The 227,180-nt window shown below is 62.4% G+C and carries 206 protein-coding genes and 2 tRNA genes (2 of these 208 cut by a window edge); 116 read left to right on the top strand and 92 right to left on the bottom strand.

The genetic code is table 11. The features are described from left to right. Positions 1-284, bottom strand: the 5' portion of a protein-coding gene (locus tag MKD49_RS03450; protein WP_252695459.1) for a helix-turn-helix domain-containing protein. It extends 154 nt beyond the left edge of the window; 284 of the gene's 438 nt are visible here — the first part of the coding sequence; its start codon is at positions 282-284; its stop codon lies off the left edge, out of view. 314 nt (positions 285-598) lie between these two features. On the opposite strand from MKD49_RS03450, the gene MKD49_RS03445 reads away from it, so the two are divergent. From MKD49_RS03445 to MKD49_RS03400, 10 genes are all read left to right on the top strand, one after another. Beyond that, positions 599-841 (top strand): hypothetical protein, encoded by a 243-nt coding sequence (locus MKD49_RS03445; protein ID WP_204727040.1) that lies wholly within the window; start codon positions 599-601, stop codon positions 839-841. After that, positions 834-1,031, top strand: coding sequence for a hypothetical protein (locus tag MKD49_RS03440; protein ID WP_017452875.1), 198 nt, complete (start codon positions 834-836; stop codon positions 1,029-1,031). Before MKD49_RS03445 ends, MKD49_RS03440 begins: the two co-directional genes overlap by 8 nt. Beyond that, the gene (locus tag MKD49_RS03435; RefSeq protein ID WP_204727039.1) at positions 1,022-1,282 is read left to right on the top strand and encodes an ogr/Delta-like zinc finger family protein; all 261 of its coding nucleotides are present in this window, start codon (positions 1,022-1,024) and stop codon (positions 1,280-1,282) included. Before MKD49_RS03440 ends, MKD49_RS03435 begins: the two co-directional genes overlap by 10 nt. A 374-nt stretch (positions 1,283-1,656) precedes the next feature. Continuing rightward, positions 1,657-2,010: a hypothetical protein gene (locus MKD49_RS03430; protein ID WP_252695458.1), complete on the top strand. Its 354-nt coding sequence runs from the start codon at positions 1,657-1,659 to the stop codon at positions 2,008-2,010. Beyond that, positions 2,000-4,051: a replication endonuclease gene (locus MKD49_RS03425; RefSeq protein ID WP_252695457.1), complete on the top strand. Its 2,052-nt coding sequence runs from the start codon at positions 2,000-2,002 to the stop codon at positions 4,049-4,051. Before MKD49_RS03430 ends, MKD49_RS03425 begins: the two co-directional genes overlap by 11 nt. Then, on the top strand, positions 4,048-4,194 hold the full coding sequence (locus tag MKD49_RS03420) for a hypothetical protein (protein ID WP_008330650.1): 147 nt from the start codon (positions 4,048-4,050) through the stop codon (positions 4,192-4,194). Before MKD49_RS03425 ends, MKD49_RS03420 begins: the two co-directional genes overlap by 4 nt. Then, complete coding sequence (locus MKD49_RS03415) at positions 4,191-4,550, top strand: hypothetical protein (RefSeq protein WP_252695456.1); 360 nt, start codon at positions 4,191-4,193, stop codon at positions 4,548-4,550. Before MKD49_RS03420 ends, MKD49_RS03415 begins: the two co-directional genes overlap by 4 nt. Further along, positions 4,547-5,524, top strand: coding sequence for a phosphoadenosine phosphosulfate reductase family protein (locus tag MKD49_RS03410; protein WP_252695455.1), 978 nt, complete (start codon positions 4,547-4,549; stop codon positions 5,522-5,524). The genes MKD49_RS03415 and MKD49_RS03410 overlap by 4 nt, the downstream gene beginning before the upstream one ends. Positions 5,525-5,538: 14 nt before the next feature. Then, entirely contained in the window at positions 5,539-5,781 is a 243-nt protein-coding gene (locus MKD49_RS03405; RefSeq protein WP_252695454.1) for a DUF4224 domain-containing protein, read from the top strand. Between the two features lie 70 nt (positions 5,782-5,851). Continuing rightward, the gene (locus tag MKD49_RS03400) at positions 5,852-6,865 is read left to right on the top strand and encodes a tyrosine-type recombinase/integrase (protein ID WP_252695453.1); all 1,014 of its coding nucleotides are present in this window, start codon (positions 5,852-5,854) and stop codon (positions 6,863-6,865) included. A 156-nt stretch (positions 6,866-7,021) separates the two neighbouring features. On the opposite strand, the gene MKD49_RS03395 is transcribed toward MKD49_RS03400, so the two are convergent. Both MKD49_RS03395 and MKD49_RS03390 read right to left on the bottom strand, forming a co-directional pair. Beyond that, positions 7,022-7,097: transfer RNA gene (locus MKD49_RS03395), tRNA-Thr, on the bottom strand. A gap of 118 nt (positions 7,098-7,215) precedes the next feature. Continuing rightward, positions 7,216-7,722 carry a hypothetical protein gene (locus MKD49_RS03390; protein ID WP_209582772.1) on the bottom strand — a complete coding sequence of 169 codons (507 nt, stop codon included), beginning with the start codon at positions 7,720-7,722 and terminating at the stop codon, positions 7,216-7,218. A 297-nt stretch (positions 7,723-8,019) separates the two neighbouring features. Between MKD49_RS03390 and MKD49_RS03385 the strand changes: the two genes are divergently transcribed. Next, positions 8,020-8,346: a plasmid stabilization protein gene (locus MKD49_RS03385; RefSeq protein ID WP_134136882.1), complete on the top strand. Its 327-nt coding sequence runs from the start codon at positions 8,020-8,022 to the stop codon at positions 8,344-8,346. Positions 8,347-8,558: 212 nt separating this feature from the next. On the opposite strand, the gene MKD49_RS03380 is transcribed toward MKD49_RS03385, so the two are convergent. Continuing rightward, the gene (locus tag MKD49_RS03380; protein WP_252695452.1) at positions 8,559-9,701 is read right to left on the bottom strand and encodes a branched-chain amino acid ABC transporter substrate-binding protein; all 1,143 of its coding nucleotides are present in this window, start codon (positions 9,699-9,701) and stop codon (positions 8,559-8,561) included. A gap of 202 nt (positions 9,702-9,903) precedes the next feature. Here MKD49_RS03380 and MKD49_RS03375 point away from each other — a divergent pair, with 202 nt between their 5' ends. From MKD49_RS03375 to rpiA, 3 genes are all read left to right on the top strand, one after another. Continuing rightward, complete coding sequence (locus MKD49_RS03375) at positions 9,904-10,416, top strand: Lrp/AsnC family transcriptional regulator (protein WP_008331218.1); 513 nt, start codon at positions 9,904-9,906, stop codon at positions 10,414-10,416. Positions 10,417-10,892: 476 nt separating this feature from the next. Beyond that, complete coding sequence (locus tag MKD49_RS03370; RefSeq protein WP_034331239.1) at positions 10,893-12,656, top strand: cation:proton antiporter; 1,764 nt, start codon at positions 10,893-10,895, stop codon at positions 12,654-12,656. A gap of 85 nt (positions 12,657-12,741) precedes the next feature. Then, positions 12,742-13,422, top strand: a complete 681-nt coding sequence (rpiA, locus tag MKD49_RS03365) for a ribose-5-phosphate isomerase RpiA (protein WP_039784469.1) — start codon at positions 12,742-12,744, stop codon at positions 13,420-13,422. Between the two features lie 88 nt (positions 13,423-13,510). Here the strand turns inward: rpiA and MKD49_RS03360 are convergent, their stop codons facing one another. The 3 genes from MKD49_RS03360 to argA all read right to left on the bottom strand — a co-directional run bounded on the left by MKD49_RS03360 (position 13,511) and on the right by argA (position 18,095). Next, positions 13,511-16,264 carry a pitrilysin family protein gene (locus tag MKD49_RS03360; RefSeq protein WP_252695451.1) on the bottom strand — a complete coding sequence of 918 codons (2,754 nt, stop codon included), beginning with the start codon at positions 16,262-16,264 and terminating at the stop codon, positions 13,511-13,513. Between the two features lie 147 nt (positions 16,265-16,411). After that, positions 16,412-16,684: an oxidative damage protection protein gene (locus MKD49_RS03355; protein ID WP_008331210.1), complete on the bottom strand. Its 273-nt coding sequence runs from the start codon at positions 16,682-16,684 to the stop codon at positions 16,412-16,414. 97 nt (positions 16,685-16,781) lie between these two features. Further along, on the bottom strand, positions 16,782-18,095 hold the full coding sequence (argA, locus tag MKD49_RS03350; protein ID WP_199725134.1) for an amino-acid N-acetyltransferase: 1,314 nt from the start codon (positions 18,093-18,095) through the stop codon (positions 16,782-16,784). A 185-nt stretch (positions 18,096-18,280) separates the two neighbouring features. Between argA and hrpA the strand changes: the two genes are divergently transcribed. Then, entirely contained in the window at positions 18,281-22,339 is a 4,059-nt protein-coding gene (gene hrpA / locus MKD49_RS03345) for an ATP-dependent RNA helicase HrpA (RefSeq protein ID WP_252695450.1), read from the top strand. A gap of 167 nt (positions 22,340-22,506) precedes the next feature. On the opposite strand, the gene MKD49_RS03340 is transcribed toward hrpA, so the two are convergent. Continuing rightward, on the bottom strand, positions 22,507-23,961 hold the full coding sequence (locus tag MKD49_RS03340; RefSeq protein WP_252695449.1) for a HEAT repeat domain-containing protein: 1,455 nt from the start codon (positions 23,959-23,961) through the stop codon (positions 22,507-22,509). Between the two features lie 115 nt (positions 23,962-24,076). Between MKD49_RS03340 and MKD49_RS03335 the strand changes: the two genes are divergently transcribed. Then, positions 24,077-24,898 carry an enhanced serine sensitivity protein SseB C-terminal domain-containing protein gene (locus tag MKD49_RS03335; protein WP_252695448.1) on the top strand — a complete coding sequence of 274 codons (822 nt, stop codon included), beginning with the start codon at positions 24,077-24,079 and terminating at the stop codon, positions 24,896-24,898. Positions 24,899-25,020: 122 nt separating this feature from the next. Then, complete coding sequence (gene dcd, locus MKD49_RS03330) at positions 25,021-25,590, top strand: dCTP deaminase (protein ID WP_039784915.1); 570 nt, start codon at positions 25,021-25,023, stop codon at positions 25,588-25,590. Between the two features lie 105 nt (positions 25,591-25,695). Here dcd and MKD49_RS03325 read toward each other — a convergent pair whose 3' ends face one another. Continuing rightward, on the bottom strand, positions 25,696-26,622 hold the full coding sequence (locus MKD49_RS03325; RefSeq protein WP_252695447.1) for a LysR family transcriptional regulator: 927 nt from the start codon (positions 26,620-26,622) through the stop codon (positions 25,696-25,698). Positions 26,623-26,722: 100 nt separating this feature from the next. Here MKD49_RS03325 and MKD49_RS03320 point away from each other — a divergent pair, with 100 nt between their 5' ends. Continuing rightward, positions 26,723-27,355, top strand: a complete 633-nt coding sequence (locus MKD49_RS03320; RefSeq protein ID WP_134137536.1) for a chromate transporter — start codon at positions 26,723-26,725, stop codon at positions 27,353-27,355. After that, the gene (locus tag MKD49_RS03315; RefSeq protein WP_069374536.1) at positions 27,352-27,882 is read left to right on the top strand and encodes a chromate transporter; all 531 of its coding nucleotides are present in this window, start codon (positions 27,352-27,354) and stop codon (positions 27,880-27,882) included. Before MKD49_RS03320 ends, MKD49_RS03315 begins: the two co-directional genes overlap by 4 nt. Before the next feature lie 80 nt (positions 27,883-27,962). On the opposite strand, the gene MKD49_RS03310 is transcribed toward MKD49_RS03315, so the two are convergent. Both MKD49_RS03310 and MKD49_RS03305 read right to left on the bottom strand, forming a co-directional pair. Beyond that, positions 27,963-30,215 (bottom strand): arginine/lysine/ornithine decarboxylase, encoded by a 2,253-nt coding sequence (locus tag MKD49_RS03310; RefSeq protein WP_121045317.1) that lies wholly within the window; start codon positions 30,213-30,215, stop codon positions 27,963-27,965. Between the two features lie 211 nt (positions 30,216-30,426). Beyond that, positions 30,427-30,921 (bottom strand): dihydrofolate reductase, encoded by a 495-nt coding sequence (locus MKD49_RS03305; RefSeq protein ID WP_252695446.1) that lies wholly within the window; start codon positions 30,919-30,921, stop codon positions 30,427-30,429. 345 nt (positions 30,922-31,266) lie between these two features. Between MKD49_RS03305 and MKD49_RS03300 the strand changes: the two genes are divergently transcribed. From MKD49_RS03300 to MKD49_RS03285, 4 genes are all read left to right on the top strand, one after another. Then, on the top strand, positions 31,267-32,892 hold the full coding sequence (locus MKD49_RS03300) for a glucan biosynthesis protein G (protein WP_252695445.1): 1,626 nt from the start codon (positions 31,267-31,269) through the stop codon (positions 32,890-32,892). Further along, positions 32,865-35,531 (top strand): glucans biosynthesis glucosyltransferase MdoH, encoded by a 2,667-nt coding sequence (gene mdoH, locus MKD49_RS03295; RefSeq protein ID WP_252695444.1) that lies wholly within the window; start codon positions 32,865-32,867, stop codon positions 35,529-35,531. The genes MKD49_RS03300 and mdoH overlap by 28 nt, the downstream gene beginning before the upstream one ends. Before the next feature lie 114 nt (positions 35,532-35,645). Then, a complete protein-coding gene (locus MKD49_RS03290; RefSeq protein ID WP_252695443.1) occupies positions 35,646-36,857 on the top strand; it encodes an efflux RND transporter periplasmic adaptor subunit in 1,212 nt (403 codons plus the stop codon). An 89-nt stretch (positions 36,858-36,946) separates the two neighbouring features. Then, on the top strand, positions 36,947-38,428 hold the full coding sequence (locus tag MKD49_RS03285; protein ID WP_034330232.1) for an efflux transporter outer membrane subunit: 1,482 nt from the start codon (positions 36,947-36,949) through the stop codon (positions 38,426-38,428). Between the two features lie 13 nt (positions 38,429-38,441). On the opposite strand, the gene MKD49_RS03280 is transcribed toward MKD49_RS03285, so the two are convergent. From MKD49_RS03280 to MKD49_RS03265, 4 genes are all read right to left on the bottom strand, one after another. Further along, complete coding sequence (locus tag MKD49_RS03280) at positions 38,442-39,503, bottom strand: nitronate monooxygenase family protein (RefSeq protein WP_252695442.1); 1,062 nt, start codon at positions 39,501-39,503, stop codon at positions 38,442-38,444. A 54-nt stretch (positions 39,504-39,557) separates the two neighbouring features. Further along, a complete protein-coding gene (locus tag MKD49_RS03275; protein WP_034330222.1) occupies positions 39,558-40,529 on the bottom strand; it encodes a thymidylate synthase in 972 nt (323 codons plus the stop codon). Positions 40,530-40,691: 162 nt separating this feature from the next. Further along, positions 40,692-41,624 (bottom strand): 3-keto-5-aminohexanoate cleavage protein, encoded by a 933-nt coding sequence (locus MKD49_RS03270; RefSeq protein WP_134223076.1) that lies wholly within the window; start codon positions 41,622-41,624, stop codon positions 40,692-40,694. A gap of 53 nt (positions 41,625-41,677) precedes the next feature. Further along, a complete protein-coding gene (locus MKD49_RS03265; RefSeq protein ID WP_252695441.1) occupies positions 41,678-42,463 on the bottom strand; it encodes an SDR family oxidoreductase in 786 nt (261 codons plus the stop codon). Positions 42,464-42,840: 377 nt separating this feature from the next. Here MKD49_RS03265 and MKD49_RS03260 point away from each other — a divergent pair, with 377 nt between their 5' ends. Continuing rightward, positions 42,841-43,482: a DedA family protein gene (locus tag MKD49_RS03260; protein ID WP_252695440.1), complete on the top strand. Its 642-nt coding sequence runs from the start codon at positions 42,841-42,843 to the stop codon at positions 43,480-43,482. A gap of 92 nt (positions 43,483-43,574) precedes the next feature. Here the strand turns inward: MKD49_RS03260 and MKD49_RS03255 are convergent, their stop codons facing one another. Both MKD49_RS03255 and MKD49_RS03250 read right to left on the bottom strand, forming a co-directional pair. Further along, positions 43,575-44,693, bottom strand: coding sequence for an NADH:flavin oxidoreductase/NADH oxidase (locus MKD49_RS03255; RefSeq protein WP_252695439.1), 1,119 nt, complete (start codon positions 44,691-44,693; stop codon positions 43,575-43,577). Positions 44,694-44,790: 97 nt separating this feature from the next. Then, complete coding sequence (locus tag MKD49_RS03250; RefSeq protein ID WP_252695438.1) at positions 44,791-46,632, bottom strand: ABC transporter transmembrane domain-containing protein; 1,842 nt, start codon at positions 46,630-46,632, stop codon at positions 44,791-44,793. Between the two features lie 313 nt (positions 46,633-46,945). On the opposite strand from MKD49_RS03250, the gene egtD reads away from it, so the two are divergent. Further along, entirely contained in the window at positions 46,946-47,920 is a 975-nt protein-coding gene (egtD, locus tag MKD49_RS03245) for an L-histidine N(alpha)-methyltransferase (protein ID WP_252695437.1), read from the top strand. 54 nt (positions 47,921-47,974) lie between these two features. Further along, complete coding sequence (gene egtB, locus MKD49_RS03240; protein WP_252695436.1) at positions 47,975-49,342, top strand: ergothioneine biosynthesis protein EgtB; 1,368 nt, start codon at positions 47,975-47,977, stop codon at positions 49,340-49,342. Between the two features lie 86 nt (positions 49,343-49,428). Here egtB and MKD49_RS03235 read toward each other — a convergent pair whose 3' ends face one another. Both MKD49_RS03235 and leuA read right to left on the bottom strand, forming a co-directional pair. Beyond that, positions 49,429-51,168 (bottom strand): methyl-accepting chemotaxis protein, encoded by a 1,740-nt coding sequence (locus MKD49_RS03235; protein ID WP_252695435.1) that lies wholly within the window; start codon positions 51,166-51,168, stop codon positions 49,429-49,431. A gap of 340 nt (positions 51,169-51,508) precedes the next feature. Beyond that, complete coding sequence (leuA, locus tag MKD49_RS03230; protein ID WP_134137503.1) at positions 51,509-53,212, bottom strand: 2-isopropylmalate synthase; 1,704 nt, start codon at positions 53,210-53,212, stop codon at positions 51,509-51,511. 780 nt (positions 53,213-53,992) lie between these two features. On the opposite strand from leuA, the gene MKD49_RS03225 reads away from it, so the two are divergent. The 4 genes from MKD49_RS03225 to MKD49_RS03210 are packed head-to-tail and all read left to right on the top strand — an operon-like array spanning position 53,993 to position 57,649. Beyond that, positions 53,993-54,634 carry a paraquat-inducible protein A gene (locus MKD49_RS03225; RefSeq protein WP_034332325.1) on the top strand — a complete coding sequence of 214 codons (642 nt, stop codon included), beginning with the start codon at positions 53,993-53,995 and terminating at the stop codon, positions 54,632-54,634. Continuing rightward, entirely contained in the window at positions 54,631-55,392 is a 762-nt protein-coding gene (locus MKD49_RS03220) for a paraquat-inducible protein A (protein WP_051156264.1), read from the top strand. The genes MKD49_RS03225 and MKD49_RS03220 overlap by 4 nt, the downstream gene beginning before the upstream one ends. Continuing rightward, positions 55,389-57,017 (top strand): intermembrane transport protein PqiB, encoded by a 1,629-nt coding sequence (locus tag MKD49_RS03215; RefSeq protein ID WP_134137500.1) that lies wholly within the window; start codon positions 55,389-55,391, stop codon positions 57,015-57,017. Before MKD49_RS03220 ends, MKD49_RS03215 begins: the two co-directional genes overlap by 4 nt. Continuing rightward, positions 57,014-57,649: a membrane integrity-associated transporter subunit PqiC gene (locus MKD49_RS03210; RefSeq protein WP_252695434.1), complete on the top strand. Its 636-nt coding sequence runs from the start codon at positions 57,014-57,016 to the stop codon at positions 57,647-57,649. Before MKD49_RS03215 ends, MKD49_RS03210 begins: the two co-directional genes overlap by 4 nt. Before the next feature lie 78 nt (positions 57,650-57,727). Here MKD49_RS03210 and MKD49_RS03205 read toward each other — a convergent pair whose 3' ends face one another. Together MKD49_RS03205 and fabI are read right to left on the bottom strand one after the other, a co-directional pair. Then, positions 57,728-59,269 (bottom strand): DEAD/DEAH box helicase, encoded by a 1,542-nt coding sequence (locus tag MKD49_RS03205; protein ID WP_252695433.1) that lies wholly within the window; start codon positions 59,267-59,269, stop codon positions 57,728-57,730. A 401-nt stretch (positions 59,270-59,670) separates the two neighbouring features. Continuing rightward, positions 59,671-60,453 carry an enoyl-ACP reductase FabI gene (fabI, locus tag MKD49_RS03200; protein ID WP_039784497.1) on the bottom strand — a complete coding sequence of 261 codons (783 nt, stop codon included), beginning with the start codon at positions 60,451-60,453 and terminating at the stop codon, positions 59,671-59,673. A 370-nt stretch (positions 60,454-60,823) separates the two neighbouring features. Between fabI and MKD49_RS03195 the strand changes: the two genes are divergently transcribed. The 4 genes from MKD49_RS03195 to MKD49_RS03180 all read left to right on the top strand — a co-directional run bounded on the left by MKD49_RS03195 (position 60,824) and on the right by MKD49_RS03180 (position 66,429). Beyond that, the gene (locus tag MKD49_RS03195; RefSeq protein ID WP_252695432.1) at positions 60,824-62,650 is read left to right on the top strand and encodes an extracellular solute-binding protein; all 1,827 of its coding nucleotides are present in this window, start codon (positions 60,824-60,826) and stop codon (positions 62,648-62,650) included. Between the two features lie 70 nt (positions 62,651-62,720). Then, positions 62,721-63,791 carry a microcin C ABC transporter permease YejB gene (locus MKD49_RS03190; RefSeq protein ID WP_252695431.1) on the top strand — a complete coding sequence of 357 codons (1,071 nt, stop codon included), beginning with the start codon at positions 62,721-62,723 and terminating at the stop codon, positions 63,789-63,791. Next, positions 63,788-64,843 (top strand): ABC transporter permease, encoded by a 1,056-nt coding sequence (locus MKD49_RS03185; RefSeq protein ID WP_034340872.1) that lies wholly within the window; start codon positions 63,788-63,790, stop codon positions 64,841-64,843. Before MKD49_RS03190 ends, MKD49_RS03185 begins: the two co-directional genes overlap by 4 nt. Further along, positions 64,840-66,429 carry an ABC transporter ATP-binding protein gene (locus MKD49_RS03180; RefSeq protein ID WP_252695430.1) on the top strand — a complete coding sequence of 530 codons (1,590 nt, stop codon included), beginning with the start codon at positions 64,840-64,842 and terminating at the stop codon, positions 66,427-66,429. Before MKD49_RS03185 ends, MKD49_RS03180 begins: the two co-directional genes overlap by 4 nt. Before the next feature lie 151 nt (positions 66,430-66,580). Here MKD49_RS03180 and MKD49_RS03175 read toward each other — a convergent pair whose 3' ends face one another. After that, positions 66,581-68,113, bottom strand: coding sequence for a transglycosylase SLT domain-containing protein (locus MKD49_RS03175; RefSeq protein ID WP_121045276.1), 1,533 nt, complete (start codon positions 68,111-68,113; stop codon positions 66,581-66,583). 61 nt (positions 68,114-68,174) lie between these two features. On the opposite strand from MKD49_RS03175, the gene MKD49_RS03170 reads away from it, so the two are divergent. Next, complete coding sequence (locus MKD49_RS03170) at positions 68,175-68,435, top strand: hypothetical protein (RefSeq protein WP_252695429.1); 261 nt, start codon at positions 68,175-68,177, stop codon at positions 68,433-68,435. Between the two features lie 18 nt (positions 68,436-68,453). On the opposite strand, the gene gloB is transcribed toward MKD49_RS03170, so the two are convergent. Further along, complete coding sequence (gloB, locus tag MKD49_RS03165) at positions 68,454-69,248, bottom strand: hydroxyacylglutathione hydrolase (RefSeq protein ID WP_252695428.1); 795 nt, start codon at positions 69,246-69,248, stop codon at positions 68,454-68,456. Between the two features lie 62 nt (positions 69,249-69,310). Here gloB and MKD49_RS03160 point away from each other — a divergent pair, with 62 nt between their 5' ends. The 5 genes from MKD49_RS03160 (at position 69,311) to MKD49_RS03140 (ending at position 73,198) form a co-directional block, all read left to right on the top strand. Then, entirely contained in the window at positions 69,311-70,105 is a 795-nt protein-coding gene (locus MKD49_RS03160) for a class I SAM-dependent methyltransferase (protein WP_034340883.1), read from the top strand. 88 nt (positions 70,106-70,193) lie between these two features. Continuing rightward, entirely contained in the window at positions 70,194-70,628 is a 435-nt protein-coding gene (gene rnhA, locus MKD49_RS03155; RefSeq protein WP_034340887.1) for a ribonuclease HI, read from the top strand. 62 nt (positions 70,629-70,690) lie between these two features. Continuing rightward, a complete protein-coding gene (gene dnaQ, locus MKD49_RS03150; RefSeq protein ID WP_252695427.1) occupies positions 70,691-71,425 on the top strand; it encodes a DNA polymerase III subunit epsilon in 735 nt (244 codons plus the stop codon). A gap of 148 nt (positions 71,426-71,573) precedes the next feature. Next, positions 71,574-71,648, top strand: a tRNA-Val gene (locus tag MKD49_RS03145). Between the two features lie 140 nt (positions 71,649-71,788). Then, on the top strand, positions 71,789-73,198 hold the full coding sequence (locus MKD49_RS03140; protein WP_252695426.1) for a DUF2130 domain-containing protein: 1,410 nt from the start codon (positions 71,789-71,791) through the stop codon (positions 73,196-73,198). Positions 73,199-73,229: 31 nt separating this feature from the next. On the opposite strand, the gene MKD49_RS03135 is transcribed toward MKD49_RS03140, so the two are convergent. The 15 genes from MKD49_RS03135 to MKD49_RS03065 form a co-directional block, all read right to left on the bottom strand. After that, positions 73,230-73,493 carry a PAAR domain-containing protein gene (locus tag MKD49_RS03135; protein ID WP_252695425.1) on the bottom strand — a complete coding sequence of 88 codons (264 nt, stop codon included), beginning with the start codon at positions 73,491-73,493 and terminating at the stop codon, positions 73,230-73,232. 9 nt (positions 73,494-73,502) lie between these two features. Beyond that, entirely contained in the window at positions 73,503-74,582 is a 1,080-nt protein-coding gene (locus MKD49_RS03130) for a DUF6708 domain-containing protein (RefSeq protein WP_252695424.1), read from the bottom strand. 9 nt (positions 74,583-74,591) lie between these two features. Continuing rightward, on the bottom strand, positions 74,592-75,668 hold the full coding sequence (locus MKD49_RS03125; RefSeq protein ID WP_252695423.1) for a DUF6708 domain-containing protein: 1,077 nt from the start codon (positions 75,666-75,668) through the stop codon (positions 74,592-74,594). A 2-nt stretch (positions 75,669-75,670) separates the two neighbouring features. After that, on the bottom strand, positions 75,671-78,184 hold the full coding sequence (locus tag MKD49_RS03120; RefSeq protein WP_252695422.1) for a T6SS effector BTH_I2691 family protein: 2,514 nt from the start codon (positions 78,182-78,184) through the stop codon (positions 75,671-75,673). Further along, positions 78,181-79,074 carry a DUF4123 domain-containing protein gene (locus MKD49_RS03115; RefSeq protein WP_252695421.1) on the bottom strand — a complete coding sequence of 298 codons (894 nt, stop codon included), beginning with the start codon at positions 79,072-79,074 and terminating at the stop codon, positions 78,181-78,183. The genes MKD49_RS03120 and MKD49_RS03115 overlap by 4 nt, the downstream gene beginning before the upstream one ends. Before the next feature lie 17 nt (positions 79,075-79,091). Then, positions 79,092-81,572 (bottom strand): type VI secretion system Vgr family protein, encoded by a 2,481-nt coding sequence (locus MKD49_RS03110; protein WP_252695420.1) that lies wholly within the window; start codon positions 81,570-81,572, stop codon positions 79,092-79,094. 178 nt (positions 81,573-81,750) lie between these two features. After that, positions 81,751-83,232: a xylulokinase gene (gene xylB, locus MKD49_RS03105; protein ID WP_252695419.1), complete on the bottom strand. Its 1,482-nt coding sequence runs from the start codon at positions 83,230-83,232 to the stop codon at positions 81,751-81,753. 32 nt (positions 83,233-83,264) lie between these two features. Next, the gene (locus tag MKD49_RS03100; RefSeq protein WP_252695418.1) at positions 83,265-84,146 is read right to left on the bottom strand and encodes an AraC family transcriptional regulator; all 882 of its coding nucleotides are present in this window, start codon (positions 84,144-84,146) and stop codon (positions 83,265-83,267) included. Then, positions 84,082-85,302 carry an ABC transporter ATP-binding protein gene (locus MKD49_RS03095; RefSeq protein WP_252695417.1) on the bottom strand — a complete coding sequence of 407 codons (1,221 nt, stop codon included), beginning with the start codon at positions 85,300-85,302 and terminating at the stop codon, positions 84,082-84,084. Before MKD49_RS03095 ends, MKD49_RS03100 begins: the two co-directional genes overlap by 65 nt. Positions 85,303-85,304: 2 nt before the next feature. Further along, positions 85,305-86,342, bottom strand: coding sequence for an NAD(P)-dependent alcohol dehydrogenase (locus MKD49_RS03090; RefSeq protein ID WP_252695416.1), 1,038 nt, complete (start codon positions 86,340-86,342; stop codon positions 85,305-85,307). Between the two features lie 9 nt (positions 86,343-86,351). Further along, positions 86,352-87,164 (bottom strand): carbohydrate ABC transporter permease, encoded by an 813-nt coding sequence (locus tag MKD49_RS03085; protein ID WP_134223054.1) that lies wholly within the window; start codon positions 87,162-87,164, stop codon positions 86,352-86,354. Beyond that, on the bottom strand, positions 87,152-88,030 hold the full coding sequence (locus MKD49_RS03080) for a carbohydrate ABC transporter permease (protein ID WP_204725826.1): 879 nt from the start codon (positions 88,028-88,030) through the stop codon (positions 87,152-87,154). Before MKD49_RS03080 ends, MKD49_RS03085 begins: the two co-directional genes overlap by 13 nt. Positions 88,031-88,107: 77 nt before the next feature. After that, the gene (locus MKD49_RS03075) at positions 88,108-89,379 is read right to left on the bottom strand and encodes a sugar ABC transporter substrate-binding protein (protein WP_204725825.1); all 1,272 of its coding nucleotides are present in this window, start codon (positions 89,377-89,379) and stop codon (positions 88,108-88,110) included. Between the two features lie 208 nt (positions 89,380-89,587). Beyond that, on the bottom strand, positions 89,588-90,967 hold the full coding sequence (locus MKD49_RS03070; protein ID WP_121045255.1) for a sensor histidine kinase: 1,380 nt from the start codon (positions 90,965-90,967) through the stop codon (positions 89,588-89,590). Then, a complete protein-coding gene (locus MKD49_RS03065) occupies positions 90,960-91,631 on the bottom strand; it encodes a response regulator (RefSeq protein WP_034338420.1) in 672 nt (223 codons plus the stop codon). The genes MKD49_RS03070 and MKD49_RS03065 overlap by 8 nt, the downstream gene beginning before the upstream one ends. A gap of 158 nt (positions 91,632-91,789) precedes the next feature. On the opposite strand from MKD49_RS03065, the gene MKD49_RS03060 reads away from it, so the two are divergent. The 5 genes from MKD49_RS03060 (at position 91,790) to mdtD (ending at position 97,311) form a co-directional block, all read left to right on the top strand. Then, on the top strand, positions 91,790-92,845 hold the full coding sequence (locus tag MKD49_RS03060) for an ABC transporter substrate-binding protein (RefSeq protein ID WP_252695415.1): 1,056 nt from the start codon (positions 91,790-91,792) through the stop codon (positions 92,843-92,845). 66 nt (positions 92,846-92,911) lie between these two features. Then, positions 92,912-93,925, top strand: coding sequence for an ABC transporter substrate-binding protein (locus MKD49_RS03055; protein WP_252695414.1), 1,014 nt, complete (start codon positions 92,912-92,914; stop codon positions 93,923-93,925). 124 nt (positions 93,926-94,049) lie between these two features. Continuing rightward, positions 94,050-94,877 carry an ABC transporter ATP-binding protein gene (locus MKD49_RS03050; protein WP_252695413.1) on the top strand — a complete coding sequence of 276 codons (828 nt, stop codon included), beginning with the start codon at positions 94,050-94,052 and terminating at the stop codon, positions 94,875-94,877. Positions 94,878-94,933: 56 nt separating this feature from the next. Further along, positions 94,934-95,788, top strand: a complete 855-nt coding sequence (locus MKD49_RS03045) for an ABC transporter permease (RefSeq protein ID WP_252695412.1) — start codon at positions 94,934-94,936, stop codon at positions 95,786-95,788. A 101-nt stretch (positions 95,789-95,889) separates the two neighbouring features. Further along, positions 95,890-97,311: a multidrug transporter subunit MdtD gene (mdtD, locus tag MKD49_RS03040; protein WP_252695411.1), complete on the top strand. Its 1,422-nt coding sequence runs from the start codon at positions 95,890-95,892 to the stop codon at positions 97,309-97,311. Between the two features lie 7 nt (positions 97,312-97,318). Here mdtD and MKD49_RS03035 read toward each other — a convergent pair whose 3' ends face one another. After that, a complete protein-coding gene (locus MKD49_RS03035; RefSeq protein WP_252695410.1) occupies positions 97,319-98,005 on the bottom strand; it encodes a Fe2+-dependent dioxygenase in 687 nt (228 codons plus the stop codon). Positions 98,006-98,022: 17 nt separating this feature from the next. Beyond that, a complete protein-coding gene (locus tag MKD49_RS03030) occupies positions 98,023-100,242 on the bottom strand; it encodes a TonB-dependent siderophore receptor (RefSeq protein ID WP_252695409.1) in 2,220 nt (739 codons plus the stop codon). A gap of 366 nt (positions 100,243-100,608) precedes the next feature. Between MKD49_RS03030 and MKD49_RS03025 the strand changes: the two genes are divergently transcribed. From MKD49_RS03025 to MKD49_RS02965, 13 genes are all read left to right on the top strand, one after another. Beyond that, positions 100,609-101,271 (top strand): response regulator transcription factor, encoded by a 663-nt coding sequence (locus MKD49_RS03025; RefSeq protein ID WP_008331064.1) that lies wholly within the window; start codon positions 100,609-100,611, stop codon positions 101,269-101,271. 16 nt (positions 101,272-101,287) lie between these two features. Beyond that, positions 101,288-102,733 carry a sensor histidine kinase gene (locus tag MKD49_RS03020; RefSeq protein ID WP_252695408.1) on the top strand — a complete coding sequence of 482 codons (1,446 nt, stop codon included), beginning with the start codon at positions 101,288-101,290 and terminating at the stop codon, positions 102,731-102,733. Between the two features lie 115 nt (positions 102,734-102,848). Continuing rightward, the gene (locus MKD49_RS03015) at positions 102,849-103,067 is read left to right on the top strand and encodes a hypothetical protein (protein ID WP_034330326.1); all 219 of its coding nucleotides are present in this window, start codon (positions 102,849-102,851) and stop codon (positions 103,065-103,067) included. Continuing rightward, the gene (locus tag MKD49_RS03010) at positions 103,064-103,588 is read left to right on the top strand and encodes a preprotein translocase subunit SecD (protein WP_252695407.1); all 525 of its coding nucleotides are present in this window, start codon (positions 103,064-103,066) and stop codon (positions 103,586-103,588) included. Before MKD49_RS03015 ends, MKD49_RS03010 begins: the two co-directional genes overlap by 4 nt. A gap of 129 nt (positions 103,589-103,717) precedes the next feature. Continuing rightward, a complete protein-coding gene (locus MKD49_RS03005) occupies positions 103,718-104,377 on the top strand; it encodes a DUF1345 domain-containing protein (RefSeq protein WP_039784524.1) in 660 nt (219 codons plus the stop codon). A 274-nt stretch (positions 104,378-104,651) separates the two neighbouring features. Continuing rightward, entirely contained in the window at positions 104,652-108,140 is a 3,489-nt protein-coding gene (locus MKD49_RS03000; protein WP_252695760.1) for a response regulator, read from the top strand. Then, positions 108,125-108,976 carry a protein-glutamate O-methyltransferase CheR gene (locus tag MKD49_RS02995; protein WP_039784526.1) on the top strand — a complete coding sequence of 284 codons (852 nt, stop codon included), beginning with the start codon at positions 108,125-108,127 and terminating at the stop codon, positions 108,974-108,976. Before MKD49_RS03000 ends, MKD49_RS02995 begins: the two co-directional genes overlap by 16 nt. Beyond that, entirely contained in the window at positions 108,973-109,608 is a 636-nt protein-coding gene (locus tag MKD49_RS02990) for a chemotaxis protein CheB (RefSeq protein WP_039784527.1), read from the top strand. The genes MKD49_RS02995 and MKD49_RS02990 overlap by 4 nt, the downstream gene beginning before the upstream one ends. Continuing rightward, positions 109,605-110,723: a response regulator gene (locus MKD49_RS02985; RefSeq protein WP_252695406.1), complete on the top strand. Its 1,119-nt coding sequence runs from the start codon at positions 109,605-109,607 to the stop codon at positions 110,721-110,723. The genes MKD49_RS02990 and MKD49_RS02985 overlap by 4 nt, the downstream gene beginning before the upstream one ends. Positions 110,724-110,740: 17 nt before the next feature. Further along, positions 110,741-111,355, top strand: a complete 615-nt coding sequence (locus MKD49_RS02980) for a hypothetical protein (protein ID WP_252695405.1) — start codon at positions 110,741-110,743, stop codon at positions 111,353-111,355. Positions 111,356-111,589: 234 nt separating this feature from the next. Next, positions 111,590-112,060: a nuclear transport factor 2 family protein gene (locus tag MKD49_RS02975; RefSeq protein ID WP_121045233.1), complete on the top strand. Its 471-nt coding sequence runs from the start codon at positions 111,590-111,592 to the stop codon at positions 112,058-112,060. A gap of 9 nt (positions 112,061-112,069) precedes the next feature. After that, positions 112,070-112,627 (top strand): TetR/AcrR family transcriptional regulator, encoded by a 558-nt coding sequence (locus tag MKD49_RS02970; protein ID WP_121045231.1) that lies wholly within the window; start codon positions 112,070-112,072, stop codon positions 112,625-112,627. A gap of 167 nt (positions 112,628-112,794) precedes the next feature. Beyond that, positions 112,795-113,781 carry a formylglycine-generating enzyme family protein gene (locus tag MKD49_RS02965; protein ID WP_371925437.1) on the top strand — a complete coding sequence of 329 codons (987 nt, stop codon included), beginning with the start codon at positions 112,795-112,797 and terminating at the stop codon, positions 113,779-113,781. A gap of 187 nt (positions 113,782-113,968) precedes the next feature. Here the strand turns inward: MKD49_RS02965 and MKD49_RS02960 are convergent, their stop codons facing one another. From MKD49_RS02960 to mgtA, 10 genes are all read right to left on the bottom strand, one after another. Further along, a complete protein-coding gene (locus MKD49_RS02960; RefSeq protein WP_158601286.1) occupies positions 113,969-114,121 on the bottom strand; it encodes a hypothetical protein in 153 nt (50 codons plus the stop codon). A gap of 245 nt (positions 114,122-114,366) precedes the next feature. Then, the gene (locus MKD49_RS02955) at positions 114,367-115,008 is read right to left on the bottom strand and encodes an ANTAR domain-containing response regulator (RefSeq protein WP_199725133.1); all 642 of its coding nucleotides are present in this window, start codon (positions 115,006-115,008) and stop codon (positions 114,367-114,369) included. 4 nt (positions 115,009-115,012) lie between these two features. Beyond that, positions 115,013-116,173 carry a transporter substrate-binding domain-containing protein gene (locus tag MKD49_RS02950; protein WP_134137467.1) on the bottom strand — a complete coding sequence of 387 codons (1,161 nt, stop codon included), beginning with the start codon at positions 116,171-116,173 and terminating at the stop codon, positions 115,013-115,015. Between the two features lie 9 nt (positions 116,174-116,182). Further along, positions 116,183-117,184, bottom strand: coding sequence for an asparaginase (locus tag MKD49_RS02945; protein WP_134137466.1), 1,002 nt, complete (start codon positions 117,182-117,184; stop codon positions 116,183-116,185). A 123-nt stretch (positions 117,185-117,307) separates the two neighbouring features. Beyond that, positions 117,308-118,015 carry an ABC transporter ATP-binding protein gene (locus MKD49_RS02940; protein ID WP_134223042.1) on the bottom strand — a complete coding sequence of 236 codons (708 nt, stop codon included), beginning with the start codon at positions 118,013-118,015 and terminating at the stop codon, positions 117,308-117,310. Then, positions 118,012-119,823 carry an ATP-binding cassette domain-containing protein gene (locus MKD49_RS02935; protein WP_371925425.1) on the bottom strand — a complete coding sequence of 604 codons (1,812 nt, stop codon included), beginning with the start codon at positions 119,821-119,823 and terminating at the stop codon, positions 118,012-118,014. Before MKD49_RS02935 ends, MKD49_RS02940 begins: the two co-directional genes overlap by 4 nt. Next, the gene (locus MKD49_RS02930; RefSeq protein WP_252695404.1) at positions 119,816-120,649 is read right to left on the bottom strand and encodes a branched-chain amino acid ABC transporter permease; all 834 of its coding nucleotides are present in this window, start codon (positions 120,647-120,649) and stop codon (positions 119,816-119,818) included. The genes MKD49_RS02935 and MKD49_RS02930 overlap by 8 nt, the downstream gene beginning before the upstream one ends. Before the next feature lie 82 nt (positions 120,650-120,731). Next, entirely contained in the window at positions 120,732-121,904 is a 1,173-nt protein-coding gene (locus tag MKD49_RS02925) for a substrate-binding protein (RefSeq protein WP_252695403.1), read from the bottom strand. A 78-nt stretch (positions 121,905-121,982) separates the two neighbouring features. Further along, on the bottom strand, positions 121,983-122,876 hold the full coding sequence (locus tag MKD49_RS02920; RefSeq protein WP_034336282.1) for a nitrilase family protein: 894 nt from the start codon (positions 122,874-122,876) through the stop codon (positions 121,983-121,985). 558 nt (positions 122,877-123,434) lie between these two features. Then, positions 123,435-126,197, bottom strand: coding sequence for a magnesium-translocating P-type ATPase (gene mgtA, locus MKD49_RS02915; RefSeq protein ID WP_252695402.1), 2,763 nt, complete (start codon positions 126,195-126,197; stop codon positions 123,435-123,437). An 885-nt stretch (positions 126,198-127,082) separates the two neighbouring features. On the opposite strand from mgtA, the gene MKD49_RS02910 reads away from it, so the two are divergent. Continuing rightward, positions 127,083-127,265 carry a hypothetical protein gene (locus tag MKD49_RS02910; RefSeq protein WP_006462830.1) on the top strand — a complete coding sequence of 61 codons (183 nt, stop codon included), beginning with the start codon at positions 127,083-127,085 and terminating at the stop codon, positions 127,263-127,265. 212 nt (positions 127,266-127,477) lie between these two features. Here the strand turns inward: MKD49_RS02910 and MKD49_RS02905 are convergent, their stop codons facing one another. Next, the gene (locus MKD49_RS02905) at positions 127,478-128,716 is read right to left on the bottom strand and encodes a diguanylate cyclase (RefSeq protein WP_252695401.1); all 1,239 of its coding nucleotides are present in this window, start codon (positions 128,714-128,716) and stop codon (positions 127,478-127,480) included. A gap of 362 nt (positions 128,717-129,078) precedes the next feature. Between MKD49_RS02905 and dacB the strand changes: the two genes are divergently transcribed. Continuing rightward, a complete protein-coding gene (gene dacB, locus MKD49_RS02900) occupies positions 129,079-130,527 on the top strand; it encodes a D-alanyl-D-alanine carboxypeptidase/D-alanyl-D-alanine-endopeptidase (RefSeq protein WP_252695400.1) in 1,449 nt (482 codons plus the stop codon). Positions 130,528-130,834: 307 nt separating this feature from the next. On the opposite strand, the gene MKD49_RS02895 is transcribed toward dacB, so the two are convergent. From MKD49_RS02895 to MKD49_RS02885, 3 genes are read right to left on the bottom strand one after another with little or no spacing between them, the layout of a single operon-like run. Beyond that, positions 130,835-131,368: a TPM domain-containing protein gene (locus MKD49_RS02895; RefSeq protein ID WP_252695399.1), complete on the bottom strand. Its 534-nt coding sequence runs from the start codon at positions 131,366-131,368 to the stop codon at positions 130,835-130,837. Between the two features lies 1 nt (position 131,369). Then, positions 131,370-132,230 carry a YgcG family protein gene (locus tag MKD49_RS02890; RefSeq protein ID WP_252695398.1) on the bottom strand — a complete coding sequence of 287 codons (861 nt, stop codon included), beginning with the start codon at positions 132,228-132,230 and terminating at the stop codon, positions 131,370-131,372. Between the two features lie 21 nt (positions 132,231-132,251). After that, complete coding sequence (locus MKD49_RS02885; protein ID WP_039784541.1) at positions 132,252-132,845, bottom strand: LemA family protein; 594 nt, start codon at positions 132,843-132,845, stop codon at positions 132,252-132,254. 165 nt (positions 132,846-133,010) lie between these two features. On the opposite strand from MKD49_RS02885, the gene pyrF reads away from it, so the two are divergent. Next, on the top strand, positions 133,011-133,829 hold the full coding sequence (pyrF, locus tag MKD49_RS02880) for an orotidine-5'-phosphate decarboxylase (RefSeq protein WP_121045205.1): 819 nt from the start codon (positions 133,011-133,013) through the stop codon (positions 133,827-133,829). Positions 133,830-133,902: 73 nt separating this feature from the next. Here the strand turns inward: pyrF and MKD49_RS02875 are convergent, their stop codons facing one another. The 3 genes from MKD49_RS02875 to thiL form a co-directional block, all read right to left on the bottom strand. Then, the gene (locus MKD49_RS02875) at positions 133,903-134,385 is read right to left on the bottom strand and encodes a CinA family protein (protein WP_088754874.1); all 483 of its coding nucleotides are present in this window, start codon (positions 134,383-134,385) and stop codon (positions 133,903-133,905) included. Between the two features lie 139 nt (positions 134,386-134,524). Next, positions 134,525-135,070 (bottom strand): phosphatidylglycerophosphatase A, encoded by a 546-nt coding sequence (locus tag MKD49_RS02870; RefSeq protein WP_039784543.1) that lies wholly within the window; start codon positions 135,068-135,070, stop codon positions 134,525-134,527. Next, the gene (gene thiL / locus MKD49_RS02865; RefSeq protein WP_204725814.1) at positions 135,067-136,032 is read right to left on the bottom strand and encodes a thiamine-phosphate kinase; all 966 of its coding nucleotides are present in this window, start codon (positions 136,030-136,032) and stop codon (positions 135,067-135,069) included. Before thiL ends, MKD49_RS02870 begins: the two co-directional genes overlap by 4 nt. Before the next feature lie 402 nt (positions 136,033-136,434). Here thiL and MKD49_RS02860 point away from each other — a divergent pair, with 402 nt between their 5' ends. The 4 genes from MKD49_RS02860 (at position 136,435) to MKD49_RS02845 (ending at position 143,816) form a co-directional block, all read left to right on the top strand. Continuing rightward, entirely contained in the window at positions 136,435-138,747 is a 2,313-nt protein-coding gene (locus MKD49_RS02860; RefSeq protein ID WP_121045199.1) for an NADP-dependent malic enzyme, read from the top strand. Positions 138,748-139,171: 424 nt separating this feature from the next. Continuing rightward, entirely contained in the window at positions 139,172-140,563 is a 1,392-nt protein-coding gene (locus tag MKD49_RS02855) for an MFS family transporter (RefSeq protein ID WP_209584231.1), read from the top strand. Positions 140,564-140,671: 108 nt separating this feature from the next. Further along, positions 140,672-142,492: an ATP-binding protein gene (locus MKD49_RS02850; RefSeq protein WP_252695397.1), complete on the top strand. Its 1,821-nt coding sequence runs from the start codon at positions 140,672-140,674 to the stop codon at positions 142,490-142,492. After that, positions 142,485-143,816 (top strand): sigma-54 dependent transcriptional regulator, encoded by a 1,332-nt coding sequence (locus MKD49_RS02845; RefSeq protein ID WP_252695396.1) that lies wholly within the window; start codon positions 142,485-142,487, stop codon positions 143,814-143,816. The genes MKD49_RS02850 and MKD49_RS02845 overlap by 8 nt, the downstream gene beginning before the upstream one ends. Positions 143,817-143,956: 140 nt before the next feature. Here the strand turns inward: MKD49_RS02845 and MKD49_RS02840 are convergent, their stop codons facing one another. The 3 genes from MKD49_RS02840 to MKD49_RS02830 are packed head-to-tail and all read right to left on the bottom strand — an operon-like array spanning position 143,957 to position 145,685. Beyond that, positions 143,957-144,619 (bottom strand): DUF799 domain-containing protein, encoded by a 663-nt coding sequence (locus MKD49_RS02840; protein WP_252695395.1) that lies wholly within the window; start codon positions 144,617-144,619, stop codon positions 143,957-143,959. Next, positions 144,616-144,987, bottom strand: coding sequence for a DUF4810 domain-containing protein (locus MKD49_RS02835; protein WP_034338340.1), 372 nt, complete (start codon positions 144,985-144,987; stop codon positions 144,616-144,618). The genes MKD49_RS02840 and MKD49_RS02835 overlap by 4 nt, the downstream gene beginning before the upstream one ends. 29 nt (positions 144,988-145,016) lie before the next feature. Continuing rightward, positions 145,017-145,685 carry a CsgG/HfaB family protein gene (locus MKD49_RS02830; protein WP_204725811.1) on the bottom strand — a complete coding sequence of 223 codons (669 nt, stop codon included), beginning with the start codon at positions 145,683-145,685 and terminating at the stop codon, positions 145,017-145,019. 299 nt (positions 145,686-145,984) lie between these two features. On the opposite strand from MKD49_RS02830, the gene MKD49_RS02825 reads away from it, so the two are divergent. Further along, a complete protein-coding gene (locus tag MKD49_RS02825) occupies positions 145,985-146,623 on the top strand; it encodes a carbonic anhydrase (protein WP_034338314.1) in 639 nt (212 codons plus the stop codon). 21 nt (positions 146,624-146,644) lie between these two features. Here MKD49_RS02825 and MKD49_RS02820 read toward each other — a convergent pair whose 3' ends face one another. Continuing rightward, positions 146,645-147,676: an aldo/keto reductase gene (locus MKD49_RS02820; RefSeq protein WP_252695394.1), complete on the bottom strand. Its 1,032-nt coding sequence runs from the start codon at positions 147,674-147,676 to the stop codon at positions 146,645-146,647. Continuing rightward, positions 147,673-148,119, bottom strand: a complete 447-nt coding sequence (locus tag MKD49_RS02815; protein WP_252695393.1) for a MerR family transcriptional regulator — start codon at positions 148,117-148,119, stop codon at positions 147,673-147,675. Before MKD49_RS02815 ends, MKD49_RS02820 begins: the two co-directional genes overlap by 4 nt. A 175-nt stretch (positions 148,120-148,294) precedes the next feature. On the opposite strand from MKD49_RS02815, the gene MKD49_RS02810 reads away from it, so the two are divergent. Beyond that, positions 148,295-149,038: a 2-keto-4-pentenoate hydratase gene (locus tag MKD49_RS02810; protein ID WP_134137452.1), complete on the top strand. Its 744-nt coding sequence runs from the start codon at positions 148,295-148,297 to the stop codon at positions 149,036-149,038. A gap of 14 nt (positions 149,039-149,052) precedes the next feature. Here the strand turns inward: MKD49_RS02810 and bla are convergent, their stop codons facing one another. Next, positions 149,053-149,952, bottom strand: coding sequence for a class A beta-lactamase (gene bla, locus MKD49_RS02805; protein ID WP_252695392.1), 900 nt, complete (start codon positions 149,950-149,952; stop codon positions 149,053-149,055). A 114-nt stretch (positions 149,953-150,066) separates the two neighbouring features. Between bla and MKD49_RS02800 the strand changes: the two genes are divergently transcribed. From MKD49_RS02800 to MKD49_RS02790, 3 genes are all read left to right on the top strand, one after another. Continuing rightward, entirely contained in the window at positions 150,067-150,930 is an 864-nt protein-coding gene (locus MKD49_RS02800) for a LysR family transcriptional regulator (RefSeq protein ID WP_252695391.1), read from the top strand. A gap of 207 nt (positions 150,931-151,137) precedes the next feature. Beyond that, positions 151,138-151,287, top strand: a complete 150-nt coding sequence (locus MKD49_RS02795) for a hypothetical protein (RefSeq protein WP_166675078.1) — start codon at positions 151,138-151,140, stop codon at positions 151,285-151,287. A gap of 229 nt (positions 151,288-151,516) precedes the next feature. Then, a complete protein-coding gene (locus tag MKD49_RS02790) occupies positions 151,517-152,749 on the top strand; it encodes an HD-GYP domain-containing protein (RefSeq protein WP_204725805.1) in 1,233 nt (410 codons plus the stop codon). A gap of 87 nt (positions 152,750-152,836) precedes the next feature. Here MKD49_RS02790 and MKD49_RS02785 read toward each other — a convergent pair whose 3' ends face one another. Both MKD49_RS02785 and MKD49_RS02780 read right to left on the bottom strand, forming a co-directional pair. Beyond that, positions 152,837-153,832: a M48 family metallopeptidase gene (locus MKD49_RS02785; protein WP_134137447.1), complete on the bottom strand. Its 996-nt coding sequence runs from the start codon at positions 153,830-153,832 to the stop codon at positions 152,837-152,839. Between the two features lie 3 nt (positions 153,833-153,835). Continuing rightward, positions 153,836-154,957 (bottom strand): YjgN family protein, encoded by a 1,122-nt coding sequence (locus MKD49_RS02780; protein WP_121045171.1) that lies wholly within the window; start codon positions 154,955-154,957, stop codon positions 153,836-153,838. Between the two features lie 359 nt (positions 154,958-155,316). On the opposite strand from MKD49_RS02780, the gene MKD49_RS02775 reads away from it, so the two are divergent. From MKD49_RS02775 to MKD49_RS02760, 4 genes are all read left to right on the top strand, one after another. Next, positions 155,317-156,084: a dienelactone hydrolase family protein gene (locus MKD49_RS02775; RefSeq protein WP_252695390.1), complete on the top strand. Its 768-nt coding sequence runs from the start codon at positions 155,317-155,319 to the stop codon at positions 156,082-156,084. Between the two features lie 213 nt (positions 156,085-156,297). Continuing rightward, positions 156,298-157,020 (top strand): gluconate 2-dehydrogenase subunit 3 family protein, encoded by a 723-nt coding sequence (locus tag MKD49_RS02770; protein ID WP_039784558.1) that lies wholly within the window; start codon positions 156,298-156,300, stop codon positions 157,018-157,020. A 2-nt stretch (positions 157,021-157,022) separates the two neighbouring features. Beyond that, positions 157,023-158,804: a GMC family oxidoreductase gene (locus MKD49_RS02765; RefSeq protein ID WP_121045165.1), complete on the top strand. Its 1,782-nt coding sequence runs from the start codon at positions 157,023-157,025 to the stop codon at positions 158,802-158,804. Positions 158,805-158,818: 14 nt separating this feature from the next. Continuing rightward, on the top strand, positions 158,819-160,144 hold the full coding sequence (locus MKD49_RS02760) for a cytochrome c (protein WP_252695757.1): 1,326 nt from the start codon (positions 158,819-158,821) through the stop codon (positions 160,142-160,144). A 92-nt stretch (positions 160,145-160,236) separates the two neighbouring features. On the opposite strand, the gene MKD49_RS02755 is transcribed toward MKD49_RS02760, so the two are convergent. The 7 genes from MKD49_RS02755 to MKD49_RS02725 all read right to left on the bottom strand — a co-directional run bounded on the left by MKD49_RS02755 (position 160,237) and on the right by MKD49_RS02725 (position 168,967). Continuing rightward, positions 160,237-160,995 carry a bifunctional 2-polyprenyl-6-hydroxyphenol methylase/3-demethylubiquinol 3-O-methyltransferase UbiG gene (locus tag MKD49_RS02755; protein ID WP_034330406.1) on the bottom strand — a complete coding sequence of 253 codons (759 nt, stop codon included), beginning with the start codon at positions 160,993-160,995 and terminating at the stop codon, positions 160,237-160,239. A 265-nt stretch (positions 160,996-161,260) separates the two neighbouring features. Then, positions 161,261-162,142 carry a carbohydrate ABC transporter permease gene (locus MKD49_RS02750; protein ID WP_252695389.1) on the bottom strand — a complete coding sequence of 294 codons (882 nt, stop codon included), beginning with the start codon at positions 162,140-162,142 and terminating at the stop codon, positions 161,261-161,263. Continuing rightward, positions 162,142-163,041 (bottom strand): carbohydrate ABC transporter permease, encoded by a 900-nt coding sequence (locus MKD49_RS02745; RefSeq protein WP_039784562.1) that lies wholly within the window; start codon positions 163,039-163,041, stop codon positions 162,142-162,144. The genes MKD49_RS02750 and MKD49_RS02745 overlap by 1 nt, the downstream gene beginning before the upstream one ends. 170 nt (positions 163,042-163,211) lie before the next feature. Further along, positions 163,212-164,543 carry an ABC transporter substrate-binding protein gene (locus MKD49_RS02740; RefSeq protein ID WP_252695388.1) on the bottom strand — a complete coding sequence of 444 codons (1,332 nt, stop codon included), beginning with the start codon at positions 164,541-164,543 and terminating at the stop codon, positions 163,212-163,214. A 129-nt stretch (positions 164,544-164,672) separates the two neighbouring features. Further along, the gene (locus tag MKD49_RS02735; RefSeq protein ID WP_252695387.1) at positions 164,673-165,764 is read right to left on the bottom strand and encodes an ABC transporter ATP-binding protein; all 1,092 of its coding nucleotides are present in this window, start codon (positions 165,762-165,764) and stop codon (positions 164,673-164,675) included. Positions 165,765-165,980: 216 nt separating this feature from the next. Then, positions 165,981-166,940: a C-terminal binding protein gene (locus tag MKD49_RS02730; RefSeq protein ID WP_252695386.1), complete on the bottom strand. Its 960-nt coding sequence runs from the start codon at positions 166,938-166,940 to the stop codon at positions 165,981-165,983. A 287-nt stretch (positions 166,941-167,227) separates the two neighbouring features. Then, positions 167,228-168,967: an IlvD/Edd family dehydratase gene (locus MKD49_RS02725; RefSeq protein WP_252695385.1), complete on the bottom strand. Its 1,740-nt coding sequence runs from the start codon at positions 168,965-168,967 to the stop codon at positions 167,228-167,230. Between the two features lie 1,035 nt (positions 168,968-170,002). Between MKD49_RS02725 and MKD49_RS02720 the strand changes: the two genes are divergently transcribed. The 5 genes from MKD49_RS02720 (at position 170,003) to MKD49_RS02700 (ending at position 174,998) form a co-directional block, all read left to right on the top strand. Beyond that, positions 170,003-170,986 (top strand): tripartite tricarboxylate transporter substrate binding protein, encoded by a 984-nt coding sequence (locus tag MKD49_RS02720; protein ID WP_252695384.1) that lies wholly within the window; start codon positions 170,003-170,005, stop codon positions 170,984-170,986. 82 nt (positions 170,987-171,068) lie between these two features. After that, positions 171,069-171,602, top strand: coding sequence for a tripartite tricarboxylate transporter TctB family protein (locus MKD49_RS02715; protein WP_252695383.1), 534 nt, complete (start codon positions 171,069-171,071; stop codon positions 171,600-171,602). A 9-nt stretch (positions 171,603-171,611) separates the two neighbouring features. Further along, positions 171,612-173,108 carry a tripartite tricarboxylate transporter permease gene (locus MKD49_RS02710; RefSeq protein WP_134137436.1) on the top strand — a complete coding sequence of 499 codons (1,497 nt, stop codon included), beginning with the start codon at positions 171,612-171,614 and terminating at the stop codon, positions 173,106-173,108. A 46-nt stretch (positions 173,109-173,154) separates the two neighbouring features. Then, on the top strand, positions 173,155-174,216 hold the full coding sequence (locus MKD49_RS02705) for an Ldh family oxidoreductase (protein WP_204725801.1): 1,062 nt from the start codon (positions 173,155-173,157) through the stop codon (positions 174,214-174,216). An 8-nt stretch (positions 174,217-174,224) separates the two neighbouring features. After that, positions 174,225-174,998 (top strand): FadR/GntR family transcriptional regulator, encoded by a 774-nt coding sequence (locus MKD49_RS02700; protein WP_204725800.1) that lies wholly within the window; start codon positions 174,225-174,227, stop codon positions 174,996-174,998. Between the two features lies 1 nt (position 174,999). On the opposite strand, the gene MKD49_RS02695 is transcribed toward MKD49_RS02700, so the two are convergent. The 3 genes from MKD49_RS02695 to MKD49_RS02685 form a co-directional block, all read right to left on the bottom strand. Continuing rightward, positions 175,000-175,557: a C40 family peptidase gene (locus MKD49_RS02695; protein ID WP_134137433.1), complete on the bottom strand. Its 558-nt coding sequence runs from the start codon at positions 175,555-175,557 to the stop codon at positions 175,000-175,002. Between the two features lie 3 nt (positions 175,558-175,560). Further along, positions 175,561-176,763, bottom strand: coding sequence for an acetylornithine transaminase (locus tag MKD49_RS02690; protein ID WP_034334028.1), 1,203 nt, complete (start codon positions 176,761-176,763; stop codon positions 175,561-175,563). Positions 176,764-177,183: 420 nt separating this feature from the next. Beyond that, a complete protein-coding gene (locus MKD49_RS02685; protein ID WP_252695382.1) occupies positions 177,184-178,233 on the bottom strand; it encodes a CDP-6-deoxy-delta-3,4-glucoseen reductase in 1,050 nt (349 codons plus the stop codon). A gap of 36 nt (positions 178,234-178,269) precedes the next feature. Here MKD49_RS02685 and MKD49_RS02680 point away from each other — a divergent pair, with 36 nt between their 5' ends. The 6 genes from MKD49_RS02680 (at position 178,270) to MKD49_RS02655 (ending at position 183,308) form a co-directional block, all read left to right on the top strand. Further along, complete coding sequence (locus tag MKD49_RS02680; RefSeq protein ID WP_252695381.1) at positions 178,270-179,160, top strand: NAD-dependent epimerase/dehydratase family protein; 891 nt, start codon at positions 178,270-178,272, stop codon at positions 179,158-179,160. A 215-nt stretch (positions 179,161-179,375) separates the two neighbouring features. Further along, complete coding sequence (locus MKD49_RS02675) at positions 179,376-180,149, top strand: ABC transporter ATP-binding protein (RefSeq protein WP_252695380.1); 774 nt, start codon at positions 179,376-179,378, stop codon at positions 180,147-180,149. Further along, on the top strand, positions 180,146-181,147 hold the full coding sequence (locus MKD49_RS02670) for an ABC transporter substrate-binding protein (RefSeq protein WP_204725799.1): 1,002 nt from the start codon (positions 180,146-180,148) through the stop codon (positions 181,145-181,147). Before MKD49_RS02675 ends, MKD49_RS02670 begins: the two co-directional genes overlap by 4 nt. 78 nt (positions 181,148-181,225) lie before the next feature. Beyond that, positions 181,226-181,999 (top strand): ABC transporter permease, encoded by a 774-nt coding sequence (locus MKD49_RS02665; protein WP_134223003.1) that lies wholly within the window; start codon positions 181,226-181,228, stop codon positions 181,997-181,999. A gap of 13 nt (positions 182,000-182,012) precedes the next feature. After that, positions 182,013-182,804, top strand: coding sequence for a transporter substrate-binding domain-containing protein (locus MKD49_RS02660; RefSeq protein ID WP_252695379.1), 792 nt, complete (start codon positions 182,013-182,015; stop codon positions 182,802-182,804). A 234-nt stretch (positions 182,805-183,038) separates the two neighbouring features. Further along, entirely contained in the window at positions 183,039-183,308 is a 270-nt protein-coding gene (locus MKD49_RS02655) for a hypothetical protein (RefSeq protein ID WP_034338578.1), read from the top strand. A gap of 152 nt (positions 183,309-183,460) precedes the next feature. Here MKD49_RS02655 and MKD49_RS02650 read toward each other — a convergent pair whose 3' ends face one another. The 3 genes from MKD49_RS02650 to MKD49_RS02640 all read right to left on the bottom strand — a co-directional run bounded on the left by MKD49_RS02650 (position 183,461) and on the right by MKD49_RS02640 (position 187,663). Next, on the bottom strand, positions 183,461-185,143 hold the full coding sequence (locus tag MKD49_RS02650; protein WP_088754911.1) for a Na+/H+ antiporter: 1,683 nt from the start codon (positions 185,141-185,143) through the stop codon (positions 183,461-183,463). A gap of 237 nt (positions 185,144-185,380) precedes the next feature. Continuing rightward, entirely contained in the window at positions 185,381-186,655 is a 1,275-nt protein-coding gene (gene oxlT, locus MKD49_RS02645; protein WP_252695378.1) for an oxalate/formate MFS antiporter, read from the bottom strand. A gap of 225 nt (positions 186,656-186,880) precedes the next feature. Further along, a complete protein-coding gene (locus tag MKD49_RS02640) occupies positions 186,881-187,663 on the bottom strand; it encodes a GntR family transcriptional regulator (protein ID WP_252695377.1) in 783 nt (260 codons plus the stop codon). A gap of 197 nt (positions 187,664-187,860) precedes the next feature. Between MKD49_RS02640 and MKD49_RS02635 the strand changes: the two genes are divergently transcribed. Then, complete coding sequence (locus MKD49_RS02635) at positions 187,861-188,151, top strand: nucleotidyltransferase family protein (RefSeq protein WP_121045125.1); 291 nt, start codon at positions 187,861-187,863, stop codon at positions 188,149-188,151. Positions 188,152-188,228: 77 nt separating this feature from the next. Here the strand turns inward: MKD49_RS02635 and MKD49_RS02630 are convergent, their stop codons facing one another. Next, a complete protein-coding gene (locus MKD49_RS02630) occupies positions 188,229-189,209 on the bottom strand; it encodes a LysR family transcriptional regulator (protein WP_252695376.1) in 981 nt (326 codons plus the stop codon). 175 nt (positions 189,210-189,384) lie between these two features. Here MKD49_RS02630 and MKD49_RS02625 point away from each other — a divergent pair, with 175 nt between their 5' ends. After that, positions 189,385-190,476, top strand: coding sequence for a tartrate dehydrogenase (locus MKD49_RS02625; protein ID WP_252695375.1), 1,092 nt, complete (start codon positions 189,385-189,387; stop codon positions 190,474-190,476). A gap of 76 nt (positions 190,477-190,552) precedes the next feature. Here MKD49_RS02625 and MKD49_RS02620 read toward each other — a convergent pair whose 3' ends face one another. Further along, on the bottom strand, positions 190,553-191,752 hold the full coding sequence (locus MKD49_RS02620) for an MFS transporter (RefSeq protein ID WP_252695374.1): 1,200 nt from the start codon (positions 191,750-191,752) through the stop codon (positions 190,553-190,555). 113 nt (positions 191,753-191,865) lie between these two features. Between MKD49_RS02620 and MKD49_RS02615 the strand changes: the two genes are divergently transcribed. The 10 genes from MKD49_RS02615 to MKD49_RS02570 all read left to right on the top strand — a co-directional run bounded on the left by MKD49_RS02615 (position 191,866) and on the right by MKD49_RS02570 (position 198,248). Beyond that, the gene (locus tag MKD49_RS02615; RefSeq protein WP_371925423.1) at positions 191,866-192,789 is read left to right on the top strand and encodes a LysR family transcriptional regulator; all 924 of its coding nucleotides are present in this window, start codon (positions 191,866-191,868) and stop codon (positions 192,787-192,789) included. Between the two features lie 85 nt (positions 192,790-192,874). Then, a complete protein-coding gene (locus MKD49_RS02610) occupies positions 192,875-193,543 on the top strand; it encodes an LpxA family transferase (RefSeq protein ID WP_252695372.1) in 669 nt (222 codons plus the stop codon). After that, positions 193,540-194,208 carry a DUF2268 domain-containing putative Zn-dependent protease gene (locus MKD49_RS02605; protein WP_252695371.1) on the top strand — a complete coding sequence of 223 codons (669 nt, stop codon included), beginning with the start codon at positions 193,540-193,542 and terminating at the stop codon, positions 194,206-194,208. Before MKD49_RS02610 ends, MKD49_RS02605 begins: the two co-directional genes overlap by 4 nt. 34 nt (positions 194,209-194,242) lie before the next feature. Next, positions 194,243-195,250: a dienelactone hydrolase family protein gene (locus MKD49_RS02600; protein ID WP_252695370.1), complete on the top strand. Its 1,008-nt coding sequence runs from the start codon at positions 194,243-194,245 to the stop codon at positions 195,248-195,250. Between the two features lie 2 nt (positions 195,251-195,252). Next, complete coding sequence (locus MKD49_RS02595; protein ID WP_252695369.1) at positions 195,253-195,762, top strand: hypothetical protein; 510 nt, start codon at positions 195,253-195,255, stop codon at positions 195,760-195,762. Between the two features lie 74 nt (positions 195,763-195,836). Next, positions 195,837-196,037: an entry exclusion lipoprotein TrbK gene (trbK, locus tag MKD49_RS02590; protein ID WP_252695368.1), complete on the top strand. Its 201-nt coding sequence runs from the start codon at positions 195,837-195,839 to the stop codon at positions 196,035-196,037. 65 nt (positions 196,038-196,102) lie between these two features. Next, entirely contained in the window at positions 196,103-196,792 is a 690-nt protein-coding gene (locus MKD49_RS02585; RefSeq protein WP_252695367.1) for a hypothetical protein, read from the top strand. Positions 196,793-196,919: 127 nt separating this feature from the next. Next, complete coding sequence (locus tag MKD49_RS02580) at positions 196,920-197,336, top strand: hypothetical protein (protein WP_209534482.1); 417 nt, start codon at positions 196,920-196,922, stop codon at positions 197,334-197,336. Further along, a complete protein-coding gene (locus tag MKD49_RS02575) occupies positions 197,336-197,791 on the top strand; it encodes a hypothetical protein (RefSeq protein ID WP_252695366.1) in 456 nt (151 codons plus the stop codon). Before MKD49_RS02580 ends, MKD49_RS02575 begins: the two co-directional genes overlap by 1 nt. After that, positions 197,778-198,248, top strand: coding sequence for a hypothetical protein (locus tag MKD49_RS02570; protein WP_252695365.1), 471 nt, complete (start codon positions 197,778-197,780; stop codon positions 198,246-198,248). The genes MKD49_RS02575 and MKD49_RS02570 overlap by 14 nt, the downstream gene beginning before the upstream one ends. A gap of 233 nt (positions 198,249-198,481) precedes the next feature. Here MKD49_RS02570 and MKD49_RS02565 read toward each other — a convergent pair whose 3' ends face one another. Next, positions 198,482-199,432: an NAD-dependent epimerase/dehydratase family protein gene (locus MKD49_RS02565; protein WP_252695364.1), complete on the bottom strand. Its 951-nt coding sequence runs from the start codon at positions 199,430-199,432 to the stop codon at positions 198,482-198,484. Between the two features lie 108 nt (positions 199,433-199,540). Here MKD49_RS02565 and MKD49_RS02560 point away from each other — a divergent pair, with 108 nt between their 5' ends. Beyond that, complete coding sequence (locus tag MKD49_RS02560) at positions 199,541-200,434, top strand: LysR family transcriptional regulator (protein ID WP_252695756.1); 894 nt, start codon at positions 199,541-199,543, stop codon at positions 200,432-200,434. Between the two features lie 38 nt (positions 200,435-200,472). Here the strand turns inward: MKD49_RS02560 and MKD49_RS02555 are convergent, their stop codons facing one another. The 7 genes from MKD49_RS02555 to MKD49_RS02525 all read right to left on the bottom strand — a co-directional run bounded on the left by MKD49_RS02555 (position 200,473) and on the right by MKD49_RS02525 (position 205,438). Continuing rightward, a complete protein-coding gene (locus MKD49_RS02555; RefSeq protein ID WP_134137408.1) occupies positions 200,473-201,147 on the bottom strand; it encodes an urea carboxylase-associated family protein in 675 nt (224 codons plus the stop codon). Continuing rightward, positions 201,144-201,959 (bottom strand): amino acid ABC transporter ATP-binding protein, encoded by an 816-nt coding sequence (locus tag MKD49_RS02550; RefSeq protein ID WP_252695363.1) that lies wholly within the window; start codon positions 201,957-201,959, stop codon positions 201,144-201,146. Before MKD49_RS02550 ends, MKD49_RS02555 begins: the two co-directional genes overlap by 4 nt. 6 nt (positions 201,960-201,965) lie before the next feature. Next, positions 201,966-202,640, bottom strand: a complete 675-nt coding sequence (locus MKD49_RS02545) for an amino acid ABC transporter permease (protein WP_252695362.1) — start codon at positions 202,638-202,640, stop codon at positions 201,966-201,968. Between the two features lies 1 nt (position 202,641). Next, the gene (locus tag MKD49_RS02540) at positions 202,642-203,304 is read right to left on the bottom strand and encodes an amino acid ABC transporter permease (protein WP_252695361.1); all 663 of its coding nucleotides are present in this window, start codon (positions 203,302-203,304) and stop codon (positions 202,642-202,644) included. 16 nt (positions 203,305-203,320) lie between these two features. Further along, entirely contained in the window at positions 203,321-203,899 is a 579-nt protein-coding gene (locus MKD49_RS02535; protein ID WP_252695360.1) for a DUF1989 domain-containing protein, read from the bottom strand. Between the two features lie 62 nt (positions 203,900-203,961). Next, on the bottom strand, positions 203,962-204,597 hold the full coding sequence (locus MKD49_RS02530; protein WP_252695359.1) for a DUF1989 domain-containing protein: 636 nt from the start codon (positions 204,595-204,597) through the stop codon (positions 203,962-203,964). A 7-nt stretch (positions 204,598-204,604) separates the two neighbouring features. Continuing rightward, positions 204,605-205,438 (bottom strand): transporter substrate-binding domain-containing protein, encoded by an 834-nt coding sequence (locus MKD49_RS02525; protein WP_252695358.1) that lies wholly within the window; start codon positions 205,436-205,438, stop codon positions 204,605-204,607. 194 nt (positions 205,439-205,632) lie between these two features. On the opposite strand from MKD49_RS02525, the gene MKD49_RS02520 reads away from it, so the two are divergent. The 8 genes from MKD49_RS02520 to MKD49_RS02485 all read left to right on the top strand — a co-directional run bounded on the left by MKD49_RS02520 (position 205,633) and on the right by MKD49_RS02485 (position 213,548). Next, complete coding sequence (locus MKD49_RS02520; RefSeq protein ID WP_252695357.1) at positions 205,633-206,604, top strand: MurR/RpiR family transcriptional regulator; 972 nt, start codon at positions 205,633-205,635, stop codon at positions 206,602-206,604. Positions 206,605-206,737: 133 nt separating this feature from the next. Continuing rightward, positions 206,738-207,253, top strand: coding sequence for a DMP19 family protein (locus tag MKD49_RS02515; RefSeq protein WP_252695356.1), 516 nt, complete (start codon positions 206,738-206,740; stop codon positions 207,251-207,253). Between the two features lie 66 nt (positions 207,254-207,319). Beyond that, complete coding sequence (locus tag MKD49_RS02510) at positions 207,320-207,736, top strand: hypothetical protein (protein ID WP_252695355.1); 417 nt, start codon at positions 207,320-207,322, stop codon at positions 207,734-207,736. 151 nt (positions 207,737-207,887) lie between these two features. After that, positions 207,888-208,292, top strand: a complete 405-nt coding sequence (locus MKD49_RS02505; RefSeq protein WP_157845692.1) for a ribonuclease E inhibitor RraB — start codon at positions 207,888-207,890, stop codon at positions 208,290-208,292. 64 nt (positions 208,293-208,356) lie between these two features. Continuing rightward, positions 208,357-208,770 (top strand): hypothetical protein, encoded by a 414-nt coding sequence (locus MKD49_RS02500; RefSeq protein ID WP_252695354.1) that lies wholly within the window; start codon positions 208,357-208,359, stop codon positions 208,768-208,770. 581 nt (positions 208,771-209,351) lie between these two features. Next, a complete protein-coding gene (locus MKD49_RS02495; RefSeq protein WP_252695353.1) occupies positions 209,352-210,698 on the top strand; it encodes a hypothetical protein in 1,347 nt (448 codons plus the stop codon). Positions 210,699-210,935: 237 nt separating this feature from the next. Beyond that, positions 210,936-212,759: an ATP-dependent endonuclease gene (locus tag MKD49_RS02490; RefSeq protein WP_252695352.1), complete on the top strand. Its 1,824-nt coding sequence runs from the start codon at positions 210,936-210,938 to the stop codon at positions 212,757-212,759. 156 nt (positions 212,760-212,915) lie between these two features. After that, complete coding sequence (locus MKD49_RS02485) at positions 212,916-213,548, top strand: substrate binding domain-containing protein (protein WP_252695351.1); 633 nt, start codon at positions 212,916-212,918, stop codon at positions 213,546-213,548. A gap of 36 nt (positions 213,549-213,584) precedes the next feature. Here the strand turns inward: MKD49_RS02485 and MKD49_RS02480 are convergent, their stop codons facing one another. The 4 genes from MKD49_RS02480 to MKD49_RS02465 all read right to left on the bottom strand — a co-directional run bounded on the left by MKD49_RS02480 (position 213,585) and on the right by MKD49_RS02465 (position 217,868). After that, positions 213,585-214,826, bottom strand: coding sequence for an MFS transporter (locus MKD49_RS02480; protein ID WP_252695350.1), 1,242 nt, complete (start codon positions 214,824-214,826; stop codon positions 213,585-213,587). Between the two features lie 105 nt (positions 214,827-214,931). Then, the gene (locus tag MKD49_RS02475; protein WP_209567231.1) at positions 214,932-215,786 is read right to left on the bottom strand and encodes a putative hydro-lyase; all 855 of its coding nucleotides are present in this window, start codon (positions 215,784-215,786) and stop codon (positions 214,932-214,934) included. A gap of 138 nt (positions 215,787-215,924) precedes the next feature. Continuing rightward, complete coding sequence (locus MKD49_RS02470; protein ID WP_252695349.1) at positions 215,925-216,830, bottom strand: LysR family transcriptional regulator; 906 nt, start codon at positions 216,828-216,830, stop codon at positions 215,925-215,927. 57 nt (positions 216,831-216,887) lie between these two features. After that, positions 216,888-217,868 (bottom strand): LysR family transcriptional regulator, encoded by a 981-nt coding sequence (locus tag MKD49_RS02465; protein ID WP_252695348.1) that lies wholly within the window; start codon positions 217,866-217,868, stop codon positions 216,888-216,890. A 337-nt stretch (positions 217,869-218,205) separates the two neighbouring features. Between MKD49_RS02465 and MKD49_RS02460 the strand changes: the two genes are divergently transcribed. The 10 genes from MKD49_RS02460 to ntrB all read left to right on the top strand — a co-directional run. Continuing rightward, positions 218,206-219,408 carry a M20 aminoacylase family protein gene (locus MKD49_RS02460; RefSeq protein WP_252695347.1) on the top strand — a complete coding sequence of 401 codons (1,203 nt, stop codon included), beginning with the start codon at positions 218,206-218,208 and terminating at the stop codon, positions 219,406-219,408. Positions 219,409-219,497: 89 nt separating this feature from the next. Then, entirely contained in the window at positions 219,498-220,826 is a 1,329-nt protein-coding gene (locus MKD49_RS02455) for an MFS transporter (protein ID WP_252695346.1), read from the top strand. Beyond that, positions 220,826-221,224: a toxin gene (locus MKD49_RS02450; RefSeq protein WP_243442889.1), complete on the top strand. Its 399-nt coding sequence runs from the start codon at positions 220,826-220,828 to the stop codon at positions 221,222-221,224. Before MKD49_RS02455 ends, MKD49_RS02450 begins: the two co-directional genes overlap by 1 nt. Beyond that, entirely contained in the window at positions 221,221-221,541 is a 321-nt protein-coding gene (locus MKD49_RS02445) for a DNA-binding transcriptional regulator (RefSeq protein WP_121045050.1), read from the top strand. Before MKD49_RS02450 ends, MKD49_RS02445 begins: the two co-directional genes overlap by 4 nt. 202 nt (positions 221,542-221,743) lie before the next feature. Continuing rightward, positions 221,744-222,463, top strand: a complete 720-nt coding sequence (locus MKD49_RS02440) for a FadR/GntR family transcriptional regulator (protein WP_034329812.1) — start codon at positions 221,744-221,746, stop codon at positions 222,461-222,463. Between the two features lie 219 nt (positions 222,464-222,682). Then, on the top strand, positions 222,683-223,444 hold the full coding sequence (locus tag MKD49_RS02435; RefSeq protein ID WP_121045048.1) for an SDR family NAD(P)-dependent oxidoreductase: 762 nt from the start codon (positions 222,683-222,685) through the stop codon (positions 223,442-223,444). Between the two features lie 55 nt (positions 223,445-223,499). Further along, positions 223,500-224,702: a PAS domain-containing sensor histidine kinase gene (locus tag MKD49_RS02430; RefSeq protein ID WP_252695345.1), complete on the top strand. Its 1,203-nt coding sequence runs from the start codon at positions 223,500-223,502 to the stop codon at positions 224,700-224,702. Continuing rightward, positions 224,699-225,361, top strand: a complete 663-nt coding sequence (locus MKD49_RS02425) for a response regulator transcription factor (RefSeq protein ID WP_121045044.1) — start codon at positions 224,699-224,701, stop codon at positions 225,359-225,361. Before MKD49_RS02430 ends, MKD49_RS02425 begins: the two co-directional genes overlap by 4 nt. Before the next feature lie 189 nt (positions 225,362-225,550). Continuing rightward, positions 225,551-226,954, top strand: coding sequence for a CmpA/NrtA family ABC transporter substrate-binding protein (locus MKD49_RS02420; RefSeq protein ID WP_252695344.1), 1,404 nt, complete (start codon positions 225,551-225,553; stop codon positions 226,952-226,954). Continuing rightward, positions 226,954-227,180, top strand: the start of a protein-coding gene (gene ntrB / locus MKD49_RS02415) for a nitrate ABC transporter permease (RefSeq protein ID WP_252695343.1). 622 nt of this gene lie beyond the right edge of the window; only the first 227 of its 849 coding nucleotides appear in the window; its start codon is at positions 226,954-226,956; the stop codon falls past the right edge of the window. Before MKD49_RS02420 ends, ntrB begins: the two co-directional genes overlap by 1 nt.

The raw sequence follows: 227,180 nt of genomic DNA, 5'->3' as shown, positions 1-227,180 counted from the left end.
ACGCGAGCTTTGCCGATAATGTCGAGCCGCCTAAATCCCTGGAGAACCTGCTGTTCATCAGAGGTCAAAGCGTCCGCAGTTGCAGTCCCAAATATCACGTATGAAACATCTACCCCGATCTTCGAGACGGCGGCCATAAAGCCAATATCCGGGAGAGTTTTCCCTTGCTCGTAGGAAATTTGGGCTTGTTTTCGGACACCGCCGACCGCTGCAAATGCCTCTTGCGAAAAGCCGAGACGCAGCCGTTCGCTCTTAAGGCGTTCCCCAAAGGGTGAAATTTCCATCTTAATTTGTTGACTGGTACGATTTATCGGACTATTCTTCCGTCATTGCTACGTGACGTATACAAATTTTACCCTATGTCTACACCTGCCATTTCATTGCCACTAAGAAATGAAACTGACATTCCAGCTACCAGGGATGTCACATCGGTGGTTATGACCACCCGCCTGGATTCTCGCGAGGCGGAAAAAGTCTCGGCCTATGCAGTTCAAGACCATCGAACTCGCTCGTCCTTTCTCCGCCTCATGGTCCTGAAAGGTATTCAGGCCTACGAAAAAGAACACCAATCCGCAACCGCCTGACCAGGGGGAAATCTATGTACGACGATCCGCGCCACATCCGCGATCACCGAATCGTGATCCGCTGCAATGCCGACAACTACGCTTTCATGAAGTCGCTCGCCCAACTGCAGGGTGAAAACTTGGCGACATTGGCCCACGACATGATGCTGCATATGGCCGTTGAGTTCGTTGTTGCTCGTGATGTGCCCATAGTAATCAATCAAAACATGCAAACCAAGGCGCTCAAGAGCCACTTTTCAGTGCCTCAAAATGCCTGATATCGAACTGACGCTGATAAGCCCTGCACTCGTTGAGGCATTGGAAATACTGATGGCGTGCGAGGGATTCGAGACAATCGAAGATGCCGCCGAGTTCGTTTTTTCCGCAGCGGTTCGTGAAGGTGCAAAGCGTGTTACCGGCAAGGCAAGAGTGCTCTATGCCGTTGAGGGGAAGAAGCCATGCGCGTAATCAGCATTCCATGCCCACACTGCCAAAATCGTGTGAGAGCGGCCAAAAGCCGCACCATGTCGTCAATGATGAAAGAAATCACCTATCAGTGCCAAAACGCCGACTGCGGCCACACCTTCGTGGCCACGCTTGAGGTTTCGCGCACCGTATCGATGTCGGCCATGCCAAATCCAGAAGTGCGCATTCCGATTTCCTCGCGCGCATTTCTGGCTGCCAAGAACCAGATGACGCTAGACCTCGCGACCGTCTAAGCGGCCGCCCCACTCCCGATAAATCAAAACCTGCCGTGCGCCGTTTGGCGCGCGCAGGATTCGCTCACCCTAAAAAATCATGACTACCGCGAATCTGAAGGTAACGCGCGCTATCAGCCAGCACTTGAAAGATGATCTGAGCTTGTACCGCCGCGCGCAGAGAATGCTGAGCTGGGACTCTATTACTGTGCCGCAACGGGACGTGATCTGGGAGGGGAAGCACGCCATCGGCAATCGTCTTGCATGGCGGCTTCAACTCTTGGGCGGTCTGCTGGGGGAGTGGTGATGCGAACCGTATTTGCCCACTGCATGGCAGCGCTTCTGTTGCTCGCCCCGTCATTGTTGTCGGCACTCGGCCTGGTGAAAGGCTGAAGATGCGCTGCGCCCGTATCAAGGACCATGCGTCATTTCGTCCTGCCACAGATCTGCTGCGCGAGCGTGCGGCGCAGGTGCCGACACCCCCTGGGGATGAGACCGCAAAAGCCGAGCTGGAAAAGGCCATGATGCTGCTGCGCTCACGTAAGCGGCCAAACCATCAGATCGGCGTCGCCTATTCCTGGGCGGCCACTGCCAGGCCAGTGCGCAGGCACATCCTGGCCCTGGCGGGCCTCTCCCCGGACCGCTGGGAATCCCCCATTCACTCCTTTACCGAAGCCGAACGCATGGCCATGCGCCATGCCGTGCTGCGCGCAATCTCGACCTACGAAAGAGCCCTCAATGCAGTATAGAAAAGTCGATGCGAAGACGCGACGCCAGCACAAGGCCTTTCTCGATTCGCCTCAGTTTGCCAGCGAACTGGAACGCATCCCACTGAAGTGGCGCGGCCGTGTTGTCAGCCAGGCGCTTGAGCTCATGTCGGTATGGCACTGGCGCCGGATCTTCGAGCCGGTCGCCCTCGATTTCGTTCGCGACTTCGCCGCGCACTACGTGCCGGCCGGGATTGATCTGTCGCAGGACGACGCTGAAATCTGCGCCACTGCCGAGAAGGCCGCAGAGAACGTCAAGAAGATGCTTTGGAAGGCGATTTCCGACACGCACGCCCGCGACATCATCGAGCAGGAATGCAGCGATTACGGCATTGACGTGCCCGAGGTGGACGACGATGACCTGCGCGCCATCATCGCGCGGGTAGTGGACCCACGCTGGTGGCGCCGTCAACTGCGCAAGGTGGTCGGCCGCGCCTTCGAAGGCGGCAATATCCGCTTGGGCTATGTCCACTATCACGGCGAGCCCTATGCCAGCAATGATGCGGTGCTGTCGCGCCTGGCGCAGAACAAGCGCAATGCGGCGGCCCTAGAAGCAACGATGGTGCGCAACGAAGCTGGCCAAGAATTCAGCATCGCAGAGCTGGCAGAGAAGACCACCGCCAACAAAACCATTCGGCGCGGTGAGCTCATGCTGCGCATCAACGGCTTTGAAACCATTGCGCGAGAGTGCAAGGACGAAGGCCTGTTCCTCACATGGTCTTGCCCCTCCCGCTTTCACGCGACGCTACACAGCGGGAAGCCCAATCCGAAATATGACGGCTCCGATCCGCGCACGGCTAACAAGTACCTGGGCAAGATGACTGCGCTGGCTCGCTCGGCGTTGGCTCGTCGCGGCATCGGCTTGTACGGCTTCCGGATCGCTGAACCGCATCACGATGGATGCCCGCACTGGCACATGCTGGTGTTCGTGCGCGCTCTGCCGGGCTACACCACCCCACACGTCAAGGACGTGGCCGGCCGCGCTATCCGCGTGATGAAGCGCTATGCCTGGCGCGCGGACCGTGGCGAGCCGGGCGCATTCAAGCGCCGGCTTGACGTGAAGCGCATTGACTGGTCGAAGGGCAGCGCCGCCGGCTACATCGCCAAGTATGTGGCCAAGAACATTGATGGCGTGGCCGACCACAAGACCAAAGAAGGTTACGTGGTGACCACTGACACGGCCGGCGATTATGAGCTGACGCCATCGGCGCGCGTAGAAGCCTGGGCCGCCCGCTGGGGCATTCGGCAGTTCCAGCAATGGGGTGGCGCACCTGTGAGCGTCTGGCGCGAGCTGCGCCGCGTTCCGGCAGACATGGTGCAAGAGGCGCCGCCAGCGATGGCGGCCGCCTGGGATGCCGTACAAAAGGTCGAGGGCGAGAAGCGTGCATGCTGGGCCACCTATTTGCGCGCCCAAGGCGGTGCCATCGTGAAGCGCGACGATCTGATGGTCACTCTGGCCAAAGAAACCAAGACTGTCACTGGCCGCTATGAAGAGTGTGAACGAGCAATGCCCTATGGCGTCCAGTGCCGCCAAATGGTCGGCGTGGTGTTCAAGTCCGTTCGGCATACATGGACGCCAGTTCAAGGGCACGACGCCCGCACATCGGCGGGTTCGGGGTTCCCTTGGACTCGTGTAAATAACTGTACGCAGCCCGCTGGACCTGACTTTGCGGCCGATGTGTCCTTCGAGCCGAAGACATCACCAGCACCTGTCATGTTCAAGCCCGACCAGGCCGCGCAAATCGATCATGCCTGGCTCGCCCTGGGTGCATGTCCCTGGCCTCGACCGGTGGTGGACGACATGCCGACATGGCCAGGGCCAGCCATGACCGCCGATGAACAGCGCCGAGCCCTGGCCGCATGGGATGCCATCAAGGCGTGCCCCTGGCCACGCGTGGTGCCTGTGCAGGACAAGTCACCGCGCCACGGCACGCCGCGCCAGGTCGCCGACTGGCGCGCCGGCCGGCTCGATGTGACCGAACTTCCGATTGATACCAACCCAACGAAAGGGAACGCCCCATGACCGCGTTTCGTGTCGTCGTGCGCACTGCCAGCGCACGCCATTCTTACACCGCCATCGCAGCCCATAGCTGCGACGTGATCGCCGCCGCCGTCGATCGTTTTGGCGTGTGTTCTGTTACGGCCACCAAGGAGAAGAAGCAATGAATGCACCTGTGAAATTTGATGTAATCGCCGCTGCGAGCAAGTCGCGTGACTTCGTGATGCAGCCCCCGCAGTCCCTGGACCGCATCACGTTCAACACGCCCGACGATGGTGTAATGGCCGGCTATGTGTCGGTCATCCGTCAGCACTTGGGCAATGGCCAGCGCTTCGCATGGGTGGAACTGGATAACGAACTGGCCGGACAATTTCGGGGCGTGCCACTGGCCGATATCATCGGCTGCGACAACTGCGGTCCAGCGCGACGCCAAGCTGCCGCCGCCAACGATTCACGCCGCTTGTGCCTCACTGACTACAGCGGCACCCTGGCCGATCAACTTCGAGCAGCGGGCCGCACATGAGAGGGAGCGCGTCAAAGTTGCATGTGGTAAGCCTCTCAGGCGGGAAGGACAGCACCGCCACCGCCCTGATGGCAATCGAGCTCCACGGCCGCGAGGCCTGCCGCTTCGTCTTCGCCGATACCGGGAACGAGCATGAGGCGACCTACGCTTACGCCCTCGACTATCTGCCGCAGGCGCTGGATATCACGGTGGACGTCGTGAAGGCCGATTTCTCCGAGGAGTTCGCCACCAAGCGGGCCAATTTGGCCAGGATCGCCGCAGGAGAGCCGGAATCAGCCGTCTATGGCAAGCGCAAGTTCATGTACGCCTGGACACCCGAGGCCGCAGCGCTGGCGTTGGAATGGCTGGTCCCGACTGGAAATCCGTTCTTGGATCTCTGCATGCTTAAAGGTGGTTTTCCCTCCCGCAAGCGACAGTTTTGCACCCAGCATCTGAAGCGTGATCCGCTCACCGAATACCAGCTAAATCTTGTCGAAGCTGGCTGGCTAGTGGAGTCCTGGCAGGGTGTGCGTGCAGATGAGTCCGAGGCCCGGCGCTGGTTGCCGGCGTATGAATATTTGGGCGCTGGCATGTCCGTGTTTCGGCCGATTCTGCGCTGGAACGTGGCTGATGTGTTTGCTGCACATCGCGCCGCTGGCATTCAACCGAATCCACTCTACACGCAGGGAATGTCCCGGGTGGGCTGCATGCCGTGCATCAATTGCGGCAAGGCTGAGCTGTCGCAGATCGCGCGCCGATTCCCTGAACACATCGAACGGATCGCAGCATGGGAGCGCCTCGTATCCCAAGTCTGCCGGCCGCTCTCGCCGGTCTCATTCTTCCATAAGGGGACACAGGGGCATTCTGGCCAGGCCTCGACCATTGCGCACGTCGTCCAATGGTCCAAGACCTCCCGCGGCGGTCGCCAGTTTTCACTGCTGACGGACTTAGACGAGCCGACTGCTTGCTCGTCTGCCTACGGCCTTTGCGAATAAGACAGAGAGCGAACATGAGCGATATTTTTCTGGATGACGCGAGCCTTGACAGGCTGACCGGAATTCGCCGCGGCAGCACGCGCGCAGGTGTCAAGCAGACCAAGTATGAAATGCAGGCGGCGTTCCTGCGCGCAATCGGGATTCCTTTTATCGTGAATGCGCGCGGCCGACCGGTGGTCCTGCTGTCGGCGGTAGAATCGCGCCGCACGGCAGAGGCCCCGAAAAAGGGATGGAAACCAGCAGTGATTGGGGCATGACATGGGGCGCAGGCCGTCGAAAAATTCGAATCTTCCACGTGGCGTGCGTGCGCGAGAGCAGCGCAGTGGAGTGATTTACTACTACTACGATGCCGGCGGCAAGCCGCGTCGTGAGATTCCGCTCGGCTCTAACTATGTCGAGGCCGTGCGAAAGTGGGCCGAACTGGAGGCGATGCCGCCTTCCACTGTGTCCAGGGTGGTGACCTTCCGCTATGCCTGCGAGGTGTACCAGCAGAAATACATGCTGGATAACAGCCCCAAGACCAGGCGCGAGAAGCTACGGCAGTTCCCGTTCCTCTTCGAGTTTTTCGACAATCCCCCGGCGCCGCTCGAAGAAATCAAGCCGATCCACGTGCGCCAGTACATGGCCTGGCGCAGCAAGAAGCGCCAGGATGCTCTGCGTGAGAAGGGGCTTGAGGTGAAGGGCGACGAAGGGCGCGTGGCGGCCAATCGCGACAAGGCGCTGATTTCGCACGTCTGGAATGCGGCGCGGGCCGAAGGGCTGACCGATTTGCCCAATCCCTGCGCCGGCATCAAGTCATTCCGCGAGGAGGGACGGGACGTTTATGTCTACGACGACATGTATTCCCAAGTATGGGAGAAGAGCGGCCAGGTGCTGCGCGACGCCATGGATCTGGCATACCTGCTCGGCGGCCGGGTAGCCGACGTGCTCAAGGTAGACGAGAAGCACATCCGTGAGGGTGCCATCGAGGTGACGCAGAACAAGACCAACAGCAAGGTGCGTATCGAGATTACGGGGGAGCTGCAGGTTCTCGTCGACAAAATCCTGGCCAGGAAGAGAAGTATTGTCGGAAAAGTAACTACAACCCGTCTGCTGGTGAACGAAGAGGGCCAGCCGCTCACCTATGAAACTTTGCGGAGCAGGTTCGACAAGGCGCGGGAAGACGCCGGTATTCCGTTTGCCGAGTTCCAGTTCCGGGACCTGCGCGCTAAGGCCGGAACGGACAAAACCGATACCGAAGGGGTGAGGGCGGCGCAAGGACAGCTCGGCCACAAGAGTGTGACGACGACGGAAATCTACGTCCGAAAGCGGCGCGGCCAGAAGGTGACGCCGACCAAGTGAACAAGCCGCCTCCGGGCGGTTTTTATGTACCCAATTTTAGCGCCTACTAATGCGAGCTATTTCAGGGCGGCGTGCGTAAGTGCGAAAATTGCGGAGCAAAGCCAGAATTGCGGAGCAAAAAAAAGCGGCCTGCATCGCTGCAAGCCGCTTCTGTTCTGGTGCTGATGGGCGGAATCGAACCGTCGACCTACTGATTACGAATCAGTTGCTCTACCAACTGAGCTACATCAGCAAAAGTCCGCGATTATAACGGGTTCTTTCCGCTTCTTCCACACCCCGGCCAGAAATTTTCAGCTTTCTACCCCCTCGGGCAGGCCCGCCAGGCCTGCGCTAGCCTCACAACATAGCGTTCAGCCATCAATTTTCTTGTCCTCTTCCTTGGCCTCTTCCATGGCATCCGGTTCCAATTCCTCAGCAGAACGGTTGCAATAAATGAAATATCCCCATGCCGCCAGCAAGACACCGGTCCCGACCAGCAGAGCGGCAGCATAGATCATGTCCGCCGCTTCCTCATGCGCCGCACGGAAGGTCATCACCAGTCCCTCGATAGCCAGTGCCACGATCACCACCACGAAAAACCGCGACAGGAAGCGCCGCACCCGCGTCGGCGCGCTGATGTTGGCGTCGCGCACCACCTCTTCCTCCGTAATGGTCTCGGCAATCTGGAATGCCACCACCGCAGCCGCCAGGATGCCGATGGCCTCGATCAGCTCCTGGGCCTGCGGCAGCCCCAGGCCTTCGCTGACCGCCTCGTAACCCATGCTCGCCGCAATGGCGATCAGCGCCAGGGCGCCCAGTGCAAACAACAGCGCGATCACCGCATGCACTACACCAAAGACCGCCGTGATCTGTTTCATTGATTCCTCCCGTCCGTTTTGTGATGAGCGATTGGACTGATGAGCCGCATAAAGGTTGTCGCCACGGATCATCGTTGTTTGTTTCCGCGGGGAATCAATATCGGCTGCGGCCGCGCGCTGCGGGCATCTGCGAGCAGGAGGCTGACCGAGACCTCCATCAGTCTTACAGCGTTTTCAGACGAAGCGGGATGCAAGGGCGGCATAGGGTAGCGCAACATCGATGCATCAGCACTGATCGTATCCCTAGCCAGTCCGTGCAGAATGTCACCGGCTGGCGCAACCGCAGAGGAGGCCATCATGCCGCAGACCGCATGGAGCAAGAAACGTGAACGCCAGTATGAACACATCAAGTCCGGTGCCGTCAAACGCGGCACCAGCACCCGGCGCGCCGAGGAGATCGCGGCCCGGACCGTCAACAAGGAACGGGCCCAGCACGGTGAATCCAAGACGGCCAGCAAGACGTCCACCCAAGATATGTCACCCTCTCGACGGGGCGGCCTGCGCTCTCATGCCGGATCTGGCGGCCGCACGTTCAAGCAGTTGTATGCGGAAGCGGCAGCGCGCGGTATCAAGGGGCGTTCGTCGATGAACAAGGCTGCACTGGAAAAGGCGCTTTCCCGATAAGTGGAAATGGCAACGTCACGCAAAAACTAAAGAACCGTCCGCAATACCCTGTTCCAAAACTAAGTAAACCGGCGTAAAGCGTAAACAATTAAAAAAATATGCGCGAGCAGGCCGCCAAACGACAGCGCCCCCGATCTGCATCGGGGGCGCTGCTTTGTTTCATGCCCTGAAGTCCAGCCCGCAAGCCAGCCCGCAGGGCAGGGCGACCGATCTTACTTGGTCACCGCCAGCACGGTACGCTGTCCACCCTTGTACGTGTACAGGGTCAGCGAACCATCCTTGACATCGCCCTTGGCATCAAAGGCGATCACGCCGGTCACGCCCTTGTGGCTGATCTTGGCCAGTTCGGGCAGGTACTTCTTGGGATCGGCGGAGCCGGCCTTGGCCATGGCGTCAGCCACGGTCATGGTGGCATCGTAGGCATAGGCTGCGTTGTAGACCACGTCGATGCCGAACTTCTTCTTGTAGGCTGCGCGGAAATCATCCATGCCCTTCTTGCCGGAAGCATCCACGCCACCGGCTTCGGCACAGATCACCTGGTCTTCGCCCAGGCCATCACCGGCCAGGCCCGGCAGGGAGCCGGTACAGATGCCGTCGCCGCCCATGAACTTGGCGCCGATGCCCAGCTGCTTCATCTGGCGCAGCATCGGGCCGCCCACGGCGTCCATGCCGCCGAAGAAGATCACGTCCGGCTTCTTGCCCTTGAGCGAGGTCAGGATGGCGTTGAAGTCGGTGGCCTTGTCATTGGTGAACTGGGTGCCGACGATGGTGCCGCCGGCCGCCTTGGCGCCCTTGGCGAATTCTTCTGCCACGCCCTGACCATAGGCGGTACGGTCATCGATCACGGCGATCTGCTTGGTGCCCAGCTTCTGCACGGCATACTTGCCCAGTGCGGCGCCCAGCTGCGCATCGTTGGCGACCACGCGGAAGGTGGTCTTGAAGCCTTGCTGGGTATACTTCGGATTGGTGGCCGAGGGGGACACTTGCGGGATGCCGGCATCGCTGTAGATCTTGGAGGCCGGAATGGTGGTGCCGGAGTTCAGGTGGCCGATCACCGCGGCGACCTTCTGGTCGACCAGCTTGGTGGCGACCGCAGTGGCTTGCTTGGGATCGGAAGCATCGTCTTCACCCAGCAGTTCGAACTTGACCTTCTTGCCGCCAATGGTGAAACCCTTGGCGTTCAGTTCTTCGACGGCCATGCGCGCGCCGTTCTCGTTGTCCTTGCCCATGTGGGCGTTGGGGCCGGAGAGCGGGCCCACGTGGGCGATCTTGATGACTTCCTGGGCATGCGCGGCGCCTGCGAATGCCAGACCGATGGCGGCAGTTAATGGAATAATGGCGCTCTTGAATTTCATAACACTCCTCTGTAGATTGGATTGACCACTTTTAATGTTTTGTCTCACAACACAGTTATTCAGATCCTTGTTGCGGCGACCAAGCGGACTGCTTTGCTTTCGTCTCCGACTTTCTGAATAATGCGACGGTACAACATAAGAATCGGCCAAGCCAAGCAATTTTTGCGAGGCCGGCCTGAACCATCATCCTCGACTCTGTCCCATGGCCGCCAAACTTCACACCCTCGACAAGGTGGATCGCAAACTGCTCAACATGCTGCAGAAAGACAACCAGATCTCCACACGCGTTCTGGCTGAAAAACTGCACATCTCGCAACCGACCTGCCTGCGCCGCATCCGCGAACTGCGCGAGGCCGGCATCATCAGCGCCGAAGTGGCCATGGTCGATCCCTTCGCCCTCGGCTACGGCATGCTGGCCTTCCTGGAGATCTCGCTGAACAACCAGTCCGACCAGCACATGCAGGACTTCGAGCAGCGCATGGCCAAGGAGGCCGAGGTGATGCAGTGCTACTTCGTCTCCGGCGAATACGATTACTTCCTGGCGGTCCACGTCATCGACATGGATGCCTACTATCAGTTCGTCAGACGTGTGATCTCGGGATCAGGCAATGTGCGCCACTTCCAGTCGCGCTTCCCGATGAAGCGGGCCAAGTTCACCACCCGCATCGCCTTCGATGAAAAGGCGGTCGAAGTACAGGTGCGCGTGCCCGGCTGAACGCTTGCCGCCTGCCCGCGCGGGATTGGCGGCCAAGCTCATCCATTGCGTTTTGTTAGATTTCGGGGCGTCCATCCCTCGGGATGTACCCGGATTTACTAACTTTTTCATTTTGCTGGCCTGCGATCCCGTTGTGCAGGAGTGTCCGCACGGCAGGGCAGGCACGTACTTTGCATTGCAGTGCGGTTGTCAGTTGTGTTATTTTCGGGGGCATCCCGCAGTGTGCGATGAAGAGGTCTCCCGCCGCTGCGTCTTCGCTGAAGCAGTACCGTGGTCATCAGCAACAAGAGCGGACACAGATCAGCACCCAGCGCCGGGCCCGTGTGGCCGGCCCGCCAGCAGTACCCGCAATCCCTATCATCCACCGTCCGCGGCCCATGCCGCAGGGCGCAGCCTTGCCCGGTGCCGCAGGTTCTGCGAAGCCATCCAGCTACTCCTGCAGCACGCTGCAGAACACAGAAAGGAAATCCCGCACGATGCACGAAGTCGAGTTATTCATCCAGGACATGGCCATCATCATGCTCATTGCCGGCATTGTCACCGTCGTCTTCAACAAGCTGAAGCAGCCGGTGGTGCTGGGCTACATCGTGGCCGGCGTGATCATCGGTCCGCATACGCCCCCCTATGACCTGATCCAGGATGAGAAGACCGTGCACATTCTGTCGGAACTCGGGGTGATCTTCCTGCTGTTCTCGCTGGGGCTGGAATTCAGTCTGAAGAAACTGGCCAAGGTCGGTGCCACCGCCTTCATCGCGGCAGCGGCCGAGATCCTGCTGATGATCTGGATCGGCTACGAAATCGGCCTCTACTTCGGCTGGAAGCGCATGGACGCCATCTTCCTGGGCGCGATGCTGGCCGTGTCCTCCACGACCATCATCGTCAAGGCCTTGAATGAACTCGGGATGAAGAACGAGAAGTTCGCGCAGATCATCTTCGGCATCCTGATCGTCGAGGACATCCTCGCCATCGGCATGATCGCGCTGCTTTCCGGTGTGGCCACCAGCGGCTCGGTGGATTCCACAGAAGTCTTTACGACGGTGGGCAAGCTGGTGCTGTTCATGACGGTCTCGCTGGTGGTCGGTATTCTCGCGGTGCCGCGCCTGCTCAGTTTCATCGCCCGCTTCAAGAGCAACGAGATGCTGCTGGTGGCCGTGCTGGGCGTGCTGTTCGGCTTCTGCCTGCTGGTGATGAAGCTGCAATACAGCGTGGCCCTGGGCGCCTTCCTGGTCGGCGCGGTCATGGCCGAATCGCGCCAGCTGCACCGCATCGAACGCTTGGTCGAACCGATCCGCGACATGTTCTCGGCCATCTTCTTCGTGGCCATCGGCCTGCTGTTTGATCCCAACGTGCTGGTCAAGTACTGGATGCCGATCACCATCATCACGCTGGCCGTGGTCTTCGGCAAACTCATCAGCTGCGGCCTGGGTACCTTCGTGGCCGGGCAGGGCGGGCGCACGCCGATGCGCGTGGGCATGGGCCTGGCGCAGATCGGCGAGTTCTCCTTCATCATCGCCGCACTTGGCCAGAGTCTGAAGGTCACCAGCGATTTCCTCTATCCCATCGTGGTGGCGGTCTCGGCGGTGACGGCGCTGCTCACCCCTTACCTCATCAAGGCCGCCGACCCGCTCTCGGCCAAGGCGGTCACGCTGGTGCCGGCGCGCGTCTCGGGCCTGCTGGGCATGTACTCGCGCTGGCTGGAAAGCCTGCAGCCAACGGGCGACCGCGCCGAACTCACGCGCATCATCCGCCGTATCCTCATGCAGGTGATGGTGAACCTGGCGCTGGTGATTGCGGTGTTCCTGGCGGGGGCCTTCTTCGTCGATGGCCTCTCGCGTCAGCTCTCGGCGTGGACGCCCGATCCGGAGGTGCAGAAGGCCATCATCTGGGGCTGCGCGTTGGTCATTTCCTTGCCCTTCCTGATCGCCACTTACCGCAAGCTGCAGGCGCTGTCGATGCTGCTGGCGGAGGTCAGTGTCAAGCCGGAGTTCGCGGGAGCGTATACTTCCGGAGTGCGCAAGGTGGTCTCGGAGGTCTTGCCCATCATGTCCATCGTGGGCATCATGCTGCTCATCTTCGTGCTCAGCGCCAGCATCCTGCCCCCGTTGAACCTGCTGGCCTTCGTGCTGGCCGCCGCTGCCGGGCTGCTGTGGTTGCTGTGGAGCAAGCTGGTCAAGCTGCATTCACGCCTGCAGATCGCGCTCTTCGAGACCCTGGACGAACAGCCGGACGACGTGCATTGAACATTGCCGATCCCGCAAGCTGAGAATTTTTTGCGTTGCCAAAAAGGGAACGCTCCCGGTTTTATTTACGTTGAACTGAACCATCATGACTCAAGACGAACTCAAGCAAGCCGTGGCCAAGGCCGCCATCGACTACGTGGTCGACGGCGAAATCATCGGCGTGGGCACCGGCTCCACGGCCAATTTCTTCATCGACGAACTGGGCAAGATCAAGCACCGCATCAAGGGCGCCGTGGCGTCCTCCGAAGCGACTGCCGAGCGCCTGCGTTCGCACGGCATCACCGTGTTCGATCTCAACGAGGTCGAGACCATGCCGGTCTATATCGACGGTGCCGATGAAATCAATGGCAGCGGTGCCATGATCAAGGGCGGCGGCGCTGCACTCACACGCGAGAAGATCGTGGCGTCCGTGGCGCAGAAGTTCGTGTGCATCGCCGATGGTTCCAAGCTGGTTGATGTGCTGGGTACTTTCCCGCTGCCGGTGGAAGTGATCCCGATGTCGCACGCCGTGGTGGCCCGCAAGCTGGCCGCACTGGGCGGTGAGCCGCGCCTGCGCCTGAACAAGAATGGCGACGGCAAGCCGCTGGTTACCGACAACGGCTGCTACATCATCGACGTGCTGGGCCTGGCCATCACCGATCCGGCCGACATCGAAGACAAGATCAACAACATCGTCGGCGTGGTCACCAATGGCCTCTTCGCGCGCCAAGGGGCCAATGTTTGCCTGCTGGGGACGGCCGAAGGCGTCAAGAAACTGGAGTTCTGAGAACCTCCGTTTTCTTGGTCGCAAACAAAAATGCCCGTGTCGCAGGACACGGGCATTTTTTTCATCTCGATGATTTCAGGCGGATGCCTCAGGGCTGGCTGGCCTTGGCCTCATCCCGAGCAATCACCACGGTCATGCGCGCCGGATCGATGTACTTGCGCACGGCCGCATTCAATTGGGCCAGCGTCAGGTCGGCCAGCTTCAGGTCCAGCTGCTGCTGCCACAGGAAGCTGCGGTTCAGGTTCATCAGCGCGCTCCAGCTGGTGGCGATGCCGCCATCACCGGCGCGCTGCTGGTTGCGTTGCTGCAGGATGCCGGACTTGGCGCGCAGCAGTTCCTCCTCGGTGAAGCCATCCTTGATGAGAAGGGCGATTTCTTCGCGCACGGCGGCATCGACCTTGTCCAGGTTCTGCGGGGCAGCGATTGCGCGCACGCTGAAGTAGCCTGCATCGCTGATGGCACCGACCTGCAAGCCGCTGTTGATGCCATAGGACAAACCATCCTTCTGGCGGATGCGATCCGCCAGGCGCGACTTCAGGCTGGAGCCGCCGAGCAGGTAATTGGCCACGGCCAGGGCCGGATAGTCGGGATCATCATCGCGCAGGCGGATGTTCTGGCGGGCCAGGTAGACACCGTTTTCCTTGTCCGGCGTATCGATGAGGATGCGCTTGGGCGGGATGTCGGCCCAGGTCTGCAGCACGCGCGCATAGGGGGCGGCACTGGTCCAGCCGCCGAAGGCCGCATCAATGGCCTTGCGTGCAGCTTGCGCATCGAAGTCACCGACCACGGCGACTTCGCCATACGAGGCGCCGTAGAAGCGGCGATGGAAGGCCTGCACCTGTTCCAGCGTCACCGCCTGCACGGCAGCGATGCGTTGTTCCAGCGTCTGCGCAGCGCGCCAGTCGCCGTCCGGGTAATGGTTGAAGTGCAGTTGCAGCGCTTCGCCGGCACGCGCGTCCGGCTCCTTGCGCGTGGCTTCCAGCGCCGCCACGGTCTCATTCTTCAACTGCGCGAATTCAGCCGGATCCATGCGCGGATGGCGCAGTACTTCGCCTACCAGCGCAAACGCAGGGACCAGATTCTCGCGCGTGGTCTGGAAGCGATAGACGTTGCCGTTGATCTTCAGGCGCGTGAATTCATCGGCCAGCTGGCGGCGATCCAGATCGCGCGTGCCGCGCATGAGCATGGCCGCCGTCAGCGAGGCGACCGTACGCTGGCCGAACAGGCTATCGGCATCGCCAAACTCCAGGTTCATGCTCACCGAGACCGTCTGCCCACGCGATTGCTTGGGCAGCAGGGCCAGCTTCAGTGCGGTGTGGGGCGGCTGGCCTGGCGCAATGCGGGTGGTACGCTGCTCGATGTTGCCCGGTGCCGGATCAAAGGCTTCGCCCGAGGCGATGGCCGGGCGCGGCTGGTATTGCGCCAGCAGCGATTCCACGCTCGGTGCGGGCGGGACCTCGGCACGCTGCGGATGATCTTCCGGCAGGTAGAGACCGACCGTACGGTTGTCGCGGCGGAAGTAGCGGCCAGCCGCCGCAGCGATGTCAGCGCTGGTCAGCCGCTGCTCCAGATCGCGTTCGATGAAGACCAGACGCCAGTCACCACGTGCAATCGCATTGGACATCGCCACTGCCATCTGCTGTGGATTGTTCTGCAGCGTCTCGAAGTTGTTGGCACTCTCGCGGCGCAGGCGTGCCAGTTCCTCGGCGGTCGGCGGTGCGGTGCTGAAGGATTCGACGGCGCTGATCATGGCCTGCTTGACTGGTTCGATGTCAGCGCCTGCCTTGACCTGCGCCACGATCATCTGCAGCCCCGGCGCGTAGCCGCTCAGCGGCATCGCATAGACCTGCGTGGCCAGTCCCTTTTCCACCAGCAGCTTGTGCAGGCGGCCATTGGGCGTGTCGGTCAGGATGTCGCTGGCAAACGAGAGGGCGGTGGCATCCGGATGCAGCGCGGAGGGCATCTTGTAGCCCAGCGCCACCAGTTGCAGGTCGCCACGGCGGCGAATGGCGAACTGGCGTTCGCCGTCCTGAGTCGGCTCCACGGTCCAGAATTCAGGCAGCTTGCGCTTGGGCTTGGGCAGGCGGCCGAAGCTCTGGTTGACCCATTGCAGTACCTGTGCCGGATCGAACTTGCCGGCAATGAGCAGCACCGCATTGTCGGGCTGGTAGTAGGTGCGGTAGAAGGCTTGCAGGTTCTCGATGCGCACGTTCTCGATGTCGCTGCGCGCGCCGATGGTGTTGCGGCCATAGCTGTGCCAGTCGTAGGCCACGCTCTGCATGCGCTTCAACATCACGCGCGAGGGCGACGTCTCGCCGGATTCAAACTCGTTGCGCACCACCGTCATCTCGCTGTCGAGATCCTTGCGCGCGATACGGGAATTGACCATGCGGTCGGCTTCCATGGCAATCGCCCATTGCAGGTTGTCCTTGCCGGCCTCGAAGGTCTCGTAGTAGTTGGTGCGGTCCAGCCAGGTGGTGCCGTTGAAGTTCATGCCGCGCTTGCTGAATTCTTGCGGGATCGCCGGGTTGTGCGGCGAGCCCTTGAACATCAGGTGTTCCAGCAGGTGCGCCATGCCGGTTTCGCCATAGTTCTCGTGGCGCGAGCCGACCAGGTAGGTGATGTTGACCGTGACCGTGGGTTTGGAATCGTCGGGCAGCAGGAGCAGCTTGAAGCCATTGGCAAAGCGGTATTCGCTGATGCCCTCGGCGCTGGGGCCTTGCGTGACGCCGGCTGGCAGCGTCGGCGCAGCGCTGGCCGTGGCCGCGTGGGCCCAGGGGGAAACAAAGGTAAAGCCGAGACTGACGGCAAGCACGGCAAGGCGCAGATGACGCAGGGACAAGATGAGCTCCAGCGGGAAGTCGGTAGGGAATCAGGGTTCGGAGTCGGCATTGTAGACGAGCCGGCCGCCGCGATGCGTCAGCCAAAACAAACGCCGCCGTGGCGAACCAGGGCGGCGTTGCGGCCTTGCTCAAGCGACCAGGGCAGCTTATTCGCTCGGCGGCACGTAACCGGCGGCGGCATCGGCGCCTTCGCCGAAGAAGTGCTTCTCCATCTGCGCGGCCAGATACTTGCGGGCGCGGGCGTCGGCCAGCATCAGGCGGTTTTCGTTGACCAGCATGGTCTGGTGCTTGAGCCAGGCGGCCCAGGCTTCCTTGGAGACACTTTCATAAATGCGCTTGCCCAGCTCGCCCGGATAGGGCGGGAAGTCCAGGCCTTCGGCTTCCTTGTTCAGTTTGATGCAATGGACCATGCGTGCCATGTCGATTCCTTGGTTCGTTAAGTTGAAATGCCTGGGACGGGCGGGCCAGCGATGGGGGTCAGCGGTTGAGCCTGCTCACGTCCTGACGGAAAAATGATTAATACAAATTCTTGATCAATACCTGCGACTTGCGCTGCCAGTTGTAGATCTGCTGGCGATCTTGCGGCAGGTCGTTGACACCGGCCAGCACGAAGCCGCGCTTCAAGAACCAGTGCGAGGTACGGGTGGTGAGCACGAAGAGCTTGGTCAGCCCGGCTTCGCGCGCACGGGTTTCGATGTGCTTCAGGATACGGTCGCCGTCGCCCTGGCCCTGCACTTCCGGGTTGACGGTGAGGCAGGCCATCTCGCCCATGCGCTCCTTGGGGAAGGGATACAGGGCAGCACAGCCGAAGATGACATTGTCGTGCTCGATCACGGAGAAGTAATGGATTTCCCGCTCGATCAGTTCGCGGCCGCGCTTGACCAGGGTGCCATCGGCTTCCAGCGGTTCGATCAGCTTCAGGATGCCGCCGACGTCCTCGATGGTGGCCTGGCGCAGGCTTTCCAGGTTCTCGTAGGTGACCATGGTGCCCACGCCATCGTGGGTGAACAGTTCCAGCAAGGCCGAGCCATCGGTGGAGAAGGGCACGATGTGGGCGCGCGAGACGCCGGCGTTGCAGGCCTTGACCACGCTGGCCAGATAGAAGGCCGCATCCGAAGGCAGGAAGCCGGCCGACAGCACGGCCTCAGCCTGGTGAGAAGACAGCTCGCGGATTTCAGCGCCGCCGGCATCCTTCATCAGCGGGGTTTCGGACAGGAAGATCAGTTTTTCGGCCCGCAGCGCGATGGCGGCGGACACGGCCACGTCTTCCATGGTCAGGTTGAAGGCTTCGCCGGTGGGCGAGAAACCCAGCGGGGAGAGCAGCACGATGCCGCCTGCGTTCATGATGGGCTGGATGACGTCGGCGGCGATCTTGCGCACCACGCCGGTCAGTTGCAGGTCCACGCCATCAATCACGCCCATCGGGCGGGCGGTGACGAAGTTGCCGGAGATCACGCGGATGGCCGAATGCGCCATGGGGGTATTCGGCAAGCCCTGGCTGAAGGCAGCCTCGATGTCCAGGCGCAGTTCGCCGGCGGCTTCCTTGGCGCATTCGAGGGCAGCGCTGTCGGTCACCCGCAGGCCGTTCTGAAAGCGCGCCTCGACATTGCGCAGGGCCAGCTGTTCGGCCACCTGCGGACGCGAGCCATGCACCACCACCACGCGGATGCCCAGCGCATGCAGCAGCGAGAGATCCTGGGCCAGCACCTGCAAGCCGCCGGCCGTGACCAGCTCACCCGGGAAGGCGACCACGAAGGTCTTGCCGCGGAAGGCGTGGACATAGGGCGCGACGGAACGCAGCCAGTTGACGAATTCGGTCTGTTTTTCCATGACGCGCATTATAACCAGCGTCGCGGCGGCCCGTAGGCTTGCGGGCCGCATCGGGGCAGATTTCTTGCGCGGATGTTGCAAAGCGGAGCCAACCGGCCCGCAAGCCGCCCCCAAACCTGCACCATCGGCCGTCCACCCGCATGCAGCCTGTCCGGGCGGGCGGTGGCAGGTATAATGTCGGCCTCATGTCCGTTACCAAAGCACCCAACACTCCCCCCGGCGGCCAGGCGCAGCAGAACCCGCAACAAGATCGTCCGCGCGGCCCGCGCGAGCAGCGAGGTCCGCGTCGCACCGCCGCCGAGCCAGCCGTCCATGCCGCGTCGCCCGTGCGCAATCCGCTGCCGCCGGTCACTTTCCCCGAAGAGCTGCCGGTCTCCGGCCGCCGCCACGAGATCGCCGAGGCCCTGCGTGCCAATCAGGTCATCATCGTCAGCGGCGAGACCGGTTCCGGCAAGACCACCCAGCTGCCCAAGATCTGCCTGGAGCTGGGCCGTGGCGAGAAGGGCCTGATCGGCCACACCCAGCCGCGCCGTATCGCCGCCTCTTCCACCGCCAAACGCATCGCCCAGGAACTCAATTCCCCGCCGGGCGAGCTGGTCGGCTACAAGGTCCGCTTCAACGACACGCTGTCCAAGGGCGCGTGGATCAAGCTGATGACCGACGGCATCCTGCTGGCCGAGACGCAGACCGATCCGCTGCTGCGCCAGTACGACACCATCATCATCGACGAGGCGCATGAACGCAGCCTCAACATCGATTTCCTGCTGGGCTACCTGAAGCAGTTGCTGCCCAAGCGCCCCGACCTGAAGATCATCATCACTTCGGCCACCATCGATGCCGACCGCTTTGCCCGCCATTTCGGCCGCGAGGTCAAGGGCGAGCTCGTGCCGGCCCCGGTGATCGAGGTCTCGGGCCGCCTGTATCCGGTGGAGATTCGCTACCGTCCCATCGACAATGCTGACCGCAGCGGCGTTTCCACCGAAGTGGCGCAGGCCCGTGCGCGCGCCGAGGGCCGCGCCAGCCAGGCCCAGAAGGACCGCGAACAGCGCGACCTGATGGATGCCGTGGTCGATGCCGTGGACGAACTGGCGCGCATCGGTTCCGGTGACGTGCTGGTGTTCCTGCCGGGCGAGCGCGAGATTCGCGATGCTGCTGAGGCGCTGCGCAAGCATCATCCGCCGCATGTGGAGATCCTGCCGCTGTTTGCGCGCCTTTCCGCCCAGGAGCAGGAGCGCGTCTTCAAGACCAGCAATGCCCGCCGCATCGTGCTGGCGACCAATGTGGCCGAAACTTCACTGACCGTGCCGGGCATCCGCTATGTGGTCGATGCCGGTCTGGCCCGTGTGAAGCGTTACAGCTATCGCAACAAGGTCGAGCAGTTGCAGATCGAACCGGTGGCACAATCGGCAGCGAACCAGCGTGCCGGCCGTTGCGGCCGGGTGGCGGCGGGCGTGTGCATTCGCCTGTATGACGAGCAGGATTTCCTGCAGCGCCCCAAGTTCACCGACCCCGAGATCCTGCGCTCTTCGCTGGCCTCGGTCATCCTGCGCATGAAGTCGCTGCATCTGACGGATGTGGAGAGCTTCCCCTTCATCGAACCGCCGCTGGGCCGCGCCATTGCCGACGGCTACCAGCTCCTGCAGGAACTGGGCGCGGTGGAAGAGCAGGGCGGCGTCAATCGCCTGACCGCGCTGGGCAAGCAGCTGGCCCGCCTGCCGCTGGATCCGCGCGTGGGCCGCATGATCCTGGCCGGCCGCGACAACGCCTGCCTGACCGAATTGCTCATCATCGCCGCAGCGGTCTCCGTACAGGACCCGCGCGACCGGCCCATGGATGCGCAGAATGCCGCCGACAACGCCCACAGGAAATTCGCCGACGAGAAGTCGGAATTTGCCAGCTATCTCAAGATCTGGAAGTGGTTCGAAGAGGCCATCGCCCACAAGAAATCGAATCGCCAGTTGCAGGAACATTGCCGCGAGAATTTCCTCTCGCAACTGCGCCTGCGTGAATGGCGCGATGTCCATTCGCAGCTGCTGACCATCGTCAAGGAACAGGGCTGGCGCCTCAACGAAGCACCGGCCACCTACGATCAACTGCACCTGGCCTTGCTGACCGGCTTGCTGGGCAACGTCGGTTTCAAGAGCGAGGACGATGCGCAATACCTGGGCGCGCGCGGCATCAAGTTCAACATCTGGCCCGGTGCGCACCTGACCAAGAAGCCCGGCCGCTGGGTGATGGCGGCCGAGCTGGTGGATACTGCGCGCCTGTATGCGCGCTGCGTGGCCAACATCCAGCCCGAGTGGCTGGAAAAACTCGGCGGCCATCTGCTCAAGAAATCCTGGGGCGAGCCGCGCTGGGAAAAGCGTGCCGCCCAGGTCACCGCCTCCGAGCGCGCCACGCTCTATGGCCTGGTGGTGTACAGCCAGCGCCGCATCAATTACGGCAAGATCAACCCGGCCGAAGCGCGCGAGATCTTCATCCGCGATGCGCTGGTCGGTGGCGACTTCGAGACGCGCGCGCCGTTCTTTGCGCACAACCAGAAATTGGTGCGCGAGATCGAGAATCTGGAACACAAATCGCGCCGCCTCGATGTGCTGGTGGACGATGAACTGATCATCGGTTTCTACGACAAGCTGATCCCGCACGACATCTGCAACGGGGTTGATTTCGAGAAGTGGCACAAGGAGGCCACTGCTGCCGATCCCAAGCTGCTGTACCTGAACCGTGACGACCTGATGCGTCACGAGGCAGCCGGCGTGACCACCGAGCTTTTCCCCAAGACCATGAACGTGGCCGGCATCGCCATGGCCTTGAGCTATCACTTCGAGCCCGGTGCGGCGCGCGATGGCGTGACCCTCACCGTGCCGCTGTATGCACTCAACCAGGTCTCCTCGGACCGCTGTGACTGGCTGGTGCCGGGCATGTTGAAGGAGAAGGTGCACCTGCTGCTCAAATCCCTGCCGCAGAAGCTGCGCCGCCATTGCGTGCCGCTGCCCGATTACGCGGCGCGTTTCTGCGAGCGCATGGAAGAGCGCAAGACCTTCGGCCGGGGCAACCTGATCGACGCCATCATTGCCGACATCCGTGAGCAGATCACGATTCTGGTCAAGCCCAGCGACTTCAAGCAGGAGACGCTGTCGGCGCACCATGCGATGAACTTCAAGATCGTCGATGAGCATGGACGACAGCTGGAGATGGGCCGCAATCTCGCTGCCCTGCAGGCCGAATTCGGCGGGCAGGCGCGCCAGCAGTTCCAGAAGCTGGCCGAACAGGTGGCCATTGCCCCGCGCGAGGATGAGGACAGCGCCGCACCCACGCCCGCTGCTGTATCCGGCAAGCCGGTTCCGAGCGCAGCCCTGGCGGCTCCCGCTTCGGTGGGCGAGTACAGCAATCTCACCAGCTGGAGTTTCGGTGAATTGCCGGAGCTGCTGGAGATCACGCGTGGCAGCGGCAAGCAGGCACAGACACTGATTGGATTCCCGGCGCTGGTGGATCGCAAGACGCATTGCGATCTGGAAGTTTTCGATGATCCGGCCGAGGCGGCGCGTTTCCATTACGCCGGCCTGCGTCGGCTGTTTGCCTTGCAGATGAAGGAGCAGCTGAAGTATCTGGAGAAGAACATTCCGGGACTGCAGCAGATGGGCATGCAATTCATGGCGCTGGGTTCGCAGGAAGAGTTGCGTGAACAGATCCTCAACGCCGGTCTGGAACGGGCTTTCCTGCAGGACCCGCTGCCGCGCAACGCCGATGAATTCAACCGCCGCCGTGATGAAGGCAAGGCGCGTCTGGGTTTGCTGGTCAACGAGATTGCGCGCCTGTGCGGCCAGGTGCTGGCTGAGTATCACGCCCTGCCCAAGAAGCTGCAGGGCATCAAGGCCCATGCGGCTGCGGCGGCTGACATGCAGGCGCAGTTGTCGCAACTGGTGGGCAAGCGTTTCGTGGCGGAAACGGATTACGGAAATCTCAGCCACTATCCGCGTTACCTCAAGGCCATCAACGTGCGGCTGGACAAGCTGCGCGCCGATCCGGCTCGCGATACGCGGCTGCTGGCGGAGTGGAATTCGGTGGCCTTGCCCTACCAGCGCGCCCTGAAGGACCGCGCCGGCCGGGTTGATCCCAAGATGACCGAGTTCCGCTGGATGCTGGAGGAACTGCGCGTGTCGCTTTATGCGCAGGAACTGAAGACGCCGATGCCGGTGTCGGTGAAGCGCTTGCAGAAGGTGTGGGAGAGCATGCAGCGGTGAGGATGAGCCAGACGGAGGCTTGCTCTTCGTCCTGGCGGATGTTGTGCGAAAGAAGAACGTGCAGAAGTAATGTGAGCCATAAAGTCGCTGGTGCCCGCAACACTCTCCCTGCCGAAGCAATGTCAACACAGCGTCACACCAGAAACTTGCATCGGCCCTTCAGTCCGTCACCGATCCATCAACCCGCTCAGCAACGCATCCACTTCCACATCCCAACCCGGCGACATGATCCGCCGCAGCCTCCGCACCCCATCCCGCTCCTGCATCAGCGCGATATGCCAAGGCTGCGGACTGGTCCATCCAGCCTCCGCATTGCCCAGCCACGGCATCAGCGCGGCGCGCAGGCGTTCATCCTGACAGGGCTGACGCTCCCCGAGGCTGTCAATGAAAACGACACAAGCCACCATATCCCAGGGATGGCGTGCACAAAGCGATAGCGCCGCCGTCTGATGTCCATGCCGACGCAGCATGGTGGCGATATCCTCAAAGCGGACGTAAGCGCCATCCCGGCACAGCTGCACCGCCAGCTTGCGCACCGAGCCCGCCGCGTCCAGCAGAGCCCGCAAGGCCACGGCATCGCGTTCCTGCGGCAACACTCTGGCCCACAGGAACAAGGCCTGTCGCCGCACCCGTTCGCGCGCATCGTCCGCATGGTGGCGCAACAAATTCTCCACATCCGGCTGCCGCCACTGCACCAGCAGCGCCAGTGCGGCGCACAGCGGACGCGCGGCCAGTTGTCCATCCTGGATGGCCTGATGCACGTGGCCCTTCACATCCTCTCCCAACGCGGCCAGTTGCGCTGCCGCCGTCTGCCGGATGCGCGGCATCGGATCGAACAGCAGCGTCAGCAGCGCTTCGCGGGACAACGGCGCAGGCGCATGGTCGACCGCGAACTGGCGCACCTGTCCGAACGGCGAGCGCAGGCCCAACGGTGTATGCGCGCGACGCCTCTCGTCATCAAGCCGGGGCAGGGCGAGCAGCGCCCGGTGCGCCAGCATCAGATCGCGCGAGCCCAAGCCGAAGGCCACCAGTTCGTCCAGTCGCTGCGGCAGGTAATCCATTGCCAGCGCATACGCCGCGCGCCGCAGGGGCGCATCGCGTGACGTCAGCGCAGACTTCAGCCAATCCGCACTGTCTTCCGCATCAAGCCCTAGCACGAATGCAGCGATCCACGCGCGGTCCGAGCGCTGCCCGCGTGCCGCGCCATGCAACGCGGCCAGGGCGGGGACGAAATCGGCCGCAGGATGCGTGCTGCGGTAATGCGCCAGTGCCTGCTGCGCTGCCTGTCGTACCGGAGCGCTCCAATCGTTGAGGCGAGCCGCCAGCAGCGGCAGGTAGCGTGTGTCATTCAACACCATCGCGCGTTCGATGCCGGCCTGGCGCAGATAGCCCGAATGCTGCGTGATGCACTCGCAGACCAGTTCCGGCTTCTCCATGGCGGCGACTCTGGGCAAGGCGCGGCGCAATGAAATGTCTCCGTGGCCCGGCAGGTAAACACGCGGCCCCCAGTCGGCAGGCTCGCCACCGTCGGCGTGCGGCAGGTGGTCCCGGCTGCCTTCGCCGGTCGGGCCGGGAATGGGGCGGGTCCAGGCCTTGAGCAAACGCGCAATCAGGAAGAACATATTGTTTCCTTTTGGAAATATCGGTCCATTGTCACCGATATCCCACAAGATGGGAACCTTCGATTTGCAGGCTGCTCAAAACTGCGCCTTGTGCCGTTCGCCGGAACGGTACGGCATGGACCCCAACAACCAGAAAGAGAGCGCCATGCAAGCCGAATCCTCCCCCGTCGTCACCCCCCTCGAAGAAGCCCTGCGCCGTGCCCACGAAGACCCGGAAGCGCGTCCCGCCTTCTATCGCATGCTGCTGGAGTCTACCGTGTTCGTGCGCGGCAACCTGCCGCCCGACGGCAACCGCGAGCAGGTCCAGATCATGCGCTGGCCCGGCGAAGACGGCGAGATGATGCTGCCCATGTTCAGTTCCATGGAGGAAATCGGGCAAGCCTTCGAGGAAGGCGCTTCCTGTCTGGGCATGACGGTGCGCGAGCTCTTCCGCATGTGTGGCGATGGCCGGACGATTTTCATCCTCTATCCTGACAGCCCCCTCCCCAAGTACTTCGTTCCCGGCGAAGTGGCCCATGTGCTGCAGCAAGACAACGGCGGCGTGCCGCCCTCGCGCGACATGGGCGGCGCCAATGTGCAGCTGGGTGTGCCGGACCAGCCGCCGCAGGCGATGCTGGACGCGCTGTCGGCGTTCTTTACCCGCCACGACAAGGTCAAGGCCGCCTATCTCGCCCTCATGCACAACCCTGGTCACGATCCACAGCCCACCTTGGTGATAGGCGTCGATCTTCCCGCCAGCCACATGGAACGCCTGATGCGCGAGATCACGCCCGTGATCGCCGAGCACGGACCGGCCAATGCACCGGTGGACATGTTGCGCGTGGAGGCCGGCAACAGCATCGCCGACTTCATGCTGACCGAGACCAAGCCCTTCTATGAACGCCGCCAACCCGAACGCGTGGGCTTCTTCAAGTCCCTGTTCGGCGGGGGACGCTAGCTGAGGCAGCCAGGCCTGCCGGCTGAGAGCGGCAGGCCCGGGCCTGCCAGGATGGCCCGCGATGGCCCAACTTGGGCCGGTTTTCGCGTAAAATGCCGGATTCTTTGAATACGTTGAATACCATGGCCATCAAGTCAGACAAGTGGATCCGCCGCATGGCGGAGCAGGAAGGAATGATCGAACCCTACGAGCCCGGGCAGGTACGCCTGGCCGCTGACGGGAGCAAGATCGTTTCCTACGGCACCTCGTCCTATGGCTACGATATTCGCTGCGCCAACGAATTCAAGATCTTCACCAACATCAATTCCACCATCGTCGATCCCAAGAACTTCGACGAGAAATCCTTCGTGGATTTCAAGGGAGATGTCTGCATCATCCCCCCCAATTCTTTCGCCCTGGCGCGTACCGTCGAATACTTCCGCATCCCGCGCAGCGTGCTGACCATCTGCCTGGGCAAGTCCACCTACGCGCGTTGCGGCATCATCGTCAACGTCACGCCCTTCGAACCGGAATGGGAAGGCTACGTGACCCTGGAGTTCTCCAACACCACGCCGCTGCCGGCCAAGATCTATGCGGGCGAAGGCTGCGCCCAGGTGCTCTTCTTCGAAAGCGATGAAGTCTGCGAGACCTCCTACAAGGATCGCGGCGGCAAGTACCAGGGACAGCATGGCGTGACCTTGCCCAAGACCTGAAAACGATATAAACCATATCGGCAGTACAAAAAAATGGCTTCCTGCGGGAAGCCATTTTTGTATCGATCAACGGATTGCCATATCTCGGCAATATGTCTGCCGACATCAGCGCCGCTTGCGCCCCGCACTCAGTTTCAGCGCCTCTTCACGCATCAGCCGTGCCGCGCTGCTGATGCTGCCGGTGCGGTAAGCCAGGTGCAGCGGCGCTTTCAGCTCGGCTGCGCCGGTCAGTTTGAGGTACACCACCCCCTCCGCATTGACCCGCGTCATCGACGCCGGGATGACGGCCACCCCTACGCCCGCCGCCACCAGCGAGAGCGTGGAGAGATTCTTGCGCGCCTCCTGTATCACCTGTGGCGAGAAGCCCGCCGCATGGCAGGCCGCGATGATGGTGTCGTACAGGCCGGGGCCATTGGGCCGGCGCGTCATGATGAAGGACTCCTCGGCCAGCGCGTGCAGGGCAATGCTCTTGCGCTTGCCATGCTCGGCCAGCGGATGGTCGATCGGCAACGCGGCCACCATGTCTTCCACCAGCATGGTCTCGATGGTCAGGCCGCCGGAATCCCCCACGGGAGAACGCACGAAGGCCAGGTCCAGGCGCTTGGCGCGCAGTGCTTCGATCAGTTCATTCGTATTGCTTTCTTCCACCGTCATCGCCACGTCCGGCGCATCGGCACGGAAGGCGCGAATGACCGAATGCACGAAGGGATGCAGCGAGGCCGATTCGGTGAAGCCCACGGCGATGCGTCCCATCTTGCCCTGGGCGATGCGGCGCACGCTGGCGACCGTCGTATCGAGTTGCGCCAGCAGGGCGCGGGCATCGTTGAACAGGGCGGTGCCGCTGTCGGTGAGTTCCATGCCGCGCGGCAGGCGGTTGAACAGCGTCACGCCCAGTTCGCGCTCCAGCAGGCGGATCTGCTGCGACAGCGGCGGCTGCTGGATGCCGATGCGCTCGGCCGCCTTGGTCAGGTGGCCCTCTTCAGCCACGGCGATGAAGTAGCGCAACAGGCGCAGGTCGATGGAAGGTGACATATCGGTAGAATATGGATAGGGTGTCTGACATATATTAGACAAAAACCCTCCTCAAGCGTAGCCTTTCATGCATGCGGCAATCACGCCGCGCTTGCATGAGATGATGATGAGCACTCCTGACCTCCTGGCCGAGCAACGGCCTATCCCCACTACCAGGGAATTGTTCCTGGGCTTTCTCGGCCTGGGCATGACTGCCTTCGGCGGCGCGCTGCCGCTGGCACACCGCATGATCGTCGAACGCCGAAAATGGCTGACCGATCCTGAATTCGTCGAGCTGCTGGGGCTGTGCCAGTTCCTGCCCGGGGGCAACATCATCAACCTGTCGGTGGCGCTGGGCATGAAGTTCCGGGGCTGGAAGGGGGCCGTGGCGGGCATCACCGGTTTGATCGCCGTGCCCTCCATGGTGGTGATCCTGCTGGGGATGATCTACCAGCATTTCCAGCATGATCCCAACGTCAAGCATCTGTTCGCCGGGCTGGCAGCGGCGGCGGCGGGCCTGCTGATTCAAATGGCCGTGAAGATCGCGCTGCCGCTGCGCAAGAACCTGGTGCTGGCGGCCGTGGCGGTGATCTGCTTCATCGCCATCGCCTTCCTGCGCATTCCCTTGCTGTGGGTGATGCTGGTGATGACACCCATCAGCGTGGTCCTCACCGCACGTTACGGTGATCGCTTTGCCGCCAAGCCGCAGCCTGTGCCGGCACAGCGTGAGGGCAAGCAGGAGGGCGCGCAATGAGCCAGACCCTGATCGCATTGGCCATCATCTTCACGCAGTTGTCGGTGCTGGCCTTCGGTGGCGGCAATACCATCCTGCCGGAGATGCAGCGCCAGGTAGTGGAAGTGCATCACTGGATGAGCGCCGAGGATTTCAGTGCGCTGTTCGCCCTGGGGCAGGCGGCACCCGGTCCCAACCTGATGGTGGTCACGCTGGTGGGCTGGCATGTGGCCGGCTTCTGGGGGATGCTGGTGACCAGCCTGGCCAAGTTCGGGCCGTCTTCCATCATCACCATCATCATGTTGCACGTCTGGGAGAGGTTCAAGGACAAGCCCTGGCGGCGGCACGTACAGGCCGGGCTGCTGCCGGTTACGGGCGGGCTGGTCGCGGCGTCGGCGCTGTTGATCACGCAGGCGTCGATCACCCACGGCTTCCTGGCGGCGATCACGGCGGCCACGGCCATCATCGCGCTCAAGACCAAGATCCATCCGCTGTGGTTGTTGTTTGGCGGGGCTTTGGCGGGCTTCTTTTATCTCGGCACGTTCTGACGGCGCGTCTGCCGGCGTGAAAACAAAACAGCCGATGCCCTCGCAGGCATCGGCTGTTTTTTTACGTGCAGCGCAGAGGTTTACTGCTTGACGCAATCCACGAAGTAATCGCGGCGGCCGTTGACTTCACGCTTGACCAGGCCATGCACGTCGGTTTCGAAGCCCGGGAATTTCTCGTTGAAATCACGCGCAAACTTCAGGTAATCGACGATGGTCTTGTTGAAGATCTCGCCCGGGATCAGCAGGGGAATGCCCGGCGGATACGGAGTCAGCAGGATCGAGGTGACGCGGCCTTCGAGTTCGTCCAGGGGGACGCGCTCGATCTCGCGGTGCGCCATCTTGGAGAAGGCGTCCGAAGGCTTCATGGCCGGCTGCATGTCCGACAGATACATTTCGGTGGTCAGTCGTGCCACATCGTAGGCGCGGTAGGTCTCGTGGATCTGCTGGCACAGGTCGCGCAGGCCCAGGCGCTCGTAGCGCGGGTTGCGCTGCGCGAACTCGGGCAGGATGCGCCAGATCGGCTGGTTCTTGTCGTAGTCGTCCTTGAACTGCTGCAGCGCCGTCACCAGGGTGTTCCAGCGGCCCTTGGTGATGCCGATGGTGAACATGATGAAGAAGGAATACAGGCCGCACTTCTCCACGATCACGCCGTGCTCGGCCAGGTACTTGGTCACGATGGAGGCCGGGATGCCGTTCTCGCCGAACTGGCCGTTCAGGGCCAGGCCGGGGGTGACGATGGTGGCCTTGATCGGGTCCAGCATGTTGAAGCCCGGTGCCAGGTTGCCGAAACCGTGCCAGTCGTCCTCGGCCTTGATGACCCAGTCCTCGCGCTCGCCGATGCCGTCGGCGGCGAAGCTGTTGGGGCCCCAGACCTGGAACCACCATTCATCTCCGAATTCCTGGTCGATCTTCTTCATGGCGCGGCGGAAGTCCAACGCTTCCAGGATGCTTTCTTCCACCAGCGCCGTGCCGCCCGGCGCTTCCATCATGGCGGCTGCGACGTCGCAGGAGGCGATGATGGAATATTGCGGCGAGGTCGAGGTGTGCATCAGGAAGGCTTCGTTGAAGGCGTCTTCATCGAGCTTCACGGTTTCGGACTCACGCACCAGGATCTGCGAGGCCTGCGACAGGCCGGCCAGCAGCTTGTGGGTCGACTGGGTCGAGAAGATCAGCGACTTCTTGGCGCGCGGACGGTCCTTGCCGATGGCGTGCATGTCCTTGTAGAAGTCGTGGAAGGTCGCGTGCGGCAGCCAGGCTTCGTCGAAGTGCAGGGTTTCGATCTCGCCGTCGAGCATGTCCTTCAATGTCTCGACGTTGTAGACCACGCCGTCGTAGGTCGACTGGGTGATGGTCAGGATGCGCGGCTTCTTGTTCTTGGCTTCGCGGGCGAAGGGGTTGGCTTCGATCTTGCGCTGGATGCTTTCGAGGGTAAATTCTTCCAGCGGGATCGGCCCGATGATGCCCAGGTGGTTGCGGGTCGGCATCAGGAACACGGGAATCGCGCCGGTCATGATGATGGAGTGCAGGATGGACTTGTGGCAGTTGCGGTCCACGACGACGATGTCGCCCGGTGCCACGGTCGAGTGCCAGACCATCTTGTTGGAGGTCGAGGTACCGTTGGTGACGAAGTAGCAGTGGTCGGCATTGAAGATGCGCGCCGCATTGCGTTCCGAGTTGGCCACCGGGCCGGTGTGGTCCAGCAGCTGGCCCAGTTCTTCCACGGCATTGCAGACGTCGGCGCGCAGCATGCGTTCGCCGAAGAACTGGTGGAACATCTGGCCCACGGGCGACTTCAGGAACGCCACGCCGCCGGAGTGGCCGGGGCAGTGCCAGGAGTAGGAGCCATCCTGGGCGTAATCGACCAGGGCGCGGAAGAACGGCGGGGCCAGGCCGTCCAGGTAGGACTTGGCTTCGCGGATGATGTGGCGCGCCACGAACTCCGGCGTATCTTCGAACATGTGAATGAAACCGTGCAGTTCGCGCAGCACATCGTTGGGAATGTGGCGCGAGGTGCGGGTTTCACCGTAGAGGTAGATGGGGATGTCGGCGTTCTTGTGACGAATTTCGCTCACGAAGGCACGCAGGGCCTTGAGGGCGTGGTCGGTTTCTTCGTCAGAGCCGGCACCCATTTCTTCATCGTCGATGGAGAGGATGAAGGCCGAGGCGCGCGACTGCTGCTGGGCGAACTGGGCCAGGTCGCCGTAGCTGGTCACGCCCAGCACTTCCATGCCTTCGGCTTCGATGGCGTCGGCCAGGGCGCGGATGCCCAGGCCCGAGGTGTTTTCGGAGCGGAAGTCTTCGTCGATGATGACGATGGGGAATCGGAATTTCATGGATTTCTCCAGGCTTTGCGCGCGTGGGACCGGGTAGGCGGGCGCGCGCAGGGGGTGAAAAGAAAAGCGCCTGGGCTGGCAGTGCTTGCGCGCCGGAAAAATGAAAGCGGGATTGTCGCAGATATGCGCGCAACGTGCGCGCCAACTGCGCTAAAGAGGTGCGCAGTTTAAGCAAAAAAGGGAAAAAACAACAGCCTCGCGCCGAGGTGGTTCAACGTCTTTCGTATGTCACAAAAGCGTAGTCCAATCCGGAAGTTTCGGACCGGTGGTCCTCACGTGCCGTCTCCTGCCACAGCAGCGGGTCCAGGGCCGGGAAGAAGGCGTCGCAATCAAAAGCCTGGTTGATGCGGGTGATGATGAGCCGGTCCACCAGCGGCAGGGCTTCCGCGTAGATCTGCGCACCGCCGATGATGAAGGCCGGTGCACCTTGCGCCAGCGCGGCGGCCTCCTGCAGCGAAGCCGCCGTCTCCACCCCCGCGTGTTGCCATTCGGTATTGCGGGTGATGACGATGTTGCGCCGGTTGGGCAGCGGCCGGCCGATCGATTCAAAGGTATTGCGGCCCATCAGGATGGCATGCCCCGAGGTGGTGCGCTTGAAATGGGCCAGGTCTTCCGGCAGATGCCAGGGCAGGGTGTTGCGAATGCCGATGCCGTTGTTGAGGTCGGTAGCGACGACGATGGTGAGGGAGCCGGAAGCTGTGGTCATGCGGGAATCTGGGTTCGGACGGAAGGCCTGCAGCCCGGCGCACGGCCGGATGCAAGGGCGACAGAAGCATAATGTTACAGCAGCCATGCTGCGGCACGGAACTTTATGCGCCGCCACCTGCCCTTATACCTGAACCGGCTGGCCGCTTGCGCGCGCCGGGGCCGGGTTTGCAGGCGAATGAAGTTTCATTCAGGAAATACTGTCCCTCAGGGCGATTCCCTCTGCAAGCATGCCATCTTCATATGAACTAGCGAACAATCCCCGCCACATTTGGGTAAACTAGCGCCTGCTTTCCGGTGCGGCGCTGCTTCCAGTGTCTGCCGGGGCAATCAACCAGAAAATTGCATGTCAGACAAAACAATAATGCTGCTTCACACCACCTCCTGGCCGCACGAGGGACTCGTTTCCCGGCGCAGTGCCGCACGATCGACCTGGTGGCGTCGCCTCGCCGCTCCGGCGACCCTGGCGGGTCTGCTGGCGCTGGCCTTGCCGCAAGCTGCCCTGGCCTTTGATTTCAATACGGTGGCCGCCCGCGCCAAGGCGCTGGCCGGCAAGTCGTACAAGAAGCCCGCCGATGATCTGCCCAAGTCGCTCAAGGACTTGAGCTACGAGCAGGCCAGCCAGATCTACTTCCGCGATGACAAGTCGTACTGGCGCGCCCAGAAGCTGCCTTTCGAACTGTCCTTCATCCATCTGGGCGCGAGCTATACCGAGCCGGTCAAGATCAATGAAGTGGTCGGCGACGCCGTGCGCGAGATTCATTTCAATCCGGCGCTCTTCGATTACAGCGCCAACCGCAGCGTCGATCCGCGCACCCTGCGCAACATCGGCTTTGCCGGGTTCCGCATCCGCTTCCCGCTCAACTCGGCCAAGGTCAAGGATGACGTGCTGACCTTCCACGGAGCCAGCTACTTCCGCGCCATGGGCAAGGGGCAGAGCTATGGCCTCTCCGCGCGCGGGCTGGCCATCGATACCGCACTCTATTCGGGCGAGGAATTCCCGCGCTTCACCGAATTCTGGCTGGAGCGTCCCTCGGGCGAGGCCAAGGAACTGGTGATCTATGCGCTGCTGGATTCGCCGCGCGCCACCGGTGCCTATCGCTTCGTCCTCAAGCCTGGCGTGGATACCGCCATGGACGTCAAGGCCCAGCTCTACCTGCGCAGCAATGTCACCAAGCTGGGCATCGCCCCGCTGACCAGCATGTTCCTCTTCGGCGAGAACCAGCCGGGTCCGGCCGACGACTTCCGTCCGGAAGTGCATGACTCGGACGGCCTGTCGATGCAGTCGGGTACCGGCGAATGGCTGTGGCGTCCGCTGGTGAACCCCAAGCGCCTGCTGGTGACTTCGTTCTCCTTCGACAATCCGCAGGGCTTTGGCCTGATGCAGCGCGACCGCAATTTCTCGCACTACGAAGACCTGGACTACAACTACCAGTCGCGCCCCAGCGCCTGGGTCGAGCCCAAGGGCAAGTGGGGTTCGGGCCGCGTGGAGCTGGTGCAGATTCCCACGCCCGACGAGACCAACGACAACATCGTGGCCTACTGGATTCCCAACACGCTGCCCAAGCCTGGCCAGCCGCTGAACGTGGAATACCGCCTGTCCTGGCAGAAGGACAACGAGAAGCGTCCGCCGCTGGCCTTCGTCACGCAGACCCTGTTCGGCCACGGCTACCGTCCCAAGCAGGAAGGCAAGCAGGATGAGGTGCAGCAGCTGGCCATCGACTTCGACGGCGGCAACCTCAAGAAGCTGCCCGCCAATGCGCGCGTGGAAGGCGTGGTCGAGGCCGATGCCAATGGCAAGCTGGCCACCGTCACCACCCGCAAGAATGAAATGACCGGCGGCTGGCGCGTGGAAGTCAAGCTGCGCCGCCTGGAAGAAAACAAGCCCGTCGAGCTGCGCGGTTTCCTGCGCAATGCCAATGGCGGCACAACCTTGTCTGAAACGTGGAGCTACATATTACCCCCCAACTAAGGCAGACTTCGGCAGCCTCGCAGACGCTGGAGGATTACCTCGCGCGTCTGCCGCTGTCGCCTGAGCAACGCCAGGACCTGGCTGCGCGCGCGGGTGCAATCGGCTCCGGCGATCCGGTGGCCGACCTGCACCGCGTGCTGGCCGAGGCCTCCGGGCGCGATGCCAGCCTGGTACCGGCCGCGGCGCAAGCTTCGGTCGATGCGCGCCTGCGTCTCATGTATCCCGCCGCGCAACCGGCGGCCGTCCCTGCTGCGCAAGCGGCACAGGCGGTGCAGGGTGCGCCCGTTCCTCCCATTGGTGAAGAGCGCGGCCAGCCGCGCATTCCGGTCGGCCCGCCGATGCATCGCAAATCGATGGTGCCGCGCCCGTGGGGCGAACTCAATCCTTTTTCGCGCTGGGTGGAAGAGGAAAACCGCCGCCTGGAACGCCGTCCCAGCCGCTGGCGCCGCGCCCGCAAGGGCCGCGCCAAGGTGGCTGAAGCCGCACCGCCGGTGGATGACGAACCGCGCTACATCGAGGATCACCTGGACCAGTCCGAGGCCCCCGATCCCAAGGGGCACTGGCAGCATACGGGCAACATCCGCCGTATTACGCTGCTGGTGCTGATGGCGCTGCAGACCTCCATGGCCACCTATTTCATGAGCGACGTGCTGCCGTATCACGGCACCAAGCCGCTGGAGATGGTGGTGCTGTTCCTGTTCGGACTGCTGTTCCTGTGGGTTTCGGCCGGGTTCTGGACGGCCATGACCGGCTTCCTGCTCCTCATGCGCGGTGATGACAAGTACCTCATCTCGCACGAGAAGGCCGGCCATACCGAGATCGCGCCGGAGGCCCGCACGGCCATCGTCATGCCCATCTGCAACGAAGATGTGGCACGCGTTTTCGCCGGCTTGCGCGCGACCTACGAGTCGCTGGAACGCACCGGGCAGATTCAGCACTTCGATTTCTTCATCCTGAGCGACAGCGGCGAAGCCGACATCTGCGCCGCCGAAGTTGCCGCATGGGACCGCCTGTGCCGCGAGACCGGCGGCTTCGGACGCATCTTCTATCGCCACCGCCGTCGTCGCGTCAAACGCAAGAGCGGCAACCTGGACGACTTCTGCCGCCGCTGGGGGGCCGATTATCGCTACATGGTGGTGCTCGACGCCGACAGCGTCATGACCGGCGAATGCCTCACCAAGCTGACCCGCCTGATGGAAGCCCATCCGGGCGCGGGCATCATCCAGACCGCACCGCGCGCAGCCGGACGCGATACGCTGTATGCGCGCATCCAGCAGTTCTCGACCCGCGTGTATGGCCCGCTGTTTACCGCGGGTCTGCATTACTGGCAACTGGGCGAGTCGCACTTCTGGGGCCACAACGCCATCATCCGCCTGCAGCCCTTCATGAAGTACTGCGCGCTGGCGCCGCTGCCGGGCAAGGGCAACCTGTCCGGTCCGATCATGTCGCACGACTTCGTGGAGGCGTCGCTGATGCGTCGTGCAGGCTGGTCGGTGTGGATCGCCTATGACCTGGACGGCAGCTACGAAGAAATGCCGCCCAACCTGCTCGATGAACTCAGCCGGGACCGCCGCTGGTGCCAGGGCAACCTGATGAACTTCCGCCTGTTCCTGGCGCGTGGCATGCACGCGGTGCATCGCGCGGTGTTCGTCACCGGTGTGATGGCTTACGTGTCGGCACCGCTGTGGGGGCTGTTCCTGATCCTCTCCACGGTGCTGCTGGCAGCGCATACGCTGATCGATCCGCAGTATTTCACGGCACCGCGCCAGCTCTTCCCGATCTGGCCGGAATGGCATCCGGAGAAGGCACTGGCGCTGGTCTCGGCCACCGCCACCATCCTGTTCCTGCCCAAGATCCTGGCCGTGCTGCTGTTTGCGGTGAAGGGCGCACGCGGTTTCGGCGGTGCGCTGGCGCTGTTCGTGAGCATGGTGATCGAGCTGCTGTTCTCGATGGCGCTGGCCCCGGTGCGCATGCTGTTCCACACCCGCTTCGTGCTGGGGGCCTTCCTCGGCTGGAACGCCGGCTGGAAGTCGCCGCCGCGTGCCGACAATGAAACCGGCTGGGGTGAGGCGGTGCGCCGTCACGGCTGGCATTCGGTGCTGGGCGTGGCCTGGGGCGCGCTGGTGTACTGGCTCAATCCGTCCTTCATTTATTGGCTCATTCCGATTGCCGGTTCGCTGGCGGTATCGGTGCCGGTGTCGGTGTTGTCGTCGCGCGTGACCTATGGCCGTGGCTTCCGCCGTGCGGGTCTGTTCAAGATCCCTGAAGAGACCACGCCACCGTTCGAGCTGCGCGAAACCGTGCGCCATCATGAAGAGACGCCGCCGCTGCCGGGCTTCGTCGAGGCCGTGGTCGATCCGTCCTTCAATGCGCTGATGTGTGCCACCGCGCATGCGCATCCGCACGTACCGCAACTGACGCAGCATCTGCGCGAGAAGCTGGTGCGCACCGCGCTCAAGGACGGGCCGGACGCGCTGAACGACAAGCAGAAAAACAGCATCCTGGAAGAACCGGGCTTGCTGTCGCAACTGCACCAGGCGGTCTGGAGCGGTGCTGCCGAGGTCCATCCGGACTGGCATGCCGCGCGCCAGCAAGCGGCACCTGCCGCCGCCGTCGCATCACCGGCACTGGCCGCCTGAGGGGGCGGACCACGACCGGAACAGGGGACGGCCGAAGACATTCGGCCGTCATCTTTTGCAGGGATCATCACGCATTGTTGACCCTGACTTGATTGAACGTTTGCCGCCTGTGACATGACCGAGCCGCACGACCAACTTCCGCACGTAGTCCTGACCACCCATGCGCCTGCCCGGCAGAAAGCCTGGTGGAGTGTCGTCGCGTTGGTGCTGGTGCTGGGCGGCGGCTATGCGCTCTATGCGCGGCAGTCGCCGCCGCCTGCTCCGCCCAAGCCGATTCCGGTGAAGCTGGAAACGGTGCCCGTCGAACGTGCCGATCTGGAGCAGGTCGTCAACGCCACCGGCAATGTGGTGGCCCAGGATTATGTGGACGTCGGCTCCAAGGTGGCCGGCCAGATCTCGGATGTGGAAGTGGTGATCGGCGAGGCGGTCAAGGCCGGACGCCTGCTGGCCACCGTCGCGCCGGCCGTGCAGAACAGCCGCATCGAAAGCAACCGTGCCACGCTGGCACGACTGAAGGCCGAGCTGGCCGGACAGAATGCGCAGCTGGACTTTGCGCAACTGCAGTTCCAGCGCCAGACCCAGCTCAAGGCCGAGAACGCCACTCGCGAAGAATCCTACGAATCCAGCCGCATGAACATGTATGCGGCGGCTTCCCGCGTGGACGCCACCAACGCCCAGATCCAGCAGACCGAAGCGGCCATCCGTGAAGATGAGGCCGTGCAGAAGCAGACCCGCATCGAGGCCCCGGTCAGCGGTACCATCGTCACCCTCAACGCGCGCCCCGGCCAGATGGTCAGCGCCAACCAGGAAGTGCTGATGCGCATCGCCGATCTCTCTCGCATGACGGTGCAGGTGCCGGTATCGGAAGAGGACGTGACACGCCTGCAAAAGGGCATGACCGCGTATTTCACCACCCCCGGCTACCCCGGCAAGCGCTGGAGCGGCAAGCTGCGCCAGATCATGCTGCTGCCCACCGATGACTCCGGCCGCCAGGGCAAGAAGGCGTATTACACCGTGCTCTTCGATGTGGCCAATCCCAGCCGCGAACTGATGAGCGGCATGAGTGCCGACGTGTATTTCGTGCTGGCGCGGGCGGAACACGTGCCGGCCATTCCGCGCTCGCTGGTGACCAAGCCCGGCATGGATGGCACCCAGACCGTCAAGGTGGTGCTGGCCGATGGCACGCTGGAAACGCGCAAGATCAAGATCGGCATTCGCGATGGCGAACGTGCTCAGGTGCTGTCCGGTCTGAAGGAGGGCGAGCAGGTACTGCTGCCGGCCAATCCGCCGGCACCGGCGGGCGATGGCAACGCCGCCGCCAAGTAATCGCGGGACGGGCGCGAGGCTTGCTGTAAAGTAACGGCTTCGCCGGGTGACCCGGTCCTCTCTGTTTTCATCTGTCGATGTTCAAGCCCATGACACTGCGTAATACACCGCTGCTGACGTCTTCTCCATGGCCCCGCATGACGCGGGTGGCGATGGCGGCCGCGCTGGTGCTGGCCATCGGTGGCTGCGTCACGCGTGAGGTGCAGCCCGATCCCATCCTCGAAATGCAGGTGCCCGACAAATGGGGCGGCGGTGCTTCTGCCGACGTGGCGCACGCCGAGCAGTTGTGGCCCGATACCGACTGGTGGAAACAGTTTGGCAGTGGTGAATTGTCTTCCCTGGTGCAGGAAGGCCAGCGCAACAATTACGAAATCGCTGCCGCCTTCTCGCGCATCAAGCAGGCCGAGGCGCAAGCCCGCATCGCCGGTGCACCGCTGCTGCCCAATGTGAGCCTGAATGCCGGTGCCAACCGCGAGATGCCCATTTCCGGCGGCACGCCCACCAACAGCGCCAATGCCAGCCTGCAGGTCAGCTACGAAATCGATTTCTGGGGCAAGAACCGCGCGGGTGTCGAAGCCGCCGAAGCGACCTTGCGCGCCAATCGCTACGACCGGGAAACGGTCGCGCTGACGGTCACCAGCGGCATCGTTTCCACCTATCTGCAGGTGCTGTCGCTGCGTGACCGGCTGGAGATCGCGCGCCAGAACGTCAACAATGCCGAGCGTGTGTTACGTCTGGTGGAGGCGCAAAGCCGCGCCGGTTCGGCCTCGCCGCTGGACCTGGCGCGCCAGCGTTCGGCGCTGGCCAATCAGCGCCAGCTGATCCCCGACCTGCAGCAGCAGGAGCAGGACGCGCAGACCGCGCTGGCCATCCTGCTGGGCCGTCCGCCGCAGAATTTCAAGGTCGAGGAAAAGGGCCTGGCGAAGATCCAGATGCCGCGTATTTCGGCGGGCCTGCCGTCGGAACTGCTGACGCGTCGCCCCGACATTCGCCGTGCCGAAGCCAATCTGGCGGCGGCCAATGCCAATGTGGCCGTGGCGCGGGCTTCGCTCTTCCCCAGCATCTCGCTGACCGGTTCCACCGGGGCGCAGAGCAATGCCTTGCTGTCGCTCTTCAATGGTCCGAATCTGTTCGCCAATCTCGGTACCAGCCTGATCGCGCCGATCTTCGACGGCGGCAACCTGCGCAACCAGCAGGCGCTGGCCGAGGCGCAGAAGGAAGAACTGGTGCAGGTGTATCGCCAGCGCGTGATTACTTCGTTGTCGGAAGTGGAAAAGGCCCTGGGGGCCATTCGCAGTCTGGAAGAGCGCTATCGCCTGAAGGTCAATGAGGTGGACCAGGCGCGCTTCGCCTTCGAGCTGGCGGAGATCCGCTATCGCGCCGGGGCCGAGGATCTGCTGGTGGTGCTCGATACCCAGCGCACCTTGTCGGAAGCCCAGAACCAGCTGGGCCAGATCAAGCTGCAGCGCCTGCAGGCGACTGTCTCGCTCTACAAGGCCCTGGGTGGCGGCTGGCAGGACAAGCAGGTGCCGGCGGAGCCCGGCGCTGCCAGCACCGACACCGTCTCCTGAATCCAGGCGCGGGTCAGCCCTGCGCCTGCCATTCCTGCACCAGCAGGTGCACCAGTTCCCCGACCGTATAGCCATCCCGGATGAGCGCCGCGCCCTGGCCAGCCCAGTGGGCGCCGAACTCGTGCACCTCCCTGGCGGTGGCCATGGCATGCAACTGCTTGCCGGCGTCGTAGGCGGCGGGGTACGCAGGGATGGGGGTTGCAGGCGATATGTCGATTTCTTCCATGAAGCGGTTGACGATGCCCCGCGCACGGCGGCCGGAGATGGCGGCGGTGACGCGCGTGTGCCGGGCACGTGAACTCTTGAGCAGATTTCTGTAGGCGGCGTTGGCACCCGATTCACGCGTGAGCAGGAAGGCCGTGCCCAGTTGCACCGCCTGCGCGCCCAGCCGCAGGGCTGCCGCAATGCCGGCACCATCCATGATGCCGCCGGCGGCGATCACCGGCAGCCGGCACTGCGTGGCCAGCAGGCGTACCAGGGCGAAGGTGCCGATTTCCTCATCCTTGTGTTCATCAAAGATGCCGCGATGGCCGCCGGCTTCAATACCCTGCGCCACGATGGCATCCAGTCCGGCTGCCTCGATCTGGCGCGCTTCGTCCAGATTGGTGGCGGTGGCCATCAGGAAGACACCGGCGTTTTTGAGTGACTGGATGACGCCCGCGTCCGGTAATCCGAAGTGGAAACTGACCACGGCCGGGGGCAATTCCAGCACCAGTTGCTGCATCCCGGTATCGACGATGAAGCTTTGGTAGATCTCTTTCAGGGGCAGGCTGATGCTGCCGCCGAATTCGTCCAGATGGCCCTGCAGGTGCCTGACCCACGCGGCATCGCGGGCGGGATCCAGGACGGCCGGCTGGTGGCAGAAGAAATTGACGTTGAAGGGTTTGTCGGTGAGGGCCTGCAATTGCGCCAGCGCCTCGCGCGCCTGCGCCACCGAAGAGGCACCCAGCGCCAGCGAGCCCAGCGCACCGGCATTGGAGGCAGCCGCTGCCATGGTCACGGTGGAACTGCCCGCCATCGGGGCCTGGATGATGGGATGGGCCAGGCCCAGTCGTTGCAGCAGCGCGTTGGACATGTGAACTCCCTAAGCGCAGGCCGGCCCTCAACGGAGCCGGCTTGCCGAGGTGGATCAGACCGCCATGGGCGCGGTCAGCGGGGCGTGGTGCTGGTAGTTGACCAGCGAGAAGTCGGTCGGCTCGACCAGTTCCAGCCATTGCGGGGCGTACTCGCGGGTCCTGGCGAATTCCGGCACGCGCTCGGCGATGGCCAGTTGCGGCAGCGGATAGGGCTCGCGCGTCAACTGTTCCTTGACCATGTCGATATGGTTTTCGTAGATGTGCGCGTCACCCACGAAGTAGCTGAACCAGCGCGGCTTGTAGCCGGTCAGGCGCGCCACCAGGTGCAGCAGCGCCGCACCCTCGGCCAGGTTGAAGGGCGTGCCCAGGCCGATGTCGTTGCTGCGCACGTACAGGCAGAGCGAGATCTCGCCGGTGCTCTGGTTGGGCAGGAACTGGTACAGCAGGTGGCAGGCGGGCAGGGCGATTTCGTCCAGCACCGCGCAGTTCCAGCCGTGGAACAGGATGCGGCGGCTTCCGGGATTCTTGACGATGGTATCCAGGCACTCGCGCAACTGGTCCACGGCCTTGTAGAGCAGGACTTTTTCCACACCGTTGTCCTGCAGCGAGGAGACGATGGCAAAGCCCTTGGCACGGGCCGCGTCGATCTGTGCGGTGTGCGCAGCGTCGATCAGCTTGTAGGCCGGCCATTCGCGCCACTGCACGCCATACACCGGGCCCAGGTCATCGGTGCCGGTGCGGAACGGATTGGCCAGCCAGTCGGCGTTTTCGTTGGCGTTCTGGTCCCAGACCTTGCAGCCCAGCGCGCGGAAATCGGCCGCGCTGCGGGTGGCGCGCAGGAAGCCGCACAGTTCGCCCACCACCGACTTGAAGGCCAGGCGCTTGGTGGTCACTGCCGGAAAACCCTTCTGCAGGTCGAAGCGCATCATGGCCCCGGGAATGCTCAGGGTGCGGATGCCGGTGCGGTTGTCTTGCCAGGAGCCGTTGGTCAGCACGTCCTGGATGAGGTCTTGGTATTGTTTCATTGCAATGTTCGGGAGGCTGGCCGGGAGGCCAAAGGATGGGGGATTGTAGCCTATCGACGGCCTGAACATCGGATACCGGAACAGCTTGTCATCGCAGCAATATGAAGAAAAACACCGGAGGCGGTCGCCCGCTCCGGTGTCATCAATGGGGCCGCGCCTGCCTCAGAATCCGACGTTCTGCCCGCCCTTGAGCTGCAGCATCGCGCGCGCCTCGTCGGGCGTCGCCACCTGCAAGGAAAGCGCCTCGATCACGGTGCGGATGCGGCGCACCTGGTCGGCATTGCTTTTGGCCAGCTGGCCGGGGCCATCCCAGAGTGAATCTTCCAGCCCCACGCGGGTATGCCCGCCCATGGCGGCGGCCATGGTGGCAATCGGGATCTGGCCGCGCCCGGCACCCAGCACCGACCAGAAGTAGGCGTCGCCGAAGAGGCGGTCGGCGGTGCGCTTCATGTGCATCACGTCTTCGACATCGTTGCCGATGCCGCCGCGCAGGCCGAAGACCGACTGGATCAGGAAGGGCGGCTTGATCAATCCACGGTCGATGAAGTGTGCGGCCGTGTAGAGATGGCCGATGTCATAGCACTCGATCTCGAAGCGGGTCTGGTTGGCGCTGCAGGATTCGAGGATGTAGGCGATGTCCTTGAAGGTGTTGCGGAAGATGCGGTCATCGGAGCCGGCCAGGTAGGGCTGTTCCCAGTCGTAGTTGAAATCCTTGAAGCGGTTCAGCATTTCATACAGGCCGAAGTTCATCGAGCCCATGTTCAGGGAGGCCACTTCCGGCTTCAACTGCAAGGCCGGTTGCAGCCGCTCTTCCACCCCCATGGTCGGCGCGCCGCCCGTGGTGAGGTTGATGACCACGTTGGAGGCGGCCTTGATCTGCGGCAGGAATTTGCGGAAGGCGTCCGGATCCTGCGTCGGTTTGCCATTCTGCGGATCGCGCGCATGCAGGTGCACGATGGCGGCGCCAGCGTCGGCCGCGGCCAGGGCTTCATCGCGGATCTGCTCGGGCGTGACCGGCAGGTAGGGCGACATCGAGGGGGTATGAATGGCACCGGTAATGGCGCAGGTGATGATGACTTTGCGAGGCTGGGCCATGGGGCTAGCTCCTGAAAAGATGAAGGAAAAGGAAAGAAGGCCGTTGCGCCAGCTCAGGCCAGCGTTTCCACATTGCCGCACACCGACAGGCTCTGGCCGCTGATGGCCGCGCCCGCGGGCGAGCAGAGGAAGAGGATCTGGTTGGCAATATCCTGGGCGCTGACCATGCGCCGCAGCGAGACCTTGGAAAGCAGCCGAGCGCGCATTTCTTCATGTTCGATGCCGTAGGCCGCTGCCTTGGCCGCCACGATGCGCTCCTGGCGCGGCCCTTCGACGATACCGGGCAAGACGGCATTGACGCGGATGTTGGACGGCCCCAGTTCGATGGCCCAGGTCTCGGTCAGTCCGATGACGCCATACTTGGAAGCCGAATAGGGCGTGCGCAGTGCAAAGCCCAGCCGGCCGGCGACTGAAGAGATGTTGATGATGGCCCCGCCGCCGTTCTGCTTGAGCATCGGCACCGCACGCCGGGTGCAGAGGAAGGGGCCGGTCAGGTTGATGGCGATGGTCTGGTCCCATTCGGCCGGAGCGATGTCTTCCACCGGCAGGGTGGGTCCGGCGATGCCGGCATTGTTGACCAGCACGTCCAGCCGTCCATCCCAGCGCGAGGCCAGGTCGGCGAACATGGCATCGACTTCCTCGGGCCTGGCCACGTCAGTGCGGCTGAAACTCACCGCCGCGCCTGCCAGACGGGCATGGGCAGCGGCCAGGAAAGCCTCATTGATATCGCAGACATGCACTTGAGCGCCTGCTTTGATGAACGTTTCTGTAATTGCGAGGCCGATGCCCTGGGCACCGGCGGTGACGATGACTTTCTGGTCCTGCAGATTCAGTTCCATGGGTTTGTCTCCTGAGGGGGTCATCCGGCCCCGATGCCAGCGCTGGCTGGTCTTGTCGTGGTGGGGCGGTCGGGTGCGGACGACTGTAGTAGAGCCGGACCGGAGCGTCAACGACAGCATCCTGACCAGCGGCTGCCGATCAAATCGGCCGATTTCGCCGCCGGAGCGCATGGGAGGCGGGCTGGGGCGCAGCGGCGAGGAGGGTGGGGCGCGGGCAGGATGAACAGATTGCGCGGGCGGAGAAAAACTTTCATCAATCGCCGTGGAAGGCAGGCGGGCAGGGCGTCGCTGCCGCGCTGCATCAAAATTCACGGGAGCGTGGCAGGCTGTTGGTACAATGCCCACTTTTCGCCACTTCCCCTCTTTCACACAGGCTTATGGATATCCTTCTGTTCCTGGTCGATTTCATCGTCCACATCGACCGTCACCTGGCCGAACTGGCCGTTTCCTATGGACCCTGGCTGTTCCTGATCCTGTTCCTGATCATCTTCTGCGAAACCGGCCTGGTGGTCACGCCCATCCTGCCGGGTGATTCACTGCTGTTCGTCACCGGTGCACTGGCTGCTACCGGGGCTTATGACATCCACCTGATGCTGCTGACGCTGATCGTGGCCGCCATCCTGGGCGACAGTACCAACTACCAGATCGGCAAGATGCTGGGGATCAAGGTGTTCGACAAGCCGAACTCGCGCATCTTCAAGAAGGAATACCTGGAGAAGACCCATGCCTTCTTCGAGAAGCACGGCGGCAAGGCCATCATCATTGCCCGCTTCGCGCCCATCGTGCGCACCTTCGCACCCTTCGTGGCAGGCGTGGGTGCGATGACCTATTCTCGCTTCTTCCTCTACAACGTCATCGGCGGCATCGCCTGGGTGACCAGCTTCGGTTATGCCGGCTACTTCTTCGGCAACCTGCCCATCGTCAAGAAGAACCTGAGCCTGTTGATCGTGGCCATCGTGATCCTGTCGATCCTGCCGGGCATCATCGAGTACTTCCGCCACAAGCGCCGTCCGGGCTGATCGTCCGGCCCGACTTCGAGGCAATAAAAATGCCGGTCAGCGCTGCGCAGCGCTGACCGGCATTTTTCATTTGTTGAGCTGTCAGGCGTGGTTTAGTCCTGCTTGCCGCCATATTGCACATCCGGCCGCAACGGCGTCTTGCTGGACGCCGCCCGCACGTATTGCGGCGGCCAAGCCACGTCTTCGCGCAATTGCTGCGCGGCATGCAGTGGCCAGTAGGGATCACGCAGCAGTTCGCGCGCCAGCAGCACCAGGTCGGCCTGGCCTGTGCGCAGCACGTGCTCGGCCTGGATCGCTTCGGTAATCATGCCGACCGTGCCGGTGGCGATGCCCGTTTCGCTTTTGACACGCGCGGCAAAGCCGGTCTGGTAGCCGGGGCCGACGGGAATGGCCGCCGAGGGCAGGTTGCCGCCCGTGGAGACATCGACCAGATCGACACCCATGTCACGCAGGCGGGCCGAGAGGGCGACCGTGTCATCGGCGTTCCAGCCGCCTTCGGTCCAGTCGGTGGCCGACAGGCGCACCAGCAGCGGCAGCTCGGCTGGCCAGACGGCGCGGGTGGCTTGCACCGTTTCCAGCGGGAAGCGGATGCGGTTCTCGAAGCTGCCGCCATATTGGTCGGTACGCTTGTTGCTCAGCGGCGAGAGGAACTGGTGACCCAGGTAGCCGTGCGCACCGTGCAGTTCGATCACCTTGAAACCGGCAGCCAGCGCGCGACGGGCGGCGTCGGCAAAGGCCTGCACCAGCGAGGCGATCTCGGCCACCGTCAAGGCGTGCGGCTCGGTATAGGTCGTGTCGAAGGGCAGGGCTGAGGGTGCCTGTGGCAGCCAGCCACCCTCGGCTACCGGCACGCTGCCGGCCGGGCCATCCCAGGGGCGCAGGGCGCTGGCCTTGCGGCCGGCATGGGCCAGCTGGATGCCGGGGACGGCACCCTGCTGTTCGATGAAACGGGTAATACGGCGCAGGGGCGCGATGTGCTCATCCTTCCAGATGCCGAGGTCGGCGCTGGTGATGCGGCCTTCCGGCACGACCGCCGTGGCCTCCATGATGACCAGGCCGGCCCCGCCCACGGCGCGGCTGCCCAGATGCACCAGGTGCCAGTCGTTGACGAAGCCATCCTCGGCCGAGTACTGGCACATCGGCGAGACTGCGATGCGGTTGGGCAAGGTGACGCCGCGCAGGGTCAGCGGCGAAAACAATTGACTGCTCATGCAAGAACTCCTGTCATGTCGTGGCATCGGGACGATGCCGAGATGCGCAGTCTAGGGGATTTCCAAAAAGTGCGTCGGCGCCCCCCCGCGTATTGTCTTATTGCGTCTCGAACTGCAATGCCGCCAGGCTGGCGTAAAGCCCATCGCGGGCCACCAGTTCGGCATGAGTGCCGGTCTCGACGATGCGCCCGTGTTCCAGAACGATGATGCGGTCGGCCCGCTGCACGGTGGCCAGGCGGTGCGCGATGACCAGGGTGGTACGCCCGACCATGGCGGCTTCCAGGGCGCTTTGCACCAGGCGTTCGGATTCGGCATCCAGCGCGCTGGTGGCCTCATCCAGCAACAGCAGCGGCGGGTTCTTCAGCAGGGCGCGGGCAATGGCGATGCGCTGGCGCTGGCCGCCGGACAGACGCACGCCGCGTTCACCGAGGAAGCACTGGTAGCCGTCCGGCAGGCGTTCGATGAACTCATGGGCTGCCGCCATCTGGGCGGCGGCAATCACTTCCGCATCGCTGGCACCGGGGCGGCCGAAGCGGATGTTTTCCATCGCATTGGCCGAGAAGATCACGGTGTCCTGTGGCACGATGCCGATCGCATTGCGCAGGTCCTGCAGGGTCAGGTAGCGGATGTCCACGCCATCGAGCCGGATGCTGCCCTGCTGTGGATCGTAGAAGCGCAGCAGCAGCTGGAACAGCGTGGTCTTGCCGGCCCCCGAAGGGCCGACCACGGCGACCGTTTCTCCTGCACGCACGTCCAGCGAGAAGCCCGACAGCGATGCGCTGCCGGGTCGCGAGGGATAGTGGAAGTCCACGGCATCGATCTGCAGCGCGGCGCCATTGGCGGTGCGCGGCGGCAATTTTTCCGGCAGCAGCACGGACTGCACCGGCGACTGCGCCGCCAGCAGGTCGAGCAGGCGTTCGGTGGCACCTGCAGCGCGCTGGGTATCGCCCATCACTTCCGACAGCGCCCCCAGCGAACCCGCCACGAGGGATGCGTAAAGGATGAACTGGCCCAGTTCGCCGCCGCTCATGCTGCCTTGCATGACCGCATGCGCGCCCAGCCACAGCACGAAGACGATGGCACCGAACACCAGCAGGATCGCCACCACCGTCAGCAGCGAACGGGCGCGGATGCGGTCCATCGCGGTCTGGAAGGCGCGCTCGACGGAGTCGCCGAAGCGGCGCGCTTCGATCTCTTCATGGGTGAAGGCCTGCACGGTCGGCATGGCGTTGAGGATTTCGCCGGCCATGGCGGCGGCGTCAGCCACGCGGTCCTGCGAGGCGCGCGAGAGCTTGCGTACGCGGCGGCCATAGAACACGATGGGCAGCACCACGGCGGCCAGCATGACGATGATGATGGAGGTCAGCTTGGCACTGGTGATGAAGAGCATGCTCATGCCGCCGAGGAACAGCAGGGCATTGCGCAGGGCCATCGAAATGCTGGTGCCGACCAGGGTCTGGATGAGCGTGGTGTCGGTGGTCAGGCGCGAAAGGACTTCGCCGGTCTTGGTGGTCTCGAAGAATTCGGGACTCTGCGTCACCACGTGGGCATAGACCGCGCTGCGCAGGTCGGCCGTCACCCGTTCACCCAGCCAGGACACCATGTAGAAGCGCGCCGCAGTCGCCACCCCCAGCACGCAGGCCACGCCGAAGAGGGCCACGAAATACAGGTTGATGTGCGTGGCACTCTTGCTGCCGGCGGCCCCGAAGCCGAGGTCGATCATCTGCTTGAAGGCATACGGCACGGCCAGCGTGGCACCGGCTGCCACCAGCAGCGCCAGGCCGGCCAGCAGGAATTGCTTCTTGTAGGGGGCGAGGAAGGGAGCCAGTCCGCGCAAGGCTGCCAGGGCGGATTTGCGGGCAGTGGGGGAGTCAGGGCCGGGCGGCACGCCAGGGGCAGGTGAGTCGGTGCGGAGAGGAGTCGTGGAGGACATGGACATGGATGAGCTGTTGAGGCCGCCAGGCCAACCGGTCCGTGCATGTTGCCGCACGGTCAGAGACACTGGCCACCGCCGGAAAAATCTTGTTGCCGCGTTGAACCAACGGAGGCTGGCTTACTCGGAAGAGGCATAAGTATAGACAGTCCGCGCATGGATCGCGCGACCGCAAGCGTATCGCAATGTTGTTCGTCAGCCATTGCTTGCCTGCATCACCCTGCTAGAGTATCCGGATTCGGGCGTGGTCGGCCCGACCGGAGCAGCGCAGCAGCAGGCATCAGCATCATCCCAACCCCACACCGGCAAGGAGAGTCGCTTGGCCCAACCCGCACTGATCCCCTCCCCATGGGAGGCCGCGCCGAAAGTACGCGCACCGCACGCCGAACTGCTGGCCGGGCTCACCGCCCGCGAAGCGGTTATCTCGCCCAAGTATTTCTACGATCCGCTGGGCAGCAAGCTCTTCGAGGCCATCTGCGCCTTGCCCGAGTATTACCCTACCCGTACCGAGGCGGCCATTTTCGCCGCGCATCAGGAAGCCATCGCTGCCGCCGTCGGCCAGTCCTGTACGCTGATCGACCTGGGCGCAGGCAACTGCGTCAAGGCCGCTTCGCTGTTCGACGCGTTGCGGCCGCGCCAGTATGTGCCCGTGGATATTTCTACCGATTTCCTGCATCAGTCGGTGGCGGGTTTGCAGAAGCGCTTCCCGCAGCTGCCCATGCTGCCGCTGGCGATGGATTTCTCGGCCACGCTGGCGCTGCCGGAGACGGTGGATGCGCAGCGCCGGCTGTTCTTCTATCCCGGCTCCTCGCTGGGCAATTTCGATCCGGCCCAGGCGCTGGATTTCCTGCGCCGCGTGCGTGCAGCCCTGCCGGCCGGACCGGGTGAGGGCGGCATCCTGATCGGACTGGATCTGGTGAAGGATGCGCGTGTCCTGGAAGCGGCCTACGACGATGCCATCGGCGTGACGGCAGCGTTCAACCTCAACGTGCTCAACCACGTCAACGCCCTGGCCGGGACCGACTTTGCCCCGCGCGACTGGCGCCACGTGGCCTTCTACAACGCCCGCCAGCAGCGCATCGAAATGCATCTGGAAGCACGGCGCGACCTCATCGTGCGCTGGCCGGGCGGGCGTCGCACCTTCCACCAGGGCGAGCGCATCCATACCGAATACAGCCACAAGTTCACCGAGCAGGACATCCTCGGCCTGCTGGAAGAGGCCGGATTCGGCAATTGCCGTATGTGGTTCGATGAGCGGCGCTGGTTCGCGGTGTGCCATGCGCAGGCGCGTTGAGGAAGGTTTGGGACGCTTGCCGATGTTGATTCAATGATTCTTGCAGGAGACCGGATGCCTTCCGTCATTACCCATGATCGCGCCACCACGCACGACGACGAGCTGGCCGAGCAACCCATGGCGGTGGTCGCAGCGGCCACTGCCGCCACCATCGATGCGGTCATCGACGCCGCCGTCCAGCAGGTCAACCATCGCCCGCGCGAACGGCTGGGCGATCGCTACCGGCGTCTGCGCCGGCAGTCGCTGCTGATCGCCGAGCCGCTCTCGGCCGAGGATTGCTGCGTGCAGGCCATGCCCGATGCCAGCCCCATCAAGTGGCATCTGGCGCATACCACCTGGTTCTTCGAGACCTTCCTGCTGGAGCGTTTCCAGAGCGGCTTCACGCCTTTCCATCCGCAGTTCCGCGTGCTCTTCAATTCGTATTACGAAGGCGTCGGCGAGAAATTCCCGCGGCCGCAGCGCGGCCTGCTCACGCGGCCCTCACTGGACGACATACTGGCCTACCGCGAGCAGGTGGACGCCCGCATGTTGCTGCTGATCGATGCGCTGGAGGCCGACCCGGCCGAAGCGGGGGAGGCCCATCCGCAACTGGCGGGCTTCCTCTCCTTGCTGGAACTGGGCATGCAGCATGAGCAGCAGCACCAGGAGCTGATGCTCACCGACATCAAGATCCTGCTGTCGATGAACCCGCTGCAGCCTGCGTACCAGCCGCTGCCGATGAACCTGCAACTGGATGATCCGGCCGCGCTGGAGCTGCAGTGGCATCGCATCGAAGCCGGTGTGGTGGAGATCGGCCATGCCGGCAGCGGCTTTTGCTTCGACAACGAGACCCCGCGCCATCGCCAGTTCGTCGAGGCTTACCAGTGTGCGTCGCGGCTGGTGAACAATGCCGAATACCTGGCCTTCGTCGAGGCCGGTGGCTACGAGGACGCGGGGCTGTGGCTGTCTGAAGGCTGGGAATGGAAGAGGCAGGAGGGGCTGTCGCATCCCCTGTATTGGCGCCGTGGCGCTGATGGGCAGTGGCGCGAGTTCACCGAGTATGGCGCGCAGCCTCTGCAGCCGCATGCGGCTGCCGTGCATCTCTCGTATTACGAGGCCGATGCCTATGCCCGCTGGGCTGGTGCGCGCTTGCTGACCGAAGCCGAATGGGAACATGCCGCCGCACGCCTGCAAGGAAGCGGACGTGAATTTTTTGGCGTGGCCTGGCAGTGGACCAGCAGCAGCTATGCGCCTTACCCGGGCTTCAGCGCTGCACCGGGTGCGGTGGGTGAATACAATGGCAAATTCATGGTCAACCAGTACGTGCTGCGTGGCTCATCCTCGGCCACACCACTGAACCATGCGCGGCTGACCTATCGCAACTTTTTCCCGGCGACCGCACGCTGGCAGGTCAGCGGCATACGGCTGGCCCGCCAGGGCTGATCGGTTTTTCCAGCTTCAGTTTGTTGCCAGGGCCGCCTGGCCCTGGTCCGTGCTACGCGCAATATTTCTGAAATACGCTTGAAGTCTCAGAAGGTTTCCCACTCTTCCGATTTCTCTTCCTTGCTGCTGGCGGGTAGTGCACGTGGTGCTGGCGCAGCGGCAGGGGCGCGCACTGCCTGCGGTTTGACGGGTGCGGGCTTGCCTGGCAGGGCCGTGGCCGGTGCAGGTGCCGCGCTGCGCAGCGGTGCGGCTTGCATGACCGGTGCGGGCGCAGCGCCCCGCTCATCCAGACGGAATACGCTCACCAGTTCCAGCAGCCGCTGCGCCTGATCCTGCAAGGCCTGGGCCGCAGCGGCGGCTTCTTCCACCAGCGCGGCGTTCTGCTGGGTGGTGTTGTCCATCTGCATGATGGCCTGGTTGACCTGCTCGATGCCATCGCTCTGCTCACGCGTGGCAGCGGAAATCTCGCCGACGATGTGGCTGACCTGCTCAATGCTCTGCACCACCTCATCCATGGTGCTGCCCGCCTGCGCCACCAGTTCGGTACCGGCCGTCACTTGTCCGACGGAATCATTGATGAGTTCCTTGATCTCCTTGGCGGCTGTGGCCGAGCGTTGCGCCAGTCCGCGCACTTCCGAGGCCACCACGGCGAAGCCGCGGCCCTGCTCACCGGCGCGCGCCGCTTCCACCGCGGCATTCAGGGCCAGGATGTTGGTCTGGAAGGCGATGCCGTCGATCACCGAGATGATGTCCACGATCTTGCGCGAGGAGTCATTGATGGCCCCCATGGTCTGCACCACCTGCTTGACGGCCTGGCCGCCCTGATTGGCCACTTGCGTCGCATTGCCGGCCAGCTCGCTGGACTTGCGGGTGTGGTCGGCATTCTGCTTGACGCTGGAAGTCAGCTGTTCCAGCGAGGAGGCGGTTTCTTCGAGCGCGCTGGCCTGCTCCTCGGTGCGCGAAGAGAGGTCCAGGTTGCCGGTGGCGATCTGGGTCGAGGCGGTGACCATGGAGTCGGTACCGCGCCGCACCTCCAGCACGATGGCCTTGAGCTTCTGGTTCATGGCGGCCAGTGCCTGCAGCAGGCGTCCGGTTTCATCGGTCGAATGTGCATCGATGACCGCAGTGAGATCGCCTGCTGCCACGGTCTCGGCCACTTTCACCGCGCGGCTCAGCGGACGGGTGATGCTGCGCGAGATGGTCCAGGCGATGAAAGCGGCGAACATCGCCGCGAGCACACCGGACACCACCATGATGTTGCGCGTGGTGATGTAGGTGGCCTCGGCATCGGCGACGGACTTGTCCATCAGCTTCTGCTGCATGTCGGAGAGGTCATCGAGCTGGGCGAAATAGGTCTTTTGCAGCGGCACCATCTTTTCCAGCATCAGCTTGATGGCGGTATCTTTCTCACCGGTGGTGGCGAGCCGGTCGATCTCCTTGCGCAAAGCCGAGTAGCTCTTGCGGGTTTCGGCCACCTTGTCGAACTTGGCGCGGGCTTCGGGATTGACGATCAGACGACCCAGTTCATCGTAGAGCTTGGTGTTCTCTGCAGAGAGCGTTTCGATGGTCTTTCGCTCATTCTCTATCTGTGCCGGATCGGTCATGAATAACTGGTTGCGCACCGAGATGGCGACGTCATCGACCTTGCCGGAAATGGTGTTGATGATATTGATCTTCTTGTAGCGGTCATTGACCACCAGTTCCAGCGACTGATTGATGTCGCCCAACCGGGCCAGGCCCAGCGTGACGATGGCGGCGATCACCAGGATCAGGACCGAAAAGCCGATGGTCAGGCGCGTGGAAATGTTGAGGTTGTTGAAGCGCATGATTTTCCCCCCGAAAAATGTAGATGCGACTTGCTTGCGGATGATGTCACTGTGGTGTGTGGCCTTGAACTGGCGTGACGACCAGAAAATCTATAATAAGCCAGTTACGTGCAATGAGAACGTTTGACTCAAGTAATTTCTGCAGAGTTGTCTGGAATCAAGGAAAGCCACGGCTGGCGCGGGTTTCCGGGCGTCAACGTGGCAGCCGGACCACAGTGGCAGATGGACAAGATCAACGGCAGAGCTTGATGCAAAGTGACACGCCGTTAACGCAACAACGCCGCCCGGTAGGGCGGCGTTGCGTTCAGGAAATGGCCGGGATCGCCGGCCGGATTCCGTTTCAGGCAGCCTTGGCCTGTGCGGAGCCAGCCTGGTTGGCGCTCTCGCTGATGGCGATCTGACGGTTCACGGCAGACAGCACGGCCTTGAAGGAGGCGGTCACGATGTTGGCATCGATGCCGACACCGAAACCGGTTGGCGCTTCGTTCAGGCGCAGCTCGATGTAGCTGGCAGCCTTGGCGTCGGCACCGGCACCGATGGCGTGTTCATGGAAGTCCATCAGCTTGATGTCCAGGCCCAGCGCATGCACGAAGGCGTCAATAGGACCGTTGCCGCTGCCGCGCACGGTGACCGGCTGGCCATTGCGCACGATGTCGACTTCGATGTTGATGGACTCGGCCTTGGCGGTGTCTTCCGACATGCGGTGCGCGCGATAGACGTAGGGTTCGACGCGCTCCAGGTATTCACGCTGGAAGATGGCGTGGATGTCGGAGGCAGCGATTTCCTTGCCGGTGGCATCGGCTTCGCGCTGGATGGCGCGCGAGAACTCGATCTGCAGGCGGCGCGGCAGGGCCAGGCCATATTCCTGTTCCAGCAGGTAAGCCATGCCGCCCTTGCCGGACTGGCTGTTGACGCGGATGACGGCATCGTAGCTGCGGCCCAGGTCGGCCGGATCGATCGGCAGGTAGGGCACTTCCCAGATGGCGTCCGGCTGTTGCTTGGCGAAGCCCTTCTTGATCGCATCCTGGTGCGAGCCGGAGAAGGCCGTGAAGACCAGGTCGCCCACATACGGATGGCGCGGATGCACCGGGATCTGGTTGCACTCTTCCACCACCTGGCGCACCACGTCGATGTCGGAGAAGTCCAGGCCCGGGTTCACGCCCTGGGTGTACAGGTTCAGTGCCAGCGTAACCAGGTCGACGTTGCCGGTGCGCTCGCCGTTGCCGAACAGGCAGCCTTCGACGCGATCAGCGCCGGCCATCACGGCCAGCTCGGCCGAGGCGACGGCGGTGCCGCGGTCATTGTGCGGGTGCACCGAGATGATGGCGCTGTCGCGATGCTTCAGGTTGCGGCACATCCATTCGATCTGGTCGGCGTAGACGTTGGGGGTGGCGCACTCGACGGTGGAGGGCAGGTTCAGGATGACCTTGCGCTCTGGAGTGGCACCCCAGGTTTCGCAGACGGCATCGCAGATGTCCTTGGAGAAATCCAGTTCGGTGGTGCTGAAGGATTCCGGCGAGTATTCGAAACGCCATTCGGTACCCGGACGCGCATCGGTCAGTTCCTTGACCAGGCGGGTGCCGGTGACGGCGATGTTCTTGATCTCCTCGCGCGACATGTTGAAGACGATCTTGCGGAAGGCCGGGGCCACCGAGTTGTACAGGTGGACGATGGCCTTCTTGGCACCTTCCAGCGATTCGACGGTGCGGCGGATCAGTTCTTCGCGCGATTGGGTCAGCACGATGATGGTGACGTCATCGGGAATGCGGTTCTCGACGATGAGCTTGCGCACGAAGTCGAAATCGGTTTGCGAGGCAGAGGGGAAGCCGACTTCGATTTCCTTCAGGCCGGTCTTCAACAGCAGTTCGAAGAAGCGCAGCTTGCGCTCGGCGTTCATCGGTTCGATCAGGGCCTGGTTGCCATCGCGCAGGTCGGTGCTCATCCAGATCGGCGGCGTGTCGATGACCTTGCTGGGCCAGGTGCGATCAGGCAGGTCGATGGCAGGGAAGGGACGGTATTTGGCGGCGGGGTTGCTTAACATCATGATGGACCTCTTGGTTTCCGGATGGCGTGGAATGCTTCAGTTCAAGTACTGGAATGCTTCAGTGCGTCAGATGTGGCGGATCGGGTTGCCTGGCTGCCACGAGCGCGTGGCCAGGCAACCCTTCATAGAGCCAGAGGCGGCATCTCCCGCAGCGCGCGGCCGGCCTGCAAGGGCTGCGTGCGCTGGTTGCGGATTGTGCGGATCATCGAATGCATATGCTTCGCCTGGTGGGCAGCGACGTCGGCTTCATCATGGATGGCGCGTCACTGCCTGGTTGTACTGCGAGTACTGCTGGATTTTTTGAGGTTGCCAGATCGCGTGGAGTCAGCGGAAACGGCAGGAACTACGAATTTTAGCGCGAGGCTAGTAGTAGCGACACCGATAGCAACGCTAGCAGGGCGCTGGCGCTGTTGTGGCGGATGGAGGTGATTGCTGCGGAAGTCATCCGTGCAATGTAGAAGATCGGGCCGCCGTCTGTCAAGGGCTATCTTTTTTACAAGCGTAAAAGAAGAGCGCGCTCCAATAATTTCGTTGCTAGAATCGTCTTGTTAATAACCAGCGAGTCAGTTATTTTTGTTGCTGCTGCATCAATTCCTTGTGAGGATGGAACGCCGCCGGGTGAAAATGCTCAAAAACAAGCACTGCAGTAGTCCTTTTTCCATATAAGGCACGACGCACGTCGCGCTGGCACCAGCGCCCGTGTCTGCCACGAACAACGAACAACAGTAGGGCGACGCCTCCGCCACCCCGGGAGCGCATCGCCAGGAACCGTCATCATCCATGCAAAAACGCACCGACCTCATCGTTTGCGAAGAATGCGACGCCGTCTACCAGCGCATGGCGCTGGGTGAGCGCGAGATCGCCCGCTGCCTGCGCTGCGGTGCCGAGCTGGAGCGAGATACCGGTCGCCGCCTGCAGCATCTGCTGCCGCTGACCATCGGTGCGCTGATCCTGTTCGTGATCGCCAATACCTTCCCCATTGTCACCATCGAACTGCAGGGCTTGTCCAGCCAGACCACGCTGATCGGCGCGGTGGTGGCACTGACCCGCGATGGCATGTCGGAAGTGGCGCTGCTGGTGCTGGCGACGACCTTGCTGTTCCCGCTGATCCAGCTCGGTGTGCTGCTCTACCTGTTGCTGCCGGGAGCGCGTGATACGCGTCCGCCGGGCTTCGTGCTCCTGCTGCGCCTGATGCAGGCAGCCCGGCCCTGGGGCATGATTGAAGTCTTCATGCTGGGCGTGCTGGTGGCGCTGATCAAACTCTCCAACATGGCCGAGGTGATTCCCGGTCCGGCGCTGTGGTCCTTCGGTGGATTGACGGTGCTGCTGACAGTGGTGGTGTCCTTCAATCCACGCTATCTGTGGCACGTATGGGAACAGCAGCAAGCCGAGCAATATGGCGACCAGGAGGCTGGCGCATGAGCGTCTTCACCCGCCAGGCTGCACCGCACGTGCCCGACCTCACCCAGGAGCCGGACGAAGACCTGCCCGTGCAGGATGCCGCGTCCCTAGGCGTGATCGGCTGCCATCACTGCGGCACCGTATGGGAAGGCGCGCAGCCCCATCAAGCCTGCGGCGTGTGCCATGCACCGCTGCACGTGCGCAAGATCGACAGCCTCACCCGTACCTGGGCGCTCCTGATTGCCGCCTGCATCATGTACATCCCGGCCAACATGATGCCGGTGATGGTCACCAGTACCCTCTTCGATGAGCAGCGCGACACCATCCTTTCCGGCGTCATCTATTTCTGGACTTCCGGCGAATGGGGCCTGGCGCTGGTGGTGTTCGTGGCCAGCTTCCTGGTACCGCTGTTCAAGCTGGTGGCGCTGGGCATCCTGGTCTTCTCGGCGCGCCGCCGCAGCCGCTGGCGCCGCCTCCAGCGCGCCAAACTGTATCGCGTGGTCGAGGCCATCGGACGCTGGTCCATGCTGGATGTCTTCGTCGTCTCGGTGCTGACCGGGCTGGTCAAGATCCACGGCTTCGCCAACATCCACGCCGGCATCGGCATCGCTGCCTTCGGCGCGGTGGTGGTGCTGACCATGCTGGCCTCGCTGGCCTTCGATCCGCGCCTGATCTGGGATGAACGCCCGACCGATCCGGCTGCGGACGTCTCAAGTGAGCCTCTCCCCGAACCTGCTTCTCCCCATGACAACGCCAACAAGCCACAGGAAACCGCATGACTCCACCCGACCATTCCGATGACAAACCGGCGCTGCTGCAACCGCGCCGCGCACGCCAGCGCAACTGGCTGCCCTCGCTGGTGTGGCTCATTCCCATCGTCGCCGCCATCGTCGGGCTGACCCTGGTCGCCAAGATCCTGGTCGAACGCGGCCCGATGGTGACCGTCAGTTTCCGTTCTGCAGAAGGACTGGAAGCCGGCAAGACCAAGGTGAAATACAAGGATGTCGAAATCGGCCAGGTGCAGAGCCTGAAGCTGGCTGCCGATCGTTCGCACGTGCTGGTCGGTATTCAGCTGAACCAGGATGCCTCAGGATTCAATGCCGAGGACACGCGTTTCTGGGTGGTCCGTCCGCGCATCGCCGCCTCCGGTATTTCGGGGTTGGGCACCTTGCTCTCCGGGGCCTACATCGGCGCGGATGCCGGTGCTTCGGAAGAAACCAAGAAGAATTTCGTGGGCCTGGAACAGCCCCCCATCGTCACGCGCGATGCCTCGGGCCGCCAGTTCGTGCTGCATACCGATGACCTCGGTTCGCTCGATATCGGTTCTCCCATCTTCTATCGCCGCATCAAGGTCGGGCAGGTGGTGGCGTATGACCTCGACAGTGATGGCCGTGGCGTGACGCTGCGCATCTTCGTCAACGCGCCCTACGACAAGTTCGTCACCCAAGCTTCGCGCTTCTGGCATGCCAGCGGCTTCGACATGGAACTCAATGCCAGCGGCTTCAAGCTGCATACGCAGGCGCTGTCGACGGTGGTGCTGGGCGGCATTGCCTTCCGCGACCGCGATGAAGAGCGCGTGAGCCCCCCGGCCAAGGAGGGCAGCGAGTATCCGTTGGTAGAAGACGAAAGCACCGCCATGAAGGAACCGGACGGCGTACCACAGACCGCACTGCTGTATTTCGACCAGTCGCTGCGCGGCCTGCAACCGGGTGCTACTGTGGACTTCCGTGGCGTGGTATTGGGTGAGGTCAAGAGCATCGGGGTGGAATACGACAAGACGCGTGGTGAATTCCGCATGCCGGTGCTGGTGCAGATCTATCCGGATCGTTTGGGCCGTCGCTTCCACGAAGAGACCGGCGAGCAGCGCCGTTCCAACGCGCAGTTGTTGCGCATGCTGGTCAAGCGCGGCATGCGTGCCCAGCTGCGCAACGGCAACCTGCTCACGGGCCAGCTGTACGTGGCGATCGATTTCTTCCCCAAGGCCAAGCCGGCGCAGATCGATCCGGACAAGGTCCCGCTGGAACTGCCGACCATCCCGGGCAGCCTGGATGAATTGCAGCAGCAGCTTTCCGACATTGCCGGCAAGCTCTCCAAGGTTCCGTTCGACGAGATCGGGCGCGATCTGCAGACCACGCTCAAGACCTTGAACAAGACCCTGACCACGGCCGAGCAGACGGCGGCCCGCATCAACAACGACATCGCACCGGAGATGCAGGCCGCGATGAAGGATGCGCGCAAGACCTTGAATGCGGCCGAGCGCACGCTGTCGGACGACGCGCCGCTGCAGTCGGATATTCGCCAGACCATGCAGGAGCTGAGCAAGGCCGCGGCCTCGATCCGTATCCTTACCGATTACCTGCAACAGCATCCGGAATCGCTGATCCGGGGCAAACAGGAGCCATGATGCAAGACAAGACTTCGTTCTCCCTCAAGACCCTGACGGTGGCCGCACTGGCCACAGCACTGCTGGCTGCCTGCGGCAGTTCGCCGCCGACGCAGTTCTACACGCTGGCTGTGCCGGCCGATGGTGCCGCCGCGCGCACGGCCAGCCAGGGACCGCAGACCTTCATCGAAGTGATGCCGGTATCGGTGCCGGAGCGCCTGGCGCGTCCGCAACTGGTGGTGCGCAGCGATGCCACGCGGGTGGAGGTGCTGGAGCAAGACCGCTGGTCCTCGCCCTTCAACAATGAGTTGCGCGATGCATTGGCAGCGGGCGTGGCGGCAAGGCTGGGAGCCATCGACGTCTCGCGAGGCGGCCGACCGGCGGACCAGGCCAGCTATCGCATCAACGTGGAACTGCGCGATTTCGACGCCGCCCGCAACGGCCAGGTCCAGGCCAGCTTCGGCTGGACCATCACGCGCTCGGATGACCGCCGCGGGACGGCCTGCCGCCTGACCGTGGTGGAACGGGTGGGTGGCGGCGCCAATGCCGACGTCGTCGCGGCCACGCAGAAGGCGGTGGGGCAGGCGGTGCAGGCGATTGCCGATAATGTTCGAGCTTTGCAGGCAGGACAGGGTGGGCAGTGCGCAAGTTGAACGAGCACATTCTGTAGCACCAAAGAAAAAGCCGCTTCCTTGGAAGCGGCTTTTCAACATCAGGACAGCTTGCAGCGATCAGCGATCGCCGTAGGAGCGGCGCGGGCCGTCGGCGCGGAAGCCGCCGCCATTGCCCTTGTAGCCACCACCGCCGCCGCCTTCGCGACGCGGGCCGTTGCCGGCCGGCTTGGCGCCGCCGAAGCTGCGGCCTTCGCGGTTGCCACCGAAGCCACCTTCACGATTGCCGCCGAAGCCGCCTTCGCGATGGCCGCCTTCACGGTTGCCACCGAAACCGCCTTCGCGATGACCGCCGCCTTCGCGGTTGCCAGCACCGAAGCGCGGGCCGCTGTTGCTGCGGCCATCACCCGGACGCCAGCCGCCCGGCTTGCGCGGGCTGCGCGGTGCAGCCGACTTCTTCGGCTCGAAACCTTCGACCACATCCACCGGAATGGTCTGCTTGGTGAAGCGCTCGATGCGCTTGACCTGCATGCCTTCGGCGTGATTGACCAGCGAGATCGCCACGCCATTGCGGCCGGCACGGCCGGTACGGCCGATACGGTGCACGTAGTCTTCAGCGAACTTGGGCAGGTCGTAGTTGAACACGTGGGTGATGCCCGGCACGTCGATGCCGCGCGCTGCCACGTCGGTAGCCACCAGCATGCGCACCTGGCCGCGGCGCAGGCTGTTCAGGGTACGGTTGCGGGCACCCTGGTGCATGTCGCCATGCAGGGCGGCCGCCGCGAAACCGGCGATGTTCAGGCGATCGGCGATGGTGTCGGCGTCACGCTTGGTGGCGGTGAAGATCACGGCCTGGTCGATGCTGGTGTCGCGCAGCAGGTGGTCCAGCAGGCGGTTCTTGTGCGACAGGTCATCCACGAAGTGCACGCGCTGCATGATGTTTTCATGACGGGTTGACGAGCTGGCGATCTGGATGGTCAGCGGGTTGTTGGTGATGCGCTTGGCCATGTTGCCGACGACGCCGTCCAGCGTGGCCGAGAACAGCATGGTCTGGCGGCTGGCCGGGGTCGCGGCGACAATCTTTTCGATGTCGTCGATGAAGCCCATGTCCAGCATGCGGTCGGCTTCGTCCAGCACCAGGATCTGCAGCTGCGAGAAGTCGATCTTGCCCGACTCCATGTGGTCGATCAGACGGCCCGGGGTCGCCACCAGGATTTCCGGATTGCGCGACAGCAGTTGCATCTGCTTCGGATAAGGCATGCCGCCCAGAATGGACACCACGCGCACACGGCGCATGTAGGCACCGTACTTGTCAGTGGCGGTGGTCACTTGCAGGGCCAGTTCGCGGGTCGGGGTCAGCACCAGCATCTTCGGCTGTGCCGGCTGGTAACGCGGACGCTCGCCACGGGCACGGGTAGCCTGGCGTTCCTGGTTGGGGGTACGGGCTGCTTGCGGTGCCTGCGGCAGGTCTGCCAGCTGGTGCAGCGAAGGCAGCATGAAAGCGGCGGTCTTGCCCGAGCCGGTCTGCGAGGACACCAGCAGATCCTGGCCGCTGATGGCGGCGGGGATGGCCTTTTCCTGGACCGGGGTCGGGGAGGTATAGCCTGCTTCGGTCAGGGCTTTGATGATCGAAGGGTTCAGGCCGAGTGCTTCAAAAGTCATAATCTCTTTCGTGAAAGTGAACGCCAGGCACGAGACGGGCGCACGAAAGCGCGCCGGACATCGAGTGCCTGAACGAAAAAAAGCAACGCCAACCGACGAAATGACTATGAAAAATACAAAGAAATTTCGGCACAAAAGCTTTGCGCCGGGACGGCATCATCAAGGGATGCCAGGGGCGGGGGGCTTTTACTGGGAACTTGTCGTAATGACAGGTAAGGCTTGCGAAGCTGCTTGGGCAAATACGGCTGGAAACGCTGCAGGACAGATTTCACGTCCGATTCGCCTGTGCATTGGTTATTGCAATGCACAAGGCGAATCATACCCTAAAACATCGAAATTAGCACGAGGCTATTTCGAGAAACTGTCTCTTTATTGTGGGGGACGCTTGCTTAATCCGGCAATTACTCTGCCATTCCGCCCACGACGCGGGAGAAGCCACCGTCCACGTAAGTGATTTCGCCGGTGATGCCCGAGGCCAGGTCGGAGAGCAGGAAGGCCGAGGCATTGCCCACGTCTTCGATGGTGACGTTGCGGCGCAGCGGGGCGGTGGCGGCCACGGCGCCCAGGATCTTGCCGAAGCCCTTGATACCGCTGGCGGCCAGGGTCTTGATGGGGCCGGCGGAGACGCCATTGACGCGCACGCCCTTGGGACCCAGCGATTCAGCCAGGTAGCGCACCGAGGCTTCCAGCGAGGCCTTGGCCAGGCCCATGGTGTTGTAGTTGGGCACGACGCGCTCCGAACCCAGGTAGGTCAGGGTCAGCAGGGCGGCGTTGGACGACAGCAGCGGCATGGCCGCCTTGGCCATGGCCGGGAAGCTGTAGGCGGAGATATCGTGGGCGATCTTGAAACCTTCGCGCGAGAAACCTTCCAGGAAGTCGCCGGCAATGGCTTCAGAGGGGGCAAAGCCGATGGCGTGCACCAGGCCGTCGAGCTGGGTCCAGGACTTGCCGAGATCGGCGAACAGGGCATTGATCTGCTCATCGCTGCCAACGTCGCAGTCGAAGATCAGCTTGCTGTCGAATTCTTCGGCGAACTTGGTGATGCGGTCCTTGAAGCGTTCACCGACATAGGTGAAGGCCAGTTCAGCGCCTTCGCGCTTGCACGCCTGGGCGATGCCGTAGGCGATGGAACGGTTGGACAGCAAGCCGGTGATCAGGATTTTTTTGCCTTGCAGAAATGCCATGTTGACTCCGTAGGGTCCGCCGCGTGCGGTGCGCCTCTGGCTGGCAGAAGCAGGCGCGGCGCGGCCGGTAAGTAATAGCGGCAGCGCGCGGGGCGGCAGCCGGGATGGGACAGACCCGGATTGTAGGGGCTAGCGGCAGGCGGGGCAACCTTTGCGGCGCTGGCCGGGCCTCAGGAATCGGGTGCGGCTGCATTTGTTAAGTTGCTTTAATTGCTTCCCTGTAATCGCTGCTCTCTTTACAATGCCCCGACACGGAAATCGTTTCCCGATCCCGTCCTGCAGGCTGCAGGCAGTCGGCCAGAGCCCACAGGCGCGGGACTTGCTTGCCCCCGAGACATCACCGCCCACGAGAGTGCAGACAGACAACCGCATGGTCCCGCCCCTGAAGACAGCCAAGATTTTCCTCTCCTGCCTGCTGGCCGCCGCCCTGGCCCAGGGCACCCCGGCCGCCGCCGAGCCCGCCTTTTCCCTGTATGACACCCCCAAGTACGGGCCCGGCTTCACCCATTTCGACTACGTCAATCCGGATGCGCCCCGGCGCGGCACGCTGTACCTGGCCAATCCGGACCGCCGCACCAGTTTCGACAAGTTCAATCCCATGTCGATGAAGGGCGTGGCCGCCGCCAACGTCGACCAGTTGATGTTCGAGACCCTGGCCGTTTCCTCAGGCGACGAGGTGGCCACCGTCTATGGTCTCCTGGCCGACGACATGAAGCTGGCAGCAGATCGCATGTCGATGACCTTCCACCTCAATCCCAAGGCGCGCTTCAACAATGGCGACAAGGTCACTGCCGAGGATGTGAAGTATTCCTTCGATACCCTGATCGCCAAGGGCGCGCCGCAATACAAATCGATCTTTGCCGATGTGAAGGGCTGCGTGGTGGTCGATGCCGCGACGGTGCGCTTCGATTTCGCCAGCAACAACCATGAGTTGCCGCTGATCGTCTCCAGCGTGCCGGTCTTCTCAAAGAAGTGGGCCCAGGGCACGCCCTTCGACCAGATCCAGCTGACGCCGCCCATCAGCACCGGTCCCTACCTGATCGAAAGCTACGACACCGGCCGCAGCATCATCTACAAGCGCAATCCGGACTACTGGGGCAAGGATGTCCCGGCCCGGCGCGGCATGTTCAACTTCGAGCGCATCGTCTACCGTTTCTACAAGGATGACCTGGCGCGGCTGGAAGCCTTCAAGGCTGGCGAGTTCGACGTGGTGGTGGAATACAGCGCCAAGAACTGGGCACGCAGCTACACCGGCCCGCAGTTCCGCGACGGCCGCATCGTCAAGAAGGAATTCAAGCATTCCAACGGCGCCGGCATGCAGGGCTTCGTGATGAACCTGCGGCGCGACCAGTTCAAGGACGTGCGGGTGCGCCAGGCCATCGGGCTGGCGCTGGATTATGAATGGATGAACCGCCAGCTGTTCTACGGCCAGTACACGCGCATCTACTCCTTCTTCAACAACAGCCAGCTGGCGGCCACCGGTGAACCGCAGGGCGATGAGCTGGCCTTGCTGAAGTCGCTGCAGGCCAAGGGCCTGAAGGTCGATCCGGCCGTCTTCGGACCGGCACCGGTTCCGCCCTCGACCAATCCGCCATCTTCCTTGCGCGCCAACCTGCGCCAGGCGCGCGAACTGCTGGCCCAGGCCGGCTGGGTCTATCGCGACGGGGCCGTGCGCAATGCCCAGGGCGTGCCGCTGTCCTTCGAGATCCTCGATGACCAGAGTTCGATGTCGCGCGTCATCAGCGTCTTTGCGCGCAACCTGCGTACGCTGGGCATCGACGTGGTCCAGCGCAGTGCCGACTACGCGCTGGTGGCCAAGCGCATGGAAGACTTCGATTTCGACATGACCAGCGTGCGCTTCCCCGATACCAGCAGCCCCGGCAACGAACTGTTCGACATGTTTGGTTCGCGCGCGGCGGACGAAAAGGGCTCCAACAATGCCTGGGGCCTGAAGGACCCGGTGGTGGACCAGCTGGTGCAGACGGTGGTGGCCGCCGATACGCGGGTCAAGCTCACCGCTGCGGCCCGCGCCCTGGACCGCGTGCTGCTGCACAAGTACATCGTGGTGCCGCACTGGTATTCCTCCACGCACCGCATCGCCTACCAGAACCGCTTCGGCATTCCGGCAGTGGCCCCGCTGTATTACCAGGCCGATCCCTACGTGATCGGCACCTGGTGGGAGGAGAAGGCGCGATGAGACAACAGATGAATGAAAAGACCAAGACCCGCGCCGCGCGCGCCGGACAAGAACGAGGATGGTGGCAGGCATGAATATCTGGTCCTACATTTTGAAGCGGGTGCTGTTGATGATCCCCACGCTCTTCGGCGTGGTGGCCATCACCTTTGCGGTGATCCAGTTCGTGCCGGGCGGCCCGGTGGAGCAGGCGATGCTGGAGATGAAAGGGCGCGGCGGTGGCGGCGAAGCCTCCGGTGGCGGGGCGGCCAGTGGCGCTTCGGCCTATCGCGGACGGCAGGGCATCGACGAGCAGCGCATCGCCGAGATCAAGCAGCTCTACGGTTTCGACAAGCCGCCGGTGGAGCGTTTCTGGACCATGCTCAAGGGCTTCCTCACCTTCGACCTCGGCAAGAGCTTCTATCACCACGGCGATGTCTGGACCCTGGTCAAATCCAAGTTCCCGGTCTCCATCAGCATCGGGTTGTGGACCTTCCTGCTGAGCTACCTGATCTCGGTGCCGCTGGGCATTGCCAAGGCGGTGCGCGAAGGCAGCCGCTTCGATACCGCCACTAGCGGCCTGGTGCTGGTCGGCTATTCCATTCCCGGGTTCGTGCTGGGCGTGTTCCTGCTGGTGCTGTTTGCCGGCGGCAGCTTCGTACAGTGGTTCCCGCTGCGCGGCCTCACCTCGGACAACTGGGCCAGCCTCTCCTTCACGGGCAAGATCACCGATTACCTGTGGCACATCACCTTGCCGGTCTTCGCCTCGGTGATCGGTGCCTTTGCCGTCATCACCATGCTCACCCGCAATACCTTCCTTGAAGAGATCCGCAAGCAATACGTGCTGACTGCGCGCGCCAAGGGACTCTCCGAGCGCAAGGTGCTGTACAAGCATGTCTTCCGCAATGCCCTGATTCCGCTGGTGACCGGTTTTCCCTCGGCTTTCATCGCTTCCTTCTTCGCCGGCAGCCTGCTCATCGAGACGCTGTTTTCGCTCGATGGCATGGGCCTGCTGGCCTATGAATCGGCGATCCGGCGCGACTATCCGGTGGTGATGGGCACGCTGTATCTCTTTACCCTCATCGGCCTGGTGGTCAAGCTGGTCGGTGATCTTTGCTACGTGTGGGCAGACCCGCGCGTCCAATTCGAAAGCCTGGCGAAATGAGCATGACGACCCCCGCCACTCCCTCCACCCGTTCGATTTCGCCCAGCCGCCGCATCTGGCTGCGGTTCCGTGCGGACCGCGCCGGCTACTGGAGCCTGGTGATTTTTTCCATTCTCTTCATCGTGAGCCTGGGCGCTGAACTGGTCTCCAACGACAAGCCGCTTGTGGCCAGCTATCAGGGCAAGCTGATGTTTCCGATGCTGAAGGATTATTCAGACAAGCATTTTGGCGGCGACTTCGACTCGCCCGCCGACTATCTCGATCCCTTCATCGAACAGCAATTCCGCAAGGACGGCAACTGGGTGATCTATCCGCTCAACCGCTACGGCTACAACACCCTGAACTACTTCGCCAAGGAGCCCAACCCGGCGGCGCCTTCCTCCGAAAACTGGCTGGGCACCGATGACCGAGGCCGCGACGTCTTTGCGCGCCTGCTCTACGGCTTCCGCGTGTCGGTGCTGTTCGGGATGGCGCTGACCTTCATCGGCGTGATCCTGGGCGTGGCTGCCGGTGCAGTGCAGGGCTACTTTGCTGGCCGCACTGACCTCATTACCCAGCGTCTGCTGGAGATATGGGGCTCGATGCCGGAGCTGTACCTGCTCATCATCTTCTCTTCCATCTTCCAGCCCAGCCTGGGGCTGCTGCTGGTGCTGCTGTCCCTGTTCGGCTGGATGAGCCTGTCGGACTACGTGCGCGCGGATTTCCTGCGCAACCGCAATCTCGAGTACGTGCAGGCTGCGCGCGCCATGGGTTTGCCCGATCGCCTCATCATCTGGCGTCACGTGCTGCCCAACAGCATGACCACGGTGGTGACCTTCCTGCCGTTCCGCATGAGCGCGGCCATCCTGGCGCTGACCAGCCTGGACTTCCTCGGCTTGGGCGTGCCGCCGTCTACCCCCAGCCTGGGTGAGCTGCTGGCTCAGGGCAAGAACAATCTGGATGCCTGGTGGATCGCGGTGGCCACTTTCGTGGTGCTGACCGTGACCCTGCTGCTGCTGACCAATATCGGCAACGGGCTGCGCAACGCCCTGGACGTACGGAGGAAGGCATGAGCGCCCCGCTGCTGGAAGTGAAGGACTTGACGGTGCGCTTCGGCGACACCGTGGTGGTGGACCGCGTGAGCTTCACGATTGCACCCGGTGAAAAATTTGCCCTGGTGGGGGAATCCGGTTCCGGCAAGACGGTGTCCTCGCTGGCGGTGATGCAGCTGAACCAGGATGCCCGCTACGAAGGCAGCATCCTGCTCGACGGCCAGGACGTGCTGAAGAAGAACGAGCGCCAGATGCAGCAGGTGCGCGGCAATGACGTGGCGATGATCTTCCAGGAACCGATGACGGCCCTGAACCCGCTCTTCACCATCGGCAACCAGATCGCCGAGGTGTTGATGCTGCATGAGGGCCTCAATGCGCGCGATGCCGCTACGCGGGCGGTAGCGCTGCTGGAAAAGACCGGCATTCCGGAGCCCGCACGCCGGGCGCTGTCGTATCCGCATGAACTCTCGGGTGGCCAGCGCCAGCGCGCCATGATCGCCATGGCCCTGGCCTGCAAGCCCAAGCTGCTCATCGCCGATGAACCGACCACGGCCCTGGATGTGACCATCCAGGTACAGATCCTGGCGCTGCTGAACCAGTTGCAGCGCGAAGAGAACATGGCCGTGCTCATCATCTCGCACGACCTGAACCTGGTGCGGCACTTCGCTGATCGCGTCGGCGTGATGGAAAAGGGCAAACTGGTCGAAAGCGCGAGCGTTGCCGAGCTCTTCGCCAATCCGCAGCAGCCGTACACCCGCAAGCTGCTGCAGAGCCGTCCGCAGCGCAATGCGGCCGACGTGCCGGCAGAAGCGCCCGTGGTCCTGCAGGCGGAAAAAGTGCGCTGCACCTATCACATCAAGCAGGGCTGGTTCGCCAAGCGCGCCTTCCATGCGGTCGATGGCATCGACCTGCAATTGCGGCGCGGCGAGACCATCGGCATTGTTGGTGAATCCGGCTCCGGCAAGTCCACGCTCGGCATGGCCTTGCTGCGGCTGTCGGCGGCCAGCGTAGCGGGCAGCATCCGTTTTGAGGGGACGCCGATTTCCGAGCGCAGCAGCCGTGAACTGCGGCCCTTGCGCGCGCGCATGCAGGTGGTGTTCCAGGATCCTTTCGCCTCGCTCTCGCCGCGCCGTACGGTGGAGCAGATCGTGGGCGAAGGGCTGGCCCTGCATCATCCCGGGAAGACGCCGGAGCAGCAACGCGAGGCCATCGTCTCCGCACTCGAAGAAGTGGGCCTCACGGCAGCCGTGCTGGAACGCTACCCGCATGAATTCTCCGGCGGCCAGCGCCAGCGCATCGCCATCGCCCGCGCGTTGGTGCTGCAGCCGGAACTGCTGTTGCTGGACGAGCCCACTTCCGCCCTGGACGTGACCGTGCAGCAGCAGGTGCTGCAACTGCTGGCCGACCTGCAGCGCCGGCATGGACTGGCCTATCTGTTCATCACCCACGATCTGGCCGTGGTGCAGGCCATGGCGCACCAGGTGATCGTGATGAAGGATGGCAAGGTGGTCGAGAGCGGTCCGGCTGACCAAGTGCTCAAGCAGCCGCAGCAGGAATACACACGCCGCCTGGTGGCCGCCGCTACCTACGCCGAAGCCGCGCACTGAGCGGCCCGGCAAAAAGAAAACCCGAAGTCCGGATCAGCTCCGGGGCTTCGGGTCCATGCAGACTGCAATCGTTATTGTTCTTCCGTGCTTGGGGCGCGTCTTCTTGTTGTGGGCGGCCGAGCCGCCCGGGTCTCCTCCGGTTTCCTCCGGATTATTGCTTGCGGGCGCCGTTGCCCGAGGCCAGCGTCAGCGGCTTGCCGGCGACCTTGCGCGCCGGTGCCGGTGCCGCCTTGCGCACCGGGGCCTTGGCCGATGCCACCTGGCGGCGTGCCGGGGCAGCGTGGTGCGTGGCCGCTACGCGCGTCGGTGCGGCGTGGGCGGCGGCATTGGGCACTTGCAGCTGCAGGCTCTGGCCGGCGGCCAGGGTGTCACGCTTCAGGCCATTCCATTCCTTGATCTGCGCCACGCTCACGCGGTAGCGGCTGGCGATGCCGGCCAGGGTGTCGCGCTTGCCAGCCTTGACATAGATGCGGCGGGTTTCCGGTACATCCGGGGCGATGGCCAGACGGGCGTTGTCGGCGATTTCCGGGGTCAGGTCGGTATCGAGCGCGGCGGTCTCTTCATTCTTCGGGACCAGAATGGTCGAGCCGGCCTTCAGGACCATGCGCGGCGGGATCTGGTTGACGCTGCGGATCACTTCAGGGGTGGTGCCGAACTTGCTGGCGATGGTCTCGATGCGCTCGCGGGCGCTGGAGACGGTGTGCGCAGTCCAGGTCGAGAAAGCCTGGGTCCACTTGGACATGTTGGACTTGAACTTCTCGGCATTGCTTTCCGGCAGCAGGATCTTGGTATCTTCGCCGCCGATGATGACGGGGCGGTTGAATTGCGGGTTCAGCGCCTTGAATTCATCCAGCGACAGCTCGGCCAGTTGCGCGGCGACCTTCACGTCGATGTTGCGGGTCTTGCCGATGGTGACGAAGTAGGGCTGGTTGTCCACCTTGGGCAGGGCGATGTCGAAGGCGGCCGGGTTGGCGATGATGTTCTTGACCGCCTGCAGCTTGGGCACGTAGTTGCGGGTCTCGTTGGGCATCTGCGCCGACAGCGTATTGAAGTCGATCGGCAGGCCGGCCGCCAGGTTGCGGTTCACGGCGCGCTGCACCGAACCTTCGCCCCAGTTGTAGGCCGCCAGCGCCAGCTGCCAGTCGCCGAACATGCCGTAGAGCTTCTGCAGATAGGTCAGGGCAGCATCGGTCGAGGCCAGCACGTCGCGGCGCTCGTCGGTGAACATGTTCTGCTTGAGGTTGTAGTCACGCCCGGTGGAGGGGATGAACTGCCACATGCCGGCCGCCTTGGCGGTGGAGAGGGCTTCCGGGTTGAAGGCCGATTCGATGAAGGGCAGCAGCGCCAGCTCGGTGGGCATGCCGCGCTTTTCCAGTTCCTGGACCACGTGGAACAGATAACGCGAGGCGCGCACCGTGGTGCGCTGGATGTAGTCGGGACGGGAGCTGTACCACTGGGTCTGGCTCTCCACCAGCGAATTGTCCAGATCAGGAATCCCGAAGCCCTTGCGAATGCGCGTCCAGATGTCGATGTCATTCATCCCCGGCAGGGCATTGCCGGCCAGTTCGGGATTGATCGCATTGAAGGGGGCGGGGTAGATCGAGATATCGTTGGCGTGGGAGAGCAGCGGGGTACCAGCGCAGAACAGGGCGGCAATGGCGAGTTGTTTCAAAGTACGCTGCATGTGGGCGATATCCTGTGCCAGAGGCAAAAGTTGGGTGCGGCGCTTCCGTTGCAGAGCTGTAATGAAGCTCGACACCTCCTGCCGGCGGAATCCGGATCAGTCCGATCACGGGCGCGTGCAGGTTAACGGTAATGCAAGGTCGGAAGCTGCGAGTTTCCCCGGCGTGGTGCAGAGTGGACAGCGTTTCGTAAAAGTTCGTAAAAACGCTGGTGCCCAATTTGGGGAATTGGAGGAGTGTACGGAAGACCCTTTTCGCCAGTCAAGCAAAAATTGGCCTCTGTTACAAAGCCAAGTCCTTGATTTCGCTGGTTTTTGCGTCTAACTGGCCCTCAATTTGGCGCTATCTGTAGGTATTCTTCCATTCGCGCAGCGCTGCAAAGCTGCTAACTTCATTCAACTCCGTCAATCGGCCTGCCTTTTGCAGTGATTCCTGGATTTCTTTTTGATGGGCCCGCAGGAAGGGATTGGTCGCGCGCTCCAGCGCGATGCTGGTCGGGACGGTGGCTTCCCCTTGGTCCCGCTTGGCGCGCTCGCGCTGGATGCGGTCGCTGAGCTCGGCATTGCCGGGCTCGACCTCGGCCGCGAACTTGAGGTTGGAGAGGGTGTATTCGTGGGCGCAATACACTCGGGTATCGCCCGGCAGGCTGCTGAGCTTGGCCAGTGACTCCACCATCTGTGCCGGGGTGCCTTCGAAGAGGCGGCCGCAGCCGCCGGCGAAGAGCGTATCGCCGCAGAACACAAAACCCTGTTGCGCCGAGTAAAACGCGATGTGGCCCAGGGTGTGGCCGGGCACGTCGATGACTTGCAGCGAGAGGCCCAGAGAAGGGATCGTCACTTCGTCATTCCCGTGCAGCGGGACCGTCATCCCCTTGATGCGGGATTGCTCGCGCGCCGGCCCGTAGACCGGGATGGCCGGGAACTCGTCGCTCACGGCGCTGCGCGCGAGCTCGACCACACCGCCGACATGGTCAGCGTGGTGATGAGTCAGTAGAATAGCGGCCAACGTCAGGCCCTCGGCCTGCAATGCGGCCAGGACGGGGACCGCGTCGCCGGGGTCGACCACGGCGGCATGGCGCCCGTCATGGATGATCCACAGGTAGTTGTCGTCGAACGCCGGTACGGCCAGGACGTCCAATGAAGTTTTCTGATCTGCTTGAGCTGGCTTGGCTGGCTGGGTCATGAGGCGCGAAAGAAGAGATGGCTGACAAGGCTGAAACTGCTGTGACTGCGAACAACGCGGAAATTATAGACCTGGCCGCCTGGTTGCAGACGCCCATCGGCGATTACCTGCGCCAGTGGGAGCAGCATCACCTCAATGCGCTGACGGCCGACATCTTCGGCTTCAACGCCGTGCAGATCGGTTCGCCCCAGATCCATGCCCTGCAGGCCAACCGCATGCCCTATCGCTGGCTGGCCGACAACCGCATGCCGGTGGAAGGGCAATCCGAGCTGGAAATCCCCCAGGTGGTGACGCAGAATTTCGGCGAACTGCCCTTTGCCACCCAGAGCCTGGACCTGGTGGTGCTGCCGCACGTCCTGGAATTCGCCGCCGAGCCGCACCAGGTGCTGCGCGAGGTGGAGCGGGTGCTGATTCCGGAAGGGCAGGTCATCATCTGCGGCTTCAATCCCAGCAGCCTGTGGGGCATGCGCCAGGTGGCCGGACGCCTGACCGGCGCGCACTTCCTGCCGCAGGATGGCGAGTTCATCCGCCTGCCGCGCCTGAAGGATTGGCTGAAGCTGCTGAACATGGAAGTCAACCGCGGCCACTTCGGCTGCTACGCGCCGCCCTGCGAGACGGCGCAATGGCTGGACCGCTTCGGTTTCATGGAGAAGGCCGGCGACCGCTGGTGGCCGTATTTCGGTGCGGTCTATATCGTCCAGGCCATCAAGCGGGTGCCCGGCATGCGCCTGATCGGCCCGGCCCTGCAGCGCCAGAAGCTGAAGGCTCCGCGCGGCGTGCCGGTGACCAACCGCATCCACAAAACCGATTGAAACCAGGGCGTGTCGGCGCGATCAGGTATCATCGCGGCCCGCCTGTCATGCGCAAATGCGCATACGCAACCAGATTGAAGTGAAGAGCATGGACAAAGTAGAGATTTATTCCGATGGCGCCTGCAAGGGCAATCCCGGCCGTGGCGGCTGGGGTGCGTTGCTGGTGGCCGGGGGCAAGGAGAAGGAAATCTTCGGTGGCGAGCCCAACACCACCAACAACCGCATGGAACTGATGGCGGTGATCCAGGCCTTGAATGCCCTGAAGCGTCCCTGCGAAGTGGTGGTGCACACCGACAGCCAGTACGTGCAGAAGGGCATCAGCGAGTGGATCCACGGCTGGAAGGCGCGCGGCTGGAAGACCTCCAGCAAGGAGCCGGTCAAGAACGCCGACCTGTGGCAGGCGCTCGATGCCGCCCAGCAGCAGCACCAGGTGGAATGGCGCTGGGTGCGCGGCCACAATGGCCACGCCGGCAATGAGCGCGCCGACCAGCTGGCCAACCGGGGCGTGGACAGCATAGGCTGACCGGCCCGGCGTTTTCTTTCATATCAGTGTTTTAGCAGCAAACAACATCAGCAGGAGCAAGCATGCGTCAGATCATCCTCGATACCGAAACCACGGGCCTTTCGCCGCGCAACGGCAACCGCATCCTGGAAATCGGCTGTGTGGAGGTGCTCAACCGCCAGCTGTCGGGCAAGAACCTTCACTTCTACATCAATCCCGAGCGTGACTCCGAAGAAGGCGCGCTGGCCGTGCACGGCCTGACCACCGAATTCCTGGCCGACAAGCCGACCTTCAAGCAGATTGCCGCCGAGTTCCTCGACTATGTACGCGGTGCCCAGATCATCATCCACAACGCGCCTTTCGACGTCGGCTTCCTGGATGCGGAACTGGCCTTGCTGGGTCTGCCGCCGTTCAAGGAGCACGTCTCCGACGTGGTGGACTCGCTGCAGATGGCCAAGGAATTGCACCCGGGCCGCCGCAATTCGCTCGATGCCTTGTGTGACCGTTACGGCATCTCCAACGCCCATCGCGTGCTGCACGGCGCGTTGCTGGATGCGGAGCTGCTGGCCGAGGTCTATCTGTCGATGACGCGCGGCCAGAATTCGCTGACCATGGACCTGGGCGGCGAGGAAGAAGTCAGCGAAGGCGAGGGCAAGCTGGAGCTGGCCCCGCTGGCCGAAGTGATCGTGGTGGCCGCCAGCGAGGAAGAACTGGGTTTGCATGAAGACGTGCTCAACCAGCTCGACAAGGAAGCGCGCGGCAGCTGCGTGTGGCGCTTTGAACCGCCGCCGCCGGAAGCGGCTGCAGAGGCGGCGTGAAACGGCGTAATGGTGAGGCCGTTGTCGTTGCCCGGCAGCGTTGTCGATAAAAAATGAAGAATTATTTACGAAGCACTTGCGCAGGTCGAAAAACGTTGGCATAATCTCGCTTCTCGATTGGCGCTGCAGCAAAAAGCCAGTCAGGTACGGAAGGTTAGCTCAGTGGTAGAGCACTGCATTCACACTGCAGGGGTCGCAAGTTCAAACCTTGCACTTTCCACCAAATTCAGAAAAGCCCGCCTTGTGCGGGCTTTTCGCATTTCTGCCTTTTCTTCCGTTTTCTTTCCTCGTTTTCTCTCTCTGCATGACGGGCGTGATCCGTTAAGCTAGCGGCCATCCGTCAAGAACAGGACCCGAACAGCCATGCACGACATCATCTGCCCTCACTGCGGCAAAGCCTTCAAGATCGATGAAGCCGGTTACGCCGACATCCTCTCGCAAGTGCGCGACAGCGCCTTCGAGCAGCAATTGCATGAGCGTCTGGAACTGGCCGAGCAGGACAAGCGCAACGCCATCGAACTGGCGCGCGCCAAGTCCGAAGCCGAGTTGCAGAAGGCGGCAGCGGCGCGCGATGCCGAGATCCAGGAATTGAAAGCGCGTCTGGAAGCCGGCGAGATGGCGCAGAAGATGGCCGTCGCCGAAGCCATGGCCAACGTGGAGCGCGAGCGTGACAAGCTGGCCAACGATCTGGAGCAGGCCCGCAGGGAAAAGCTCGCCGAGCAGCAACTGGCCCAGGCGCGCCTGGCCCAGCAGCTGCAGCAGACCGCCAGCGAGAAGGATGCCGAGATCCAGGCCCTGAAAGCGAAGATGGATTCCATCGCCCTGACCCAGAAGCTGGCCGTCAACGAAGCCGTCGGCGCGGTGGAGAAACAGCGCGACGAACTCAAGAGCAAGCTGATGCACGCCGAGCTGGAAAAGCAGCTGGCCGAGAAATCACTGAAGGACAAATACGAGACCCAGCTGAAGGACCGCGAAGACATGATCGAGCGCCTGCGCGACATGAAGGCGCGGCTCTCCACCAAGATGGTCGGCGAGACTCTGGAGCAGCACTGCGAGACGGAGTTCAACCGCATCCGCGCCACCGCCTTCCCGCGTGCGTATTTCGAGAAGGACAACGATGCGCGCAGCGGCAGCAAGGGCGACTACATCTTCCGCGATACGGATGAGGGGGGGACTGAGATCGTCTCCATCATGTTCGAGATGAAGAACGAGAGCGATCGCACTGCGACCAAGAATCGCAATGAAGATTTCCTCAAGGAACTGGACAAGGACCGCCAGGAGAAGGGTTGCGAATACGCCGTGCTGGTCTCGCTGCTGGAGCCGGAGAGCGAGCTGTACAACACCGGGATTGTGGATGTATTTCACCGCTATCCGAAGATGTACGTGGTGCGTCCTCAGTTCTTCATTCCCATCATTACGCTGCTGAGGAACGCCGCGCTCAATTCGCTGAAATACAAGAATGAGCTGGCGGTGGTGAAGGCGCAGAACATCGACATCACCAATTTCGAATCCGAGCTGGATACCTTCAAGGCGGCGTTTGCCAAGAACTACGACCTGGCCTCGCGCCGCTTCCAGACGGCCATCGACGAGATCGACAAGTCCATCGACCACCTGCAGAAGACCAAGGAAGCCCTGCTCGGCACCGACCGCAATCTGCGGCTGGCCAATGACAAGGCGCAGGATGTGACCATCAAGCGCCTGACGCGCGGCAATCCGACCATGGCGGCGAAGTTTGCGGAGGTCAAGAAGGAGCCGTCGGACGACGTGGAGTGAATGGCGCGGATTCCGTAAGGGGCTGACTCCTTCATAAGGAAGCGATCAGGCTGGCGCCGCAGGCTGTGGTGTCACCGTGATAGGCGACCTGCTTGCCGTGGTGCTTGCGGCTGCTGCCGCCGCCGTTGGGCTGGATGGCGAACTGGCCTTTGCATTGGGGGCATTGCGTCATGTCGCCTTCGAGCGCGACGCCTTTACCCATGGCCTTGAGCGTGTCGCTGGCGGAAATCACTTCGCCGCCGTGGGAGGTTTTGTCGCCGAGGCGGATCACGGCGCGGCCTTGTTCGTCTTTCATGTGAGGCTTTCAGTGGAGGCGGGGAGGGATGTCTTGAGCCCAGAGACGGGCATTCGCGGCGGGGTCTTTTTTGCCGTGCCAGTTTTTCATTTCTCTTTTGTCGCCATTGGGATACTCGTTGCGTTCAAGAGCAAGCGCCGTTTCCGCCCAACCCACTGGCGTGTCTCCTGAGGGCTGATCGAATGGGTCGCCGGATTCGATGATGCTGACCTTGGCGACCGCCTCAGGCCAGATGGGATCGCGGCAGGTCCAGAGCGCCATCAGGCGCAAACCGGTCATCAACAGGATGAACGGCATCATGGAGATGCGATAGTCTGCGCTGGCACGCATGCCGAATCCGTACATGCAGAACAGAAAGCTCTCCAGCCTGTTTTCTTTCTCCTTGATGAACAACAGAGGCTTGGGCAATTCTGCCGGGCCGTGATTCATGTACCAGCACCAATAGTTCCATTGAGATAGGAGGTCTTCCAGACTTTCGTCCTCGGCCCATTTCTTACCTATCGCGAATGCGCGCGTGACGTTGCCGTGATCATCAACCTCGTAGTACCGAATATGGTAGACATGGCGGCAATGGGCCACACCACGGTGGATGCAGAAGATCGCATGTTCATTCCAGGGAATTTCCCATGTGACATCACCTCGGCTCGGCTTGCAGAAGAATCTGCGACGGCGGATGGCATGGATTTTTCTCTCTTTGCGATTGAAGCGGATGGGGCGGCGGGTTAATGAAAAGAATTCGTCGCGCCCATACTTGAACACCATGTGTACAAAATAGATGACGGATGCGATCACAATGAGGTAGAAGGTAACTGCACCGATCCCAATGACCGCTGGAGGACTCATTAGAACCCGGCACAGGAATAGGATTAGCGCACCCGAAAACAACCCTGCCAACAGTACTCCTCCAGCATGCCGTTGCCGATCTCTAAATGGCTGATCTGTTACATCCATAAAGGTCGAATTGATTCTGAACAGGGTGCTTCCATCCTTGCATTCGGAACTGACAGGCTTGTCGATTGGTAAGCGATGTCTGAGATCCCAATCAGGGATAGGTTTGCCCGCTCTGTAGGGGAACGCGCGTTCATCCATGGAAATATCCTAATGCCGGGGAGGAATGTCTTCAGCCCAAAGCAAGGCATTTAGCGCGGGATCTTGTTCACCGCGCCATGTATCCATTTCACGCTTTGGATCGTGGGGATATTGCTCACGTTGTTTCGCAAGCACGGTGGCTGCCCAACCAATGGGCGTGTTGCCGTCGGGTTGATCGTAAGGATCATCAGGTTCAAGCGCGCTGACATCTTCTACTGATCTTGGCCAGACAGGATCACGACAGGTCCACATCGCCATGAGGCGATGGCTGGTCATCACCAAGATAAATGGCATCATTGCAATTCGGTACGCAGCGCTGGCTTGCAGGCCGAAGTCGTACAAGCAAAACAGAAAACTTTCCTGCATATCCTCGCGCTCGCTGAAGAAGAGCGGCGGCTTCGGCAATTCAGCCGGACCTTGATTCATATACCAACACCAGTAATTCCATTGAGAGAGTAAGCCTTGGAGGTTTTCCTTGCTTTCCCACTTTCGCCCGAGAGCAAACGCTCTCACTACCTTGCCGTCTTCATCTAACTCGTAATGCCGAATGTGATAGGTATTTTTATGGTTGGATGTCCCCCTATGAATACAGAAAATCGAATGTTCACTCCAGGGGATTTCCCACGTGACGTCTCCTTGACCTGACTTGGAGAAAAACCTCCGGCGACGGATAGCATAGATTTTTTTCTCTTTCCGATTGAAGCGGATAGGACGTCGCTTCAATGCAAAGAACTCGTCGCGTCCATATTTGAACGCAATAAACAGTAAGGTGGTCAGCGCGAATATAACGATGGAGATCGTCAGCATTGGTATGCTTTGAAGCGTGTTGAGGGAATGACGTATTGCGCTTATTGAAAACGAGAGAAATGCAGCGATACCGATGCAGGCAATGAGCACTCCACCGGCCTGCCACTGCCTATCCATATAGGGTTGATCGGTGACGTCCATATAAGTCGAATTGATTCTGAAGATCGTACCGGTGTCTTTGCATTCAGGACCAACAGGCTGGTCAATGCTTAAGCGATGCTGCCAATCCCATTCTGGAATTGGCTGGCCTTTTTTGAATTGGAATACACGTTCGTCCATCTTCAACCTTCGACTGCATTTTTATATGCATTTAGTTGTTCATCGAATGATGAATATTTTTCTGAAGTACTGAATTCACAGCGAGAAATCCAATTCTTCAATGCGCTGTTGTTGATTAATGCTATTGCTATGCCAATTGCAAACGAGATAAAAAATAGCGGCCAGACTACGGCACCGATTGAAAAATAGATTACAAATGGAAAGACAATTCCGAGGAATCCATTGAGCAGATATAGCTGTGCAAGACGGTCGTTTCCAGCTTTGTTTGCATCTTGAGCGTTGTAGACAATGTCGTAAACACCGGCGGCGATTCCCGCTATAGCACCCACTATCTTTGCTCCCTTTATGATTAGCCCAATGGTTTTCGTGTTCATGGCCCATTGGTCTCGAATAAATGCTCCCAATGGATGTCCTATGGGCTTCTCCGCGCTTACCATGGCTGTTTCTAAAATCGTCGCGCATAAAGTAATGGCCGCTATGGTCGCTTTGACGATGGTCTCTAATCGGTTGAATTGATCGTTGTTGTCGAGATCTTTCATCGCAAAAGTAAGAGCAACCATTTGCACAATCATGGTCACCACCCCAAGCTTGAAATCGCGCGGTGATCCAGAGCCAAGCCACTTCTGCGCCATGGCAACGCCAGGCAGGCCAATGCCCTTGATGCTCCCCGATGCGATGCGGCCCTCTTTTTCAAGTTTGGCGATATCCATCTCATAGGCGATGAAGCGCTGCCTCACCTTTGTCTCCTTGACTTCCTTGCGTACACGAGCAGCCTCCAGGCGCGCATCCGCTCTGGTTTGCTGCCGACGTGTCTCAAGTTTGATACCTTGCTCTCGTGCCTGGGAGATCGCCCAGCGCACTACCTCTTCACTCCGCATGTTGCTGATCTTGATAGCACCATCACCTAGCAGATGAAGATGGATTCGTCCCAGTCCACGCGCCAGGAAATTGCCGCTTTCACTGATGGCGTTCGAAATTACGTTTCCTGTGGTCAGCGCCAATCGGTCAATCAGTTGCGCTTCCTGAGCCGCGTCGTTTAGTCTTGCGACTGCACCCTTGTAAACATTGAGGATGTTTTCGAACTGGATGTCGCTGCCCTTGAGTTGCACCTCAGAGGCCGCGATAATGTCGGCCTGATTAAGCAATAACGCGCGAGCGTATAAGTTGCGCGTGTCCCTGAAGTTTTCGCTGGAGATCCATCGGGTAAGCTGGTCAATACAGGGCTTGGAGCAAGCGGCCTTGCCGATGCACTGCGACATTGATTCGCTGTAAGCATAACCACTGCGGATGTCGGCATCGTCATGAACACCTTCCATCCAGTCCGCCAGCTGCTCGCTCTTGAGCCAGCCAAGATGCGCCATCACCAGCTTCAGAAAGCGCGGTTCAAATTCCTTGAGTGCTGCTTCGTACTGCGCTGGAAATTCCTCGATTCGTTTCATGTCCAGCGTCGGCTTGTCATTGTCATGCGTCAAGTCATACCATGCCTCGTCCTCAGCGGCCTGCATGCGGCCGGCCTGATCTTCTCCATACTTTTTCCGCTTTTCCCTCTGCTTTTCGGCATAGCGTCCGGGGCCACCCGCCTTAATCATTGCGAACACGGTTTTCGCACTGTTGTAGGTGTCGCCATCAGGATTGTTGGCTGACATCTCCGCGACCTTGTCACTGAATTCGACATCTTCCCGAGCCTGCTTGCGCACGCTTTGCTCGGTGATCGCCAAAAGGTCTGCAATCATTTTCGATTGATGCATCTTTTCATCGAACCCAGCCTGCAAGTCCGGCATCGTCAATTCACTCAAATCGTTAGTCATTCCCACTGGATCATTGAGCGCGGCAATGTAGCCCTTGTGATGCGGCCCATGCTCCGCCATGATCGCCCTGAAGCGTACAGCCGTGGCGAGCTTGCGTGTCTCGGATTCAGTGGGCGTGTTGCTGAAGGCGTAGGCCTTTTTCATAGCGGCTTCGTCCGCTACAAAATGCGCCACCTTGTCCGCACTCGCATTGAACTCTCCGGTATGGACCGCGCTACCGGCCAGCATCGCCGGGATATTGATGCACTGCATGTGCTTCTTGCGCCAGCCCGCGTCGCTGACCTTCTTGAGCAAGGCCTTGGTCCACTGCACGTTGGACCAGCCGATCCAGAAGTTGCTGGCCGAGTCCGTCGCCGTGTGGATGATGTCGACGCAATACGCCCGCACCAGCTCGCCTGGATCAATGCACGCAAAACGAATCTTCGCCGGATGCGGCGCGTTGTACTCCAGCGGAAAATTCCAGAGATGCCCGGTCGGCATGACCACATAAGCCTTGAGCCGTCCGCGCTTCTCGTCATAGGTATAGAGATAACCGGGACGCAGCGCGCGCAAGCTGTATTTCGCCGCACCGGCGGACTGCGGGGCACCCTCGATCCTGAAATTGCCGGACAGCCCCGGTACGCCTGCCGCGCCATAAGGACTGGCCACGGCATAGCGGACCGGATAGATCAGCAAGCCTTTCTTGTCGCAAAAATTGCATCCGTTCATCGTGCTGCTCCTGTAGTAGGGGACATGAGATGGCGCACAGCGTCCATCTGCCGATAATCATCCGGACCGAGCCGCTGGAGCAGGGCGTTCCAGCTGAGCTCGCCACTGGCCAGCGCAGGCCAGGCACCATGCAGTGGGGGATGGTCCAGAAAAGCGCTGCCATAGCGCAGGCAATGCAAGGCGTACTCCGTCAGTTCACCGGGATCGGTGAGCTTGAGTACCTGACGTGCGCGCAACAAGGCCGAGTCGCCGCGCCGTGCATACAGCAGGATTTCCGGCGGCGTGCACGCAGCCAGGTTCTCCGGCAGCTGCCGCAGGACCTTGTCGAGCACATCGCAGTGCGCCAGGCTGTGCCACTGGCTGGCGTCGGGCCAGGCCGGCCGGCTGCCGCCCAGCACGTCGATCTCCTCGCCCGGACCGGTGACGCTCCACCAGTGGCCACTCCAGGGAAAGCGCCACTGCGTGACCGGCCCCAGCAGGGCGCGCGTTTGTTCGTCAGAGAACAACTGCAGCGTCAGTGCCATCACGCGTGGGTCGTAATAGCGCCAGTAGACTTGGCGATCCTCCACGCCGGGACCGATCAGGAAGCGTGTGAGGCCGCGCACGAGGCGTTCGGGATCCGCAGCGCTCTCCAGCCAGGCGCACAGGATGGGAGGCTCTTCTGCATGGGGCGCACTGCGTAGCGCCGTGGTCATCCACTGCTGCTGGTCAGCACTGAGCGTGGCCATGTCGATGAGCCTGGGCATCAGGTCGTCCGCATCCTTGATCCGCCCGAGTTCGCACACGCGCATGGGTAGTTCGTGCAAGGGCGAGCGCGGATCCAGATTGGCCGGTTCCACCAGCACCTGGCCATGGGTGATGACCTCATCGGGAAACGAAATGGCATGCATGCGTTCTCCTCGCACAATCAGGACAGCGCAACACTGGCGCTGCCGGACTGCGCCGCACCGCTGGCGCGCGAAGGACAGAGCTGCGCGCCGGGGAATTCGGCGGGCTTGGCCTGCGGGCCCAAGGTCTGGTGATCAGAGGCATGGACGTGATGCGCGCCTTGCGTAAAGCCGGTGATGCCCTCCGCAATGACCAGTTCACTGCCACCGCCATTGAGACGGATGCCTTTCTTGGCTTTGAGATTGATCCAGTCCCGCGTGCTGATGATGTCCACCACCTTCTGCGCAAGGATCTCCATGCCGTCGTTCTGCGCCTGGATCTCCACGCGGCCACTGGCGGCGATCAACTTCGCGCCCAGGCGATAGGCAAGCAGGGAGAGCTTTTCTGCCGCACTGGCAAAGAAGGATTTGCCGGCCGCTAACGAGACATGGCTGCCAGCCGTGAGAGCTGCATGTTCCGCGCTGGCGAGGTGGGTGGAGGCACCGGAGCTGGCCTCGATGCCGCAGGGGCTGGAGAGGACCAGATGCGGTTCGGCCAGTTCAGGGAAACGGCCGTCCTGAGCGCCTCCTTGTCCCTTGATGGCCTCGTTCTGGCTCTGGATGGCTTGCGCGGCCTCGTGCTGATCCGCATTCTTGTCCTGGGCCTGATGCTCCTGGGCCAGTTTGCTGAGACTTGCCACCGTGTCGTGTGCCTGCGCCAGGCGGCCTGCGGTCTCGGCCATGTCGGTCATGTGGCCGCGCGCCTTGGGGCGTGGCTCGCTGGTGAGCAGCAGGCCTTGCGCCGCACGGACCACGCCATGTGCGTCAGTTCGTAGTTCGAAACCTGCGCCCCTCGCATCCTGGCGCCCCGCGTGCCGTTCTATACGCGTCACATGGCCCAGCGCTAGCTGGCTGTCGAAGGCGTCGCTGCGTACTTGCGTCTGGATCGCCTCGTGGGTGTCGTCGAAGAGCACGTGTCCGGAGCGCCCACCCGCCGCATTGCCGGCACCTGGTGCCAGCTCGCGGCTACGCAGGCCCGACAAGGCGGCCTGCGAGGGCAGGGCCCAGGGCGGCATGTTGAGTTGATTGACGACTGAACCGGTGATGATGGGACGATCCGGATGTCCTCCCAGCCATTGCACGATCACCAGTTGTCCGACCCGGGGTACCGCGACCAGCCCCTGTTCGGCACCAGCCCAACTGCTGGCGACTCGTATCCATGCCGTACTGTGTTCGTCATTGCGACCCTGCAGATCCCAATGAAATTGCACTTTGACACGCCCATATTCATCCACATGCAGATTTTCGCCGGAAGGACCGACGACGGTGGCGGTCTGCATGCCGTGCAGGACGGTGGGCTGGCTGGTGTAGCCACGGCCGGGACGCCAGGGCAGCAGCTTGCGCGCACAGCGCACGTGATTGGCGTAGAACGGCGGGGTCTCTGCATCCTGCAGATAATTGTTGCTGGCGCTGTGCTCCACGCTGATGATCAGAAATTCCTGATCCTCAGCGCTGGCGTCGCCGCCGACGGCAAGGTGTTCCGAGAAATGTCCTGTCAGACGGAAACTTCGCCCTGGCTGCAGGTAACGGCAATTGCCCTTCCCCTCGAACAGTTGCGCTGCCGCCTCGAATTCCTCCATGCGCACGCGGCTTTGACGGTCGCCGGCCTCAAGGTTGGAAAATCCGTAGGCTCCTGTGTATTCGTAGTGCTCCACCGGCAGCACCGCGCCCTGTTTGTTCAGAGTCGGTACGTCCACCTGCTGCGGTCGCGCCGTCTTGAAGTCATAGCTCGACAGACGGGTGCTGGCCGGCTGGAACTGGCGCACCATCGACCACTGCGCCATGCCGTCTTCCTCAATGGCACCGCCGTGATGCTGAAACGGGACTTGGCCGCCGCCATCGATGGGTTTGGCATAGGTCGAATCGTCCGACAGCCTGAGCTGATGTCCGTCTGTCTGGTGTTCATAGTGGTAGTGCCAGCCTGCATCTTCCCAACGCCGATGCAGCAGGTTGCTGTCGCTCTCGTCGAACTGGAACATGTCGGTGCGCACCGGATCGTCATGCCGCAACTGGCAGTCCCAGCGGGCATGTGACGGATAGGCGCTGAAGATCTCGGCGCTCAGACCTTCAAGGTTCCGCTGATGAAAGATGCGATTGTTGATGCGCGCGGCCAGGAATGCCATCCACGGCACCAGCCGCGCTTCGTAGAAGGCGATGCCGCCGTCGGTGCGCAAGAAGGAAAAGCGCTCGACATAACCCGTGAAGTGGCGCTGCGTTCCATCCGCGCGCACCAGTGCCACCCGCAACAACTTGCCCATCAGCGCCTCCAGCGGGATGCACGCATCGTCGCTGAGCAGTTCCAGCGTATAAGCGTAATCGCGGCTCAAGGCCTCGCTGGCATTGAGGCGATTGATCAGCAGTTCGACGTCGGGGGCATCGTCATTGACGAAGTGGAGTTGCAGGATGCGTTGATGCTGGCGCTGCCGGGTCAGGCTGTCCCAGCCGGTGGTGCGGGAATGCATGCGTGTCCTTCTGCGGGAAAAATGAATATCCCGAAGAAGGCAGGGAAGACTTCAGCAAGCCGAATCGGGAAGCGCAGATGTTGCACGATGGCTTGCTTGAAGTCTGTTGAATTGCTTCGATAAATGCTGTGTATTTTTTTGCGTGAGGAGCAGGCCGGACGCCGGTAGTCTGTCGATTTCAGGACTGCGAGAACGCGATGAATTCGTCTGCGAGACTACGATAGAGGCGACGATATTGTGCCAGCCTGCGCTGCAGTTGTGCCTGCCTTGCAGCATCGGGGCGATACCATTCCAGTACCTCGGGTGGTACGCACACGCTGACCGCATCCTCCCCCGTCCGCGCCAACCTCCCCAGCCTCGCCGCCCCCAGCGCCGCACCCACTTCCGCCCCTGCATGCCGTCGCAGAGGCATCCCCAGGGCGGTAGCACACAGCTCCCCCCAGAACGCACTGCGTGATCCACCGCCCACCAAGGCCGCACTCTCCAGCGTAGTGCCCGCAGCCTGCAAGGCCGCATAGCCATCGGCCATCGCAAAGGCCACGCCTTCCATCACCGCATAGGCCAGATCCGCAGTCTCATGCGCGGGCGTCATGCCAAACAGCACGCCCTTGGCCGTCGCATCATTGTGCGGCGTGCGCTCGCCATTCAGATACGGCAGAAACACGGGAGCCTGTGCCTGCTGCGTCGCCGTCAATCGCTCCGCCCCCGCCACCAGCTCCGCCACCGGCCGCGCCGTCACGCCCGAGAGCCAATGCAGGCTGGCCGCGGCCGACAGGATCACGCTCATCTGATGCCATTGCCCCGGCAGGCAGTGGCAGAACGCATGCACGCCCTGCTGTGGATTGGGCGCATGCCGCGCCGTGGCGGCAAACAAGACGCCCGAGCTGCCCAGCGAAAGGAAAGCACCCCCCGCCTGGATCACGCCGATGCCCACGGCGCTGGCCGCATTGTCCCCGGCACCACCGGCCACCACCACCGGGCCGCTGATGCCCCATTCGCGCCGCAACTCCTCACGCAACTGGCCGGCCACGTCACTGCCTTCGACCAGGCGCGGCATGTGGCTGCGATCCAGCCCGGTGGCCGCCAGCATGCGGTCGGACCAGTCGCGCTGCGCCACATCCAGCCAGAGCGTGCCGGCCGCGTCCGACATCTCGGAGACGAATTCTCCCGTCAGTTTCCAGCCCAGGTAGTCTTTGGGCAGCAAGACCTTGTCGATGGCGCGGTACACCGCCGGTTCGTATTTCGACAGCCACAGCAGCTTGGGTGCCGTGAAACCCGGCATGGCCCGATTGCCGGTGATGGCGGGCGCATCCGGCACCAGCGCTTCCAGCTCGACGCATTCCGCATGGGCGCGCATGTCGTTCCACAGGATGGCAGGGCGCAATACATTGCCGTTGCGATCCAGCAGGGTGGCGCCATGCATCTGGCCGGAGATGCCGATGCCGCGCAGGGCCTGGAAGGCTTGCGGGGCCTCGGCACGCAGCGCGGCGATGGCGTCGAGCGTGGCGTTCCACCAGGCCTGCGGCGCCTGCTCGGACCACAGCGGATGCGGGTTGTCCACCCGCAGGCGGGCGCTGCTGGTGGCGATGACGTGGGAGTCGTCGTCGGTGAGGACGAGCTTGACTTCGGAAGTGCCGAGGTCGATGCCGAGATAGCTCAAATCATTTTCCTTTGCGTGCAAGTGGAGAGGCGCTACGCCACCGCCCGGACTTCATCGTTGAGCCGGTGCAGCGCACGGAAGCGCGAGGGCGGCATGCCCTTGTGAGCCAGGAACTGGCGATTGAAATTGGAAAGATTGTTGAACCCGACCCGGTAGCACACCTCGGTCACGCTCAGTTCGGTGCACATCAGCAATTCGCAGGCTTCGTTCAGGCGCAAACCGTTCTGGTACTGGATGAAGGTGCAGCCCGTATGCCGCTTGAAGAAGCGCGTAAAGCTGCTCACGCTCATGCCCGCCAGTTCTGCCACATCGCTCTCGCGCAGGTTGCCGCCCAGGTTCTGGCGGATGCAGGAAAGCACCTGGTTGATGGTGGACGACATGTGGCGCTGGGCATCCAGGTCGTAGCCCGGTCCGGCCAGGGGCTTGCGTTCGAGGCAGGAGGCCAGCTGTTCCAGCACGCTCATCATCAGCACCACACGGCGCGCACCGCCGGCCTGCGCCAGGTCTTGCATCAGCGGAATGATCGACCTGCCCAGCGCATCAGGAAACTGCAATCCGCGCGCCGCGCCCTCCAGCAGATCCTGCAAGGGCGAGAGCTCCGGGATGGCCCCCAGCATGCGGTCAGCGAAAGGCCGTGAGAACTGCAGCACCAGGTCGCGCGCGCCCACGTGTTCGCCCGCAGCCAGGTTGCTGACCCAGTTGTGCGGCAGGTTGGGTCCGGTCAGCACCAGGTTGCCGGGACCGAAGTCGCCGATGAAGTCGCCCACGAAAAACTTGCCGCTGGATGCGGTGATGACGTGGACTTCGTATTCAGGATGAAAATGCCATTTGGCCACCGTATGCGGGTAGTCATGCACCCACGCCCTGAACGATTCGTCCTGGCGGGTATGGACCAGCTCCAGATCCGGACTCATGCTTTGTCTCCTTGCCATGCGGGCCGTCGTCTTGTCCGTCGACCGCGAAGGCGGCGGGCGGCAGCGACAGGTTCTCTCCGCTGTGTACATCGAACACGTGCAACGCGTGCTGATCGAAGGCCAGGTGCAGGCGCTGTCCCGCCTGCGGCAGGTGCTGCGCGCTCACCAGGGCGGTCAGCGTCTGTGCGCCCCAGCGGGTGGTCAGGAGGGCATCGGCCCCCAGGATCTCCACCAGTTCCACATCGACCGTGCAGGTCAGGCTGTGGGCGGCGTCCTGCTCACCGGCCATGCGGACATAGTCAGGACGCACCGCCAACTTTACCGCCATTCCCGGTGCCAGGCGTGAAAACCTTTCATCTTGCAGGATCCAGCGCTGGTCTTCGCAGCGCACGGCCAGCGTCGCGCCATCGCGTTCGACCACGCCATCGAGGAAGTTAATGGCGGGTGTACCGATGAATCCCGCCGCAAAGAGCGTGCGCGGATAACGATAGAGCTCGGCCGGCGAACCCGCCTGCACGATCTGTCCGCCGTGCATGAGGATGACGCGGTCAGCCAGGGTCATGGCTTCCAGCTGGTCGTGGGTGACGTAGACGGTGGTGGTGCGCAGGCGCTGGTGCAGGCGCTTGATGTCGCCGCGCAATTGCGCGCGCAGCTTGGCATCGAGGTTGGAGAGCGGTTCATCGAACAGGAACACCGACGGCGTCTTGATGATGGCGCGCGCAATCGCCGCGCGCTGCTGCTGGCCGCCGGACATGGCGCGGGGCTTGCGCTCGAGCAGGGCATCCAGATTCAACATGGCCGCCACTTCCCGCACGCGGCGGTCGATCTCGTCGGCCGGGCGCTTCAGGCGGCGCAGGCCGAAGGCGATATTGTCATACACGTTCATATGCGGATAGAGCGCGTAGTTCTGGAACACCATGGCCACGTTGCGATCCCGCGCCGGCAGCGCGTTGACCACCTTGCCGCCGATCGAGAGGGTGCCGCCGCTGATCTCTTCGAGCCCGGCGATCATGCGCAGCATGGTCGATTTGCCGCAGCCCGAGGGGCCGAGCAGGACCACGAATTCGCCATCACCGATGGTGAGGTCCAGCGGATGCAATACCGGCGGGCCACCGGCGTAATGCTTGGACAAGCCCTGGCAGCGGATGTCGGCCATGGTCAGCCTTCCATTTCGATCTGGATCTTCACATCCTGCGGACGGCCGCGCGCGGCTTCCTCGAAGGCCTCGATCCCCCGGGAGAAGGGGAAGCTGCGTGAAATGAAAGGCTTCACATCGATCATTCCCGAGCTCAGCAGCGCCAGTGCGCGCGGGAAAATGTTGGCATAACGGAAGACCGATTCCAGCCGCACTTCCTTGGTCTGCATGGTCACCACGTCCAGCGCCACCGGCTCCGGCGGCATGCCCACCAGCACCGCGCAGCCACCGGGACACACCAGGTCCAGCAGGGTCTGGTAGACGCCGGCATGGCCCGACGCCTCAAACACCACATCGGCACCCCAGCCCTCGGTGACTTGCTGCACCACGTCGGGCAAGGCCTGCTGCGTCACATCCACCGTGATGACGGCGGGATTGTTGGCGAAGTGGGCCAGCTTCTCGGCCACCACATCGGCCAGGATCACGCGCGCCGCACCCCCGGCCAGGGCTGCCAGTGCAGTCATGGCGCCGATGGTGCCGGCACCGATCACCACGACCGTATCGCCCGGCTTCATGCGCGCCTTGGTGGCGGCCTGCAGGCCGATGGACAAGGGTTCGACGATGGCTCCTTCGGCAAAGCTGACATTGTCCGGCAGCCGATAGGTGAAGGCCGCCGGATGCACCACGCTGCCGGTCAGGCAGCCGTGAATGGGCGGCGTGGCCCAGAAGCGCACCGAGGGGTCGAGGTTGTACAGGCCGCGCAGCGTGGCCGGCGAATCCAGGCGCGGGATGCCCGGCTCCATGCAGACGCGGTCGCCGACCTTCAGTTGCTTAACGTCGCTGCCGACTTCGATGATGGTCCCTGAGGCCTCGTGCCCCAGCACCATGGGCGCTTCCACCTTGAAGGGCCCGATGCGGCCGTGGGTGTAGTAGTGCAGGTCGCTGCCGCAGATGCCCACGGTGTGGATGCGGATGCGCACATCCTGGGCACCGAGATCCTGCGGCAGGTCGATGTCGCGCAGGGCCAGTTCACGCGTGGCTTCGAGTACGAGGGCTTGCATGGGGTCTCCTTATTTTCCGGTGAGGATGGAATTCAACAGCCGGCTCAAGACGCCGACAAAGATCAGGGGCGGCAGCGCCAGCAACACCGTGGAGGCATTGATCACGCCCCACGGCACTTCCTGCCCCATGGAAGTAAAGGCCGAGGCCACCACCGGCAGCGTGGCGCTGTTGGAGGAGGTCAGCGCCAGGGCGATCATCAGTTCGTTCCACACCAGCACGAAGCTGAAGATGATCCCGCCCAGCAAGGTGCCGGCGCAGTTGGGCAGGGCGATCTTCCAGAACACCGCATAGGGGCCATAGCCGTCGAGGGTGGCGGCTTCCTCGATCTCGCGCGGCATGCGCTGGAACACGGGGATCGACAGCCAGGTGATGGTGGAGAGCGTGGTCAGCAGGTAAGTCACGATCATCGAGAAGCGCGTGTCATACAGCCCCAGGTCGACCCAGATCGCAATGAGCGGAATGGCCACCGCCACCGGCGGCAGGAAGCGCAGCGAGAGCAGGAAGAACTGGATGTCGCGCTTGCCCGGCACGTGATAGCGCGCAATCACGTAGGCCGCCGGCACACCCATGAGCGTACCCAGCAGCACGGCGCTGCCGACGATGACGGCACTGTTGGTCAGGCCCACCAGCACTTCCGGACTGCCGATGACCTGGCGATAGTTCTCCAGCGTCGGCGTGAAGAGAAAGCGCGGTGTCGGCGTGACGATATCCAGCAAGGTCTTCAGCGAATTGAGCAGCGCCCACAGCAGCGGAAACACTGCCACCAGCACCAGCAGGATGCCCACGCCCCAGACGGCGCAGCGTGCGATCAGTCTTCCCATTTGCTCACCCGTTTCCAGATCAGGGTAAAGATCAGCGTGGTCGCCACCATCATCAGCACCGCCATGGTGGAGGCATACGAGACCTTGCCGGACAGCCCGATGCCTTGCGCATAGGCATACATGTCCAGCGTTTCGGTAGCCACGCCGGGCCCGCCCTTGGTCATCACGTAGATCAGGTCGAAGGAGCGCAGCGACTCCACCATCTTGATGAAGACCAGGCTGATGAGCGGCGCCTTCAACATCGGCAGGGCGATGTAGGCATACACCTGCCAGGTGCGGGCGTGGTCCAGCCGCGCCGCCTCCAGTGGCTCGGGCGGCAGGGTTTCCAGCAGCTTCAGGACGATCACGGCGAAGAACAATCCCCACTGCCAGATATCGACAGCAGCGACTGCATAGAGCGCCAGCAGCGGGTCCGACAGGAAGGCAGTGTCATGGATGCCCGCCAGTCCCAGCAGCCAGCCCAGGATGCCGGTCAGCGGCGAATACATGAACTTCCAGATGAATGCGGCCGACACGCGCGGCAGCAGCACCGGCGTGATCAGCAAGACGCACATGGCTTGCCGCCATTTGCCATGGACGTTTTCAAACAGGTAGATGGCGATGAGGATGCCGGCCACCACCGCACCCAGCACGGTGACCACTTCCCAGATCGCCGAGACTTCGATGGCATTGAGAAAGCGCCGGTCCGACAGCAGCCGCTCGACATTGCGCAGCCAGACATAGTCGCTGTCGGGATAGCGCAGCACGCGGTTCTTCAGTGCCAGGTTGATCGCCGCCACCGTCGGTACCAGCCCCAGCACCAGCATCACCAGCAGCGATGGGCCGAGGAACAGGTAGGGCAGCGAGGTCTTTCCACGATTGAACATGCAGGACTCCGGAGTCCGCCCCGTTCCGGCAAGGGAACAGGGCGGCTACATCGTTTGACGCGGTTGAATGAAGTAAATTATTTACGCGCGTGTTCCATCGCATCCTGCGCATACTGGGCGGCTTCGTTCAGGGCACGCGGAATGTCCTTCTGGGTACCGGTGAAGACTTCTTCCAGCGCCACGCCCAGGTTGTCGCCGATGTCCGGCCACTGCGGGCTGGGCCAGATGGTCAGCTTGGAGACCGGGGTGGTGTCTTTCAGGCCGGCCAGGATCTGCGGCTTGACGTTCTTCTGGAAGTAATCGCTCTGGATGGTGCTGGTGCGGTTGTAGTCGCTGAAGACCTTGTCGCGCAGGCGCGCCTGTTCCTGTTCCTTGCCGGTGGCAAAGGCGATGAACTTGCCGGCCGCCTGGCGCGTGCATTCGTCCTTGGCGCCGATGGCGGAGATGGCCAGCCCGTGGCCGTAAGCGGCCGAGGGCAGCGGTGCCGGCGGACGGGCATAGCCGACCTTGTCGGCCACGCTGGACTTGCTGCTGTCTTCCATCCAGTCGGCGAAGGGCGTGGACTCGATCATGAAGGCCACCTTGCCCGAGCGGAAGGCTTCCAGTGCATTGCTCCAGTCATAGGTGGCCGCACCGGGAGGGCCGTACTTGAACAGTTCCGCATAGAGCTGCGTAGCCTTGACAGCCGCCGGTGAGTTGAAGGCCGGCTGGTTGTTCTTGTCGGTCCACTGGCCGCCCTGGGCCAGCATGAAGGGCGCCCAGCGCCACACGTTCATGCCCGAGCCGCGCTGGCCGCGCGCCACCCAGCCATAGACGCCGGGCGGCGAATGCAGTTTCTTGATGTCGGCCACCAGTTCGTCCAGCGTGCGCGGCACCGGCAGGCCGGCCTTCTCCAGCAGGTCGCGGCGATAGAAGAGGAAATCGGAACCGCCGATCAGCGGCGCGAAATACGCCACATCCTTGTAGCTGGCCACCGCCCGGCGGCCGGGCAGGAAGTCGTCATAGTCGGCCTCCTTGGGGAAGTACTTCAGCAACGGCACGATCCAGCCAGCCGAGGCGAACTCGGCTACGTTGGCTTCATCGACGTAATACACCTGGTAGGAACCGGCCTTGGTGGAAGCATCCAGGCGCGACTTGGCGCGCCGGTCGTTCTCGCCGAAGTAGCTGATCTCCACACGGGTGCCGGTGCGCTTCTGGTAATCGGCCAGCGATTTCTCCATCACCGTCAGGCCCAGGCTCTTCTGCGCCAGCACCTTCAGCACGGGGACATTGCAGGACTGCGCCGATGCCACCAGGGGCAGGGCAGCGCCAAGGACGGCGCACGCGGCGCCCAAGCAGATCTTGTTCACGGTTTGTCTCCTGGTATTTTTTATCGTTCAGGTCGGGCGCAGAGGCGGGGGGATTCGCCAACACCCTTTGCCTTCACAGGCAGGAGCAAGAGTACGAGGGCAGGGCGCGCCGCTCCACGCCAAAAGCGTGCGGCGGGCTGATACTTTTTGATCGTTTGTTGTGGGGGCTGCGCGTTTTTGTATTACCGCTGCATGGGAAAGAAAGGCCTCAGCCCGCCAGCGCCGGCAGGCTCACGGTAGCCACCAGCCCGCTACCTTGCGCCGGCGCATCAAGCCGGATCGCGCCCTGCGAAGCCTGCACGATCTCGCGCACGATGGCCAGGCCCAGGCCCGAGCCCGGCTGGTCCGGCGCGGCATTGCGATAGAAGCGCTCGAAGACGCGCTCGCGGACCTCGGCCGGGATGCCGGGCCCGTTGTCGGTCACGGTGATGATGATCTGGCTGCGCTTCTGCTCCAGTCCCACCGTGACCTTGCCGCCCTCCGGCGTATAACGCAGGGCATTGTCGATCAGGTTCATCAGCAAGCCCATCAGCTGCGCTTCATTGCCGTTGACCATGGCGCTCTCCAGGGTAGTCTCCAGCCCCAGGTCGATGCCCTTCTTGAGCGCCAGTCCGGCCAGTTCCTCCAGCACCATGGCGGCCACCGCCAGCAGGTCCACCGGCGCACGCGGGAAGGCACTGCTGTTGGAAGCTTCAGCCTGCGAGAGCAGCAGCAGCTTGTTGGTCAGGTCGGTCATGCTGCGGCTGCCTTCCTGCAAGGAGGCCAGCACCTGTTTCACCCGCGCCGGATCGTCCAGCTGGCGCGCGAACTGGATCTGCGAATCGATCACCGCCAGGGGCGTGCGCAACTGGTGCGCGGCATCGGCCACAAAGCGCTTCTGCACCGTCACCTGGGCATTGAGGCGGAAGATGTACTGGTTGATGGCCTCCACGATGGGCCGCAATTCCTGCTGCAGGCCACCGGCACGCAGCGGCGTGAGCGAATCCGGTTCGCGCGTGGCCAGCTCATCCTTGAGCGCCAGCAGCGGCCGCAATTCCATCGTCAGGCCCAGCACCACCAGGCTGATGGCCAGCAGCAGCAGCACGATCTGACGCCGCAGCGAGGCATGCCACTGGTCGTCGATCATTTCCTGCCGTCCCTGCATGGTCTGGCCCACCGAGACCGCCACCATGCGCAGCGTACCTTCATCGAACAGCGCGCGAATGTAGCTGACCACGCGCAGCGGCTTGCCCTCGAAGGTGGTCGTGGTATAGACCGGATAGAGCGCCGCAAAGTCAGGCTCGGCGGGGAAGTCGGGGCGTCCGGCCAGCAGCGTCTCGTCATCCATGCGCACCTGGTAATACACCGCATCCTGCGCCGGCGAGGCGAACAGTTCCAGCGCTGCAGGAGGGATCGAGACCACCGGTGCACCATCGTTCCAGCCGACCTGGCCGGCCATCATGCGGGCCGAGGCCAGCAGTGCCCGGTCCTGCACGAGGGTGGCGCTGGAGACGGCATTGTCATACGCGTCGCCCGTAGACAGGCCCACGTAGACCGCCATCGGAATCAGCAGCCACCACAGCAGCCGCAGGCGCAGGCTGTCAATCATCTTTTTGTTTGAGCAGATAGCCCAGGCCGCGCAGGGTCATGATGGCCGCGCTGGAGTGCTCCAGTTTCTTGCGCAGGCGCGAGATGTAGATTTCGATGGCGTCCGCGCTCGGTTCTTCGGAGAGGCTGAAGACCCCCTTCATCAACGCGGTCTTGGAAACCGTCTTGCCTTGCTTCAACATCAACACTTCGAGCACGTCATGCTCGCGCGCCGGGAGCGCCAGCGTCACGCCGGCCACCGCGAACTGGCGCGTATTGCTGTCATACACCAGGTCGCCGCAGTGGATCTCGGCGGCCTTGTCGGGTGTCTGGCGGCGCACCAGCACCTTGATGCGGGCCACCAGTTCGCGGATCTCGAAGGGCTTGACCAGGTAGTCATCGGCCCCGGCACCGAGGCATTCGACCTTTTCATCGATGGAGCCGCTGGCAGTCAGGATCATCACCGGCACGCCGTTGTGGCGCTCGCGCAGGCGGCGCAGCACGTTCTTGCCGTGCAGCTTGGGCAGCATCAGGTCCAGCAGGACGACGTCGTAGTTCTCGTCGCGCAGGACCTGGTCGGCGATCTCGCCATCGGCGGCGATATCGACCTTGAACTTGTGTTCCTTGAGGATCTGCTCCAGCCAGTGGGCGAGCTGGGGATTGTCTTCGATCAGGAGCAATTTCATGCGATGGTCTCGTGTTTCTGGAGGTTCTTTTTTGTTGCGCTGCAAAGCAGAAAGCCGGAATTTGGAAAGCTGGATGAAGGTTTCGGCTTCTTAGAATAGGCCCGCAGTCTACAAGAGATGGCGACAGACCATCCAACCAAAATGTGGAGACAATCATAATGCGTCACGACCTTCGCGTGTTCCCGCCCCTCGGAACGCCTGCCCTGCGCCGCCGCCTGCTGGCCCTGGGCGCCACTGCCATCGCTGCCTGCGCCCTGGGCCTGGCGGCCCCGCAAGCCCATGCAGCCGACAAGATCATCATCATGGTCGGCGGCATCAACAAGCTCATCTATCTGCCACCCAAGCTGGCCGAAAGCTTGGGCTACTTCAAGGAAGAAGGCCTGGACGTGGAGCTGCAATCGCAGCCGGCCGGGGTCGATGCCGAGAATGAACTGCTGGCCGGGGCCGTGCAGGCCGTGGTCGGCTACTACGATCATTCCATCGACCTGCAGAGCAAGGGCAAGGAAGTCACTTCCATCACCCAGCTGCTGCTGGTGCCGGGCGGCATGGAGATGGTGCGCGCCGACCTCGCCGACAGCGTGCGCAGCATGGCCGATCTCAAGGGCAAGACCCTGGGCGTGACCGGGCTGGGCTCGTCCTCCAGCTTCCTGGCGCAATACCTGGCCAGCCGCGCCGGTCTCAAGGCGGGCGACTACTCGATCCTGCCGGTCGGTGCCGGCAATACCCTGATCGCCGCCATGAAGCAGAAGCGCGTGGACGTGGCCTGGACCACCGAGCCGACCACCTCCATCCTGCTGGCCTCCGGTGCGGCCAAGGTGCTGGTCGACATGAGCAGCGTGGAAGGCACCAAGGCCGCGCTGGGCGGACTGTATCCGGCCTCCAGCCTCTACGTGCATCGCTCCTGGATGATGAGCCACAAGGCCGACGCACAGAAGCTGGCGCGCGCCTTCGTCAAGACGCTGAAATACATCCAGACCCATTCGGCTGAAGAAGTGGCCGACAAGATGCCCAAGGACTATTACGGCGGCAACAAGGCCATCTACGTGCAGGCGCTCAAGGCTTCGCTGCCCATGTATTCGCCTGATGGCAAGATGCCTGCCGGCGGGCCGGAACAGGTGTTGAAGGTGATGGCCGGGTTCAATCCCAACATCAAGGGCAAGAACATCGACCTCTCCAAGACCTATACCAACGAGTTTGTCGACGCGGTAAAGTGAATTTTGCCGGTTATATGAAGGCACCGTAGAATCCACGGGCTTTCGCACTGATTTCCTGGAGCTGACGTGAACAAAAATCTCCGCCGTGGCCTGCTGTCGCTGGCCGTTGCCGGCACCATGCTGGCCGCATTGCCGATCCACGCTTTGGCTGCCGCCAAGGTCACCATCATGGTGGGCGGCATCAACAAGATGGTCTACCTGCCCGCCAAGCTGGCCGAACAACTGGGCTACTTCAAGGAAGAGGGCCTGGACGTGGAACTGCAGTCGCAGCCGGCCGGGGTCGATGCCGAGAACGAACTGCTGGCCGGGGCCGTGCAGGCGGTGGTCGGTTTCTATGACCACGCCATCGACCTGCAGACCAAGGGCAAGGAAATCACCGCCATCACCATCCTGGGCCAGGTGCCGGGCGAAGTGGAACTGGTCTCCACCAAGGCCGCACCGCACTTCCAGAGCATGGCCGATGCCAAGGGCAAGACCCTGGGCGTGACCGGGCTGGGCTCGTCCACCAACTTCCTGACCCAATACCTGGCCTCGCGCCACGGCATCACCTCCAAGCAGTTCTCGGTGCTGCCGGTGGGCGCGGACAATACCTTCATCGCCGCCATGAAGCAGGGCCGCATCGATGCCGGCATGACCACCGAACCGACCGCCTCGCTGCTGCTCAAGAATGGCGATGCCCAGGTGCTGGTCGACATGCGTACCGTGGAGGGAACGGTCAAGGCGCTCGGCGGGCTGTACCCGGCCTCCAGCGTGTATGTACAGCGCAGCTGGCTCAACAGCCACAAGGAGGAAGCGCAGAAGCTGGCACGTGCCTTCGTGAAAACGCTCAAGTTCATCAACACGCACACCGCCGAGCAGATCGCCGAGAAGATGCCCAAGGACTACTACGGCAGCAACAAGGCGCTGTATATACAGGCCCTGAACAATTCGCTGCCCATGTATTCCCCGGACGGCAAGATGCCCAAGGGCGGGCCGGAGACCGTGCTGGCCGTGCTGTCCGGGTTCAATCCCAACGTCAAGGGCAAGCATGTGGACTTGTCCAAGACCTACACCGATGAGTTCGTCAACGCCGTGAAATAGGCTGGGACTGGCTGCAGGCCAGTCTTCCTGAAAATTATATAAACGATATACGCCATGATGCGCGACAGCGCGTCAGGGGCGCGCTCAACCCGAATTCAACCCCACGCCACGAAAGAGCCCCACGATGAACGCCATCCACCAGCAGGCCTTCACCCCCGCCGGCCAGGCCGCCCAGGCCACGCCTGCCATTGAATTGCGCAACGTGAGCTGCCGCTTCATCACGGCCGACGGCCGGGCGACAGTGGCCCTGCGCGATTTTTCCATGAGCGTGGCGCGCGGCGAATTCGTGGCCGTGGTCGGCCCGACCGGCTGCGGCAAGTCGACCACGCTTTCGCTCATCACCGGCCTGCTCAAGCCGACCCTGGGCGAGGTGCGGGTGATGGGGCAGCCGGTCAACGGCATCGATCCGCGCATCGGTTTCGTGTTCCAGAACGATGCGGTCTTTCCTTGGCGCAGCGTGCGCGACAACGTCGCCGCTGGTCCCATGTTCCGTGGCCAGTCCAAGGAGCAGGCCCATGCGCTGGCCGACGAATGGATTCGCCGCGTGGGCCTGGACAAGTTCGGCGACCACTATCCGCACCAGCTTTCCGGCGGCATGCGCAAGCGCGTGGCGCTGGCCCAGACCTTCATCAACAGCCCCGAGATCCTGCTGATGGACGAACCCTTCTCGGCGCTGGACATGCAGACCCGCACCCTGATGCAGGATGAACTGCTGCGCCTGTGGTCGGCCCATTCGGGGTCGGTGGTGTTCGTCACCCATGACCTGGAGGAAGCCATTGCGCTGGCCGACAAGGTCTATGTGCTCACCGCCCGCCCGGCTACCTTGAAGAGCGTCTATCCGATCGACCTGCCGCGTCCGCGCGTGATGGAGGAAGTGCGCTACGAGCAGCGCTTCATCGATATCTCGCGGCGCATCTGGGCCGATCTGCGCGAGGAAGTGTATATCGCCTGAGGCGCCATGCCGTGCAGCCACATTGCCTATCCAATTCTGAAACACAGGGGACTCCCATGACACAAGCACAAGCCAGCCACAGCGCTGCGACGATGGACATCGCCGGCGTCGAAGCCGAGGCCCGCCGCAAGATCCGCGCGCGAAAACAACTGGTCATCGGCCTGCGCATCGCCATCCTGGTGATCGTGCTGGGCGGCTGGGAAGGCGGCGCGCGGCTCGGCTGGATCGATCCCTTCTTCTTCTCGCAGCCGTCGGCCATCGTGGCGCAGATCGTCGAGTGGATGGTCGAGGGCACCTCCCAAGGGCCGCTCTGGACCCAGGTCCTGGTGACACTGGAAGAAACCGTGCTGGGATTTTTGATCGGCTCGGTGGCCGGGGTCATCGCCGGCATCATCCTCGGGCGCAACAAGCTGCTCTCGGATGTCTTCAGCCTCTACATCCAGATCGCCAATTCGATTCCGCGCGTGGTGCTGGGCTCGATCTTCGTCATCGCCTTCGGCCTGGGCATGGCCTCCAAGGTGGCGCTGGCGGTGGTGATGGTGTTCTTCGTGGTGTTTGCCAATGCCTTCCAGGGCGTGCGGGAAGCCGACCGCTACATGATCGCCAACGCCCAGATCCTCGGCGCCTCGCCGCGCCAGGTGACCATGGCGGTGGTGATCCCGTCGGCACTGTCGTGGATCCTGGCCAGCCTGCACGTGAGCTTCGGGTTTGCGCTGGTCGGTGCGGTGGTCGGGGAGTTCCTCGGTTCCAAGCAGGGCATCGGCCTGCTGATCTCCACCGCCCAGGGCGCCTTCAATGCTAGCGGCGTGTTCGCGGCCATGATCGTGCTGGCCGTGGTAGCGCTGGCGGCGGACTGGCTCTTGCATGCGCTGGAACGGCGCTTGCTGAAGTGGCGTCCGCAGGGCTTCTGATGAGAAATGCCTGAGGGCGTAAAATGACGCGGTAATGGTCGGGGACACGGCAACGTGTCCCCGCCGTGTTTTGATCCGCGCGTTTCCACTTCCTTTCCGTCATGTCAGCCAACCAGCCGCCTCGCCCGAGTGACACCGCTGCATCTGCCTCACCCTCCCTCAACGATCCCGTGACCCAGCGCGCGCTGCTGTGGATCGTCGCTTCCGGCTTCTTCATGCAGACGCTGGACACCACCATCGTCAACACCGCCTTGCCCGCCATGGCGCGCAGCCTGGGCGAGCCGGTGCTGAACATGCACCCGGTGGTGGTGGCCTATACGCTGACCATGGCGTCCCTCACGCCTGCCTCGGGCTGGCTGGCCGACCGCTTCGGCACGCGCCGCGTGTATTTCGCGGCGATCCTGCTGTTCGCGCTGGGTTCGGTGCTGTGCGCCATGGCACCGACCCTGCCACTGTTGCTGGCCGCTCGCGTGATACAGGGGTTGGGTGGCTCCATGCTGCTGCCGGTCGGGCGCCTGGCCGTGCTGCGGGCAGTGCCGGGCGCGCAATACATCGCTGCACTGGCCTCGATCTCGATTGCCGGGCAGCTCGGTCCGGTGGTCGGTCCTGTACTGGGCGGGTGGCTGGTAGAAAGCCTGTCCTGGCACTGGATCTTTCTGATCAACCTTCCGGTAGGTGTACTGGGGATGGGGGCCGTACTGTACTTCCTGCCCGATGACAGCCTTACCGGTACACCTCGCTTCGATCTGTTCGGCTGCGCCTTGCTGTCCGCCTGCATGGTGGCCTTCTCGCTGGCGCTGGACGTGCCTTTCGATACCCACCGTACTGGCTGGAGTTTGGGACTGTTCGCTCTGGCAGCACTGACTGTACTGGTCTACTGGCGCCATGCGTCCGTTCATCCGCGTCCACTGTTCCGGCTCGGTTTGTTCGGGGAACCCAATTTCAGCATCGGACTGGCAGGTAACCTGGTCTGCCGTATAGGTTCATCGGCAGTGCCGTTCCTGTTGCCGCTGCTGTTGCAGGTACGGCTGGGTTATTCACCGCTGCACGCAGGCATGCTGCTGTTGCCGGCCGCCATTGCGGGCACCATTGCCAAACCGTGGATCGCGCCGCTGGTCAAGCGCTTTGGCTATGACCGCTTCCTGTTGATCAATACCGCCATCGTCGGGATCTCCATCGTATCGTTCGCGCTGATCACGCCGGGTTGGCCGCTGGCCGCGTCCATCGTGCAACTGGCGGTATTCGGCGCCTCCAATTCCATGCAGTTCGCGGCCATGAACAGCGTGACCCTGAAGGGCTTGCGCAAGGAGGATGCGGGCAGCGGCAACAGTCTTTTCTCGATGGTGCAGATGCTGGCCATCGGCCTGGGCGTGACCATCGGCGGGACCATGGTCAATCTCTTCAAGAGCGAGGCGGGCATCGCCACCAATGCCAGCTTCCAGATCACCTTCGTGATCGTCGGTCTCATCACCCTGGTCTCGGCCTGGGTGTTCCGCAAGATGGATCCGCGTTACTTCAGCTGAGCGCGGCTCAGGTCTCGCTCCACTGGCGCAGGAGGTTGTGATAGCAGCCTACCAGCGTGCGCCGTGCGAGCGCATCGGCGTCGGTCTGGTTCAGGCGCTGGATGGCATTGTCCATGTCGAACAGCATCTGGCGCCGGCCATCGTCGCGCACCAGGCTCTGCAGCCAGAAGAAGCAGCCTACGCGCACGCCGCGCGTGACCGGGGTGACCGTGTGCAGGCTGGTGGCCGGATAGAGCACCATGTCGCCCGCCGCCAGCTTGACGCTGTGCATGCCGTAGCTGTCATCGATCTGCAGTTCACCGCCGTCGTAGTCTTCCGGATCGGCCAGAAACAGCGTGGCCGAGACATCGGTACGCAGCTTGCGTCCGCTGTGCGGATGGATGCGCACGCTGCCATCGACGTGGGCACCGAAGGTCATGCCTTCGCCATAGCGATTGAACATGGGCGGGTAGATCAGGTTGGGCAGCGCCGCGCTGATGAAGCGCGGGTGCCGCTCCAGCGCGGACACGATGATGCGCTGGCATTGCAGGGCGACGTCGGACTGCTCGTCGATCTGCTGGTTGTATTTCACCGGCGCGCCCTGGTAGCCCGCCGTGACGCGCCCATCCACCCAGGCCGGTCCTGCGTTGTCCAGCAGGCTGCGCACGGTCTGCAGGGCTTGCGGGTCCAGCAGCTGGGGGATGGTGATGAGCATGGGCGCGTCCTCTTTCCTTACATGCGATAGGTCAGCGACAGCAGGGCGGTACGGCCCGAACCCGGGACCGAACGGCCGCCGTCGGATTGGATCAGCGCATCGTAATACATCTTGTCGGTCAGGTTGTAGAGGTTCAGGCGGATGTCGTAGGCCTTGGTGGTGTAGGCCAGCATCGCGTCGTAACGGGTGTAGCCGCCGACCTGCACCGTGTTGGTGGCATTGGCATAGCGCTGCGACATGTAGGTCGCGCCGCCGCCAACCTGCCAGTGCGGCGCGACGTCATACGTGGTCCAGGTGGTGAAGGTGTGCTTGGGCGTGTTGACCGGGATCTTGCCGACCGAGGTATCGGCCACCGCACCGCCGACCACCTTGGCATCCAGGTAGGTGTAGTTGGCGGCGATCTGCCAGTCGCGTGTGATGCGGCCGGTGGCGCCCGCACGCGCGCCGTTCACGCGCACCGTGCCGGCCAGTTCGTAGACGCCGGTGGCGACCTGGCTGCGGGCGTTCTCCTTGGTGATCTGGAAGCCGGCGGCGGTCAGCGCCAGGCCTTCGGCCACGTCCCACTTGCCGCCCAGTTCATAGGAGCGGTTCTTTTCCGGGTCGAGGTTCTGCTGGCCGGTGGTGCCGGTCAGCTGTTCCAGCGAGGGATTGAAGGAGGTGCCGTAGGAAACGTAATACGACTGCGCCGCGCTGGGCTGCCAGATCGCCCCCGAACGCACGCTCACGAAGTTCACGCTCTGCTGCGCATAGCCCAGTGCGGTGGAGCCGGCGGTATTGCCCGAGTTGATCGAGTTGCTGATGCTGGCCACGTAGCGGTCATAGCGCAGGCCGCCGACCAGCTTGAAGTGCGGCACCAGCTCGATGGTGTCGCCGACATAGGCGGCGATGGTGTTGGCACTGCCGCCGGCACGGTTGCCTGCGGTATCGGCCACGCTGCTGCCGGCGGCGCTGTAGGAAGGATTGACCAGGCTCACGCAATCCATGTAGCCGGTGGTGGCTCCGCTTGCGTTGAGCGAGCGGCCATTGCAGCTGCCGTTGCGGTAGGTGTTCTGGTTATCGTAACCGTCGTGACCAACTTCCACGCCCACCAGCGCATCGTGCTTGACGCTGCCGGTGCTGAACTTGGCGGCCAGTTCGGTCTGGTTGAAGATGGAGTAGTCGTTGATGTTGCGGTCGTGGCTCTGGCCGCGCACGAACAGGCTCGACAGGGGCAGGCTGCTGGCCGCATTGGTGAGCGCCGTGAAGCCGCTGGAGGAAACCGTGCCGATGGTATTGGGCGCGGTTTCCACCGCATTGGTGTGCACGTAGTTGAACTGGGTCTGGTTGCGCAGGGTGACGTCGGGCGCGATCTTGTGCTTGATGCCGGCATTGAACGCCGCCACGTCCTGGATGGTGCGGTCGCTGTTCAAGCCATAGGCGGTGTTGCGGTCGACGTTGACGGGGTGGCCGTTGAGCGGCGGCAGGCCGTAGTCGGGCTGGTCCTGGTTGTGCTGCAGCAGGGCCGAGAGCGTGATTTCGGTGGAGGTGCCGATACCCCAAACATAGGAACCGGCCAGGCCGAAGTCCTGCACATCGGTCTGGTTGCGCGTGCTGGCCGCGCCGTTCTGGGCCATGGCTTCGATGCGCAGGGCCGAGGTGTCCGACAGCGGGCGGTTGACGTCGACCGTGCTGCGCACCAGGCCATTGGTGGTCACCGAACCGGTGATCTCGGTAGCCGCCTTGAGGTTGGCTTTCTTGCTGACCTGATTGATGATGCCGCCGGTCGAGCCGCGGCCGAAGAGCATCGAGGAGGGCCCCATCAGGACTTCCACTTCTTCGATGGCGAAGGTGTCACGGTAGTACTGGCCACGGTCGCGGAAGCCGTCCAGATAGATGTCGGTGCGCGCCGAGAAACCGTTGAGGTTGATGTTGTTGCCGATCTGCCCGCCTTCGGCACCGCCCAGCGTGATGCCGGAAACGTTGCGCAGCGCATCGGCCAGCGAACTGACGCCCTGCGATTGCATCTGCGCCTTGTTGACCACCGTCACCGATTGCGGCACATCGTGCAGGTCGGCCGGCAGCTTGGTGATGGCCGTGCCGGTGCTGGCGAAATCATCGCGGCGGCCTTCCACCGTGACCGGGGCGAGCTGGCTGCCCGTGGCGGTAGCGTTGGGCGCGGCGGCCTGCTGTGCGTGGACGGAGAGGGGAGCGGCAAAGGTGGCGACCAATGCGGCGGCAATCGGCGTGAGACGGTTCATGTTGTACTTGTCGCTAGTGGAGTAGGAAACGATGAGCCGGTCCCGCTCGCGCAGGACCGGCTCGAATGGCTGGCTACTCCGTTCTTCGATGGCAACAAGGAAGTCCGTTTGGCTGGCTGATGACCAGTGTTCTTTTTTTACATGCTAATGATTGGGATTCTCATTCGCATGGCTGGCAAGATTAAGGGGGGAGTCTGACAAAATGCTGTCAATTTCCTGACGCCGAACTGAGTGTGACAAAAAAGAAACACTCTGGCCGTGCCGCGCCCCGCCTGGGGGATCGCCCGATTTGCAGCATGGCCTGGGCTGCAATACGATGCAGCGTCACGCAGAATTTTTGCGCCGTTTTTTTCCAAGAAGTCCTCTATGAATGTTCTGCTGGTCGAAGACGACCCGGTACTCACCGACGGTCTGTCGCGGGTACTCAATTCGCACGGCTTCACCGTGCATACCGTCAACAACGGCAACGATGCGCTCTCGCAGCGTTTCAATGCGGCCGTGCTGGTGCTCGACATCGGCCTGCCTGGCATCGACGGTTTCGAAGTCTTGCGCCGCATGCGCGCCAACGGCAACAACACGCCGGTGCTGCTGCTGACCGCACGCGACACCATTCCCGACCGCGTGCACGGCCTGGAACTGGGCGCCGATGACTACCTGGTCAAGCCCTTCGCCACCCCCGAACTGGTGGCGCGCATCAAGGCGCTGATCCGCCGCAGTGCGCCGCAGCCGGCACAGCTGACCGTGGGCGGGCTGTCGCTGGACAACGCCACCAAGCGCGCCGACATCGACGGCCGCAAGATCGAACTGTCCCTGCGCGAATGGACGGTGCTGGAATACCTGATGCAACACGCTTCGCGCGTGGTCTCCAAGCAGCAGATCATCGATGCCGTCCTGCCCTGGGGCGAGGATTTCACGATCAATGCGGTGGAGGTGTATGTCTCGCGCATCCGTCTGAAGATCGCGGATTCGGGCGTGGTCATCCGTACCATCCGCGGCTTCGGCTACATGCTCGAAAAGAGCGAGAACTGAGCCGGCAGGCCGCGTCATGACGGTCATCGACCAGCAGCCGGCCGTCACTGCGGCCAACACGAAAAACTCGGCCGATGCTATCCCGCCTGCGGCAGCTGTTACCCATGCCAGCATCCGGCGCGATCTGCTCAAGTGGCTGATCGCCCCCTTGCTGCTGCTCAATCTGGTCGGTGCCGGCCTGACCTACTGGCTGGCCTGGCTGCCGGCCCAGCATGCGTTCGACCAGAACCTGATGGATTCCACCTGGGGCCTGTATGCCCAGGTGCGCCATCGTCAGGAACGCACCACTGCCGAGCTGACCCAGCAGGCCGAGCAGATCCTGCGCAGCAATCACTCCGACACTACCTTCTTTGCCGTGCGCAATTCGCAGGGCGAGATCCTGGTGGGCGACAAGGGCTTCCCGCAACTGCCGGAGAGCGAGACGTTCGACCGGCCCTTCAACTATGACGGCGAAATGCGTGGCGAACCGGTGCGTATTTCCGCCATGCAGGTGCGGGTCAAGAATGGCGTGATCTCGGTGGCGGTGGCCGAGACCATCCGCAAGCGCGATCGTGCGCACTACACCATCCTGCTGTCCTTCCTGCTGCTGGATGGCGGCCTGACCTTCGGGTCGCTGTCGGTGGTGCTGATCGCCGTGCGGCGCGGGCTGCGTCCCTTGAAGAGCCTGCAGCGCAACCTGGAACAACGCGGCCACGGCAAGCTGGGAGCCATCGATGGCATTGGTGCGCCGGTGGAATTGCAGCCGCTGATCGTGGCCATGAACGAACTGATGGCCCGCATCAGCAAGGGTGAACAGGCGCAGCAGAATTTCATGGCCGACGTTGCCCATCAATTGCGCACGCCTCTCACGGGCCTGAAGTTGCAACTGGAACTGCTGCATGACAAGCACCAGGACCAGCCCGATACCGCCCGCTCGCTGGCGATGATGAACTCTTCGGTGGAGCGCATGATCCGCCAGAGCCGTCAGCTGCTGGCGCTGGCGCGCTCGGAGCCGGGCCTGTTCGAAAGCCGCAAGCTGGAGGAGCTGTCACTGCACAAGCTGGTGGAAGAATCGGTGCAGCACTTCATCGAAGAGGCCGACAAGAAACACATCGACCTCGGCTTCGACCTGCAGCCGGCACGCCTGCGCGGCGACCGTTTCCTGCTCGCCGACCTGATCGACAACCTCATCGACAATGCCGTGCGCTATTCCCCCTTGCACGGAACGGTGACGGTGCGCTGCCTGGAAGAAGAGGGGGCCACCGTGCTTTCGGTGGAAGATTCCGGCCCAGGTATTGCTCCCGAGCATCGCGAGCTCATCTTTGACCGCTACTATCGCGCCAATGACAAGATCGCCGGCAGCGGCCTGGGCCTGGCCATCGTGCGCGAGATTGCGCACGACCATGGCGGCGTCATCACGGTCGATTGCAAGGAGCAAGGGCAGGGCACCATCTTCACGGTACGCTTCCCGCTGGCAGGTTGAATCCGGCGGCGATGGCCGCTCTGGTCGCAGTTGCCGCACGACATCGTTTTCATGCAGAACCTCATGCCTGCCCCTGTGTCAAACGGGCTTCATCGTGAACGACTCAGGAGGCAGCATGACGGACAAGGTCTTGCAAAGTGGCACCCATATCGCCCGCTACGATGCGGTTGAAAAACCGGATGAAGGCTTCGAGGCGCAAGTCTTCGTGCGCCTGTCGCGCGAGCCCGAGATCGCTGAAACCTACATTCCGGTAGGCCTCTTCCCGACCGAGGAAGAAGCCCTGGCCAGCGCCCGCGAACGCGCGCAGCGCGCCTTGAAGGAGCACGAATTTTGAGCCGCCTGCCTGCTTCCCCTTGCTTTTCCGCGCGTCGCCGCACTCTGTTGCTGGGTGCCGCCGCCGGTGCCGTCCTGGTGCTGGCGGGCTGTGCCACGGGCGGTGCCTCGGGCAGCGCGGACCATGGTCTCTCTTCATCAACCCTGTTTGAACTGCGCGGTGCGACCACCGTACCGATCCAGGGCTGGATCAAGGCGCGCCTGAGCGAACCACCGGGTGGCGACATCTATCTCGCCCCGCGCGCCGCACTTGATGCCGGCGACGTGCAGCGCGCGTCGGCGCAGAAGGATGCGGCCGGACGTGCGGTGCTGGTACTGCAATTCTCGCCCACCGGGACCGCCAGGCTGGCGGCGGCCTCGCGCGAGTTGATGGGGCGCCAGCTCGCCGCCGTGCTGGAAGGCCGCGTGACCAATGTGGCCAGCGTTCAAGGCCCGATGACCATCAACACCATGGCCCTGACCGGATTGTCCAGTTTCGAGGACGCAGTGCGGCTGGCCAACCTGCTGTCCAAGGGTAACTAGGCCGCCTGCCCGCGCATGCTGAGGGAAAGCATGGCTGGCAGGGGCGGGCAGGGCATGCTAATGTCCTGCCCATTCGCGGCACTGCATTGACGCTGCCCTTACAGAAGACTCACAACATCAACAAGAACAATGTCCGTCGCCCGCCACATCGTCCAGGTCCATCCGCGCTTGCTCATCGGCATCGCCATCGGGATCGCCGCCGCCACCGTTCTCCCCGCCAGTACCTGGATCGGCCGCAGCCTCATCGGCTGGAATGCCGGCGTCTGGTTCTATTTGCTGAGCCTGTGGGTGATGATGCTGCGGGCCGATGCCAAGGCCGTCAAGCGCCTGGCCGAGACCGAGGACGAGAGCGCCCACGTGGTACTGGTGATGGTCTGCGTGGCAGCCATTGCGAGTTTGCTCGCCATCTTGCTGGAACTGGGCGGCAGCAGCCATCACGACGAGCGCGGCAGGCTGTTGCGCTATGCCTTTACAGCCTCCACCGTGTTCGGCTCCTGGGCCCTGATCGGGACCATCTTCACGCTGCATTACGCGCGCCTCTTCTACGCCGATGACGATGACCCGGAGGCCTTGCCGCTGCGCTTCCCGGACGGCATACGCAATCCCGGCTACTGGGATTTCCTGTATTTCGCCTTCACCATCAGCGTGGCCGTGCAGACCTCGGATGTGGCCGTGGCCTCGCGTGCGTTACGCAAGTCGGTGCTGGCGCATTCGCTGATCTGCTTCGTGTTCAATGCCGCCATCATCGGCTTGTCCATCAATATCGCGGCCGGCCTGGCCGGTACCTGAAAGCGAGTGTCAGTGCCAGGATGACAGCGCTGCGGAACCGAACCGGCAGCGCTTTGTCCTAGCCGGGTTCAGAGGCGGGTGAGTGCGCGATCAAGCGCCGCGCCGGCGCTCTGCGCAAACCGGAAGCCGCCCGTATAATCGGCGGCTTTCCCGGACGCAAGACCAAGGGGAGGGGGACACAGCGACACACAGAACCCCCGCAGCTCGACCAACGATTCGAACAACGGAGCGCACCGTGCGGGTTTATTCCAGCCAAGCTGAAGAACGTATTGCCATGTTGAAGCGCCAGGGCAAGGGCGCATTTTCCGGACCGCCGCTGCCGCTGGGGCCGCTGATCGGTTTTTCCGTCGCCATCCTGGCGGTGGTGCTGATTGCCCTGTTTACCTGGGAAGCCTCGGTCAGCCGTGGCCTGGCGGCGAATGCCGTCTCGCACACCATGAAGGTGCGCGAGCAGTTGCAGGTGCTGGTCTCCACGCTCAAGGATGCCGAGACCAGTCAGCGCGGTTTCCTGCTCACGGGCACCGAATCCTATCTGAGCCCCTACAACCAGGCGCGCGCCGCGTTGCCTGGCGAGATCGCCAGGCTGCGCGAGCTGCTCTCCGACAATCCGGATCAGTTGCAGCGCCTGTCGCAGATCGAGCGCGTGGTCGCCGACAAACTTGAAGAACTGGCCGAGACCGTCAGCCGCCGTCGCAATGGCGATACGGCCGGCGCATTGGCCGTGGTGCAATCCGATCGCGGCAAAATGTTCATGGACCGCGTGCGCGTGCTGTCGCGCGACATGGAAGAACAGGAACGTGACCTGCTGGCCAGCCGCCAATCCGACTGGCGCGATGCCGTGGTGTTTTCCACTGCCGTCGCCTGGGGCGGCTCGGGCTTGCTGCTGGTGCTCATCATTGCCGCAGCCATGACCACTTCGCGCGATTATCGCGCCCGCGAAAAACAGACCTGGATCCGCAATGGCCAGATGGGCCTGGCCGAGCGCCTGCAGGGCGAACAACGCCTGGGGGCGCTGGGTGAAAACACGCTGGCCTTCCTGACTGCCTACCTCAATGCTCAGGTCGGCGCCATCTACCTGCGCACCGATAGCGGCGACTTCCAGCGCTTCGCCGCCTATGCGCTGGAAGAAGACGCGAGCGAACAACCGCCGCACCTGCGTGATGGCCAGGGCCTGCTGGGCCAGGCCGCCAAACTCAATCGCGCCATGCACGTCAAGGAAGTGCCGGCGCAATACCTGACCGTTTCCTCTTCCGTGGGACGCCATGCACCGCGTGAGCTGCTGATCGTGCCCGCAGCGGCCGATGGTGTGGTGCAAGCCGTGTTTGAACTTGGCTTCCTGCGCCAGGTGCGGGCCGAGGAAGAAGAGCTGCTGGCGCGCCTGTCGGACCAGATCGCCATTGCCGTGCGTTCCTCCAAGGACCGCACCCGTCTGGAAGAACTGCTGGAAGAAACTCAGCGCCAGTCCGAGGAATTGCAGGCACAGCAGGAAGAACTGCGCGTCAACAACGAAGAGCTGGAAGAGCAGGGCCAGGCCCTGAAGGCCTCGCAACTGCGTTTGGAAACGCAGCAGGCCGAGCTGGAAGAAACCAATGCCCAGCTGGAAGAGCAGACGCAACTGCTGGAAATCCAGAAGGACGACCTGGCCAAGACCCAGGTGGTGCTGGTGGAAAAAGCCACCGAGCTGGAGCGCGCCAACCAGTACAAGAGCGAGTTCCTGGCCAACATGAGCCACGAGCTGCGCACGCCGCTGAACTCCACCCTGATCCTGGCCAAGCTGCTGGCCGACAACAAGCAGGGCAACCTGTCCGACGAGCAGGTGCGTTTCGCGCAAACCATTTCCTCGGCGGGCAATGACTTGCTTGCCCTGATCAACGACATCCTCGATCTCTCGAAGATGGAAGCGGGCAAGCTGGATATCGTTTCCGAATCCTTCGTGGTCAGCAAGATGGCCGAGGAACTCAAGGCCAGCTTCGCCATGACGGCCCAGCAGAAGGGCCTGGGCTTCAAGGTCGAGGTCGATCCGGGCGTGCCGCAGCGTATGGAAACGGACATGCAGCGCCTGGGCCAGATCCTCAAGAACCTGCTCTCCAACGCCATCAAGTTCACCGAGAAGGGCGAGGTCAGCCTGCGCATCTATGCGGATGCCGGCGGCCGCATAGCCTTCGCCGTGCGCGATACCGGCATCGGCATCGGGGCCGACCAGCATCAGTTCATCTTCGAAGCCTTCCGCCAGGCCGATGGCAGCACCCATCGCAAGTACGGTGGCACCGGGCTGGGCCTGTCGATCTCGCGCGACCTGGCGCATCTGCTGGGTGGCGATATTCAGGTGCAGAGCCGGGTAGGCGAGGGCAGCATCTTCACGCTCTCGCTGCCGCAGGTCTACAGCGGCGAGCAGGCCGTAGTGCGGACGCCGGCGGCCGTTGCCGCACCGTCGGCGGCGGCTGCGACCTTGCAGGCGGCGCAAGTCGCTACCGCGCCTGATATCCGTATTCCCAGCCCGCAGGTGGTGCCCAGTACGCCGGCGAAACTTCAGGACATCGCCATCGATGATGACCGTCACCGCATTGAATCGTCCTCGCGCCTGATCCTGGTGATCGAGGATGACACCGCCTTCGCCATGATCCTGCGCGACCTGGCGCACGAGATGGGCTTCCAGTGCGTGGTCACGCATTCGGCCAATGAGGGCGTGTCGGCGGCGGAGATGTATCGCCCCAGCGCCATCCTGATGGACATGAACCTGCCTGACTTCTCCGGCCTGGGCGTGCTGGATCAGATCAAGCGCAATCCCAAGACCCGCCACATCCCGGTACACGTGGTCTCGGTGGCCGATTATTCGCACGAGGCACTGGAGCGCGGTGCCATCGGCTACGCATTGAAACCGGTGCAGCGAGAAGAGCTGGTAGGCGCGATCCGCAAGCTGGAAGCCAAGTTCCTGCAGGGCCTGCGCCATGTCCTGGTGGTCGAGGACGATGCGCGCCAGCTCGACAGCATCCGCCAGTTGCTGGCCGGCGAGAACATCAACCTGGTCGGCGTGCGCACGGCCGCCGACGCACTGGCCCGCCTGCGCGAGACCACCTTCGATTGCATGGTGATGGACCTGAACCTGCCCGATCTGTCCGGCTATCAGTTGCTGGAAAAGATGGCCGAGCAGGAACACGTGGCTTTCCCGCCGGTGATCGTCTATACCGGCCGTTCGCTGTCGGCCGAGGAAGAGCAGCACCTGCGCCGCTTCTCGCGTTCCATCATCATCAAGGATGCGCGCTCGCCGGAACGCCTGCTCGATGAAGTCACGCTGTTCCTGCACCAGGTGGAAACCACGCTGCCGCCGGAGAGCCAGCGCATGCTCAAGGTGGCGCGCGACCGCGAGACGGTCTTCGAAGGCCGCCGCATCCTGGTGGTGGAAGACGACGTGCGCAACATCTTTGCGCTATCCTCCGTGCTGGAACCCAAGGGCATGAAGGTCGACATCGCCCGCAACGGCCGCGAAGCCCTGGAGGCCCTGCAGCGCAGCCAGGAACAGCCGGGCGCGCCGATCGACCTGGTGCTGATGGACATCATGATGCCGGAGATGGATGGCCTGACCGCCATGCGCGAGATCCGCAAGCAAGCCGTCTGGAAGCGCCTGCCCATCATCGCCCTGACCGCCAAGGCCATGAAGGATGACCAGGAGAAATGCCTGGCCGCCGGCGCCAACGATTACATCGCCAAGCCTTTGGATGTGGAAAAACTGCTGTCCCTGGTACGCGTATGGATGCCGAAATAAATCAGGCACTGGCCAACCAGCATTTCGATATCGAGATGCAGTTGTTGCTGGATGCCATCTACCTCAAGTATCACTGCGACTTTCGCGGTTACGCCGGTGCGTCACTCAAGCGCCGCCTGGCCACCGCCATGATCCGGTTCGGCTGCGAAACGCTGTCGCAATTGCAGGACAAGGTGCTGCATGATGCGACGGTATTCCCCGCGCTCATGGATTACCTCACGGTGCAGGTCAGCGAGATGTTCCGGGATCCCAGCTATTTCCTGTCGTTACGGGAGAAGGTGATCCCGCTGTTGCGTACTTATCCATCCTTGAAGATCTGGGTAGCCGGCTGCAGCAGCGGCGAGGAAGTCTATTCGCTGGCGATCCTGTTGCGCGAGGAAGGCTTGCTCGACCGCAGCATCATCTACGCCACCGACATCAACCAGGCCGCGCTGAAGAAGGCCGAGGCCGGCGTCTACGAGCTCGACCGCATCCCCGGTTTCACCAGCAACCACCAGAAATCCGGGGCGAAGACCTCGCTTTCGGATTACTATACGGCCGCGTACGGTGCCGTCGTCTTCGACAAGTCGCTGCGCAAGAACGTGGTCTTCTCAGATCACAGCCTGGCCACCGACAGTGTCTTTGCCGAGATGCACCTGGTGTCCTGCCGCAACGTGCTGATCTATTTCAACCGCCATTTGCAGGAACGCGCGCTCGGCCTGTTCCGTGAATCGCTGGTGCGCAAGGGCTTCCTGGGACTGGGTTCGAAGGAATCGATGCGTTTCTCGACGCACGGTCCTGCCTTCGATGAAGTGGTGCGGGAAGATCGCATCTTCCAGAAGAAGGGGGAGCTATGAGCCTCGTCCCGCTGCCGGCCCTGGGTGGCCGTGCGATTGATGCGATCGTCATCGGTGCTTCTGCCGGTGGCGTGGAAGCCTTGTCGGAAATCCTGCCGGCGCTGCGGCGTGGTGCGCAGGTAGCGACCATGGTGGTACTGCACATTCCGCGCGAACGCCCCAGCCTGCTGGCCACCATCTTCGCTGATCGCTGCGGCCAGCCGGTAGTGGAAGCGCAGGACAAGGAGCCGGCGCAGCCGGGCGTGATCTACTTTGCGCCGCCGGATTATCATCTGCTGGTGGATCGCAGTGATCAGGGGCCGGTGCTGGCCATGTCCAACGATGAACTGGTGAATTATTCGCGCCCGGCCATCGATGTGCTGTTCGAATCGGCGGCCGATGTTTACCGCGAGCGTTTGCTGGGCATCGTGCTGACCGGCGGCAATCATGACGGAGCGGCCGGATTGCAGGCCATTGCGCGCGCCGGTGGCGTGACCGTGGTACAAAGTCCGCAACAGGCACAGGTACCTTACATGCCGGCGCAGGCATTGGCGCTGGGACAGATTGATTATGTGCTCACGCTCCCGCAGATCGCCGATCTGCTGCGCACCCTGGGCGTATCGGGGAATGACCAGGAAAAGGAACGCAGGTGACAGAAAAATACAAAGACAGAGACCTGCCGCGGGTGAAATTCCTGCTGGTCGATGATCTCGACGAAAACTTGTTGGCCCTCTCGGCCCTGCTGCAGCGGGACGATGTCGAGCTGCTGCTGGCACGCTCGGGCCTGGAGGCGCTTGAACTGCTGCTGCAGCATGACGTGGCACTGGCCTTCCTGGACGTGCAGATGCCGGACATGGATGGCTTCGAGCTGGCCGAGCTGATCCGCGGCAGCGAGCGTACCCGCAACGTGCCGCTGATCTTCGTCACGGCGGGTGTACGTGATGAGCGCCGCCAGTTCAAGGGCTATGAGAGTGGTGCAGTGGACTTCCTCTACAAGCCCATCGAGCCGCATATCCTGCGCAACAAGGCCGATGTGTTCTTCCAGCTGTATCGCCAGAAGCAGTTGCTGGCGCTGGAGTTGCAGCAGCGCACCGAGACCCTGCGCATGAACGAAATGTTCGTGGCCATCCTCGGTCACGACCTGCGCAATCCGCTGAGCGCGGTGGTGATGGCGGCCACGCTGCTGCAGCGGACGTACAAGGAAGAGGTGGCACAGAAGGCCTCGCAACAGATTCTCAATGGCGGCAAGCGCATGGCCAAGCTGATCGACAACATGCTCGATCTGGCCCGCGCGCGCCTGGCGGGCGGCATCCCGCTGGTGCGTGCCAGTGCCTGCCTGGGCGAGATCACCGAACGGGTCGTACAGGAATACCAGGCCACGTATCCGGGCAGTGTGGTCGAGCGCCGCATCGAGGGCGATGACAATGGCTATTGGGATGGCGACCGCCTGGGCCAGGTGGTGGCCAATCTGCTGGGCAACGCTTTGCAGCACGGCGCGGCGGACAGTCCGATCTGCATCGGCATCGATGGCCGCAGCGAGCAGGAAGTGGTCATGACCATCGCCAATCGCGGCGTCATTCCGGCGGCCTTGTTGCCGGTGATCTTCGATCCCTTCCGCGGTGGCGAGCGTGAGGTCGGCCGCAAGGAAGGTCTCGGGCTGGGCCTGTTCATTGCCCAGCAGATCGTCAAGTCGCATGGTGGAAGCATCACCATGAGTTCGGATGACCAGGTGCAGACCATGGTGACGGTGAGGTTGCCGAGGCGCTGAGCGTCGTTGCGTCCGCAGTGAATGAATTGGGCGATGGCCACGGCGGCAAGCAGAACTACGGAGTCAACCAGACTTCTGAAGGTGAAGAACCTTCCGCTTTTCCATCGGTCTTCTGCCAACAAAGTACGGAAGCATTTCAACTTTTCGATCCGGAGCCATCGACGTCCATGCACAACGCCAATCCCGATAATTCTGCCACCACGCCACATCTGAACAAGGCGCGCTATCTGGTGGTGGCGGGATGGGTGCTGTTCATGATCTCGCTGTTCCTTCCTTTGCAGAACACTGATCTGGGATACGCGGCCTTGATCTATTCGTTCGTCTTCCTGATGTCCATCTTTGATCGACTGGAACCGCAACTGATCTGGATGGGCAGTTACGCCTTGGTCAACGCCGGCATGATCGTTTCCCTTTTCATCGCCTGGAAGGGGTCTCTGATCAGCCATCCACGCTGCTCTTTGTTCTTTACGCTGGCGGCCGTGGACACCTTGTTCGCTCCCCTCTTTGCGAAAGAGTTCACCCAGTACCCGGCATTCTGGTGCTGGGCAGCTTCCGCTATATTGGTGGCATCGGGAATGAATCTGGCCCGGCTCCAACAGAACGATCTTGCGTCCTTGAAGGCCAGGCATTAGGGCCTGGTCATACTTGTCATGTACCCGAAACGCCTGCTCCTCGGAGCAGGTTTTTTTTAGGCGCTGCGAAATCTCCTCGCAATATTCTCCTGGTCTCGCACAGGCTGGATTCAAGCTGTGCCGGCAAGACGACATCCGTCGAGAAATCGCTTGTCATTCAAAGTTGATCGGTCTATATTGTGTGTACCGAACAGTACATACGGTACTGAAAGGTACACTAATTGGAGAAACATCATGTCGATTCGCCCGCCGCTTCCCCCTTTCACTCGTGAAACCGCCATCGAAAAAGTCCGTCTTGCCGAAAACGGCTGGAATACCCGTGACGCTGAAAAAGTTGCACTGGCCTATACCGAAGACAGCTGGTGGCGCAATCGCGCCGAATTCGCACAGGGCCGTGAAGCCATCACCGCGCTGCTCAAGCGCAAGTGGACGCGTGAGCTGGATTACCGCCTGGTCAAGGAGCTGTGGGCCTTCGACGGTGCGCGCATCGCCGTGCGCTTTGCCTACGAGTACCATGATGATTCCGGCCAGTGGTATCGCGCCTACGGCAACGAGAACTGGGAATTCGATGCGCAGGGCCTGATGCATCACCGTCACGCTTGCATCAACGAGCATCCGATCAAGCCGGAAGAACGCAAATTCCTGTGGGACAATAGTGGCCCGCGCCCGGCGGATCATCCCGGGCTGAGTGATTTCGGTATCTGAGGAAAATGAATGGCTAGAGTCATTGCGGAAAAAGACGATGTGATCCCCCTGCTGGCGGAAGTCTTCCGCACCTATGGCTTCGAAGGGGCGAGCCTGGCGCGCATCAGCGAAGGGACCAGGCTGGGCAAGGGGAGCATCTATCACTTTTTCCCGGGCGGCAAGGAGGAGATGGCGCAAGCCGTGCTGGGCCACGTGGATGCGTGGTTCCGGCAGCATGTGTTCGAGCCGTTGAACGAGCGTGACGATGCCGTGGCAGGCATCAAGGCCATGTTCGACGACGTCAGCCGCTATTTCCTCTCGGGGCAGCGTGTCTGCCTGGTCGGCGTCTTTGCGCTGGGCAATGAGCGCGATCGCTTTGCCGTGATGGTGCGTGATTACTTCATCGCCTGGATCGATGCGCTCGCGTCCGCCCTGGTGCGGACCGGGCGCAAGCCCAAGGAAGCCAGAACGCTGGCCGAGGAAGTCGTGGGCGGAATACAGGGGGCGCTGGTGCTGGCGCGCGCCCTGGACAGTACCGATGTGTTTGCCGATGCGTTGAAGCGCTTCCAGAAGCGGCTGTTGGGCTGATCTCCCGTCCAGCAGGGTGAGTGCAACGGCATGGGGTTGCCGTTGTGTTCTGGGCGCTATCCGTCATCGGACAGGCCGTGTACTTGATGTTTGAGTTTCAACGAGGACGACAACTGCGGATACAAGGGGGGAGTACCTTGAAACACCGATTCATCAGATGGACGGCGATGTTGCTTTGGTCGACATGCCTGTTCGCTTCTGCAGAGGAAAAAACTCAACCGCCTGTGACGATGGAAAACTCCATTGGCATGCAGATGGTGCTGATCCCGGCGGGCGAATTCTGGATGGGAACCGAGGAGTCGCTGGCCGCGCTGAAGCAGGCCTATCCGGATTATGAGGAGCGGCGGCTGCGCGATCTCGACGATGAACGGCCGCGGCACAAGGTGCTGATCACCCATCCGTTCTATCTCGGGAAGCATCTGGTCACCGTGGCCCAGTTCGCGAAATTCGTGGCCGAGTCGGGCTATACCCCGGAATCCATTCGCGATCAGACCGGCGGTTACGGCTACAACCCGCATTACGATCCTGAGAAAACCGAACGCAAAGAAGCATTCGAAGGCCGCAGCCCGCAATACAGCTGGAAAAACCCCGGCTTCCCCCAGGCCGATGATCATCCTGTACTCAACGTCACCTGGAATGATGCATCAGCCCTTGCAGCCTGGCTCAGTGAGAAAGAGCACGCGCACTATCGTCTGCCGACCGAAGCCGAATGGGAATACGCTTGCCGCGCGGGGACGACGACGCGCTATCCCAATGGCGATGATCCGGAGGGCCTGAGTCAGATCGCCAACACCTTTGATGCCGACGCTGCTCCCTACTGGCCACGCATGGCCGGTCGCGCGCTGAAGAGTCACGACGGCTTCGCCTTCACCTCGCCGGTGGGCAGTTTCCCGGCGAATGCCTTCGGGCTGTATGACATGGTAGGCAATGCCTGGGAATGGACCGCCGACTGGTATGGCGAAGAGACCTATGCGCGTTCCCCGTTGGCCGACCCGCGTGGGCCGGCCAACGGGGAAACCAAGGTGCGGCGCGGCGGCTCGTGGCATACCTGGTCACTGTATGCGCGGTGTGCCTTCCGGAACTGGAATACCGTCAGCACGCGCTATACGCTGGTGGGGATCAGGCTGGTGCGGGATGTGGAAGTCCGGCATTGAAAATGGCGTCGGGCGCTGCCAGCGCGTCGGCTTCCGCATCCGGCCAGAATGGCTCAGTAGAGCAGGACGTCAAATCACTTTCACGAACAAGCCAGCGACGATGGTTGGCACGTCCGAGCAGATCAGGTCGAACGCAGAGTGGATGAAGTAGTCCATGTGATTGCTCCGGTGAGGGTGACTGCGAGACTCAGCAGTAAGTGATGTTGGCCAGCGCTTCCAGCATGTGCATGAACCAGTGGCCGTCGTCGGCACGATAGCGGCAGATGGTGGTGGCAGCGGCATTGCCGGCAGCAGCCAGGGACATGAGGGCAGCGACGAGGCAGGTGGCGTGGATGCGCATGGTGTTCTCCGGTTGGGTGAGGATCGGTGCGGCTGGTATGGGTGAAGCTTGATCCTCGGGGGTTTCAACCGGATTTCAGCGGAGCGGAGACGTGTTTCAGTTGAAATGGGGGCGTTCAGCAACGCGCGGAGGGAGTGGGTGGGTTGAGATTCTCAAGCAAGAAAAACTCTCTCTCCGGCGAAGAACGGACGAACGTTTCACCTGCTTGAACGCCGTCTGTTCATCGCACTACAGGAGTGTCATCGTTATACCCCGTCACCGGGGTTCTTCCCCTTTCCCGCTGCGAGGAAACCCAGTTTCTCCATCGCATCCTGGGTTTCCAACAGCATCGTTGCTACTTCCGCGACAGTCACTCGCAGGCCAGTGGCACGCTCCCTCATGAATTGGTAAGCGCTTTCTTCGCTGTGCTTCTGGTATTCAACCAGCACACGAATCGCCTTCTCGATCTGCCGGCGTGACTTGATGGTCGATTCGAGCTTGTCTATCTTGGCCTGCTGCCGTTGTTGAAAACCCTGTGAAGAGCGCGCCAGCACCAGCGTACTCAGGATGCCTTGCGAGCGGAACGGACGTGTCAGCACACCGTGTGCCTTGGTGTCCAGCAACAGCTTCAAGGTGGTCGGGCTTTCATAGTCGGACAAGGCGACCAGGGCCGCATCCACGGCGCTGGCATTCCATCCGCTGCGTCCTTCGAGCTCCTGCGATATCTGGAAGAAAATGACGTCGGCTCCGGTCGGCGGCTCCGTTGGACTGGGCCAGATCACGCGCAGCCGGCAGCCGATGCGCTGCAACTGCTGGATCACTACGTCCCGGTCTTCTCCGGGCGGATAGACGACGGCTACGCAGATACTGCGCAGGTCCTCGTAAAGTCGGCGAAGGCTTTGTCCCATGACCTTACCTCAACCAGAAACCGGAAAAGCCGAAAGTGGAAAGATAGGGGTCCGGCTTGACGGGCTCCGACGCTTCCCAGGCGATGTCGAACTGTCCGTCGCTACGGCAGATGCCAATGCGCGGGGTAAGGGCGCAATGATTGTTGTCTGCGTCGACACTGATGCGCCCTTCAGGCGAATCGAATGACACCGTATGAGTGGCCTCCACCAGCTTGCGCCGGTCCAGGCTGCCTGCGCGCTGCAGGGCGCGCGCAAACAGGTGGACCTGGGCATAGGCCATCTCCGACCAGGTGCTGGTGGGCCGGTCGCCGAAACGCTTGCGCCAGAGGGCGAGGAAATGCCGGTTGCTCTCATTGTCCAGCGAACCGAAATAGGTCGCGGCTGTGATGTGGCCCGCGCAGTGCCGGGCACCGATCAGGCGGATCTCTTCCTCCGCCATCGAGAGGCTGGCGATCGGTGTGGTCGTCGGATCGAATCCGAACTCGGGATAAAGCTGGTAAAACAGCCGCGCCGATTGTCCCACCAGCGTCGAAAACACCACGTCGGGCTGGGCCGCCTTGATGTCGGTCAGCACCTCTTCCAGTTCGCCCCGGCCGGCTTCCAGCGGCAGATAGATTTCATCGAGGATCTCGCCACCATGCTGTTCCACCATGTCGCGCATGACGCGATTGGATTCGCGCGGATAGATGTAGTCGGTACCTACCAGGAAGAAGCGGGTGCGCTTGTTCTGCATGAGGTAGGCGGCCAGCTGCACGCTGTTCTGGTTCGGGACGGCACCGGTATAGATCACGTTGGGTGAATACTCGAAACCCTCATAGAAGGAGCAGTACCACAGCAGTGCGTTGTTGCGTTCGATGACCGGCAGCACCGCCTTGCGGCTGGATGAGCGCGAGCAGCCGAATACCACGTTGATCTCGTCCTCCAGCAGCAGGCGCGTGACCAGCTTGCGATATTCCGCGATGTCGCCCTTGGGGTCGTAGGCCACCGGCACCAAGGGCCGGCCGAGCACACCACCGAGCTGGTTGATCTCTTCGATCGCCAGCGCGGTCCCGAAAAAGTGTTCAGATTCCGTGACCCCGGTTGCGCCCGACCGAGAAAACAGGACGCCAATGCGCCAGCCATCTTCCTGTCGCGCGCGCGTATCCTGGAATGAAGTGGAATTCATGGTCGGTCCTTATCGGTCGAACAGCGCCTGCAAGCGGTCCGTGTCTTGCGTGGATTGCAGGGCCAGCATCAGCAGGATACGGGCTTTCTGCGGACTCAGGTCATCGGCGAAGACTGCGCCGACAGCCTTGAGGGTAGCACCGCCGCCGTCGAAACCGTAGGACGGCGATACGCGGCCATGGGGCACACGGGTGGAGATCACCACCGGGATGCCCTGTCCGGTGGCGTGCCGGATTGCCTCATACATGTCGGCATTCACGTTGCCGCAGCCGAGCGCCTGGATCACGATCCCGCTTGCGCCCAGCGTCACCGCAGCGCGCAGCAAGTCACCGCTGGCTCCGCCGAACATGGGGATGATCTCGACCCGTGGCAAAGTACCGCCGAGCAAGGGCAGATGCTGGCGGCGCATCGGCCGGCGCGCGAGAACTACGCGATCTTCATCGGCTACCCCCAGCACGCCGAAATCACCGGACTTGAAGCTTTCGACGTCGGCAGTATGGGTCTTGCTGACATCGCGGGCGGCGTTGATCTGGTTGTTCATCGCAATCATCGCGCCCAGGCCGTGCGCTTGCGCGCTGGCGCACACACGCGCTGCGTTGAGCAGATTGCGCGGTCCGTCGAAATCCGGGCTGGAGGCATTGCGCTGCGCACCGATCAGCACTACCGGCTTGTCGCTGGCCAGGGTCAGGTCAAGGAACCACGCGGTTTCTTCCAGCGTATCCGTGCCGTGGGAGACGATCACGCCGTCCACTTCCGGGCGCTCCAGCGCGGCTGCGACCGCCTGCTGCAGGGCGATCCAGCGTGGCGGATCCATATAGCCGGACGGTACGTTGAACAGATTGACGACCTCCAGCTGCGCGATGGCGCGGATGCCGGGCACGGTGGCCAGCAGCTCATCGCCCGAGAGGGCGGGCACCGGCGCCTTTCGGACCGGGTCGATTTTCATGGCAATGGTGCCACCGGTGGAGATGTAAACGCAGAGGGGCAGGTTGGATTGGGCTGAACTCATCATGGCATCGAATGGTTGGCAAGAAATATGCCCGCGGCCGCAGCGGCCCGGCACGCGGGATGGGGGATCGCACCGATTATCGTCACAGAGCGGGTGCCGGGACAAGCGGCGCAACCCATGCCCACGTCATACGCGCAAGTGCCCGAAGACAAGTTCTGCCGCGCCGTCGCGCTTGGCGGGCCCCTCCTCGACCAGCTCGCCCTGCTTGATGATGAGGTAGCGGTCCGCCACTTGCAGCGCGAAGGGCACGTTCTGTTCAACCAGCAGCAGCGTGGTGCCGTGCTGCCTGCGCTCCTCCTGCAGCGCGTTGGCCAGGCGGTCGATGACCGAGGGCTGCAAGCCTTCGGTGATCTCGTCCAGCAGGATCACCGAGGGCCGCATCATCAGGGCGCGTGCCAGCAACAGCATCTTCTGCTCACCGCCGGAGAGGGTGCCGGCGTATTGCTGCAGCCGGCTGCGAAACACCGGGAACAGGGGTTCGACGGCAGCGAAGCGCTCTTCGAACAACGCCGGCTGCGCCAGCCCCAGGCGCAGGTTGTCGCCGATGCTCAGTTCGGCGAAGAGGGCGTTCTCCTGTGCCGCATAGGCCACCCCCTGGCGCGCGATGCGGTGCGGTGCCAGGTGCGTGATGTTGCGCCCGTGCAGGTGGATCGCACCGCCCTGCTTGCCGAGGTAGCCCATGATGGTCTTGAGCAGCGTGCTCTTGCCCATGCCATTCTTGCCCAGCAGGGCTACGGCCTCGCCTTGCGCGATGTCCAGCGACACGCCGCGCAGCACGACCGACGCACGATAGCCGCTGGTAATGCCGTCCAACACCAGTGCCGATGATCTCATTGCGCCTCCGTTGCGTGGGTACTGCCTGAATAAATGGTGTTGACCAGTTCCGAATTGACCACCTCATCGAAACTGCCTTCCATGGCGATCGCACCTTGATGCAGCACCACGATGCGGGTGGCGATCTGCTGCACGAAATCAAGATCATGCTCCACCAGCAGGCAGCACAGCCGGTACTTGAGCGCGAGCGAAGACAGTACCCCGCCGATCTGCGTACGCTCGGCCTTGGTGAGCCCGGCGGTAGGTTCATCCAGCAGCACCACACGGGGCTCCAGCGCCAACACCATGGCCAGTTCCAGCGCCTGCTGCTGGCCGTGGGAGAGATCCCCGGCGACGCTGTCGAGTTTCTCATCCAGACCGGTGGCGCGCATCACGTGCAAGGCATAAGGGGGGAGATGCAGCACGTCCGCACGCCGGAACAGGGCCGGCCGTTCAAGCCGCGCACGGGCGATGCGCAGGCATTGCGCCACGGTCAGTGTGTCGAAGATATTGGCGTTCTGGAACTTGCGTCCCAGCCCGAGGCTGACGCAGGCCTCCGGCGGCAATTGGCCGATGTCGCTGCCGCACAGCGCGATGCTGCCGGCGCTGCGCTCGGCACCATCGCTCATGCAGCGCATCAGCGTAGTCTTGCCGGCTCCATTGGGACCGATCAGCCCGACCAGCTCGCCGGCACGGGCGGCGAAGTCGATGCCGCGCAGCACCTTCAGCGGGCCGAAGTGGCGGGCCACTCCCTGCATGCGGATCGCCTCCGCCTGCGCATCGCCGCCGGTCACGCCGGCACATTCTTCCAGGCCCGGCTGATGCGCGCTTGCGCGGCCCAGGCCAAGGGGTCGCAACAGCAGCGGCACCAGGCCCTGGGGCAGCAGTACGATCACCAGGATGAACGCTGCGCCCAGGATCAATTGCCAGGCAAAGGGCATGCTGCTGCTGAGATAGGCGGTGGCAACGTTGATCAATACGGCACCGATCAGTGGTCCCCACAGGCTGCCGCGCCCGCCCAGCGCGACCCAGATGATGAATTCCGTGCCCAGCGCGAAGCCGGCCAGCTCGGGTGCGACCACGCCACTGAAAGCGCCGTAGCCGAATCCGGCCAGACCGGCCAGTACTGCCATGGCCACCAGCAGCGTAATTTTCACCAGCGCGGTGTTGATGCCCAGATAGCTGCAGCGCTGCTCATTGTCGCGGATGGCGGCGAGCAGGCGGCCGGCATCGGAGCGCACCAGCAAGCAGCCGGCCAGCGCAGCCACTGCCAGCATGCCGCCCGAGATCCAATACCAGGCGTCGAGGGAAAAATCGAAGCTGTCATAACCGGTCAGCCCGGAACTGGAGCCGGTCCAGCTGCCACCCGACAGCAGCAGCTGGGTCAGCACGATGGGCAGCACCAGCGAAATCACGGTGGCGAAGAACGGCGACGCACCGCGATAGAACGACAGCCATCCGGCCAGCGCCGCCACCGCTGCTGCGGCGGCGATGGTGGTGCCGATTGCCAGCATGACCGTGACAAGGCTGAAGCCGCCATGCGTGAACACCAGTCCGGCGGCATAGGCACCGATTCCGAAGAAAGCCGACTGGCCGAACGTGAGGTAGCCGGTATAGCCCCACAGAATATCGACGGTCATCGCAACGATGGCCATGAAATAGGCCTTGATGAGGATGTTTTGCAGGTAGGTGTCGAAGATCCACGGCCCGGCAGCCAGCAACAGCAGGCCCACACCGACGAACAGCAAGACGCTGCGCAGAGAATGGCGTACGCGTGCGGCACCCGCCCGTGAGGAAGGTGCGGCGGAAGAATAAGAGGAGTTACGCACGGGCCAGCCCCTTCGGTCGGATACGCAAGGTCACTGCAGCGAGGACGGCGATGGTGAGACCGCCGAGCACAGGATTGGCGTAGGTGCTGACCAGCACCTGCGCAGCACCGAATACCATGCAGGCCAGCAGCAGGCTCAGGATGGAGTGGCCGGAGATCATCACCAGCATGAAGGCACTGATCAGCCAGGGCAGGCCCATATTGGGGTCGACGCTGGAGAGCGGCGTGATCATCGCGCCGGCCAGTGTGCCCAGTCCGGCACCCAGGCTGAAGGTGACGAAGCGTACGCGGCCGGAATGGATGCCCAGGCTGCTGGCCAGTTCCTCATTCATGATCACTGCGCGGGTACGCACGCCGAGATCCGTACCGTTGAGCAGCGCCGTGAGCAGCAGGCAGATGCCCAGCGCCAGCGGCACCAGCAACAGGCGGTAGGCGGAGTAGTCGACGCCGAGGATGTTCCAGGTCCCGGTCAGCGGTGCGTTGACGAACTGCACCTCGCGACCGAAGGCCATCACGATCAGCTGGCCAATCACGATGCTCAGTCCCCATGTCGCCAGGATGGCGTCCAGCGGCCGCTTGTAAAGGCGGCGAACGATCACGCCTTCGACCAGCATGCCCACGGCGATACCGGCTACCAGCGCCAGCGGCCATCCCAGCCAGGGATCGAGTTGCAGACGCGTGGTTACGTAACTGGCGTAACCGCCCAAGGTCAGCAAGGCCCCGTGGGCGAAATTGACGATCTTCATGACACCGAAGATCATCATCAGTCCGGCGGTGACGACGAACAGCATCGCGGCCGTCGTCAGCATATCCAGCAATAGCGCCATGGCGCTCTCCTCTCGTTTCTCAGGCCGCCGCGGTCATGGCCGCGGCGGCGTTGTTATCGCAAGGCGGTCCTGCCTGCCGCCATCACTTGATGCTCGGGCACTGGTTGCCGGGGTCGACGCTGGCGAAGGTCTCCAGAATACGGATCGATCCGTCGGCCTGCACCTGGCCCAGGCGCATGGAAAGCGGCGCATGATGGCTCTTGTTCATCGCCACCGTGCCACGCGGACCGTTGAACGACACTTCGCCGAGCGCCTTGCTCACCTTGTCGCTGTCAGTCGATCCGGCTTTCTCGACGGCGGCCTTGTACAGATAGAAGGCTTCGTACTGGGGCTCGGACAATTCATTGGGGGTCTTCAGGTCGGCGCCAAATTTTTTCTTCAGCGCGTCCATGAATTTCCTGTTTTCCGCCGTATCGATGCTGGTCAGGTAAGAAGCCGACATGTAGAGCCCGGTGGCGGCATCGCCCATGGTCCTGGCGGTACCCTCGTCAATGGCGAGGTTGCCGTAGGGTAGCGTCAGACCGGCTCCCTTGAGCTGCTTCGCCAGCGACACATTGGGTGCGCCGCCGGCGGTGGCGCTGATCAGGGCGTCCGGCTTGCTGGCACGGATCTTCGAAACTACCGTGGTCCAGTCGCTGCCGTCGATGGGCAGGTATTCTTCGCCGACGACCTTGCCGCCTTTCTGCTCGATGTACTTCTTGGTGAATTCCAGCATGCCTCGGCCAAAGGCGTAGTCGCTGCCGACCAGGAAGAAGATCTTGGCATTCATGGACTTGCTGAAGTAATCCACTACCGGCGCCACCTGTTGCTCCGGCACCCAGCCGTTGGCGTACATCCATTTATTGCACGAGCGACCCTCGTAGAAGGACGTGTAGATGTAAGGTACCTTGCCGCGGCTGATCACCGGCAGCGCGGCATTGCGTGCGGCGCTGGTTTCCATGGCGATGACGGCGGTGACCTTCTTTTGGAACACCAGCGTATCGAAAGCTTTCTGCGCGCCCACTGCGCCGGAGGCGTCATCGACGATTTCCAGCTCCAGCTTGCGTCCCATGATGCCGCCCGCGGCGTTGATTTCATCGACCGCCAGTTGCGAGGACTGCACTACGGCCGGTGCCACCACGCTGTTGGCACCCGATAGCCCGACCGCCACGCCGATGCGGATGGGCTCGGCGGCGTGGGCCGGCGCAGCTGCGGCAAGCAGGGAAAATGCGACAGCAAATACGCCATGGGGCAGCGCGAAAGTGAATCTGTTCATCATGAACTCCTCAGTCGGTGTGAGTGGATGGATGGAATGGATCCTGAAAGAAAAGCGGTACGGCAAACGGCAAACGGTTCAGTGCCGCGGCAGCGGCCAACCCGTGCCCAGCATCGGGTCGTAGAGGTCGTCGCGACGGTCGCGCAGCACATGGTTGAAGGGAGTGAGGTGGCGTGCCTGGCGCGACTCCTTGAGATTGAGGCTGGCATACAGTATTTGCTCGCCGTCCTCCGGTGCCGGCCCGGCCAGCGGCCAGCCTTGCGCGCCAATGATCACGCTCTGTCCGATGAAGGGCTGGCCGCGCTCGGTGCCGGTACGGTTGGCGCACACGATGGTGAGCGCGTTGCTATGGGCATTGGCCATCGCCAGTGAAGTTGCCATGGCTTGGCGGTTGTCTGGCTGCCCTGGCATCGGTACCCAGTTGGTTGGCATCGCCACGACGTCAGCACCCTGCATGGCAAGCAACCGATACACTTCCGGGAACCAGCCGTCGTAGCAGATCGCCACGCCCAGTCGTCCCCAGCGTGTGTGGAACAGGGGTAATCCCTTGTCGCCAGCTTCAAAGAACAGATGTTCGTCGCCCCACAGATGCAGCTTGCGGTAGACGCCCAGCCAGCCGTCCGGGCCAATCACCACAGCGGAATTGTAGAGCCGGTCGCCCTCTCGTTCGGCGATGCCGGCCACGACATGGATACCGTTGCGCCGCGCGGCGGCCATCCAGGCCTGGGTGGTGGGGCCGTCGGGCAGGACTTCCGCCAAGGCGAAGGCTTCGGCGCGGCTGGCGAAGACATAGCCGCTGTTGACCAGCTCGGGCAAGACCACCAGCTCGGCCCCCTCGGCGGCGGCGCGATCGATGAAGGCAATGGAACGGGCAACATTCTCTTCCTTGCGGCCAATGTGGGGCTCCATCTGGACGCTTGCCACCTTGATCAATGGAAACGAGGGCGGCGAGGTGTTTTCCTGTGACGACATGCGAATCTCCAAAACAAAAAGCCCCTGACTGCGCTTGATGCGCATGTCAGGGGCTTTCATAGCCGGTATGTATGGTCAGCAATATTGCTGGGAGTACTGCCTGGTGGCGTTCCTAGGCAGCGAGGCGATTATTGCATCACTCAAATGAACGCGTCAATACGTGTCATCATTCCTGGTCAGTGAGACATTGCGTCTTGTGAAAACGATGTTGTGGTCAGCGTCGTCCTGAACATCAGCCTAACCGAAGTGGGAAAATGCAAGAACCAGCTGAACTGTTTTTTGCTGACGTGGGTTCACTCGCAGGTCATGCATGGGCAGCGAGGAAGGTAGTTGTAGCGGTCCGGCATCGATGGAATTGAGCGCAAGCGTGTGACATCGCTCGGTGGCCTCCATTACCGGATTCGACAATCGTGGCCCGATCGCAATTGAAGCGGGCAAGCGGCGATCAACAGGCGCAGTTAACTCGGCTCACGCAAAAACGCCTGCTCCATCGAGCAGGCGTTTTCATTTCAACTCTGATCAACTCTGATCAGTAACGATCGTTACTGATTCATCAGCTCACTGCCACCCATACCGCCTGGCATACCACCCCTTCATCCCCTGGATCAGCACCGCATAGGCGACCAGGATCGCCACCAGCCACGGGAAGTACGACAGCGGCAGCGCCTCCAGCTTGAAGTAATGCGCCAGCGGCGTCATCGGGATCGCAATGCCGATGGCCATGATGACCAGTGTCATCCCCATCAGCGGCCACGAGGCGCGGCTCTGGAAGAAGGGGATGCGGCGCGTGCGGATCATGTGCACGATCAGCGTCTGCGACAGCAACCCTTCAATGAACCAGCCGGACTGGAACAGGGTTTGATGTTCCGGCGTGCTGGCGCCGAAGATATACCACATCAGCGCAAAGGTCGTGATATCAAAGATCGAGCTGATCGGACCGAAGAAGACCATGAAGCGGCCGATGTCACCGGCATCCCAGCGCTGCGGCTTTTCCAGGAATTCCTTGTCGACGTTGTCGAAGGGAATCGAGATCTGCGAGACGTCATACAGCAGGTTCTGCACCAGCAGATGCAAGGGCAGCATCGGCAGGAAAGGCAGGAATGCACTGGCAATCAGGACCGAGAAGACATTGCCGAAGTTGGAGCTGGCCGTCATCTTGATGTATTTCAGCATGTTGGCGAAGGTCTTGCGGCCTTCCAGCACGCCTTCTTCCAGCACCATCAGGCTCTTCTCCAGCAGGATCAGATCCGCCGCTTCCTTGGCAATATCCACCGCCGTATCCACCGAGATACCGATGTCGGCAGCACGCAGGGCCGGCGCATCATTGATTCCATCACCCATGAAGCCGACCACGTGTCCGCGATCATGCAGAACGCGCACGATGCGTTCCTTGTGCGCCGGCGAGAGCTTGGCGAAGACCGTCACCGTCTCCACCGCCTGCGACAGCTCCGCATCGCTCATCTTCTCGACATACGAACCCAGCAGCATGCCCTTGACCTCCAGCCCGACCTCACGGCAGATCTTGGCGGTGACCAGTTCGTTGTCGCCGGTCAGGATCTTGACCTTCACGCCATGCGCACGCAATGCGGCCAGTGCAGGGGCGGTCGATTCCTTGGGCGGATCGAGGAAGGCGATGTAACCGATCAGCACCAGATCCGATTCGTCAGCCAGGCTGTACACCTCCTTGGTCGGCGGCAAGTCCTTGGCGGCCACGCCGACCACGCGCAGGCCCTCGGCGTTGAGGCTGCCGGTGGTGGCGCGGATCTCTTCCAGCAAGGCCGGGGTCAGCGGTACCACTTCGCCATTGACGCGGGCGCGCGAGCACACCGAGACGATTTCCTCGACCGCACCCTTGCAGATCAGCTCGTGGTGATCCTCGCGCTCGGACACCACCACCGACATGCGGCGGCGCTGGAAGTCGAAAGGAATTTCGTCGACCTTGCGATAGGCCGAGGCGATGGACATTTCACGTTGCAGCTCGGCGTGCTCCAGCACGGCCACGTCCAGCAGGTTCTTCAGGCCGGTCTGGTAATAACTGTTCAGGTAGGCGTATTGCAGCACTTCGTCGTCGGGTTCGCCATGAATGTCGGTATGACGTTCCAGGAAAATCTTGTCCTGCGTGAGCGTGCCGGTCTTGTCGGTACACAGCACGTCCATCGCACCGAAGTTCTGGATCGCATCGAGCCGCTTGACGATCACCTTCTTGCGCGACAGTGCCACCGCGCCCTTGGCCAGGGTCGAGGTCACGATCATGGGCAGCATCTCGGGCGTCAGGCCTACGGCCACGGAGAGACCGAACAGGAAGGCTTCCACCCAGTCGCCCTTGGTGAAACCGTTGATGAAGAACACCACCGGCGTCATCACCAGCATGAAGCGGATCAACAGCCAGCTGACCTTGTTGACGCCCGCCTGAAAGGCAGTCGGCGTGCGGTCAGTGGCGGTGACGCGCTCAGCCAGCGCACCAAAATACGTGCGCTTGCCGGTGGTCAGCACCACGCCCGTAGCCGAGCCGCTGACGACGTTGGTGCCCATGAAGCAGAGGTTGTCCAGCTCCAGCGGGCTGCTGGTGTTGAGGTTGCTGGGGGTGACGAATTTTTCTACGGGCAGCGATTCGCCGGTCATCGCGGCCTGGCTCACGAACAGGTCCTTGGCGGCCAAGAGGCGCAGGTCAGCGGGGATCATGTCGCCCGCCGAGAGCAGCACGATATCGCCCGGCACCAGCTTGTGGATCGGTACCTCGACGCGGCGCGCGCCCTTGGGGTGCAGCATCACGTCGAAGTAACGCTGCGCTTCGGCGGCGATCTCTTCGACCTGGTCGTGGCGCATCACGGTCGCGGTGTTGCTGACCATGGCCTTGAGCTTGTCGGCGGCGGTGTTGGAACGTGCTTCCTGCACGAAGCGCAGCAAGGTCGAGACCACCACCATGGTGCCGATGACGATGGCGGCCTTCATGTCCTCGGTGTAGAAGGAGACCGCGGCCAGCAGGGTCAGCAGCAGGTTGAAAGGGTTTTTGTAGCAGTGCCAGAGGTGGACGTACCAAGTGAGCGGCTTTTCGTGCTCGACTTCATTGGGGCCGCTGTGTTCACGGATGGCATCGGCTTCCGCTTCGGTCAGGCCGTCGGGGCGCGATTGCAGGCGCTGCAGCAGGGCTTGGACCTCGCTGCGGGAAGCTTCGCTCAATTGCTCGGCCAGGGTTTGCGGGACTTCCTTGGTGACCGGGGCACTGCGGAACATGTCCATGCCCAGGCGGCGGAAGTGACGGTCCATACCGCGTGCGCGGATGAAGCTGACAAAGGTTTCTTTCAGCAGGTTCAGATTCATGGCGTGCTTCTTTTCTTGTTGGGCCTCGTCCCGTGGACGAAGCGGTTTGCATCGCGTCGGCCTGCAGCAGGGCAGGCCGGCATCGGGGTCAGCGCCGTGGACGGCCCCCGCCAAGACGGGCGGCCGGACGCGGCGCGCTGGGTCTTCGCGTGTTCATGATGAATGTGTCTGTCGCATTGCAGCCTCCGCCTGGTTGAGCGGAGACCCTGTCATCGGCACCTGACGGCGGCAACAGACGTGCAGCCGCATGGCGGCTGGCCATGCGGAAGGCGGTGCGTCATGACGCGCGCGGCATCAGGCGAGCCGGCTGCCGGCTCGATGGAGCGGGCAATGCGGTCGCGATGCAGCTGCGTTCTGACGCCGTGTCTGCGGCGGTCGATCGTCGATCTGTCGTTGTGAGGGAATGTCGTTGTCAGCGGCGCTGCTGAAAACCGGCCTGGAAAGACCGCGCGCTGCCGACATGAATTGCCGTCATCTGCCTGGTGCAAGATGACGACAGGATGAAGTCCTGCTGAAATCCTTGCTGAGGCTTAACCCGGAATTAACCGGCAACAACTGTCACCCGAACAAGTGCCCATGAGAGGGACTCCAAAAAATGAGAACGGGCGAATTCTACGCCCGCGCGGAAAACAGGGTCAAGGCAAATTCGCCCGTGTTGCCGAAAATTTGTGCATCTGCAACAAGATGGAGCGGAAGCTTTCTGCTTCACAGCGAGGATGGTGAAGCGGTATTTCGCTGCTCTGGACGCTGCTGTGCAGCACCGATTCTCGCCGGGTGAGCCTTGTCTTCCATGGTGTACGGCCTATACTCGAAACGAGGCAAGCCCGAACAGAGTACGCGCAGCAACCCCGCGCCAAACCAATAAACTCGACCAGGAGACGCATCATGCCCAACCTCATCATGAACAATCTGATGTTCTTCATTCCCATGGCGCTGGCGGGTTTGTTGCTCTGCGGCGAGGTTCCGGTGGCGTCACGGATGGTCCGAACCAGTTTGAGAGCAGTGGGCGCGGTCTTCGGCGCACTGCTCGCGCTTTTAGTACTGGAAGCACTGCCAGTGCTAATTTAGCGGGCTTTCTGCGGCCCGCTTTGCCGCTCGTTGCGGCAGTGGCCGGGGCATCGGCGCAGGCAATTTTTTAGGGAAGTACGCCTATCATTCCGTCATGCCGATCGCCCCGCCTTGATTTCCCTAGGCCGATGTTTTCACAGTGGTCTCGTGGCGGCCCCGAAAACATCGGCCTTTTTTGCGTCCATCGCTTTCGTGGCTTCTTCGCTGCACGCCTATACGCAGCAGGGAGGCGGCGGCTGATTGGGCATGCGCGGCGCGCGCTCCAGCGCCGGATCCCAGACCACCAGGCGATCGCGCCCGGTTTCCTTGGCGCAGTACATGGCGTGGTCGGCGCGTTGCAGCCAGACGAAATGAGCGTCCATGTCCGCAGAGAAGGGCACCAGTCCGGCACTGACCGTACAACCATATAAATTGTTTTCATCATTTCTGGTGCGCGCCGCTTCGATCAACCGGTGTGACAGCGCCAGCGCATCGGCTGGCGACACGTCGCGCAGGATCACGCCGAATTCCTCACCGCCGTAACGTCCGATCGCATCCTGTTCGCGCAGCATGGTCCGCAGCAGGCGCGCGAAGTTGCGCAGCACTTCGTCGCCGATCAGGTGGCCCCAGGTGTCGTTGATGCTCTTGAAGTGGTCCAGGTCCAGCAACAGCAGGAAGGTCTGATGCTGCGCGGAGCTCTGGCGGTGCAGGCGTTCGAATTCGCCCAGCAGCAGGCTCTCCCAGTAGCGGCGATTGAACAGCAGCGTGAGCCCGTCGAGCTGGCTGACGATCTCGAACTGGCGGGAGCGATCGGCCAGCTTCTTCGACATCAGATAGGTCGACTGTCCCAGCGCCAGGGGATAGAGCATCATCATCGGCAGGCAGGCGAGGATGGTGGTCAGGTCCGACTGCGGCAGGAAATGCGCACCCAGCAGCCACCATCCCAGCACGCCCGCCACCAGGGTTGCGTACAGGCCGCGCATGAACAGGCGCAGTCCTCCGGCGGCGATATTGTCCATCGACAGCATCGAGATGATGACCGCACTGGGCACCAGGTTGCCCTGCAGCGCTGCAATCCAGAAACCGCCAAAGGCGGCGTCGATCACCAGGTTGCGTCGTTCGGCACGATACGGGATCACCGACCTGAGGGCCCACTGGCGCGCCAGATGCGGCCACAGGTAGCCATGCACACCCAGCAACAGCCACAGCGGCCATGGCACGGGGTGCTGCAGGAAACCGGCGGCGACGCAGAAAAATCCCACGCCAAGGCCAATCACCCGCAGACGGTAGATGCGCTGCACGAAGCGCACGCCCTTGCCGGCCAGCGCCGCCTGGCTCGCCTCGCCGGAACGCGCGGGACGCTGGCGTAGCAGGGCGATCGGATTGAGTACGTCCAGCAGCAAGGCCAGCAGGCGTGCAGCGGGCGGTCGCGGGGTGGGGCAATCGGGATTGGAGGGGGAGGACATGTTCATGTTTTTCTTTCGTCTGGTCCGCGGGTGATGTCAGCCGGGCCAGCGGTCGCCGGAGTTTCTGGTACGCACGATTACATGCAAGCGATGATTATCAGTCACGCAGCGTAACGCCATCTGGCGGCTGTTCGCAAGCCCGCTCTGCGCTTGCCTTGACCGGGATCTTGCGGGCACGGGGAACCGTTTCCGCCGGGCATTGGTCAGTGTCAGGCCGGGCCGTTCACATCGCGTCTTTCAAGCAGGATGAGAACAGACTCTAGTGTCGCATGGCAAGGTGACGCGCCGATGTCGTCATCCCCGCCTGCTGCACCGACGGCCGGTCATGCATCCCCTTATAATGCCTGCTCCTCATTTCCGTCTCCATCATGTTCCGCTTCCCCCGTCTCGTGAAGTCTCCCCGGCTTGGTCTTTCTTCGTTGTGGCTGGCGCTGCTGGCCAGCAGCGCCGTCCCCCTCGTCTATGCACAGGGCTTGCCGCCTGCGGTGGTGGGGGCGCTGCGCGTGGCCCATATTCCGCAGCAGAATACCGGCGTCGTGGTGGTCGATGCCGACAACGGCAAGCGCATGCTGGCGGCCAACAATACCGGGCAGCCGTTCAATCCGGCCTCCGTGATGAAGCTGGTGACCACGGATGCCGCGCTCGAAATCCTCGGGCCGACCTATACCTGGAAGACCCAGGCCTACATCGATGGCACGCTTGCCGGTGGCGTGCTCAATGGTGACCTGATCCTCAAGGGCGGGGGCGATCCCAAGCTGGTGCTGGAGAATTTCTGGCTGTTCCTGCGCCAGCTGCGCGCACGCGGCATCAAGGACATTCGCGGCAACCTGGTGCTGGATCGTACGTATTTTGCGGAGTCCAGCTATGACCCCTCGCAGTTCGATGGCGATCCGCAAAAGCCATACAACGCCGGCCCCGATGCCCTGCTGATGAATTACCGCACCCAGGCTTTCCGTTTTGAGCCGGATTCCGCCAATGGCGTGGTCAGCGTGAGCATGGATCCACCGATGGCCGGCATCACGGTCACGCCGCCGCGCTTGTCGCAGGAGCCCTGCGGCGACTGGCAGGGCAAGCTGAAGATGAACAACGATCCCAACGCCGTCAGTTTCACCGGCAGCTACAGCGCCGACTGCGGGCCGCGCGTGTGGTATGTCCATCCGTATCGCATGAATAATGTGCAGTATGTAGGCGCGAGTTTTGTACAAATGTGGGCCGACCTCGGCGGCAGTTTTGCCGGGCGTGTGGTCAACGGTCAGGTCACGCCTTCGGCGCGGCTGATGGTGGAAGTGCAGTCGCCGCCGTTGCCGGAAGTCATCCGCGACATCAACAAGTACAGCAACAACGTGATGGCGCGCCAGGTGCTGCTGACGCTGGGGGCGGAGATGACCGGCCAGCCCGGTGACACCGTCAATGCCGCGCGCGCGGTGCGCGGCTGGCTCAATGACAAGGGCATCGATACCAATGGCCTGGCCATCGAGAACGGCGCCGGTCTTTCGCGCGTAGAGCGAGTGACACCGGCGCTGCTGGCCAGCGTGCTGGTGCAGGCCTATCGTTCGCCGCTGATGCCGGAGTTCGTGTCTTCACTGCCGCTGGTCGGTTACGACGGCACCATGCGCCGTCGCCTGAAGACGCAAAGCGTGGCCGGACAGGCGCACATCAAGACGGGCACGCTCAATGACGTGCGTTCGATTGCGGGCTATGTGCAGGCGGCCTCGGGCAAGACCTATGTAGTGGTGTTCCTGATCAATCACGCTGCTGCGCCGAATGGGCAGCAGGCGCAGGATGCCTTGTTGCAGTGGGTCTACGAAAACGGTTGAGATGAAGAACGGGCGGCTTCAATCGCAGCCGCCGCCTCCGCCGTCACCCCCTCCGCCGCCGTCCCCGCCGCCGCAATCGCCCCCGCTACCTCCGTCAGAGCCACTGCCGGAGCTGCTGACGTCGCCCGCCCAGCCAGCGCCGTTGCTTGCAGGAACACCCGGTGAGCTATAGCGTGTCTTGCTGTAATAGGCGGGAGCGCGATAATGCACGGGTGGCTGCGGACGGGGCATCACGCGGCGCATGATCATGCGCAGGAGCAGCAACAGTGCGGCAAGCGCCACCAGCCAGAACAGTATTTTCATGGCATCAAAGTAGCAAGGGTTTGTCCGAGAGTTCGTTGTGCAGCTCGTCGCGGCCCCCAGGGTCGCGCGGCAAGACCTTCGCCAGGATGGCATGCAGGCTGGCGAGTGCCTGCAGTGTGCTGGCCTCGTATTGGCCGGCGGCATATCCGGCAGTCATCTGCTTGCACACCTGCTGCCATTGCTCCCGCGTGACGCAGGCGTTGATGCCGCGATCAGCCACGATTTCGACCTTGCGGTCGGCCAGGTTGAGATAGACCAGCACGCCGCAGTTTTCTTCGGTATCCCAGATGCGGTAATGCGAAAACAGCTCATGCGCGCGCTGGCGGGCGCTTTCGCCGCGCCGCACTGCGCCCAGAGTGAGCGCGGCTTCGACGATCACGCGCACTTGCGCGCGATGCTGCCGCTCACCTTCGCCGATGCTGGCCTGGATCGCCTTGAGGGTGGAAGAGGGAAAGATGCGCCGTGCCGCCGCACGCGTCATGCGCAAGTGGCGCAGCAGGCGCGCAAACAGGGAAGGGGATGCGTTGTTGTGCGCCATGTCACCAGTCTCCCGAGGCACCGCCGCCATCGAATGTGCCGCCACCGCCGGAGAAGCCGCCGCCGGATGATCCGCCAAATCCACCACCGAAGCCGCCGCCACCCGAACGCGAACCGCCCCGTCCGGAACTGGCCTGGCGCAAGGCCTCGTCGACCAGGCTGCCGATGATGACGCCGGCGGTCGTGCTGCCGCCGCGGCCCCAGTCATTGCTGTTGAGGGCATTGCGGCTGCTGCGGCGCGACTTGAGCAATACCGTGAAGAACACGACCAGGAACAGCCCGATCACCATCAGCGTGATCCATCCGCCGCCATCATCGGTCTGTACCGCACTGGACGAGCGCTTGGCCGGTGGCAGCTTTTCCTGTTCCAGCAAGGTGGTGATGGCCGTCACTCCCGCCGCCAGCCCGCCATAGAAATCGTTCTGGCGGAAATGCGGGGCGATCACGTCTTCCAGGATGCGCTTGGATTGCGCATCGGTGAGGCTGCCCTGTACCCCACGCCCTGCTTCGATGCGCAGGCGGCGCAGGGATTTGGGATTGTCCTTGGCGACGATCAGGATCACGCCGTCATCGACGCCCTTGCGGCCCAGCTTCCAGGCCTCGGCCACGCGGATGCTGTATTGCTCGATGGCTTCGGGCGCGGTGGAGGACATCAGCAACACGCCGATCTGGCTGCCGGTGCGCTGTTCGATCTCGGCCAGCACGCCTTCAAGGGCCTGGCGCTGCTGCGGCTGCAGCAGGTGGACCTGGTCGATCACGTGGGCCGACAGCGGCGGCACCGGCACCAGGCCGTCATCGGCACGGGCCGGGGTGGCCAGCGCGATCCACGCCAGCAGCCAGCAGGTCAGGAGCAGCTTGCGCATGGCCAATCGGGGCTCCTGTGCTTACTTGCCGAAGTTGACCGCGGGCGCGGTCGAGATGGCTTTTTCGTTTTCTACCGTGAACGAGGGTTTGACTTCATAGCTGAACAGCTTGGCCGTGATGTTGGTGGGGAAGCTGCGCGCCAGGATGTTGTAATCCTTCACAGCGGCAATATAGCGCTGGCGGGCTACGGTGATGCGGTTTTCGGTGCCTTCCAGCTGGGATTGCAGGTCGCGGAAGCTGGTGTCGGCCTTCAACTGAGGATAGTTCTCGGAGACTGCCATCAGGCGCGACAGCGCCGAAGACAGTTGCCCCTGTACTTCCTGGAATTTGGCAAAGGCCTTGGGATCGTTGAGCACTTCCGGGGTGATCTGGAAGCTTGTGGCCGCAGCGCGGGCGCGGGTGACGGCTTCCAGGGTGTCCTTCTCGTGCGAGGCATAGCCCTTGACGGTGTTGACCAGGTTCGGTATCAGGTCGGCGCGGCGCTGGTACTGGTTGACCACTTCGCCCCAAGCCGCCTTGGTGGCTTCATCCTTGGCCTGGAATTCGTTGTAGCCGCAGCCGGAGAGGGTGAGGGCCGTCATGGCAATGGCCAGCCAGGCGAAGAGTTTTTTCATGTTGTTTTCCTCGTAGCAAAAAGTGAAGCAAAGGGAGCGCATGAGACCATACAAACCTGCTGAAGTGCCCGATGTTCCGCGAAAAACCCTGAACATCAGTCAAAAATCGAGGTCTGGGCAGGCCGGCGCGCTACAATAGCGCATCTTTCAGTTAAAGGCATCACCGTGACATTCATCGAGAAACTCAACGCTGCGTGGACTTCGCGCAATTCCCTGCTGTGCGTCGGCCTGGACCCCGACCTCAAGAAATTCCCCGCCGAGCTGCAGGGCAAGCCGGACGCGATCTTCGAATTCTGCCGCGCCATCATCGATGCCACCGCCGAAGCCGCCTGTGCCTTCAAGCCGCAGATCGCCTATTTCGCTGCCCTCGGCGCGGAAGAGCAGCTGGAGCGCATCTGCGCCTACCTGCGCACGAACTACCCCGAGATCCCGCTGGTGCTCGATGCCAAGCGCGGCGACATCGGCGCCACTGCCGAGCAGTATGCCCGCGAAGCCTTCGAGCGCTATGACGCCGACGTCGTCACGGTCAGCCCCTACATGGGCTGGGACTCGGTCTCGCCCTATCTGGAATGGAAGGATCGCGGCGTGATCGTGCTGTGCCGCACCTCCAACGCCGGCGGTTCCGACCTGCAATTCCTGGAAGTCGATGGCAAGCCGCTGTACCAGCACGTGGCGCGCCTGGTGGCCGAGAAGTGGAATACCAATGGCCAGTGCGGCCTGGTGGTCGGTGCCACCTTCCCGCACGAACTGGCGCAGGTGCGCGCCATCATCGGCGACATGCCGCTGCTGGTGCCGGGCGTGGGTGCCCAGGGGGGCGACGTGCAAGCGACGGTCACCTCCGGCAAGACGGCCTCGGGTACGGGCATGATGATCAATTCTTCACGTGCCATCCTCTACGCCAAGCCGGAAGCGGGCGAAGATTTCGCCGCTGCGGCGCGCCGGGTGGCCATCCAGACGCGGGACGAGATCAACCGCTTCCGCTGAACCGCGCAAGCAGAGATAAAGAAAAAGGCGGCGACTCCATGGGAGCGCCGCCTTTTTCTTCATGTTCGCCGCTTCAGTCTGCCAGAAGCTTCAGCAAACCCTTGAGCGAATGTTCCACGGTCTGGGCCCGCACCTGCTGGCGGTCGCCCTTGAAGACCAGGCGTTCGGTATAGGTCTTGTCGCCCACGCGCCAGCCGAAGCAGACGGTGCCGACCGGCTTGCCCGGTACTGCGCCGCCGGGGCCGGCGATGCCGGTGGTGGAGACGGCCACGTCCGAGCTGCTGTTGGCGACCGCCCCTTCGGCCATGGCACCGGCGATTTCCTCGCTGACTGCGCCATGCTGGGCGATCAGGGCTTCGGAAATATCCAGCAATTCGTTCTTGGAAGCATTCGAATAGGTCACGAAACCGCAATCGAACCATTCCGAGGATCCGGCGATTTCAGTGATGGCGTGGGCGATGCCGCCACCGGTACAGGATTCTGCAGTGGCCAGGAGCAGGCCTTTGGCTTTGAGGGTGTGGCCGACGCGGGTGGCCAGGTCCAGGGTGCTGTCCATGAGTGTCATCCTCGGCTGTGCCGCAGTCAGCGCAGGGTGGCGGGCGCGCTGCGGTCGGTTGATCAACGACGTGCGTGAACTAGCATACTCCGATGTCAGGAAATGTTGTATCGGACAAGCTCCGATTGTTCACTTCCCGTTACCAATAAGTGCGCCAAAACGCGAACACCAGCAAGGTGTAGAAGGCCGCCACGATGTCATCCCACATCACGCCGAAACCGCCCTTGAAGCGCCGGTCGAACCAGGCGATCGGGGGCGGCTTGACCATGTCGAAGAAGCGGAACACCACAAAAGCCGCGAACTGCGTCTTCAGGCTGGCCGGCATCACCAGCACCAGCACCAGCCAGAAGGCGATGATCTCATCCCACACCATGCTGCCGTCATCGGGCGAATTGAGCGCCTGCCCGGTGCGATGGCAGGCCCAGATACCGATGATGAAGCCAGCCGCAATGATCACCAGCCAGTTGGCCGCCGTGAAGACGTGCGGCCAGCGTGTCGACAGCACCACGTAGGACAGCCATGCGAAGAGCGTTCCGGCCGTGCCCGGCATGATGGGCGAGAGGCCGCTGCCGAAGCCCTGGGCGATCCAGTGCGCCGGATGCGCCAGCATGAAGTGCGGGGTCGGCTTGCGTTTGCGGGGAGAGGCCGAAGGCGGCGGCGGGAAGGGCGAAGAAGCTGGGTTCATGAACGGAAATGATCGAAGGAATCCGGTGTGTCCTGCAGCGGTTCACCAGCGGCATCCAGCAGCCGCAGACCGGCCTGCGCATCGATCTGGCCGATGCGGGTGACGGCGGTGCCGGCGGACTGGGCCGCCTTCAGGACCGCCTCGCGCTGGCGCGCCGGGGCAGTGAAGCAAAGTTCGTAATCGTCGCCACCGGACAAGGTAAAGCGGCGGCGCAGGTGCAGGTCGCGCTGCTGCAAGGCCGGGCCGGGCGGCAGGGCGTCCACGTCCAGCGTCGCCCCTACATGGGAACGATCGAGGATGTGGCCGAGGTCGCCCGCCAGGCCATCGGAGATGTCGATGGCGGCATGGGCTATGCCGCGCAGGGCCAGACCCAGCGCCACGCGCGGGGTAGGCGCATGCATGCGCGGGGCAGCCAGCTGCAGCGCTTCGCTGTTGATGTCGAATTCCTGGCGGTAGCCGGCCAGTGCCAGACGGGCATCGCCCAGCGTGCCGGAGACCCAGATGTCATCGCCCGCACGGGCAGCATCGCGGCGCAGCGCCTGTAACGGTGGCACTTCACCGAAGACCGTGATGCTGATGGTCAGCGGGCCCTTGGTGGTGTCGCCGCCGATGAGCTCGCAGCCATGGGCATCGGCCAGCGCCAGCATGCCTTGCGAGAACGGTGCCAGCCAGTCAGCGCGGGCTTCCGGCAAGGCCAGGGCCAGCGTGAAGGCGATCGGCTGCGCGCCCATGGCGGCCAGGTCGGAGAGATTGACGGCCAGGCACTTGTGGCCCAGCAGCAGGGGATCGGCATCCGGGAAGAAGTGGCGGCCTGCCACCAGCATGTCGCTGGAAATGGCCAGCTGCATCCCCGGGGCCGGTGTCATCAGCGCGCAGTCGTCCCCCACACCCAAGGCCGTGCGGCTGTCAGGAGCGGGCGGGCGGCTGAAATAGCGCGCGATGAGTTCGAATTCGGAAAGCATGGCGCGATTGTAACCAATCCGTCACGGCTTCAGGCGCACAATATCCCGGCGACGACGCATGTTGCGATGCAGCGCAAATTGCCTGGATGTGGCGTCACGGCAGGACGCAAGAGAGGCGAGTGAAGGGATAGGGGTTTTCCCCAATACCGGATAGTCAAGGGCGGTGTCAGCCTCTCGTACGGGAAATCAAGCTGCGCGCAACTGCGCACATCAGGCGACAACTGGTCGTCATCTGGCTCCGGAAAGGCCATGTTCGCGGTCATCACGGGTTTGGGGTGACAGGCCGCAAAGCCAGTCCGGAAAAGGCTTTGCGCGGAGCAGCATGAGCCCGGCGGCCTATGATTGAAGGCCGACCTCTGCTAGAATCGACCCCCTTCGCAAGTCAACTAGAGAATACAGAGTATGGATTCGATGATCAGTAAGAAAGAAGAAGTGCGTCAGCAACTTCGTCAGGCAGCGCTGGATTACCACGAGTTTCCGACCCCGGGCAAGATCGCGGTCACACCCACCAAGCTGCTGACCAACCAGCGTGATCTCTCCCTCGCGTATTCTCCGGGCGTGGCGGCGGCCTGCGAAGAAATCGTCGCCGACCCGCTCAACGCCTTCCGCTACACCGCCCGTGGCAACCTGGTGGCCGTGATCACCAACGGTACCGCCGTGCTGGGCCTGGGCAACATCGGTGCGTTGGCTTCCAAGCCGGTGATGGAAGGCAAGGGCGTGCTGTTCAAGAAGTTCGCCGGCATCGACGTCTTCGACATCGAAATCAATGAAACCGACCCGGACAAGCTGATCGACGTCATCGCGGCCCTGGAGCCGACCTTCGGCGGCATCAACCTGGAAGACATCAAGGCACCGGAGTGCTTCTACATCGAGCGCAAGCTGCGCGAGAAGATGAAGATCCCGGTCTTCCACGATGACCAGCACGGTACCGCCATCATCGTCGGCGCGGCCATCCTGAACGGCCTGAAGGTCGTCAACAAGGACATCAAGAACGTCAAGCTGGTGGTCTCCGGCGCGGGCGCAGCGGCGCTGGCCTGCCTGGACCTGATCGTCGACCTCGGCTTCCCGATCGAAAACATCTTCGTCACCGACCTGGCCGGCGTGGTCTACAAGGGCCGCAAGGAACTGATGGACCCGGACAAGGAACGTTTCGCCCGCGAAACCGACGCCCGCACCCTGGCCGAAGTGATCCCGGAGGCCGACATCTTCCTGGGCCTGTCCGCTGCCGGCGTGTTGAAGCCCGAGATGGTCAAGCAGATGGCGGCCCGTCCGCTGGTGCTGGCACTGGCCAACCCGACCCCGGAAATCCTGCCGGAAGAAGTGATGGCCGTGCGTGACGACGCCATCATCGCCACCGGCCGTTCGGATTATCCGAACCAGGTCAACAACGTGCTGTGCTTCCCTTACATCTTCCGCGGCGCGCTCGATTCGGGTGCCACCACCATTACCCGCGAGATGGAGATCGCCACCGTCCACGCCATCGCCGAGCTGGCCCAAGCCGAGCAGTCCGATATCGTGGCCTCGACCTATGGCATCGCCAACCTGTCCTTCGGCCCGGAATACATCATTCCCAAGCCCTTCGACCCGCGCTTGATGATCAAGATCGCGCCGGCCGTGGCGCGTGCAGCCGAAAGCTCCGGCGTGGCGGCCCGTCCGATCCAGGACATGGATGCCTACATCGAGAAGCTGGAACAGTTCGTCTACCACAGCGGTACCTTCATGCGCCCGATCTTCCAGGTCGCCAAGAAGGCCGCCGAGGCCAAGAAGCGCATCGTCTACGCCGAAGGTGAAGAAGAGCGCGTGCTGCGTGCGGTCCAGGTGATCGTCGATGAAAACCTGGCCAAGCCCATCCTGGTGGGCCGTCCGGAGGTGCTGGAACAGCGCATCAAGAAGTTCGGCCTGCGCCTGCGTGCCGGCACCGACTTCGAGGTCATCAACCCCAACTTCGACAACCGCTACCGCGATTACTGGCAGAGCTTCCTGGAGATGTCGCGCCGCAAGGGTGTCACCGAGCAGTACGCCAAGCTGGAAATGCGCCGCCGTCATACCCTGATCGGCTCCATGGCCATCCACAAGGGCGATGCCGACGGCATGATCTGCGGCACCTACGGCACCACCCAGCTGCACCTGCACTACATCGACCAGGTGCTGGGCAAGCGTGAAGGCGTGAACGTTTATGCCGCGATGAATGCGGTGATCCTGCCCAATCGCCAGCTGGTGATGGTGGACACCCACGTCAACGAAAACCCCAACGCCCGCGAGCTGGCTGAGATCACCATGCTGGCCGCGGAGGAAATGCGCCGTTTCGGCCTGCATCCGCGTGCTGCACTGCTGTCGCACTCGAACTTCGGTTCCAGCAACAGCGAATCGGCCCGCAAGATGCGCGAAGCCCTCGCGATCCTCCGCGAGATCGCGCCGGACCTGGAAGTCGATGGCGAAATGCACGGCGATACCGCGCTCGATTCCAAGCTCTTGAATGCGGTGATCCCGGATTCGCCGTTGAAGGGTGACGCCAACCTGCTGGTCATGCCCAACATCGATGCCGCCAACATCGCCTACAACCTGCTCAAGACTGCATCGGGCAACGGTGTGGCCATTGGCCCGATCCTGCTGGGTTGCGCCAAGCCGGTTCATATACTGACGCCGTCGGCGACGGTACGCCGCATCATCAACATGACGGCCCTGTGCGTCATGGATGCCTTGTCCGAACGCTGATCGCAGCCTCGGTCGGATCGCAAGACCGTAAAGACCGCAAGACCTTGAAAACGGCGCATGTCGAAAGACATGCGCCGCTTTTCATTGCGCGCCTGGCTGGATTCCCGGACATGCCGCGCAGCAGCATTCCGGGAATCCGCACCGGCTTGGCGGGTTCTTTTTGGCTGATCTTTATAAAACCGTTTGCAATCAATGGCTTGCGATCTGATTGCCCAGCTTTTCGTGCTGGCACGAAGCCTGCAATATGAACATCAAAACAAAAAAGCAAACACGGAGACAGACACCTGATGCGCTCTTGCATCGTCTTCACGCGCCTGGTCCCGCTGGCCTCTGCGTTATGCCTTGTTCCGGTTCAATCAAAGCAAGATGACCCGCCGCACGTCGCGTCCATCGGACGGGCCTGTGGCCATAACAGGAGATCTCCATGAGTGTCACCCCGCAAAGCAGCGCGCCCAGCACCACCAGCACGCCCTTGAGCGCCACCGAATACCGCAAGCGTATCTTCGCCATCCTTGGCGCCTCCTCCGGCAACCTGGTGGAATGGTTCGACTTCTACGTTTATTCCTTCTGTGCGATCTACTTCGCGCCGGCCTTCTTCCCCAAGGGTGACGCCACCAGCCAGTTGCTGAACACGGCGGGCGTATTTGCCGCCGGTTTCCTGATGCGTCCCATCGGCGGCTGGCTGTTTGGCCGCATTGCCGACAAGCACGGCCGCAAGACCTCCATGCTGATCTCGGTGCTGATGATGTGCGGCGGCTCGCTGGCCGTGGCCGTGCTGCCGACCTACGCCACCATCGGCGCCTGGGCACCGGCGTTGCTGCTGCTGGCGCGGCTGTTCCAGGGCCTGTCGGTGGGCGGTGAATACGGCACCTCGGCCACCTACATGAGTGAAGTGGCGCCCAATGGCCGCCGTGGCTTCTTCGCCTCCTTCCAGTACGTGACCCTGATCGGCGGGCAGTTGCTGGCCGTGCTGGTGCTGTTCGCCATGCAGCAGTGGCTGACCAAGGCCGAGCTGATGGCCTGGGGCTGGCGCATTCCCTTCGTGCTGGGCGCGGTCGGTGCGCTGGTGGCGATGTACCTGCGCAGCTCGCTGGCCGAGACCTCCTCGGCCGGTGCCCGCAAGAAGAAGGAAGCCGGTACCCTCAAGGGCTTGCTGCAGCACAAGCGCGCCTTCCTGAACGTGGTGGGCTTCACCGCCGGCGGCTCGCTGATGTTCTACACCTTCACCACCTACATGCAGAAGTACCTGGTCAACACCGCCGGCATGGACCCCAAGGTCGCCAACGGCGTCATGACCGGCGCGCTGTTCGTCTACATGATCCTGCAACCGATCTTCGGTGCCATCTCCGACAAGATCGGCCGCCGCAACTCCATGCTGTGCTTCGCCTTCTTCGGCATGGTCGGCACCTTCCCGATCCTGCACTTCCTCAAGGACGTTTCCAGCCCCGGCGTGGCCATGGCCCTGGCCATCCTGGCCCTGACCATCGTCAGCTTCTACACCTCCATCAGCGGCCTGATCAAGGCCGAGATGTTCCCGCCTGAAGTGCGCGCCCTGGGCGTGGGCCTGTCGTATGCGGTTGGTAACGCCATCTTCGGTGGTTCGGCTGAATTTGTGGCGCTGTCGCTGAAGTCGGCGGGCGTGGAATCGGCCTTCTACTGGTACGTGAGCGCACTGTGCCTGGTGGCGCTGATCATCAGCCTGCGCATGCCGGACCCGCAACGTGACGGCCACCTCAAGGGTGATGTCGCCATGAACCCGGACGATGAGCACGGCGAGGCCGATGCCGCTTCCGGCAAGCTGCACAAGCCAGCCTGATCGGTGCTGGCCCGCGCGCGGCTGCCTGCGGTGGCGCGCGGCGCGTTATCATGACGCCTCCAACGCGGCGCCCTGCGGGGCGCCGCGCTGCTTTTGACCCTATCCTTCATGCGCGCGCGACGAAACCTGCTGATCCTGACCCTCTTCCTGGCGGCCACCTTGCTGGTCTGCGGGCTGACCTATCGCATCGCGCTGGGGCGCGCCGAGAGCGATCAGCAGAATCAGGCCGCCGCGCAATTGCAGATCGCCGCGCTGGACCTGGAATCGATCCTGCAGAAATATGAAGCTTTGCCCTTTGCCTTGGGCTTCCAGTCCGATGTGCGGCAGGTCTTGCAGCATCCCGAGGATGCGCTGTCGGTGGATCGGCTCAATCGCGCGTTCAAGACCATCCAGCAGCAGTCGCGCGCGGTCAATATCTTCATGCTCAACCGCCAGGGTATGACGCTGGCTTCCAGCAACTGGGATGAAGAATTCAGTTACGTCGGCCGCGACTTCGGTTTTCGTCCTTACTTCCGCGAAGCCATCCAGGGCCGGGCGGGACGGTTCTACGGCATCGGCAACATCTCCAGCGAGCCGGGCTATTTCATCGCCCAGCCCATCTATCGCCGCCAGGACCAGGCCGAGGGTGACCTGCCCATCGGGGTGATGGTGGTCAAGGTGGACCTGGCCGAGTTCGAACATACCTGGCGCAGCAGCAGCGATCCGATCACGCTCACCGATGCCGGCGGCGTGGTGTTCCTCAGCAACCGGCCCGAATGGAAGTACCACAGCCTGCAAGCCCTGAGCGCGCCGGTGCAGCGTGAGCTGGAGCGAACCCATCAGTATGCGGACCTGCCCATCACGCCGGTCTCGACCTTGCCGCCGGCTTTGCAGCGCGGCTTCGGTACGCATGTATCGCGGCCGGTGGGGCGGCTGGGATGGCAGTTGATGCTGTTTCCCTCGCAGGCGCGCATGCAGCGTTCGGCCATGCTCTCGGCCATGGCGGCCGCGCTCTTCATGGTGGCGCTGGCCATCTCGCTGCTGGCCTGGTACCAGCACCGGCGCCGCCTGCAGGAGCGGCTGGCCTCGCGCAACGCCTTGCGCCGCGCCGCCGAGGAACTGGACCAGAAGATCGCCCAGCGCACCCAGGAACTGACTGCGGCCAACCAGGCCATCGCCGCCAAGTACGCCAAGCTGCAGCAGACCGAGAGCCTGTTGCGCACCACCCAGGACGAACTGGTGCAGGCTGGCAAACTGGCCATGCTGGGCCAGATGGCCGCCGGGATGACGCATGAACTGAACCAGCCGCTGGCCGCCATCCGCGCCTTCGCCGACAACTCGGTGAAGTTTCTGGCACGCGGCCAGAACGCGCAGGTGGCCGAGAACCTGGAACACATCAGCCACGCCAGTGCCAGCATGGGCAAGATCATCGGCCAACTGAAGGGGTTTGCACGCAAGAGCGGGCAAGCCGTGGCGGCCGTCGACTTGCGCCACGCGGTGGAGGCATCGCTACGGCTGCTGTCCAGCGACTTCGAGAAGCAAGAGGTCGAGACGCACATCGCCATGCCGCTGGCTGTGCATGTGACCGGCGACGCCGTGCGCACCGAGCAGGTCATCGTCAATCTCTTGCGCAATGCGCTCGATGCGGTGGAAGAAGCGCCTCGCAAGTGCGTCTGCGTGATCCTGGAGGTCGACGCAGAGCGCCAGCAGGCGGTGCTGCGCATCCGCGATTCCGGTGCCGGCATCGCCGATGAGGTAGTGCCGCACCTGTTCGAGCCTTTCTTCACGACCAAGTCGTCGAGCAAGGGGTTGGGACTGGGGCTGGCGATTTCCTCGTCCATCGTCCAGGCCATGAATGGCCAGTTGAGCGCACATAATCATGAACAGGGCGGCGCGGAATTCGTGGTGCGCCTGCCGCTGTTGAAGACGGAGAATGAATCTGATGGATAACCCCGCCGCTGCCCCCAGCGCCTTGCTGATCGAAGATGAACAGGCCGTGCGCCGCGCCACTGCCCAGGCCCTGGAGCTGGAAGGTTTTACGGTGACCGCCTGCGCCAGTGCCGAAGAGGCGCTGCCGCTGCTGACCCGGGATTTCCCCGGCGTACTGGTGACCGACGTGCGCCTGCCGGGCTGGTCGGGTTTGCAGGTGCTGGCCCATGTCATGCACATCGATCCGGATTTGCCGGTGATCGTGGTCACCGGCCATGGCGATGTCAGCATGGCGGTCGAGGCGATGCGCGCCGGGGCCTATGACTTCGTGGAAAAACCGTTCGGCTCGGACAGCCTGTTGGAGATCGCCCTGCGGGCCCAGGAGAAGCGCAGCCTGGTGCTGGAGAACCGTCGCTTGCGCGAAGCCTGGGCACATGATCCCGAACTGCCGCCGCTGGTGGGCCAGTCACCGGCCATCGAGCGGGTGCGCACGCTGATTCGTAGCCTGGGGCCGGCCGATGTGGATGTGCTCATCAATGGTCAGACCGGCAGCGGCAAGGAAGTGGTGGCGCGCCAGCTGCACGCCGCCAGTGGCCGCAAGGGACCATTCGTGGCCCTGAACTGTGGGGCCTTGCCGGAGACGGTGTTCGAGAGCGAGATCTTCGGCCATGAAGCGGGGGCCTTTACCGGTGCCCAGAAGCGCCGCATCGGCAAGCTGGAATATGCCAACGGCGGCACGCTGTTCCTGGATGAAATCGAAAGCATGCCGCTGGCCCTGCAGGTCAAGCTGTTGCGCGTACTGCAGGAGCGGCGTCTGGAACGGCTGGGGGGTAATGAATCGGTGGCCATCGATTGCCGCGTGGTGGCGGCCAGCAAGGCTGACCTGCTCAAGCTGTCGGCCGACGGGCAATTCCGCGAGGACCTGTATTACCGCATCGGCGTGGTCTGTATCGACCTGCCGGCCCTGAACCAGCGCAGCAGTGATATTCCGCTGTTGCTGGCGCACTTCTGCCAGGCCGCATCGATACGCTACCGGCGCGAGGTGCCGCCGTGGACGGCGGCCCAGATGCAGCAGTGGCAGCAGCGCGAATGGCCGGGCAATGTGCGCGAATTGCGCAATTTTGCGGATCGCTGGGTGTTGGGGGTGGAGCAGATCGCCACCGGCGGAGCGCCGGTGTCCTTGTCGCAATCCTTGCCGGAACAGGTGGAACAGTTCGAGGCCGGGCTGATTGCAGCCGCCTTGAGGGACAGCCAAGGCAGCGTGGCGCAGGCAGCCGACCGGCTGGGCATTCCGAAAAAGACGCTCTACGACAAGATCCGCAAATATCAGTTGGCCGGTGCTTGATGGCGTGGGCGTGCGTGCGCGTCTTTTCTTCAGGTGAGCCTGTGCGCAGATGAAAAAACGCCGCTGCGGTGATGATCCGCAGCGGCGTTTGTGCTCTTGAGCAGTGCTTGCGTACGCAGGCACTGCGAGCAGGGTCCTGCTCAGTCCTTCTGGTATTGCGGCGAACGCGGGCCATACAGCAGGCCGTTGTTGCCACCGGCACGCAGCAGGCGGTTGCTGGTCACGCTGGCCATCTTGTAGCTGGCGTCGGTGGTGGTGCTGATGATCTGGTTGACCACGGCCGAGAGCAGTACACCCAGCAGACCATTGTTCTGGTTCTGACGACCTTCCGCGCTGGAGGCGCTGGCCGAACCCTGCCACAGGGTCTTGCCGGAACGCAGGTCGACCAGCTTGGCGTCAGCCGACACCACCGTATCGCTCTGCACCACCTTGTAGGAGGTGCCATAGTCGGTGATGTTGATGTAGAGCCCGGCGTCGGCGCCGAAGATCTCACGCAGCTTCTTGACCGGCACCTCGTGAATGTCGGCCGCGTTGGCCAGGCCGTTCTGCTTGAAGGTCTCGCTGGCCAGCGACACCGGGATCACGTAGTAGCCCGATTCGGCCAGCGGCTGGGTGGCCTGCGCCAGCATGCCGTAGGGGGCGATGACTTCGGAAGAACTGTTCATCGGCGGCAATACCAGGATCGAGGCCGGACGCGCCGCCTTGAACTCGGCATAGTCATACGGCTTTTGCTTGGTGGCGCAACCCGCAGCCAGCAATGCCAGCAGTAGGGCGCCAAGCGCCTTGAGTTTGTTCAGCATCATTTGCTCAATCCCTTTTTGTAGTTGCGCATCAGGAAGTCCATGTAAGGCGCCGATTCCGGGAACAGCGTCTTCTCGGTCTGCAGCTCCTGGATCAGCTGGTCTTCCTTGCCGATGGAGGCGTACAGCATGCCCAGGTGGGCGTGGTAGCCTGGGGGCACGGCGTCGTTGTTGGCGCGCATCTTCTGCAGGTTCTCTTCAAGTGCGGCGATTTCGGCGGCATTGCCGTTGCCTTCGGTCTTGAAGTGTTCGTACAGCTGGTCCTGGTAATTGCCCCAGCCATAGAGGGATTTCTGCTGGTGATTGGCGCAGCCGGAGAGGGCCAGCGCCAGGCCGAGGGCGAACCCGGCAGCGAGTTTCTTGTTCATCATGGTCGGTCTCTTGCGTTCGTGGGAGGGGCTCAGGGCTTCCATGCGCCGGAATCGATACCGGTCACCAGGTTCTGCACCGCTTCGCGGATGGCCAGGTCAAGCACCTTGCCATTGAGCGTGGAGTCGTAGCTGGCGGTGCCGCCGAAACCGACGATCTCGCGGTTGTCCAGGCTGTATTCGCCTGCGCCTTGCGCCGAGTACACCACCTGCGAGGTGTTCACGTCCACGATGTTCAGGGCGACCTTGGCATAGGCCACCTGCGACTTGCCACGGCCAAGGATGCCGAACAGCTGGCGGTCGCCGGTTTCCTTGCGGCCGAACTCGGTGACGTCACCGGTGACCACGTAGTTGGCGCCCTTGAGGGCTTGGGTCTGCTTGTTCAGCTTGGCTTCCTGCGCCAGCTCGCCCATGTTGTCACGGTCCATCACGGAGAAGCGGTTGCTCTGCTGCAGATGGGTGATCAGGATGGTCTTGGCCTGGCCGCCCAGACGGTCCACGCCATCCGAGAAGATGCCGCGCAGATAGCTGGAACGGTTGTCGAACTTGCCGACGGCGATCGGGCTGCGCGCTCCCTGATAGGCCTGCTGCGCGCTGGCCACCTGGGCCACCGGCAGACTGCGTGAATTCTCCGTGGCGCAACCCCCCAGCGCCGTCACCATGGCAACTACCGCCACGGTCGTGACATACCTGCTAAACATAGTCTTTTCCCCGAATTGTTGATGTCGACAAGGGCAGCCCGACTGCCCTTCGATTCATGTTGATGCGCTCGAAAGTGTCGCACATTGCGTGCGGGCAAGTTTCGATTCGGCAATTTTATCAGCAGACAAGAGGAAAAGATGTAGAAAAATCGCTATTGCTTGATGAAATTTAACGGAAAAGCAGATCCCTGATCATGCTGATCACGGTCCGTGCGGGCCCGCATGATGGCGGGTGATATCATCCGCCTCACGCGGACGCCTGGCGTCCATCTTCATCAAGAATCAAGGCTATTCCCCACATGCGCGACATCATCAATGGCTTCCTGCGTTTCCAGCAGGATGTCTTCCCTTCCCGCAAAGAACTGTTCAAGAGCCTGGCCAACGGCCAGACGCCCACCACCCTGTTCATTTCCTGTTCCGACAGTCGCATGGTGCCCGAGCTGGTGACCCAGCGCGAACCGGGCGACCTGTTCGTCATCCGCAATGCCGGCAACATCGTGCCGTCCTTCGGTCCGGAGCCGGGCGGCGTGAGCGCCACGGTGGAATACGCGGTGGCCCAGCTGAAGGTGTCGGACATCGTCATCTGCGGCCACTCCGATTGCGGCGCCATGACGGCCGTGGCTACCTGCGCCTGCCTGGACCACATGCCGGCCGTGCGCAACTGGCTGCATCACACCGATGCCGCCCGGATGATCAACGAGTCGCGCCACCACGAAACCGAAAAGGACCGCATCGACGGCATGGTGCGCGAGAACGTGATTGCGCAACTGAACAACATCCGCACCCATCCCTCGGTGGCCGTGGCGCTGGCACAGGGCCGGCTGGGGCTGCATGGCTGGGTCTACGACATCGAGAGCGGGTCCATCCTGGCGCACGATACGGCGACCAATACCTTCGTGCCGCTGGCCCAGCATCCGGCAGCCAGCAGCAACGATTGACCTGCCTTGAGAAGGCGCTGGTCAGAGGTTGAGCATCTTCATGCTGGCCTCGGTATAGCGCTCCCCGGCGGCTGCCCCGCGCGGGAAGACGGCCTCCAGCGCCATCAGGTCCTGCGCAGAAAGCTTCACCGAGAACGCGCCCGCGTTCTCTTCCAGATAGCGTCGGCGTTTGGTGCCGGGGATCGGCACGATGTGCGGGTCCTGGGCCATCACCCAGGCCAGGGCCAGCTGGCTCGGCGTGCAGCCATGCCGGGCTGCCATTTCCTTCACTTGCTCCACCAGCCGCAGGTTGCGGGCGAAATTCTCGCCTTGGAAGCGCGGATTGGTGCGGCGGAAATCATCCTCGGCCAGATCCTCGAAGCGTTGCAGCGCGCCCGTCAGGAAGCCCCGTCCCAGCGGGCTGTAGGCCACGAAGCCGATGCCCAGTGCGCGGCAGGTGGCCAGCACCTCGGTTTCCGGATCGCGCGTCCACAAGGAATATTCGCTTTGCAGCGCCGTCACCGGATGCACCCGGTGCGCCCGCTCCAGCGTGGCCGACGAGGCTTCGGACAAGCCGATGTAGCGGATCTTGCCGGCCTGCACCAGGTCGGCCAGCACGCCCATGGTGGCCTCGATGGGGGTGTTCGGATCCATGCGGTGCTGGTAGTAGAGATCGATGGTCTCGATACCCAGGCGCTTGAGGCTGCCTTCCACCGCCTGGCGGATATAGGCCGGACTGCCGTCGACGCCGCGCGCGGAGGGATTGGCCGGATCGCGCCGGATGCCGAACTTGGTGGCGATGAAGAACTTGTCGCGCCGGCCCTGGAGGGCGCGGCCGATCAGTTCTTCATTGGTGTAGGGGCCGTACATGTCGGCCGTGTCGAGCAGGTTGATACCCAGCTCCAGGGCGCGGTCGATGGTGGCCAGCGATTCGGCGTCGTCGCGCTGCGCATAGAAATCGCTCATGCCCATGCAGCCCAGGCCGATGGCCGAGACCAGCGGGCCGTTGCTGCCCAGGCGGCGGGTACCGACGTGCGAATCCGGTTGCAGGTGAGAGGTGAGGGGTTCGGTCATGGTGCCATCCTTTCGGGGTGAGGAGCGTCGGCCTTGCTGCTGGGGAGTGCGCGGGCAGGTTCAGCACGGGCCTCTTGCTCCAGTTCGTCGTACAGGACCAGCTTGCGCTGCAGGACGGCCAGGTTCTCCTGCAGCTCGGCCAGGGTGTGTTGGACGCAAAGCGTATGCGCCTGCAGCATGGCTTTGCGTTCTCTGACGCTTTCCAGGGTATTGCCCTCGCGGCGCAGCTCGGCGTAGCGCAGCATTGCGCGCACCGGCAGACCTGTCGCTTTGAGCTTCTTCAGGAAATCGATCCAGTTCAGGTCTTCCTGGGTGTAGCGGCGATGGCGGTTGTCGCGCCGTTCCACCGGATCGAGCAGGCCGATGCGTTCGTAGTAACGCAGGGTATGCACCGACAGGCCGGTGGCGTCGGCCGCTTGGGCAATGGTGAGGGAAGTCGTCATGGCAGCCAGTCTAGAAGTTGGAGTGCGCTCCAAGTCAAGCGCTGTCTGCCATTATCGGCATTCAGATCGGAGTGCGCTGGTGGCGGCGAGTTCACGGCCGTGCTTGCTGTGGGCGAGCGCCTTGGCAGCCAGTACAATGCGCGCTGCCTTCTTTTCTGTTTCGGAGAATTCCCGCATGCATATCGACGCCGCCACCCAACTCCTGCTCGACGCCCGCCACAGTGGCCTGGCCCTGGACTGGCGCCGCCTGGCCGTCGGCGATGCCGATATCGCCTACGCCGTGCAGGACGCTCAACTGCAACGCCTGGGGCCGATCGGGGGCTGGAAGGTCGGTAGCAAGGGGGATGGCAGCCTGCCAGCTTGTGCGCCGCTGCCGGCCTCCGGCGTACTGGCCTCGGGAGCGCCATTGCGCGGGCCGCAATGGCGCATGCGCGGTCTGGAAGTGGAGTTGGCCTTGCGGGTCGGGCGTGATTACCATCCCGGCGATCAAGTGCCGGATGAGGCCGAGTTGCGCACGGTCTTTGACGCCATCCTGCCGGCCATCGAAGTGGTGGAGACGCGCCTCGGTCATCCGCCCTGTACCAACCCCTGGGCCGGCATGGCCGACCTGCAAAGCCACGGTGCCCTGATCATCGGTGCCGCCCAGCCGCTGCCGGCCACGCTTTCGTTGCGCCAGATCGCGGCCAGTCTGCACATCGATGGCCAGGAGATCACCCGCACCACCGGGGGCAACCCGGCTGACCTGTGGCCCATGCTGGGCTGGCTTGCACTGCATTGCGCGCGCCGTGGCCAGCCATGGCGCCAGGGCCAGGTCATCACGACCGGCTCCTGCACCGGGCTGCAGCTTGCACGCGCAGGGCGACAGATCGAGGGTGCGCTGGAGGGGATCGGTGCAGTTTCGTTCAGTTTCGCCAGCTGAACAGCAGCAACTTTTTACGTCATGAGCTGACCGATCAGGCGGCCCACTTCTGCATGCACCGCATCACGCCGGGCATCGGTGGCCGCATTTTCGGTGAGATAGACCGCAAACAGCAGCGGTGCGCCTTTCTCTGTCCACACCACGCCCACATCGTTGGCCGTGCCCAGCCGTCCCGTCCCGGTCTTGTCGCCGACCTTCCAGCCCTTGGGCAGGCCGGCGCGCACGCGCTTGTCGCCAGTCTGGTTGGCCACCAGCCATTGCACAAGCTGCTGGCGCGAGGCCGGTGTCAGCGCATTGCCCAGCACCAGCTGGCGCAGGTCGGCAGTCATCGCGGCCGGAGTGGTGGTGTCGCGCGGGTCGCCGGGAACGGCTTCGTTGAGCGTGGGCTCATTGCGATCCAGCCGGGTCAGTTCATCGCCCAGCGACCGCACGAAGCGCGTCATGCCGGCGGGACCGTCCATGCTCTCCAGCATGAGATTGGCGGCGGTGTTGTCCGAAAGAGTGATGGCGGCCTCGCACAGCTGTGCCAGCGACAGGCCATCCCCGCCGGTGTGCTTGCCGGTGGTGGGCGAGTAGGGCACCAGGTCCTGCTGGCGATAGACGATACGGCGCGCCAGCTGCTCCTTGCCCTCGTCCACGCGACGCAGCACGGCGGCCGCCGCGAGGAACTTGAAGGTACTGCACATGGGGAAGCGCTCATCGGCACGATAGCCCCAGTGGCGGCCGCCGGCGGTATCGACCAGCGACACGCCCAGACGCCCGCCGATATCGGCTTCCAGGCGCGACAGCGTGGCGGTCAGTGCGGATGAGTCCACAGTTTTACTTGCGCCTTGCAGGCTGGCCGCCCAGCTGCGGCTGATCAGGCCGGCACCGGCCAGCGCGGCGACGGACAGAAAATGACGTCGTCCAGACATGGATACTCCTCGATGAATGATGGCAACAGGGCTGCATCATAGGCAGTAGTCGCGGTGCTCACAATTCACGATAATTGGACGCAAGCCCAAGAAAAACTGATGCCTGGAGTGTTCATGTACCTGCCCCTCAATGCCTTGCGCGCCTTCGAAGTCTCGGCCCGCCATCTCTCCTTCACGCGCGCCGCCGAGGAATTGAGCGTGACCCAGACCGCCGTCAGCATGCAGGTCAAGAATCTGGAGCAGCGGCTGGGCGTGACCCTGTTCCGTCGCCTGCCACGCGGTCTGGCCCTCACCGACGAAGGGCTGGCGTTGCTGCCGGTGGTGGCGCAATCCTTCGGGCGCATCGCCGATGTGCTGGCCCAGTTCGAAGATGGCCGGCGCCGCGAGGTGCTCACCGTCGGGGTGGTCGGAACGTTCGCCGTGGGTTGGCTCATGCCGCGCCTGCGCGAATTCCAGCAGCAGCATCCCTTCGTCGACCTGCGCCTGCTCACCAACAACAACCGTGTCGACCTGGCCGGTGAGGGGCTCGATTATGCGATTCGTTTTGGCGATGGTGCATGGCATGGCACCGATGCTGAACGTCTGTTCGAAGCGCCACTGGCACCCATGTGCGCACCGGAGATTGCCGCGCGCTTGCGCACGCCCTCCGACCTGGCGGCCGAGACGCTGCTGCGGTCCTATCGCAGTGACGAGTGGCACCGCTGGTTTGCGGCCGCCGCTGCGCCTTGCCCGCCCTTGCGCGGCTTCGTATTCGACTCCTCGCTGGCGCTGGCTGAAGCGGCTGCGCAAGAGGCCGGCGTGGCGCTGTTGCCGGTGATGATGTTCCAGCGCGAATTGCGGCAGGGGCGGCTGGTCTGCCCCTTCGAACAGCGCATCGTGCTCGGTGCCTACTGGCTCACGCGCTTGAAGTCACGCCCGCAAACCGCCGCCATGGCGGCTTTCCGGACATGGCTGAAGGTGCAGGCAGGCTGCGTGTAGGGTTGGCTGAAGTGATGATTACGCGCAACAACCACAGCCATGTCAGAGAAATCCTGATAGACGCGCGGCCTGCATGCACCTAGAATAAATGATATAAACAATTTATACGGTTCGTGCCGGCCGTATGAGTCGACACCATGGACAGACCGGCACTGGCAGAAAACCTTCGGGAGCCTGCCATCAGTCAATAGTGAAAGGGGGTAAGTCATGCACTACTTCGCACAACTCTATCGCAAGCTGGTTGATTTTCTCAATGACTCCAGTGAACTCGACACCGGTTCGCACCGCGGTGCGCCGCATTGCTGCAGCCTGTATTCGGGCTTGTCGAGCATGTCGCAGGAAGAGCAGCGTCACTGACATCGCGAGTCATTGACTCGTCACGCCTGCCTCACCTGCCGACCCGGGCCGCGCCAGCGCCCCGGGTTTTTCTTTGTCTGCACGGACAACACTGTACGTTTTGGAGATTGCATCGTTTCTCTAACGAGTGTCATCAGGAATTTTCCGCTAATCAATCCGCTCAAGATGTAATACAGTCGGGCCACAAGCCGGGGCGATGTCGCGGCGAAGCAACTTCACTCAGGCTCAGATGACACAACTCAAAAAAATCAGCGTCGACGACTTGGCCGTGGGCATGTATTTTTCCGGTTTCGATGGCCCCTGGATCGACAATCCGTTCTGGCGCAGCAAGTTCCTGATCGAGCAGGCCGCAGACATCAGCCGCGCCCGCAGCGCCGGCTTCGAGTTCTGCTGGATCGACGTCGCGCTGGGCCGGGATGTCATTCCGGGTAGCGCCGTCGAAGCAATGGACGTGGCCGCAGAACCGCGTGTGAAGCCGGTGCCGCTCACGCCAGAGGACGAGTATCGCAACGAACTGAGCGAAGCCCTGCGGCTCTACGAGAGCGCCAAGGTATCGACGCAGCAGATGTTCCGGCAGGCGCGCCTGGGCAAGACCCTGGATGTCGCGCAATGCCAGGACCTGGTGGAAGAAATCGCCGCCTCGGTCACGCGCAATTCGAATGCCCTGCTCAGCATCATCCGCTTGAAGCGCGCCGACGAATACACCTACCTGCATTCCATTGCCGTCTGCACCATGATGGTGGCACTGGCACGCACGCTGGGCATGGACAATACGGCCTGCAAGGAAGCCGGACTGGCCGGCTACCTGCACGATGTGGGCAAGGCGTTCATTCCGCTCGACGTGCTCAACAAGCCCGGCAAGCTGACCGATCAGGAATTCCGCATCATCCAGCGCCATCCTACGCTGGGCTATGAATACCTGAGCGGCTTCGCGGGGGTGCCGGACTATGTGCTCGACGTCTGCCTGCATCATCACGAAAAGATCGATGGCACCGGCTATCCGGGGCGTCAGCAGGGCAACCAGATCGATCTGTATTCGCGCATGGCGGCGGTGTGTGACGTGTATGACGCCATCACCTCCGACCGCACCTACAAATCCGCCTGGGACCCGGCCGAGTCGCTGGCACGCATGGCCAGCTGGAGCGGCCACTTCGATCGCCCCATCTTCCTGACCTTCGTCAAGACGCTGGGCATCTATCCCATCGGATCCATCGTCAAGTTGCGTTCAGGCCGCACAGCGCTGGTGATTCGCCAGAATCACAAGGACCTGACCAAGCCGGTCGTCAAGGCGTTTACGACGGCGCTCTCGATCGAATCGCTGGAGAGCGAGATCATCGATCTGTCCTCGCCGGACCAGGATGATGTGATCAGCGAACGCAGTGGCCAGGACTGGATCCGCAGCAACGGACTGGTGCTGGATTCGCTCAAGGCACTGGTGGAAGGAAACGAGAGCCCGGGTTAGCCGGGACATCAGACGTGCGACAGTTTGATGGCGGAAGCCCGGTGCGCGCCTGCGCACCGGGTTTTTTATTGCAGGCAGTACTTGCGCTCAGCGGGCACCGAGGATGTGCGCGATGCGTTCCTCATTGGCCGGATGGCTGGACAGGTAACGTGCTGCCGGACTGTCCTTGCTCTTGCCCATGTCTTCCAGTTTCTCGAACACCAGCGCCAGTTTCTGGCGCGGCAGGCCATTGGCCTTGAACATGGCGATGGCGTAATCATCGGCCTCGCGTTCGATATCGCGCGAATACTTCAGATCCAGCAAGACCGTCGGGATGTTGGCCAGGACCGCCGAGACATCGCCGAACAGCAAGGTGGCCGTGGCCGCGATGGCCGAACTCTGGATCAGCCGCCGCATCAGGTGGCGCCGGTGCACATGGCCCAGTTCATGGGCCAGCACCCCCATGAGGGCGTCATCATCATCAAGCAGCTGCACGATCTCATCGGTGACCACGATCTGGCCCGAGGGCAGGGCGAAGGCGTTGGGGCCGATGCGGCTCTTGCGGAACACGATCTGGTAGTCGGGCGCATCCGCCATCGGCGCGGTCAGGGCACGAAAGCGCGACGTGATGCCCTTGGCCCGCTGGGCGTCGAGCTGGCTGGGGGCCAATACGTGCTGGTCGAGGAAGTCCAGCGTACCTTGACCGACCTGGCGATCCACCGCCACCGGCAGGATGGCCGTGATGCCCTGCGCGGCCAGCGGCAGCAGGTACAGGTAGCTCAGTACCACCACCGCGACCAGCGCCGCGCAGGCCGCCAGCGCATGCCGCCAGCTTTGCTGCAGCCGGACCACCAGTGAATCGCGGTGGCCGGTGTCGTGCAGCAGGGCGCTGAAGGCAGCACCGTCGATGATCTCCAGATAGGCACCATCGGGGAAGCTGACCTTGCGCGCTGCCCGGTTCAGGCGCTCGGAGACGCGCAATTGGGCGATCGGACAGTCCCGCTCCACCTCGCCGCGCACCTGGGCCATGCCATCGCTGACGGCCAGCGTCACCTGGTGGCGCTTTGACGTCTTGCCGTCGTAGTAGGAAGCGGAGACGGTCATGGCTTACATCGACAGGTCGAAGTCGAGCAGGTCGCCCAGGCCTTCGCCGGTGGCCGAGCCGGGTGATTCGCTGGAAGCGATGAAGTCATCCAGGCTGCCCGCCGGCAGCAGCGTGACCGACTCGATGCGGTAGCGCATCATGCGGATCTGAGCGAAGGGGGTGAACAGACCCAGCGTGAAGGCGATGCCGAGCACGTTGGTGAGCAGGATGATGGCGGTGCGGCCCCAGCGCATGCGGCTTTCGAAGCGATGCTCGCCCAGGCGCGTATTGTTCCACACCAGGTTCTGCAGCAGCGTGATCCACAGCGGAATGATGAGGAAAGACCAGGCATACAGGGCGAACAGCATCAGCCCGAACGCGGCGATCGAGCCCGCACCCGACTGCACCGACTGGAACAGTGCCACGCCGCCAAAGCCGACCACGATGAGCACCGAGCCGGCGATCCAGCCGCCGATACCGGCCGCAAAGGCCAGATAGAACGCGCCGACCGAACCGTGGAAGGAAAAGTGGGTGGCACCGAAGCGCGCTTCATTGTGCTGGAAGCGCTTGAAGCGCTGCGCCGCCATCGGCATCAACAGGCCCAGGCTGATACCCGAGAGCATGGGCCACAGCAGGAAATTCTTGAATGCGCCGCCGAAGCTGCCGCGAAAACCGAAGCGGATGCCGCGATAGCTGGTGTTGTAGAGCTTGAACTGCAGGCTGCGCCAGATCAGCCAGGGACTGGCCAGCATCAAGGCCAGCGCGGCAATCAGGCCCAGCAGGAGGTTGATGTAGCCGGCGATCTGGTACGCCACGATCAGCACGACGGCCAGGATGCGTCCCTTGAGGATGGCGACGGGGTTGCCGTGATAGTCGAAGCTGGCCCCGGCCACCGAGGTGTTGTCGTAGAAGTAGCGCAGCCGACGCACTTTGGCCCAGGCCGAATAGATGCCCAGCGTAACGATCGACAGCAGCAGGTTGACGATCCAGATGCGGAAATATTCGGAGCCGCGTCCGCTGAAGGTAAAGGCCTGCGGTGCACTGTGGTCGGCCGAGTCACGCAGGGCGGTCGCGAAATTGCCGGGCGCCGCCGGAACGGAAGGCGAGGGAAGGGAAGATTCAGGCAAGTCAGGATGATCGTTCATGGAAGCTCTTGTATTGGTCGTTGTATGGAAGAGGTCTGCCGATGGGGTCGGGCAAGAATCCATTGCTCGCAAGTAAAAGTCAAGTTGTCGCTGATCACCACGCTGCTTGTATGGATGTTGTAGGTATCGGCCTCGCATTTGTTCGTGCTTCACTGGTCTGACCTTCTGCAGAAATGCACTGTTTGTGCGAACATTGCTGCCCGAACACGGTCAAGGCAAGGGCATGGCTGAGCTGGAAACAGCACGGCCATGCAGCAGCAATTGCCCCTGTGGTTCATCTTCGCGCCAAACAAAAGTTTCCTGAACGCCGCCCGGTCTCCACGCCGGGCGGCGTTTGCCAACCAAAGGAGCCACCATCCATGTCCACGTCCTGGAACACCGCCGCCATCGCCGAGAAGCTCGGCATCCCCGTCACCGACCTCGGCATCGAGAGCATCGCCCATAGCGCCGATGGCATCGATTACGAAAGCGTCCTGCTCTACAACAAGGCACAGCCGCCGGTGTCAGGCGTGCTGACCGTCCCCAACTACTTCGGCCTGCGCCAGCAGGCGCTGGAAATCGCCGCCACTACCATCGGCGCTGGCCATGCCATCCTGGTGGCCGACGTGTTCGGCAAGAGCCTGCGCCCGAGCAATCCGGACGAAGCCCTGGCCGCCATCATTCCGCTGAAGAAGAATCGCGCCGAACTGCGCAAGCGCATGCACGGCGTGCTGAAGGTCTTGCGCGAGCAGACCTTCGTCAAGCTCGATGCCGGCAAGCTGGGCGCCAGCGGTTTCTGCTTCGGCGGCACCGCTGCGCTGGAACTGGCGCGTGATGGTGCGGACGTGCGCGGCACGGTGTCGCTGCACGGTGCGCTCGATACCCCGGCCCCGGGCGAGAGCAAGGTCAAGGGAGCGGTCCTGGTGCTGCACGGCGTGCAGGACCCGTCGGTGCCGCGCGATCAGGTCAATGGCTTCATCGACGAAATGAGCGCGCTCAAGGTTGACTGGCAACTGGTCAACTATGGCTTGGCCGGCCACTCCTTCACCGATCCGGATGCCAACCATCCCGGCTTCTTCTACCACCGCCAGACGGCAGAACGCGCCGCGGTCGCATTGCAGGCCTTCTTCGGCGAAGTGCTGGCCTGAAGTCCTGAAGTCTTGAAGCAGGGCAGGGCCGATGCCCTGCCGAACTGATTCATCCACCTGTGCAGCGGTGCCCGGAGCCGCTGCACAGGCAGTCTCACCATAACAAGAAGAGAGTGCGTCCGTCCGGTACGCAGGGGAGCGTTCATCCTTGCCGCACCGCTCGCGCCAGCATCCTGCATTGCCCTCGTCAAATCCCACGTCCAAAGGATACTCATGTCACAAGATAAAGAGCCCAGGCGGCGCTTCCTGCGCCAGGTGTTGGCCATCGTCCCAGCCGCGACCACGCTAGGCGGAGCCACCACCGTTGCAGTCAGCCAGCCGGCAATGGCCGACAGCAGCGAACCCGGCAAGCCCCGCGCCTACACGCCCACCTACTTCACCGCGCCTGAATGGGCCTTCCTCAACGCCGCCGTCGATCACCTCATCCCCTCCGACCAGTACGGTGCCGGTGCGCTCGAAACCGGCGTGCCCGAGTTCATCGACCGCCAGATGGAAACCCCCTACGGCGCCGGCAAGCTCTGGTACATGCAAGGTCCCTTCCACCCGGACAGCGTGCCGGAACTCGGCTACCAGCTCTCGCTGGTGCCGCGCGACATCTACCGCCAGGGCATCGCTGCCTGCAATGACTGGTGCAGCAAGAACCACGGCAAGGTCTTCGCCGAACTCGACAAGGCCAAGCAGCTGGAGGTGCTCAAGATGATGGAAGGCGGCAAGATCGCTTTCGATACCGTGCCCGCCAAGACCTTCTTCAGCTTCATGCTGGGCAATACCAAGGAAGGTTATTTTGCCGACCCGATGTACGGCGGCAACCAGAAGATGGGCGGCTGGAAGATGGTCGGCTTCCCCGGTGCGCGCGCCGATTACGCCGACTGGGTCGATCAATACAACGTCAAATATCCATACGGCCCCGTGTCGATTCTGGGAGAGAAGGGCTGATCATGGCTATCAAAAAAGACAAAGTGGATGTAGTGATGGTGGGCCTGGGCTGGACCGGCTCCATCATGGGCATGGAGCTCACCGAAGCCGGCCTGAACGTGCTGGCGCTGGAACGCGGCGACATGCGTGACACCAACACCGACACGCCTTATCCGAAGGCTGTCGATGAACTGAAATACTCCGTGCGCGGCGCGCTGTTCCAGGACCTCTCGCGCGAGACCGTGACGATTCGTCATACGCTCTCCGACGTGGCCGTGCCCTACCGCCAGCATGGTTCCTTCCTGCTGGGCGATGGCGTGGGCGGTGCCGGTTTCCACTGGAACGGCATGATGTACCGCAACCTGCCCGAAGAGCTGGAAATGCGCACGCACCACGAGCAGAAATACGGCAAGAAATTCATCCCCGAGGACATGACCATCCAGGACCATGGCGTGACCTACAAGGAGCTGGAGCCTTTCTACGATTTCTCGGAAAAGGTCATGGCGGTTTCCGGCAAGGCTGGCAATCTCAAGGGCCAGATCGTGGCCGGCGGCAATCCGCTGGAAGGCGAGCGCAGCGATGAATTCCCGACCCCGCCGCTGCAGTACCAGTACAGCGCCTCGCTGGTCGAGAAGGCCATGCGCGACGTCGGCTACCACCCTTATCCGGCCCCCGCGGCCAATGCTTCGCAGCCCTTCACCAATCCGTATGGCGTGCGCATCGGCCCCTGCAATTACTGCGGCTTCTGCGAAAACTACGGCTGCTACATGTATTCCAAGGCATCGCCGCAGACCACCATCCTGCCGGTACTGTTGAAGCGCAAGAACTTCGAGGTACGCACCAAGGCCCAGGTCATCAAGGTCAACCTGGATGCCTCGGGCAAGCGTGCGACCGGCGTCACCTACATCGACGCCCAGGGCCGCGAAGTCGAGCAGCCCGCCGACCTGGTCCTGCTGACCGCCTTCCAGACCCACAACGTCCGCCTGCTGCTGCTCTCGGGCATCGGCAAGCCCTATGACCCGGTCTCCGGCGAAGGCGTGGTCGGCAAGAATTTCGCCTACCAGTACAACGGCGGCATCAACGTGGTCATGCCCAAGGGCACGCAGTTCAATCCCTTCATCGGCACCGGTGCAGGTGGCGTGGGCATGGACGACCTCAACGCCGACCAGTTCGATCACGGTCCGCTGGGCTTCATCGGCGGTGCCTCGATTCGTCACGTGCGCTATGGCGGCCGTCCGATCAAGCAGGCCGGCACCATGCCGGGCGAGAAGGTCCCCAACTGGGGTTCCGAATGGAAGGCCAGCGTGCAGGATGCCTACCAGCGCACGCTCACCATCGGCATGTCCGGTTCGGTGATGGCGTATCGCGATTGCTATCTGTCGCTGGATCCGACCTACAAGGATGCCAATGGCCAGCCGCTCTTGCGCATGACCCTGAACTGGAAGGAGAACGAAGGCAAGATGCTGACCTACATCGCCGGCGAGATGGAGAAGGTCGGCCAGGCCATGAATCCGGAGAAGGTCGTCAAGGCGGTACGCAAGACCGGGTCGTCCTGGGATACGCGGGTCTATCAATCGACCCACCTCACCGGGGGCGCCATCATGGGGACCACACCCAAGAACAGCGTGGTCAACAAATACCTGCAAAGCTGGGATGTGCCCAACGTGTTCGTCTACGGCGCTTGCGCCTTCCCGCAGAACATGGGCTACAACCCGACCGGGCTGGTCACGGCGCTGGCGTATCACTCCGCCAAGGCCATCCGTGAGCAGTATCTGAAAAACCCCGGCCCGCTGGTGCAGGCATAAGGATGACGACCATCATGATCAAGCATTATTTCATCGCCGCCTGTGCGGCCGTCATGTCGCTGACCGCCTTCACCGCAGCAGCGCAGAGCAATGCCGCCGCTTCCTCGGCCGACCAGCAGCTGGTGCAGCGTGGCGAGTACCTGGCCAAGGCCGGGGACTGCGTGGCCTGCCACACCGCCAAGGGCGGCAAGCCCTTTGCGGGTGGCTTGCCCATTGCTACGCCCATCGGCACGGTGTATTCGTCCAACATCACGCCGGACAAGGAACACGGCATCGGCAACTACAGCGAAGAGGATTTCGACCGTGCGCTGCGTCACGGCATCCGCAAGGATGGCGCGTCGCTCTATCCGGCCATGCCGTATCCCTCCTACGCCAAAGTCAAGCCGGCAGACGTGAAGGCGCTCTATGCCTACTTCATGCAGGGCGTGCAGGCCGATCCCGCACCCAATCGCGGTGTGGACATCACCTGGCCCCTGTCGATGCGCTGGCCGTTGTCGGTCTGGCGCAAGGTGTTCGCGCCGGCAGTGGCGGCCGATGGTCCGGAGGACAACAGTCCACTGGTCCGCGGCCAATACCTGGTAGAAGGCCTGGGCCACTGTGGTGCCTGCCACACGCCGCGCGGCGCGGGCATGCAGGAAAAGGCGCTGTCCAATGACAGCAGTCAGTTCCTCTCCGGTGGCGTGATCGACGGCTACCTGGCCAACAACCTGCGCGGTGATGCCCGCGATGGTCTGGGCAACTGGAGCGAGGCTGACATCGTGGCCTTCCTCAAGACCGGCCGCAACAGCCATTCCGCTGCCTTTGGCGGCATGGCCGACGTGGTGGCCAACAGTACCCAGTACATGACCGAGGAAGATCTCTCGGCCATGGCCAAGTACCTGAAGTCCTTGAAGGCGGTGAAGGAGGGCACGCCAGCGCTGGCCTATGACGACAAGACCCACCAGGCCTTGCGCAAAGGCAGCGACCAGAGTCCGGGTGCGATGGCTTTCCTGAACAATTGCGCGGCCTGCCATCGCAGCAGCGGCAAGGGCTATGACGAGACCTTCCCGACCCTGGCCTTGTCGCCGACGGTCAATGCCGAGAACCCGGCTTCGCTGATCCGCATCGTGCTGGAGGGGGCCGAAATGCCGTGGACGCACAAGGCACCGACCCAGTTCGCCATGCCGGGCTTTGCCAGCCGGCTGTCGGACCAGGAAGTGGCCGATGTGGTCACCTTCATCCGTAGCAGCTGGGGTAACCAGGCGTCTTCGGTGAACGCGTCCGACGTGGCCAAGGTGCGCAAGCAGCTGCCGGAGAAGAAAACGGTGGAGGCGGGGAGTGCGCCACTGGCCAAGCAGTAGTGAGCAGCAGTAGTGAGCGATGGTCCGGCATCTGCCGGGCTATCAACGATCCCCGCGTCTGCACAACGCGGGGATTTTTTTACGGTTGTGGCTTACAGATCGCGAATGCCCACGAAGGTACTGCGCAGCGTGCCGGCGTAGTTCTTCTCCAGGTTTTCTCCCATGTTGGGGGCCCAGTTGTCGTACTGTTCAAACACCGTGGTGAAGCCCAGGTCGTGGATCAGTCCGAGCAGATGTTCCTTCTGTATCCAGAAGGAACGATCGTTCTCATAGGACGCCCAGCGCAGTTTTTCGCGCTCCTCGTAGGGCGTGCTGGGATGGAACTCGTGGTACCAGCGACCGTTGAGGCCTTCATTGACCTGCATGGGGGAGAGGCTGTAATACTTCACGCCATCTTCCAGTGATGTGGAAAAGTGCGTCTGCAGGATCATCACCTTCTTGGTGTGACGCGCCAGCTTTTCCAGGAAGGCGCGGGGTTTGTCGAAGTGATACAGCAGACCGCAGCAGAACGAGGCATCGAAAGGACCGTAGCGATCAAGATTCCAGGCCGTGTCCTTGACGAAATGCAGGTTCTGCAGGTTCAGGTTCTGCTTCACGTAATTGCAGCACGCAAAGTTTTCCTCCCGTACCTCCAACCCGATGGATTCAAATCCCATGCGGGCAAATTCCACCGTGTAGCCACCTTCCAGGCATCCCAGGTCGATGATCCGGTAATTGCGGCGGTTGCCGGGAAAGGCCAGGTTCAGAACTTTCCTCGCCGAGATCGCCTGGGGGTGATCCTGCAGAAGAATGGTATCTGGCTTGGTGTAGGTCCCGTTGTCCAGCAGGATATTGTGATAAGTGAATTCCATGTTGCCCTTCCCTTTACGTTTTTCGTTATTGTTGGAACGAACTGGCATCCGGAGCAGGATGCCGTTTCTTCATGGCTGACGCGATGCGTCACCGCGATCTTAACCGCTGATGAGCTTTGGTTGAAAGCCATGCGTGTTGCGCTTGCAACGAGCACGCACCTTGCAATCCTGACTTCACCTGACCTTTGCATCGGGTGTTGATGGCAGGCAAAAAAAACGGCACCCCTGAGGGTGCCGTTTCATCGCAGGCGGAAGCGGAGGCAGGCTACTCTTTCACCGCCCCCGTCATCCCCGATACGTAATACTCCACGAAGAACGAATACACCACCGCCACTGGCAGCGAGCCCAGGAGCGCCCCGGCCATCAGTGCGCCCCAGTGATAGACGTCGCCTTCCACCAGCTCGGTGACGATCCCCACCGGCACCGTCTTCACCTCGGAGGAGGAGATGAAAGTCAGCGCATAGATGAACTCGTTCCACGACAGCGTGAAGGCAAAGATGCCCGCCGAGATCAAGCCCGGCACCGCCAGCGGCAGGATGATCTTGACCAGGATCTCCCAGCGGGTGGCGCCATCGATGAGCGCGCACTCTTCCAGCTCATAAGGAATCGAGCGGAAGTAGCCCATCAGCAACCAGGTGCAGAACGGGATCAGGAAGGTCGGATAGGTCAGGATCAGCGCCCAGCGCGTATCGAACAGCCCCAGCTTGAACACGATCGCCGCCAGCGGAATGAACAGGATCGAGGGCGGGATCAGGTAGGCCAGGAAGATGCCCAGCCCGACCTGCTTGGAGCCCTGGAAGCGCAGGCGTTCGATCGCATAGGCGGCAAAGACGCTGGCCGCCAGCGAGGCGAAGGTCGACACCACCGACACGATCACCGTGTTGAGCAGCCAGGCCGGATACTGGGTCTGGAACAGCAGTTTCTTGAAGTGCGCCAGCGTCGGGGCAACGACCCAGAAGGGGTTGCCGGTCTGCGAGAGCAATTCATTGTCCGGCTTGAAGGCCGTGACCACCATCCAGTAGAACGGGAACAGCAGCACGAACAGGAAGATCAGCAGCGGAATGTAGATCGTCACCCAGCGGCGCGGTGTCGATTGCAGGAAATCCATGCCCTGGGTTTCCTGCTGGTCGTCTTTTTTCTTGGCCATTATTTGTCACCTCCTTGTTGCCAGCCGCGACGTTGCAGGCCGAAATACGAGAACATGATCGCTGCCAGCAGGAAGGGAATCATGTAGGTTGCCAGTGCCGCGCCTTCACCCAGGGCACCGCCCGGAATGGCGCGCTGGAAGGAGAGCGTGGCCATCAGGTGCGTCGCATTGAGCGGACCGCCGCGCGTGAGCACATAGATCAGCTGGAAGTCGGTGAAGGTGAACAGCACCGAGAAGGTCATCACCACCGCAATGATGGGCGTGAGCAAGGGCAGCGTCACGTGGCGGAACTGCTGCCAGGGCGTGGCACCGTCGATGGCGGCCGCCTCATAGAGCGAGGGCGAGATCGTCTGCAGGCCCGCCAGCAGCGAGATCGCCACGAAGGGAATGCCGCGCCAGACGTTGGCAAAGACGGTGGACCAGCGCGCATTCCACGGGTCGCCCAGGAAGTCGATGTAGCGGTCGATCAGGCCCATCTTGTGCAGGGCCCAGCTGATGACGGAGAACTGTGCGTCATACAGCCACCAGAAGGCCAGGGCCGAGAGCGCAGTCGGCACGATCCAGGGCAACAGCACGATGGCGCGGAAGAAGGTCTTCAGCGGCACGTTCTTGTTGAGCAGGATGGCCAGCCACAGGCCCAGTGCGAATTTCAGGATGCTGGCGCTGACCGTGTAGAACACGGTATTGAACAGCGACAGCTGCGCCAGCGAATCGCCGGCCAGGTAAGTGTAGTTGTCCAGGCCGATGAAGCTGCCTTCGCCGCCGATCTTGGTATCGGTGAAGCCCAGCCAGATGCCCAGGCCCAGCGGGTAGGTCAGGAACACCACCAGCAGGATCACGGCCGGGGCCATGAACAGCATGCCCAGTACGTTACGGTTGTTCAGGAATCGGGATAGCATGATGTGCCTCGATGAAAGGGCCGCAAGCCAGGCCTGCGGCCAATACGGTAGTGACGCGTCGCGATGCGCCAGCGCGGCGGGACCGGGTCGGCAAGCCCTGACAACCTGCCCCTTTGCCCGCTGTCCCGAGGGAACCCGGATCCGCCTTGCTGACGTTCAGGCTGCTGCCATCAGGTCTTGTAATACCGCTTGGCGCGCTCGGCCGCACGATCGATGGCCTGCTGCACGGTCTTGGCGCCCGAGGCGGCCTCGGCCACCATGTCCACCACCACGTAGTCCGCCATGCAAGCCGCCGAGGCCTGTCCCAGCGGGCCTTCGTGGCCATGGTCCAGCATCAGCGAGGCCGAGTCGCGGTACACCGTGGCCTTCGGATCGTCGGTCCAGACCGGGTTCTTCTCGTAGGCCTTCAGCGGCTGGCTGACATAGCCGATGGAAGCCTTCATCCACGGGTTGTACTGGTCCGGCTCGAACATGAATTGCACGAAGGCCTTGGCCGCATTGGGAAACTTGGTGTGCTTGAACACCATCATCTGCGTGATCTGCATCAGCTCGGTGGGCTTGCCGGCCGGGCCGACCGGGAAGTGCGCGTGCTGGGTATCCTTGGCGATGTCCTGCAGCTTGGGATCCTGCGAGTTCTTGGCGGCGTAATACACCGAGATGCCGTTGGCCGTGAGGCTGATCTGGCCATCCAGGTAGGCCTTGTTGTTGGACGGATCCTGCCACGACAGGGTGCCGGGCACGAAGGTGGCATAGAGCTGCTTGGCGTATTCCAGCGCGGCGCGGGTCTCGGCCGAGTTGATGGCGACCTGTCCGTTCTTGTCGACCAGCTTGCCGCCATGCGACCACAGCAGCCAGTGTGCCCAGTTGTTGGCGTCACCGACGGCCTTGCCCAGGGCGAAGCCGACCGGAGTGTCCTTGGCCTTCAAGGCCTGGCACAGCTTGAGGAAGCCGGCCGTGTCCTTGGGAATGGCATCGAAGCCGGCGGCCTTGATCTGGCTTTCGCGATAGACCAGGGCATTGCCGATCACGCCCAGCGGCAGGGCGATCCACTTGCCGTCCTTGGTGCCGTACTTGCGGCAGACGTCGTACCAGCCGCCATAACGCTTGCCCAGCGAATCGGCCAGGTCGGTCATGTCGATCAGCTTGGTCGGGTACTGTTGCGGGTCGTCAAACCAGCCCAGCACGATGTCCGGACCGCTGCCCACGTTGGCGGCCACGGCCGATTTCGGGCGCACGTCTTCCCAGCCTTCGCTGTCGGTGCGCACGGCCACGCCGGTCAGTTCGGTGAATTTCTTGACGTTGGCGTTCCACAGGTCTTCATCGCCCTGGACGAAACGCTTCCAGCGCAGGATGCGCAGGGTCGCGCCCTGTTCGATGGGGTACTTGATGCTGTCGGTGCCAGCCGCGCCGGGGCCTGCGGCAAAGGCGTTCACGCCCATGCCCGATGCGGCTGCGGCGGCAGCGCTGGTGACCAGGAATTCGCGTCGTGTCAGCTTGCTCATGTCTCCTACTCCTTCGGTTGAAAGTCGAATTGGACCGCTCTCGAACGGCTGTTCTTGCGGATGGACTCTTTTTCTTGTGATGCTGCGCTACGGGTGGTGCTTGGGTTACTGCAGTGATGGTGCGTTGGATCAGCGGGCCGCCAGCGACTTGCCCGATTCGGCGTCAAACAGGTGCGTGCGGCTGTGGTCGGGAACCAGGTGGATCACGTCGCCCGCGCCGAAATCATGGCGCTCGCGGAAGATCGAGGTGAGGCTGGTCTCGCCGAAGCGCGAGAACACTTCGGTATCGGCCCCGGTCGGTTCCACCACGATGACCTTGGTGGCAATGCCTTGCCCGGCCGCGCCGATGGAGAGGTGCTCGGGACGCACGCCGTAGGTGACCTTCTGCCCGTCATTGCCCTGCAGGGCGCTGCCATAGGGTGCTGGTACGCGGGTACCGTCGGCGAACTCGACTTCTGCGGCACCATCGCCACCGTTGCGGCGCAGGGTGGCGGGGATGAAGTTCATCGCGGGCGAACCAATGAAGCCGGCCACGAACAGGTTGGCCGGATGGTCGTACAGGTCCAGCGGACGGCCGCGTTGTTCCACCAGGCCATCGCGCATGACCACGATCTGGTCGGCCATGGTCATGGCTTCGATCTGGTCGTGGGTGACATAGATGGAAGTGGTCTTCAAGCGCTGGTGCAATTCCTTGATCTCGGTGCGCATCTGCACGCGCAGCTTGGCATCGAGGTTGGAGAGCGGTTCGTCGAAGAGGAACACCTGCGGATCGCGCACGATGGCGCGGCCCATGGCCACGCGCTGGCGCTGGCCGCCCGAGAGCTGGCGCGGATAGCGGTCCAGCAGCTGGTTCAGGCCGAGGATGTCGGCGGCCTTCTTGACGCGTTCTTCCACGAAGGACTTGTCCTTTTTGGCCAGGGTGAGCGAGAAGGCCATGTTGTCGCGCACCGTCATGTGCGGATAGAGCGCGTAGTTCTGGAACACCATGGCGATGTCGCGGTCCTTGGGCTGGACGTTGTTGACCACGGTGCCGCCGATGAGGATCTCGCCGCCGGTGATTTCCTCCAGCCCCGCCAGCATGCGCAGCAGCGTCGACTTGCCGCAGCCGGACGGACCGACCAGGACGGTGAATTCGCCATCGGCGATATCGATGTCGACGCCCCGGATGATCTGGGTGCTGCCGAACTGTTTCTTGACTGCGCGGATCTGTACTGATGCCATCAAATGCTCCTCGTGTCTATCCTCGTATCGACGCTGCGGAACCGGTTCCAGGCGGAGCCGTTCACAACGCACTTTGTTCAGGCACGTCCTGTGGAGGGACGCGTGGAAGATCCTGCCGGTCTTCCTTTTTTTTCGTTGTCTACACTGATGCAGCGCCGGCTGGCGGGCGGCGCGGTGCTGCGTTGGCGCCCCGTTTCCCGGGGTGATTGTTTTGACTTATTTGTTCTTGCCCTGAACGACCACGTAGGAGGGTCGCCCGTTGCGGTCCCAGTCGATCAGGTTCTGGGCCGCCTTGCGCCGCAGTTCGCGCGCTGCGACATCCGAGAAGAAGGCCGCGTGCGGCGACAATAGCACACGTGGATGCTGCACGATAGCCGAGGCCGTCTGCGGCGGCTCCACCGGCAGCACATCCAGCGCCGCCCCCTTGAGCTGGCCGTTTTCCAGCGCAGCGAGAAGGTCGTCGATCTTGATGAGGCCGCCGCGTGCGGAGTTCACCAGGTAGCTCTGCGGCTGCAGCAGATCGAGCAGCGAAGCGTCGATCATGTTGCGCGTCTCGTCGTTCAAGGGCGTATGCAGCGACACCACATGCGCCTGCCGGAACAACTCTTCGCGGCTCACGCGTTCCACGTAGGCGGGGAAATCGCCATCGATGATGTAGGGATCATAGGCAATGACGCGCTTGAAGAGATTGCGCGAGATATGCGCCATGCGCTTGCCGATGCGGCCCAGGCCGATGATGCCGATGGTGAGATCGGAGGCGCGCGGAATGATGCCGGCCGTGGTGTAGTGCCATTGACCGGCTTTCACGGCACGGTCATAGACGGTGATGTTGCGGATCAGGTCCAGTGCCATGGCCAGCGCATGGGTGGCCACTTCGCCCACGCCATAGTCGGGCGAGTTGGCGACCCACACGCCGTGGGCTGCGGCGTCAGCCGTGTTGATGGTGTCGAAGCCGGCGCCATAGCGGCTGGCGATGCGGATTTCAGGACGGGCCGCAAAGACCTTGGCGTTCACCGGTGCGTATTGCACCAGCAGGCCCTGGCATCCTGCGGAGGCGGCGATGACCTCCTCTTCCGTGCGGCATTGCGCGGTCACGACTTCCACACCGGCTTCCTTGTAGAGCGCAAGCTCCAGGTCGACGTCGGGGAAATCGTAGTCCGTAATCAGTACTTTCATTGCTCGTCTCCGTGATGGTTGTCTTGGTCCACCTGATGCAACTACTTCCTGGAACACGGCCGCCGCTTGTGTGGCTGTACCGTGGTCCCGGGGTACGACGGATGCTGGTATTAAGCTGAATTTAATGCTGTTTGAATGACCCTTAACTTTTGCTTAATGCTGCTTGTTGAAGCCTGTGAAGCTTGTGATGCCTGATGCGTTGCTGCAGGTGGGATTCGGTCAAGCCAGTTGGCTTTGAAAATTTCTCCTGCCCTTGCCGCCGTTGCTGGAGGCAAGGGCAGGCCAGTTCAGTGATTGTCCTTGGGCACGTAAGGTCCGCTCTTGCCGACCAGGAAATCAAGGTCCGCACCCTGGTTGGCCTGCTGCACGTGGTCCACATAGAGCTTGACCCAGCCGCGCTGCATCTGCGGCGGCAGTTCCGGCTTTTGCCATTGCGCACGGCGGCGTGCCAGTTCTTCGTCCGACACATCCAGGTGCAGCTTGCGCGCCTCCACATCGAGTTCGATGAAGTCGCCGTTCTGCACCAGCGCCAGCGGCCCACCGGCGGCCGCTTCCGGCGAGACGTGCAGCACCACGGTGCCGTAGGCGGTCCCGCTCATGCGCGCATCCGAGACGCGCACCATATCCGTGATGCCTTTGCGCAGCACCTTCGGCGGCAGCGGCATGTTGCCCGCTTCGGCCATGCCGGGGTAACCCTTGGGGCCGCAATTCTTGAGCACCAGCACGCAGGTTTCATCGACGTCCAGGTTCTCGTCATCGATGCGCTTGTGCAGGTCGTCGCTGTTTTCGAAGACCACGGCACGGCCACGATGTTTGAGCAGGGCAGGGGTGGCGGCCGATGGCTTGATGACGGCGCCGTCCGGGGCCAGGTTGCCCTTGAGGATGGCGATGCCGGCCGCTTCCTTGAAGGGCTGGTCGAAGCTGCGGATGACTTCCGGATTCCAGTTCGGCGCATCCTGGCAGTTCTCCCACAGGGTCTTGCCGTTGGCGGTCAGGGCGGTCTTGTCGATCACGCTTTCCAGTTGGCGGATCACCGCCGGCAGGCCGCCCGCATAGTAAAAATCTTCCATCAGGAATTTGCCCGAGGGCTGCAGGTCCAGCAGGCAGGGCAGTTGCTGGCCGATGTCGTCCCAATCCTTCAGGTCGAGCTGGATGCCGATGCGGCCGGCAATGGCCAGCAGGTGGATCACCGCATTGGTGGAGCCGCCGATGGCGGCGTTGACGCGAATGGCATTTTCAAAAGCCTGGCGGGTGAGGATTTTGGAGAGCACCAGGTCTTCGTCCACCATCTGCACGATGCGCCGGCCGGCGTTGCGGGCCAGCACGTTGCGGCGCGCATCGACGGCCGGAATGGCGGCATTGTGCGGCAGGCCCACGCCCAGCGCCTCGACCATGCTGGCCATGGTGGAAGCCGTGCCCATGGTCATGCAGTGGCCGTGCGAGCGGTGCATGCAGCTTTCGGCTTCGAAGAATTCTTCCTGCGTCATCTTGCCGGCGCGCACATCTTCCGACATCTGCCATACGCCCGTCCCGGAACCCAGTTCACGGCCACGGTATTTGCCCGAGAGCATCGGACCGCCGGAGACACCGATGGTCGGCACATCCACCGAGGCCGCGCCCATCAGCAGCGCCGGCGTGGTCTTGTCGCAGCCCATGAGCAGCACCACGCCATCGAGCGGATTGGCACGGATCGACTCTTCCACATCCATGCTCGCCAGGTTGCGGTAGAGCATGGCGGTGGGGCGCAGCAGGGTCTCGCCCAGCGACATCACGGGGAATTCCAGCGGGAAGCCGCCGGCTTCCCAGATGCCGATCTTGACCTGTTCGGCCAGGGCGCGGAAGTGCGAATTGCAGGGGGTCAGTTCGGAATAGGTATTGCAGATGCCGATCACCGGACGGCCATCGAACTGGTCGTGCGGGATGCCGCGGTTCTTCACCCAGGAGCGGTAGATGAAACCATCGCGGTCCTGGCGGCCAAACCAGGCCTGGCTGCGGCGGGTGGATTTTTTCCTGGTGTCGTCAGTCATTGTCGTTTCCCTGGCAAGGTGCGTGCGCAAGCGCGCACTGCGTCCCTTGCCCTGCTTCATGCGATCCATGTGCTGCCAGCCGGATGAGGCCGGCAGTGCCGTTCAATGCTTGCTGCCTGCGCGAACCTGGTCTTTGTCAAACTCAGGCGAGAGCGCGCGCGGCGACAGGATGACTGTCGCCCTGGTCAAAGAAATAGCGGGAAAAATCAATCAGCAGGAAGGCCAGCAGGGACCCGAAAGCGGAGCAGCGATGCAAGGCGCGGCGCGCACGCACGCTGGCAGCGGTGGCGGCGCGGCGCGTTTGCGCCCGGCCAGCCGGCGTCCTGCGGTTCACATGCGATGCTGTGCCTGGATAAGCCAATGGGATGTCTCCGTTGCCTGGGGCCGCCGGCAGGTGCCGTGGCGGCTGGGTCTGTGCCGTCCGTTCTGCCTTGCGGCCTGCCCCGTCCCCGACGGTGGCAAGACACGCTGAAGCGACGTGACTTGTGTAATTGGCTGCGAGTCTATTGCAGCCGGATTTGTTTGGTCAAGTGGTAATACCAGATCGCGAGAAAGCTTTTTGTCAGCATTGTGAGGCTGGCTTTTTGCGTCGCCGCTGCAACATGCAGTAAAACACACAGCCCGCCTGAAAGCCAGAGCTGGCAAGGCTTTGCGACGGGGTATTAATGCTGCATGGCACCAAGGATGAATTTTTTTGTTCCATTCGATTCATCCTTGACACTGCCTGGGTGATGTGAAATTCTAGCCTCCGCTGGTCAGACCACATGACCTCTGCGCGACTCATCCCAATGCGGGGGCGCGGCCAGCAGCATGATGCAGACTCACCGGCCCGGTCCGGATTACAAGAACAAGCAGCAAGGCATGAGACCTGCGCAACAGAGACAACACAGGAGACCAGCGGGGGGAAATCTCTTCCGCATGGCCAATCACTCCGGCGCTCCCCGCAGGTCAGAGAAGCGGTAACGAAAGTCCTTTGCCAAAACGTTAGCCGCACCCCATTGCGCGCAATGAGCGCAGATGACAACGGAGGAGACCATGCAGTTGACCCGCAGAACCTTGTTCAAGACCATCCTGGCCGCAGGCGCGGCCTGCACCGTCCTGGCCGCCCCCGCGGCCTTTGCCGCCTGGCCCGAACGTCCGGTCACGCTGATCGTGCCCTGGGGCGCCGGCGGCGGTACCGATGCCACGGCCCGCATCATCGGCGCCTTGCTGGAGAAGGACCTGGGCCAGCCGGTCAACGTGGTCAATCGCACCGGCGGCAATGGCGCGGTGGGCCACCAGGCCATCGCCAGTGCCACGCCGGATGGCTACACCATCGGCATCGCCACGGTGGAGATTTCGATGATGCATCACCAGGGCCTGACCAAGCTGACCCCGCGCGACCTCACGCCGCTGGCGCTGATGAACTTCGACCCGGCCGCGCTGACCGTGAGCAACGATTCGCCCTACAAGAACTTCGACGACCTGTTGAAGGCCATCAAGGCCAATCCGGGCAAGCTCAAGGCGTCCGGCACCGGGCAGGGCGGCATCTGGCACCTGGGCCTGGCCGGCATGTTGAATGACCTCAAGGTCGCGCCCAATGCGGTGCGCTTCGTGCCCTCCAACGGCGCTGCGCCGGCCATGGTGGACCTGGCCGCGGGCGGGGTGGACATCGTCGCAGCCTCGCTGCCGGAAGCCCGTTCGTTGATCGACGCAGGCAAGGCCACGCCACTGGTGATCATGGCCAACGAACCGGCGGCACTCTATCCCAAGGTGCCCACGCTCAAGAGCCTGACCGGCAGCACCTGGACCAACGGTGCCTGGCGCGGCATCGTCGGGCCCAAGGGCCTGCCGGCCGATGTACAGGGCAAGCTCTCGGCCAGCCTCAAGAAGATCTACGACAGCAAGGAATACAAGGACTTCATGAGCGGACGCGGCTTCGGTACGCAGTATGCCGATGCCGGCGAGTTCGGCAAGTTCATGGACAAGAGCGACGAGGACATGGGCGCCATCCTCAAGACCCTGGGCATGGCCAGGTAACAGGCATGGAGCAGGCGCATTGACCGCAATCGATGCGCCTGCCTCGCTCTTCTCATCGTGCTCTTCGCTTCGGGACTGTCCCATGAAAATCAATGATGCCTTGTCCGGGCTGCTGATCGCTGTGCTTGCGGTCGTGCTCTGGATCGCTTCTTCCTGCCTGCCCGCGATGGGGCAGGATATCGGGCCCAACGTATTTCCGCAGGCGCTGGCCGGCGGGCTGATGATCTGCGCCGTGCTGCTGGTGCTGCGTGGCCTGCGCGGTTTGCGGCAGGCGCGCGCAGCACGCGGTGGGCCTGCTTCGCGCATTGCCACGGTGGGGGCTGATGAGCAGGACTTGCGCTGGGTCACGCTGCCTGACTGGTTCCGCAGCGGCCATGCGGTGTTTTCCTTCCTGCTGATTCCGCTGTCGCTGGTGTTCTACATCGGGGTCTCGGAACCCCTGGGATTCCTGCCGACGGCCTTCGTGCTGCTGCTGGCGCTGTTCCTGACGTTCCGCGCCCGCGTGCTGGTGGCCCTGCCGGTGGCGATGGCCAGTGCGCTGCTGATCCACACCATCTTCTACAAACTGCTCAAGGTGCCTTTGCCCTGGGGCATCCTCACGCCCCTGGCCTGGTAAGGAGACGACATGCTTGCCAACCTCTACGCCGCACTGGCGATGGTGTTTGATCCCTACGTGCTGGCGGTGATCCTCGGGTCTTCCATCTTCGGCCTCTTCATGGGAGCGGTGCCCGGCCTGTCCGCTACCATGGCGGTAGCGTTGCTGGTACCGGTGACCTTCTTCATGCCGCCGGTGCCTGCGATCGCAGCCATGGTCTCGGCCACGGCCATGGCGATCTTCTCGGGCGACATTCCCGGCTGCCTGCTGCGCATTCCCGGCACGCCTTCGTCGGCCGCCTATACCGATGAAGCCTATGCCATGACCATGAAAGGGCAGGGCGAGATTGCGCTGGGCGCCAGCCTGGTGTTCTCGGTCATCGGCGGATTGTTCGGTACCTTCGTGCTGATTTTCTCGGCACCGGCGCTGGCCGAGCTGGCGCTGAAATTCTCCTCCTTCGAATATTTCTGGCTGGTGCTGCTGGGCCTGACCTGCGCCATCTTCATCGCCTCCGACAATCCCTTGAAAGGCTTCGTCTCGCTGTTCCTGGGCATGTTCATCGCCTCCGTCGGCATGGGCAATCCGGCCGGCGCACCGCGCTTCACCTTTGATCAGCCCGACCTGCTGGGCGGGGTATCGCTGGTGCCGCTGATGGTCGGGATGTTCGCCATGTCCGAGGTGCTGCGCTTCGCGGTCTCGCGCGACTTCACCATGAAGGTTGCGGAAAGCCGCGTGGGCAACGTCTTCAAAGGCATGTGGGGGCTGATGCTCAAGTATCCGAAATCGGTCTTGCGCGGCAGCGTCCTCGGGACCCTGGTCGGTGCGCTGCCCGGCGCGGGCGCTGACATCGCGGCCTGGATGTCGTATGCGATGAGCAAGAAGATGTCGAAGGAGCCGGAGAAATTCGGCACCGGCCATCCGGAGGGCATCGTCGAATCGGGCGCGGCCAATAACTCGGCACTGGCCGGGGCCTGGATTCCTGCGCTGGTGTTCGGTATCCCGGGGGATTCGATCACCGCCATCGTCATCGGCGTGCTCTACATGAAGAACCTCAATCCGGGACCGATGATCTTCGTCGACAACCCGGTGTCGATGTACGCGATCTTCCTGGTCTTCATCCTGGCCAACCTGCTGATGCTGCCGCTGGGCTTCTGGTGCATCAAGATGGCCAAGCGCATCCTCTCCATCCCGCGCGGCATCCTGATGCCGCTGATCCTGCTGTTCTGTATCGTCGGCTCCTATGCGACCAACAACAGTGTCACCGACGTGGGCATCATGCTGGTGTTCGGTCTGCTGGCCTACGTGATGGAAGAGAACGGTTTCCCGGTGGCACCGGCGGTGCTGGGCGTGGTGCTGGGCGGCATGCTGGAAGAACATTTCGTGACCTCGATGATCAAGTCCGACGGCCAGTTCCTGGCCTTCTTCGAGCGCCCCATTGCCGGCACGCTGGGCGTGATCACGCTGCTGCTGTGGTTGTTGCCGCTGGTGCTCAAGCTGGTGCGCAGGAAGCCGCTGGCCCTGGCCTGAGGTGAAAAGATTTCAATCGATGATTCAAGCAAGGAAAGGTGGTTCCATGGCAATGCCCGAACGTTTCTCCGCTGACGCCCTGCGTCAGTTCGCATCCACTCTGTTGCAGCGTGCAGGCCTGGAGGCCGACAAGGCTGACAGCGTCGCCGCCACGTTGGTCGATGGCGACCTGCTGGGCCACGACACGCACGGGCTGGCGCTGCTGGCCCCCTACGTCAAGGAACTGGAAAAGGGCAGCATGGCCAAAACCGGCCAACCCGAGGTGCTCTCGGAGCGTGCCGCCGCGCTGGCCTGGGATGGCCGCCGCCTGCCCGGGCCGTGGCTGGTGCATCAGGGCATCGATGCACTGATCCCCAAGGCGCGCGACTATGGCACCGCTTCGCTGACCATTCACCACAGCCATCACATCGCCTGCCTGGCCGCCTATCTGCTGCGTGCCACCCAAGAGGGCTTCATGATGATCCTGGCCAGCTCGGACCCTGCGGTGCAGAGCGTGGCCCCCTTCGGCGGTACGCAGGCGGTATTCACGCCCAATCCGATTGCAGCGGGTATTCCCACTTCCGGCACGCCCTTCCTGGTCGACATCTCGGCCTCCATCACCACCAACGGCATGAGCAATCGCCTGCACAAGGCCGGCAAGCAGTTCGAGGAAGAATGGCTCATCGATGGCGCCGGTCATCCCAGCCGCGATCCGGCCGTGCTCTCGGCCACGCCACCGGGCACCATCCTGCCATTGGGCGGGCTCTCGGCAGGGCACAAGGGCTTCGGGCTGGCCGTGCTGATCGAGGCGTTGACGGGCGGCCTGTCCGGTTTCGGGCGTGCCGATCCGGCAGCGGGCTGGGGGGCGACGGTGTTCATGTCGCTCTATGATCCGTCGGCCTTCGGCGGCGAGCAGGACTTCAAGCGCCAGATGGATCACATCGCGCAGGCCTGCCGCAGCAATCCGCCGCGCCCCGGCGTGGGCCAGGTGCGCATGCCCGGCGACCGTGGCATGCAGCGCCGCGCCGAGCAGCTGGCGCAAGGCGTGACCCTGCATCCGACCATTGCGCCCATGCTGCGTGAAGCCGGTGCCGCCTACGATCTGGAGTTTCCCGCGACCCTCGCCTGAGGACCATCATGCCCATCGAAGCGATCGAACCGCAGCGCTTGTATCGGCAGATCAGCGACCAGCTGCGCAAGCTGATCGTGGACGGAGAATTCGCCGTCGGTTCACGCCTGCCGTCCGAGCGTGAACTGTCGGTGCAGCTGGGCGTGAGCCGTCCATCGTTGCGCGAAGCGCTCATTGCGCTGGAGGTGGAGGGCTACATCGAAGTGCGCATGGGCTCGGGCATTTATGTCTGTGCACCGCCCATGCAGCGCGAGTTGCGGCATGATCTGTCCGGCGAGGAAGGACCGCTGGAACTGATCCGTGCGCGCGAGATGATCGAAGGCGAAGTGGCCTATGCCGCCGTCCAGCATGGCAGCAAGCAGCAGATCGCTGCCGTCGAGGAAGCCTATGCGCTCATGATCGCGCATGCCGAAGCGGGCATCGATCCGCTGGAAGCCGATCGCCTCTTTCACATCCGACTGGCCGAGGCCACCGGCAACAGCGTGCTGGTCGGGCTGGTGACGCAGCTCTTCGATGCCCGCCTGGGCCCGCTGTTCGAGCGTCTGCACAGCCACTTCGACGGCACCCGCGTCTGGCAGGAAGCCATCGAGGAGCACGGCCTCATCATGCAGGCCCTGCGCGAGCGCAACCCTGAGCAGGCGCGCGCGGCCATGCGGCGGCACATGGATATCGCCTTCACGCGCTACAGCGCCAATCTGATCCGGGAATACGGCAACCGCCAGCAGCAGGAGAGCGCGCCGCGCAAACGGCCCGCCCGCAAGACTTCGCTTCAGTTGAAGTAGTTCAGTTGAAGTAGGTGCGCGCCATTTCGAAGCGGCGCGAGAAATAGGGATTGTCCATGCGCGTGATGTGCACCTTGCCATTGGTGGAAGGTGCATGCACGAAGCGGCCATCGCCGAGATAGATGCCCACGTGCGAGAAGGGACGGTTCTGGGTGTTGAAGAACACCAGGTCGCCCGCGCGCAATTGCGAAGGATCGATCTGGCGGCCCTTGCGGGCGATGTCGGCGGCACTGCCGCTGATGCGGTAATTGGCGGCCTGGCCGAAGATGTAGCTGACCATGCCGCTGCAATCGAGACCCGCCGACGGATTCTTGCCACCGAAGCGGTAGCCGGTATCGATCAGCGAGAGCGCATAGAGCGCCACTTCATTGCCATTGTCGGTGGCCGGCAGCGCCGGTACCTGCGATTGCGGGGCACCGGGCAGCCGGGCGATGGGGGGCGCGGTCGGTGCCGTGCCGCAGGCGGCCAGCACCAGTGCCGCACATACTGCAGCCAGTGCCGACCGGGAAGAGGGCGCAGCGGCCCTGTGCGTCCATGCCATCCTTGCGCGCCCCGCCATCGCTTACTTCCCGATCTTGGCCAGGACGTCTTCCAGCATGGAGAACATCTGGTCGATCTCTTCCTTGGTCACGTTCAGGGCCGGCATGAAGCGCAGCAGGTTCGGGCGCGGCGAGTTCAGCAGCAGGCCCACCGGCTCCAGGTTGCGTGCGGCTTCGACGATCTGCGGGCCGATGTCGCGGCCCAGTTGCAGGGCACGCAGCAGGCCTTCGCCACGTTCGCCTTCGAAACCATACTTCTCGGAGATTTCCAGCGAACGCTGACGCAGGTACTGGCCGCGCTCGCGCACCGATTCCATGAAGCCGGGCTTGAGCAGTTCCTTGATCACGGCCACGCCCACGGCGGTCATCAGCGGGTTGCCGTTGTAGGTGCCGCCTTGTTCGCCGGCTTCGAAGCAGGCGATTTCTTCACGTGCCAGCAGGGCCGCCAGCGGCACGCCGCCGCCGATGCCCTTGGCCAGGGTCATGATGTCCGGTTCGATGCCGGAGTGCTGGTAGGCGAACAGCTGGCCGGTACGGCCCATGCCGGCCTGCACTTCGTCGACGATCAGCAGCAGGTTCTTTTCCTTGGTCAGGCGGCGCAGGCCTTGCATGAATTCCTTGGTCGCCGGGATGACGCCGCCTTCGCCTTGCACCGGCTCCAGCATCACGGCCACGGTGTGGCTGCCGATCAGCGCTTCGACGCTGGCCAGGTCATTCAGGATGGCCTTGGGGAAGCCCGGCACCTGCGGGGCGAACATGGTGTCCCAGCCGTCCTTGCCGCTGGCCGACATGGTGGCCAGGGTACGGCCGTGGAAGCTGTGCTTGAAGGTGATGATCTCGAAGCGCGAGGAGCCATCGGCGGCCGGGTTCTTCTTGCCCCACTTGCGGGCCAGCTTGATGGCGCCTTCGTTGGCTTCGGCACCGCTGTTGGCGAAGAACACGCGGTCGAACACCGAGTTGGCCGTCAGCAGCTCGGCCAGTTCCATGGAGGGCGCGTTGTAGAAGGCCGGCGAAGGGTTGATCAGCTTCTTGCTCTGGGCGTTCAGGGCGTCGGCGATACATTGCGGCGAGTGGCCCAGGGTGTTGACCGCCCAGCCTTGCAGGTAGTCGAGATAGCGCTTGCCGTTATGGTCGGTCAACCACATGCCATGGCCTTCGGTGAAGACCAGCTCGGGGCGGTTGGTGACATACATCAGCTTGTTGGTGTCGGACTGGTTCAATTGCATCGAGAGGCTCCTGCAAGAATAGGGTGGTTGGGAGGGTGGTGCAGACCGTTGCTGACACATGAGCACTAAGCGCTAGGCGGCAGGCGCACGACAGACCCAAAATGGCGAATAAAAAAAAGCCACAGGGTTTGCCTGTGGCTTCGCGATTCGTTTCACTTCACGCGCGCAGCAGCAAACCTTTCTCAGGTTGGCTGCGGCGTCGTAAGAATGTGGCGTTGGCGATCATGCGGTGAAGTTTAGGACGTTTTGCGCAGAGCGTCAAAAAGAAATTTCCCGCCGGAGCCGCTTGCAGGCGCATCAGGCGGGCCACCGTTGCAATTTCATCGCATCTCGCCGGGCCGCGCGGCATCAGGCTTGCGCGGCATCTTCGCAAATGTGCGTGACGCCGGCATGACAGCACCGGCGCCCGCACCCGGTCCGTCAGGCGGCCGGCGTGTCCGACACGGCCTTGGCCAGGTCGGCTTCGGAAGTGAAGGAATCGGCATAGAACTCGTCTTCCGGCAGGCCGCATTCGGCGCTGAAATCGCGCTGTGCCGATTCCACCACGACCGGCGCGCCACAGGCGTAGACCTGATGGCCCGACAGGTCGGGGAAGTCTTCCATCACGGCGCGGTGGACGAAGCCGGTGCGGCCGCTCCAGTTGTCCTCGGCCTGGGCATTCGAGACCACCGGCACGTACTTGAAGTTGGGCAGGTCCTGTTCCCACTGCTGGCACAGGGCGCTCATGTACAGGTCCTGCGGGCGGCGGCCGCCCCAGTACAGGGTCACCGGGCGCTTGGAGCCCGCATGTTCCAACTGCTCGACGATGGCCTTGATGGGTGCAAAGCCGGTGCCGGAGGCCAGCAGGATGATGGGCTTGTCGGAATCCTCGCGCAGGAAGAAGGTACCCAGCGGGCCTTCGATACGGAGGATGTCGCGTTCCTTCAGGGTGGTGAAGACCTGGTCGGTGAACAGGCCGCCCGGCAGGTGGCGGATGTGCAGGCTCATGTGCTCATCCTTGTGCGGGGCGGTGGCCATGCTGTAGCTGCGGCGCTTGCCGTCGCGCAGCAGGAATTCCACGTACTGGCCGGCCTTGTACTGCAGGCGGTCATTGGCCGGCAGCTGCAGCGAGAGGATGATGACGTCGTCGGCCACCTTGTCCAGCTTGGCCACGCGCACCGGCAGCTTGCGCACCGGGATCTCGCCCACGCCGGCCACTTCGCGTGCCTCGATGGTGACGTCGCTGTGCGGCTTGGCCACGCAGAACAGGGCATGGCCCAGCTGCTGCTCGTGCTCCGAGAGGGCGCGCACCTGGTGCGGACCGTGCTCGACCTCACCCGAGACCAGCTTGCCCTTGCAGGAGCCGCAAGCGCCGTTCTTGCAGCCGTAGGGCAGGCCGACACCGGCGCGGATGGCGGCCGTGAGGATGGATTCGCTGGCGTCGCAGGAGAATTGGCGACCGCTGGGCTGGACTGTGACTTGGAAACTCATACAATTCTGCTTCTGGATAAATTTGGATTGAACACCGTGAAAAAACTGGGCCTGCCCCGCGTACTGATCCTGGGCTGCGGCGATGTCGGCCTGCGGTTGGTGCCGCTGCTGCTGCCGCGCTACCGCGTACTGGCCGTGACCAGCAACCCCGATCGCCGCGCCGAACTGCGCGCCGCCGGGGCCATTCCCATCGTGGCCGACCTGGACGCCCCCTTGACGCTGGGCCGCCTGGCGCGCCTGGCACCGACCATCGTGCATCTGGCGCCGCCGCAGTCCGAGGGCCGCATCGACCGCCGCACTCGCAATTTGGCCGCCATTTTACCCGAGGGCGCGCGCCTGGTTTATGTCAGCACTACCGGTGTCTACGGAGATTGCGCTGGCGCAAGTTTCGATGAGACCCGCAGCGTGCGTCCGCAGAACGCCCGCGCCGTGCGCCGGGTGGATGCCGAAACCGTGCTGCGCGCCTGGGCCCGGCGCTGCCACGGCAAGCTCTCCATCCTGCGCGTGCCGGGCATCTACGCCGCCGACCGCCTGCCGCTGGAGCGCCTGCACAAGGGCCTGCCGGCGCTGGTGGCGCAGGAGGACGTGCATACCAACCACATCCACGCCGACGACCTGGCCCGCATCTGCCTGGCGGCGATGCGCCTGGGCGCCCCCAATCGCGTCTATCACGCGGTGGACGATACCGACCTCAAGATGGGCGACTACTTCGACGCCGTGGCCGATGCCGCCGGTCTTTCCCGTCCGCCGCGCCTGCCGCGCAGCGAGCTGGAACGCAGCGTCTCGCCGATGATGCTGTCCTTCATGTCGGAATCGCGCCGCCTCCACAATGCCCGCATCAAGGAGGAGCTGGGCGTGCAGTTGCGCTATCCCGATGTGCAGAGCCTGTTGACCCAATGGCGGGAGCAAAGGCTGACGAAGGGCTGACGCCTTTATGCGTTTTGCCCACCTTTCTTATTCGAAATACGAATAAGCATACGATTTTTAAGTAGTTGTTTTGCATAGCCGGGCTCAGTACAGTGCATGCCTGACTCAATGGGGGAGGCTGGAGCAGCCTGTGAAGTTTCTGACCGGCGCGTGCGCCAGCACCGGCGCGCCTCTTCCGTTCCATCCATTCCACGCGCGGCCCGTCCGCGGACCACATGAAGCTATCTTTCAACAACGTCGCCAAGCGTTTCGGCGACCTGCACGTGATCGAGGAATTCACCCGCGAGATCGCCTCGGGTGAGCTGGTCGCGCTGGTCGGTCCTTCCGGCTGTGGCAAGTCGACCCTGCTGCACATGGCCGCCGGCCTGGAAAAAGCCAGCAGCGGCACCGTGTCGGCCGACGGCCAGGCCATTCGCGGACCGCATCCCGAGCGCACCCTGATGTTCCAGGAAAACGCGCTCTATCCCTGGCTGACGCTGCAGCAGAACGTGGCGCTGGCACTGGAATTCCAGAATGTCGACAAGAAGAAATCCGCCGACCAGGCCCGTGTCTGGCTGGAGAACGTCAAGCTCAAGGGTTTCGAAAACTATTATCCGCACCAGGTCTCGGGCGGCATGCGCCAGCGCGCGGCCCTGGCGCGTGCCTTCATCTCGCAGCCCAAGGCGCTGCTGCTGGACGAACCCTTCGGTGCGCTCGATGCGCTCACCCGCATGACCCTGCAGGATGCCCTGCGCGACCTGATCCGCCAGCAGGGCCCGACCGTGGTGCTGGTGACGCACGATGTGGATGAGGCGCTGTTCCTGGCTGACCGCATCTTCGTGTTCAGCCCGCGTCCGGCCAAGGTCTTGAAGGAATTCAATCTCGTGCATCACGAAAAGACGCACGACCTGTCCGAATTCGCGGCCATCCGCCGCGAAATCCTTTGCCTGCTGGGCATCCACGCCGAGCAGGACGAATTGTCCAAAAACTTAGAAGGGGTAGGAGTATGACACTCGCACGCATCCTGGCACCGGCCATCACCGCCGCGGCCCTGGCTTTCTCGGGCAACGCCCTGGCCCTGGAAAAATTCAAGATCGGCTACCTGCGCGTCATGGACGATGCCCAGGCCATGGCCGCCTATGAAGCCGGCCTCTACAAGAAGTACGGCCTGGATGTGGAACTGATCGAATTCAAGTCCGGCACCGACCTGGTCAAGGCCATCGTCGGCGGCCAGCTCGACAGCGGCGTGTTCGGCTTCTCCAATGCCGTGGCCTGGGCCTCCAAGGGCGCGGACCTGAAGGTGGTCGGCGGTGCGCAGCTGGGCTATCACGCCCTGGTGGCGCGCGAGGATTCCGGCATCAACAAGGTGGCTGACCTCAAGGGCAAGACCCTGGCTTCGCAAGCCGAAGGCAGTACCGCTGACACCGTGCTCAAGGGTGTGGTGTTGCGCGATGCGGGAATAAAACCCGATGACGTCAACGTGATGGGCGTCTCGCCCCAGGTGGCCGTGCAGTCGCTGGTGGGCAAGCGCGTCGATGCGGCCTTCCTGTTCGAGCCGCAGGCGCGCATTGCGCAACTGATCGCACCGGTCAAGCAGGTCTATGAAATCGGCGAAGTCTGGCCCTTCCCCTGCATGGTCGTCATCACCTCTGGCGAGACCCTGAAGAAGAAACGCGATGCCGTCTGGAAGTCGCTGGATGCGCAACGCGACGCCATCACCCTGCTGCAGAAGAAGCCTGCCGAAGCCTCCAAGCTGATCGCCGGATACTTCATCGCCGAGCCGGTGTTGAAGACCCTGAAGCACGGCGAAGTATTGCGCGAGGACGTGATCCGCGACGCCATCAAGAGCCAGACCTTCACCCCCAAGATCAGCAAGAAGGACCAGGACCGCATGCAGGAAATCGCCGATATCCTGCAATCGCAAGGTTCGCTCAAGACCCGCGACGGCAAGCCCTTCGATGTGAATTCCATCACCGACCTGTCGTGGCAGAACGCGCGCAAGCTGTGATGCGGCACTGCGCCTGATCGATTTCCTTTTGTCTTCACCCTGGCCGGACCCTGTCCGGCCATTGTCTTTCCTGTCCTTATGAGCTCACAGCGTCGCGTTACCGGACTCCGCAAGAAACTGGCCATGCTGCTGGCCATCGTCTTCATCCTTTTGATGTGGCAGATCGCGGCCTGGTCGCTGCCGTCCTTCCTGATGCCGGGCGTGCCCGAGGTGGCCGCGCGGCTGGTGGAGGAAGTGCAGTCCGGCAGTTTCCGCACGGCCCTCTTCGGCAGTCTCTATCGCCTGGGCCTGGGCTATGGCTCGGCGCTGGCGCTGGGCATCGGGTTCGGCCTGATCGGGGCGGTGCTGTTCTTCTTCCGTGAAGTGCTGAAGTCGGCCATCGTGATCCTGCAATCGATTCCCTCGATTGCCTGGGTCCCGCTGTTCCTGATCCTGATGGGCTTCGGCAACCTGCCCATCGTGGTGGTGGTGGCCATCGCCGCGTTCTTCCCGGCCGCACTCTCGGTCATGAATGCCACCGAGAGCGTGCAGCAGGTGCATGTCTCGGCGGCCCGCGTGATGGGGGCCTCGCGCCTGTCCATGCTGCGCCGGGTGTACCTGCCGGCGGTGATGCCCGAACTCATCACCGGTGCCCAGCTGGCCTTCGGCAATGCCTGGCGCGCGTTGATCTCCGCAGAAATGCTGGTCGGTTTCGGCAAGGGCCTGGGCCGCACGCTGGCCTACTCGGGCGAGACGGCCGACATGATCGGCGTGATGGCCAACATCCTCACCATCGCCATTCTGGCCGCGCTGATCGACCAGGTGATCCTGGAAAACCTCAAGCACCGCCTGCTCAAGTACCAGTACGTCTGAAGCTATGCCCGCCATGCATACCCTCGTTCGCCTCGCCTTGTCGGCGTCGGCCTGCCTGTCCTTGGGGGCCGCCCAGGCCGGCGTGCTTGATGATGCGCGCCGCAGCGACACCGTGCGCATCGGGCTGGACCACGTGCCACCGGTCTACAAGGGCGGCATGAAATTCCGTACCCCGGAAAACATCGCCATCGTGCCGGCCGAGGATCTTGCCGCGCAGTGGAAGCTCAAGGCCGACCTCCAGCCCACTACGCAGGACCGCGCCGCATTGAAGGGCGTGCGTCCTGATGTCGTGCTCACGCGCATCGATGTCGCCCAAGCGGGCGCGGCCGACGTCATCATGGTTCCGACCGGCTACAGCGCCGGTGGCATGGCCATCATGCGCACCGATACCACCATCCGCAAATGGGAAGACCTGAAAGGCCGCACCGTCTGCGTCTCCGCCGGATCGCCCTATGTCGGCACCCTCAGCGCACGCTATGCCGCCATCGAGAAAGTGATGCCGGCCCCGGCCGATTCGCTGCTGGCCGTGCGCATCGGCCAGTGCGATGCTGCCGTGCATGACGACACGCTCATGAAGGCGCTGTTGAAGCTGCCCGAATGGAAAAAGTTTTCCGCGCAACTGCCGCCGGTGACGCGCCAGGCGCTGGTGCTGCAGGTACGCGGCAATGACCCGGCCGACCTGGCCGCCGCACGGCAACTGGCCGTGCGATGGAACGATGCGTTCTGGGACAAAGCCATCAAGAAGTGGGTCAACAACGTGGCCTTCGAGGTCTACCTCGACCAGAACGTACCGGATTGCCACTGAGGCCTCTTGCCGGCGTGGCAAGGAAGTTGCCACGCCGATATCGGGAAAGCCGGATTTGTTGACGACCGCGCAAGCCGCTCCGTACCGTCCGCACAAAAATCACCCCATTTCAGGATTTTCCCTGTGGCAGAGCGCTGCAATGGGCGTAACATAGTCGGCATTCGTTCCACTGGAAGGCACATCCTGTCGCCGCCAGTCATCATTCCTCAGCCTTCGTTTCAAAGGGAGCCCATCATGGCCATGGACATTTCCTCTGCCGTCAACGGCGTCGTCTCCGACCCCAATGGCAATGCACCGACCACTGGCAAGGCCAACGATCCGGTGGCCGTGCGCCGCGCCGAAGAAGCCGCAGCCGCCTTGAAGGCCGAGCAGCGTCGCCTCGAAGAAATCCAGGCCGATGAAACCCGCGCCGAAAACGCCCGCCAGGAACGCAATCGCCGCGAGCAAGCTTCGCGCAATGCGACCGGCGAGATCATCGGCACGACCGTCAATTCGGTGGCCTGATACCTGCCTTGCCGGTGACGTGAATTGGCCGCGCATTGGCCAATGAGCGGCCAATTCCGGATTCTTAACCTGGATTCAACAAAGCCCGCAACGCCCGGTACAAGGGCGTTGCGGGCTTTGTCGTTGCTGCGGTACGCGGGTGGGATGTCGGGTCAGTGATTCTGCCCCGGCCCGTTCAATGATCCCAGCAACCAGGTCTCTGCCATGTCGATCTGGTTGATGAGCATCAGGAAGGTCTCGTCATTGATGCGCTGTTCAGCGCGCAGGTAGTGCACTTCCAGCCGCTCGGCGCGGATCGCCTCCAGCCGCAGTTCACGCTCGAACTGCTTGAAGCGGTTGGCCGCGCGCTGGGTTTCTTCCGAATCACTCTCCGCATTCATGCGCATGCGATAGGTCGCCAGCAGGCTGCCGCTGACTTCCATCAACAACGCCAGATCGGATTCATCAAGATTGACGCCGATGCGTTCCTGCGCCTCCTCGATGGTGCGCACGGCCGCCTCCGACAGGCGCAGGCGCGCCATCATTTCCTCGGCGCGGCGGCGCTTGACCTCGGCATCGAGCTGCAGGTCCTTGAGCATCCAGGGCAGCAGGAAGCTGCCGAACAGCAGCGAGCACAGGATCACGCCGGTGGCGAGAAAGATCAGCAGGTCACGCGCCGGGAAGGGCGTATGTTCCTTCAGCAGCAGCGGGATCGACATCACGCCCGCCAGCGTGATGGCCCCGCGCACGCCGGAGAGCGCGGTGATGCTGATGAGCCGCAAATCGAACTTGCGGTTGCGCCCGCTCTGGCCGCGCAGGGCGGAGGCGAAGCGGCGCATGCGCAGGTTGATCCAGACCCACACGAAACGCAGCACGATCAGCGCCACCGTGATGGCCAGGATATAGACGAACAGATGCCACACCGGCACATTGCCCGCCATCTGCGCATCCACGTGGGCCAGGCTGACGATGCCCGGCAGTTGCAGGCCCAGCAGCAGGAAGGACATGCCGTTGAAGACGAATTCCAGCATGGTCATGATGCTGCGTCCCTGCAGCCGCGTGGCCGCCGATTCGCCACCGGCCGTCTCCAGATAGGGCATCAGCATGCCCGCCGCCACCGCCGCCAGAATGCCGGACAAACCAAAGTGTTCGGCAAAGATGTAAGCCGTGAAGGGGATCAGCAACAGCAGCACCACCTGGATGCCCGGCTCGTCACCGGCCCATTCGATGATCTTGCGGCGGATCAGCCCGAAGCCCCAGGCCACGATCAGCCCCACGGCAATGCCGCCCGCGGCGATCAGTACGAAGGAGATGCTGGCATCGAGCAGCGAGAAGGTCCCGGTGATGACGGCGGCAATCGCGAACTTGAAGGCCACCAGGCCGGACGCATCGTTCATCAGCGCCTCGCCCTCCAGCACGTGCTGCATCGAGGCCGGCAAGCGGCCCTTGCCGACGATGGACGAGACCGCCACCGCATCGGTGGGCGAGAGCACCGCCGCCAGCGCGAAGGCCGAGGGCAGCGAGATGACCGGGATCATCCAGTGGATGAAGTAACCCACGCCCACCACCGTGAACATCACCAGACCCAAGGCCAGCGCCAGGATGGGGCGCGCCAGGCGGAAAAACTCGCGCTTGGGCATGCGCCAGCCATCGGTGAAGAGCAGCGGCGGGATGAACAGCAGCAGGAACAGCTCCGGATCGAAGCTGATGCGCAGGCCGAACATGGGCATGGCCAGCACCGCGCCCAGCGCGATCTGAAACAGCGGCAGTGGCAGCTTGAAGGGAGCCAGCCGCGCGACCACGCCGGAGACGGCGACGGCCAGCAGCAGGATCAGGACGGTGAAGACGATTTCCATGAGGCAGCAGGTGATGTTCTTGTGATGAGGCGCGGGTGGGTCAGACCGGCAGGGCTGCAAGGAGTTGCAGACGCGTTGCAGGCGCGTTGCAATGACTTGCAACAAGCTTGCAAGTATACGGTACCTGCGCGGTACAAGCTCGGCAGCCATGTGCCACTGCATCAGGAGAAGGCGCGGGCAAAAACGACGATGCCGGCAAAGGCCGGCATCGGGGAACGCGGGGAGAGCAGGCGGTGCTTACGTGCCGGCCTTGGCCAGATAGCGGGCGCGCCAGGGTTTGAGCACCATCAGAGCCAGACAGGCGGTGAGGATGTCCAGCGTGATGGCGGTTCCGAAGACCGGATGCCAGCTGCCGGTCTTCTCATGCATCATGGCCGCCAGCGGGCCGCCGAAGATCGAGCCGATGCCTTGTGAGATATAGAGCCAGCCATAGTTGGCGGTGGCGTTGCGGGTGCCGAAGGTGTCGGTCAGGGTCGAGGGGAAGAGCGAGAAGATCTCGCCCCAGCCGAAGAAGACAATACCCGACAGCAGCACGAACAGCACCGCATTCTCGCGCGTGGCCAGCCACAGGGCCATGGCCACACCTTCCAGCGCGAAGGCGAAGAACATGGTGTTCTCGCGGCCATAGCGATCCGAGATCCAGCCGAAGAAGGGGCGCGTCAGGCCATTGGTGAGACGGTCGATGGTCAGCGCCAGCGGCAGCGCGGCCAGCCCGAACACCATCACGTTGGCCACGCCGAAGTCACGCGCGAAGGTGGCCATCTGCGAGGTCACCATCAGGCCCGAGGTCGACATCATGGTCATCATCACGAACATCAGCCAGAACAGCGGCGTACGCAGCATCTGGCGCGGCGCCAGGTCGAGCTTGCTGGCGGCAATCGCCGGGGCCGGCATGGCGGCTGCATGGCTGGCGTCAGGCGAGCGCAGCGCCTGTGCGGCCAGCACGCCGATTACGGCAAACACCAGGCCGAATTGCCAGAGCGTGGTTTCCAGCCCGGCGCTGGCCAGCGAGGCCGAGATCGGGAAGGTGGTCAGGATGGCACCCATGCCGTAACCGGCCGCCACCATGCCCACCGCAAAGCCGCGACGGTCCGGGAACCAGCGCACCATCTGGCCGACCACGCCGACATAGACGATGCCGGTACCGAGCCCGCCCACCAGGCCATAGGCCAGGTAGAACATGCCGATGGTAGAAGCTTGTGCCGCCAGGATCCACGACAGGCCGGACATGAAGGTGCCGATGGCGATCAGGCGGCGCGCGCCGAAGCGCTCGATCAGGCTGCCCTGGAAGGGCGAGAAGAAGGTCTGCAGCACGATCAGCATCGAGAAGGTGATCTGCAGTTCCGACAGCGGCACGCCCAGCTTGGCCGTGAGCGGCTTGGTGAACAAGGTCCACACGTATTGCGGACTGGAGATGGCCATCATGCAGATCAGGCCGATCAACAGCTGGAACCAGCGGTTGCGCAGCAAGCCCTGCGCGCTCGCCGGGGCGGTTTGGGTGAGGGTGGTCATGCGTTTCTCCTGTACAGAAAGCCAGAGTGGGACTGCCAGCCTTGCCGGATCGGGCAGGATGCCGCTGGACTGAATTTATGTATGCATAAATCCTGCCAAGCACAAAAGCAGCTTTCGTGCCATTTGCCTCGTGGCAAATCCGGCACAGGAAAATCGGTTCAATTCTTCTTCGGGAGCGTAAAAACCGGCCTGCGACCCGCAGTTGAAGCGCAAAGCTTCACTTTTTCAGCCAAAACGCTTGCGCCGGGTGGGTGTCGATGCCGGTGCGGTGCCCGGCGCCGGTGCAAGCTGCACCGACTCGGTACGCACCTGTTCGAGTCGGGCGATGGTGAGGCGTTCGACCACGGTATGGCTGTCTTCGATGTGACGCGCGATCAGTTCGCCGGCCAGAGCGGCATCGCTGCGGGCGATGGCGTCGAGGATGGCGCGGTGTTCGGCGTAGGTGTCATCGATGCAGTCGCCATAGGCGAAGTCCAGGCGCCGCATGATGCGCAGCTGGTTGGCCAGCTGGCGGTAGACGGTATCGGCCTCGGGGTTGCCGGCCGCCTGCACCAGCGCGCAGTGGAAGGCTTCGTCCAGGGCCGCCACGGCCAGCCCGTCGGGCAGGCGGTCGCTGGGGGCGCACTGCCAGATCGCGCCTTGTTCGGCCACCAGCTGCTGGCGCACGGCCGGGGCGATGCGCGGGGAGCACAGCTTGCGCACGGCGTGCAGTTCCAGCATCTCGCGCAATTCGTAGAGGGAGGCAAAGCGCGCCAGGTCGATCGGCACTACTTCCCAGCCATTGCGGAAGTGGCCGCGCACCAGGCCTTCGCTCTGCAGACGCATGAGCGCTTCACGCACGGGCGTGCGCGAGACCTGCAGCCGTTCGGCCACGTCGTTCTCGGCAAAGCGGTCGCCGGGCAGCAGGCGGAAGGCGTAGATGTCATCGCGCAGGCTGGCATAGACGGTGTCGGTGAGCTTGCCGGCACGGCGGGTGGCGAGATCGGCGGGCGCTTGGCTGGACGTCATGAAGGAAGTGGCTGGGCGGGTGGACGGGGTTGGCGGCTATCTTAACGCGGGGGTGGGGGCGGATGGAAGACGGACAATCCTGCCAGTGCAACAGCGGCGGCCTTCAGGGCAGGGTATGAGGTATGCAGAAATAGTGCTTGAGGCACTATTCTTCCTTGCATATCATCTCAACGAGTTCTGAAAAGAAAGGATCCCCGATGCGGCCCTCTGTTGTGCTTGACATGAAGCGAAGCGCGGTGCGCGAAGCGGTAAGCCGCTTCCGCACGGCCAATCCACGCGTCTTCGGTTCGGTACTGCACGGCACCGACCGCGAGGGCAGCGACATCGATCTGCTGGTCGATGCGCTGCCGGGCGCCACGCTGTTCGATCTGGGCGGCCTGCAGGATGAGCTGGAAGCCTTGCTGGGCCTGCATGTCGATCTGTTGACCCCTGGCGATCTGCCACCGAAGTTCCGGGCGCAGGTGCTCGCGGAGGCCAGACCGGTATGAGCGTGAACCGCTTGACTGACTACCTGGACCACATGCAGCTGGCTCTGCTGCTTGATTCCTTCTTCGGCGCGCTTACGTTAGGTTTTTCCTCTTTGCTTTGACGTGCCGGTGCTGCGTGCACCAAGTACAGTAATACGCGGCTTGGGCGAAGTATCGGCCAACTCACGCGCAATGAAATCCACAAAGCTGCGCACCCGCGTCGACAGCTGCTGGCGCTGCGAATACACCGCAAAGATATCCGCATTGGGCGTCTGCCAGCCCGGCAGCACCTGCACCAGCCGCCCCTGTTCCAGATAGCTGCGGATATCCCACTCGGCGCGCATGAGGATGCCGTGCCCATCCAGCGCCCACTTCACCGCGATCTCGCCATCATTGGTGGTGAGGTTGCCGCGGATCTTGACCGTCTCCGTCTTGCGCGAAGCACCGCTGCCCGAAGACAGCTTCCACACCCCATAAGCCTCATCGCCCTGGCGGATGCCCACGCAATTATGTTTGGACAGGTCATGCGGCGTCTGCGGCATGCCCCTGCGCCGGAGATAGTCCGGCGAGGCGCACAGCAGCCGCGCATTGGACGCCAGCCGCCGCGCTACCACCCTGGTATCGGGCGGCTCTCCAAAGCGGATGCAGACATCGAAACTGTCCTCGGTCAGCGGCGGCGGCATCACCGACAACTGCAACTGCACCGATACCTGCGGATGGCGCGTGACGAATTTGGAAATCACCGGCGCCACATGGCTGCGCCCGAACCCCAGCGTGGCATTGACCCGCAGCAGGCCTTCCGGGCGGCGTTTGGAGCTGCCCAGCAGTTCGGACAATTCATCGATCTGGTCGAGGATGCGGCGCGCATGTTCCAGATAGAGCTCGCCCTCGGGCGTCAACATCATGCGGCGCGTGGTGCGGTTGACCAGCGGCACGCCGGCCCGCGCTTCCATCAGCGTGAGGTGCTTGCTGACCGCCGCCGTGGTCAGCCCCAGCTCGCGCCCGGCCGCAGAGAGACTGCCGGCCATGGCCAGCACGGAAAAGAAACGCAGGTCGGCGGGAAGAACGGTGTCCTGCATGAAACCTCGCTAGGAAAACAAAAAATGGATTATTGAATTCAGGTTAAGAATGCTTTAAGTCTAGCACCGGTTCCTGTCCTTTCAGTATGGGTAAAGTAGTCCGCATGCAAAGACGCGGCGCATGCCGTCATTTTGCGAGACCCCACACCGCATCTCATCAAGAAAGGCTGGAGACATGAAAACCTATCGCATCGCAACCATCCCCGGCGACGGCATCGGCAAGGAAGTCATTCCTGCCGGCCGCCAGTTGCTGCAAGCCCTGGCCGCCGCCCGTGCCGACCTCGCCTTCGACTTCGAAGACTTCGGCTGGGGTGGCGACTACTACCGCCAGCACGGCGTGATGATGCCCGCCGATGGCCTCGATGCCCTGCGCGACAAGGACGCCATCCTGTTCGGCTCGGCCGGGGATCCGCACATTCCGGACCACGTGACCCTGTGGGGCCTGCGCCTGAAAATCTGCCAGGGCTTCGACCAGTACGCCAACGTGCGCCCCACGCGCATCCTGCCGGGCATCGACGCGCCCCTCAAGCGCTGTCGTGCGGAGGACCTGAACTGGGTCATCGTGCGCGAGAATTCCGAAGGCGAATACGCCGGTGTCGGCGGCCGCGTGCACCAGGGCCATCCCATTGAAGCGGCCACCGATGTCTCGATGATGACCCGCGCCGGCGTCGAGCGCATCATGCGTTTCGCTTTCAAGCTGGCGCAGTCGCGTCCGCGCAAGTTGTTGACAGTGGTCACCAAGAGCAATGCCCAGCGCCACGCGATGGTGATGTGGGACGAGATCGCAGTGCAGATTGCCAAGGAATTCCCGGACGTGAAGTGGGACAAGGAACTGGTCGACGCCGCTACCGCGCGCATGGTCAACCGTCCCGCCACGCTGGACACCATCGTGGCCACCAACCTGCATGCCGATATCCTCTCCGACCTGGCCGCTGCGCTGGCGGGCAGCCTGGGCATTGCGCCCACCGGCAACATCGATCCGGAGCGCCGCTATCCGTCCATGTTCGAACCCATCCACGGGTCGGCCTTCGACATCATGGGCAAAGGCCTGGCCAATCCGGTCGGTACCTTCTGGTCGGTGGTGATGCTGCTGGAACACCTGGGCGAGCACGATGCAGCGGCGCAGGTGATGCAGGCCATTGAAGCGGTCACGGCCGATCCGGCGTTGCATACCGGTGACCTGGGCGGCAAGGCGACCACGGTGCAAGTGACCGAGGCGGTTTGCAGTTTCGTGGCCAAGGCGGCGCGGGGGCAGCAAGAGGCTTGAGTGATGGGTCTTGAATGAGGAAGGCCGGCTTGATGCAGGCCTTCTTGGTTGAGGCGCTGAGCGCAGCGGCGTGCTGTCAGCGCGGTGAGAGTTTCGCCATGGTAGCCATCGCCACCGCCAGCATCGCAATCCCCGCCGCCAGATAGCCCACCTGACCCGCGCCCCACGACGACAGCGCCGCACCGCCCACCGCAGCACCGAGCGCGATCCCGCCATTGGCGGCCGACACATTGAGCGTACCGGCCAGCGCCTGCGCGCCCGAAGCAGCCTTCATCACGCGGATCTGGCAGATTGGATAGAGCGCCGTATTGGCGATGCCCCATACCGCCAGTGCCAGCGCAAAGGCCCAGCCCGCCTGGCTCAACAGCATGCTGCCCGCCATGCCCAGCGCGAGGATGGCGCAGAAGAGGGCGGTGGTGGCGAGCGGCTTCTGATCCACCCACAGCCCGCCCAGCCAATTGCCGACCAGGCCGACCGCGCCAAAGCCCATCAACCACCAGCCCACGTGGGCGGGGGCGATGCCGGCGGACTTTTCCAGCATCTCGGCCAGATAGGTATAGCCCGTGAACATGGCCGTGAAGACCAGCACCGACAGGGCCACATTGGCCAGGAAGAAGGGGCTCTTCAGGATGCGTGCCTGCGCCGCCATGCCACCGCTGGGGGCGCTGCGCACGCGCGGCACCACAGCCGCAATCAACACTGCCACCAGCAGCGACAGCAGCGCCAGCAGGCCGAAGGCGGCACGCCAGCCGACGGCCTCCGACACCAGCGTGCCCAGCGGAATGCCGAACAGCATGGCCGCCGAGATGCCCAGATAGACCGTCGACACTGCGCGTCCGCTTTTTTGCGGTCCGGCGATCTGTGCCGCCGTCTCGCTGGCCGTGCCCCAGAACACCGGCAGTGCCAGCGCCGGCACCAGGCGCGCGACGGCCAGGATCCAGATGTTCCAGGCCAGTGCGGCCAGTGCATTCGAAAGCGCGAAGATCACCAGGATGACGATGAAGAGGCGCTTGCGTTCCAGATGCGCCAGGCTGGCCGTGAGCAGCGGACCGCACAGCATCACCACCACGGCAAAGAGCGTGACCAGCTGGCCGGCACTGGCCACGCTGATGCGCAGATCGCGCGCCAGTGCGGGCAGCAGGCCAACGATCAGGAATTCAGTGGTCACGATGACGAAAGCGGCCACCGCGAGAATGGCGATCGAGGCACTGCCGCCATGCGTGTCTTGCGCTGGCTGAGTGCGGGTGCGCGCGGTGGCGCTGGGGGCAACTGGCATCTGAAGGACTCCGTCCGGAAATTGACCCGAGATGGTAAGGGAGAACAAATGTCCACTGTTGGATATAAAATCGTCGCTTATCTGGAAAAAAATTCCATCTGCGGGAGTGCAAGATGTCGCCACTGGAAAGGCTGAAAGGTCTCGAGATGTTTGTTGCCGTCGTCGAAGCAGGGAGTTTCACGGCGGCGGCGGAGCGCCTGCATCTCACCAATTCAGCGGTGGGCAAGGCCGTGGCGCGGCTGGAGGAGCGGTTGAAGCGCCCGCTGTTGCAGCGGGGCCGGCGGCGCGTCGAGTTGACCGATGCGGGTGATGCGTTTTATCAGGTCTGCGTGCGCGTGCTGGATGAATTGAAGAGCGCCGAGGACATGTTGGCCTCGGATGAGATTGCGCCTTCTGGACGGCTGCGGGTGGACATGCCGGCCACCTTTGGCCGCCTGCGCGGCATGGCTTCGCTGCTGGCCTTTGCGGAGAAACATCCGCAGGTCACGCCGCAGGTGTCCTTCACGGATCGCTTCGTCGATCTGGTGGAAGAGGGGCTCGATGTGGTGGTACGCATCGGGGGCGGCGACGTCTGGCCGGCCACGCTGGGTTATACCTGCCTCGGTCATGAAGAACTGGTGTTCTGCGCTGCGCCGTCTTATCTTGCCCGCCGTGGCGAGCCGCGCACGCTGGAGGAATTGCAGGCGCATGATGCGGTGCTGTATGCGCGTGCGGATGGCAGCAGCAGTCCGTGGCTCATCAAGGACGGCGATCAGCCGGTGGTACGGCAGCATGCGGAAGGGCGCATCATTCTTGGGCAGGCCGAGGCGCAGGTGGCGGCGGTGCAGGCGGGATTGGGCATTGCGCAGCTGGCAACCTGGGTGGTGGAGCAGGCCTTGCGCGAGGGCAGCCTGGTGGCTATCCTGCCTGCGCATGTGACGCAGGGTTTGCCTCTGCATATCGTCTGGCAGCGCAGCCGTGAGCATTCGGCCAAGGTGCGGGCGGTGGTGGGGCATTTTGAAAGGACGCTGGGGATAGGCGCGACGGTGGCGGGCTAACTGTGCTTCAATGTCGTTCTCTGCGGTTGAGGAAACATTTTCTGTTTGATATGGGGTCTCTCATTGATCGATCAGCCGGAGCATCATGACCACCGCGCATCTTTCTCATTTCATCGCATCCATTGAACACAGTGCGCTTGCGCCGTGGGCTAGCCTTGCTCCCTGGCAGCTGACTGCGCAAAGCGAGGCCATCCTCCGCCAGATGCTGCCGACGCTCGAGGCATCGCAGTTCAGAATCGAGGGCGAGGTGGCCATACACCGCACGGCGGTGATTGAAAAGGGCGTGACGCTGAAGGGACCGCTGATCGTCGGGCCCAACGTGTTCGTCGGGGCGCATGCCTACTTTCGTGGCGGATGCTGGATCGCTGAGGGATGCAGTATCGGACCGGGTTGCGAACTGAAATCATCCTTCCTGTTTGCACAAGCACGGCTGGCGCATTTCAATTTTGTCGGGGATGCCATCGTCGGCCGGGATGTCAATCTGGAAGCAGGCAGCATCGTCTGCAATCATCGCAACGAGCGTGATGACAAGACGGTGCGGGTCCGCATCGACGGCAAGCTGGTCAGCACGGGCGTCAACAAATTCGGTGCCGTACTTGGCGATGGCTGCCGAGTAGGTGCCAATGCGGTGATCGCGCCCGGGGCCTTGCTTGCACCCGGGACCATCATTGCACGGACAGGGTTGCGGGATGATGAGTTGGATGCGGCCCGGCTCGCACCGGCTCTCGATCCTGTCGCCATGAGGAACGCATGACGCTCCATCTGCATTTTCTCGATGCGCGTGCAAGCCTGACGCCCTTGCGCGCATGGATAAGCGATGCACTGCTGCAGACGCATGCCAAGGCTGCGCAGCTGTTGCCCTTGAAGCCGCTGGATGTGGTCATACAGGCCGGACAGCAGGTGGTGCCGGAGAAGGGGCTGCTGGGATATGCCCCGCGCCCCGGGCTCATCCACCTCACCATCGATCCCGGTCATCCCGCGCTGCTGGCCAATGCACAGTCTTCGCTGGAACGCATGTTCGCCCACGAATTGCATCATGTCGCGCGCTGGGATGGTCCCGGGTACGGGGCGACCCTGGGCGAGGCGCTGGTGTCTGAGGGGCTGGCGGGGCACTTCGCGCAAGAGCTCCTGGGCGGGGATCCGGAACCGTGGGAAACGCTGGATATCCTGAGCATGAGCGAGACCATCGCGCTGGCGCTGCAGATGTGGAGTCGCGACGATCATGATCACGGGGCCTGGTTCTTCGGGACGGGGGCGTTGCCGCGATGGGTGGGTTATTCGCTGGGTTATCAGATGGTGGGCAGGTATGTCAGGCAAGTCGAGAGCAGGACAGCTTCCGGCATGGTTGCGCTGGAGGCCGAGGCATTGCGCAACATGCTGGCGGAAATGCTCGCGCTTGCCCAAGGGCGGGATCGGTGAACCGGAATTGAACTGACATGGAGGAGCGCAACGAATGAATTCGTTCAAGACGTTTACGGTCATCTTCATCACGTTCTTCCTCAGTATCGGAGGTGCGAATGCGGCTTCGCCATCGCCGCCTGTTCCTGAAGAAACTCATGGCACGGCCCTCACCTTTGAGTCAGTCACACCCAAAAGGATCATGGATTTCGTGGAGCGCGCTGCCCACGAGAAGGTCTCGGTCACGGGACGCCTGACCTTCCCCGAAGCAGCCACTTCTCCCGTGCCTGCAGTCGTCATCCTGCACGGAAGCAGCGGCGTCAATCCAGGCGAGAAAGTCTGGGCGCAACGCCTGAACGCAATGGGTTATGCCAGTTTCGTGGTGGACAGTTTTACGGGGCGAGGCGTTTCCAATACCGAGGCGGACCAGACGCAGCTGTCGATGAGTGCGGGGATCGCCGATGCCTATTTTGCGCTGCGCCTGCTGGCGGCTGACCCGCGTATCGACAGGAAAAAAATCAGCGTGATGGGATTCTCGCGCGGCGGTATCGCTGCATTGTATTCGGCTCTCGATCCGTTTCGCCGCGCCGTGATTGATGACGATCTACACTTTGCGGCCCATATCGCCTTTTATCCCGGATGCGGCATCCATTACGCTTCAGCGCATCTGGATGGTGCGCCCATCCTGATGCTCCTGGGTGGCAAGGACAATTACACGCCGGCCGCACCGTGTGTGGAGTATGCCGATGCATTGCGAAAGCAGGGTGCCCAGGTCACGCTGAAAAACTATCCCGATGCCTATCACGGATTTGACAGGCCGACGCGGCTGCATGTGATCAAGTCCGCTACCAGCGCCCGCGACTGTCATGGCACCTACGATCTTGATTCGAACCAGTTCGTGATGCGCAAAGGTGATCAGGTCTTGTCGGGGGCGGATGCAACTGCAGAAGCGAGGCGCTGCCTGAGCTATGGCGTGATGCTTGGCGGTGATGCGCTGGCGCGGGAGCAGGCACCTTTGGATGTTGCTGCATTTCTCAAGGCTGTCATTGAGGAGGGGAAGTGATATTGCTGAGTCTGGATGATCCGAGGTGGAAGGAATTTGAAGGAGGCTATCGGTTGCCATACGATGCCTCGATTGCGCTGCGCGCTTTGCGCGATGGCACGGATGTGTGGGATGAACTCTGGAGTGAGCTGTATCACCAGGGTGACGTCGGAATTGCTTCCTATGCGGCTGTGCCGCAGTTGGTGGCGATGGCCATGAAAAATGGAAGCCCGGACTGGAATTTCTACGCCCTGATTGCCGCCATCGAAACAGAGCGTCACCGCAGGGGAAATCCTGCTGTCCCGGACTGGCTGATGGAGAGTTATCAGGAAGCCTGGTGCCGCGTTGTGCCTATTGCGACGTCTGACCTGGCAAGGGACCGTGACGAATCTCTTGTACGAATTATTCTGGGTGTTCTTGCATTGGCAAAGGGAGCGATCAAGCTGGGCGCATTGCTTTCGTATGCAGATGCCTCTGAAGTAGACGAGTGGGCAGAACGACGTCTTTACTGGTCGGAACAGTATCGCGGATAAGCTATTCGAGTTCTCATGAGCAGCTCACGCACGGTATCATTCTCGCTTTTCAAGAATCTACGAGGAGTCCTGATTTGAAAACGCGCGCGAATGTGGCCATCGCAGTCATTGCGGTGGCCATCTTGGTTGTCTTCGCTTACCGAAGCTTCACCCGTCAGCCGGCAAAGATATCGCCAACGCCAAATGCCGAAAGCTGTACGCCGGAAGCGATTCGAAAAGTCAGCGACGTTCTGGAGCGATCGATCTTGTCGTCACGCTGCGCCAAAAAAGAATAATCGGACTGAATGCGGCGTTATCAGCTGCACAGTGCGCTTGAAATAAATAAGAAAAAGGGGAACCCATGAAGCTGCGGAAGACGATATCCAGAATGTCAGCCAGAAACTGGCTCTTGTCCCTTACTGCGTCAACGTGCCTGCTGCTGGGTGACCCGGCCCAGGCCGAGCCCGCGCAGCCCTTCACCAGCGCGGCACAGGAGCAGGCTGCAGGTACCAAGGGCGTCGTGCTGATTTCAGCCAACTGGGGACGCAGCTGGGGCTGCGGCCGCAACGACTATGCACAGTTGCAGTTGTTGGGATTTGACAAGATCGAACCTGGCACCCGGCCCTTGAGCCAGCGTCCCGAGCTGGTCATTCAGGGCGCGGAATCAGGTAATGCACAGCAGATTCCCTTTTCCAATTACGCCTTCCTGGTTGATCCCGGTGAGTATGAATTCAGTCTCTATCTGATTCATGTGGCGCGTTCCATGACGCAAACAGCGCATTTCAGCGGTGACCGCAAGAGCCTGTTTCAGGACGGGCGCTCCAAGGTAGGCAGTTTCAAGGTCGGTGCCGGAGAGATCGTCTACGTGGGGCACTTCGCGCTCGACTGCGTGCAGGCCCCCATGCCTTGGCGCTTCTATCCGGAGACGCGTGCCGACTTCACGCAATATCTGGATAAAGTCAAACAGCAATATCCTGACCTTGATACGTCCAACGCCGTGTTCCGTCTCTTTGAGACCAAGTTGATCGGCAAGCCGTATGTCTTGCCATGAGTGGAAGAGCAGGTGATCGCGGAAAGATGGACGAGCGTCGATAGTGAATCGCATCGCACTGCCATTTGTCTCAAGTTTGGAGCGGAAGTAAATCGATCGTCAGCAGTCGTCGCACATCGGCAGGAAAATGAACGCCAGCGAAATCTACGAAAAAGTCACGACATCGGCGGATCGCTTCGGTGCCAGGAATCCGCAGCAACTGGCGTTTCTTCGCTCGGTCCTCGGCAAGTGCGAACAGCAGCAACTGGCCAAAGCACTGACTGATTTGTTTGCGCAGGAAAATGCTTTTGAGCGCCAGGCGCTGGGTGGCCTGTTGTTGATGGCGTTGCGGCCGGCGTATGCCGCCGATCTGCGCGGTCTCATTCTGTCGGTACTGGATCATTGGGACCGCAGTGTCGGGCAGCTTCCTCGCTATCTTGCTTTCCTGCACGGCGCTGATCGTTGCAGGGAGTGCCTCGTGGCCGTGCTGGATGCAGAGCACGATGAGGCGCGGCGACAGAAGCTGGAAACGATGTTGTGGTGGATTCGCAATCAGCATGATTGATGTCATGCTTCGCCGCCTGGATGGGCGGAAAGATATTCAGCTGCATCATGAAAAAAGTTACGGCCATTGCCTTGGCGTCCGGATTCGACTTTGCGCATGCAACAGAAATCGGACGCATAGAATTTCAACCGCATAGCGGGCTGAGCATTGTTGTGCGCGATGTGTATGGCCAATCGGCGTGTGCTGTATCCTTCGAAGCCATCCTGGGTTTCAGAGTCCTGGACGAACTCTATCTGATGGAATACTGGCCCGGTTGCTCAACCAAAAATGGGTGGCTCTTCCTTATCCAGCAAGGTGGTTGGGCGGATCAGGAACGTTCTCGTTCTGGAACCTGCCTGCATGGTCTTCACCCGGAGGTGAAAGAGTATCTGGTGACTGGTATCAACGAATGTGTTTCGGTATTCAGCCTGGAGGACCCTGCGGTGAAATCCGCTTTCGACCATGAGCAAAGATGAAAAAAGAGCCGTCTCCGACGAAATCACCAGGCTGGTGGCAGAGCTGAGGTTCATGATGGGCGTTCTTGAAAAGGTACCTGATGCGTCCGTGCTCGCCGCCCACTGTCGCGACCTGCTTTCCTTCGAACTTCAACAGGACAGGCCTGCTCGCAAGACCTATCTGAACGGCATGAAAAAGGAGCTGCTCGTCGTCGCCCGCGAGACCATGGGAGCGAAGAGCTGGGCATCATTCAAGGCCATCCTCGCTCGTGATGCTCTGTTTGGAGAAGCCTGTCTGCATAAGATCCGGAATGAGGGCGTGATCCGGGACGAGGATGAATACCGCAAAGTGCTCATCGAACTTGATCTGCTGATCAATGGTGATGAAGGAGCGAGCCTTGGCCCAGAGCAGGTGCGACTGGTGACTGACGTCAACGCCATACTTGCCCGCTCGCCGTTCTTTCAGGTTCGCGATTGATCATGCTGTGCCAGCGAGAAGCGCATTTCTGATTCAGGCAATGAATGCGCAGGCCGGGAGAAATGACCGGCGGGATATCGCGCAGTGTTTTGAGGTGCAGGGCATTAATCGGAGGCAATGGGGGCAGCTCCTTTTGAAGAAATACCCCCGCTCATATTCTCCGTGCAGAAGCAATTTTTGCGGCAGTTGCAGCTGCTCGATTGATCGCACGGGGCCGCCGTGAGCTCGCCTGCTCAAACGGATGTTCCGCCTTGGCTGGCCAGTGCCCTCCGGATACCGTCAGCATAGGAAGTCTTGGTGATCGGCCCGATCAATTGCTGAAGCGCCGAATCATCCATGATCACCGGCTGCGTCTGCAGATAGTGCATCTCCACCAGTTCGCGCATCATCGGATTGAACAATCCGATGATGCGCAGCATGGTCTTTCCCGCCACGCGCTTCTTCAGCTTGCGCCCGGTCTGCCTTTCCATTTCTTCCACCAGTGCCTGTTGCGACGTCACCCCGGCACCGGCCAGGTGCCAGATCCTGCCGAAGGCCGCAGGCGTGCTGATCAGCCTGGCCACGACCGGACCGACATCGGGCACGAAGACGAACTCGTGCGGACGATCCAGTGGCCCGATCATGTCTGCCGTGCCGCCCTGCGCCGCCGCCTTGATCGCACCGTGCAGGAAGCTGGCTTCGACGCCGGGGCCGTAGAAATCCGGCAGACGCAGCACCGCTGCGCGGATGCGTCCTGTGCTGTCGGCCTGCATCAGCAGGTCTTCCTGTGCCTTGCGCATGCGGCCCTTGAAGGTGTGCGGATTGCGCGGGTGGTCTTCCCGTAGCGGTGAGGTCTGCGGCAGACCGTAGGGATACACCGTGCCGATCAGCAGAACCTGCTTGACGCCAGCGCTGATCGCCCCGTCCAGCGTCTTGCGCATCAGTTCAGGATGCAGCTCGAACTGCGTGTAGTTTACGCCCACCAGATAGATCAGCGTGTCGATCCCCTGTGCGGCGGCTTCCACGGAAGCCGGCGAGTCGGGGTTCCAGCTGACGATCTCGGCCAGCGGGTCGGCCCCGAAGGCCTTGCGCAAACTGGCTTCATTGCGGCCGACTACGCGATAGGGCAGCCCTTGCGCGCTGATGGCAGAGGCGATGCTTTGACCGATGGCACCGGCGGCACCGAAGAGGGCAATCCTGGACATGGGGTTCTCCGGAAAGATGTTGTGAGTACGAACATGCTCAGTATGCGAAATTGCGGTATAAATGAAAATTGCATAAATTAGCCTAGCGTCTATACATAAATGAATACCCTGGCCGACATCGAACCGAACTGGGAGTGGTACCGCAGTTTTCTCAAGGTGCTGGAGACGGGATCGCTGTCAGCGGCCGGGCGCGAGATGGGGCTCACGCAACCGACGGTGGGCCGCCACATCGAACAGCTGGAGTCGGCGCTGGGGCTGAAACTGTTCGTGCGCTCCTTTGATGGCTTTTCTCCTACGGATGCGGCGCTGGAACTGAGGCCTTATGCGGCCGGTATCGCGGCGACTTCCGCCGCACTGCGCCGGGTCGCCAGCAGCCACGGCAGGGAAGTGCGCGGCACGGTCAGGCTGACCGCCAGTGAAGTCATCAGCGTGGAAGTGCTGCCCCCGATCCTTGCCGAACTCAAGCATCGGCATCCGGGGCTGTGCATTGAGCTGGTCATGTCCAACAGGGCTGATGACTTGTTGCAGCGGGAGGCGGACATTGCCGTGCGCATGTTCAAGCCGGTCCAGGATGCGCTGATCGCCAAGCGGCTGGGCAGCATCGAAGTGGGACTGCATGCGCACCAGCGTTACCTGGCGGCACATGGGGTACCGCACTCGATTGATGCCCTGGCGGGCCATGCGCTGATTGGTTTCGATCAGGAGAGCGCCTTTGTGCGCAAGGTACTGGAGCAATTCCCCTGGCTCGCGCGCGCCGGCCTGGCTTTTCGGGCTGATAGTGATCTGGCGCAACTGGCGGCGATCCGCGCGGGCTTCGGCATCGGCATCTGCCAGGTGGGGCTGGCGGCCAGGGATGACGCACTGGTGCATCTGCTGCCCAGGAAATTCTCTCTCAAGATGGAAACCTGGATTGCCATGCATGAGGACTTGCGGGCGAGCCCGCGTTGCGCCGTGACCTTTGCTGCGTTGGTGGCGGGATTGGGGACGTATATACGGGGGTGAAGCGCGGGGCGGTGTGCGCGGCCGGGTTCGCAAGCGGTTCAGTTCTGCGGTACCCAGGTATGCGTTCCCGGCAGATCGGAGTGAAAGTCCTCCAGCACCATGATTTCGACCGGCTTGGGGGTGTTGTCGCCCTGGCCCTGGATCTTCACGATGTCCTGTGGACAGGCAGAGAAGGCGACGAAGCAATCCATCTCTGCGCGCATTGTGATGAAGTCGCCCGGTTTGGTCACCGTCGGCAGTGTCTTCAGCGTGATGCCGTCGGGCTGGACACGGATGTTCATGAAAATGTTGAATGACGCCAGGTTGGGGCGCGGCGGCGTCACGCCAAGCTCGAACATGCCCTCGAACATGTTGTCGCAGCAATTGCGGTGATAGTGCTTTACGCCGAGCAGTTCATAGCGCCGGCGGTCGCAAGCGGCCATGAAGGTGTCGTGGACGCCGGGTGTGGCGTCTTCCACTACCGTCAGGATGGGGTGGCGCTGGTTGGTGACGAAACTGTCACCGACGATGGGATTCAGGCGCTGGTTCCACACGCGCGTGGTTTCCATGCACATGTATTCGGCCAGGTCGTAGGCGTTCCATGCCCAGCAGTCGACCACCTGGGTGCCATGCGTGTTGACGACACGCACGGCCTGCCCGGCCTTGAGGCGAACGGCCTTGCCGTGGCCGGCGGGGATGGTAAGGGAAGCGGAAGCAGATGTCGAAGAAGTCATGATGGGGAGGATCCTGGGTTGAAGCGTTGAAGAAATTGGCGCAAACGCGCTGACGACGGCTGATCGATGACTTGCGACGGCGGGCCCATCTCGACGATCTTGCCGCCGTCCATGAACACCACCAGGTCGGCGACTTCGCGGGCGAAGGCAACTTCGTGCGTCACGACGATCATGGTGGTCTGCGCTGCCGCCAGGCCGCGCATCACGGCCAGCACCTCGCCAACCAATTCGGGATCGAGCGCCGAGGTCGGTTCGTCGAACAGGATGACTTCCGGCTCCATGGCCAGCATGCGCGCAATACCGACGCGCTGCTGCTGCCCGCCGGACAGTGAGGCTGGCAGCGCCATATGCTTGCCCGCCAGGCCCACCTTGCGCAAGGCCTCGGCGGCAATGTCGCTGGCGGCGAGACGCGACATGCCCTTGACCGAGATCAGGCCTTCCATGACGTTCTCGATCACGTTCATGTGCGGCCACAGGTTGAAGCTCTGGAACACCATGCCGATACGGCTGCGCTGGGCGCGAATTTCTCTTCCGGGACGGGCGACCGGCTTGCCCTGGGGCCCTTCCTTCACGCCGACCCGCTCGCCGCCTATCCATACTTCGCCGGCGTCGGGCGGTTCCAGCCAGTTCAGGCAGCGCAGCAGCGTCGACTTGCCCGAGCCGGAAGGGCCAAGAATGCACACCACCTTGCCGCGCTCGATATCGAGATCGACGCCATCAAGGATGCGCTGGGAGCCGAAGGATTTGACGATGTCGCGCGCACGCAGGGCGATGTTGCCGTTCACATTCGAATGGGGTTCAGTCTGATTCATGGCAGGCTAGCGAGTTAAGGGGATGCCGTGGGCCACGGCGATACGCTGCTCCCAGCGGCGTGTCAGCGCATTCAGCAGCGCAGTGGCGGCCCAGTAAACCAGCGCCACCATGCAATAGACTTCCAGTGATGCGTAAGTCTCGGACACCACGCCTTTGGCGGCGAACATGAACTCATGTACCGAGATCACCGATAGCAATGCGGAATCCTTGAACAGGCCGATCATCAATCCGGTCATGGTTGGCAGCAGCAGGGGCAATGCCTGCGGTGCCACTATCCTGCGCACGATCGCGAGCGGCGACATGCCGATGGCGATTGCCGCTTCCACCGTGCCCTTGGGCAGGCTGTCGATGGCGGCTTGAATCACCTGCGCGATGTAAGGGGCGTAATAGATCGCCAGCGTCACTACGCCCACCACCGGAGCTGGCAGCAGCAGGCCGAAGTCAGGCAGGACGTAGAACGTCACATAAAGCAGCACCAGCAAGGGCAGCGCCAGCGTGAGCGCGATATACGCGTCGATCAGCAGGGCGAGCGGACGCGGGCCGGTGCGGCGCAAGGCCACCAGTGCGACGCCAACTACCACGGCGAGCAATGCGCTGACCGTGCTCAGCCAGAGCGTGTCGGCCAGGCCGCCGAGCAAGGTCCCTGCGTGTTCAGTCAGGATGGCGGGCTCGAAGGCCATGTCAGCTCCTTCCCGTAGCGGCGAGCGGTGCGCTGGCCAGGTGCTTGCCCAGCGCCAGCACCGGCAGCACCACGGCCAGATAGCCGATGCTCACCATCAGCATGATCTGGGAGGAGGTATAAGTGCGCGCGATCACCATCTGCCCTGCATAAGTCAGCTCCGTCACGGCAACTACCGAAGCCAGCGGCGTGGTCTTCAGGAGGATGGTGAATTCGTTGATGAGTGCCGGGATGCTGCTCTTGATCACCTGCGGCATGACAATGCGCGTGGCGATGCGCCACGGCGCCATGCCCAGTGCGGTGGCTGCGTCGATTTGCCCGCGCGTGATGATGCGCAGGTTGCCCCGCAGGATCTCGGCGGTGTAGGCAGCGCTGTTGAGCCCCAGCGTCAGCGCCGCCGCCAGCAGCGGGCGGCCTCCCAATCCCACCAGAGGGAGAGAAAAGAACACCAGGAACAGTTGCACCAGCGCCGGCGTGCCGCGCATGAAGCTGATGTAAAGCCGTGCCAGCCAGCGTACTGGTGCCAGTGGTGCCAGTTGCATGGCCAGCGCAATGTGCCCCCAGATCAGGCTGCCGATCGCGCCGAGCACGGTGAGCGCGACCGTCATCATCCAGCCGTCGATCAGCGAGGGGATGCTCTGGATCACCTGGGGACTCAGCCACATGCGAGGTCTCCTGCGTTTACAGCGCGTTCGGTTCTTCGGCCAGCGCCACTTCCAGGGCACCCGGCTGATCGTTGCCTGGTATGCCGGAGCAGCAGGCAGAGACCACGAAAACCATGTCGGCGACGACGCGGCACGCGATGAAGTCGCCCGCGCGCGTGCGATTCGGCAAGGGAATGATACGGCCGTTCTGGTCCAGGTCAACGTGCATGAACAGGTTGATCGGATCCGGCAACTTGGGCGGGTTCAGTCCCTGCTCCCGGATCACGGCCGAGACCGATTCGACGCAGCCGGTCTGGCCGGTGTAGCCGTTGGCTTGCAGCCATGCAGTGGTCGATGCCGGCATCAGAAGATCGTGCGTACCGACGCTATCCTTGCCCAGTACCATCAGCGCGCGCCGATAGTTGCTGACGATGCGCATGCCGGCCTGCAGCACATAGGAATTGCTGAACACGCGGGTGTGATGCACCGACATGAAGATGTCCGGGCTGGCGCGATCGAAGGCGAACAGCATGGCGGTTGCGCCGGCCTCCTTCGCTTCAATGCGCAGGATCTGGCCGGCCCTGACCTCGACGGCGCGGCTTTCTCCGGTTGGCACGGCAAGGCGGCTAGGCGGCAGGGGGCTACGGGAGGGAGTCTCTTTTAACAGCAGCATGATGGTCAGTCGATGGACGCGGCGGCACTGCTGTGCGGATCGGCGTCGTGGATGGAAATGGCGATGTCGGTCACGCGCAGGCCGTTGCCGGGAATGATGTCCTGCGGGCAGGACGAGACGGCACACAGCAGGTCCTCCAGCACCTCGAAGGTAATGTGGTCACCCGGCTTGCTGGTCGGATCAGTGACCTGCATGCGGCGGTCAGCCGTGACCGGGCCGTTCTGGAACAGGTTGAACGGTTCCGGCACGTCGAACTTCGACAGACCGTGCAAGGCCAGGCCTTCGTGCATGTTGTCCAGGCAATTGCGATGGCCGGCCACGTTGAAATCGACCGTGAAGCGGGTGTCGTCGCAGGCGGGCACGTTGGCGTCGTGTACGCCGACGGTGTCCGCCACCACGCGCAGCAGCGGGCGGTCCAGCGAGGAATACAGATGATCGCCGACGTTGAAGAAGATCGAGTTGAGCTTGCGGCGTGTATGCGTGGGCGACAGCTTCTCGTGCTTGTCGCGGGCCACGACGGCCACGAAGTCAGCCGCTTGCTGCCCTTCGACATCGATGATGGTGAGGAACTGGCCGGCCTTCACCTCGAAGGTCCGGCCATGACCGGCTTGCACGGTCAGGGAATGAGTGGAGTTGCACATGGGGCAGTTACTTGGCGGGAATGAAATCGGTGTCCGGCGTGGCGAAGGTCACGCCGAGGTATTGTTGCTGCAGCTTGGCCAGCTCGCCGCTTTTCTTCATCGCCATGATCTGTTCGCTGACGGCCTTGTTCAGGCGCGTGTCTTCAGGACGGGTGGCCAGCGCGATCCATTGGGAGGGGCCCAGTTCACCGGTGATCTTCATCTTGCCCGGATTCTGCTTGATGACATCGGTCAGGACCGTCACATCGTCGAAGACGAAGTCGGCGCGGCGGGTCATCAGTGCCGCGACCGTCTGGTCGACGCTATCTACGCTGAGCAGGCTGATCGGTGCCAGACCCTTGGACTTGAGCGTCTCGTTGAACTGCTTGAGGATGCCTTCCGGCGCGCTGCCGGTCTTCACCGCACCGGTCAGGCCGGCCAGCGATTCCGGCGTCGGTTTGGCCGGGATCCTGGTGAAATCGTCACGCACCAGAGCACCGTTGACGGTCTTGCCGGTGGGCACGACATAGGCGATGCGCTTGGCGCGCTCGGCGGTCACGTTCAGCGCCGAGCCTTCCATGTCGAAGGAGCGCGACAGCAGTCCGGGAATGATGCCGCTGAAGGCCATGCGCTGGTATTCGATCTTCACGCCCAGGCTCTTGGCGACGGCGGCCAGCACCGCCGGGTGGTAGCCGACGATGGCATTGGACGCATCGGTGTACTCGTAGGGGGCAAAGGTGGGATCGATGGCGACGATCATCTTGCCGCGGCTCTTGATGTCGTCGAGCGTGTCAGCATGGGCGACGGCGCTGCAGAACAGCAAGGCGGACATCAGGAAACGGGAGAAACGTTGTGCAGACATGAGCGGACTCCTTGAGGTGGCTGACGAAGGAACGAGCAAGACGAATAGTGCAATGCATGTTTCATGCCAATGGTTTTGGAAACACATGTTTCTAATTGCGGTGCCAAGGAAACAATGGATTCACGGGGCATTTTTTTGAAATGCTCGTTTCAGTGGTGCAAGGGCGGCATACAATGCTTACGTTCCATTCCAGAATGCTGCCGCACAAAACAAGTGCGTCGCACCGCATTGGAATGATTCTTGCACCATGGCATTTCCTCTTTTTCACGTATTTCCAGATCGACATGGCTATCTCCCCCCACAAGAAAGGCAAGGCGTCCGCCTCCATCGAGAGCCGTATCGCCGAGCAGTATGACCAGCTGTCGGAGATCGACCTGCGGTTGGCCGACGTCATTCTCAGCGCGCCCGGTCAGCTTGCGATGCAAACGGCCACCGAGCTGGCCGAGAGTGCACAAGTATCGAAGGCGACGGCCACTCGCTTCTTTCAGAAACTGGGCTATGCGTCTTATGACGATGCAAGGGAAAGCGCGCGCGCGGCGCTGGTGGGAGGATCACCCCTGTATCTGCTGAAACGGGGGGAGAAGCAAGCGGGCAGCGGGCTCGACGCCTCCATCGAAGCGCACCTGAACCATGAAGTCTCGAATCTGGCCAATACCTACCGTTCGCTGGATCAGCAGGTGCTGACCGAGGCGGTAAGCTGCATCGCCAATGCGCAGCGCGTTGCGATCATCGGCTATCGCCACAGCCACACGATCGCCCAAATGATCCGTCGCGAACTGGTGCAGGTCCGCAGCAACGTGCTGGTCTTGCCGGCACCCGGCGACACGCTGGCGGAATACCTGAGTGATCTGGGCGAGCGAGACATGGCTATCGTGATCGGCTTGCGCCGCCGGGTGCCGGCCATCTCGCTGGCGATGGATGCGCTTTCCGAGAGCGGCGTGAAGACCTTGTACCTATCCGACGTGATTACGGGAAAACCGGCCAGACGCGCCGACTGGGTGATCCGCTGCCACACCGATGGCATGATGCTGTTCGACAGCGTGGTGGCGGTTTCAGCGATGGTCAATCTGATCTGCTCGCTGACGGCGGAAAAGCTGCGCGAACGGGGCAATGGACACCTGCAGCGGGTCGAGGTATTGCACCAGAAGATGAAAGAGCTGGAATAGTTCACGCTCCTTGATAAATGAATGTACGCTTCCGGTCAGAAACTGACCTTCCATCCTCAAAATGAAGATTCCATGTTCTACATGCTCGGCTTTGATTCTGCCCGACACTGCGAAAAAAACAGGCGGACTTTGCATGCCCTGCAAGTCAGGAAAGCGCGCGGCAATTGAGGCAGCGAAAGTCGCGAGGAGAAGAGAACGTGAGCTTGATAATACGGATCCCTTTCGACTTTATTGGCGGGAGCTGGTGAACAGGGTGCACAAGTCTGATGCGGGGATGGCGGGCTTGTCCGATATGGAAAGACAATTTTGGGCGGTGAGTTGCCTGTCTGGCGACGTCTACAACGGTGGCTTCGATCAGTATTTTCATAACAGTTCAGGCTCGACTTATTCTGACGCCGTTGATGGCTTGATGGCGATAGGTGCCACGACCAGCCTGCTGTTGCTTCAAGAAGCAAAGAAGATAATCTTCGGACCTGCGGACGTCCCCGTCGAAACAGCTGCCAGGCGAAGAATGCAAATGGCGGCCGACAACGACGAACTGCAGCAGCGTCTGGACGAACTCGACAATGCGTTCTGGCGAGACGCTGACAATCTGGCGACGCGAATCGAAAACTTCGCTATCACTCATGGCTTGGTTCGCGTCGAATAGATAAAAGGAACAGTCAAAGAACATCAACCCTGTCAGGAATTTCCGCTGACCTTGGAATCGACTCGAATGAAACCCAGACACTTCACGGCACGTGCATGTTTGCCGGCTAGCGGCGTCCAATCAAATTCCGATATTTCATCACTTGCCTTGGACACCCATGGCGAGCTCGTCGTCACTGTCGCTTGTTCAATGGATGGGGATATTGTCCGTGGTCTCAGAATAGTCTTTCCACCGCCGGTAGCGGGTTTTCGCTTTCTGGATGGAACGCACTTGTACCGCTATGTTCATTCCGAAGCATTTCCCTTCGGTACTCATCTCATCGAGGTGACTGATGGTGGGTGGCTATCGGAAGAAAGCGGGCTCCAAGGCTTGGAGCTTGATGGTCGGGAATGGATGGTGGTAACAGGTAACGGCTGTCTGAGTGTTTTCAGTTCTGCAGAGCCGCAATGTTCAGAGACCGGTTGGGCGGTTGAGGGAGTGTGATCGTTTTCACCGGAAGAAGCAGCTTGTCACTTTTAAAAATTTGCCATGACGTATGCATGGTCATTTCCTGGTATCGCTGCAATCGATAATAAAATTCGATGGAAGTAGCCGAGATACAACTGATGCCGTCGACTTGTTCTATTGGAAAATCATGATGAAACCGTTTCATTTGCTTCTATGCTCGCTATTGGCAGGCGCATCGCTTACGGGTTTTCCTGCGGTAGCGCAGACTTCAATTGCTGAACAACAGGATGCCCGGGTGATCGAGAACCTGCAGCGTAATGGCGCAGATTTGACCAAGACGCACGACATCGACTTCTTTCTTGTCTTTGGCCAGGAGAGCGATGCAGTGGCGGCAGCTGACAACCTTCGCGCTCGCGGTTACGAGATTGCCAGTATCGGAAAGGTCCCCAAGCGAACGCTGTGGGAGGTGCATGCGAAGCGAAAAATGGCGCCGGAGATCGGTGCAATGCAAGCGATAACACGCGACCTTTCAGCCTTGGCCGCCAGCCATCATGGTTACTACGATGGCTGGGGAACCGTCGGTATCAAATAGCCGAAGTCCGCAAGCGGCCAGAAGCGCAGCGGATTGACAGCCCGTACCTCATTCAAATGATTTCATGAAGAATCCATCCTTGGCGTCCGGATCTGCTTTGGCGATATGGACCATTGGCCTTGCGATATTGGTGCTGCTGGACCACTTGGAATGGGAAACCATGTTGATACTGGTGCTTCCTCTGTTCTGTGCAGCAGTAGCAGCTGTGCTTTTCTGGCGCAAACTTTCACGTCCGTGGATCTATTTTGTTTCTACCATTGTGGCAAGTTACGCTTGCTACTTCATCCTCGACTCATCTCTCGGAATTTTCTCCATACCTGAACCGCGGGATGGACAGCATTACCGGATAGTTGGAGAGCCTGGTGTGCTTGTCCTTGGCACCTTCAGCATCTGGCCGTTCTGCCTATTCTTAATGGTGGTCATTTTCCTGGCCTATCTGATTTTCCGTGTCTTCTACAGAAGGGCGGTTCAGAGATGATTGCCTTATCAAAAAGACGATAGGCTCGTGATCTGCCGGGAGCAGACATCGAGTCCGTTGAGATAAAGAATGAATGATTGTTTTCGGATGGAAAGGTCCGAATATCTCTGGCATCAGTTTTTTGGCCTGGATTCTTGCTTTGATAGTAGTCGCTCCTCTCGGCAAAGGTATTTCCCGTGTGATTTTTTTGAGCAGTACGTTTGCATGGTTTCTTAGTGGCTCCAGGCAAGCGAGCTCAACGGACATCCACCGCAGCTTAGATATATGGCTCTGAAGTGTTATGGCGTCCGGGGATTTCCGATGGCATGACTTACGACCGATAACGGGGCCAGTTGGCACGCGCAAGGTTGAATGTCGTTGCAGGTACTGCAGGGGATTGGCGGCTGGAGAAGTTATGATGTAGTGCTTCGATATACACTTTTTCGCGGATCAACTGACTGTTTATTCAAGGAGAGTAGCCTCTTTGATTCAGTCTCGTTGCCCCTTCATTTAACAAGTCATTCCTGTATGCCGTAATTCGCAAGCGTGTCAAATTACGCTAAACTCTTTGTGGGATAAATATGAAGGCGGGGAAAAAGAGGATGACTACAAAACAGGTTTACAAAACCAACGATGTGTTTGGCGTGCGCAGCAAATTAATTGCTTCATATATAGAGCGTGAAGCTGTTGACCAAGCATTCAGGGAGGCTTTGACCGATGGAAACGAAGTTATAGTCTACGGGTCCTCAAAGCAAGGAAAAACATCGCTCATTCTGAAGAACCTTCCCGAAAAGCAGTACGTAAAGGTTGAATGCTCGCCGCAAACAGAGCCTATCGATATCTATAAGTCAATCTTGCGTCAGCTCAATATCAAGTTTATTGAGAGTGAGACTAGTGAGCATAAATATGAGCACGGTGGGAAAGTTAGTGCTGGTTTCAAGATCAAAATTCCCTTCACTGGGACCACAGCTGGATTAGATGCGGAGCTTAGTGATAAGTCCATTACCGGTCTCTCACGTAAAGAAAACTTTGTCGAATATAATTTGGAACTTGCTCAAGACATTTCCGAAATATTAAAACTATACGGCGACGATAAATTTCTAATCTTAGAAAATTTCCATTATCTGACGTTGGAGGTTCAAGAGACGCTAGCATACGACCTACGGGTATTTCAGGATCAGGGAATTATCTTCGTTATTCTTGGCATTTGGCGTGAGGCTAACCGCCTTGTTCAGTTCAATGGTGATTTGCTGGACCGTATTACTGAAATCCCGGTCGAACCGTGGACCAAATCAGACTTTCTTAAAGTTATTAGAAAAGGCGCAGCCCTGCTAAATGTGGATTTCGCCGAAGTGGAAGAAGATTTGATCGAAGGGTCGTTTGACAGCATCGGCGTCGTTCAAGAGGTGTGCAAATACTGCTGCATGTCGGCCGGCGTTGCTCAAACTGCTGGCTCTCCCGTACGAATCACAAAGGATCACCTTCAAGCGGCGATTGATAAGAAAACGTCAGAATACGGCGTTCGACATACTCGAAACTTCGAATCTTTCGTAGACATTGCTCGAAAGACAAGCAATCAAAGTGGCAAGTTGTCTTTGGCATTTCCTTACTATTTCATCCGGCTATTGCTAACTACGGAATTTGCAAGTATCGAACAGGGCTTACTGCGTTCGACTCTTTTAGAGGAAATTCGGCGTATGCACCATCGTCCTGACGACGTACGATCAGGTGATCTTGGCGCCTTCCTTCATAACATCACTCAACACCAAATCAACAAAAAAATTCAGCCCCCATTCGTTGACTACGATCGAGGCGGGAAGGTTATGAAGATCATTGACTCTTCTCTATATTTCTTCTTGCGGCATTGTGAGCGAGAGAAGATTTTGGCAGACTTACCTGACCCTTTCGCCGAAGAGCGTCCTGGTCCTACTACTGGCGAGCTGTTCTAATTGCACTAAGACGCACTATATTCAAGGGCTCGCTTACGCGGGCCCTATATTTTTCGGCCTGACGCAAGCTGCTGGGTAGAATCATTAAGGTAGCAAGTCGCTTGCTGGCTGCAACTTGCTCAGACTTCTTGGATAAAAATCTTGTGGGCGCATAGCGTTAAGTGTATGTGTTGCCTGACAGAAGATGCCACCGCTTATTGTCACTACAGAAAACTCTCGCTCTCGTACTGATTAAAAATGACTAACGTTTTTCTAAGCGGGTTAAAGATTAAAGGTTATCGGGGTCTGGGAAAAGAGTTTCAGACCTTAGGGCCGTTTAAGGATTTCAATTTCTTTATTGGGGCCAATAATGCCGGGAAATCAACGCTTCTTTCGTTTATTTCAGGTCATATTCCTGCGTTCGGCTTTCCTCAACAGAAGCAGCAGTTAGGTGACTTAGACTATTTTAAGACCGATAAAATGCGGTCAAACGAGATCATCGCTGCACAGGGGCTATCACGCGATGAAGTCTATGCCGCTTGGATGCGGCTTGTTGAAGCTGCAGCTCTGAGACATCACTATCAAATCAATTTAGGGGAGGTCATCGATAAGCTATTGCTTTCGATTTTGGAGAACAATCTCTTATGGGCATATTGGAAGGTCAATGACAACGCAGGGCAAAAGCGCGAACCAGATTATCGCTACAACCAAAACATCGTAAATTCGGCGTTATCAAAATATGAGTGGGAATGTCTCTGGCACATGCTTTATCCGACGACATCGGGGGGCGATATTGGCTCCTGGATCACAGCTGTTGTACGGAAGCTGTTTTCTTCAATATCGACCGATCTGCCACAGATCTATCTTATTCCTGCGATTAGAGAGATAAAGAAAGCGACGACACGAACTGCGGGAACATTGGATGTGTTTAACGGAGAGGGCTTAATAGATCGCTTGGCTGAGATACAAAGTCCTGATCACGATCGCCGGACAGATCGGCGCTTGTTCGATCAAATCAGCGATTTCCTTGCAACAGTGACCGGTGTTGATGATGCGCAAATCGAGATACCTCATCACCGAAACCATGTGCTAGTTCATATGGAAGGGAAGGTCCTCCCGTTATCTTCTTTGGGCACTGGGATTCATGAAGTGATTATGCTCGCCTCATTCTGCACGTTGGTGAATGAGTCAATTATCTGTATGGAAGAACCCGAAATCCATCTCCATCCGCTTTTGCAGCGTAAGCTCATTAAATATTTACGCGAAAAGACTGGCAACCAGTACTTTATCGCCACTCATTCGGCGGCCTTTATTGATACCCAGGGGGCAGCAATTTTTCATGTTACGAATGGAAATGGCACGACACGGATCCGTGAAAGTGTTTTGAATAGAGAGCGATTTTCAATATGTACGGATCTTGGCTGTAAAGCCTCGGATCTAGTTCAATCTAACGCCGTTATTTGGGTAGAAGGCCCATCCGACAGGATCTATCTAACAGCATGGCTAAAGCAAGCTGCTCCAGAGCTAACAGAGGGAATTCATTTTTCAATCATGTTTTATGGTGGGAGACTGTTGAGCCATCTCTCAGCTAATGATGATGTCTCGGACGAGGAAATTGGCGAGTTTATTCTTCTACGTTCGCTCAACCGCAATATTGCAGTGATTATCGATAGTGACCGTGACTCGCCAACAGCTGACATTAACGCCACGAAGAGACGATTGATTGAAGAGTTCGAGGCGAACGGCGGTTTTGTCTGGATATCTGATGGTCGGGAAGTGGAAAACTACATTCCCGTAGATGATCTTCAAGCCGCGGTAAAAAAGGCGTATGAGATTTCATACGAAAGAAAATCAAAAGTTGGGAAGTTTGACCATGCGCTTTATTTCTATCGAAATAGAGCGTTGCGTGACTCTAATGGGAGCACTACAAAGAAAACTACGCTGGAAACGGAGGTGGACAAAGTGAAGGTGGCTAGGCTGGTCTGTCAGAAGCCCCTCAATTTAGACGTACACGATCTTCGAGAGAAAATTGGCCAACTGGTTGACATGATTAAAGACGCTAACTTATTGAATTTAGAGTAGTGATCTGCGTCAATAATTTGTAGCTTAATAGCGCTGCAATGAAAAGCTGATTTGCCACGCTCAAAATCGAGTTCTTCTATTTGGCCACGCCTTCCCGAAACTGCACTACTCAGTAATCAATATAGTCGCTAGCCCCTTGCATGAATCGGCGTCCACTTGCTGGGCCCGGCCTTGGTGCGTTTGCGGGCACGCCATCCGGGGCTGGTGGTCGATTTGCGCATCCGGGACCAGATGGCCGACATGATTGCGGAAGGCATCGACGTGGCGATCCGGGTGGGAGACATTCCTGATTCGCGCCTGATTTCACGGACCCTGGCGCCGCACCGCATCTGCGCCTTTGCCGCACCGGCCTATCTGGCCCGGCGCGGGACGCCCACCCGCCCTGAAGAACTGGACCAGCATGACTGCGTCAATTTCCGTTTCCAGAGTACGGGCCAGGCGTTGCGCTGGCCCTTCGCGATGGACGGCGAGATCGTGGAGATCACCCCCGAGGCCGGGATCGTGGCCGATGTCAGCGATGTAGTGGCGTCCATTGTGATTGCCGGCGGCGGCATCGCAATCATGCCCACTTACCTTGCGGCCACCCATGTGCGGCGGGGAGAACTGGTGCCAGTGCTGACGGCCTTTGCCGTCAAGCGCTCCAACATGACTGCGCTCTGGCCGGAGAGCCGGCGTTCGAGTCCCAATGTGAAGGCCTTCCTCGGGCTGCTGGACGAGGTCTTCGCCTCGCCGCCGCCTTGGGATGTCTTGATCGATGCTTCACATGACGCTGGCGGCACCAGCCAATAGGGCGCATCGGTGGGGCAGGCATCGCCCCTTTCTTCACTAAGCCGCCACCACCGCCTCCAGCTCCTTGCCCCGGGTCTCCGGCAAGATCAGGCAAGCCACGATCACCAGCCCGTAACACCCGGCCGCGATCCACCCGATGGTCTGCCCCAGCGGCAGGCTGTTGCTGAGATACCCGACCAGCGCAGGACAGATCGCCCCGACCGCACGCCCGAAGTTGTAGCAGAAGCCTTGTCCCGAACCGCGCACATCGCTGGGAAACAGTTCAGACAGATAAGCCCCCATCCCCGAAAAAATCCCCGAGAGGAAAAATCCCAGCACGAAGCCCAGTGCCAGCATCCAGGCATCGGTAATGATCAGCTGCGTATAGCTCAGCACCAGCACGATCCCCATGGCCGCAAACAGCATGAAACAGCGGCGGCGGCCGATGGTGTCCGACAGCCAGGCCGAGGTCAGGTAGCCACAGAAAGACCCGCCGATCAACACCAGCAGATAGGTACTGGTGCCCAGCACCGACAGGTGGCGTTCGGTCTTCAGGAAAGTCGGCAGCCAGGTCGTCACCGAGTAATACGCACCCTGCATGCCGGTCGCCAGGAGGCTGGCCAGCAGCGTCGTGCGCAGCAGGTCGCGATGGAAAATGCGCAGGAAGTTGCCGCGCTGGCCGCTCTCGCGCAGCCGGGCCTGGGTTGCCAGGAAGACCTCCGGTTCGCTGATGGCGCGGCGGATGTAGAGCGTCAGCAGGGCCGGCAGCACGCCGATCCAGAACAGCACCTTCCACGCCGTCTCCGGCGGCAGCAGCGCGTAGACGCCCCAGAACGCCAGCGCCGAAGCCGCCCAGCCCACCGCCCAGCTGCTCTGCACCAGGCCCGAAGCCTTGCCGCGATGGCGGGCCGAGATGGTCTCGGCGATCAGCACCGAGCCGACGGCCCATTCGCCACCCATGCCGAAGCCCTGCATCGCACGGGTAAAGAGCAGCTCGCCGAAGGACGTGGTGAAGCCCGAGAGGAAGGTGAAGAGCGCAAACCACAGCACCGTCCATTGCAGCACGCGCACCCGCCCGTAGCGGTCGGCCAGCACGCCTGCAGCCCAGCCGCCGATGGCCGAGGTCAGCAGGGCGCCGGTGGCGATGTAGCCGGCTTCGGCCTTGCTCATGCTCCACGCGGCCAAGAGCGTGGGGATGAGGAAGGTGTAGATCATGTAATCAAAACCATCCACGGCATAGCCGGTGAAGGTTGCCGTGAGCGTGCGTCGCTCGGATGTCGTTGTCTCTTGCAGCCACATGTTGATCCCCGTAATGAATGTGTAAATCACTGACGTGCGGCATCGCTGGTCGCGTGCAGGCAGCATGCGGCCATCGATGAAAAAACGGTAGAGCGGCAGCAGGCGCTAGGCCTGCGCGTCGAGCAGCAGTTCGCTGTTGAGCTTGTCGGTCACCAGCATGTAGCCGGGTGCATGGGTGATGCAGAATTCGGGCCGGGCGGCGACGATGGCGGCTTGCGGCGTGACGCCGCAGGCCCAGAACACCGGCAGCTCATCGGCGTGGATGTCCACCGCTTCGCCATAGTCGGGCTGGTGGAGATCGGCAATGCCGATCAGGGCCGGGTCGCCGATGTGAATGGGTGCGCCATGCACCTGCGGCGTGCGTGCGGTGATCTGGATGGCGCGGATGGCATCGGCGGCCTTGAGCGGCCGCATCGACACCACCGTCGGTCCCTGGAATACGCCCACCGGCTGCGTCGGAATATTGGTGCGGTACATGGCCACGTTGCGGCCTTCGCTGACATGGCGCAGCGGAATGCCGGCGGCCAGCAACGCATGCTCGAAAGAGAAGGAACAGCCCAGCGCGAACGTGACCAGATCGTCGCGCCACACCGCGCGCAGGTCGTTCACCTCGGCCACGCGCTCGCCGTCACGCCACAGGTGATAGCGCGGCACGTCGCTGCGCACGTCCAAATCCAGGCCCAGCGCGGGCAGGGCGGGCGAGCCCGGCTTGGACACGGCCAGCAAGGGACAGGGGATGGGATTGCGTTCGCAGAAGGCGAGAAAATCATCGGCCAACGCCGCCGGCAGGATCGCCAGGTTGACTTGCACATGGGCACTGGCCACCCCGCTGGTGTGGCCGGTGAATGCCCCGCTGCGGGCAGCCAGCCGCACGTCTAGTGCGCTGGAGGAAGCCGACAGCACAGGCGCTGCGGCGGAATGAATCGGTACGGCAGGCGAGGCGGTGGCAGTCTCTGGCATGGCGGTCTCCTTCTTGGAATGGAGCCGATGTTAGGAGCGTGCCGGGACAGCGTCCAACAAAAAATTTATATCTTTTGTTATCGATTTTTTCGATGAGGACAACGGAAATTTCACTGTAGCGATTTCCGTGCCAGTGGCTCATTTTTCTGCGGTGCGGCCTTTGCCCTGGGTGCGCCGTGCATGCTCCAATGCCGAATCGAGCACCAGTTCGGCCAGGCTGGAGCTGGGGTCTTCGCGATAGCTGGCGTGGATCTGCAAGGGCGGGAGCGTGGCTTCGCAGCGCAGGATGCGCAGGGGAAGACGGCGCGTGAGTTCGCGCACCGAGGCGCGCGGCAGGGTGGCTACACCGAAGCCGCCTTCGACCAGCTGCACCATGGCGGAGATGGAAGAGATGGCATGCACGCGCGGTTCGATCACGCCCCATTCCTGGCACAGCTGCAGCACTCCCTGGTGCGGCTGCGAGCCACGCTGGAAGGTGATGAGGTCGTGTGCGGCCAGTTCGTCCAGCGTGTGGGAACGCGTACCGAAGCGTTCGCGGTGGCCCACGAAGACCATCTCCATCGGCGTCATCAGGCGCGAGCGCACGGCCGTGTCGCTGCCTACGGTGGAGGTAAAGACCAGGTCTTGGGCACCGCGCCGGATCTGCTCGGTCAGTACCGGCGAGGTTTCGACGGTGAGTTCCAGCGCGAAATCGGGATAGCGGCTGCGGATTTCCTGCAGCCAGGCCGGCAGCCAGCTGTGCACCACCGATTCGATGCTGCCGATGCGCAGCAGCAGCGGGCCGGCGCTGTTGCCGCCGAGCTCCTGGCGGATCTGGCGCTGCATGTCGAGCAGTTTCACCGCCAGGCGCTGGAAGCGCTGGCCGGCCACGGTGAGGCGAAACTGTTTTTCGCGGCGGTCCAGCAGCACCACGCCCAGTTCCTCTTCCAGCGAGGCGATGCGGCTGGACATGGTCGATTGCGTGATGTGGAGCTTTTCAGCGGCGCGGGTGATGCTCTTGAGCGAGGCGGCCCAGTGGAAGGCCTCGACGAAACGCAGGTTCATGGGTGCTCGGCGGTGGGGTGGGCAGGCCCTAGGCTACCAGATGCGCGCGCCTGCCGGCTAGCGTTGTGCGATCACGTCCAGCGAACGCAACACCCGCGGATGCAGGAAGCGGCTGCGGGTGGCCTCGTCGGTGAGCACATGCATCATGGCCCCGACGAAATCGCTCACGCAGCCATGGATGGGCGCGTTCTTGCGCGTGACGTAGCAGGTGATGCTGGCCGGCAGCCGCTCCTTGAGCGTGAGCGCTTCCAGCGGGTAGTGCTGGCGGCTGGCTTCGATCACCGGCCAGGGGACCACGGTGAGCAGGTCGCTGTTGCAGATCAGTTCCATCATGTGTAGGGAACGGTACTGATGCACCTGGCCGCCGCCAGGCAGCGCACCGTCGCCATAGTGTGTCTGGAAGAAATCGCGCAGGGGCGGTTGGTACTGGCCGATCTCGTGGCTGACCAACCATGATTGTCCGGCCAGTTGCTCCAGATGGCGGGCCTGCTGCAGCGGATGGCCACGGCGGCAGGCGATCGCGTGTTCGTAGGAAAACAGCGGCCGTGCCGCCAGTTCAGCGCTGCCCTCATCGGGCGGTGCCAGGCCGATGGCCAGGTCCATGCTGCCCTCGCGCAGGGCAGCATAGTCGGAACCGAAGACATCGGACAGGCGCAGGCTCACATCCGGCCGCAGTTCGGCAAAGCGCAGCAGCGTGGGGGTGAGCAGGGTCAGCGAAATCCACGGCGTGACACCGACGGTGAAACGGATGCGATTGCTGGCCCGCGCAGCGCCCAGTTCCTGCATGGCCTGTTCGACTTCACACTGGATCAGCCGGGCTCGAGTGAGCAGCTTGCGGCCCGCAGCCGTGAGCTGCAGCCCCTGTGCCTGGCGTTTCAGCAAGCGGGTGCCGGCGGTATTCTCCAACTCCTGCAAGCCCTTGCTGACAGCGGCGGCGGTCACGTTGAGGGCCTGTGCAGCCGAACGCAGGCCGCCATGCTCGGCGATGGCGATCAGATATTGCAGTTGCTGCAGCTTCAGTTCGGGCGGACGCGCCATAGGTTCGCTCCTCGGGGGGCCTCATGAAGGGGTGCGGCGAGGATAAACGCTGCACCGTATTCGCGCATCTGTTTTTCGTTTCAACCGGATCTATTCATGTCAACGAGCCGTTGACGCGACGCCGCCGCGCAATGGCTGCACACTTGCCGCACCAGGAGGGGCTGGGTGTTGCGGGCAGAAGTGTAAATGATTTACGCAGCTCCCGGGGCTGTCCCGCCCGGCCTGTTCCGTCTGCCGGAGGCGCACTGGTATGCATGCTGCATGGTGAGACCGGCCATGCCAGCGTGCTTGCCAGTGCGCATCGGCAGGATCGCATTCCACTACCCTGAGACCCGCAATGACCAAGAACCCGTCCTCTTCCGCCCTCGTGCCCGGCATCCTGCACCACCTGCAGGAAAGCGTGGCGCTGCGTCACCACATTCACGCTCATCCCGAACTGGCGTTCGAGGAGCACGCCACCAGCGAGCTGGTCGCCGGCAAGCTGGCCGAATGGGGATACGAGGTCCATCGCGGCCTGGGCGGGACCGGCGTGGTGGGGACCTTGAAGAAGGGCAGCGGTCCGCGCCGCCTTGGCCTGCGTGCCGACATGGACGCCCTGCCCATCCATGAGGAGACCAAGCTGCCTTATGCCAGCCAGCACGGCGGCACCATGCATGCTTGCGGCCATGACGGCCATACCGCCAGCCTGCTGGCGGCCGCGCGCGAGCTCAAGGACACCGACTTCGATGGCACCCTGCACCTGATCTTCCAGCCCGCCGAAGAAGGCCTGGGCGGTGCGCGCAAGATGGTCGAGGATGGCCTGTTCGAGCGATTTCCCTGCGATGGCGTGTTCGCCTTTCACAACATGCCCGGTTATCCGGTGGGCAAGTTCGGTACCCTGCCGGGGGCCTTCATGGCTTCGTCCGATACTGTCATCATCAAGATCATCGGCAATGGGGGGCATGGCTCCATGCCGCACATCACGGTCGATGCAATTCTGGTGGCCTCCTATCTGGTAGTGGCCTTGCAGAGCGTGGTCGCGCGCAATGTCGATCCGCGCCAGATGGCGGTGGTGACAGTCGGTGCGCTGCATGCGGGCAATGCCCCCAACGTGATCGCCGAGACCGCCGAGCTGCGCCTGTCGGTGCGCGCCTACTCGCCCGAGGTGCGGGCGCTGCTGCGCCAGCGCATCACCGAGCTGGCCCAGACCCAGGCGCAGGCCATGGGCGCGCGGGCGGAGGTCGATTACCACTGGCGTTATCCGGCGCTGCAGAACGATGCGGGCATGACCGCCTTTGCCGAAGGCGTGGTGCGTGATTGGCTGGGACAGGACGCCTTCATCGAGAACGTCCAGCAACTGACGGGCAGCGAGGATTTCTCCTTCATGCTGGAGCAATGCCCGGGCTGCTACGTCATCATCGGCAATGGGGACGGAGAGCAGGGCGGCTGCATGGTGCACAACCCGCGCTATGACTTCAATGACGGCATCCTGCCGATCGCGGCCAGCTACTGGGTCAAGCTGACCCAGCGCTTCCTGTCGGACGCGCCGCTGGTGGCCTGATCCGTCACAGGGGAGAACGGCACCCGGCGGCGCAATCTCGCCGGGCGCTGCCAACGCACAACAGACATGACAGAAGGGCCACCCACACCATGAACAGCAACAGCCACTCAGCCGCCGTCAGCCCCGCTGCTGCCGTACCCGCTCCGGTTTCCAAGGCCAAGAAGATCGCCGCCATCACCATCGGCAATGGCCTGGAGTTTTTCGATTTTTCCATCTACACCTACTTTGCGGCCATCATCGGTCGCCAGTTCTTTCCCAGTACCTCGGAATGGGCTTCGCTGATGATGTCGCTGGCCACCTTCGGGGTGGGTTTCCTGATGCGCCCGCTGGGCGGCATCATCATGGGGCAGTTCGCCGACCGGTGCGGACGCAAGCCGGCCATGACCTTGAGCTTGTGGCTCATGGCGGTGGGCTCGGCCATCTTCATCGTGGCCCCGACCTACGCCCAGATCGGATTGGCCGCGCCGCTGCTGATGATCGCCGGCCGCATGATCCAGGGCTTTGCGGTGGGCGGCGAAGTGGGCGCGTCGACCTCCATGCTGCTGGAATACGCGGACGACAGGACACGTGGTTTCTACAGCAGCTGGCAACTGTTCAGCCAGGCGCTCAGCACGCTGGTCGGCTCCGGCGTGGGACTGTTGCTGACCTATGCGCTGACTGCTGAGCAGCTGGAAAGCTGGGGCTGGCGTCTGCCATTCGTCGTCGGCCTGCTGCTGGTGCCGATCGGCAATTACATCCGCCGTTTCCTCGATGAGACCGCCGAGGTGGAACATGCGCCCGCGTCACGCCAGCCGGGCAAGCGGGCACCGGGTGCCCTGAGCGAGATCCTGCAGGCGCACCGAAAACCATTGCTGCTGGGCACGGCCATCGTCATCGGCGGGACCTCGGCCAACTACATCGTGATGCACTACATCACCACCTATGCCAAGGCCATCCTGCACATGCCGTTCTCGCTGGCGCTGTGGGCCTCCTGGCTGGCCGGCCTGCTGCAGTTGCTGCTGTGTGCGCCGGCCGGCATCCTGACTGATCGCCTCGGCCGCAAGCCGGTGGCCACCTGGTCGCGCCTGGCGCTGATCGTCCTGGTGTTCCCGGCCTTCATGCTGATGAACCATCTGCGCAGCGGCATGGGCCTGCTGACGGCGGTGACGGTGATGGTCATTCCCATGGTCTTCACTTCGGTCTCCAGCGTGGTCATGATGACCGAACTGTTCCCGCGCCGCGTGCGGGCGACCGGGCTGGCCCTGTGCTATGGACTGGGCGTATCGATCTTTGGCGGCTTCTCGCAGTTCATCGCCACCTGGCTGGTCAAGGCCACCGGTTCCAACCTGGGTCCGGCCTGGTATGTGATCGGCACCGGCCTCATCTCACTGGTGGCCATTGCCATGGTGCGGGAGACGGCGGGGCGGAAGCTGGATTGATGCTGCACTATGGTACGATGGCGAACTATACGCGAGATGCGTATGGTTCGCGGATGGAAGCGATCTTCAAAGAAACGCGAATGTTTGCAGCAGTCCGGGAGAACTACCTCTCGGACGATGACTTTGCAACGCTTCAGCAGATGCTGATGCGGCAGCCGCAAGCGGGAAGCCTCATCAAGGATGCGGGGGGACTTCGAAAGATTCGTTTTCCTGATGCGCGTCGTTGCAAGGGAAAACGTGGTGGCCTGAGAGTGATCTACTATTTTTGGGACGAACAATGCCACTTCTGGCTTTGCTCTATCTACGACAAAGATGAGATGAACGACCTCACTGCTCATCAGAGAAAACTGCTCAGGCGTGCGCTGGAAGATGAACTGTCCTCAAGGAAGACATCATGAAAAAAAGAAATTTATTCGAAGAGTTGATGGCGGGCGTGCAAGACATGGCCAATGAGCGAGAGGGCAAGCTGACCTTGCGCACAAGCAAAGTCAAGCTATCGCCGGAGCCGGTCACGATCACAGCCGAGGAGATTCAACGGGTACGGGGCAAGGCTCGGGTGTCGCAGGCGATCATGGCCCGCAGCCTGCGTGTCAATCCGCGGACGTATCAAAACTGGGAGCAGGGCGTATCACGGCCCAACGCGCAGGCAGCCGTGTTGCTCAAGTTGGTGGACCAAGACCCCACGCTCTTCGCACGGATCAGCGCGCTGGTGTGACGGCACCTGATGGGTGGTGCGATATCGCCTAGTTTCTTGCGCACCGCACCAATTTTCCCGCCGCTTGACACATTCCCTCCCCATACCTATCCTCACCCCCGATTGGTCATACCTTTTGTCGCCCGCACATTCCGGGCTGGCGGGCCAGGCCGACACTGCCGCGACGGCGGCGATTCACCCTACAGGCAGATACCCAGAGAGCATGTCCTTCGACCCCATCGTCCAGAAATCCATTTCCGAGCAGGTAGCCCAGCGGCTGCTGACCATGATCCGCAGCGGCCTGCTGAAACCCGACCAGCAGCTGCCGCCCGAGCGCGAACTGGCAGCCATGCTGGGCGTGGGCCGTCCTGCCGTGCGCGAGGCCATCCGCGGGCTGGCCCTGCTGGGCCTGCTGCGCATCCGCCAGGGCGAGGGCACCTTCGTCAGTTCGCTGGAAACGCGCGAGCTGCTGGAGCCGCTGGAGATGATCATTGATCTCAACCCCGGCACGCTGGAAGCGCTGTTCGACGCCCGTCTCATCATCGAGACCGGCGTGGCCGCGCTGGCCGCGACCCATATCGACGACGCCGAACTGGCGCGCCTGGCGCGCAATGTCGAAGATGAGGCACGGCTGCTGTCGGACCCGGCGGCCTTCTCCGCAGCGGATGTGGAATTCCACGAGGCCATCATCGAGGCCTGCAACAACCCCTTCCTGCAAAGCGTCGCCGGCAGTCTCTACATGTTGGGCAAGAAGAGCCGCTCCATCACCTCGCGCATCCCCTCCACGCTGGAACGCAGCCTGCAGGACCACCGCGACATCCTGGACGCCCTGAAGGCACGCAATCCGCACCAGGCCTCCGAAGCCATGCGCAACCACCTGCTGCGGGTGCGCGATGCCTATCGCAGCGCCGGACGCAGCCAGAACGAATCGGTCCACGACTGAGTCAACAAGTACGATCCAACGCAAGAAGCGTCGCCGTTGCTGCCGGGCTGGTCCCGCAGCATTCCACAACGGCGGCGTGGCAGCACAGCCGCAGCATGGCCGCGGTGCCCCTCACAAGAAGCGATACCGGCAAGGCGCGCAGGGCCGCCTGTTGATGCAGCACTTCTACAAGCCGGACAGGCAGGATCTTTCCTTATCAATCGATTGCAGGAGAACAGCATGCTGGATCTGGCAGGTAAAGTCGTCTTCATCAGCGGTGCAAGCACCGGTATCGGCGCGGCCGCCGCGCGCGCCTTCGCGGCACGTGGCGCCCACGTGGTGGTCCACTACAACAGCTCGAAGGAAGAGGCGGAGGCCGTGGCCGCAGAAGTGCGCGCCGCCGGCAGCAAGGCCGTCACCATCGGCGCGGACGTGCGCGATACGGCAGCCATCAACGCCGCCGTCTCCAAGGCCGTGGAGCAGATGGGCCGCATCGACGTGCTCATCAACAATGCCGGCGCGCTGGTCAAGCGGGCCCCGCTGGAAACGGTCACCGATGAACTCTTCGACGAGATCATCAACATCAATGCCCGCTCGGTGGTGGCCTTCACGCGTGCGGTCATTCCCGTCATGCGCGCCCAGGGCGGCGGCAACATCATCAACGTCACCTCGGTGGCGGCGCGCCATGGCGGTGGCCCCGGTGCGCTCATTTATGCGGCCTCCAAAGGCTTCGTCAGCACCATCACGCGCGGCATGGCCAAGGAATTGCTGGCCGACAAGATCCGCGTCAATGCAGTGGCACCGGGCGTGATCATGACGCCGTTCCAGGAACGCTTCACCACTCCGGAACAACTGGAAGGCTTCCGCAAGACCATCCCCATGGGCCGCATCGGCGAGCCTGATGAATGCAGCGGTGCTTTCCTTTATCTGGCCTCGGACCAGATGTCGGGCTACGTCACCGGCCAGATCATCGACGTCAACGGCGGCCAGTACATGCCGTAAGGTCCGGCGCCACGCCGGGCTGGTTCTGGCATGGCTCTTGCGGGCAGGGAGGATCATGTGCCACGATCCTTTCCTGCCCGTTTCCGCTGCTGCCGCCCTGGCCCCGCCAGGCGGCCTGCTGCGCGACAAGCTGGCCCTGCTGCTGGACTCCACCGGCGAGGGCATCTACGGTATCGACCTGGAGGGGCGCTGCACTTTCATCAACCGCGCCGGTGCGGCGATGCTGGGCTATGCGCCGGCAGAGGTGCTGGGCCACAACATGCACGAACTGGTGCATCACAGCCATGAGCACGGTGGCCATTACCCCGAGGCCGAGTGTCCGATCCTGAAGGCCTTCCGCAAGGGCGAGTCCTGCCGGGTCGACCAGGAAGTGTTCTGGCGCGCCGATGGCAGCTGCTTTGCGACCGAATATTCTTCCTACCAGATCATTGATGGCGGCCAGGTGCGCGGGGCGGTGATCGCCTTCAGCGATATCTCCAAACGGCGCCAGGCCGAGGAACAGTTGCAACGGGCCAAGGCCGAACTGGAAGTGCGCGTGGCCGAGCGCACCCGTGAGCTCTCGGCTGCACTGCGCCAGGTGCGGCAGTTGTCGGCGCATGCGCATTCGGTGCGAGAGGATGAACGCACCCGCATCGCCCGCGAAATCCACGACGAACTGGGCAGCCTGCTGGTGGCACTCAAACTGGATGTGAACTGGATGGCCAAGCGCGTGACCGATCTCGATCCGGTGGCGCGCAAGTGCGAGGCCATGAGCCGCCTGATCGAAACCGCAGTGGACAACGTGGGACGCATCATCACCGACCTGCGCCCCAGCATCCTCGATCACCAGGGCCTGATCGCCGCGCTGGAATGGCAGGTGCAGGAATTCTCCGAAGCCACCGAATTGCCCTGCGAAGTCGAGTTCGATATCGCGCCGGAAGCCTTCGTCCCGGATGGGGCCAAGGCCACGGCGGCGTTTCGCATCTTCCAGGAAATGCTCTCCAACGTGGCGCGCCACGCGCAGGCCACGCAGGTGCGCATTGCAGTCCACCTCACTCCGGCAGAACTGCGCATGGAAGTGGAAGACGATGGCGTGGGCACGCCCCGCGCCGCACAGGAAGCGGCCACGTCCTATGGCGTGATGGGCATGCGCGAGCGCGCCTTGCACTTCGGTGGCGCACTGAGCATTGCTGGTGCGCGGTATGCACCAGAGCACGGCAGGCCCGGCACGCTGGTCTGCCTGCGCCTGCCCCATCACGCCAGCCGGGAGCTGCCATGAGCCGCCCCGGTGACAACATCCGCATCCTGCTCTGCGACGACCATCGCATCGTGCGCGAGGGCTTGAAGCAGATCCTGGCCGACACGCCCGACATCGAAGTGGCCGCCGAATGCGCCAGCGGGCCGGAGGTGCTGCACAGCGCGCGCGTCGAGGCGATCGACCTGGTGCTGCTGGACATCGCCATTCCCCAGCAGGACGGGCTGGACGTGCTGCGCCAGATCAAGCAGGAGATGCCGCGCCTGCCGGTGCTGATGCTGTCCACCTATCCCGAGAAACAATACGCGGCCCGCTGCTACAAGTTGGGCGCAGCGGGTTATCTCAACAAGAGCACCGACCCCGAGCAACTGGTGGAAGCCATCCGCAAGGCCGCTGGCGGCGGCCTCTACGTGAGCGCGCAGATGGCCGAGACCCTGGCCTCGGGCCTGGCTCAGCGCGCCACGGCCCCGCAGCGGGCCGCGCATGAGAGCCTGTCGCACCGCGAATACCAGGTCTTCCAGTTGATCGCCGCAGGGCGCAGCGTCAAGGAAATCGCAGACCAGCTGGAATTGAGCCCCAATACGGTGAGCACCTATCGCAGCCGTATCCTGGAGAAGACCGGGGCTTCCAATGACGTGGGCATTGCCATGTATGCCGTGCGGCACCAGTTGCTGCCGGTGTGAGCATTTCTCACCGGCTGTCGTCATTTTGCAGCGCGTTTCGTCATTCTGACGATGTGATCGACGCTGTTTGTAGTGGCAGCACTACAAGATGTCGTGCGCCCATGACGTAATGCAGCGCGCTGGCAAATCCCTTGCAGGTAGTGCAGGTGAAAGCAGCAACTCACCTCACATTCACCAAACGGGGGAATCATGCCGGACGCACCAGAGACCAATCTGTTCCACACCTATGACGCCGAACGCGCCGGGCAGGGCTGTTCCTGCGGCCGCCACGGCAGCCAGCAGCAGCACGAGGCCGATGTGCTGGCCGGGCAGCAGCGCCTGCAGCGTGGCCGCGATGTGGAAACCCTGACCAATGACGTGGTGGAAGAAGCGCTGATGCGTTCGCTCTTCCCGCGCGTGGCCGAACGCCGTGATTTCCTGAGGGCGGTGGGCAAGAACGCGGCGCGCGCGGCCATTGCCAGCGTGCTGCCGCTGGGCTCGTTGCAGGCCATGGCGCAGGAAAAGAATGGCGCGCTGGAAAAGAAAGACCTCAAGATCGGCTTCATCGCCATCACCTGTGCGGCGCCGCTCATCATGGCCGATCCGCTGGGCTTCTATCGCAAGCAGGGCTTGAACGTGTCGCTCAACAAGACGGCCGGCTGGGCGCTGATCCGCGACAAGATGATCAACAAGGAACACGACGCCTCGCACTTCCTCTCGCCCATGCCCATTGCCATGTCCATGGGCGTGGGCAGCAATGCCACGCAGATGCGCGTGGCCACCATCCAGAACATCAACGGCCAGGCCATCACGCTGCATACCAAGCACAAGGACAAGCGCGATCCCAAGCAATGGAAGGGCTTCAAGTTCGCCGTCCCCTTCGAATATTCGATGCACAATTTCCTGCTGCGCTACTACCTGGCCGAGCACGGACTGGACCCGGACCGCGATGTGCAGATTCGCGTGACGCCCCCGCCGGAAATGGTGGCCAACCTGCGCGCAGGCAATATCGACGGCTTCCTCGGGCCGGACCCGTTCAACCAGCGTGCGGTGTATGACGAGGTCGGCTTCATTCATATCCTCTCCAAGGAGATCTGGGACGGGCACCCCTGCTGCGCCTTCGGCACCTCCGAAGAGTTCATCAAGCAGAATCCCAACACCTTCGCGGCACTGTTCCGCGCCGTGCTGACTGCGGCGGCCATGGCGCGCGATCCGGCCAACCGCTCGCTGGTGGCCAAGGTGATCTCGCCACCGGCCTACCTGAACCAGCCGGAGACGGTGGTGGAGCAGGTGCTGACCGGCCGCTTCGCCGATGGCCTGGGCAACGTCAAGAACGTGCCGGGCCGCGCCGATTTCGATCCGGTGCCCTGGGATTCGATGGGGGTGTGGATCCTCACGCAGATGAAGCGCTGGGGCTACATCAAGGGCGACGTCGACTACAAGGCCATTACCGAAAAGGTACTGCTGCTGACCGAGGCCAAGAAGCACATGAAGGAACTGGGCCAGCCGGTACCGGACGGCGCCTATCGCAAGTATTCCATCATGGGCAAGGAGTTCGATGCCAACAAGGCCGACGCCTACGTGAACAGCTTCGCCATCAAGAGGAGCGCGTGATGCCGGCCCGGCATATCGGCTGGCGCGCCGCGCTCATTTCCCTGCTGCTGCTGGCCGCCCTGCTGATGGTGTGGCACCTAGCCACGCTGCCCAAGGAGAGCGCCGCCAGTGCCGCCCAGGATGAGTACGCCAGGCTGATGGGCAAGAGCAGCGGCGCGGCCAAGCATGATGGCTTCCCCGGACTGGCGCAGATGGGCGAGACCATCCGCAAGGAACTGAGCAATCC

It is taken from the genome of Herbaspirillum sp. WGmk3, assembly GCF_023952535.1.
Taxonomy (GTDB): Bacteria; Pseudomonadota; Gammaproteobacteria; order Burkholderiales; family Burkholderiaceae_D; genus Herbaspirillum; species Herbaspirillum huttiense.
Note: the sequence above shows the minus strand (reverse complement) of the source record. Positions and strands in the feature narration are given on the sequence as shown.

What these genes read in the sequence shown, in the direction of transcription:
- MKD49_RS03445 (WP_204727040.1), top strand. Translation starts at nt 599, where the DNA reads ATGTACGACGATCCGCGCCACATCCGCGATCACCGAATCGTGATCCGC.
- MKD49_RS03440 (WP_017452875.1), top strand. Translation starts at nt 834, where the DNA reads ATGCCTGATATCGAACTGACGCTGATAAGCCCTGCACTCGTTGAGGCA.
- MKD49_RS03435 (WP_204727039.1), top strand. Translation starts at nt 1,022, where the DNA reads ATGCGCGTAATCAGCATTCCATGCCCACACTGCCAAAATCGTGTGAGA.
- MKD49_RS03430 (WP_252695458.1), top strand. Translation starts at nt 1,657, where the DNA reads ATGCGCTGCGCCCGTATCAAGGACCATGCGTCATTTCGTCCTGCCACA.
- MKD49_RS03425 (WP_252695457.1), top strand. Translation starts at nt 2,000, where the DNA reads ATGCAGTATAGAAAAGTCGATGCGAAGACGCGACGCCAGCACAAGGCC.
- MKD49_RS03420 (WP_008330650.1), top strand. Translation starts at nt 4,048, where the DNA reads ATGACCGCGTTTCGTGTCGTCGTGCGCACTGCCAGCGCACGCCATTCT.
- MKD49_RS03415 (WP_252695456.1), top strand. Translation starts at nt 4,191, where the DNA reads ATGAATGCACCTGTGAAATTTGATGTAATCGCCGCTGCGAGCAAGTCG.
- MKD49_RS03410 (WP_252695455.1), top strand. Translation starts at nt 4,547, where the DNA reads ATGAGAGGGAGCGCGTCAAAGTTGCATGTGGTAAGCCTCTCAGGCGGG.
- MKD49_RS03405 (WP_252695454.1), top strand. Translation starts at nt 5,539, where the DNA reads ATGAGCGATATTTTTCTGGATGACGCGAGCCTTGACAGGCTGACCGGA.
- MKD49_RS03390 (WP_209582772.1), bottom strand. Translation starts at nt 7,722, where the DNA reads ATGAAACAGATCACGGCGGTCTTTGGTGTAGTGCATGCGGTGATCGCG.
- MKD49_RS03385 (WP_134136882.1), top strand. Translation starts at nt 8,020, where the DNA reads ATGCCGCAGACCGCATGGAGCAAGAAACGTGAACGCCAGTATGAACAC.
- MKD49_RS03380 (WP_252695452.1), bottom strand. Translation starts at nt 9,701, where the DNA reads ATGAAATTCAAGAGCGCCATTATTCCATTAACTGCCGCCATCGGTCTG.
- MKD49_RS03375 (WP_008331218.1), top strand. Translation starts at nt 9,904, where the DNA reads ATGGCCGCCAAACTTCACACCCTCGACAAGGTGGATCGCAAACTGCTC.
- MKD49_RS03370 (WP_034331239.1), top strand. Translation starts at nt 10,893, where the DNA reads ATGCACGAAGTCGAGTTATTCATCCAGGACATGGCCATCATCATGCTC.
- rpiA (WP_039784469.1), top strand. Translation starts at nt 12,742, where the DNA reads ATGACTCAAGACGAACTCAAGCAAGCCGTGGCCAAGGCCGCCATCGAC.
- MKD49_RS03355 (WP_008331210.1), bottom strand. Translation starts at nt 16,684, where the DNA reads ATGGCACGCATGGTCCATTGCATCAAACTGAACAAGGAAGCCGAAGGC.
- argA (WP_199725134.1), bottom strand. Translation starts at nt 18,095, where the DNA reads ATGGAAAAACAGACCGAATTCGTCAACTGGCTGCGTTCCGTCGCGCCC.
- hrpA (WP_252695450.1), top strand. Translation starts at nt 18,281, where the DNA reads ATGTCCGTTACCAAAGCACCCAACACTCCCCCCGGCGGCCAGGCGCAG.
- MKD49_RS03340 (WP_252695449.1), bottom strand. Translation starts at nt 23,961, where the DNA reads ATGTTCTTCCTGATTGCGCGTTTGCTCAAGGCCTGGACCCGCCCCATT.
- MKD49_RS03335 (WP_252695448.1), top strand. Translation starts at nt 24,077, where the DNA reads ATGGACCCCAACAACCAGAAAGAGAGCGCCATGCAAGCCGAATCCTCC.
- dcd (WP_039784915.1), top strand. Translation starts at nt 25,021, where the DNA reads ATGGCCATCAAGTCAGACAAGTGGATCCGCCGCATGGCGGAGCAGGAA.
- MKD49_RS03325 (WP_252695447.1), bottom strand. Translation starts at nt 26,622, where the DNA reads ATGTCACCTTCCATCGACCTGCGCCTGTTGCGCTACTTCATCGCCGTG.
- MKD49_RS03320 (WP_134137536.1), top strand. Translation starts at nt 26,723, where the DNA reads ATGATGATGAGCACTCCTGACCTCCTGGCCGAGCAACGGCCTATCCCC.
- MKD49_RS03315 (WP_069374536.1), top strand. Translation starts at nt 27,352, where the DNA reads ATGAGCCAGACCCTGATCGCATTGGCCATCATCTTCACGCAGTTGTCG.
- MKD49_RS03310 (WP_121045317.1), bottom strand. Translation starts at nt 30,215, where the DNA reads ATGAAATTCCGATTCCCCATCGTCATCATCGACGAAGACTTCCGCTCC.
- MKD49_RS03305 (WP_252695446.1), bottom strand. Translation starts at nt 30,921, where the DNA reads ATGACCACAGCTTCCGGCTCCCTCACCATCGTCGTCGCTACCGACCTC.
- MKD49_RS03300 (WP_252695445.1), top strand. Translation starts at nt 31,267, where the DNA reads ATGTCAGACAAAACAATAATGCTGCTTCACACCACCTCCTGGCCGCAC.
- MKD49_RS03290 (WP_252695443.1), top strand. Translation starts at nt 35,646, where the DNA reads ATGACCGAGCCGCACGACCAACTTCCGCACGTAGTCCTGACCACCCAT.
- MKD49_RS03285 (WP_034330232.1), top strand. Translation starts at nt 36,947, where the DNA reads ATGACACTGCGTAATACACCGCTGCTGACGTCTTCTCCATGGCCCCGC.
- MKD49_RS03280 (WP_252695442.1), bottom strand. Translation starts at nt 39,503, where the DNA reads ATGTCCAACGCGCTGCTGCAACGACTGGGCCTGGCCCATCCCATCATC.
- MKD49_RS03275 (WP_034330222.1), bottom strand. Translation starts at nt 40,529, where the DNA reads ATGAAACAATACCAAGACCTCATCCAGGACGTGCTGACCAACGGCTCC.
- MKD49_RS03270 (WP_134223076.1), bottom strand. Translation starts at nt 41,624, where the DNA reads ATGGCCCAGCCTCGCAAAGTCATCATCACCTGCGCCATTACCGGTGCC.
- MKD49_RS03265 (WP_252695441.1), bottom strand. Translation starts at nt 42,463, where the DNA reads ATGGAACTGAATCTGCAGGACCAGAAAGTCATCGTCACCGCCGGTGCC.
- MKD49_RS03260 (WP_252695440.1), top strand. Translation starts at nt 42,841, where the DNA reads ATGGATATCCTTCTGTTCCTGGTCGATTTCATCGTCCACATCGACCGT.
- MKD49_RS03255 (WP_252695439.1), bottom strand. Translation starts at nt 44,693, where the DNA reads ATGAGCAGTCAATTGTTTTCGCCGCTGACCCTGCGCGGCGTCACCTTG.
- MKD49_RS03250 (WP_252695438.1), bottom strand. Translation starts at nt 46,632, where the DNA reads ATGTCCATGTCCTCCACGACTCCTCTCCGCACCGACTCACCTGCCCCT.
- egtB (WP_252695436.1), top strand. Translation starts at nt 47,975, where the DNA reads ATGCCTTCCGTCATTACCCATGATCGCGCCACCACGCACGACGACGAG.
- MKD49_RS03235 (WP_252695435.1), bottom strand. Translation starts at nt 51,168, where the DNA reads ATGCGCTTCAACAACCTCAACATTTCCACGCGCCTGACCATCGGCTTT.
- leuA (WP_134137503.1), bottom strand. Translation starts at nt 53,212, where the DNA reads ATGATGTTAAGCAACCCCGCCGCCAAATACCGTCCCTTCCCTGCCATC.
- MKD49_RS03225 (WP_034332325.1), top strand. Translation starts at nt 53,993, where the DNA reads ATGCAAAAACGCACCGACCTCATCGTTTGCGAAGAATGCGACGCCGTC.
- MKD49_RS03220 (WP_051156264.1), top strand. Translation starts at nt 54,631, where the DNA reads ATGAGCGTCTTCACCCGCCAGGCTGCACCGCACGTGCCCGACCTCACC.
- MKD49_RS03215 (WP_134137500.1), top strand. Translation starts at nt 55,389, where the DNA reads ATGACTCCACCCGACCATTCCGATGACAAACCGGCGCTGCTGCAACCG.
- MKD49_RS03210 (WP_252695434.1), top strand. Translation starts at nt 57,014, where the DNA reads ATGATGCAAGACAAGACTTCGTTCTCCCTCAAGACCCTGACGGTGGCC.
- MKD49_RS03205 (WP_252695433.1), bottom strand. Translation starts at nt 59,269, where the DNA reads ATGACTTTTGAAGCACTCGGCCTGAACCCTTCGATCATCAAAGCCCTG.
- fabI (WP_039784497.1), bottom strand. Translation starts at nt 60,453, where the DNA reads ATGGCATTTCTGCAAGGCAAAAAAATCCTGATCACCGGCTTGCTGTCC.
- MKD49_RS03195 (WP_252695432.1), top strand. Translation starts at nt 60,824, where the DNA reads ATGGTCCCGCCCCTGAAGACAGCCAAGATTTTCCTCTCCTGCCTGCTG.
- MKD49_RS03190 (WP_252695431.1), top strand. Translation starts at nt 62,721, where the DNA reads ATGAATATCTGGTCCTACATTTTGAAGCGGGTGCTGTTGATGATCCCC.
- MKD49_RS03185 (WP_034340872.1), top strand. Translation starts at nt 63,788, where the DNA reads ATGAGCATGACGACCCCCGCCACTCCCTCCACCCGTTCGATTTCGCCC.
- MKD49_RS03180 (WP_252695430.1), top strand. Translation starts at nt 64,840, where the DNA reads ATGAGCGCCCCGCTGCTGGAAGTGAAGGACTTGACGGTGCGCTTCGGC.
- MKD49_RS03175 (WP_121045276.1), bottom strand. Translation starts at nt 68,113, where the DNA reads ATGCAGCGTACTTTGAAACAACTCGCCATTGCCGCCCTGTTCTGCGCT.
- MKD49_RS03170 (WP_252695429.1), top strand. Translation starts at nt 68,175, where the DNA reads ATGAAGCTCGACACCTCCTGCCGGCGGAATCCGGATCAGTCCGATCAC.
- MKD49_RS03160 (WP_034340883.1), top strand. Translation starts at nt 69,311, where the DNA reads ATGGCTGACAAGGCTGAAACTGCTGTGACTGCGAACAACGCGGAAATT.
- rnhA (WP_034340887.1), top strand. Translation starts at nt 70,194, where the DNA reads ATGGACAAAGTAGAGATTTATTCCGATGGCGCCTGCAAGGGCAATCCC.
- dnaQ (WP_252695427.1), top strand. Translation starts at nt 70,691, where the DNA reads ATGCGTCAGATCATCCTCGATACCGAAACCACGGGCCTTTCGCCGCGC.
- MKD49_RS03140 (WP_252695426.1), top strand. Translation starts at nt 71,789, where the DNA reads ATGCACGACATCATCTGCCCTCACTGCGGCAAAGCCTTCAAGATCGAT.
- MKD49_RS03135 (WP_252695425.1), bottom strand. Translation starts at nt 73,493, where the DNA reads ATGAAAGACGAACAAGGCCGCGCCGTGATCCGCCTCGGCGACAAAACC.
- MKD49_RS03130 (WP_252695424.1), bottom strand. Translation starts at nt 74,582, where the DNA reads ATGGATGAACGCGCGTTCCCCTACAGAGCGGGCAAACCTATCCCTGAT.
- MKD49_RS03125 (WP_252695423.1), bottom strand. Translation starts at nt 75,668, where the DNA reads ATGGACGAACGTGTATTCCAATTCAAAAAAGGCCAGCCAATTCCAGAA.
- MKD49_RS03120 (WP_252695422.1), bottom strand. Translation starts at nt 78,184, where the DNA reads ATGAACGGATGCAATTTTTGCGACAAGAAAGGCTTGCTGATCTATCCG.
- MKD49_RS03115 (WP_252695421.1), bottom strand. Translation starts at nt 79,074, where the DNA reads ATGCATGCCATTTCGTTTCCCGATGAGGTCATCACCCATGGCCAGGTG.
- MKD49_RS03110 (WP_252695420.1), bottom strand. Translation starts at nt 81,572, where the DNA reads ATGCATTCCCGCACCACCGGCTGGGACAGCCTGACCCGGCAGCGCCAG.
- MKD49_RS03100 (WP_252695418.1), bottom strand. Translation starts at nt 84,146, where the DNA reads ATGAGTCCGGATCTGGAGCTGGTCCATACCCGCCAGGACGAATCGTTC.
- MKD49_RS03095 (WP_252695417.1), bottom strand. Translation starts at nt 85,302, where the DNA reads ATGGCCGACATCCGCTGCCAGGGCTTGTCCAAGCATTACGCCGGTGGC.
- MKD49_RS03090 (WP_252695416.1), bottom strand. Translation starts at nt 86,342, where the DNA reads ATGCAAGCCCTCGTACTCGAAGCCACGCGTGAACTGGCCCTGCGCGAC.
- MKD49_RS03085 (WP_134223054.1), bottom strand. Translation starts at nt 87,164, where the DNA reads ATGGGAAGACTGATCGCACGCTGCGCCGTCTGGGGCGTGGGCATCCTG.
- MKD49_RS03080 (WP_204725826.1), bottom strand. Translation starts at nt 88,030, where the DNA reads ATGTTCAATCGTGGAAAGACCTCGCTGCCCTACCTGTTCCTCGGCCCA.
- MKD49_RS03070 (WP_121045255.1), bottom strand. Translation starts at nt 90,967, where the DNA reads ATGATTGACAGCCTGCGCCTGCGGCTGCTGTGGTGGCTGCTGATTCCG.
- MKD49_RS03065 (WP_034338420.1), bottom strand. Translation starts at nt 91,631, where the DNA reads ATGAAATTGCTCCTGATCGAAGACAATCCCCAGCTCGCCCACTGGCTG.
- MKD49_RS03060 (WP_252695415.1), top strand. Translation starts at nt 91,790, where the DNA reads ATGCGTCACGACCTTCGCGTGTTCCCGCCCCTCGGAACGCCTGCCCTG.
- MKD49_RS03050 (WP_252695413.1), top strand. Translation starts at nt 94,050, where the DNA reads ATGAACGCCATCCACCAGCAGGCCTTCACCCCCGCCGGCCAGGCCGCC.
- MKD49_RS03045 (WP_252695412.1), top strand. Translation starts at nt 94,934, where the DNA reads ATGACACAAGCACAAGCCAGCCACAGCGCTGCGACGATGGACATCGCC.
- mdtD (WP_252695411.1), top strand. Translation starts at nt 95,890, where the DNA reads ATGTCAGCCAACCAGCCGCCTCGCCCGAGTGACACCGCTGCATCTGCC.
- MKD49_RS03035 (WP_252695410.1), bottom strand. Translation starts at nt 98,005, where the DNA reads ATGCTCATCACCATCCCCCAGCTGCTGGACCCGCAAGCCCTGCAGACC.
- MKD49_RS03030 (WP_252695409.1), bottom strand. Translation starts at nt 100,242, where the DNA reads ATGAACCGTCTCACGCCGATTGCCGCCGCATTGGTCGCCACCTTTGCC.
- MKD49_RS03025 (WP_008331064.1), top strand. Translation starts at nt 100,609, where the DNA reads ATGAATGTTCTGCTGGTCGAAGACGACCCGGTACTCACCGACGGTCTG.
- MKD49_RS03020 (WP_252695408.1), top strand. Translation starts at nt 101,288, where the DNA reads ATGACGGTCATCGACCAGCAGCCGGCCGTCACTGCGGCCAACACGAAA.
- MKD49_RS03015 (WP_034330326.1), top strand. Translation starts at nt 102,849, where the DNA reads ATGACGGACAAGGTCTTGCAAAGTGGCACCCATATCGCCCGCTACGAT.
- MKD49_RS03005 (WP_039784524.1), top strand. Translation starts at nt 103,718, where the DNA reads ATGTCCGTCGCCCGCCACATCGTCCAGGTCCATCCGCGCTTGCTCATC.
- MKD49_RS03000 (WP_252695760.1), top strand. Translation starts at nt 104,652, where the DNA reads ATGTTGAAGCGCCAGGGCAAGGGCGCATTTTCCGGACCGCCGCTGCCG.
- MKD49_RS02995 (WP_039784526.1), top strand. Translation starts at nt 108,125, where the DNA reads ATGGATGCCGAAATAAATCAGGCACTGGCCAACCAGCATTTCGATATC.
- MKD49_RS02990 (WP_039784527.1), top strand. Translation starts at nt 108,973, where the DNA reads ATGAGCCTCGTCCCGCTGCCGGCCCTGGGTGGCCGTGCGATTGATGCG.
- MKD49_RS02975 (WP_121045233.1), top strand. Translation starts at nt 111,590, where the DNA reads ATGTCGATTCGCCCGCCGCTTCCCCCTTTCACTCGTGAAACCGCCATC.
- MKD49_RS02970 (WP_121045231.1), top strand. Translation starts at nt 112,070, where the DNA reads ATGGCTAGAGTCATTGCGGAAAAAGACGATGTGATCCCCCTGCTGGCG.
- MKD49_RS02965 (WP_371925437.1), top strand. Translation starts at nt 112,795, where the DNA reads ATGTTGCTTTGGTCGACATGCCTGTTCGCTTCTGCAGAGGAAAAAACT.
- MKD49_RS02960 (WP_158601286.1), bottom strand. Translation starts at nt 114,121, where the DNA reads ATGCGCATCCACGCCACCTGCCTCGTCGCTGCCCTCATGTCCCTGGCT.
- MKD49_RS02955 (WP_199725133.1), bottom strand. Translation starts at nt 115,008, where the DNA reads ATGGGACAAAGCCTTCGCCGACTTTACGAGGACCTGCGCAGTATCTGC.
- MKD49_RS02950 (WP_134137467.1), bottom strand. Translation starts at nt 116,173, where the DNA reads ATGAATTCCACTTCATTCCAGGATACGCGCGCGCGACAGGAAGATGGC.
- MKD49_RS02945 (WP_134137466.1), bottom strand. Translation starts at nt 117,184, where the DNA reads ATGATGAGTTCAGCCCAATCCAACCTGCCCCTCTGCGTTTACATCTCC.
- MKD49_RS02940 (WP_134223042.1), bottom strand. Translation starts at nt 118,015, where the DNA reads ATGAGATCATCGGCACTGGTGTTGGACGGCATTACCAGCGGCTATCGT.
- MKD49_RS02930 (WP_252695404.1), bottom strand. Translation starts at nt 120,649, where the DNA reads ATGGCGCTATTGCTGGATATGCTGACGACGGCCGCGATGCTGTTCGTC.
- MKD49_RS02925 (WP_252695403.1), bottom strand. Translation starts at nt 121,904, where the DNA reads ATGAACAGATTCACTTTCGCGCTGCCCCATGGCGTATTTGCTGTCGCA.
- MKD49_RS02920 (WP_034336282.1), bottom strand. Translation starts at nt 122,876, where the DNA reads ATGTCGTCACAGGAAAACACCTCGCCGCCCTCGTTTCCATTGATCAAG.
- mgtA (WP_252695402.1), bottom strand. Translation starts at nt 126,197, where the DNA reads ATGAATCTGAACCTGCTGAAAGAAACCTTTGTCAGCTTCATCCGCGCA.
- MKD49_RS02910 (WP_006462830.1), top strand. Translation starts at nt 127,083, where the DNA reads ATGCCCAACCTCATCATGAACAATCTGATGTTCTTCATTCCCATGGCG.
- MKD49_RS02905 (WP_252695401.1), bottom strand. Translation starts at nt 128,716, where the DNA reads ATGAACATGTCCTCCCCCTCCAATCCCGATTGCCCCACCCCGCGACCG.
- dacB (WP_252695400.1), top strand. Translation starts at nt 129,079, where the DNA reads ATGTTCCGCTTCCCCCGTCTCGTGAAGTCTCCCCGGCTTGGTCTTTCT.
- MKD49_RS02895 (WP_252695399.1), bottom strand. Translation starts at nt 131,368, where the DNA reads ATGGCGCACAACAACGCATCCCCTTCCCTGTTTGCGCGCCTGCTGCGC.
- MKD49_RS02890 (WP_252695398.1), bottom strand. Translation starts at nt 132,230, where the DNA reads ATGCGCAAGCTGCTCCTGACCTGCTGGCTGCTGGCGTGGATCGCGCTG.
- MKD49_RS02885 (WP_039784541.1), bottom strand. Translation starts at nt 132,845, where the DNA reads ATGAAAAAACTCTTCGCCTGGCTGGCCATTGCCATGACGGCCCTCACC.
- MKD49_RS02875 (WP_088754874.1), bottom strand. Translation starts at nt 134,385, where the DNA reads ATGGACAGCACCCTGGACCTGGCCACCCGCGTCGGCCACACCCTCAAA.
- MKD49_RS02870 (WP_039784543.1), bottom strand. Translation starts at nt 135,070, where the DNA reads ATGAACCCAGCTTCTTCGCCCTTCCCGCCGCCGCCTTCGGCCTCTCCC.
- thiL (WP_204725814.1), bottom strand. Translation starts at nt 136,032, where the DNA reads ATGCTTTCCGAATTCGAACTCATCGCGCGCTATTTCAGCCGCCCGCCC.
- MKD49_RS02860 (WP_121045199.1), top strand. Translation starts at nt 136,435, where the DNA reads ATGGATTCGATGATCAGTAAGAAAGAAGAAGTGCGTCAGCAACTTCGT.
- MKD49_RS02855 (WP_209584231.1), top strand. Translation starts at nt 139,172, where the DNA reads ATGAGTGTCACCCCGCAAAGCAGCGCGCCCAGCACCACCAGCACGCCC.
- MKD49_RS02850 (WP_252695397.1), top strand. Translation starts at nt 140,672, where the DNA reads ATGCGCGCGCGACGAAACCTGCTGATCCTGACCCTCTTCCTGGCGGCC.
- MKD49_RS02845 (WP_252695396.1), top strand. Translation starts at nt 142,485, where the DNA reads ATGGATAACCCCGCCGCTGCCCCCAGCGCCTTGCTGATCGAAGATGAA.
- MKD49_RS02840 (WP_252695395.1), bottom strand. Translation starts at nt 144,619, where the DNA reads ATGATGCTGAACAAACTCAAGGCGCTTGGCGCCCTACTGCTGGCATTG.
- MKD49_RS02835 (WP_034338340.1), bottom strand. Translation starts at nt 144,987, where the DNA reads ATGATGAACAAGAAACTCGCTGCCGGGTTCGCCCTCGGCCTGGCGCTG.
- MKD49_RS02830 (WP_204725811.1), bottom strand. Translation starts at nt 145,685, where the DNA reads ATGTTTAGCAGGTATGTCACGACCGTGGCGGTAGTTGCCATGGTGACG.
- MKD49_RS02825 (WP_034338314.1), top strand. Translation starts at nt 145,985, where the DNA reads ATGCGCGACATCATCAATGGCTTCCTGCGTTTCCAGCAGGATGTCTTC.
- MKD49_RS02820 (WP_252695394.1), bottom strand. Translation starts at nt 147,676, where the DNA reads ATGACCGAACCCCTCACCTCTCACCTGCAACCGGATTCGCACGTCGGT.
- MKD49_RS02815 (WP_252695393.1), bottom strand. Translation starts at nt 148,119, where the DNA reads ATGACGACTTCCCTCACCATTGCCCAAGCGGCCGACGCCACCGGCCTG.
- MKD49_RS02810 (WP_134137452.1), top strand. Translation starts at nt 148,295, where the DNA reads ATGCATATCGACGCCGCCACCCAACTCCTGCTCGACGCCCGCCACAGT.
- bla (WP_252695392.1), bottom strand. Translation starts at nt 149,952, where the DNA reads ATGTCTGGACGACGTCATTTTCTGTCCGTCGCCGCGCTGGCCGGTGCC.
- MKD49_RS02800 (WP_252695391.1), top strand. Translation starts at nt 150,067, where the DNA reads ATGTACCTGCCCCTCAATGCCTTGCGCGCCTTCGAAGTCTCGGCCCGC.
- MKD49_RS02795 (WP_166675078.1), top strand. Translation starts at nt 151,138, where the DNA reads ATGCACTACTTCGCACAACTCTATCGCAAGCTGGTTGATTTTCTCAAT.
- MKD49_RS02790 (WP_204725805.1), top strand. Translation starts at nt 151,517, where the DNA reads ATGACACAACTCAAAAAAATCAGCGTCGACGACTTGGCCGTGGGCATG.
- MKD49_RS02785 (WP_134137447.1), bottom strand. Translation starts at nt 153,832, where the DNA reads ATGACCGTCTCCGCTTCCTACTACGACGGCAAGACGTCAAAGCGCCAC.
- MKD49_RS02780 (WP_121045171.1), bottom strand. Translation starts at nt 154,957, where the DNA reads ATGAACGATCATCCTGACTTGCCTGAATCTTCCCTTCCCTCGCCTTCC.
- MKD49_RS02775 (WP_252695390.1), top strand. Translation starts at nt 155,317, where the DNA reads ATGTCCACGTCCTGGAACACCGCCGCCATCGCCGAGAAGCTCGGCATC.
- MKD49_RS02770 (WP_039784558.1), top strand. Translation starts at nt 156,298, where the DNA reads ATGTCACAAGATAAAGAGCCCAGGCGGCGCTTCCTGCGCCAGGTGTTG.
- MKD49_RS02765 (WP_121045165.1), top strand. Translation starts at nt 157,023, where the DNA reads ATGGCTATCAAAAAAGACAAAGTGGATGTAGTGATGGTGGGCCTGGGC.
- MKD49_RS02760 (WP_252695757.1), top strand. Translation starts at nt 158,819, where the DNA reads ATGATCAAGCATTATTTCATCGCCGCCTGTGCGGCCGTCATGTCGCTG.
- MKD49_RS02755 (WP_034330406.1), bottom strand. Translation starts at nt 160,995, where the DNA reads ATGGAATTCACTTATCACAATATCCTGCTGGACAACGGGACCTACACC.
- MKD49_RS02750 (WP_252695389.1), bottom strand. Translation starts at nt 162,142, where the DNA reads ATGGCCAAGAAAAAAGACGACCAGCAGGAAACCCAGGGCATGGATTTC.
- MKD49_RS02745 (WP_039784562.1), bottom strand. Translation starts at nt 163,041, where the DNA reads ATGCTATCCCGATTCCTGAACAACCGTAACGTACTGGGCATGCTGTTC.
- MKD49_RS02740 (WP_252695388.1), bottom strand. Translation starts at nt 164,543, where the DNA reads ATGAGCAAGCTGACACGACGCGAATTCCTGGTCACCAGCGCTGCCGCC.
- MKD49_RS02735 (WP_252695387.1), bottom strand. Translation starts at nt 165,764, where the DNA reads ATGGCATCAGTACAGATCCGCGCAGTCAAGAAACAGTTCGGCAGCACC.
- MKD49_RS02730 (WP_252695386.1), bottom strand. Translation starts at nt 166,940, where the DNA reads ATGAAAGTACTGATTACGGACTACGATTTCCCCGACGTCGACCTGGAG.
- MKD49_RS02725 (WP_252695385.1), bottom strand. Translation starts at nt 168,967, where the DNA reads ATGACTGACGACACCAGGAAAAAATCCACCCGCCGCAGCCAGGCCTGG.
- MKD49_RS02720 (WP_252695384.1), top strand. Translation starts at nt 170,003, where the DNA reads ATGCAGTTGACCCGCAGAACCTTGTTCAAGACCATCCTGGCCGCAGGC.
- MKD49_RS02715 (WP_252695383.1), top strand. Translation starts at nt 171,069, where the DNA reads ATGAAAATCAATGATGCCTTGTCCGGGCTGCTGATCGCTGTGCTTGCG.
- MKD49_RS02710 (WP_134137436.1), top strand. Translation starts at nt 171,612, where the DNA reads ATGCTTGCCAACCTCTACGCCGCACTGGCGATGGTGTTTGATCCCTAC.
- MKD49_RS02705 (WP_204725801.1), top strand. Translation starts at nt 173,155, where the DNA reads ATGGCAATGCCCGAACGTTTCTCCGCTGACGCCCTGCGTCAGTTCGCA.
- MKD49_RS02700 (WP_204725800.1), top strand. Translation starts at nt 174,225, where the DNA reads ATGCCCATCGAAGCGATCGAACCGCAGCGCTTGTATCGGCAGATCAGC.
- MKD49_RS02695 (WP_134137433.1), bottom strand. Translation starts at nt 175,557, where the DNA reads ATGGCGGGGCGCGCAAGGATGGCATGGACGCACAGGGCCGCTGCGCCC.
- MKD49_RS02690 (WP_034334028.1), bottom strand. Translation starts at nt 176,763, where the DNA reads ATGCAATTGAACCAGTCCGACACCAACAAGCTGATGTATGTCACCAAC.
- MKD49_RS02685 (WP_252695382.1), bottom strand. Translation starts at nt 178,233, where the DNA reads ATGAGTTTCCAAGTCACAGTCCAGCCCAGCGGTCGCCAATTCTCCTGC.
- MKD49_RS02675 (WP_252695380.1), top strand. Translation starts at nt 179,376, where the DNA reads ATGAAGCTATCTTTCAACAACGTCGCCAAGCGTTTCGGCGACCTGCAC.
- MKD49_RS02670 (WP_204725799.1), top strand. Translation starts at nt 180,146, where the DNA reads ATGACACTCGCACGCATCCTGGCACCGGCCATCACCGCCGCGGCCCTG.
- MKD49_RS02665 (WP_134223003.1), top strand. Translation starts at nt 181,226, where the DNA reads ATGAGCTCACAGCGTCGCGTTACCGGACTCCGCAAGAAACTGGCCATG.
- MKD49_RS02660 (WP_252695379.1), top strand. Translation starts at nt 182,013, where the DNA reads ATGCATACCCTCGTTCGCCTCGCCTTGTCGGCGTCGGCCTGCCTGTCC.
- MKD49_RS02655 (WP_034338578.1), top strand. Translation starts at nt 183,039, where the DNA reads ATGGCCATGGACATTTCCTCTGCCGTCAACGGCGTCGTCTCCGACCCC.
- MKD49_RS02650 (WP_088754911.1), bottom strand. Translation starts at nt 185,143, where the DNA reads ATGGAAATCGTCTTCACCGTCCTGATCCTGCTGCTGGCCGTCGCCGTC.
- oxlT (WP_252695378.1), bottom strand. Translation starts at nt 186,655, where the DNA reads ATGACCACCCTCACCCAAACCGCCCCGGCGAGCGCGCAGGGCTTGCTG.
- MKD49_RS02640 (WP_252695377.1), bottom strand. Translation starts at nt 187,663, where the DNA reads ATGACGTCCAGCCAAGCGCCCGCCGATCTCGCCACCCGCCGTGCCGGC.
- MKD49_RS02635 (WP_121045125.1), top strand. Translation starts at nt 187,861, where the DNA reads ATGCGGCCCTCTGTTGTGCTTGACATGAAGCGAAGCGCGGTGCGCGAA.
- MKD49_RS02630 (WP_252695376.1), bottom strand. Translation starts at nt 189,209, where the DNA reads ATGCAGGACACCGTTCTTCCCGCCGACCTGCGTTTCTTTTCCGTGCTG.
- MKD49_RS02625 (WP_252695375.1), top strand. Translation starts at nt 189,385, where the DNA reads ATGAAAACCTATCGCATCGCAACCATCCCCGGCGACGGCATCGGCAAG.
- MKD49_RS02620 (WP_252695374.1), bottom strand. Translation starts at nt 191,752, where the DNA reads ATGCCAGTTGCCCCCAGCGCCACCGCGCGCACCCGCACTCAGCCAGCG.
- MKD49_RS02615 (WP_371925423.1), top strand. Translation starts at nt 191,866, where the DNA reads ATGTCGCCACTGGAAAGGCTGAAAGGTCTCGAGATGTTTGTTGCCGTC.
- MKD49_RS02610 (WP_252695372.1), top strand. Translation starts at nt 192,875, where the DNA reads ATGACCACCGCGCATCTTTCTCATTTCATCGCATCCATTGAACACAGT.
- MKD49_RS02605 (WP_252695371.1), top strand. Translation starts at nt 193,540, where the DNA reads ATGACGCTCCATCTGCATTTTCTCGATGCGCGTGCAAGCCTGACGCCC.
- MKD49_RS02600 (WP_252695370.1), top strand. Translation starts at nt 194,243, where the DNA reads ATGAATTCGTTCAAGACGTTTACGGTCATCTTCATCACGTTCTTCCTC.
- MKD49_RS02585 (WP_252695367.1), top strand. Translation starts at nt 196,103, where the DNA reads ATGAAGCTGCGGAAGACGATATCCAGAATGTCAGCCAGAAACTGGCTC.
- MKD49_RS02580 (WP_209534482.1), top strand. Translation starts at nt 196,920, where the DNA reads ATGAACGCCAGCGAAATCTACGAAAAAGTCACGACATCGGCGGATCGC.
- MKD49_RS02575 (WP_252695366.1), top strand. Translation starts at nt 197,336, where the DNA reads ATGTCATGCTTCGCCGCCTGGATGGGCGGAAAGATATTCAGCTGCATC.
- MKD49_RS02570 (WP_252695365.1), top strand. Translation starts at nt 197,778, where the DNA reads ATGAGCAAAGATGAAAAAAGAGCCGTCTCCGACGAAATCACCAGGCTG.
- MKD49_RS02565 (WP_252695364.1), bottom strand. Translation starts at nt 199,432, where the DNA reads ATGTCCAGGATTGCCCTCTTCGGTGCCGCCGGTGCCATCGGTCAAAGC.
- MKD49_RS02555 (WP_134137408.1), bottom strand. Translation starts at nt 201,147, where the DNA reads ATGACTTCTTCGACATCTGCTTCCGCTTCCCTTACCATCCCCGCCGGC.
- MKD49_RS02550 (WP_252695363.1), bottom strand. Translation starts at nt 201,959, where the DNA reads ATGAATCAGACTGAACCCCATTCGAATGTGAACGGCAACATCGCCCTG.
- MKD49_RS02545 (WP_252695362.1), bottom strand. Translation starts at nt 202,640, where the DNA reads ATGGCCTTCGAGCCCGCCATCCTGACTGAACACGCAGGGACCTTGCTC.
- MKD49_RS02540 (WP_252695361.1), bottom strand. Translation starts at nt 203,304, where the DNA reads ATGTGGCTGAGTCCCCAGGTGATCCAGAGCATCCCCTCGCTGATCGAC.
- MKD49_RS02530 (WP_252695359.1), bottom strand. Translation starts at nt 204,597, where the DNA reads ATGTGCAACTCCACTCATTCCCTGACCGTGCAAGCCGGTCATGGCCGG.
- MKD49_RS02525 (WP_252695358.1), bottom strand. Translation starts at nt 205,438, where the DNA reads ATGTCTGCACAACGTTTCTCCCGTTTCCTGATGTCCGCCTTGCTGTTC.
- MKD49_RS02520 (WP_252695357.1), top strand. Translation starts at nt 205,633, where the DNA reads ATGCTGCCGCACAAAACAAGTGCGTCGCACCGCATTGGAATGATTCTT.
- MKD49_RS02515 (WP_252695356.1), top strand. Translation starts at nt 206,738, where the DNA reads ATGCCCTGCAAGTCAGGAAAGCGCGCGGCAATTGAGGCAGCGAAAGTC.
- MKD49_RS02510 (WP_252695355.1), top strand. Translation starts at nt 207,320, where the DNA reads ATGAAACCCAGACACTTCACGGCACGTGCATGTTTGCCGGCTAGCGGC.
- MKD49_RS02505 (WP_157845692.1), top strand. Translation starts at nt 207,888, where the DNA reads ATGATGAAACCGTTTCATTTGCTTCTATGCTCGCTATTGGCAGGCGCA.
- MKD49_RS02500 (WP_252695354.1), top strand. Translation starts at nt 208,357, where the DNA reads ATGAAGAATCCATCCTTGGCGTCCGGATCTGCTTTGGCGATATGGACC.
- MKD49_RS02495 (WP_252695353.1), top strand. Translation starts at nt 209,352, where the DNA reads ATGACTACAAAACAGGTTTACAAAACCAACGATGTGTTTGGCGTGCGC.
- MKD49_RS02490 (WP_252695352.1), top strand. Translation starts at nt 210,936, where the DNA reads ATGACTAACGTTTTTCTAAGCGGGTTAAAGATTAAAGGTTATCGGGGT.
- MKD49_RS02480 (WP_252695350.1), bottom strand. Translation starts at nt 214,826, where the DNA reads ATGTGGCTGCAAGAGACAACGACATCCGAGCGACGCACGCTCACGGCA.
- MKD49_RS02475 (WP_209567231.1), bottom strand. Translation starts at nt 215,786, where the DNA reads ATGCCAGAGACTGCCACCGCCTCGCCTGCCGTACCGATTCATTCCGCC.
- MKD49_RS02470 (WP_252695349.1), bottom strand. Translation starts at nt 216,830, where the DNA reads ATGAACCTGCGTTTCGTCGAGGCCTTCCACTGGGCCGCCTCGCTCAAG.
- MKD49_RS02465 (WP_252695348.1), bottom strand. Translation starts at nt 217,868, where the DNA reads ATGGCGCGTCCGCCCGAACTGAAGCTGCAGCAACTGCAATATCTGATC.
- MKD49_RS02460 (WP_252695347.1), top strand. Translation starts at nt 218,206, where the DNA reads ATGACCAAGAACCCGTCCTCTTCCGCCCTCGTGCCCGGCATCCTGCAC.
- MKD49_RS02455 (WP_252695346.1), top strand. Translation starts at nt 219,498, where the DNA reads ATGAACAGCAACAGCCACTCAGCCGCCGTCAGCCCCGCTGCTGCCGTA.
- MKD49_RS02450 (WP_243442889.1), top strand. Translation starts at nt 220,826, where the DNA reads ATGCTGCACTATGGTACGATGGCGAACTATACGCGAGATGCGTATGGT.
- MKD49_RS02445 (WP_121045050.1), top strand. Translation starts at nt 221,221, where the DNA reads ATGAAAAAAAGAAATTTATTCGAAGAGTTGATGGCGGGCGTGCAAGAC.
- MKD49_RS02440 (WP_034329812.1), top strand. Translation starts at nt 221,744, where the DNA reads ATGTCCTTCGACCCCATCGTCCAGAAATCCATTTCCGAGCAGGTAGCC.
- MKD49_RS02435 (WP_121045048.1), top strand. Translation starts at nt 222,683, where the DNA reads ATGCTGGATCTGGCAGGTAAAGTCGTCTTCATCAGCGGTGCAAGCACC.
- MKD49_RS02430 (WP_252695345.1), top strand. Translation starts at nt 223,500, where the DNA reads ATGTGCCACGATCCTTTCCTGCCCGTTTCCGCTGCTGCCGCCCTGGCC.
- MKD49_RS02425 (WP_121045044.1), top strand. Translation starts at nt 224,699, where the DNA reads ATGAGCCGCCCCGGTGACAACATCCGCATCCTGCTCTGCGACGACCAT.
- MKD49_RS02420 (WP_252695344.1), top strand. Translation starts at nt 225,551, where the DNA reads ATGCCGGACGCACCAGAGACCAATCTGTTCCACACCTATGACGCCGAA.